This is a genomic window from Afifella pfennigii DSM 17143 (genome assembly GCF_000688515.1).
GTDB lineage: Bacteria > Pseudomonadota > Alphaproteobacteria > Rhizobiales > Afifellaceae > Afifella > Afifella pfennigii.
In genome coordinates this window covers 1-223764 of the sequence record NZ_JHZK01000001.1, presented here as the reverse complement: position 1 = coordinate 223764, position 223764 = coordinate 1, and the positions used below count along the sequence as shown (strand labels likewise).

Genomic DNA, 223764 nt, shown 5'->3' with positions numbered 1-223764 from the left:
TTCACTCCTCGGCCCAGTGTCGCAAAATGAGTGGCGGGCGTCATCCGCTCTTGGATAGCAACGAAGCTAACCGGTTCAGGGAGGACGCTGATGCGGATCAGTTTCTACTTATCCAGAGGCCGGCGCGCCTTCGCCTTGGCTTTTGCGCCCGTGCTGGTTGCTTTCGCTGCATGGGCCGAGCAGGCCCCAGACTACGCCGCGGATGTTCCGCCCGGGCTCTTGACGCCGAACGAAGTTCAGACCGATTTCCTAGGGGAGCTGCGCTTCTTTGACGGCATGCCGTTGCCCGAGACGGCGGAGCGCCTCTACGACTATCTCGACTTCCATCGGGGGGTGGAGACCTTCCACACCGGGATGCCGGCCGCTTCCGTCTATGCGATCATCGAGGGGCTGCGTGCCGAGGGCGTGGAGCCCGGCGACCTCGGCATCTTCGAAGAGCTGCTCGATGCGCGCTCGCTGTTCCTGACGCCGAACACAACCTCGCTCTACGCTTGGGGGGCGATCGACCTGACGGATGGCCCCGTCGTGATGGAGGTGCCTCCGGGTGTCCTCGGCATGGTGAACGACGCCTATTTCCGCTACGTGGTCGATCTGGGCAAGGCGGGGCCGGACGCGGGCGCGGGAGGGGCGTATCTCTTTCTGCCACCGGGTCACACGGGAGATACGCCCGACGGCTACCACGTCGTTGAGACGCAGACCAATTTTCACGAGTTCTTCTTTCGCGGGAGCGTGACCGACGGTGATACCGCCGCCGCCGCCCAGGCTATCAAGGATGCGTTCCGGCAATATCGGCTGGCCGAGGCGGATGCGCCGGGCGAGCAGAAATTCGTCAACCTGTCCGGCCGGCAGATGAACACGATCCATTCCAACGACATGAGTTTCTTCGAAGAACTCAATGCCGCCGTGCAGCGCGAGCCCGACGGCGCCTTCCCACCGGAGATCGCCGGGCAATGGGCGGCCGTCGGCATTCGCAGGGGGCGGGACTTCGCGCCCGACGAGCGGATGCGCGCGATCCTGGAAGATGCGGTGAAGGTCGGCAACGCCACCGCCCGGGCACTCAATTTCGCGCCGCGCGCTCTGCGCTTCGATTTCTACGAGGATCGTCAGTGGTGGTCGCCCTTCGCCGGCGGCAGTCACGAATTCCTCGACGGCGCGGTGCGCATGATCGACGACCGGATCATGTTTCACTACTACGCTACCGGCATCACCCCGGCGATGGTCCTGCCGAAACCGGGCACCGGCTCGGCCTACGAGGTCGCCAACACCGACGCGGCTGGCGACTATCTCCACGGCGGGCGCAGCTATTCGCTGACGCTGCCCGCACCGATCCCGGCGGGCGATTTCTGGTCCCTGGTGGTCTATTCGGGCCAGACGCGCTCGATCCTGGAGACCGACCAGAAGCTCGCCGGTCTTGACAGCACGCTCGACGGCGTCGCGCCGAACGCGGATGGCTCCTACACGATCTGGTTCGGCCCCGAGGCCCCCGAGGGCCGGGAAGGCAACTGGATCCAGACCATGCCCGACAAGAGCTACTCGGTGATCTTGCGCCTCTATGCACCCCTCCAGCCCTGGTTCGACAAGACGTGGAAGCCGGGCGACTTCCAACCGGAGAATTGATGATGAAGATTACCGCCTACGCTGCGGCGCTTATCCTGATCGCCGCCTTCGGCGCCTGGGCGCAAGAGCCGGTGACGCTCGACAGCTACGCCCGGGCGGAATCGGACGAGCAGATGAAGAGCTATGTCGACAGCTATGACAGCTTCGGCAAGTTCGACCATTTCCGCGAACTCTACGACGTCAACAACCAGATCACCATTCGCGGCAATCGCGACACGCTCTACTCCGTCGCCGTGTTCGATCTTAGCGAGCCGTTGACGATCACGATGCCGGAAGTGGGCGACCGGTATCAATCGCTCCTGCTCGTCAGCCAGAATCACGATATTTTCCCCGGCATCTACGAGGCCGGCGAGCATGAGATCACGCAGGACAAGATCGGTACGCGCTATGTTTTCGCCATCGTGCGGACCTTCGCCGACCCCAACGATCCGGTCGATATGGACGCCGCCAGGCAAGCGCAAGACGATCTGCTCGTGACGCAGGCCGATCCGGGCACGCTGGACCTGCCGGAGTGGGACACCGACCGGATGCGCGAGATGCGCGACGCGCTCAACCTGCTCGGGGGCGAGGTCGAGAACACCGCGCCCTTCTTCGGCATGAAGCAGGATGTGAGGCAACTTGACCAAATGCTCGGCGTCGCCTGCTGCTGGGGCGGCTTCCGTGCCGAAGACGCGAACTACCTCAGCTTCGCGCCCGAGGCGAACGACGGCAAGACCCCCCATGCGCTCACGGTCAGCGACGTGCCGGTGGACGGATTCTGGTCGGTCACGCTCTATGATGCGGAGGGGTTCATGCCGCTCAACGATGCTGGCGTCTATTCCTACAACAACGTGACCGCCGAAGCGAACGACGACGGCAGCACCACGATTCACTTCGGCGCCTGCGAGGACGGCCGGCCGAACTGCCTGCCCATCGTGGAGGGCTGGAACTACCTGGTGCGTCTCTATCGCCCGCGCGAAGAGATCCTCGACGGAAGCTGGAGCTTTCCACCCGCGACGCCGATGGAGTGATCAGAGACTTGAGAGAGCAGGCGGCGGCTGGTGCCCGCGCCAGCCCCTCTGATCCTATTTTCTCTGCTTTAGAACGTTGGACCGCGGTCCCGTCCTCTCCGCCATTTTACTACCCGCTCACCCAGCGCGTCAGGAAATAGCCGGCGAGGGCGGAAAAGCCGGTGAGGCAGGTTCCCCAGACGACATCGACGATCGTCACGGAGACCGGCCAGTTCTTCAGCGTGGCGAGGTTGGTCATGTCGTAGGTGCCGTAGGCGACGAAGCCGAGGAGGGCGCCGGCGACGAGCGCCGTTGTCCAGGAGCCGGAGACGAGCGCCGGCCAGACGGCGAAGTAGACGAGACCGCCGACATAGACGAGATAGAAGAGGCCGGCGACGGCGAAATTCGGCCGCTCCGCCATCAATTCGCCCAGCCGGTCCTTGTAGAAGGTGCCGCCCATCTGGCTCAGCCAGACATAATCGATGCCGAAGAAGACGATCGCGGTCATCAGATAGGCAATAATCGTTTTCGGCATGGGGCTCTCCTTGTGTGAGGTTTGGCTTCGCTGGAACGGGCGGTGCCCGGTGCAAGGTTATAGGTCCGCAGATGACGGCGGCGAGGGGGGTAAGACGCCCTTCAGGCTTGGGGGGGCGCCGCCGCGGCTGGAAAAATTCCTGCCGGCGAAATCCCGTGCGTCTTCCCCTTCGTAGAGAAGGCGTTACTTTTGCGCCGAAAGAGGGGAGAACCAATGAGCGGAACGCTTCGGCCCGCAGAGCCGGGCCGGCGGATGGCGGTGATCGGTTCCGGCATCGCCGGGCTTTCGGCCGCCTGGCTGTTGAGCCAGCGCCACGAGGTGGTGCTCTACGAGGCCGAGAGCCGGCCGGGCGGGCACAGCAACACGGTGGAGCTGCCGGAAAAGGGACTGTCGGTCGATACCGGCTTCATCGTCTACAACGAGCTCAATTATCCCAATCTGGTGGCGCTGTTCGCCCATCTTGGCGTCGCCACCGAGCCCTCCGACATGTCGCTTGCGGTCTCGCTCCACGGCGGGCGCGTGGAATATTGCGGCAGCGGGCTCAACGGTCTCATCGGCCGGCGCGGCAATATCGTCAGCCCGCGCTTTTGGGCGATGCTGAAGGATCTCACGCGCTTTTATCGGGAGGCGCCCTCGCTGCTGGGGGCGGGAAGGACGGAGAGCCTGACGCTCGCGGAGTATCTCGAAGAGGGGCGCTACGGCGCCGCCTTCGTGGAGGACCATCTCTTGCCGATGGCCGGCGCCATCTGGTCGGCGAGCCCGGCGGAGATCGGTGCCTTCCCGGCGCTCGCCTTCGTGCGCTTCTTTCACAGCCACGGCCTGCTTCTGCTTTCCGGCCGGCCGCCCTGGCGCACCGTCAGCGGCGGCAGCCGGCGCTATGTGGAGCGCATTGTGGCCGATAGCGGCGCCGAGCTGAGGGGCGGCACGAAGGTGGCCGAGGTCACGCGCAAGGAGGACGGCGTCACGGTGAGGGACGAAGCGGGCCATGCCGACTTCTTCGACGCGGCGGTGATCGCCACCCATGCCGACCAGGCCCTGGCGCTGCTTGGCGACGCCGATCCGGTGGAATGGACCAGCCTCAGCGCCTTCCGATATTCGGCAAATCGCGCCGTCCTTCACCAGGACGAGGCGCTGATGCCGACAAGGCGGCGCGTCTGGTCGAGCTGGAACGTCATCGATGACCGGCTGAAAGGCGAACGGTGGGGCGACGACGGGCGGGGCGGCGAGGACAGACCGCTTTCCGTCACCTATTGGATGAACCGCCTGCAGAACCTTCCGCCCGCCCATCCGCTCTTCGTCAGCCTCAATCCGCCGCGGCCGGTCAGGGCCGACAGGACAATCGCCGCGTTCGACTACACCCACCCGGTCTTCGATCAGGCGGCGATCGCCGCGCAGGCCGATCTCTGGCGCCTGCAAGGAAGGCGGCGGACCTATTTCGCCGGTTCCTATTTCGGCTACGGCTTCCACGAGGACGCGCTGCAGGCGGGGCTCGCGGCGGCCGAGGCGGCGGGTGGCGTGCGCCGTCCCTGGAAGGTGGCGGATGAGTCTGGCCGGATCAGCCTTTCGCCCCATCTGTTAGCCGCGGAATGAGTGACGCATCTGCCTTCTATGCCGGCACCGTGGTGCATACGCGCCTGAAGCCGCGCCGACATCGGCTCAGCTACCGGGTGTTCTCGCTGCTCGTCGATCTCGACGAGCTGCCGGCGCTCGACAAGAAACTGCGCCTGTTCGGCCATGACCGGCGGGCCGTCTTCAGCTTTTTCGAGGCCGATCACGGCGACGGGCAGCCCGGGCGGCTGAAGGCCTGGGTGCGCGAGCGGCTGGAAGAGGCCGATATCGAGACCGGCGGGCCGGTGCGCGTTCTGGTCTATCCGCGTCTCTTCGGCTACGTCTTCAACCCGCTTACCGTCTATTTCTGCCATGCCGCTTCGGGCCGGCTGGCGGGCATCCTCTACGAGGTCAGCAACACCTTCGGCGAGAGGCGCACCTATGTGATTCCGGTGGCGGGGGAGGGGCGCACGGTCGAGCAGGCATGCGACAAGCTTCTCTATGTCTCGCCCTTCATCCCGATGGAATGCCGCTACCGCTTCACCGTCGAGCCGCCGGGCGAGCGGGTGTCGGTGCGCATCGGCGAGGAGGACGAAGAGGGCCCGCTGCTCGTCGCCGCCTTCACCGGAGCGCGCCGGCCGCTGAGCGACGCTGTTCTGGCGCGGGCGCTGATCGCCTATCCGTTGATGACACTGAAGGTCATCGGCGCCATTCATTTCGAGGCTTTGCGGCTATGGTGGAAAGGCGTGCCCGTCTTCCGGCATGCTCCGGCGCCCGAGCGAATCGCCACGACAATTGTACGGTATGACAAGGAACAGGGGGGAAAAGCCTGATGAGCCATGCGGAGGAACGATCCATTGCGCGCCAGCGGCTTGTCGATCGGCCCTGGCAGCGCCTTGCCCGGCTGATCGCCTCCGGAACGCGCAAGGGTGAGCTCGCCGTACATTTTCCGGACGGCACGGTCTATCGCGCCGTTGGCCGCGAGGACGGCCCTTCGGCGGCCATCCACATTCATAGCGGGCGCCTCGTCTCACGCCTCGTCGTCGGCGGAGCCATGGGGCTTGCCGAATCGTATATCGCCAACGAGTGGTCCTCGCCGGATCTCGCCGACTTTCTGGAATTCGCGCTGGTCAACGATCCGATCGACGGGCCGGCGCTGGCGCTGTCGCGCGTCAAGGAATGGGGCGACCGGCTCTGGCATTTGAAGCGCGCCAATACGCGCAAGGGCTCCAAGCGCAACATCGCCGCCCATTACGATCTCGGCAACGAGTTCTACGCCGCCTGGCTCGACGCGACGATGACCTATTCGGCGGCGCTCTTCACCGAGCCGCAGATGACGATGGAGGCGGCGCAGCGGGCGAAATACGCCCGTATCGCCGATGTTCTGGAGCTGAGGCCCGGCGACAGGGTGCTGGAGATCGGCTGCGGCTGGGGCGGCTTTGCCGAATTCGCCGCCGGCGAGCGCGGCTGCCACGTCACCGGCCTGACGCTTTCGCAACGCCAGGCCCAATGGGCCAGGGAGCGGCTCGCGGCCGCGGGGCTCGCCGATGGCGCCGAGATCCGCCTGGAAGATTACCGCGACGCGGGCGGGCGTTACGACAAGATCGTCTCCATCGAGATGTTCGAGGCCGTCGGCGAGGCGCATTGGCCGGATTACTTCGCCGTTCTCGGCCGACGCCTGAAACGCGGCGGGCAGGCGCTCGTCCAGACGATCACGCTCGACCATATCCGCTTTCTGGACTACCGGCGGCGGGTGGATTTCATCCAGCGCTATATCTTTCCCGGCGGCCTGTTGCCCTCGCGGGAAGTCTTCGAGACGAGGGCGCGCGAGGCTGGGTTCTTCATCGCCGACGCCTTCTTCTTCGGCCACGATTACGCCGAGACGCTGCTGCGCTGGGAAAAGGCGTTCCTCGCCGGCTGGCCGGAAATCGAGAAGCTCGGCTTCGACGAGCGTTTCCGCCGGCTGTGGCGCTACTATCTCAATTACTGCATCGTCGGCTTTCGCGACGGACGCCTGGATGTCGGCCAGTTCCTCTTGGAGCGTCGATAGGGGACCAGTCAGCGCCGGCGCAGCATCTGGCGGGTGACGTCGAAGAAAAGCGGATAGGGCAGGAGCCGCAGAAGCTTCATCGTCAGCGCCATCTGCCAGGGAAAGACGATCTCGAAGCGCTTCTTTTCAAGCCCGGCCACGATGGCGTCGACCGCCTTCTCGGTGGAGACGATGAAGGGCATCGGGAAATCGTTGGTCTCCGTCATCGGCGTGTCGACGAAGCCGGGATTGATGACGCTGAGGGTGACGCCCTTGCGGCCAAGGTCCGGATGGAGCGATTCGCACATATTGATGAGCGCCGCCTTGCTGGCGCCATAGGCGGCGGCGCGCGGCAGGCCGACATAGCCGGCGACGGAAGCGACGACGGCGATGTGGCCCGCGCGGCGCTCCAGAAAGCGGGGAATGACGGCTCCCAGGCCGTTCACGGCGCCAAGCACATTGACGTCGATCGTCTTGCGGAAGGCTTCCAGGGAGAATTCCTTGGCGGTGAAGGGGGTGAAGGTGCCGGCATTGAGAACGACGAGGTCGACCGGGCCGATGGCGCGCTCGACAGCTTGCATCGCCTCCTCATTGGCGTGCGGCTCCGTCACGTCCAGCGGGATAGCGTGGATCGAGCCTTGGAGGGCTTGCGCCTCGCGTGCCAGCGCTTCCAGCTTCTGCGCGCTCCTGGCGCTTACAGCAACGCTCCATCCCTGCCCGGCAAGACGCAGGGCGAGCGCGCGGCCGATGCCGGTGCTCGCCCCGGTGATCCAGGCGCGCTTTCCCGCCTGCGATCGGCCCGGTGCCGCCGTTTCCTCCATCTTGGCTTCCTTTGCTCCTGGTGTGAGGTTGGTCGTCAGGACGGAACCTGTCGCAAGACCGGCAAAGGGCAATGGCAAGGTGTTGCAGCTGTGCTTCAGTCTCGGGCTCATGCGTCTTGAGCTTCTGGCGATGCCGATCGTGCCGGCCTAGAACCTTTTGAGGAGCAAAGCTGGCCCAATTGCCGTAGGGCAACGTCAGAAGGGGCGGGAGGAGGAAGTGGTACGCGATCGCAAGGAACTGGTGCGGCTCGCCAACGAAGAAGCGCAGGTACAGGCCAAGCGCATCTTGCGCTGCGCACGCTTCGGCGCCCTTGCCGTTCTTGACCCTGAGAGCGGCCATCCGCTGGCAAGCCGCACGGCGCTGGCGACGGATATGGACGGCGCGCCGATCATCCTCATCTCCGAGCTGGCCATCCACCGCCAGGCTCTCGACGCCGATCCGCGCTGCTCGCTCCTTGTCGGCGAGCCGGGAAGGGGCGATCCGCTGGCCCATCCCCGCCTCAGCCTCGTCGGCACGGCGCGGCGCATCGAAAAGCGCACCGAGGAGCATGTGCGCATCCGCCGGCGCTATCTCGCGCGCCAGCCGAAGGCCGGGCTCTACGTGGATTTCGGCGATTTCTCCTTCTTCCGCATCGAGCCGGAGCGGGCCGACCTCAATGGCGGCTTCGGCAAGGCTTTCTATCTGGAGCGCCGGCAGTTGCTCGTGGCGCGGGGGCCGGTCGCGGCGCTGGAGGCCTTCGAAGAGGGGGCGGTGCATCACATGAACATCGATCATGCCGATGCGATCGCGCTCTATGCGCGGGTCCTGTGCAAGGTGAAGGAGCCGAAAGAAGGCTGGCAGATCGCCACGCTCGATCCGGAAGGGCTCGATCTCGTCGCCGGGGACAAGGTGGTGCGGCTCGCCTTTCCGAAGACGGTGGAAAGCGTGGAGGAATATCGGCCGATGCTGGTGCGGCTGACGAAAGAGGCGCGCGACAAGGACACGGCAGCGAGCGTCGGCTGATCCGGTGTCAGCGCCGAGTTAGCGACAGGCCGCGCACAGCCCCTTGATCTCCAGCGTCGTGCGGGCCGGCAGGAAATCGTGCCTTCGCGTCCAGGCGCCGATCTGCTTCTGGAGGGCGGGGTCGGAGAATTCGGTGACCTTGCCGCAGGCCTCGCAGATGGCGAAGGCGACCGTCTCGCCGGCATGCTCGGCATGATGGGAGCAGGCCACGAAGGCGTTCAGCGTCTCTATGCGGTGGACGAGCTTCATCTCGGTAAGCTTGTCGAGGGCGCGGTAGACCTGCAGCGGCGCGCGCAGCCCCTCGCCGCGCAATTCGTCGAGGATCTGATAGGCGCTGAGCGGCCCGTCGACGCGCAAAAGCGTGCCGAGGACGAGCTCTTGGTTGCGGGTGAGATCCGGCGCCGCGCTCATCGGCGGGGGCCCGCGACGCCGCCCGCAATGCGCCAGGGCGCGGGCAGGAGGCTGAGGAGAAAGACGACAAGCGCCGCCACCACGATGGAAGGGCCGGAGGGCGTGTCGAAGCTGAGCGAGCCGAAAAGGCCGGCGAGGACGGCAACGACGCCTATGGCGGAGGCGAGAAACGCCATCGCCTCCGGGGTTTTGGCGAAGCGGCGCGCGGTGGCGGCCGGAATGATGAGCAGCGAGGTGATGAGAAGGATGCCGACGATCTTCATGGCGGCGGCGATGATGCCGGCCATGAGGAGCATGAAGACGAGACGGGCGCGCTCCGCGGCAAGGCCTTCGGCAAGGGCGATTTCCTCGCTGACGGAGCCGGCGAGCAAGGGCCGCCAGATGAGCAGAAGGAGGCCAAGGGCGAGCGCGCCAGCACCCCAGATGACGGCGAGGTCGAGGCGCGAAACGGCTAGGATGTCGCCGAAGAGATAGCCGGTGAGGTCGACCCGCACCCAGGTCATCAAGGCGATGATGACGAGGCCGAGGGCAAGGGTGGAATGGGAAAGGATGCCAAGGAGAGCGTCGGCTGGCAGGGCGCCGCGGCGCGACAAGGCCAGGAGGCCGAGCGAGACGGAAGCGGCCACGGCAAAGACGCCGAGCGTCAAATCGATGTCGAAGAGGATCGCCAGGGCGACGCCCAGAAGCGCCGAATGGGCCATGGTGTCGCCGAAATAGGCCATGCGGCGCCAGACGACGAAACAGCCGAGGGGGCCGGCGATGAGGGCGACGCCGATGCCGGCGAGAAGCGCGCGGGCGAAGAAGTCGTCAAGCATTGCCGCCTCCGCAGCAGGAGGAGGCGCCCTTATCGGACGTCTCGGCCGAGGCGAACGGCACCACGTCGCCGTGCAGGTCGTGGGCATGGGCGTGATGGTGCCGGTAGACCGCCAGCGCCTCGGCGGCCCGCGGCCCGAAGAGCTGGCGATAGGATTCGCTGGCGGCGACGAGTTCGGGCGAGCCTGAGCAGCAGACATGGCCGTTGAGACAGACGACGCGGTCGGTTTCCGCCATGACCAGATGGAGATCGTGCGAGATCAGGAGGACGCCGCAGGAAAGGCGCTCGCGGATTTCGCCGATGAGGCGGTAAAGGGCGATCTCGCCGGCAAAGTCGACGCCTTGCACCGGCTCGTCGAGCACCAGGAGGTCGGGCCGGCGGACGATGGCGCGGGCGATGAGAACGCGCTGGAACTCGCCGCCCGACAGGCTTTGCAGCGCGGCATCGGCGAGATGGGCGACGCCGGTGGCGGCGAGCGCCTGGCGCATCTCCTCGTCGGGGGTGCGGCCGGTCAGCGTCATGAAACGCTTCACCGTCAGCGGCATCGTCCAATCGATGGCAAGGCGCTGCGGCACATAGCCGACGGCGAGGCCGGGCTTGCGGCGCACCTCGCCCTCATCCGGCTTGACGATGCCGAGGATCGCCTTGGCGCTCGTCGTCTTGCCGCCGCCGTTGGGGCCGATGAGCGTGACGATCTCGCCGCGCGCGACGGACAGATCGACGCCGCGCACCAGCCAGCGGTCGCCGCGCCTTATGCCGAGGCCGGTGGCCTCGGCGAGCGCCTGCCTGGCATCGGCGGTGGTCGGGGCGTGCATTGTGGGGTCCTTCGCTGTTGCGCTCCGGTATGCCGAATGTTATACCGTTACGCAATATGTAATGTAATAACGTATCAAGGTGGCAGGTATGAGATTTGGCACTGAATCCCCGGGGGCGCGCTGGACGGGGGCGGCCCGGTTACGGCGGTGGCATGGTTGCGCTCTGGCGGCCGGCTTCAGCATCGCAATGGCGAGTACCGCGGCTGCCGCGCCGAAAGTGATGGTGACCATCAAGCCGGTGCATTCGCTGGTTGCTGGGGTGATGGAGGGCGTCGGCAGTCCCGATCTGCTGATATCGGGCGCCGGCTCGCCGCATGGCTATGCCTTGAAGCCGTCGGAGGCGCGCGCGCTGCAGGAGGCCGAGGTCGTTGTCTGGGTCGGGCCGGAGCTGGAAGCCTTTCTCGCCGAGCCGCTGGAAACGCTTGCCCATGACGCGCGCACGGTGGAGCTTTTCGATGCGCCCGGCGTCCTCCACCTGCCGGTACGCGAGGGCGGAGCTTTCGAGCGGCACGCGCATGCGGAAGAAGGCGAGGCCGACCACGCTCACGAGGCCGAGCACGACCACGAGGCGGAGCACGATGATGAGGCGGAGCACGACCACGAGGCGGAGCACGACCACGAGGCGGAGCATGCGCACGGGGCCGAGGACGCGCATCTTTGGCTGGATCCGGTGAATGCAGGTGCGATGGTGCGGACAATCGCGGCCGCGCTCTCGGAGGAGGATCCGGAAAACGCCGAACGCTATGCAGCCAACGCCGAAGCGCTGGAGGCCCGGCTCGACGCGCTGACGGAAGAGCTCGCGGAAGCGCTGCGGCCGGTCAAGGATCGGCCTTTCATCGTCTTCCACGACGCCTTTCAGTATCTGGAGCATCGTTTCGGCCTTGCCGCCGCAGGCACCATCACGGTCAGCCCGGAGATCGCGCCGAGCGTCCAGCGCGTCTCCGAGATCAGGGAGAAGATCGCGACGCTTGATGCCGTCTGCGTCTTCGCCGAACCGCAATTCGCACCCAAAATCATCGCCACCGTGAGCGAGGGAACGCAGGCGAAGGCGGGCACGCTCGATCCGCTCGGCGCCGATCTTGCGGCCGGGCCGGCGCTCTATTTCGAGCTGATGCGCGGCAACGCCGAAGCGCTCCAGCAATGCCTGGCGACGCCATAGCCACGGCGCTTGCGGCTGGCAGAGCTCGGCCGCCAATATTGTCTATACAAATAAATCGGTGGCGGCGTGCGTCGCCGCCGCGTTTTTGCCGGCAAGCGCGATAGGGGCCGTTCGGACGATGCGCGCCCTTGCCGCACCTCTGGTGCGCTGCTAGCGTCGTTTTGTTCCGATCAAGCGGTGAATGTCGGGCAAAACACGGTATTATGCAGGATTTCGCAGAGGCATTCGGAGAGGCGTTTCGGCTCGTCGCCTCGCTCGACGGTAATCTTGCCGAGATCGTCGTTCTATCGCTCCAGGTCAGCCTGGCGGCGGTCGTGGCGGCGGCTATCGTCGGCCTGCCGCTCGGCGCGGCGCTCGCCGTCGCCCGCTTTCCCGGCAGGGGCGCGGTGATCGTCGTCCTCAACGCGCTGATGGGGCTGCCGCCGGTCGTGGTCGGCCTTTCAGTCTACCTCATCTTGTCGCGTGCCGGGCCGCTCGGCGTTCTCGACCTTCTCTACACGCCGACGGCGATGATCATCGCGCAGACAGTGCTGGTGACGCCGATCATCGCCGCGCTGGCCCGCCAGACGGTGGCGGATCTCAAGGTGGAATACGAGGACCAGCTGCGCGTCTTCGGCATCGGTCCCTGGGGCGCGGTGACGACGCTGCTCTGGGACGCCCGCTTCAGCCTCGCCACCGCCATGCTGGCCGGCTTCGGGCGGGCGATCGCGGAAGTCGGCGCCGTCATCATCGTCGGCGGCAACATCAACCATGTCACGCGGGTGATGACGACGACGATCGCGCTGGAGACATCCAAGGGCAATCTGGCGCTTGCGCTGGGTCTCGGCATCATTCTCGTGACCATCGCGATTGCCGTGAACGTGGCCGTCGCGTCGATGCGCGGCACGGCGGTGCGCTCCGCCTATGGCTGAGGCGGGGCTGAGGTTGGAGCGCGCGGCGCCGAGGCCGCTGGCGGGCGAGGCCAACGCCCAGGCGCCGGTGCGCCCGGTGGTGGGCGAGAAGATTCGTATCGAGCGTGGCGGGCGCTTGCTCCTCAGCGTCGAAGAGATCGTGGTCGGCCGGCCCGGCATCACGGCGATTATGGGGCCGAACGGGGCCGGCAAGACGCTTCTGCTGCGCTGCCTTGCGGGGCTGAAGGTTCCCGATAGCGGGCTGGTGAGCTGGGCGGGCCTGCCGCCCGACCGGGCGCGCGCCTTGCGCCTCGGCTTCGTCTTTCAGAAGCCGGTGCTGCTGCGCCGCTCCGCGCTCGCCAATCTCGTCTATGCGCTGAAGGCGGCCGGGCTTTCCGGCGGCGAGGCGCGGCGGCGGGCACAGGCGGCGCTGGAGGCGGCGCGTCTTGCCGATCTTGCCCGGTCGCCCGCAAGGCTTCTTTCCGGCGGCGAGCAGCAGCGCCTTGCCTTGGCGCGCGCCCTGTCGCTTGACCCCGATATCCTCTTTCTCGACGAGCCGACCGCCAGCTTGGACCCGTCCTCCACCGCCGCCATCGAAGCGATGGTTGGCAAGGCGGCGGCGAGGGGCACCGCCTGCATCCTGATCAGCCACGATATCGGTCAGGCGCGGCGGCTCGCCGACGAGGTGATCTTCATGGCCGAGGGCCACATTGCGGAGCGGGCGCCCGCGAGCCGCTTCTTCGACGCGCCGGCAAGCCCTGAGGCACGCGCCTATCTCGGCGGCGAGATCCTCGTCCGAGACGGCTCATGGAACAGTGAAGAGGGAAAGCGATGAGAGCATTTCACCGCATTGGCCGCATCATCGGCGGAGCGCTGCTTCTGGTGGCGCTGGCGGGCGGCGCCTCGGCGCAGGATTATATCGTCGTTCAATCCACCACCTCGACGCAAAATTCCGGGCTTTTGGAGCATCTCCTTCCCACCTTCCAGGCGCGGACGGGCACGCAGGTGCGGGTCGTGGCGGTCGGCACCGGCCAGGCGATCAAGAACGCGCAGAATTGCGACGGCGACGTTCTGCTCGTGCATGCCAAGCCGGCCGAGGAGAGGTTCGTCGCCGAAGGCTATGGCGTGAAGCGCTTCGACCTCATGTACAACGATTTCGTCATCGTCGGGCCGAAAGCCGATGCGGCCGGCGTTTCGGGCATGAAGGATGCACCGGCGGCGCTGAAGAGGATCGCCGAGGCAAACGCCGCCTTTGCCTCGCGCGGCGACGATTCCGGCACGCACAAGAAAGAGCTGTCGCTCTGGCAGGGGAGCGGCGTCGACCTGGCGGCCGCCTCCGGCTCCTGGTACCGCGAGACCGGCTCCGGCATGGGCGCGACGCTGAACACGGCGGCGGCGATGAACGCCTATACGATGACGGACCGGGCGACCTGGATCGCGCATCAGAACAAGGGCGAGCTGGACGTGCTCGTGGAGGGCGATGAGAGGCTCTTCAACCAGTACGGCGTCATCCTCGTCAGCGCCGAGACATGTCCGAGCGTGAAGAGCGATCTCGGCCAGGCATTCATCGACTGGCTCCTCTCCGCAGAGGGGCAGGCGGCCATCGCCGCCTATAAGGTGGACGGCCAGCAGCTCTTCTTTCCCAATGCCGAGCCGCGCTGAGGCCGGGCGCTGCGCAGGAGCCGAGTTCTAGGCGCCGTTGTAGTGGACCTTGCCAAGGCCGCTCACATCGTAGCCGCCGAGTTCTTCGGCGCGGCGGCGAAAGGCCTCGCCGCGGGTGAAGGCGAAGAGCCTTTGCATCGGTTCGCCGAAGTAATCGCGGCGTCTGACGGCGATATCGTAGCGCTCCCTCGCCAGCGGTAGGAAGGCGAGGCCGTATTGCGCCGCCACCGCGCGGATGGCAAGGCCGGCATCGGCGGCGCCCGTGGCCACGGCCTGGGCGACATCGGCTTCGCTACGCGCCGGCGGGTCCGGGAAAAGAAGCCTATCGCGGAGCCCCGGCACGGCGGCGGCGAGCGCATCGAAGAGCCTGCGGCTGCCCGAGCCCTGCTGGCGGCGGGCGATGCGCCGGCCGGGCAGGTCGGCGAGGCCGGCGACGGGAGAGGGGCTTTCTTTCGGCAGGACAAGGCCCTGTTCGCGCCATGCCCATTCCAGAAGCACAATCGGCTCCATCGGCATGACCTCGATGAGCGCGGCGGCATTTGCGGAGGCAAGCGAGGCTTCGGGCGCCGTGGCGCGAGGGATCGGCGCATCCCCCGCCACGTCCGGCAAGTGCATGCCGCAGGCCAGAGCCTTGCCCGCGGCGAACCGCTCCAGGCCGTCGAGGCTGCCGTCGAAATAGGTCGCCAGCTCCGTGCCCGCCTCGCGCAAGGCCCAGTCCAGCAGCGGATCGTGACTGCCGGCCAGAACGGCGGGAGGGGGAGCGATCTCCGTCAACTGCGGGCCGTATTCGGTGCTGCGTCGCAGCCATGCCGTCACGGCTTCGCGCGGGAAGATGAACTTGCCGGTGACGCGCACCACCGGCAGGGCATTCTCGGCGACCAGCTCGTAGACCTTGCGTTCCTTGATGCGCAGCAGCTCGGCCAGCTCGCGGGTCGTAAGATATTCCTGCATGTCCCGCCTATGCCGCATCCTTGGCATGGAAGGAAGAGCTCTGCCAGGCGGCAAGCAGCTCGGCGCTGTGGGATAAACGGCACGCAATTCGACACGAATTGCGGCGATATTCGCGGCCGAAATCAGGCTATTAGAGTATCAAACAATACAAATATTCTATATTCCAATTTTCAATGCGTCATCCGCATCCTTGTTTATGCAAACATATAAAATATAGGGAAGTATGAAATTATGAATGTAGCATTCCGTTTACGCTAGAGCAAAACAGTTCAATTTCGAGGGCTTTCCTAGGGAATTGGTCATTTTGGATGGGAATCATCGCCACGTCCGTTCTGATCAAGGGCCTTTGTCGTGTCTGAGAGTGCTGCGACGATTTTGCGTCCTCGGTGGCCAGTCTCGCCGATTGTCGCCGGCAGCGGCGAGATCCCGGCGCCGGGGCCGTCCCTTTTCGATCAGGATGTGATCGGTGTTGCCCAGCTGAGCTGCGCGCAGGAGAGTATCCTTCGCTGCAACCGGCGCTTCGCCGAGATGCTCGGCCATGAGCGTGAGAGCGTTGTCGGTGCTGAGAAAATATTCGATGGATGGGAAAGCGCGGAGGGGCGCTGGTCGGAACAACTTGCCGCGCTCGCCTCAGGCGAGATCGACGGCTTCGCCGTCGAAATGCATATGAATGCGGGCGAGCAGCCCGATATCTGGCTGAGCCTGCAAGCCACCATGGCGACGCCGCTCGAAGGCGGCGGGCGCGCCTTTATCCTCATCGCCAACGATATCAGCGATCACAAGCGCATGGCCAAGGCGCTGCGCGAGGCGGAGACGAAGTTCCGCGACATCTACGAAAACATCTCAGAGGGCGTCTATCGTTCCTCGCCCGACGGCAGACAGCTTGCCGCCAATCCCTCTCTGGTGCGCCTCAACGGCTATTACAGCGAAGAGGAAATGCTGGCGAGCGTGCGCGATATCGGCAGGGAATGGTATGTCGATCCGCACCGGCGCGCGGAGTTTCAGAGGATTCTGTTCGAGAAGGGCCGGGTGGAAGGCTTCATCTCCGAAATCTATCGTCACAAGACCCGCGAGCGTATCTGGGTGGAAGAAAACGCCCGGCTGGTGCGCGACGAAACCAGCGGCGAGCCGCTTTATTTCGAAGGCACCGTGCGCGAAGTGACGGCCACGGTGCAGCAGCTCATGCTGCATGACCGGCTGCAGAAGATCGGCGCGGTCATTTGCGCCTGTCCCTTCCAGTTCCGCCTGCATCCGGACGGGCATATGGCGATGCCCTATGCCGGGCTCGGGCTGCAACCTCTCTTCGGCGTGGCGCCGGAGACCGTGCGCGAGGACGCTTCGGACCTGCTCGCGCGCGTGCACGAGGAGGATCACCCCAAACTGGAGCAGAGCCTTGCCCGCTCGGCCGCGCGCATGACGCCCTGGATCCTGGAATTTCGCGTCAACCATCCCGAACGCGGAACGATCTGGATTTCCGGCCGGGCCGTCCCCGATCGGGAAGGCGACGGCTCGATCCTCTGGCACGGCTTCATTTCCGACGTCACGGCCCTGAAGTCGAGCGAGCGGCAGATCTACGAGCTTGCCTATTTCGATTCGCTGACGGGGCTTCCCAACCGGCAGATGCTGCGCGACCGGCTGAACATGGCGCTCGCCTCCAGCCGGCGCAAAGGCGATTACGGCTCGCTCCTGTTCATCGATCTCGATAATTTCAAGCTGATCAACGACACCTACGGCCACGATGTCGGCGACCTCCTGCTTGTCAGCATCGCCCAAAGGCTGCGCCATTGCCTGCGCGAGACGGATACGGTGGCACGGCTCGGCGGCGACGAATTCGTGGTCCTGTTGCCGGATCTCGGCGATTGCCCGCGCGAGGCCAGCGAAAACGCGGAGGCGGTCGCGCGCAAGGTGCTGCAGGCAATCGACCAGCCCTGCCTGCTCAACGGCAAGAGATTTCAGACGACCTGCAGCGTCGGCCTGACGCTGGTGGAGGGAACCTGCTCCAGCTCCGACGAGGTTCTGAAGCGGGCCGATCTTGCCATGTACGAGGCCAAGGGAGCGGGACGCAACGCGCTGCGCTTCTTTTCTCCGCAGATGCAGAAGGTCGTCATCCGGCGGGTGGAGGCGGTGACGGAGCTGCGCCGGGCACTCGACCATGACGCGATCGGCTTTCGCATTCAGGGGCAATACGACGCCGATGGGCATTGCCGCGGGGCGGAGCTCTTGGCGCATTGGCAACGGGACCGGGCCACATCCATGCCGGCGGAGGAACTGGCGGTGCTGGCGGAGGAAGGCGGTCTTGGCGAATCACTCAGCCGCTGCCTGATGAAGGAGGCATGCCGCATCCTCCAGCGCTGGGCCGGCGATCCGGTGCTCGGCCAGCTTGTGCTGGCGGTCAATATCAGTCCCCGCCTGCTCAGCGAGCCGGGCCTGGCGCGCTATGTCGTGCAACTGCTTCAGGAGAGCGGCGTCGATCCCAGTCGAATCAAGCTGGAGCTGCCGGAAGCGGCGCTCGGGCACGATCTCGACGTTGCCGCCCAGAAAATGGGAAGGCTCAGAAAGATCGGCGTGCGCTTCAGCCTGAGCGAATTCACCACCGGCCTGACGGCGCTCAGCAGCAAGGACATGCTGCCTTTTGACGAGCTGAAGATCGCTCCAAGCCATGTGCACGCGATAGGATCGGAAGAAGGCGGCCTGGCTCTGGCGCGCACGATCCTGCGAATCGCCCGCGGCATGAACCTCAACGTGACTGCCGCCGGAATTCGGTCGCAAGCGCAGGTGGACGTGCTTGCCGAAGGCGGGTGCGGTCTCTTCCAGGGAGACTTTCTGGCAGCCTCGGCACCGCTTGCCTCGTTCGAAGAGACACTTCAGCAATCGATCGCCGACCGATCGCGCTCTCCTCGCGGCCCATGCGACGCGCAGGAAGCGAGGCCATAGCGCCACACGCGGCCCTTGCAGCGAGCGGGACGTTCATTGGAGCGGATCGCGTTTACCAGATACCGGCCTGAAAAGCGGCGAATTTCCGGTGCCTGCGGGCGTCGTGGCAATTGTGCAACATCGTTTGGCAAAGGGCGGCGTGGCCCCAATCTGATATTGCCTGTGCAAGGCGGATGCATAGTGTGGCCTCAGGCAGCCATGAGGCAGCCCACTTCTTCGCAAGGAGAAGGTTGAGGGCGGGGGTCACCAGCCGCGGTAACCGGAGCCAGAAAGGCGAAGGGCCAAGGATCTGAAAAGCCCCGGCTCATGCAACTTGGACTGGAGGTCTACTATGAAACTCAAGAGCCTACTCTTCGGCTCGGCGGCTGCCGTGATGGCCGTCACCGGGGCGCAGGCCGCCGATCTGCCGGTCGCGGAGCCGGTCGATTATGTGCGGATCTGCGATGCTTTCGGCACCGGCTTCTACTACATCCCGGGCACCGACACCTGCTTGAAGGTCGGCGGCCGGGTGCGTGTGGAAATGCACTGGGTCAGCAGCGACCCGCAGAACCGGAGCTTCAACTCCTACACCAGCCGTGCTCGTGGCTACGTGCGTCTCGACGCCCGTAACCAGACCGATTTCGGCCTGCTGCGTGCCTATGTGAGCATGTACCAGACGGTTGGCCCGGCCAACTCCACGCTGGTCGGCACGGCCAGCAACTACTCCGGCACGGGCCCGAATCTGGAGAACGCGTTCCTCCAGATCTCGAACGACATGGGCACCTTCACCTTCGGTCATGCCTCCTCGTTCTTCGACTTCTGGGGCACCTATGCCTGGAACACCCGGATCGGCATGGACGACAACACGACCGAGCAGACGTTGATGGCTTACACCTTCAACGTGGGCAACGGCGTGTCGGCCACCCTGTCGTTTGAAGATCCGTCTTCCGGCGGTCGCCGCTCGAGCCTCGTCGCCGACGGCATCTACGGCGGTCAGCGGTATCCGGACGTGGTCGCCAACATCCGTGTCGACCAGGGCTGGGGCTCTGCGCAGATCATGGGTGTTCTGCACGACGTGCGTGCATCTGGCCCGGGCGCCGCGGCTTCCGAGCTCGGCTGGGCGATCGGCGCCGGCCTGACGGTCGGTGTGCCGGGCACGGCCTTCGAGTTCTCCGGCCAGGCCGGTTACTCTGAGGGCGCTGTTGCCTACCTGCTCAGCGGTTCGGGCGGTTACGGCGGCATCGTCGCTGGCCCGCTCACCGACGGCTTCTGGTCGCCGGCCACCGGCCTGAGCCTGACGGACGCCTGGATGGTCCGTGCCGGCGTCTCGGCTGAGTTCGCCAGCGCCTGGACGGCGTCGATCTCGGCCTCTTACGAGGACATCGACCATCCGACGGCTCTCGGCGCGGCTGCAGACTACGATCTGTGGGGCGTTGCGGGTAACATCGCTTGGGCTCCGGTGTCTGGCTTCTTCATGGGTGTTGAAGCCTCTTACGCCAACGTCGACTTCGGTGCCGGCGGCGTGGACACCGACGCTTGGGGCCTGATGGTTCGCGGTCAGCGCACCTTCTAATCGCCCAAAAGCGATCGAACTCCAGGAAGGCCCGGCCCAGCGCCGGGCCTTCTTTTTTGCCTTGAGGAAAGGCGTTGGCGCCAGGCCGGACACCGATATCGGCGGCTGTGTCGAGGCAGGCGCTCATCCCGCCGGCAAGGCGGGGCGCGCGCAACGGTGGGGCGCGGGCAAAGGCAGATCGAGCGCCGATCCAGAGCGCGCTCGTCGCGAACGGTCCGCCTCGTGCTCGAATTGGAGCGCGTCCCTCACGCGCTGAAACGCTTCAGACGGCGGGGCTATGCTCGTCGCAGCGGCGCGCGAAGGCGGCCAGTCGATTGAGCGTCGGCGCATCGCGCAGGAGCGGGGCGTGGCCCTGGCCGGACACGGTCAGCCGTTCCATCGCGGGATGCAGGCGCGCCATCTCATCCACGACGGCCGGGCTGAGCAGATCGGAATTGGCGCCGCGCACCGACAGGACCGGCACGCTCCGCAGGCTGGCGAATTGCGGCCAGAGCGTCGGGATGGCGTCCTCCAGATCAAGGTTATGCACGGTCTTCAGGAGGTTGGGGTCGAAATAGGGCGAAAGCTTCCCGTCCCGTTCAACGAACATCGCCTCGGTGAAGGCCTTCCAATCCTCGTCGCTCACTTCGGTAAAGGTGCGGCCGTTGATCTGGCGCACCATCTCCTCGGCTTCCGCCCAGCTGCGCGGCGCTCGCATGCGACCGAGATAGTTCTTGATGCGGGCAAGGCCGGTACCCTCGATCTTCGGGCCGATGTCGTTGAGGACGACGCCTGCCAGAAGCTTCGGACGAAGGGCGGCGAGGACCATGGCCACGAGCCCGCCGCGCGAGGTGCCGACGACGATAGCCCGCTCCATGCCGAGCGCCGTCGTCACGGCCATGACGTCCGCCGCCTCCACCATCGGATGGTAGTTGCGCCAGTGCGGATCGGCGGCGGAGAGGCCGCGGCCGCGGAAATCGAGCGCGGCCACCGTTCGCGGGGTTTCGCGATGGCTGGCGAAGAAGCGGGCGAGCTTGTCGAAATCGAGGGAATTGCGCGACAGGCCGGGAAGGCAGAGGAGAGGCAGACGCTCCGCGTGCCATTCGCCGTAAAGGCGCAGGCCGAGCTTCAACCCGTCCTGGGCGCGCACATAGACGATCCGTTCCGTGACGCTTTGCTCCGCCGCGTTCTTTCCAGCGCTCATATCCTTCCCCGAGCCATGGCAGGGCAATAGCGGATTCCGCCCGCGGTTCAAGGATGCTGGCTGTGGCGGCAGGCGAGCGGGAGCGTTGACGCGGCTTTAGCGCGCCGGCTCGCCATGGGCGAGATCGGCGGTGATGGTCAGGGCGTGGCCGAGGCGGCTGCGATAGGCTTGCAGGTTCTCCATCACCTTCTGAACGTAGTTGCGCGTCTCGTCGAAGGGGATGCGCTCCACCCAATCCACCGGATCGGTCGTGGCGCCGCGCGGATCGCCATAGCGTTTCACCCAGTCGATGGCGCGCCCCGGCCCGGCATTGTAGCCGACGAAGGTCATCACATAGGAACCGCGCAGATTGGTCAGCAGCTCGTCGAGATGGGCGGCGCCGAGGGTGGCGTTGTAGGCCGCGTCGGAAGAAAGCCTGACCAGCGAGAAGGGCAGGCCGATCTGGCGGGCCGTGTAGCGGGCGGTCGCGGGCATGAACTGCATCAGGCCGCGGGCTCCGACGTGGCTGGTGGCGGAGGCATTGAAGGCGCTCTCCTGCTTGGAGACGGCATAAAGCAGTGCCCGGTCGACGCCTTGTGGCCGCTGGATGCCGGTCGGCACGACAATCAGCGGGGCTCTCAGGGCGCCGACATCGACGCCGTTGGCATCGGCGCGCGAGGCGGCAAGCATGCCGTATTGCGGCTCGCCGATACGTCGGGCCAGGGTGTCGAGGAGGGCAAGCTCGCCCGGGCTCTCAAGCTTGTCGCCCAGCGCCAGGAAGAAGGGGCGGGTGCGGAAAGTGTGGTCGGCCGCGGCGAGACGCTTGATGGCCTGCACCTCCGCGCGGGCGGCGAAGCGCAGGCGGTCGAGCGCCGATGGGCGCGGCCGCATCTCAAGTCCCGTATGGATGAGATCAAGCTCTTCGCGCGCCAATTGCCCGTAATAGGCGGCGCCGTGGGTGGCCGCCCGGCCGTAGGCCTGCCTGGCGGTCTGCGTAGCGCCCGCCGCCGCGTGCGCCCGCCCGAGCCAGTAATAGCCGCGCGCGATGGAACGCGGAAGGGTGGCGACGGCGACGATGCGGGCGAAATGGCCGCGCGCCGCCCGGGGCGAATCAAGATAGCGCAGGGCCAGCCAGCCGGCGTGGAACTCCGCCTCCACGATTTCTTTGGGCGAGGTTGCCGCATGGGTGGCGGCGACCGAATAGGCGAGCGCAGGATAGCCGTCATCCAGAAGAGCGCGGGCCAAATCCTTGCGCAGCTCCCACCAGCGATCGGCGTCGCCGAGCTCCGAGGCCTTGCGGGTGACGAGGCCCAGGCGCAGAGCCGCGTCGAGGTTGTCCCCGTCGCGGTAAAGCATCAAGACGCGGGCATATTCGAAAGCCGGCTCGTCGCGGAACCGGTCCTTCAGCGCCATCAATTGCGACTCGCTGCCCTTGCGCCGTGCAATGACGGCGCTGACGGCCCGCGCAAGCTGATCGTAGCCGGGCCCGATCGCCTGGCCGACGGTGATGGCCTCGCTGCCGCGCCGATGCAGAAGCAGGCGGCGGAAGCGGAAAAGATGGTCCTCCTTGGAGAGCGCGGCGCCGTACTGTGCCAGGATATGCGCCACGAGGGAGGAGCGCAGATTCTCCTCGCGCCACAGGCGCCGGACGATGGGGCGGCTGCGGCCGGTGTCACCCGTCTCCGCCAAGGCATCGGCGAACTTGACCCAGCCGTCGTTGCTCATGGGACGTCGTCCGGCGAAGTAATCGCGCACTGCAGCATCGCCGGGGCCGGAGCGCAGGAAGGCCTGCTCGGCGCGCAGGCGCAGAAGCTCCGGCTCGGGCCAGTCCGGGTGACGTTCCAGAACCTCCTCGATGGCCGCCGCGGAAAGGCCGGAGACCGGCGCGCGAGCGACGAACCAGGCGACAAGCTCGCGGTCGAACTCGCTCGGGATTTCGGCGTTGAAGGTGAGCGCGCTCGTATAGGCGTCGGCGGTGACCAGATCGAGCCCACGCTTCAAGAGCGTGGCGTCGGCGAAACCGTAAGGCGGGCGATCGTTCTTGATGCGGGCAAGGCGCTCGGCGGCAGCGCCGTCCGGCTGCGGCCGCGGCCGTGGGACGAAGAAGGCGATGTCCGTGGACGGCTCGGCGGCGGGCTCCGTCGTCTTCTCCGGCGCGTCGACAGGTGCGGCGGAGGCCAGTTTCGTTTCGCCCGTGGGGGCGGAACCTTCTGCCTGGGCGTTGTCCGGCGCATCGGCGGTATCGTCGACCCGCGCGGTCTGCTCCACACCCTCCTCGCTGCCCTCCTCGCTGCCCGGCGCGCGCGCTTCGGCGGCGCCGACAGGCTCCGTGGCGCCGGCAGTCTCGCTGTCGGTCTTTGCCTTTGCTGCCTCTGGGCTCTCAGCTTCCGCCGGGCCGGCGGCAAGATCGGTCTGCCCGGCATCGTCTTTTGCGGGCCGCGAGCGGGGGAGGTTGTCGGCGGTCTCGTTCGCCGCCGGGCGCGCCTTGGGAAGGGTATGCGGCGCTCCGGCCGTCAGAGCAGGACCGGCCGCCAGCGCCGCCAGCCCGATGGCCGCCGGTGCGAGAAGAAGAAGGCAAGCGCCGAGCCTCGTCAGCGATGCCGCGGATTTCGTTTTCGCCGAGCTCAAATCGTTCAGGCTCTCGTCAGTCATTGCCCCGACTGATAGGCGGCGAGGGCAGCGCTTGCTCTTGACGGGGCGCGCCACTATCGTCCGCCGCCACAGTGAAAGGCAGAATTTTTGGGCCAAGTTATGTTCAAGGGGTCAATCACCGCCCTGGTGACGCCGATGCGGGACGGCGCGCTCGATGAAGAAGCGCTCGCCGCCTTCATCGAATGGCAGATCGACGAGGGCAGCCATGGCTTCGTGCCGGTCGGCACGACGGGCGAATCGCCGACGCTCTCGCATCACGAGCACAAACGCGTGGTGGAGATCTGCGTGAAGACGGTCGGCGGCCGCGTGCCGGTGATCGCCGGGGCCGGCTCCAACAATACGCGTGAGGCGATCGAGCTTGCCGAGCACGCCGAAAGCGCCGGCGCCGATGCCGTGCTCGTCGTCACGCCCTATTACAACAAGCCCAGCCAGAAAGGCCTCTACGCGCATTTCAAGGCCGTGGCGGACGCCATCTCCGTCCCCATCGTCATCTACAACATCCCGCCGCGCTCCGTGATCGATATGAGCGTGGAGACGATGAAGGCGCTTTTCGACGATTGCGACAATATCGTCGGCGTCAAGGACGCGACCGCCAATCTGGCGCGCGCCAGCATGCAGCGGCAGATTATCGGGGAGGGCTTCAACCAGCTTTCCGGCGAGGATGCGACGGCACTCGGCTTCATGGCGCATGGCGGGCATGGCTGCATTTCCGTCACCGCCAATGTCGCCCCGAAGCTGTGCGCGGAGTTTCAGCAAGCCTGCATGAGCGGCGATTTCGCCGGGGCTCTCACCTACCAGGACCGGCTGATGCCGCTGCACCGCGCCCTGTTCCTGGAGCCGAGCCCGGCACCGACGAAATACGCGCTCTCCATCCTCGGCAAGATGCGCGAGGAGGTGCGCTCGCCGATCACCACGATAGGCGAGGAGACGCAGCGCGAGGTCAAGGACGCGCTGCGCCATGCGGGGCTGCTCAACTAGCGATGGCCAAAGCCGAGACGAACCGCAAGCTTGTCGCCGACAATCGCCGCGCCCGCTTCGATTACGAGATCGGCGAGACCTTCGAGGCCGGGCTGCAGCTCGTCGGCACCGAAGTGAAGAGCCTGCGCCAGAACAAGGCGAATATCGCCGAATCCTATGTCAGCCCGGAGGGCGGGGAAATCTGGCTGATCAACGCCAACATCCCCGAATATCTGCAGGCGAACCAGTTCAACCACGAGCCGAGGCGCAAACGCCGTCTGCTCCTGCACCAGCGCGAGATCGACAAGCTCGCCCAGGGCGTGGAGCGCGAGGGCATGACGATCGTGCCGCTGAAGCTCTATTTCAACGCCCGCGGCATCGCCAAGCTGGAGATCGCCCTGGCCAAGGGCAAGAAGGCTCACGACAAGCGCGAAACGGAGAAGAAGCGCGACTGGCAGCGGGAGAAGTCGCGTCTGTTGAAGGAACTGGGGTAGGCCGGAAACCTCGCTCGGCTCGCGCAGATCCGTCGCGCCACGCGGCGCGCGGACGGACGCTGACATCGGATGGCAGGGCAGGCTCTCACGGAGGGGGCGATGGTCAAGATTGCGATCGCGAAAGGGCGCGGCTTCGTCCGCACCTACCTGCCGGAACTGATCTACGGCGCCAATAACGGTATCGTCACGACCCTGGCCATCGTCTCCGGGGTGACGGGCGCCAACCTCTCCTCCAAGGTGGTGCTGATCCTCGGCTTCGCCAACCTGCTGGCGGACGGTTTCTCCATGGGCGCCAGCAACGTTCTGTCGGAGCGCTCGCGGCCGGAGCGCGAAAGGCAGACCTCGCTCAAGGACGCCTATCGGCATGGCGCCGCCACCACGGGCGGCTTCGTGGCGGCCGGATTGCTGCCGCTGCTCGCCTATCTCTTGCCCTGGTTCGAAGGCGTGCGCTTTGCGGCGGCCTGCGCCCTGGCGGGCGGCGCGCTCTTCGCCATCGGCGCGGCGCGGGCGCTGTTCACCGAGCAGGGCTGGCGCGTCTCCGGCTTGGAGATGCTGCTGCTTGGCGGGCTTGCGGCGGTCGTCGCCTACATTGTCGGCGCGATCGGTGCCTTTCTCATCGGCGAGCAGAACGCGCTGCTCCCCTGAAGGGCGGGCGGAAAGGGAGAGACCGGACGAGCGCGCCCCTTACCGCTCGGCGGAGAAATGCTCCTTCAGATAGCCGAGGACGGTGCGCTTCGTTTGCTCGTCCTGCGAGGGCATGCCCTGCTCCTCCTGCATCCAGCGCCAGAGATAGTCCCAGCGTGCGTCCGTCAGGCGTTGCTGGGTCACGATGCGGATCGAATGGCAGGCAGTGCACAGATAGTAGGTGGTTTCCGCGCCGGGCGCGTCGGGGAGCCCTCCGAGCTCCGGATTGCCTTCCGGGGCTTGTCTTTGGGGCCTTTCAGTCGTGCTCGTGCGCGGCTGCATCGGATTGAAGCTCGGCATGGCGCTCTGGGCGAGGAGGAGCGGAGGCGCCGGCTCGGCGAAGGCAGTGTGCGAGCCGATGCCGGTCACGAGAAGAAGGGCCAGCCACACAAGCGGGCGAGGGGCGATCGGCATGCCGTGTTTTTGGGAGGCAATGAAGGAGGGCAGGCCACGCCTTTCGGCGTGACCCGCAGGTCGGTCAGCTGGCAAGAAGTGCAATCCGGTGGATCATGTTGTTGGCGTAGCCGCGCGGATTCCATCCGGGCGTTACCGCCGGCTGCATCGCGCCATCCTTGTCGGTCGCTCTCGCCCAGACCTCGTAATAGCCCTTCTCCGGCGGGGTCACCTTGGCGCGCCAGCGCTGCCAGGCGTATTTGTTGGGCGGGGGATCAAGCTCGGCCTCCTGCCAGGTCTGACCGAAATCGAGCGAGACATGCATGGCAGCCACATCGCCGTTGCCGGCCCAGGCATGGCCGCGCACCGCGGCCGGCTCGCCGGCCGTCACCTCGGTCCCCGTCTCAGGGTTGGTGATCAGCGACTTCACCGGCATGACGGTGAGGATTTCCATATCCTCCTCCGGCACCTCGGTGCCCGGCGCGACGGGATAGGCCGGCAGGCGATAGGAATAGCCGCCCATCTTGGCGCCGTCATGCACCTGGTCGCGCACCCAGATGCGGGTGAGGAATTTCTGCGAAGCCGAGCCCGGATAGCCCGGAATGACCAGCCGGATCGGAAAGCCGTGCAGTGCCGGCATATCCTCGCCGTTCATCGCCCAGGCGATCAGGCATTCGGCCTCCATCGCCTTGTCGATCGGCACGCCGCGAGAGATCGGAACCTTGTCCGGATCGCCGGACAAATGCACGTCGTTGCCAAAGTGGCCGGTATAGACGGCCGAGGACTTCACGCCGGCCTTGGCGAGCACGTCCTTGAGGCGCACGCCCGTCCATTCGGGGCAGCCGACCGCGCCAGTGGTCCACTGGTTTCCCGAGGCGCCCGGATCGAAGAAAGCGCGACCATTGCCGCCGCATTCCAGGACGAGCTGCAAGGTGACGTTCTCGAAGTCGTTGCGCAGATCGTCGAGGCTGAGCTGAAGCGGATTTTCCACCTCGCCCTCGACCGTCAGCTCCCATCCCTCGGCGTTGCCGTCGAGGGCGCTCTGCGGGATGAGGCCGTTGGAGCGGATGAACATGCGCGAATAGGGCGTCACGTCGGCATCGAGGAGATGCGCCGGCGTCTCCGCGTTCAGCGGGCGATCGTTGAGAAGGGTGAGACCGTCCTTGCCGTTCATCAGGTCCATGCCGCTGTCCTGCGCGAAGGCGGAAGGCATCAGGCCGGAGGGGAAGTTGCGGTGGAAGGGTATCGCCGTGCCAAGAGCGGCACCGAGCGCGGCAAGGCCGGCGCGGCGCAGAAAGCCCCGCCGATCGGGGTAGGGGACGCGGCCGAAAATCACCCTCTCGGCCGTTTCCGGATTCTCCTCGTAGGCCTTGCGAATGTCGGTCAAGCTCGGCGCGCGGTCCGCCTGGCCCATTCTTTCGCGAATAGCCATTCGTTCCTCCCTGGCATCAGCCTGTTTTTTTTCGTTGAGCACCCCTAAGAGTAGCGGCACCAGCTAACGTGGCAAGATGTCGCATGCGGAAAAACGTATGCGGGCCGCGATGTCCTCGCGCAGGGATGCGAGCGGTGTCAGCTGCGGCCGAGATCGGCCGAAATGCGCCGAAAGACGGCGCGGAACATCTCTTCGGTCAGAACGCCAGTGTTCGTGTTGTAGCGCGAGCAATGGTAGCTGTCGTAGAGGGGGATCTCGTCCAGCCGGTGCACGGCGCCATGGGCGAAGGGCGCATCCCTCAGCCTGGCGCCGAGAGCCTTGACCACGCTGTCATGGGCGATGCGGCCAAGTGCCAAAATGCCCTTGAGGCGGGGATTGGCATCGATCGTGGCGCTCAGGAACGGGCGGCAGGTGTTGATCTCCCCGCTCGCCGGCTTGTTCTGCGGCGGCACGCACCGCACCGCGTTGGTGACGGCGGCATCTTTCAGGACGAGGCCGTCATTCGGATCGGCGCGGTAATCGCCTTGCGCGAAGCCGAACTCAATCAATGTCGCGTAAAGAAGATCGCCGGCGAAATCGCCTGTGAACGGCCGGCCGGTACGGTTGGCGCCACGCAGGCCGGGAGCGAGCCCGACGATGAGGAGCGATGCGTCCGCCGGCCCGAAGGTCGGCACCGGGGCGTTGAACCAGTCGGGCTCCTTGGCGCGCCATTCCTCGCGGAACTCAACGAGCCGCGGGCAGAGCGGGCAATCGGGCGAAGGCTCTGTCGCGGCAGCTTGCGAATGCGGGGCGGCAGAGGAAATCGGCATGCAGGGCTCGCGATGGACGGCTCAGGGCGGAAATCGGAGGGCCGTTCTGTCACCGATCCGCCAGCTCGTCATCCTCCTCGTCGTAATATTCCTCGTACTCCTCCTCGTCCTCCAGCTCATCCTCGCGTTGGGTGCGGGCGGTGCGTGGCGGACCCTGGCGGCCGAATTCCTCCTCCATATCGGCGAGCTCCAGGAAATGATCGGCCTGACGGCGCAGCTCGTCGGCAATCATCGGCGGCTGCGATTTGAGGGTGGAGGCGACGGTCACCTTCTTGCCCTTGCGCTGGAGGGCCTCCACCAGATAGCGGAAGTCGCCGTCGCCGGAGAAGATGACGAAATGGTCGATATGCTCGGCCGCCTCCATGGCGTCGACGGCAAGCTCGATATCCATGTTGCCTTTCACCTTGCGCCGCCCTTGCGCGTCGGTGAACTCTTTCAGCGGCTTGGTGACGACGCGGTAGCCGTTATAGTCCAGCCAATCGATAAGCGGCCGGATGGAGGAGTATTCCTGGTCTTCCGCCAGCGCCGTATAATACACAGCCCGCAAGACATACGCTTTCTCGCGGAAGCTCTTTAAAAGGCGGCGATAGTCAATGTCGAAGCCGAGCGAGCGCGAAGTCGCATAGAGATTGGCTCCGTCCAGGAAGAGGGCGACCTTTTCGCGCGCATCCAGCATGGCAAACTCCTGACGATTATAGTTTTGTCAAAATTCGGGCGAATCAAGCGCCGTACTTTTCGGGCTATGACAGAGATTCGGCACTTTCAAGGCGATGCGCGGACGACACCTTGCGAGGCTGTTGAAAAGCGCCTAAGGAGGGCCAAATCCCGAACTGAATGTATCAAGGAGCTTGATCCATGGCGCGCGTCACCGTGGAAGATTGCGTCGACAAGGTCGACAACAGGTTCGAGCTCGTGCTTCTGGCGGCGCACCGCTCGCGCATGATTTCGAACGGCTCGCCGCTGACCATCGACCGCGACAACGACAAGAATCCGGTCGTGGCTCTGCGCGAGATCGCCGACGAGACCATCTCGCCGGAGGATCTGCAGGAAGACCTCATCCATTCGCTGCAGAAGTTCGTCGAGGTCGACGAGCCGGAGCCGGCGCCGGAGGAGATCGAGGCGGAGAGCAATGCCGGCGCGGACGAGGTGACCTTCGACAGGATGAGCGAAGAGGAGCTGTTGCGCGGCCTGGAAAGCCTCGATCCGCCGGAGCGGCGCGACGACTGAGGCTGCTTTTGCGCTAGCTGTGCGTGTCGTAGGGCCCGCCCGCGACGCCTAGCCCCGCCCCGGCGGGGCTTTTTGCGTCTTTCTCAGATGCGCTCAGGCTTTCGTAAGCCTATATCTGCAAGCATATATGGGAGATTCTTGAAGCCTTGCAGGCGCAACGTCGATGATGCGTCAATACGAACTCGTGGAGCGGGTCGCGGCCTATAATCCCGCTGTCGACGAGGAGCTGTTAAACCGGGCCTATGTCTATGCCATGCAGAAGCATGGCACCCAGAAGCGTGCCTCGGGCGATCCTTACTTTTCGCACCCTTTGGAAGTCGCGGCGATCATCACCGATCTGCGCCTCGACGATGCTTCCGTCGCCGTCGCGCTTCTGCACGACACGATCGAAGATACCAGCGCCACACGCGACGAAATCGCCACGCTCTTCGGCAAGGAGATTGCCAAGCTCGTCGACGGGCTGACCAAGATCGATCGGCTGGACCTCGTCTCGCGCGAGGCGCGTCAGGCTGAAAGCCTCAGAAAGCTGCTCCTGGCGGTCTCCGACGACATCCGTGTGCTCCTCGTCAAGCTCGCCGACCGGCTGCACAATATGCGCACCATCGAATGGGTGCCGGAGAACAAGCGCGGGCGCATCGCCGAGGAGACGATGGAAATCTATGCCCCGCTTGCCGGGCGCATGGGCATGCAGGCGGTGCGCGAGGAGCTGGAGGATCTTTCCTTCCGGGCGCTGTTTCCCGATGCCTATACGACGATCGCCGGCAAGCTAGCCGATCTCAGAAAACGCACCGGCAGCGATATCGAGACCATCCAGGAGGCGCTTCGCCAGCGGTTGCTTGAAGCCGGCATTCATGCGGAGATCCGCGGACGCCAGAAGCGGCCCTATTCGATCTTCTCCAAGATGCAGAAGAAGGCGCTCGGCTTTGAGCAGCTCTCCGATATCTTCGGCTTCCGTATCTTTTTGTCCGATCTCGGCGATTGCTACCGGGCGCTCGGCGCCATGCACACCGCCTGGCCGATGGTGCCGGGCCGCTTCAAGGATTACATCTCCACGCCCAAGCAGAACGGCTATCAATCGCTGCACACCACCGTCGTCGGGCCGGAGAAGCAGCGCGTGGAGCTGCAGCTGAGAACCTGGGATATGGACCGGGTGGCGGAATACGGCATCGCCGCCCATCCGCTCTACAAGGACGGGATCGCCGCCGACAAGGAGCGGCTGGCGCGCGAATCCTCCGCCTATGCCTGGCTACGGCAGACGGTGGAGCATATCGCCCATGGCGATGCGCCGGAGGAGTTCCTGGAGAACACCAAGCTGGAGCTCTTCCAGGACCAGGTCTTCTGCTTCACGCCCAAGGGCCGGCTGATCGCCTTGCCGCGCGGGGCGACGCCCATCGATTTCGCCTATGCCGTGCATACCGATATCGGCGATACCTGCGTCGGCGCCAAGGTGAACGGCAAGCTGACGCCGCTGGTGACGCCGCTGGAAAACGGCGACGAGGTGGAAATCATGCGCTCCGACGCGCAGCGACCGCCGCCGGCCTGGGAATCGGTCGTCGTCACCGGCAAGGCCAGAGCCGCCATCCGCCGCGCCACGCGCGCTCATGCCAGAAAGCAATATGCCGGCCTTGGCCGCCACATCCTGCACCGCGCCTTCGAGAAGCTCGGCGAGCCCTGGTCGGACGTGCATCTGAAGGAATACGGGCCGCGTTTCGGCTTCGACGACGCGGAGGATCTGCTGGTGGCTATCGGCCGGGGCAAATTCAGCGCCGAGGAGGTGATGTCAGCCCTCTTCCCCGGACGGGCGGGAGGCGAGGATGCCAATGGCAGGCGCCGCAGCGGCTGGATCGAGACAGCCCGCTCCAGCCTCGATTTTCACCTTCCCGGCCGAAGCCGCCGCGGCAGAAGCGGCGCGGAGCAAAGGGCAGACGGCAAGGCGCTGCCGATCCGCGGCACCGGCGGCGACATGCCGGTGCGTTTCGCGCCGGAAGGAGGCGCCCTTCCCGGAGACCGCATCGTCGGCATTCTGACCCCGGGCGAGGGCATCACCATCTATCCGATCCAGTCGCCGGCGCTGAAGGTCTTCGACAACGAACCGGATCGCTGGGTGGATGTGCGTTGGGACATCCCGGACGATTCGACCGAGCGCTTTCCGGTTCGAATCCGCGTCTCGGCCATCAACGAGCCCGGCTCGCTCGCCGAGATCGCCGATGCGATCGGACGTAGCGAGGGCAATATCGACAACCTCAGGATGCTGGAGCGCGGACGCGATTTCACAGAGCTTGAAATCGACGTGGAAGTCTGGAACCTCAAGCATCTGAACCACATCATGCGCACTTTGAGGGCGCGTTCCGTGATCAGCGGCGTCTCACGCGTCAATGGCTGATACAAGCTCCTTCAAGAGCGTGTCGATGACAGGATCTCGGTGATCGCGCCACATGCTGTTCAAGCGACGGGAAACAGAAGCCTTGCACCATCGCCTCAGGGTGATGTTGTGGCCGCGTTCCAGTTGGCGGCGCTCCTTCCTTTACTTCATCAAACGCATCCTGCGCCTCTCGGCGACGCCGCACGCCATCGCCGCGGGGGTGGCGGCCGGCGTCTTCACCTCCTTCACGCCTTTCCTGGGGCTGCATTTCGTCATCTCCTTCGCCATCGCCTGGGTGATCGGCGGCAATCTTCTCGCAGCCGCGCTCGGCACCGCGGTCGGCAACCCGCTCACCTTCCCCTTCATCTTCGCGGCGACCTATAAGCTCGGGCATTTCATCTGGCGCGGCGAACACCAGATGCCGCCGCCGCATCTCGGCAATTACCTTGTCGAAAAATCCTTCGAGCAGCTGATGCCGCTCCTCAAGCCAATGACCATCGGCGGCATCCCGCTCGGCCTCATGGCCGGTCTCATCAGCTATACCGTCGTCTACAAGATGGTGGCGGCCTACCAGGCCGCGCGCAAGGAGCGCTTTGCACTGCGCCGCCAGCCGGACGCAACCGGCGAACCCCAGCAGGATCGCCCCAGCCTGAAAGGCATTCAATGAGCGAAGAACTCCGCCTCGGCATCAACATCGACCACGTTGCCACGGTGCGCAACGCGCGCGGGGGGGATCATCCGGACCCCCTGCGGGCGGCCAAGCTTGCCGAAGCGTCCGGAGCCGACGGCATCACCGCGCATCTGCGCGAGGATCGTCGACATATCCGCGACGATGACATCGCCCGGCTGATGCAGGAGATCTCGCTGCCGCTCAATCTGGAGATGGCGGCGACAGACGAGATGCTGCAGATCGCGCTGCGCCACGGCCCGCACGCCGCCTGCATCGTGCCGGAGCGGCGCGAGGAGCGCACGACGGAAGGCGGGCTCGACGCCGCCGGGGGGATCGACAAGCTCCGCCCGATCGTGGCGCGGCTCGGCGAGCGGGGGGTGCGCGTCTCGCTCTTCATCGAGGCGGAGGAGCGCCAGCTCGACGCGGCCGCGGCGCTCGGGGCACCGGTGGTGGAGCTGCATACCGGCCGCTTCTGCGATCTCGGGCGCGAGGGCGACAAGGCCGGGGCGGAGCGCGAGCGGGCCCGCATCGCGGAGATGGCGCGCTACGGCGCGTCGATTGGGCTTGAGGTCCATGCCGGGCACGGGCTCGGTTACGACAACGTGCAGCCGATCGCCGCGATCGCGGAAATCCGCGAGCTCAATATCGGCCATTATCTCGTCGGCGAGGCGATTTTCGTCGGACTTGAAGCCAGCGTTCAGGAGATGCGCCGGCTGATGGACGAGGCGCGAGAGATAGCCGGCGCGGCGGCATGATCATCGGCTTCGGTTCCGATCTCATCGATATCCGCCGGGTGGAGCGGACGCTGGAGCGCTTCGGCGAGCGCTTCGTGGCGCGCGTCTTCACCGAGGTGGAACAGAGAAAATCGGAGCGGCGGCGCATGCGCGCCGCGTCCTACGCCAAGCGCTTCGCGGCCAAGGAAGCCTGCTCCAAGGCGCTTGGAACAGGCTTGCGACAGGGCGTCTTCTGGCGCGATATGGGCGTCGTCAACCTGCCTTCCGGCAAGCCGACGATGCTCTTGACCGGCGGGGCCGCCGAGGCGCTCGCCCGCATTACGCCGCACGGGCACGATACGCTCATCCACCTGACCATCACCGATGATGGGCCGCTCGCCCAGGCGATGGTGCTGATTGAGGCGGTTGAACGCCGGTAGAGAACACGGATCGCGGGCGCCGCAATGCCGCCTCAAAGCCAGAATTAATGCCGCGCACGGGCGTGCGGCGTTGCAGGCGATGGTCGCGCCCGCTAAACCCCCGGGCAACACCCTAGGATGGAGCCATGAGCGTGGCGGAACGAGACGCCGATTCTGAGAAGGACGGCGGGAAAAAAGCCAAGAAGGCGAAGTCGGGCGGAGGCATCGGGGAGACGCTGAAGGTCGTCATCCAGGCGCTGATCATCGCGCTGCTTTTCCGCACTTTCCTGTATCACCCCTTCAACATTCCCTCCGGCTCGATGATGCCGACGCTGCTCGTCGGCGACTATCTGTTCGTGTCGAAGTTCAGCTACGGCTATTCGCGCTATTCCTTCCCGGTCGACCTCTCCTTCATCAAGGGGCGGGTCTGGGAAGGCGAGGGGCCGCAGCGCGGCGATATCGCCGTCTTCCGACTGCCGCGCGATCCGGGCACCGACTACATCAAGCGGGTGATCGGCATGCCCGGCGACAGGATCCAGATGCGCAACGGCCTGCTCTACATCAACGACGAGCCCGTGGAGCGCGAGCGCGTCGAAGATTACGCGGGCGCGAACGCCTTCGGGCAGGAGATTGAGGTCGCGCAATACCGCGAGACGCTGCCGAACGGCGTCAGCTATATGACGCTCGATCTCACTCAGAACGGCGAGAAGGACAATACGGGCGTCTACGAGGTGCCCGATGACCACTATTTCATGATGGGCGACAACCGGGACAATTCCTCCGACAGCCGCTTCCTCAACTTCGTCGGCTACGTGCCGGAGGAAAATTTCGTCGGCCGCGCGGAGGTGATCTTCTTCTCCGTCGACGAGGAGACGCATGTCTGGGAGTTCTGGCGCTGGCCATGGAGCCTTCGCTACGATCGCCTGTTCGAGGGGCTATGAGCGGCAAGGCCTCGCTGGCGCAGCTGCAGGAGCGGATCGGTCATCATTTCACGCGCCCAGAGCTTCTTGCCCGCGCCCTGACCCATGCCAGCGCCATCGGCGACGATAAGCGCGGCGATCCGCTGACCACCTACGAGCGGCTGGAATTCTTGGGCGACCGCGTGCTCGGTCTCGTCATCGCCGACCTGTTGATCGAGGAATATCCGCAGGCGCCGGAGGGCGAGCTGTCGCGCCGCCTCGCCCGTCTCGTCAATCGCGACACCTGCGCGGCCGTGGCTGAGGAGATGCGGCTCGGAGAGCATTATCGGGTGGGCGAGAGCCTGGCAAAGGCCAATGCCCGCACCGCCAAGTCGCTGATGGCCGATACCTGCGAATCGGTCATCGGGGCGATCTTTCGCGATGCCGGGTTGGAGGCGGCGCAGAGCACCATCCATCGGTTCTGGGCAAGCCGCGTGAAGCAGATGCAGGGGCCGCTGCGCGACGCCAAGACCGAGCTGCAGGAATGGGCCCACCGCAAGGGCCTGCCGACGCCGCGCTACGAGGAGACCGGGCGCAGCGGGCCCGACCATGCGCCGCAGTTTATCGTCAGGGTCGTCATGGAAGGGGCCGAAGGAGAGACCGCCAGCGGAGCTTCCAAGCGCGAGGCCGAGCATGCGGCCGCCGCGGCAATCTTGAGGCGCGAAGGTGTGTGGTCGTGATGGAAAAGGCGGAAGCATCAGTGTCAGAGGATGAGACGAAGACGACGGAAAAACCGACGCGGGCGGGCTTCGTCGCCCTGATCGGGGCCACGAATGCCGGCAAGTCGACGCTTCTCAACCAGCTCGTCGGCAGCAAGGTGGCGATCGTCACCCACAAGGTGCAGACGACGCGCAGCGTCATCCGCGGCATCGCCATGCACGACGATGCGCAGATCATCTTTCTCGACACGCCCGGCATCTTCGCCCCGAAGAAGCGGCTGGAGAAGGCGATGGTGACGAGCGCCTGGTCCTCGGCGGCCGATGCCGACGTCCTCGCCGTGCTCATCGATGCCCGCGCCGGCCTGGAGGGTGGGGCGCTCGCCATCTTGGACCGGCTTCAGGAGAGCGGCGCGCCGGCGCAAAAGCGCGTGCTCATCCTCAACAAGATCGATCTCGTCAAGCGCGAGACCCTTCTGGCTCTGGCGGCGGAGGCGAATGCCCGCCTTTCCTTCGCGCAGACCTTCATGGTTTCCGCACTCACCGGCGACGGGATCGGCGATCTTCTGAACTATTTCGCCGGGGAGATGCCGCAGAGCCCCTACCTCTACCCGGAAGACCAGGTCTCCGACATCCCGATGCGCTCTCTCGCCGCGGAGGTGACGCGCGAGAAGCTGATGCTGCGCCTGCACCAGGAAGTGCCCTATGCGGCGACGGTGGAGACGGAAAGCTGGGAGGAGAAGAAGGACGGCTCGGTCAGGATCAGCCAGGTCATCTACGTGGCGCGCGAGAGCCAGCGCAAGATCGTGCTCGGCAAGGACGGGGAAACGATCAAGGCGATCTCCATCGCGGCGAGGCGCGAATTGCACCATATGCTGGGTCGCAAGGTGCACCTCTTTCTCTTCGTCAAGGTGCGCGGGCGCTGGGCGGACGACCCGGAGCGCTACCGTGAGATGGGGCTGGAATTCCCGCGCTAGCGGCGAAACAGGCAGGGCTGGTGCAAAGGTTCGATTGCCCTTGGCGACGAGGCAGTGCTAGGCGGCCCGCAACTTCACTTTCATTTTCGAGGCCTCACCCATGGACCTGACGCAGATTCCCGTCGGCAAGAATCCGCCGCGCGACATCAACGCCATCATCGAAATCCCCTATGGCGGGGTGCCGGTGAAGTACGAGCTCGACAAGAAATCGGGCGCCCTGCTCGTCGACCGCTTCCTGCATACGGCGATGTTCTATCCCGGCAATTACGGCTTCATCCCGCATACGCTCTCGCCCGATGGCGATCCTTGCGACATCCTCGTCGTCAGCCAGGTTCCGGTGGTGGCCGGCGCTGTCATCCGCTGCCGGCCGGTCGGCGCCCTCGTCATGGAAGACGAATCGGGCGGCGATGAAAAGATCATCGCCGTACCGGTCGACAAGCTGCATCCCTTCTATACGGGGGTGAGGAGCTTTGAGGATCTGCCGATGATCATGTGCGAGCAGATCGCCCATTTCTTCCAGCACTATAAGGATCTGGAAAAGGGCAAATGGGTGAATATGGGCCGCTGGCACGGCGTGGCGGAGGCCGAGCAGCTGGTCATCGACGCGATCGAACGCGGCAAGGAGGCCTGAGCTGCGGGTTTCTCGGCGGCATGGGATTTTTGCCTATGACATGGGCGGGCCGCGAACTCGCCACCTCCCCCTCGAGGGGGGAGGTCACCGCCGAGCAAAGCGAGCGCGGTGGCAGGGGGTGAAAACCGCTCGCTCGGGGCTTTCCGTTCCACCCCACCCCGGCCCTCCGGGCCGACCCTCCCCCTCAAGGGGAGGGTGGGTGCCTGCAGCACGGCCGTGTTTTCCCAAACGCAATTGCCCCTGCCGTTGAGGGGGAGGAAGGCCGCGGGTCGCCGTACCGGTGCGCCAGATGGGATGGCCCTGCCATACTGCCGCAGGGAAGGGGGATCCTTTCAGGTGCATTGGCGTTTTTCGTCCTTTCGTCCGGATGCGATCGTGCTATTTCCGTACGGCGGTTTTGCTACTTCTTACCAGCGTTCTCCGCTAAGCCATTTCTGATGGAATGGTCGGAGCCAGGCATCGTTCTTTCCACCCGCCGTCACGGCGAGGCCGACGTCATCCTGGAGGCAATGACGCTCGGCCGCGGCCGGCATCTCGGCCTCGTCAAGGGCGGGCGCTCGCGCCGGCTGAGACCGGCGCTGCAGCCCGGCAACACGCTCCAGCTCACCTGGCGGGCGCGGCTCAGCGAGCATCTGGGCAATTTTCGCCCCGAGCCGGTGGTGGAGCGCGCCGGCGCCATCATGGCGGACCGCGGCGGGACCTATCTCATTCAGGTTTTGGCGGCCCATCTCAGGATGCTGCCGGAGCGCGACCCGCATCCGGCGCTGCACGAGGCGCTGAAGGCGCTTCTGGACTTGGCGCTCGCCGGTGGCTTTGCGCCGCGCGCCATGGCGGAAGGCGTGGTGCGCTTTGAGATCCTCTTTCTGGAGGAGATGGGGGTCGGGCTCGACCTATCGGCCTGCGCGGCGACGGGCCTGGCGGAGGAGCTCGTCTATGTCTCGCCGAAATCGGGGCGCGCCGTCAGCCGCCAGGCCGGGGCCGCCTACGACAACCGGCTGCTCCGCCTGCCCGCCTTTCTGGCGCAGGAGGGGGAAAGCGCAGCGCCGGGTATGGGCGAGCTCGCAGAAGGATTTCGCCTCACCGGCCTCTTTCTGGAGCGGCACGTCTTTTCCCCGAGGGATCTGCCGATGCCGCCGATGCGTACGGCCTTCATAAGGACGGTGCTTGGTGGCGCCTGAGACCTCGAAATTTCATCCCGACAAGCTAAAGTCGCGCCAACCGAGGGAGGCATCTATGAAGATCACGTGGCTTGGCCATTCCGCGTTCCGGCTCGATTTCGCCGACAAGGCGGTGATGATCGACCCGTTCCTTTCAGGCTCGCCCGTTTTTGAGGGCGGTCCCCTGGAGGCGGCGAAGGGGGCGACGCATGTCCTGCTCACCCATGGGCATGACGACCATACCGGCGACACGGTGGAGATCTGCAAGGCGACGGGAGCGCAGCTTGTCTCCTCGTTCGAGGTTTGCATGTATCTCGCCGGCCAGGGTGTGGACGGCAACAACGTCAATCCCGGCAATCACGGCGGCACGGTGGATTGCGGCGGCTTCACCGTCTCGTTCACCGATGCGGTTCATTCCTCTTCCGCCATGGTGGATGGCAGGCCCGTCTATCTCGGCAATCCGATGGGCCTCGTCGTCAAGGCGCCGGGCGAGAAGGTGCTCTACCACATGGGCGATACCGCCATCTTCGGCGACATGGCGCTCGTGCATGAGATCCATCAGCCGGAAATCGGTATCGTGCCCATCGGCGACCGCTTCACCATGGGCGGGGACACCGCGGCGCTCGCCTGCAAGCGCTTCTTCGAATTCTCCGCCATCCTGCCTTGCCATTATCGCACCTTCCCCATCATCGATCAGACGCCGGACCGCTTCCTGGCGGCGATGGGTGAGGATGCCGGCAAAGTGCATGTGCCGGAGGTCGGCGAGACGGTCGAGGTCTAGGAACCGGCAGGATGGCGGTTGCCCCGGGCGGCAACCGCCCGCCTCTCGCCGGCAAGCCGTTGCCGGGCCGGCGCCGCGGGTCTATAGCGGGCGCCGAAAAAAGGGGTTCCGATGTCCGTCGATTCATCCACCGTCAAGCGCGTGGCGCATCTGGCACGCATCAAGGTCACCGACGAGGAGGCGGAGGCGCTGCGCGGCGAGCTCAACGCCATCCTCGGCTTCGTGGAGCAGTTGAACGAGGTCGATGTGACGGGCGTGGAGCCGATGACCTCGGTCACGGCGATGCGGTTGAAAGCGCGCTCCGACGAGGTGACCGACGGCGGCAAGGCGGCCGCCATCCTTACCAATGCGCCGGTGAGCGAGGACGGCTATTTCCTCGTCCCCAAAGTCGTCGAATGAAGCCGGCGCGCCGTCCTTCACGTATTTTGACAAAGGCGCTTTCAAGCTTCGCGAAGCGCCGTTCCGATTGAGCCGATCCGACATGACCGACCTGACCTGCCTGACGATCGCCGAAATCGGCGAGGGCCTTGCCGTCAAAGACTTCTCCGCCCTGGAGCTGACGGATGCCTATCTTGCCGCCATCGAGGGCGGCAACGGCGCGCTCAACGCCTATGTGGCCGTGACGCCGGAGAAGGCGCGAGAGATGGCCAAGGCCTCCGACACACGCATCACCAAGGGCGAGGCGGGCCTGCTTGAAGGCGTGCCGCTCGGCATCAAGGACCTCTTCTGCACCGAGGGCGTGCATTCGCAGGCCGGCTCGCACATCCTCGACGGCTTCAAGCCGACCTACGAATCGACGGTGACGGCCAATCTGTGGGCCGACGGGGCCGTCATGCTCGGCAAGCTCAATATGGACGAGTTCGCCATGGGCTCCTCCAACGAGACATCCCATTACGGGCCGGTCGTCAGTCCTTGGCGCGCCAGGGGCTCCAACATGGCGCTGGTGCCGGGCGGCTCGTCCGGCGGCTCGGCGGCGGCGGTGGCGGCCAGGCTTTGCGCCGGGGCGACGGCGACCGATACGGGCGGCTCCATCCGCCAGCCGGCCGCCTTCACGGGGACCGTCGGCATCAAGCCGACCTATGGGCGCTGCTCGCGCTGGGGCATCGTCGCCTTCGCCTCCTCGCTCGACCAGGCCGGGCCCATTGCCCGCACGGTGAAGGATGCGGCGATCCTGATGAAGTCCATGGCCTCCATCGATCCGAAGGATTCCACCTCCGCCGACATGGAGGTGCCGGACTATCCGGCCGTGGTCGGTCAGAGCGTCAAGGGCATGAAGATCGGCATTCCCAAGGAATACCGCGTTGAAGGCATGCCGGAGGAGATCGAGGCGCTGTGGCACAAGGGTGCCGAATGGTATCGCGACGCCGGCGCGGAGATCGTCGAAGTGTCGCTGCCGCATACCAAATACGCGCTGCCCGCCTATTACATCGTCGCCCCGGCGGAGGCCTCCTCCAACCTCGCCCGCTATGACGGCGTGCGCTACGGCCTCAGGGTCGATGGCGAGGACATCATCGACATGTACGAGAAGACGCGCGCCGCCGGCTTCGGCCGCGAGGTGAAGCGGCGCGTCATGATCGGCACCTATGTGCTGTCGGCCGGCTATTACGACGCCTACTACCTTCGGGCGCAGAAGGTGCGCACCCTCATCAAGCGGGACTTCGAGGAGGTGTTCGAGGCCGGTGTCGACGCCATCCTGACGCCGGCGACGCCCTCGGCCGCCTTCGGCGTCGCCGACGAGGATATGGCCGCCGATCCGGTGAAAATGTATCTCAACGACGTCTTCACCGTGACGGTGAACATGGCCGGCCTTCCCGGCATCGCCGTGCCGGCCGGGCTCGACGAAAAGGGTCTGCCGCTCGGCCTGCAGCTCATCGGCCGGCCCTTCGACGAGGCGGGGCTTTTCAAGGCCGCGCAGATCATCGAGGATGCGGCGGGGTCTTTCGCGCCAGATAGATGGTGGTGAGTATGGCACGCCAAAACATCTCCTCCGCAAGCCCGTTTGAGCCGATGATCGGCTTCTCGCGGGCGGTCAGGATCGGCAACCGCGTCATCATCGGCGGCACCGCGCCGGTCGGACCGGACGGCAAGAATGTCGGCGTCGGCGATGCCGCCGCGCAGACGCGGCGCTGCGTGGAGATCGCCCGCATCGCGCTGGAAGAGGCGGGAGCGAGCCTTTCCGACGTGGTGCGCACGAGGATGTTCCTCACCCGCCGGCAGGACTGGGAGGCGGTCGGGCGCGCCCATGGCGAGGCCTTCGGCGACATTCGTCCGGCGGCGACGATGGTGGTCGTCTCCGGCCTCATCGAGCCCGATTGGCTGGTGGAGATAGAGTTCGAGGCCGAGCTCGCCGGCTGAGCCGCTTCTACTGAAGCTTCGACAGCCCGCCGCGCGGGCCGACGACATGGCCGCTCATCTCCGATCCGGCGTCCTCCGGCAGGCGCAGGAAGAAGACGATCGACAGGGCCGAGACGAGGGCGACGCCGAAGAAGGCGAAGTGGAAGTCGGCAAGCCGGAGCGCTCCGCCATGCAGCGACATGGAAAGCTCCAGAAACGTTCCGCCGATGGCCACGCCCAGCGCCAGGGAAACCTGCTGCGCCGCCGCCCACAGGCTGGTCGCCTGGCTCATGCGCGCCGGCGAGATATCGGCGAAGGCGAGCGCATTGAGCGAAGTGAATTGCAGCGAGCGGGCAAAGCCGCCGGCAAGAAGCAGCGCCATCATCAACAGGACGGGGGTCGCGTCGGTGAAGAAGCCGATCACGGCGAGGAAGCCGGCGCCGATGAGGGCGTTGACGACGAGCACCGGCCGGAAACCGAGGCGCTTCAATATCGGCTTGGCGGCGAACTTCATGACGAGCGCTCCGGCGGCGCCGGTGAAGGTGATGAGCCCGCTTTCAAACGGCGTCAGGCCGAAGGAAAGCTGCAGCATCAGCGGCAGGAGGAAGGGCATGGCCCCGACGCCGATCCTGAACAGCGTGGCGCCGCCGAGGCTGAGGCCGAAAGAGGGCGTGCGCATGAGGCGAAGATCGATGATCGGATGCATGGTGCGGCGCGTATGCGCCAGATAAGCGAGCGCCGCGGCGCCGCCGGCGACGACCATCGCCTGCCAGGCAAGGGCCGGCAGGACGCCGAGACTGGCGACGGAAGAGCCGAAGACAAGTCCCGATGTGGCGATGCCGATGAGCACGACGCCGAGCGAATCGAGGGGGCGCGGCTCGATCGCTTTCAGATCCGGCACGAAGCGTAGCGCCAGGAAGATGCCGACGATGCCGATCGGGATGTTGATGAGAAAGATCCAGTGCCAGGAGAAATAGGTGGTGATGAAGCCGCCGACCGGCGGGCCGGAAATGGGGCCCAGCAAAGCGGGGATAGAGAACCAGGCCATGGCGGTGACGAATTCGCGCTTTTCCACCGTGCGCATGATGACGAGGCGCCCGACCGGGGTCATCATCGCGCCGCCCATGCCCTGCAAGAAGCGGGCGCCGACGAAGCCCATCAGGGATTCGGCCGTGGCGCAGGCCAGCGAGCCCGCCATGAAGACGATGATGGCCGCCGTGAAGACGCGGCGCGCCCCAAAACGATCCGCCGCCCAGCCGGAAACCGGGATGAAGATCGCCAGCGACAAGAGATAGACGGTGAGCGCCAGCTTCAGCGCGATCGGCGAGGTGCCGATATCGGCGGCGATCGCGGGCAGCGAGGTGGCGATCATCGTCGCGTCCATATTCTCCATGAAGAGGGCGACGGCGACGATGAGCGGAACGAGACGGCTGGCCGGCATGGGACGGATGGCTGGGCGGGGGCGGAAATGGGACAGCATCCTCATCCCGCCTTTTTTGCCCCGAGGCAATCACCTTGCCGGCCTGCCAGGACGCGTCAGCCATGCATGCGGCGCATCCGCCGCGCCTGATCTCTGAGGCAGCAGACCCAGCGATATGGCGCGCTCGCAGACGTCTCAGAGCTTGCGATGCTCGGGGAGCGGCTCGGTCATCTTCGGGTGCAACCGGATGGGCACAGATCATAAAATGATGAGCGGGCGGAGATGGAGCATGCCCTACGCAAGGCGTTCGCCCGCGTATCCCCCAGGCTCGCTCACATCCCGCCCGCTCTGGCCCCCACCGGAGCCCGGCGCCGGCGCTTCGTCCCTCAGGCGCGAAGCGCGTCGCGCACGCCCGGCCGGCGCACGGCCTGCCAGGCGTTCAAACTACCGCTCTCAGAAGCGTCCTCGCCGTCATCCTCGTTCAGTGTCGCAGAGAGCGCCTGTAGAATATTGAGGTTCGGGCAGAAGGTCGGCGTCTCGCCGAGATCGGTCTCGGCCAGATACGCTTCGCATGGAGCAACCGCTTCGCAGGTGATGCAGCGGCCGAGCGCGTTGCGCGTCTCGCTCTCGCCGTAGAAGCGCGTGACGTCTCTCGGCTCCAGCGCGTAGCGCGCCATCATCCGCCGCATTCTGTCGAGGTGTTCCAGATAGCGCTTCTTCAGGCCCGTCACGGTTTCTGCCCTCTCGCTTCAGATCGGGCGAAACTATGGCCGGACGCGCAAGTTGCGACCTTGATCAGGATCAAGTCTGTCCGGCATGTGCACAAGGGCGCTAAGCTTGTGTTCACCATGGGCAGAATTTCGTCGGGAACCTGTTCTCCGATTAGGACTTTTTAATCTGATTTTGTCTCAAAATGCGGCAATCGGACCATGCCATGGGGGATGAGATGAGCAAGGATAACTGGCGCGCTGCACGGCAGATGGTCGCGGTCGTGGCGCTTTCGGCGGCCGCGATCGGGATTCTCGCCGCCGGGGTTTCAGCCTCCAGGGCTGCCGATCTCTACGTGCCTCAGCAGGAGGTTTACCGGCCCGCGCCCGCACCCGTGGCCTGCCCTATCGGGGGCCAGACCGTGACCTTCTACGACCGTCAAGGGCATCCGACCGCGCCGGCCCGCACCCCCTATTTCTACTGCGCCACCGGTGAGACCTTCCTGCCCGGCGATATTCCGCCGCCGCCCGAATATTGCTGCCTCTAGGAGGAGAGAAGCCGCGCAGGCGGCCATAAACGACGTGCCGCGAGGCGCGCGCCACCTTGCCAGGGCCGGGCTCTCCTGGCTCTTTTCTTTGGTGGCCTGCGGGTCGGGCGTACCCGGCCCTTTTCTTTGACGGAAGGCGTGGTCTATAGCGGGCCGAAGACAGGAGCTTCCCGCAGATGATCGCCGAGACGCGCAACACCAATCCGAAAAACCTCGTCGCCGGAGCGACCGGCGACTGGGAAATCGTCATCGGCATGGAGGTGCATGCGCAGGTCTCCTCCAAGGCCAAGCTCTTCTCGGGCGCCTCCACCGCCTTCGGCGGCGAGCCGAACGATCATGTCAGCCTCGTCGACGCGGCGATGCCTGGCATGCTGCCGGTCATCAACGAGGAATGCGTCGCTCAGGCGGTGCGCACCGGCCTCGGGCTCAAGGCGAAGATCAACCATCGCTCGGTTTTCGCCCGCAAGAACTATTTCTATCCGGACCTGCCGCAGGGCTATCAGATCTCGCAATACGACCAGCCGATTGTCGGCGAGGGCGAGATGCTGGTGGAAATCGGCCCGGACAAGAACGGTGAGTTCGAGGAGATCCGCGTCGGCATCGAGCGGCTGCATCTGGAGCAGGATGCGGGAAAGTCACTGCATGACCAGCACGACGAGATGAGCTTCGTCGATCTCAACCGTTCCGGCGTGGCGCTGATGGAGATCGTGTCGAAGCCTGATCTGCGCTCCTCCGAAGAGGCGAAGGCCTATCTCACCAAGCTGAGGACCATTCTGCGCTACCTGAAGACGTCGGATGCGGACATGGATAAGGGCAATCTTCGGGCCGACATCAACGTCTCGGTGCGCCGGCCGGGCGAGGCCTTCGGCACGCGCTGCGAGATCAAGAACGTCAACTCCATCCGCTTCGCCGGCCAGGCGATCGAATACGAGGCACGGCGGCAGATCGGCGTCCTGGAAGATGGCGGGACGATCGAGCAGGAGACGCGGCTCTTCGATCCGAACAAGGGCGAGACCCGCTCCATGCGCTCCAAGGAAGAGGCGCATGATTACCGCTATTTCCCCGATCCGGATCTTCTGCCGCTCGAAATCGACGAGACCTATGTCCGCGAGCTTGAAGCGGAGCTGCCGGAACTGCCGGACAACCGGCGCATGCGGCTCGCCGAGCGCTACGGTCTCAGCGCCTATGACGCGGCGATCCTGACATCGGACCGGGCGATTGCCGATTACTACGAGGCGGTGGCGGAGTGCCGCGACGGCAAGCAGGCGGCCAATTGGGTGATCAACGACCTCCTCGGGGCGCTCAACAAAGACGGGCGTAGCATCGAGGCTTCGCCGGTTTCGCCGGCGCAGCTCGGTGCCATCCTCGATATGCTGAAAGAGGAAGTAATCTCCGGCAAGATCGCCAAGGACGTCTTTGAGATGGTCTATGCGGAAGGCGGCGAGCCGCGCGACATCGTGGAAAGCCGCGGGCTTAAGCAGGTGACCGATACCGGCGCCATCGAGGCGCTGGTCGATGAGGTGATCGCGGCCAATCCCGACAAAGTGGAGCAGGCGAAGGCCAAGCCGACGATGATCGGCTGGTTCGTCGGCCAGGTGATGAAGGCAAGCCAGGGCAAGGCCAATCCGCAGGCGGTCAACGCCATCCTGAAAGAGAAGATCGGCATCGAATAGCGGCCAAAGGGGCCCAAGGGGGAGTTGCCATGACCTTGAGCAGGATCCTGACGCTCGCCGCGCGCGGCTTCGGCGTCGTTGCCCTTGTCTTGGGGCTTTTTTGGTGGGCCGGATTTTACGCCGTGCCCCTGGTCGCGCACATGGCCGCCGGCTGGCTCTTCGTGCTGGCGCTTTTCGGGCTTGCGGCGATGGCGCTAACGCGCTCCACGGCCATCGCCGTCGTCGCCTTTCTGGCCGGCGCGCTCGTGCCCGCGCTCGGGCTGGCGCAGCAGCGCATGGGGCTCGGCGAGGCGCAATGGCTCCTCTGGGGCGGACATGTCGTCGTCGCCATCCTCGCTATCGGGCTGGCGGAGATGGTGGCGAAGCGCGCGCGGCCGAGTGGGGCCAACGCCTGAAGTTCTGTTGGCGCGCGCCGAATGCCGCGTCCAAAAAAACGGCCACCCCGAAGGATGGCCGTCATCGACATCAATGGGCTGAAAAGCCTACTTCTTGCCGCCCTTGCCGCCCTTGGGGTCTTTCGGGCCCGGCTTCGGAGTAGATGCCATCTCGTTCGTTCCTGAAAGCATCGGCGGTGTTGGCTTGAACCGCAATTGGCCGTGAGCACGCCGCCGAGCGCGAAGATGTTTTCTTCGGCCGATGGCGGGCGCATGGCGTCATTGCGGCGAAAACGTGGCGGCGCTGTGGTATTGCGGCGATCATCTGCTGACAACGGCTTGGAGGCGGCTTGGATACGATGAGCCCTCTTGCGATTCGCTCGGCGCGGCGGGACGACCTTCAAAGCCTCATCCGCCTTTTCGCGGCCGACAGCCTGGGCGGGCACGGGGATACCAGCGATCCGGCGCTTCTGCCGGCCTATGAGGCTGCCTTCGACGCGATTGCGGCGAGCGCGGAGGAAACGCTCTATGTCGCCGAGCGGGACGGACGGCTCGTCGGCACCTTCCAGCTCGGCCTTCGCTATTCGCTGCCGCATCGCGGCGCCCTGAAGGCTATCCTGGAGGCGGTTCAGGTCGATCCGGCGCTCCGCGGGGGTGGCATCGGCGAGGAGATGGTGCGTTTTGCCATCGCCGAGGCGCGAAAGGCCGGCGCCGTCTCCATCGCGCTCACCACGAATGTCGCGCGCGAGCGGGCGCACCGGTTCTACGAGCGGCTCGGCTTTGTCCCCACGCATCGCGGCTACAAGCTTTTCTTGGAATGAGGCCGCTCCGGCGCGCTGGCTGCTTGTGATGGGCGGCGCATCGGCCTAAAGCCGGTGCGATGAAGGCTCCCTCCGCTCAGCACGACACGCTCCTCATCGTCGATTTCGGCTCGCAGGTCACCCAGCTCATCGCCCGCCGGGTGCGCGAGGCGGGCGTCTATTCGGAAGTCGTTCCCTTCCAGAAGGCCGAGGAGGCGCTCCAGCGCCTGCGGCCGAAGGCGGTGATCCTTTCCGGCGGACCGGCGAGCACGACGGAGGCTGAGGCGCCGCGCGCGCCCCAGGCGATCTTCGAGGCGGGATTGCCGGTGCTCGGCATCTGCTATGGCGAGCAGACGATGTGCCGGCAACTCGGCGGCGAGGTGGAGCTTTCCGACCACCGCGAATTCGGCCGCGCCTTCATCGACATTCAAGACGAGACGCCGCTCTTTGCGGGCGTCTGGGAAAAGGGCAGCCGTCACCAGGTGTGGATGAGCCATGGCGACAAGGTGAGCGCCATACCGGAAGGTTTTCGGGTCATCGCCACCTCGTCCGGCGCGCCTTTCGCCGCGATCGCCGACGAGAAGCGCCGGCTCTACGGCGTGCAGTTCCACCCGGAGGTGGTGCATACGCCGGACGGAGCGCGCATCATCGCCAATTTCGCCCACAACATCGCCGGCCTGAAAGGCGACTGGACGATGGCCGCCTTCCGCGCCGAGGCCGTCGCGCGCATCCGCGAGGAGGTGGGCGAGGGGCGCGTCATCTGCGCGCTTTCCGGCGGCGTCGATTCGGCCGTCGCGGCCGTGCTTGTGCACGAGGCGGTCGGCGAGCAGCTGACCTGCATCTTCGTCGATCACGGGCTGATGCGCATGCACGAGGCGGAGGAGGTCGTCTCGCTCTTCCGCGGCCATTACAACATCCCGCTGGTGCATGTGGAGGCGGAGGAGACCTTCCTTTCCGCGCTTGAAGGAGAGGCCGACCCGGAGGCCAAGCGCAAGACCATCGGCCGGTTGTTCATCGAGGTCTTCGAGGCGGAGGCGAAGAAAATCGCCGCCGACGGGCTTGGTTCGCCCGAATTCCTCGCCCAGGGCACGCTTTATCCGGATGTGATCGAGAGCGTCTCCTTCACCGGCGGGCCCTCTGTCACCATCAAGTCGCACCACAATGTCGGCGGCCTGCCGGAGCGCATGAACCTGAAGCTGGTGGAGCCGCTCAGGATGCTCTTCAAGGATGAGGTGCGCGCGCTCGGCCGCGAACTCGGCCTGCCGCAGAGCTTCGTCGGCCGCCATCCCTTCCCGGGGCCGGGCCTTGCCATCCGCTGTCCCGGCGGCGTGACGCGCGCCAAGCTCGACATCCTTCGCAAGGCCGATGCCATCTATCTCGACGAGATCAGGAAAGCCGGCCTCTACGACGCCATCTGGCAGGCCTTCGCCGTGCTGCTTCCCGTTCAAACGGTTGGCGTCATGGGCGATGCGCGCACCTACGATTATGTCTGCGCGCTGAGAGCGGTCACCTCCGTCGACGGCATGACGGCGGATTTTTACCATTTCGACATGGATTTTCTGGGCGCTGCCGCCACCCGCATCATCAACGAGGTGAAGGGCATCAACCGGGTCGTCTACGACGTGACGTCGAAGCCCCCCGGCACGATTGAGTGGGAGTGAGGAACGTCATCATCGCCGGGGCCCGATCCGGTGAACTGAATTCAGCGCATGCCCGGAGCCTGAAGGCGAGGGCGGTTGGCGACGACAGCTGCGGAGCGATCCATGTCCGTCACCATCTACGGCATTAAGTCCTGCGACACGATGAAGAAGGCTTTCGCCTGGCTCGACAGCCAGGGCGTCGCCTACACCTTCCATGATTACAAGAAGGACGGTGTTACGCCGGAGGCGTTGCGGCGCTGGTGCGCGGCGGCCGGCTGGGAGAAGGTTTTGAACAAGGCCGGCACCACCTTCCGCAAGCTGCCCGATGACGCCAAGGCGGAGCTGAATGAGGACAAGGCTATCGCGCTGATGCTTGCGCAACCTTCGATGATCAAGCGGCCAGTTCTGGAGAACGGCGACGGGGTCGAGGTCGGCTTCAAGCCGGAGCGCTACGCCGTGCTCTTCGACCCCCGGTGATATATCCTGCCCGCCTCGCACCATGCCGGGACTGACTCCGAAAGGGGCCTGGGTGACCGCCTTGGCCGTGCCTGCCAGCGGAAATCTCGCTCGGGAAACACGATCTCGGTGTCGTGCGCTCAGACAGTGTAGAGGCAGATGGTCCCTTGCCTCGCAGCTCGGCGCAAGGGCGCGTCACGGGTGAGCCTGCCACCGTCTTGCACTCAACTCTTGTCCGCTGCGGTGAGGAGGTGGCGGACCCAGCGGGCGGCGAGCCACGTCGCCGGCAAGCCGAGGGCTGACGAGCCTAGAATGGCCGCCAGCGGGGAAAGAACCGGCAGCCCGAGCGGCTGCCACATCAGCGACAGCATGAAGAGATTGACCGCCACCGCCGCGGCGGTGAAGGGGTAAAGCAGGAGGAAGAGCTTCCAGAGCGGCGTGCCGCCGCCGGGCGAAGCGGAGCCCATGGCGCGCCTCATGCGACGACCCCGGCGGAGGCGGCATCCATCAGCGCGCCCGCGACGATTTCGCCGGCCGCCCCATGGACACCGATCGGCGCCAGCTCGGCCGGCCCCTTCACGTAACGGGTGCGCGCAAGCATCGCTCAAGGCTCCGTCTTCTTCAGGCGCATGCCGGTCTTCTTGAGGATGCGCGTGGAATAGAGGATGTCCTGGCCACGGCAGGCCGGGCCGAGGAGGCGGGCGATAACGGCGCGCTTTTCCTCCACCTCCTCGCGCCCGGCGCCGTGCAGCATGGCGAAGAGGTTGTAGGGCCAAAGCGGTAGGAACCGGGGGCGCAGGCAGCAGTGGCCGACGAAGGCGAGCGCCCCGACCTGCGGGCCGAGGCGTTCCACCTCGCTGTCGAGAACGTCCCATACGCTCACGCCGTTGGCGGGGAGGCCGAGCGCGTCGTGGTTGGGCGCCAGCGCGATACGCCGAATGACGCCGCGCGCCTGCATGGAAGCCAGCCGGTCGATCACCTCCTCTTCGCCGAGGTCGAGCCAGCGCCCGAGCTCCGCATAGGGCTCCGGCGTCAGCGGCAGGCCGGCCTGGGTGGCGGCGAGGAGCCGGCGATCGATGGCGTCGATGCTCATGCGCGCACCCCGAAACCGACGAAGAACGCGGCAAGCTCGGGGAACCTCAGGATCGCAAGCCCGCTCTCGCTCTCGATCTCGGTCGCGAGGCGGTCGATATCGTCGGCCGTCTCCACGGCGAGGACGAACCACATGTTGAGGGCGTGGCTGCGCTCGCAAGCGTGCTCCACCTCGCAACGACGGTTGAGGAGCGCGGCGACCTCCTGAAAGCGCCCGGCAGGAACCGCCATGGCGCACAGGCAGAAATCGCCGCCCATTGCGGCGGCGTCGAAAAAGGGGCCGAAGCGGGTGATGGCGCCCATCTCGCGCAGGGCGGCGATACGTTCAATCATCTCTCCTTCCGCCAGGCCGAGCGCCGCGCCGGCCGCCGCGAAGGGGCGCGAGGTCAGAGGAAAGCCCTCCTGCAGCGCGTCGAGGATGCGCCGATCGGTCTCGTCGAGCGTGTCCGGGGGAAGCGGCCAAGCGATCATATGGCGGCCTTGCGGCGATGAAGCGCCGCCTTCTGCGTGAGGCAGCGCGTGGAGAAGAGCGTTTCACGATGGGCGCCTGCGAGCTCCGGCAGTGCCGTCGCGAGGCTGGCGAAAGGCGAGGGCACCAGCTCAAGCCCGCTCAGAGCGCCCGACCTGCCCCAGTTCGGTATGCCGACGGTAGAGCCGCAGGTGATGAAGGCGTTCAGGCGGTCGTAGCCCAGCTCGCGGGTGCAAGGGAATGTCACTGGGTTTCTCCAACACGCCGGTGAGGCGCGGGAGATTGTGCGCGAGGGCGCAACGCGGCTCCTTGACTTTCGTTAGGTCCGCCGGCGCGGGCCGAGGTTGAGGCCGTTACCCCCGGAGAGCCCGTTCCGCCTCGCAGGTGGCGACGACATGACCGCCGCGCCGCGGTTTTCCCAGCGCGCGTCTTGTGGAGGCGTTCTGAACTGTCGCGGATTTCGCCAGCAGTTGACTTTGGTTAAGGCACTTCGCCCGCGCTTCCGTAAAGCTTGCGCCACGACCAATTGCGCCGCAGGGGGATTGGCCTATGCGCGAAGTCATGACCAAGAGTATGGCCCGTAATATTTTCTACGGCGGGTCGATATTCTTTATCGTTATTTTCATCGGGCTATCCGTGCATAGCCATTATTACGTCGTGACGACCTCGACCAATCGCGCCGAGCTGACCGATAGCGTCGCCGCCGGCAAGCACCTGTGGGAAAAACACGCCTGCATCAACTGCCACACGATCCTGGGCGAGGGGGCCTATTTCGCCCCGGAGCTCGGCAACGTGATGGTGCGATGGGGCGTCCAGGACGATCCGGAAGCCGCCTACGAGGCTCTGAAGGGCTGGATGCAGGCGATGCCAAGCGGCATCGAGGGCCGTCGCCAGATGCCCTTCTTCGAGCTGACCGACGAAGAATATCGCGAACTCGCCGACTTCCTTCTGTGGACGTCCAAGATCCGCACCCAGGATTGGCCGCCGAACGACGCGGGCTGAGGAGACCGTCATGAAATACCAGTCGCAGAAGATTGCGCTCGCCTACATCTACGTCGCCTTGGCGTTGTTCACGGTGCAGGTCCTGATGGGCCTTGTCCTCGGATATATCTACGTCCAGCCGAATTTCCTCTCCGAGGTCCTGCCCTTCAACATCGTGCGCATGCTGCATACCAACAGCCTGGTCGTATGGCTGCTGACGGGCTTTTTCGGCGCGGCGTATTTCCTCATCCCGGAGGAAGCGGAGCGCGAGATTCACTCCCCGGCGCTGGCCTATATCCAGCTTCTCATCCTGGTGGTGGGCACCGCGGGGGTGGTCGTCACCTATCTCTTCAACCTGTTCGAGGGCAACTTCCTGCTCGGCAAGGAAGGGCGGGAGTTCCTGGAACAGCCGAAATGGGTGAAGGTGGGCATCGTCGTCGCGGCCCTCATCTTCCTGTTCAACGTCACGATGACGGTGCTGAAGGGCCGCAAGACGGCCGTGGCGAACATTCTCCTGCTCGGCCTTTGGGGGCTCGCCCTGCTGTTCCTCTTCGCCTTCTACAACCCGGCGAACCTCGCCTTGGACAAGCAGTATTGGTGGTACGTCATCCATCTTTGGGTGGAGGGCGTGTGGGAGCTGATCATGGCCTCCATCCTGGCCTTCCTGATGCTGAAGCTCACCGGCGTCGACCGCGAGGTGGTGGAAAAGTGGCTCTACGTCATCGTCGCGACGGCCCTTTTCTCCGGCATCCTGGGCACCGGCCACCATTACTATTGGATCGGGCTGCCGGGCTACTGGCAGTGGATCGGCACCATCTTCTCGTCGCTTGAGGTCATCCCGTTCTTCGCCATGATGAGCTTTGCCTTCGTCATGGTGTGGAAAGGCCGGCGCAACCATCCCAACAAGGCGGCGCTGCTTTGGAGCCTCGGCTGCGCCACGCTCGCCTTCTTCGGCGCCGGCGTGTGGGGCTTCCTGCACACGCTGCATCCGGTGAACTACTACACCCACGGCACGCAGATCACCGCCGCGCACGGGCATCTCGCCTTCTTCGGGGCCTATGTTGCGCTCAATCTGGCGATGTTCACCTACATGATGCCGATCCTCAAAGGCCGCGATCCCTTCAACCAGGTGCTCAATATGGCCTCCTTCTGGCTGATGAGCGGCGGTATGGTCTTCATGACCGTTACCCTGACCTTCGCCGGCACCGTGCAGACGCATCTGCAGCGGGTTCTGGGCATGAACTACATGGAGGTGCAGGATCAGCTCAGCATCTTCTTCTGGATGCGCTTCGGCTCCGGCCTCGCCGTCGTTCTCGGGGTCTTCCTCTTCCTTTATGCGATCCTGGTGCCCGGCCGCGAAGTCGTGAAGCCCGGCCCCGTCGTCAGGGCCAGCACGGAGCCGGCGCAATGAACGCGCCCTTCGCGATCGGGAAGGGGGCGGACGCCCCCTTCTATCTGCCGCAAGCGGATGAGTGCGAGGTCTTCGCCACGGCCCACGCCAACCGTTTGCCGGTGCTGCTCAAAGGTCCGACCGGCTGCGGCAAGACGCGCTTCGTGACGCATATGGCGAGCCGGCTGGCGCTGCCGCTGTTCACGGTGGCCTGCCACGACGATCTTTCGGCCGCCGACCTTATCGGCCGCTATCTCTTGAAGGGCGGCGAGACGGTCTGGGTCGACGGGCCGCTGACGCGCGCCGTGCGCCAGGGCGCCATCTGCTATCTCGACGAGGTGGTGGAAGCGCGCAAGGACGTCACGGTGGTGCTGCATCCGCTCACCGACGATCGCCGTATCCTGCCGATCGACCGCACCGGCGAGGAGCTTGTGGCGGCGCCCGGCTTCATGCTCGTCGCCTCCTACAATCCCGGCTACCAGAACATCCTGAAGACGCTGAAGCCTTCCACCCGCCAGCGCTTCATCGCGGTTGAGTTCGACTTTCCGGCACCGGAGCACGAAGTGCCGGTGGTGGCACATGAAAGCGGGCTGGCGGAGGAACGGGTCAAGTCGCTGGTGCGGCTTGCCAACAAGCTGCGCGGCCTGAAGGGCCAGGATCTGGAGGAGGGCGTTTCCACGCGCCTGGTGGTCTATGCGGCGACCTTGATCGCGCAGGGCATGCCGGTCGATCGCGCCGTCCTGGCGGCGATGATCGAGCCCCTGACCGACGATGCGGAGGTCAAATGCGGGCTGCTCGATCTTGCCATGGCCGTCTATGGGTGAGGCTGGCCTTGGACAGGATCGACTTCGAGCCATGGGAACCTGAAGAAAGCGTCGGCAAACTGTGGCACGCTTTCGCCAGTCGTCTCGATGCGCCCGAGGCGCATGAGGGGGCCCGCGTCGACCTCCAAGAGGTCGCGGGACGGCTGGCAGTTCTTTTTCGCGGTCTTGGAGGCAGCCCGAGCGTCGAAGTGAAACCGGCGGCGCGCGAGCACAGCCGCCACCGGCTGTCGGCGTTGCGCCGCCTCGGCACGGAGGCGGAGCTGGTGCCGCGCGCAAGCTTCGACGGGGAGGCCTTGCGGCTTCCCGAAGCCCTCGCCGTGTTTCCGGCGCGCGAGGCGAATGTCGCCCTTTATCTGTGGCTGGCGGCGGCCGCGCCCCATGCCGCCGGTCCCTTGCGGCATGCCGATGCGCTGCAAGGCGATCTGGCGGCGATCGCTTCCGCCCTTGCCACGAGGCGGGCGACGCTCGCCGCAGCGCCCGGCCTTGCCGCGCTTCACCGCGATCTCAGCGCCGCCTGTGTCGCGCTCCGGCCGCGGCGCGATCTTCCCGCCTGCGAACGCGCCGTTGAGACGCTCATTCGCCATCTTCTCGGCGAAGGCGAGGAGCCGGACGGCGCCGCCGGCGACATGCTCGCCGCCTGCCGCGCCGGCGATATCGGCGGCTTTCGCGCGCCGCGCGGCTACCGCCCCTTCCTGCCGGTGCCGATGTGGATCGAGGTTCGCCCGCTGACGCGCTCGGCGCCGAGCGAGGTGGAGAGCCGGCCCGCCGAAGGCACGCCGGAAGAAGGCGAGAGCGGCGTCAAGCGGGCCCGCCGGCAGCGCTCGGAGCAGGCGGAGCGCAAGGACAGCTTCATCCTGCACAAATTCGAGGCGATCCTGAGCTGGGCGGAGTTCATCAACCTGAACCGGCGGATCGAGGACGACGAGCACGACAACGCCAGGAAGGCCGCCGACGATCAGGACGAGATCGGGCTCGGCCAGGTTTCCAAGGCGCCGGCCACGCTCCTCAAGCTGCATCTCGACCTGGCGCCGGAAGACGTCGACAGGGACGCCCTTTCCGACACCTTCACCTATCCGGAATGGGATGCGCGCGCCGGCGCCTATCTGCCGGCCCATGTCAGAGTGCTGGCAAGCCTCGTGGAGCCGGACGAGAGCGCGCCTTGCCCGCCTGAGGATATCGCCGCAGCCCGGCGCATCCGCACGGTCAGGCGGCAGTTCGAGGCGCTGCGGCCGGGACGGGTGCAGAGCGCCGGGCATCTTGACGGCGAGGAGCTCGACATGGAGGCGGCGGTGCGCTCGCGCGCCGAGATGTCGGCGACAGGCTTCGCCAGCGAACGGGTCTGGCGGCAGAGCCGGCCGCAGGCGCGCAGTCTGGCCGTCTCCATCCTCCTCGACGTTTCGCGCTCCACCGAGAGCGCGGTCTGCGGGCGTTCGGTGATCGATATCGAGCGCGAAGCCCTGACGGCGCTTGCCTGGGGGCTGGAGGCCTGCGGCGACGACTTCGCCATCAACGCCTTTTCCTCGCTGAGGCGCGAGCGGGTCTATGTGCTTGCTTGCAAGACCTTCGCGGAGCCGATGGGCGAGCGGGTGGAGGCGCGCATCGCCGCCCTCAGACCCGGCTTCTACACCCGCCTCGGCGCCGCCATGCGGCATGCCTCGGCCGAGCTCGCGGCACAGGACAAGAAGCGCCGGCTCCTCATCGTCATCACCGACGGCAAGCCCAACGACCTCGACCATTACGAGGGCCGGCACGGCATCGAGGACAGCGCCATGGCGGTGCGCGAGGCGCGGCGGGCCGGGCACGCGGTCTTCGGCATCACCGTCGACCGCGATGCCAAGGCCTGGTTCGCGCGCCTTTTCGGCCGCGGCGGCTATGCGCAGATTTCCCATCCCGACCGCCTGACCAGCGCCCTGCCGGAAATCTACCGGCATCTGGTCGGGGCATGAGCGCGCCCCCGCAGGGCCTGGCCGCGGAGCCTTTGGAGCAGCTGCCCGGCGATTTGATGATGTGGGTGCTGATCGTCTCCGAGCTCCTGGTCTTCGGGGCGGGGCTTGCCGCCTTCCTCAGCGTGCGGCTCTCCGACCCGGCCGGCTTTGCGGACGCGCAGGACCAACTGCACCGCGCCGCCGCCGGCGTGAACACGCTCGTGCTGGTCACCTCCGGCTTCTTCGCCGCCCGGGCGAGCCGGGCCTGCCTTGCCGGGCGGCCGCGGCAGGTGCGGGCGCTGCTTGCGCTCGCCATGGCGTTGGGCGGCGTCTTCCTTTTGGTGAAGGGCCTGGAATACGCCGAGGCGATCGGCGCCGGGCTTTTCCTGGAGACCCATCCCTTCTTCACCTTCTACTATCTGCTCACCGGCTTTCACGCCGCGCATGTCCTCGCCGGGATCGTTATCCTCAGCCTCGTCGGCTGGAAGGCGAGCCCCCAAAATCTGGAGGTCGGCACCGCCTTCTGGCACATGGTCGACCTCGTCTGGGTGATCCTTTTTCCGGTCATCTACCTGTTGCGCTGAGCGATGCGGCAGGACCCGCTTCTTCGCGCCTGGACCTGGCTCATGGCGCTTTGCCTTGCCTCCACGCTCCTGGCGATGGCGGTGGAAGGCGGGCGCCCGGCAGGCATGCTCGCCATCCCCGGCATCGCCATCCTCGTCCTGGCCTGGCTCAAGGCGCGGTTGATCCTGGCCGCCTATCTCGGTCTTGCCGCCGCGCCGTTCTGGCGACGCGGCTTTGAGATCGCGCTCGCGGCCTACGGGCTGCTGCTGGCGGCGCTTTATCTCATCCCGGCGGTCTACGGCCTGGGTTGAGGCAAGGCGAAGAGAGAGGCGATGAGGGCTCCGGCGCCGCCCATGGCGCTGTGCGAAGGCTTCAGGGCGCCCGGTTCCAGGCCAGGGCCGGATCCTCCAGCGCGTAATGGCGCAGCGCGTCGATATCGGCGATGCTGGCGTGGTTCTGACGGATGGTGACGCCGTGCTTGCGGAGCTTGACGAAGGCGCGCGACAGGCTCTCCGGCTGCAGCCCCAGGCGGCCGGCGATCAACGCCTTGTCGTAGGGAAGCATGACGGTGCAGCTTCCCGCCTCGCCATCGCAGAGCTGAAGCAGGAACTCCGCCACGCGCTGGGCGCCGGTCTGCGCTTTGAGCTGTTCGATCTGCGCGACCAGCTGGTGCAAATGGGCGAAGGTGGCGGACAAGATCGCAATGGCGATTTCCGGCTTGTCGAAGATGAGGCGGAAGAAGGCCGAAGCCTCGATGCGCATCAGGGTGCAATCGGAGGCGGCCTCGGCGCAGACGGGGTAGACATCGTTGCGGAAGGCGACGGCTTCGCCGAAGCTGCTGGCCTTGGTGAAAACGCCGACAATGACCTCGCTGCCCTGCGGGGCGATGCGGAAGAGCTTCACCCAGCCTTCGGCGACGATATAGATCGCGGCGGCGTGCTCGCCTTGCAGGAATATCGTGGCGCCGCGAGCAAACTCGCATATCCGCGCGCCGGCGATCAGCGTCTCGCGGGCTTCTTCAGGAACCGTCGAAAGGAGAAGCGATTGGCGCGCGATGGCGACGTGGTCGGGTGTCATCGCCCCGCCTGCGCCGCGCCATAGTTCAATCGTGGCGCAAGGAGCGGGCCGCAGGCGCAAGAACCCGCTCCATGGCACGCGCGAGCTGCGCTCCGTCGACGCCGGAGCGCCGCCTGCAGACCGTTCGCCCTGTGGCGGCCATCGTCCATTCTCCTCAGTTCCTTTTTCCGGCCCGGAGGAAGCGAGCCCCAAGCGGTGAGCGTGGCAACGAAGAGCATCGTTTCCAACGCTCTAGCAGTCGCGGAGGTCGGAGAGGAGCTTGGCACCCGGACAGTCCCAAACGCAAGCAGGCAAAGCCATCACGGCGCGGATCGGGGCGCGGCGCGCCGGGCGGGCAAGCGGCCATCGCCGGCGTCCGAACCTTAAAAATTTTAGGTCAAAAATTAAAACGTTTAGTATTTGCTTTGCGCGATGAATCTTTCAAATAATCCTTTTAAATCAGCGATTTAAATATTGTCTTGACATGGAATTATTCGTAACACTACGATGAAATTAAATCGTTTAATGTTTGAGGTCGAGGCGGGCATCGTGTCCGGCGAAGAGACAGGCAGACAAGGATCACGCGAGCCGGCGGCGTCGGCGAAAGGCCGTCGGCGCGCGACCATTCGCGATGTCGCACGCGCCTGCGGCGTCTCCACCGCGACGGTCTCCAATGCGCTCGCCGGCAAGCCGCATGTGAAGGCGCAGACGCGCGAGGCGGTGGAGCGCGCCGCGGTGGAGCTCGGCTACCGCCCTTCCGCCGCCGCGCGCGGCCTCAGCTCGCGAACCGGCCGGACCTGGTCCGTCGGGCTGGTGGTCGGCGATATCGAGAACCCCGTGGTGCCCAAGATCGTCCGCGGGGCCGAAGAGATCCTGTGGGCCAACCGCACCAGCCTCGTCCTGTGCAACACCGATTTCCAGCAGGACAAGAAGATGGCCTATGTCCGCGCCCTGATCGATCGCGACATCGATGGCCTCATCCTGGTCTCGCACATCTTCAACGACATGGAAGCGCGGGCCATCAGCCTTTCGGACCTGCCCCTGGTTACCGTCAATCGGATGAACGATCAGTGGCAGGCCGATTATGTGGGGATCGACAACGCGGCCGGCACGCGCGCGGCGGTCGACTATCTGACCGGCCTCGGGCACCGGCGCATCGGCTACATCAAGGGGCTGAACACCTCCACCGCCGCGCAGGCAAGGTTCGACGGATACTTGAGCGGCATCGCCGCGGCAGGCGGCGATACCGACCCGGCGCTGGTGATCCAGGGCGACTACACCCAGGAATCGGGGGCGATCGCCGCACGGCAGTTCATGGCGCTTTCCGACCGGCCGACGGCGATCGTGGCCGGCAACGATCTCATGGCGCTCGGCGTGTTGGGGGCGCTGCGCGACTTGGACATCGCGGTTCCGAACGAGGTGTCCGTCATCGGCTTCGACGACATCCATATGTCGGCCCACCCCCTCATCAATCTGACGACGGTGCATTTCCCGCAGCACGAGACGGGGGCCATGGCCGCGCGTCTTTTGCTGCGCCGCATCAACGAAGGGCCCGACGATTTGCCGAGATCGGTGGTCCTGCCGCCGCAGCTCATCGTGCGCGGGAGCGCCGGCGTGCCGCCGCGGCGGCGCTGAGCGGCACGCGCCCTATCGCAACTTGAAATCGAGACATACTGGAGAGCGTTCGATGCATGTGCGGAGTACCGAAAAACGGCACTCGATTGTGGAGGGTAGCGTCGCCCACAGGCTCGCCGGGGCGCTGCGCCGGCACGGGGTCGAGGTGATTTTCGGGCAGAGCATTCCCGCCGCGCTGTGCGTCGTGGCGCCCGAATTCGGCCTGCGCCAAATCGGCTACCGCACCGAGAACGCCGGCGCGGCGATGGCCGATGCCTATGCCCGGCTCAGCGGCAAGGTGCCGGTGGTCATCGGTCAGAACGGCCCCGCCGCGACGCTTCTGGTCGCCGGATTGGCCGAGGCGCTGAAAGCGTCGATCCCGGTGGTCGCCATCGTCCAGGACGTGCACCGCAAGCAGGTCGACCGCAACGCCTTCCAGGAGCTCGACCATCTGGACCTGTTCAAGGGCGCGGCCAAATGGGTGAGGCGGGTGAGCGAAGCCGATCGCGTCGAGGATTACGTCGACATGGCCTTCACCGCGGCCGCCTCCGGCCGGCCGGGCCCGGCCGTCCTCGTCGTGCCGATCGACATGTTCCTGGAAACGCCGCAGGCCGTCACCCCGCGCCGCGCCAGCCTCGGCCATTTTCCTCTGGATCGGACGGTGGCCGAGCCGCAGGCGATCGCCAAGGCGGCCGATCTCCTGGCGGGAGCGCGCGCGCCGCTGGTGATCGCGGGCGGGGGTATCCACGCCTCCGGCGCCGCCGATGTCTTGGCCGCGCTGCAGGAGAGCGCCGGCCTGCCGGTCGCCACCACGGTGATGGGCAAGGGCGCCGTCGACGAAACCCATCCGCTGTCGGTCGGCGTGGTCGGCTATTTCATGGGCACGAGAGGGCGCACGCGCCATCTGCGCTCGATGGTGAGCGAGGCCGACGTGGTGTTTCTCGTCGGCAACCGGACCAATCAGAACGGCACCGACAGCTGGAGCCTCTATCCGCCGGACGCGACCTACATCCATCTGGATATCGACGGCCAGGAGATCGGCCGCAACTACGAGGCGGATGTGCGCCTCCTCGGCGATGCGCGCGCCACGCTGGAGGCGCTGAAGGAAGCGCTCGGCGGATGCGATCTGTCCAAGCGCCAGGCGGCGCGGGCCGATGTGGAGAAGAAGATCGCCGCCGGCCATGCCGCCTACGAGAAGGAGCTGGCCGACACGCTGGATCTGGACCAGTCGCCGCTGCGCCCGGAGCGGCTGATGCGCGATCTCGATGCGCGGCTGACCCCCGACACCATCGTCGTCTCGGACGCCAGCTATTCCTCCATCTGGGTGGCGAACTTCCTGGTCGCGCGCAAGGCCGGGATGCGCTTCGTGACGCCGCGCGGCCTGGCCGGGCTCGGCTGGGGGCTGCCCTACGCCATCGGGGCGAAGGTGGCGCGGCCGGGCGCGCCGGTTTTCTGCCTGGTCGGCGATGGCGGCTTCGCCCATGTCTGGGGCGAGCTGGAGACGGCCAGGCGCATGCGCACCCCCGTCGTCGTCGCGGTGCTGAACAATCAAATCCTCGGCTACGAGAAGCACGCCGAGAAGACGATGTTCAACGACTACTCCGATTCCTGCGACTTTGAGCCGGTCGACCATGCGGCGATCGCCCGGGCCTGCGGCTGCAACGGGGTCACGGTGGAGCGCGCGGCCGATTTCGCGCCCGCTTTGGAAGCCGCCCTGGCCGCCGATGAAGTCACGGTGATCGACGTCATCACCGATGAGCGCGCCTATCCGCCCGTCACCATCTTCGAGGGAAAGGACAGCCTGAACAGCTAAGCCGCTCTTTCGAAAAATCCGGCTCGATCTGGACGTCCCGTTGTCTTTGCCGGCGCGCCGGCGGGGCAGCGAACCGTCCCGTACTGCCCCGAAAAGTCCCGTTGTGAGGAAAGTGCCTTGCCCATGAAGAAACTGATGAACGATCCCGAGAACTACGTCGAGGAGATGCTCGACGGGCTCGTGGCCGCGCATCCCTCGCTGTGCCGCGAGGGGCGGGTCGTGCGGCGCGCATCCGGCTCGCCGCAAGGGCGCGTCGGCATCGCCTCGGGCGGCGGATCGGGACATCTGCCCCTGTTCACCGGCTATGTCGGGCCCGGCCTTCTGGACAGCTGCGCCATCGGCAACGTCTTCGAAGGCCCCAATGTCCAGAGCTGCGAAGAGGCCATCCGGGCCGCCGATGGCGGCCGGGGCGTCCTGTGCCTTTACGGCAATTACGGCGGCGACCGGATGAACTTCGACATGGCCTGCGACCTCCTGGCGGAGGACGGGATCGCCACCGCCACGGTTCTCGGCACCGACGACATCGCCAGCGCCGATGCCGCGCAGGCGGAAAAGCGGCGCGGCGTCGCCGGGCTCATCTACGCCTACAAGACGGCCGGAGCGGCAGCCGCGACGGGCGCGGAACTGGAGGCGGTGGCCGCGATCGCGACCCGAACCGTCGCGCGCACCCGCACCATCGGCCTTGCCCTTTCCTCCTGCCAGCTGCCGACGGCGGAAAAGCCGACCTTCACGCTCGGCGAGGACGAGATCGAGATGGGCATGGGCATTCATGGCGAGCCCGGCCTGTGGCGCGACCGGATGCGCCCGGCGGACGCGCTTTGTGCGGAGATGATCGAGCGGCTGCTCGCAGAAGCCCCGGCCGATGCCGGCAAGCGCGTCTCCATCCTGGTGAACGGCCTCGGCGCGACGCCGCTGGAGGAGCTCTTCATCGTCTACCGATGCGCGGCGCAGAAGCTGGAAGCCGCGGGGTTTTCCATCGAGCGTCCCCTGGTCGGGCCCTTCGTGACCTCCATGGAGATGGCCGGCGTTTCCATCAGCCTGTGCTTCCTGGATGACGAGCTCGCCGGTTTTCTTGCCGCCCCGGCCGAATGCCCGTTCTGGAGGGTGCCGTGAGCGGGCTCGCGGTCGCCGACCTCGCGGTTGCTCTGGCGCGGCTGCGCGATCGCGCGGACATGCTGGAAGCCCGGTTGAACGAAGCCGACGCCAAGCTGGGCGACGGCGACACCGGCAGCATGGTCGCCCGCGTCGTGGAGCGGATGGCCGAGGTCGACCTTTCCACCCAAGACGATGTCGGACAGGCCTTCGGCCAGCTGGCCCGCGCCGCGAGCGCGGCGACCGGTTCCAGCCTTGGAACGCTGCTGGCGACGGCGTTGCTGACCGCCGCGCGCGAGAGCCGGGGCAGCGAGGCTTTGCCGTGGTCGCAGATCTCCGCGCTTTGCGCCGCGGCGCGCGACGCCATGGCCGCGCGCGGCCGGGCCTCTCTTGGCGAGAAGACGGTGCTCGACGGGCTGGATGGCCTGGCGCAGGCCCTGGACGGGCTGGACGAGCCGGCCGCGATGCAGGCCGCCGCGCGGGAGGCGATGACCTCGACGCTGGATGCGTTTCGCGACCGGCCCTGCCAGGTCGGGCGGGCGCGGCTTTTCGCCGAACGCAGCGTCGGCCTGGACGATCCCGGCATGCTCGCCCTGGCGCTGATGGTCGATGTCGCGCTGCCGGCCGGCGAGCCGGGCGCGGGCGAGACGACGAGAGATGTGGCGCGCTGAAAGGAAGCGAAGAGTGAGCGAGAAGATTTTCCCCAGTTACGAGAACGTCATCCTCGACGAGGAGATACGCGCCCGCGTCACGGTCGACGACCATTACATCAACAGCCTTGCCTTCGCGCTCGACGATTACCGCGACTGGTACCGGGACGGCGGTGGCGATTTCGCCCAGCCGATCGCGCCCAGCGAGGGCATCGCCAAGGATCTGGTGGCGCTGTTTCTTGAGCGCTACGACCCGAACGCCGTCGTCGGCCTGCATCAGAAGGAAGAGATCTTCTTCTACAACCCGGCGCCGCGGGGCAGCACGCTGAATTTCGTCGGCAAGTACACCGACAAATACATGAAGCGTGGCAAGGGCTACACCGTCTTCGATACCTATGCGGAGGACGAATTCGGCACGCGCATCGTGCGCCAGATCAGCACCGAGATCATGCGCGTGCCGGACAATGTGCGGCTGGGAAGCGGCGAGGGCAAGCCGACCGGCGACAAGGTCGAGCCCCATTGGCCGGCCGAGCGCGCGGTGGCGGCGCGCTGGAACGAGGGGCTGGAAGAAGGCACGCCGATCGCGCCGGTCCGGAAGGTCGCCCGGCAGGACCAGATGACCGTCTTCTCGCAGGGCGGCAAGAACTACCACAATATTCACACGGACGACAATTTCGCGAAGGAAGCGGGATTTCCGACGACGCTTGCTCAGGGCATGCAAACCACATGCTGGGCGGCGGGGATGTTGTCGAATTTATTCGGGAAGTCGTGGTTAACGGGCGGGTGGATCAAGATGATCTACCTGAAACCTGTCTTCTGGAAGGACGTCGTGACCGCGCGCGCGGTGATCAAGTCCATCGACAGGGACGCTCGCGAGGTCGCTCTCGACGTTTGGATCGAGAACGAGGAAGGCGCCATCACCTCGGTGGGATGGGCCAAATGCCGGGTGTGAGCCCGGTCGTCGGACAGCAAAGTCGAAAAGGGAGAATGTCCATGAGACAGGATGCGAGAACATCGAGCGGGTTGATGGCGATGGCGCTCGCCGCGGTGGTCGTGGGAAGCGCCACGATGCCGGCGGAGGCCGCCACCTACACCATCCGGCTGTCGAACCTTTACCCGGAGAACCATCCCATGTGCGTGCAGACGCACAACTTCGCGTCCTACGTGGAGGAGGGGACCAACGGCGATATCGACGTGCAGGTCTTCTGCAACAACCAGCTCGGCAACGAGCGCGAGGCGTCGGAGGGCGTGCGCCGCGGCACGCTGGAAATGGTCATGAGCGGCGGCGGCGGCCTCGGCCGCTTCATCCAGGAATTCTACATGCTGGAGGTGCCGTTCCTTTATCCCAAGATGGAGGACATCAACGTCGTCACCTGGGAGCTGATCGACGACATCAACGCCCTGGCCAACGACAAGGGCTACGAGATCCTCGGCTTCGGCTATGAGGGGCCGCGCAACATCAATTCGGTGGAATCCTTCAACACCCTGGAGGAGATGAAGGACTACAAGCTGCGCATTCCCGAGGCGCCGATGTATGTCGGCATGGCGCGCGCGCTTGGCGCCGTGCCCACGCCGACGGCGTTCACGGAGGCCTATACCTCGCTGCAGACGGGCGTCGCCGACGGCATGGAATCGGGGCCCAGCACCACCTACAACAACAAGTTCTTCGAGGTGGCGCCCTACTATGTGCAGACGCAGCACATCGTGAATCCCTGCTACCTGGCCATCAATCTCGACTACTTCCAGGCGCTGCCGGAGGAGTATCAGCAGGTCCTGCGCGACGCCGGCAAGCGCTCCACCGACATCATGCTCGGCGACGTGCTGGCCTCCAACGACGAGGTCCTGGCGACGATGAAGGAAGAGGGGCTGACCGTGGTGGAGCTGGCGCCGGGCGAGGCGGAGAAGTTCCGCGCCGTCCTTGAACCCTTCGCCGACGAATACGCCGAAAGCATCGGGCCGGGCGCGGTCGATCTGCTCGCCAAGGCGCGGGCGGTCCTGGCGACGCAGTAAGCCTTGTTGCGGGCGGCGGCGGGCGCGTTCCCGCCGCCGTGCCGACGCGCGCCGATGCCGCCGGCCGTGAGCCGCGGCAAGCGCACGGAAGGGAGCGGAGACCTTGTCCTACATTGTGCGAATCCTGAAGCCGGTGATCGTGCTGTTGTTCCTGGCGATGACCGCGGTCACCTTCGCCGCGACGCTGGCACGTCTTTTTCCCTTCCTGCCCAGCGTCTACTGGGCCGGCGAGGTGAGCCGCTACCTCAACTTCTGGATCACCTGCCTTGGCATCGGCGTCGCCCTGCATCTGGGCACGCATTTCAGCATGACGATGGTTCGCGACGTGCTGCCGCCGCTGCAGCGCCGCCTGGCCACCGCCATCTGCCATATCGGCGTGCTCATCCTGGCGGGCATCCTCATCCATTACGGGATCCAGATGATCCAGTGGAACTTCGACCAGCTCTCCGCGGCGATGCAATTGCCGATGTCCTACGTCTACGCGGCGATACCGATCTGCGGGGCGCTGATGATCCTTGAAACGGTGCCGGCCCTGGTGCGCGTCCTGCTCAACAGGGAACCGGAGGACGAAGGCGGACAGCTGCTGCCATGATGATCGCGATCTTATTTCTGTGCTTCTTCGGGCTGTTGGTGTTGGGCATGCCGATTGCCTTCGCCATCGCCGTGTCCTCGATGCTGATCATCGCCATCGACCCGACGCTGATCGCCTATATCGTGACCTCCAAGTTCTTCGCCGGAATCGATTCCTTCACGCTGCTGGCCATTCCCTTCTTCATCTTCGCCGGCGAGCTGTGCACCGCGAGCGGCCTGACGGCGCGCATCGTCAAGCTCGCCGACGTGCTCGTCGGACGCTTCTTCCGGGTCGGGCTCGCCTATGTGAACGTTCTGTCCAGCATGATCTTCGCCGGCGTGTCGGGATCCATCACCGCCGATAGCGCGGCGATGGGCTCGCTGCTCATCCCGTCGATGAAGAAGGCGGGCTACGACGCCGATTACGCGGTCGCCGTCACGGCGACCTCCGGCACCATCGGCGCGCTGATCCCGCCCAGCATTCTGATGGTGCTTTACGGGTCGCTGACCAATCTGTCGGTCGGCCAGCTCTTCCTCGGCGGCATGATCCCAGGCATCCTGTTCGGCCTCGCCTTGATCACCGTCTCCTACATCGTCGGCCGGGTCAGAGGTTACGACTTCCGGGTGTCCGATTTTTCGCGGCCAGACGATCAGCCCTATTGGAAGGAATTGCTGCTTGCGGTGCGCGGCGCGTCCATCGCGCTGATCATTCCGCTCATCATCGTCGGCGGTATCGTCGGCGGCTTCGCCACGCCGACGGAGGCGGGCGTGTTGGCGGTGGCCTGCGCGCTGGTGGCGGGCCTGTTCTTCTATCGCACGCTCACCTGGGGCAATATCTACGACGTGGCCTATCGCACCGCCATCCTCACCGCGGTGGTGATGGCGATCATCGGCTTTTCGACGCTGTTCTCCGACATCCTGACGCGCAACGACTTCCAGAACTGGCTGCTCGGCAATCTGGCGCTCATCAGCGACAACCGGTTCGTCTATTTCGCCCTCATCCTGCTGCTTCTGTTCGTCCTCGGCTTCGTGCTCGACGTCACAGCGATGCTGATCATGTTCGGCGCGCCCTTGGCCGCGATCGGCGTCAGCCTCGGCTTCGATCCCATCCATTACGGTGTCATCATCGTGATGGTCTCTCTCATCGGGGCGTGCACGCCGCCGGTCGGCACGCTGCTTCTCATCGGCTGCAGTATCGCCGACATTCCCCTGACACGCGCCATCGGGACCGTGTCCTGGTTCGTGGGGGCGCTGTTGCTGGTGTGCCTGTTCCTGATGTTCGTCCCGGAGGCCATCACCTGGCTCCCAAGCCTGGTGTTCGGGCGCTGACGAACGCCGCCTTTCCTGTTTCGCGACAATTACGGATGCAACGATGCAAGCTTTGCATGGTCTGAAAGTGCTCGACCTGTCCCGCTATATCGCAGGGCCCAATTGCGGCATGATCCTCGGCGATATGGGGGCCGACGTCATCAAGGTGGAGAGCCCCGGCCGGGGCGAGGAAACCCGGCTGCTTCCGCCCCGCAAGGGCGAGCACGGGATCTACACGCTGGTCTACAATCGCAACAAGCGGGCGATCACCCTCAACTTCCGCAGCCCGGACGGACAGAAGCTGCTGCGCGAGCTCATTGCCGAGGCCGACATCGTCATCGAGAACTTCCGGCCCGGAACGCTGGAAAAGATGGGATGCGATTGGGAGACGCTGCGCGCGCTCAACGAACGTCTCATCCTGTTGCGGGTCTCCGGCTACGGTCAGACGGGACCGTGGAGCGCCCGTCCGTGCTTCGACGCGATCGCCCAGGCCGGCAGCGGGCTGATGGAACTGACGGGGGAAGAGGACGGCAAGCCGCTCCCCGCCGGGACCTTCATCGTCGACTATCTGACGTCGCTTTACGGCTGCATCGGCATCCTGTCGGCCGTCGAGGCGCGGCACGGCACCGGCAAGGGGCAGTTGATCGACCTTGCCATGCTCGATTGCACCATCTCGCTCCTGATGACGGCGCTGCCGGAATACGCCTTGACGGGGCACGAACTGACCCGCGTCGGCAGCCGCGACCGCTACTCCACGCCGGCCAACAACTTCCAGTGCAAGGATGGCCGCTGGGTGCATATCAACGCCGGCAGCGACAGCCTGTTTCCAAGGCTCGCCGCGGCCATCGGGCAGAACCATCTGCTCCAGGACCCCGCCTTTGCCTCCAATAGCGAGCGGCTTGGCCGTATCGAGGAGGTCGAGGCCATCGTCTCGGCCTGGACCGGCCGCCATACGGTGGAGGAAGTCGTGAAGCGGATGGACGAGGCCGGCATTCCCTGCGCGCGCGTCGATACGATCGCGGAGGTGTTCCACAACGAGCAGCTGAAAGCGCGCGACCAGATCATGGAGGTCACCAATCCGGCCTATGGCACGCTGAAGATGGCCGGAATACCGATCAAGCTGTCGGAGACGCCCGGGACCTTGCGTCACGCGCCCCCCGTCGTGGGTCAGCACACGGACGAGGTTCTGCACGACTGGCTGGGCTACGATCCGACGCGGATCGCCGCTCTGCGCGAGGCGAACGCCATCTGAGCCAGGAAGGGTGGCGGGGCTCGCGCGCGCGGCCCCCCCAAGCTCATCGCGGCCAGAGCGGGTGGTGGTCGTCGATGACGAAGCGATGGGTATGGCGCAGCGGGTGGTGGCGGTGGCGCCCCGTTCCCGTCTGCGACCAGACGAGGCCGGCGGCGTGATGGTCATCATCGCCCGGCCCATGGGTGTGCTCCATCTCGGCGTGTTCGTGCTCGATCTCCTCCGGATCGTGGCGAGGCCAGACGAGCAAGGCGACGGAGGTGCCGATGGCCGCGATCACGGCGAGGATGGCGAAGGTGTTCTCCAGCCCCAGGCGCGCACCGAGCCAGCCGGCGGCGGGATAGGCGAAGAGCCAGCAGGCGTGAGAGAGCGCGAACTGCGCCGCAAACAGCGCCGGACGGTCCTGCGCGTGGGAGGAGCGGCGCAAGAGAATGCCCGCCGGCGTCTGCACCAGCGAGGCGCCGGCGCCGAGCACAGCCCATAGTGCGAGCGTCGGCCCGTAGCCGCCTGTGGCACCGGCCATCATCAGCGCCGCCGGCAGGATCAAACCGCCCGTCACCATCACCGGGCGCGGCTCAAGGCGTGCCAACAGGCGCGGCAGGATAAGCGCGACCAGGATGGAGCCGGCGCCATAGGCGGCGAAGAACAGCGCGACATCGGCGTTGGAGCCGCCGAAACCGTCGCGGACGATGACCACCGTGTTGACGATGACCATGGCGCCGGCCGCCGAGACGGCGGCGCTGAGCGCCAGAAGCCCGCGCAAGCGCGGCGTGCGCAGATAGATCCAGGCGCCGCGCGTCACGCGCGCGGCGAAGCTGCGCTCCTCCACGCGGCCGAACGCCGGCAAGGCCACCGATACGACGAGCGCCGCGGAGATGAGAAAGCCGATGGCGTTGCCCACGAACAACCAGTGGAAGCTGAGAACGGTGAGCAGGAGCCCGGCCAGAAGGGGGCTTAGCAGCGCTTCAAGGTCGTAGGCGAGCCGGGAAAGCGACAAGGCTTCGGTATAGGCTTTCTCGTCGGCAAGCACGTCGGGGATGGTCGCCTGGAAGGTGGGCGTGAAGGCGGCGGAGAAGGACTGAAACAGGAAGACCAGAAGGTAGATCTGCCAGATTTCGGTGACGAAGGGCAGAAACAGCACCATGGCGGCGCGCAGAAGGTCGAGCGAGACCAACAAAGCCCGCCGCGGCAGCATGCCGGCGAGAGCGCCGGCGATGGGCGATAGGCCGACATAGGCGAGCATCTTGACGGTGAAGGCGATGCCGAGGACGAGCCCGGCATCGGCGCCGGCGAGCTCGTAGGCGAGAAGGCCGAGCGCCACCGTCGTCAGCCCGGTGCCGAGGAGGGAAAGCACCTGTGCGGCGAAGAGGTGCCGGTAGGTGCGGTTGGAGAGAACGCTCAGCACGCTGTCTTCACCTCTGCCGCTTGGGTATCGCGTCGCCCAGCCGCCATCAAGACCGATGTCGTCGCGCAACAGCGGCGTCTGTCGGCGCCCGACCATGAACCGGTCGGGCGCCCTTGCGCCGACGCTATTGCGCCGGAACGAGGCGGGGCGGAGCCGCCGCGGAGCTTGTCTGCGGCTCTGCCGGCATCGGCGCCGTGAAGCGGCGAAGGCGCAAGGCGTTGGCGAGAACGAAGACGCTCGACAGCGCCATGGCGGCGGCGGCGAGGATGGGCGAAAGCAGCAGCCCGAAGAAAGGATAGAGCACGCCCGCGGCCACCGGGATGAGCGCGGTGTTGTAGGCGAATGCCCAGAACAGGTTCTGGCGGATGTTCCTCAGCGTCGCCTGGGACAGCGCGATGGCGTTCGGCACGCCTTTGAGGCTGCCGGAAACGAGCACCACGTCGGCGGCTTCGATGGCGACATCGGTGCCGGTGCCGATGGCAAGTCCGATATCGGCCTCCGCCAGCGCCGGCGCGTCGTTGATGCCGTCGCCGACGAAGGCGAGCGTGCCGTGCTCGGCCTTGAGGCGCCTTACCGCGTCGACCTTGCCGCCGGGCAGCACCTCGGCCACCACCTCGTCGATGCCGAGCCGGCGCGCGATAGCGTCGGCGGTGCGACGGTTGTCGCCGGTGATCATCGCGACCTTGAGGCCGAGATCGTGCAGGGCCGCGATCGCCTCCGGCGTCGTCTCCTTCACCGGATCGGCCACGGCGAGAATGGCGGCGAGCCTGCCGCCAATGGCGGCGTAGAGCGGCGTCTTGCCTTCATCGGCCAGCCGGTCGGCGGTCTTGGCGAAGACATCGACATCGTGGGAGAGCCTTGCCATGTAGCGGTCGGCGCCGATCTCCACGCGCAGCTCCTCCACCTGGCCCGCGACGCCGAAGCCGGTCTGCGAGCCGAAGTCGGTGACCTGCGGCAGGTGGAGGCCATCGGCCTCTGCCGCCTCCACGATGGCGCGCGCGATCGGGTGCTCGGACTTGGCTTCCACCGCGGCAATCCGCGCAAGCACATCGCGCCGGTCGAACCCCTCGCTCAGCTCAAGATCGGTGAGAACCGGGCGGCCCTCCGTCAACGTGCCCGTCTTGTCGAGCGCCACCGCGCGCGCTTGCTTCAGCGTTTGCAGAGCCTCGCCCTTGCGGAACAGGATGCCAATCTCCGCGCCCCGGCCCGTGCCGACCATGATGGAGGTCGGGGTGGCAAGCCCCATGGCGCAGGGGCAGGCGATGATCAAAACGGCGACGGCGTTGACGAGGCCGAAGGTGAGCGCCGGCTCCGGCCCCCAGACCATCCACACGAGGAAGGTCAGCGCCGCGACGGTCATGACCACCGGCACGAACCACAGCGTCACCCGGTCGACCAGAGCCTGGATCGGCAGCTTGGAGCCCTGCGCTTCCTCCACCATGCGGATGATCTGGGCGAGCATGGTGTCGGCGCCCACCGCCGTGGCGGTGAAGGCGAGCGCGCCGGTCTGGTTGACCGTGCCGCCGACCACGGTCGCGCCCGGCTCCTTGGCGACCGGCACCGGCTCGCCGGTGATCATGGATTCGTCGATATAGCTCGCCCCCTCGATCACCTCGCCATCGACCGGCACCCGCTCGCCGGGGCGGATCTCGACCACGTCGCCGGGTTCCACTTCGGCGACGGCGATCTCAGAGACCGCGCCCTTGCGGCGCACCCGGGCGGTCTTCACCTGCAGGCCGGCGAGCCGCTTGATGGCCTCCGACGTGCGGCCCTTGGCGCGCGCCTCCAGATAGCGCCCGAGGAGGATCAGCGTGACGATGACGGCGGCCGCCTCATAGTAGACGTTGACCGTTCCCTGCGGCAGCAGGGCGGGGGCGAAGGTTGCCACCAGGGAATAGAGGAAGGCGGCCGAGGTGCCGACGGCCACGAGGCTGTTCATGTCCGGCGCGCCGCGCAACAGCGCCGGAAAGCCGTGGCTGTAGAAGCGGATGCCCGGCACGGCGAGGACGAAAAGCGTGAAGGCGAACTGAATATACCAATTGGTTTGCATGCCGATGGTGGAGACGATCCATGCATGCATGCCGGGCACGATCTTGGCGCCCATCTCCAGCGCGAAGACGGGCAGGGTCGCCAGCGCGGCGAGCAAGACGTCGCGCTTCAGGCGCGCTTCTTCGGCATCCTTGCGCGCGCTCGCCTCGGCCCGTTCCTCGGCGCCGGTGGCAACCGGGCTTGCCTGGTAACCGGCGGCGCCGAGCGCGGCGACCAAGGCATCGATATCGGCCCGACCTTTGACGAGAGCCCGCTCGGCGGCGAGGTTGACGCTCGCCTCGGTGACGCCTGGAACCTCCTTCAGGGCCTTCTCCACGCGGCCGACACAGGACGCGCAGGACATGCCGGAGACGGCGAGCTCCACGGAGCCGGCAGGCACGGCATAGCCAGCCTTCTCCACGGCCTCCACCAGCGCCCTGCGGTCGATTGGCTCCGTCAGCGCCACCTCGGCGCTCTCGGTCGCCAGGTTGACATGGGCCGCCGCCACGCCGGGGACCGCCTTCAGCGCCTTCTCCACCCGTCCGACGCAGGAGGCGCAACTCATGCCTTCGATGGGCAGGGTCACTCTTTCGGCAGGGCTGATCTTCACGGGTGCGTTCATCGCGCTTTCCTCGGTACATCTTGCTCGGGGAAAGGTGGGGCTTCCAACGACTGGAAGGTCAAGAGCGAGGCGGAGAGATTTTTCGGCCTTGACCTGCCAACGCCGGCAAAGCGCATCTGCGGGCGATCTGGAACGGAAAAGGAGGTTCCCATGCTTTTCCATATCGAGAAGATGGCTTGCCGCGGTTGCGTCGAGAGCGTGAGCGAGGCGATCCGTTCGCTGGACGGAGCCGCCAAGATCGTAGCCGATCTGCAAGCGCGGACGGTGGAGGTGCAATCGGATATGCCGCGGCAGGTGATCGAGACGGTGCTGAAGAAGGCGGGATATCCTGCCCAGCCCGTAGCCTGAGGCCAGGCAGGCGGCGGGCCGGCGAGGCCGCTGCGGCACGCCGGCTCAGGCGCTCGGGACGCTTGCGAGCGGCAGGTCGAGCGTGAAGGTGGAGCCGAGACCCTGCTTGCTCTTGAAGGTCAGATCGCCGCCGAGGATGCGGGCAAGACGGCGAGAGAGGTAAAGACCCATGCCAACGCCATAGGCGCCGGTGGCCGTGCTGGCGCGAAAGAAGGGCTGAAACAGCCGCTCCTTCTCCTCGTCCGGAATGCCGATGCCTCGATCTTCGATGGCGATGCGCAGCCGTTCGCCGTGCCGCCGCACGCGGACCGCAACCGGCTCCGTGCGTGGCGAGTAGGCCAGGGCGTTGGCGAGGAGGTTGGCGATGATCTGATGCACGAGCAGCGGGTCGCTGGTGAGATTGGTGGGAACGTCGTCGCCGATGTCGATCGTGATGGTGCGGTCCGGCCGGGCCTCAAGCTGGCGCTCGCGGGCGGTCTTGAACTCGACGGCGAGATTGAATTCCCGCTGTTTTATATGCATTTGGCCGGCGTCGAGCTTCATGGAATCGAGCGTTGCCTGCATCAGCTCCGTCAGGCTTTTGACGCTTGCGCGGGTGCGTTGGGCGCGCTCGGCGATCTCCGCACGGGACATCGCCTCGCCCTTGCGCAGGATGCGCTGCATGGAGGCGTCGATGACCGATAAGGGCGTGCGGAACTGATGGGAGACGAGGGCGACGAAGCTGCGATAGGCCTCGCGGATTTCCTTCTCGCGCAGCAGCGACATCTGCGCGCGCTGCTTGGCGCCCAGGGCGGCCAGCATGCGCCCGGAAATGAAGGCACCGAGCGTCAGGATGATGGCGACCGCAAGGATCACCTGCAGGATCGCGGCGTGCTGGCGGTCGAGCTGCGCGCCCGTCTCGTCCCAATGGGCGACCATGGCGCGGTTGGCGGCCAGGCCGAGCTCGCGCGCCAGCTCCCCCAGGAGATCGTGGAGATACTCGCCTTCTGCCGGACCGGCGGCGAGAACGTCAGCCTCGCGGGTTTCGACCTCGCGTGAGAGGCGCCTGATCGGCGCAAGCTGTCCCAGATCGTCGAGATAGCGACGCTGCGGCCCCTCCATGAGAAGGGTCAGGCGGCTGAGGAGCACGTCGTAGCGCAGCCCGAGCGTGTCGGCCTCCTCCGCCTCCAGACGTGCCCGGGCGAGGGCGAGGTCGAGCTGCTGGGCGGCGAGCTGGGCCTGCGCGATCGTCCAGAGCATGTTGTCGCCCGCCTGCGCGCGCAGCGCCTGCTCGGTGCTCCACAGGCGCCACAGGGCGAAGACAAGAAGACCGGTGAAGAGGACGATGGCGGCGAGGCTGAAGGGATGCGCGAAGACGCCGCCCCGCAGTTTCATCTCACCTCCAGGCGATTGAGCTGCCATACCCAGCGGTAATCGTAACGCAGGTCCTGAAGCTCGGCGTGGTCGTCGCGGGGATAGACGATCCACAAGGGGCCCTTGTCGCGCGGCTGCAAGAGCTCGCCGTCGATATGCGTCGCCACGACGACATCGAAGCGGGCGAAGTCGGAGAGCGGAATGTCGATCTGGTAATCGTTGAGGGCGCTTGCCCTCAACGTCGTCCCCTGCGCCCCCAGCAAGGCCAGAAGGTCGCGCATGTAAAAGCCCCTGAAATGACGCACGCCATCGGTCACCACCGTCGAGGTCCGCAGCTTCGTGGAGGGAAGGCTCTCCAGCATGGCGCGATCGAAGACGGCCCTGCCGTCGCGGTTGGTGCGTTGGATGTCTCCCACGACCTCCAGAAGAACCTCGCCGGCCGGCTCCTCCAGAACCTCCGCCTCCGCTCCGCGCGAGGGCGCGAGGCCCGCCAGGAGGATGAGGAAAGCGGCGATGAGGAACGGCGCCAAGACGAACGGCGCAGGGAGGGGAACGCCCGCAAGGTTGGACGTGCGGTTCATGCTAGCCACACCTTTGGCTTGGGTTTTCTCAAGCGCGCTTTGCAGCCCCCCGCGCGGGCCCCGTCCTTTCCGACGGGGACGGCGCCATCCTATTTGGATAGGTCACCCTTTCAAGCACCAAGACAGTGGAAGGATGAGAAGATGTTGGGCCGAGACAAGAGGCGGACGCGCTTGCGCAGCATGTGCGCCGCTGGACTTGCCGCGCTGGTGACGTGCGGCGTGGCCTGGGCGGAGGCCGACGGGCCGGATGCCTGGCGCGTCGTCGATGTGGGAGCCGGCGATGCGCTCAACATGCGTATGGGTCCGGGGACCCAATACCCCGTGATCGGCGAGTTCTCTCATGATGCGCGCGGGCTCTTGCAGGTCACCTGCGTACCTTTGATGACGCCGGAGCACTATTTCCGGATGAGCGAGGCCGAACGTGCCGCCCTGCCGCCGCGCTGGTGCTTGATGCAAAGCCCCGATTACAGCCGCAAGGGCTGGGTGGCGCAACGCTTTCTGGAACCTGATTATGGGGCGGAGAGGGTGCCCCCGGCGGCGACGGAGGACATCGCCGATAAGGCGGAACGGCTGGTGCGGCGGCTTTACGACGATCATCTGCGCGCCTTGAGCGACAGCTTCACAGGCCCACTGCATCCGGCGCGCGCCGGCGCCTTCTTCGCCGCGCCGCTCGTCGCGGCCATCGCGCGCGGCGAGCTGGAGGCCGGCCCGCTCTTCGATGCGCAGGACAGCGACGTCACCGATTTGCGCGTCGCGCTGGACGAGGCGCAGCCAATGTATCGTGGCCTCATCACCGTCAACGTCGATTTTCGCAATTTCGGCCAGCCGCGCCGGGCAATCGTGCGCCTGCGCGCCCAGAACGGCGAACCGCGGGTTATCCGTGTCGAGCATGAGGCTTGGAGCTTCCAATAGGCCTCGCCCCAAGACCCGCCGGCCGCGTGGCAGCCGGCGGGGCATGTGTCGTCCCGCGCCGGGCGTTCCTATTCGACGCTGACGGTCACCCGGCTGAGCACCTTGCGCTCGCCGATATCCAGCAGACGGAACTCGTAAAAGCCCGGCTCATCGGGAAGGGTGAAGCTCAGCGCCGCCTCGGCCGCCTTCTTGGCGTCGATCCAGGTGAAATCGGCCTGGTCGGCGCGCGCAAGGGCGATGCGCCGATCGCCGTCGCCATCGGCGCTCCAACCGACCTGCACCGTCTCGCCCGGCGCCCCGGATTGCGGGGCCTGAAGCGAACCGCCGTCGTTGAGCGGCGCGTTCTCTTCCACCACCTCCAGGGTGTGCCGGGCAAGCGTCCTTTTGCCTTCGGCAAGGACGTAACGAACCTCGTAGAGCCCGGTTTGCCCCGGCGCGGGAAGGTCAGCCTCGCTGCTCCCGCCGACACGGACGTAATCGCCATTGGCGCCTTCCTCCGAGCCCATCGGAACAATGGTCACATAATCCCGCGTATGGGGCGGGGTACCCGACCAGGCCATGCGGATATCGGTGCCAGCGCGGACGGTGTCCGGCCCGCTCAGCTCGATATCGGCTTCCACGATCTCGATCTCGGCCGAGGCGAGCGTCCGCCTCCCTTCCTCAAGCACATAGCGCACCTCGTAGAGCCCGGCCGCGGCGGGCGCCGTGAGCGTGCCTTCGGTCTTGTCGCCGACACGCGCGTAGCTGTCGTAAGCACCTTCCTCGGCGCCCATCGGCACGATGGTGACGAAGTCGCGCGGATGGATGGAGCGCGACCATTGCACCGGAAAGAGCGAGCCGACGACGGCGCTCTGCGGCGCCCGGACGGAGGCCTCGGCCTCCAGGATCTCGATCTCGGCCGAGGCGAGCGTCCGCCTCCCTTCATCGAGCACATAGCGCACCTCGTAAAGGCCGGGCTCGGCCGGCGCCGTGAGCGTAGCTTCGGCCTGGTCGCCAACCCGCTTGTGCGCGCCGTACTCGCCTTCCGCGGCGCCCATCGGGACGATGGTGACGAAATCGCGCGGATGAACGGCGTGCGACCAGGAAACCGCAAAGTTCTCGCCGGCCATGGCGCTCTCGGCAGCGTCCACCGACGTCTCCGCCGCCACCACCTGGATCTCGGCGGAAGCCGCCGTGGCGCGCCCTTCCTCGATCACATAGCGCACTTCGTAGAGACCCGTCTCGGCAGCGGCCCGAAGGCTGCCTTCACTGTCGTCGCCCACGCGCGCGTAGTTCCCATACCCGCCTTCCTTCGCGCCCATGGGCACGATGGTCACGAAATCGCGCGGCTGCTGGTCGGTTGTCTCCCAGGAAACGTCGAAGGCGGCGCCGGTGACGACGCTTTCGGGCGTCTTGAGGGTCACGCTCGACGTCGGCTCAGGCTTCGGCGCAGGCGCGCTCCCCGGCTTGGGCGCCGCCACCGCGGTTGCGACCTCGCTCAACGCCGCGCCGAGCTCGGCGGCGTTGCCGGCGGCGACGAAGCGGCCGCCGGTGCGTTCGGCGAGGCATGCGACCGCGGCCTGATCCTCGCCCGAAAGGTCGAAACCGACGACATGGGCGGTGAAGTTCACTCCCATCTGCGCCAGTTCGCCGGCGAGCGCACAGGGATCGCGCCGACAGCTCTCGATGCCGTCGGTGATGAGAACGATGGTGGCCGGATTGTCGCGATAGGCGAGGGCCTCGGCGGCCTTTTCCACGGCGCTCGCCAGCGGCGTCTTGCCTTTCGGAGACATGCTGGCCACCTTCGCCATGAAGGCGTCGCGGTCAAACGGGCCGGGGGCGATGAGCGTCTCGATATCGCTGCAATCGCCCTCGCGGCGATGGCCGTAAGCCATCAGGCCGACATTGCTGTCCTGCGTCCAGTCGCCGATGAGGCTTCCCATGGCGTTGCGGGCAATCTCGATCTTGGCGGTGCCGTCGATCTGGCCCCACATGGAGTTTGAGCCGTCGAAGACCACCATGACGTCCTCGGCGGCCGTGGCCCCGCCGGCGCACAGCATCAAGGCGCCGGCAAGTAGGAATCTGGCCTTTTGCATAATCCACCTTCTCGTTGGAATTCTCGATGAGGGATGCCGGCCGCGAAGGCCGCTAGAGCCTGCTGGCCCAAGGTTGAAGAAGGTCTAGGCGGCGCGCGCCGACGATGAGGGTTCGTCCGAGGCGGCATGTCCGCCCGCCGCGGTCGCCTTCTGTTTTAGCGTGCGGTACTTGGCGGAGAGATTCTCCAGCTTGGCGTCCCAGGCCGGGTCCGGCGACTGGCCCTCGATGGTCTTGAAATAGACCTGCATCATGCAGGTGATGGCGAAGGGCTCCAGAAGCGCGGCCTTGACGCTCCAGGCAAAGAGCAGGGCAAAGACCATGGCGCCGGCCGACCAGCCGCCGGGGATGAGGTAGACCGCCAAACCGGCCGGAGCCAGCATCGCCAGGAAGACCAGGAAGGAAAGACCATAGACGATCAACGCCAGCCAAGCGGCGTTCTTCAGCATCGGCTTGTAGTTCTGCCCATAGAGGACGAGGCCGGTGCGCGCCGCTTCCCAGGCATTGCTGGAACGCGTGCGCATCGCATAGGCGAGGATGACCTCGTCGACGAAGCCGACGGCGATTTTCAGGAAGGCATGGAGGACGGTCACCAATTGCCGTGCGCCGGGGATCGGCAGAATTGTCGTCAGACCCTGGATGAGGCCGGTGACAGCCTTCAGCACGCCCTTGACGAGCTGATCGATGGCGAAAAGCACACTGGTCTGGGCGAAGCGCTCCGTCACTTCGGCGCGGGCATGGGCGACCTGCGAGCGCCCGTGCGGCATCGCTCTGCCATCGAGAAGCTCGACCAGAACGGCGATATGGCCGGCCTTGACGATGTAGAGGGTGTATTCGCGCAGGAAATACATGACGGCGCCGACGACGGCGAGCCCGGCCATGCCGCCCCAGAAGGTCGCCCCGGCGCGGAAGCCTTCGTCGCCGAAGCCGCCTATTCCCCAGCCGACGCCGGCGCCGATCCCGGTCATCAGCACATAGGCGAGGGTGACGCCGAAATAGACCGCCATGCGCAAGAAGATGAAGGGCGAGGTGCGCGCCATCAATCCGAGGGCGCGCCGGATCGAAAAGTCCCACATGAAGGCAATCTCCGCAGCTTCCAGCTTCGCCCGCCTCGTCTAGTCGGCGCTGGCGCGCCCGTCCCCGTTCGAACGGAGGGGGTGGAAGGGTCGCGGCTGCGGCATTGCCTGCGGATGCGGCCTTGAGCCGATTTGCGATGCGCCTGGAGAGAGGACGGCGATGACCACGAAACGAGCGGCGCCGGGACGTGGCGGGCTTATCCTATGCGTGGAGGACGAGCCGGATCTGCGCGCCGATATCATCGAGGAGCTGCGCGCTTCCGGCCATGAGGCGATCGGGGCCGATGACGGTCGTGGCGCGCTGGAGATCCTGAAGAATGTCCGGCCGGATCTCATCCTTTGCGACATCAGCATGCCGGGCATGAACGGCTACGAGTTGCTCGACCTCGTGCGCACCCGCCGGGGCGACCTGGATGACGTGCCGTTCGTTTTTCTGACCGCGCTCAACGAACGCGCCGAGGTGATCTCGGGAAAGCGGGCGGGGGCCGACGACTATCTCGTCAAGCCGATCGATTTCGACCTCATGCTGGCCAGCATCGAGGCGCGGATCGCCCAGGCGCGGCGGATACGGGCGCAGCATCGCGAGCGGGAGGAAGCGGCGGGGTCCGCCTTCGGCAGCCTCCTCAACGGCATGACGACGGAGGTGCTCGACCTCCTCAGCTTCGGGGTCGTGCTGGCCGACGGGGAGGGACAGGTGGCTTTCGCCAATGCCTTCGCGCGGACGCTGGAGGCGGAAGGCGGTGGTCTTTGCTTGCGTGGAGGACTGCGGGCGGGGACGGCGGAAGAGACGCGGCAGCTGCGCGCGATCGTTGCGCAGACGGTCGAGGCCGCGGAGCGGGGAGAGGACCGCATGCAGGGCATGACGCTGCGAGGCGGCGAGGGCGCCGGCGAGGTCATGCTGGTGATCTGCTCGCTTCCCGGCCGCGAGGCCGGCGAGGGGCGGCCTGCCATGTCGGCGATCTTCCTGGCCGATGCGACGCGTCGTCCCGAGCCGCCGGAGCATATGCTGGCCTCGCTGTTCGGCCTGACGCCCGCCGAGGCGCAGGTGGCGCACAGGCTGGTGCGCGGGCGGCGCAGCGCCGATATCGCCAGCGACCTTGGCATCAGCCAGACGACGGTCGCCTTTCATCTGCGCAACCTCTTCGAGAAGACCGGCACGCGCCGCCAGGTCGATCTCGTCGCGCTCATCATGCGCAGCTTCGCGGTCCTGCGGTAGCCAGCGCCCGCTTCGCGGCGTCTCTTGGCCGATGCCTCTATCGCGCTGCGCCTCTCTTCCTGTCGCGCGCCTTTAGAAGACCAAAACGGAACCGGCTCCATCAAGGGGCGCCAAGCTTCAGCGCAAAAAGCGCTAGCGGCGGTGCTTGGGGGGAATGGCGAGCACGTCCATCTGCGCGTGCCTGAAGACCTCCTCCGCGACGCTGCCGAGGAGGAGCCTTTCCAGGCCGCTCTTGCCCTGGGTTCCGACGACGATGAGGCCGGCTTCGCTCTCCTCGGCCGCGTTGAGGATTTCGCGCGCCGGGGTGGAAGCGTCGTGGCGCAGGATGTGCTCGGCGAAGACGACATCCAAGTCGCCGAGAAACGCGGCGAGCTGGCGCGCCGCGCCTTCTGCCTCGCTGTCCAGGTAGCGCTGCTTTTCCTCCTTCGGGATGGAATGGCTGGCAAGGCCGAGGGCAGGGAGAGAGAAGACGTGGACGATCGAGGTTCGGGCCGAGCCCGGCATGCGCAAGGACAGGTAGCGCTTGATCGCGTCGCGCGAGGCGTCGGAGAGATCGGTCGTCACGAGGGCGTTGCGGTAGGGGCCGGCCGGGGGCGAATTGGCCATCAGCACCGGACAGGTGACGGTGCGGATGGTGCGTTCGGCGGTGGTGCCGACGAAGATGTCGCGCAGCGCCTGACGGCGGTGCGGCCCGATGACGAGAAGGTCCGGCTCACGCTCCCAGGTCGCCTCCACGATGCCGGCAAAGGGCGCGCCGAAAATCACCTGGGTGTCGCATCTGATGCCGTCCATCTCCCGCAGCGTCGCCGATTGCTCGTCGAGCAGCTGCGAGGCGGCCTCGCGCTCGGCCTCCACGATGCGGGCCGGCTGGTCGTCATCGACCACATGCACCAGGCACAGCCCGGCTCCCGCCTGCCTGGCGAGCAGGCTCGCCCGGCGCAGGGCCCGATCCGACCGTTCGGAGAAATCGGTCGCGACCAGGATGCTCTTCATGGCTTCCACCTTTCTCGATCGAGGCGCCGCCGGACGCCTCGCCGCCATGCGCCAAATTGCTGCAAACACTATCTGAAATGTGCAGATCACACTACAATGAGGCAAAGGAGCTCAAACGACGCCGAAGGCCGCTGGTGATGGTCGACGAGCACTACAAGACGGTGAAGGAAGTGGCCGATCTCCTGAAGGTGAGCGAGGCGACCGTGCGGCGATGGATCAAGGCGCGCGAGCTGCGCGCCATCGATATAGGCAAGGGATGGCGCATCGGATCGCGCGATCTGGACGCCTTCCTGCAGGGGCACGCGACGAGGCCGGCGCAGGACACCGGAGGTGGCCTGGCGTTGCCAGGTGAAGCGGCCGGGCAATCCGGTTTCTTAGGTCAGAAAGGAGACAGGCCGGCACGCTGATGGAAGTGATCGTTCAGTCCGCGTTCGGAGAGGTCGCGGCCCTCCTGGTGATGGCCGCCGTCATCGGCTTCATCGGCATCATCCTGCGCCAGCCGCTCATCGTCAGCTTCATCGCGGTCGGGCTGATCGCCGGGCCGTCGGCCTTCGACGTGGTGCGCTCCGACGCGCAGATCGGCCTGTTGTCGGAGCTCGGCATCGCCGTGCTTCTCTTCCTCGTCGGCATCAAGCTGGACGTGAAGCTCATCCGCTCGCTGGGCGGGGTGTCGCTGTTGACCGGCCTCGGCCAGGTCGCCTTCACCTCCGTCTTCGGTTATCTCATCGGCTTGGCGCTCGGGCTCGGCCATGTCACCAGCCTCTACGTCGCGGTGGCGCTGACGTTCTCCTCCACCATCATCATCGTCAAGCTTCTCTCCGACAAGCGCGAGATCGATTCTCTGCACGGCCAGATCGCCCTCGGCTTCCTCATCGTGCAGGATTTGGTGGTCGTGCTGGCGATGATCGTGCTGTCGGCCATCGGCATCGGCGCGGCGGGCGAAGATGGCGGCGCCGGCTCGGCGCTCACCGTGCTCGCCTCCGGCGTTGCCATGGTCGGCCTCGTCATCGTGTTCGTGCGCTATGTCGCCAATCCCTTGACGGAGACGCTGGCGCGGGCGCCGGAGCTTCTGGTGATCTTCGCCATCGCGCAGGCGGCGATCTTCGCCGCGATCGGCGATGTGGCGGGTCTGGGCAAGGAGGTCGGAGGGCTTATGGCGGGCGTCTCGCTCGCCTCCACACCCTATCGCGAAACGATCTCAGCGCGGCTTGCGCCGCTGCGCGACTTCCTGCTGCTGTTCTTCTTCATCGCCCTCGGGGCGACGCTGGATCTTTCTCTGCTCGGCGCGCATGTGCCCGGCGCCATCGTCTTCTCGCTCTTCGTGCTCATCGGCAATCCGCTTATCGTCCTCGCCATCATGGGGGCCATGGGCTACCGCAAGCGCACCGGCTTCCTGGCGGGTCTGACGGTGGCGCAGATCAGCGAGTTCTCGCTCATCTTCGTCGCCATGGGCGTCTCGCTGGGGCATGTGGGGGAAGATGCGCTGGGGCTGGTGACGATGGTCGGCCTGGTGACGATCGCCGCCTCCACCTACATGATCACCTATTCCCACCGGCTCTACGCCGTCTTCGAGCCGCTGCTCGGCGTCTTTGAGCGCAAGGGCACGCCGCGCGAGCCGGGCGAGGCGGGCGCGCATGTCAGGGGCGACTACGATGTCGTCATCTTCGGCCTCGGCCGTTTCGGCACCGCCATCGGCCTGCGCCTGAAGAAGCGCGGCGTGCGGGTGCTGGGCGTCGATTTCAATCCGCTGGCGGTGCGCCGCTGGCGCGAGCTCGGCCTCGACACCGAGTACGGCGACGCGACGGACCCGGAATTCGTCGCCGAACTGCCGCTGGCGCAGGCCGAATGGCTCGTCTCCACCGTGCCTATCCATCCGACCGGGCTCAGCCACGAGGATACGCGCATGACGCTCATCCAGCTTGCGCGCAGCGCCGGTTTCGCCGGCCGGGTGGTGGTGACCTCGCACAGCGCCAAGGACACGGAGGACCTGTTCGGGGCCGGCGCCAACATGGTGCTGGAGCCCTTCCAGGACGCGGCCGACCGGGCCGTGGAACTGCTGTGCGGCGGCCAGGAGGAGAGCCGGACCGAGATCCCGGAAATCGCCTCGGAGGAGAAGCAGGCATCGTGAGCCGCCTTCTCATGCCAAGCGCGACATGAACGAGACCTCCATGACAACCGATCCGCCGCGGCCCCCCTTTCACGCCCTTGCCATCGGCGATGTCCTGGCGAGGATAGAGAGCTCTCCCGCGGGGCTCAGCGCCGAGGAAGCCCGTCGCCGGCTTGCCGAGCACGGCCCCAACCGCCTGCCGGAGCCGGCCAAACGCAGCCCCATCCTTCGCTTCCTCAGCCAATTCCACAACGTTCTCATCTATGTGCTGATCGTTGCGGCGGCGGTGACGGCGGGGCTGCAGCATTGGGTGGATACCGGCGTCATCCTGGCGGTCGTTCTGGTCAATGCGGTGATCGGCTTCGTGCAGGAGGGCCGCGCCGAAGAAGCGATGGAGGCAATAAGGGGGATGCTGGCGCCGCGATCGGCGGTGCTGAGGGACGGAAGCCGGCAGAGCGTCGACGCCGCCGAGCTGGTGCCGGGCGATGTCGTGCTCCTGGAGGCGGGCGACCGCGTGCCGGCGGATCTGCGGCTCATCGAGGCGCGCGGTCTGAAGGCGGAGGAGGCGATCCTCACCGGCGAATCCGTTCCCGTCGACAAGGCGACGGGAGCGGTCGCGGAGGCGGCGGCGCTGGGCGACCGTGCCTCGATCATGTTCAGCGGCACGCTCGTCGCCGCGGGCGCCGGGCGCGGCACCGTCGTGGCGACGGGGGCGGCGACCGAGATCGGGCGGATCAGCGGGCTGCTCGCCACCGTGGAGACCTTGACGACGCCGCTGGTGCGCCAGATGGACGTCTTCGCCCGCTGGCTGACGGTTTTCATCCTTCTGGTGGCGCTCAGCCTTCTGGCCTACGGCTATTTCGTCGGCCACATGCCTTTCGCCGAGCTCTTCATGGCGGTGGTGGGGCTTTCGGTGGCGGCTATCCCGGAAGGCCTGCCGGCGGTGCTGACCATCACGCTTGCCGTCGGCGTGCAGGCGATGGCGCGGCGCAACGCCATCGTGCGCCGGCTGCCGGCCATCGAGACGCTGGGCTCGGTCTCGGTGATCTGCTCCGACAAGACCGGCACGCTCACGCGCAACGAGATGATGGCGGCGACGCTGGCGGCGGCCGGGCGGCTCTACAGCGTGGAGGGTCGCGGCTACGCGCCCGAAGGACGGGTGCGCCGCGAAGCGGGCGAAGCGGAGGCGGCCGAGGACACGGTGCTGGGCGAGCTCGCCCGCGCCGCGGCGCTCTGCAACGACGCCGTGCTGCATGGGCAGGCGGAAGGCTGGCGCGTGGAGGGCGACCCGATGGAGGGCGCGCTGATGGCGCTCGCGGGCAAGATCACGGGGGAGGGGGCGGAGCCCTTCGCCGGCTGGGCCCGGACCGACGCCATCCCCTTCGACGCGGCGCATCGCTACATGGCGGTGCTGCATCACGACCATGAGGGCCACGCCGCCATCCATGTCAAAGGCGCGCCGGAGGCGGTGCTGGCGATGTGCGCCGACCAGCGCGCCGGCGAGGGCGGCAGGGAGCCGCTCGATGCCAAGTATTGGTATGCCATGGTGGAGCGCCTCGCCGGCGAGGGCCAGCGCGTCATCGCGGTCGCGGTGCGCGCCGTTGCGCCCGAGCAGACGGTGCTCAACACATCCGATCTGCAGGGCCAGCTCACGTTGATCGGCCTCGTCGGTCTCATCGATCCGCCGCGCCCGGAGGCGATCAAGGCCGTGGCGGAATGCCATTCGGCCGGTATCCGGGTGAAGATGATCACCGGCGATCATGCCGCCACGGCCCGCGCCATCGCCGCGGAGATCGGGCTCAAAAACGCCGAGCGCGTCCTGACCGGCGCCGATATCGAGGCGATGGACGATGGCGCGCTTTCCGAGGCGGCCGTCTCCACCGATATCTTCGCCCGCACCTCGCCGGCCCACAAGCTTCGCCTGGTGACGGCGCTGCAATCGCGCGGCCTCACCGTGGCGATGACCGGCGACGGGGTGAACGACGCGCCGGCGCTGAAGCGCGCCGATGCCGGCATCGCCATGGGCCGCAAGGGCAGCGAGGCGGCCAAGGAAGCCGCCGAACTGGTGCTGGCCGACGACAATTTCGCCTCCATCGCCGCCGCCGTGCGCGAGGGCCGCACCGTCTACGACAACATCACCAAGGTCATCAGCTGGACGCTGCCCACCAATGCGGGCGAGGCGTTGACCATCGTCGTGGCGCTGTTTGCCGGCATGGCGCTGCCGATCACGGCGGTGCAGATCCTGTGGGTGAACCTGATTACCGCCGTCACGCTGGGACTGGCGCTCGCCTTCGAGCCCTCGGAGCGCGGCACGATGCGCCGTCCACCACGCCCGCGCGAGGAGCCGCTTCTGACCGGCGTCCTCGTCTGGCACATCGTCTTCGTCTCCGGGCTGTTCCTCATCGCCGTCTTCGGCATCTACGCCTATGCGCTCGACCGGGGCTATCCGACGATGCTGGCGCAGACCATGGCGATGAACACGCTGGTGGTGCTGGAGATCTTCCACCTCTTCTTCATTCGCAACATTCACAGCGCCTCGCTGACCTTCGCCGCGGCGAAGGGCACCAGGGTCGTGTGGGCCTGCGTTCTGACGGTCACCGCGGCGCAATTCGCCATCACCTACCTGCCGCCGGGCCAGGCGATCCTCGGCACCGCCGCCGTGCCGCTATGGGACGGCGTGCTGATCGTCGCCGTGGGCGCCGTCTTCTTCATGCTGATCGAGACGGAAAAGCAGATGCGCCTCGCTTTCCGGCGTCCTTCGGCGGGGCGCGCGACGCAGGCGGGCGGCGGCTAGCCGGCTCCCATACGAGATTTGTACGGCCGGCCCGGCTCCGCAGCGCCCGGGGCGAGGCCGATCTGTGCATGCGGGCGGAGCCCCCGCATGCGCCTGCCATTCGGCGGGAGCTGCGAGGAGGATTTCGCCGATCCCGGCGACTGCGACGCGCCGCCGCGCCGGCGCGAGTGATCGCCCTTATTGACAGTATGCTGCGTTAATGACAGTGTGCTGTCATGAAAGATCATCCAGCCTATCCTTTTCAGCACCCCACGGACGCCATGATCCTGGAGGTCTTCCGCTTGAACGGCGCGCTGATCGCGGCCGGCGACGAACTGGTGAAGCCGCTCGGCCTCACCAGCGCGCGCTGGCAGGTCATGGGCTCCGTGGCGCAGGGGCGGGGGGAGTCTCCGGTCGCCCAGCTCGCCCGCAATATGGGTCTTGCCCGCCAATCGGTGCAGCGCGTCGTCGACGATCTCGTCGCTGCGGGGATTTTCGAGCTTGCCCCCAATCCCAACCACAAGCGCGCCAAGCTGGTCCGTTTCACGCCGGACGGCATGGCGCTGTTCGACAAGGCGACGGCGTTGTGGGCGCCCTTCGCCGAAGCGCTGGCGGCCGAGGCGGAGCCCGGCGAGCTGGCGCGCTTCACCGATCTTCTCGCGCGGCTGCGTGCTCGCCTGGAGCACGGGCCAAACCATGGAGGCGAAACATGATCCGTACCATTCATCCGATCGCAGGAATTGCCGCGTTCCTCATCATCCTGGTCTTCTGGACTTCCACGGTCGCCGTGGAGATCGGCGGCGATGCCGGCGCCATCCTGGCGGTGAAGACCGGCATCCTCTGGGGCATGCTCGCCCTCATCCCGGCCATGGCCATCGTCGGCGGGACCGGCTTTCGGCTCGGGGGGAAATGGCGGCATCCGCGCATCCTCGCCAAGAAGAAGCGCATGCCGGTGATCGCCCTCAACGGCCTTCTCATCCTGGTGCCGTCGGCCTTCTTCCTGCAAAGCCGTGCCGCGGCCGGCGATTTCTCCGGCGCCTTCGTCGCCGTGCAGGCGCTGGAGCTTGTGGCCGGCGCGGTCAACCTGGCCTTGATCGGCCTATCCATCCGCGACGGCCTTGCGGTTGGAAGGAAGGCATCGGCGAAGGCCGTCTAAGGCCCGCACGCTTTCGCGATCGCCAGCCGCCCCGGAGGAACGTCACCGCGCCGGGGCGGCTTTGTGCGTGCGGATATGGGCGGATTGCCGGCGGCCGGGAGCCGCCGGAGGGAAGGCGAGGTCAGGCGGCGGCGACCGCCCGCGGCGCCTGGCCCTGTGTCAGGCTGTAGAGGGAGCGCTGCTGGGCGACGGGGGCGAAGCTCGTGGTCACCCCGACGACCGTCTCCGCGCCGCCGAGAACGAGATAGCCATCCGGCTTCAGGTTCTTGGCGATGCGCGACAGGATGTCGGCCTTGGTGGCAAGGTCGAAATAGATGAGCACGTTGCGGCAGAAGACGATGTCGAATGCCCCGAGCGCGGAGAAGTTGCTGAGCAGATTGAGGCTGCGGAAATGCACCATCTGGCGCAGCTCCGGCGCGATCTGCCAGTCATCGCCCTGCTTCTTGAAATATTTCAGCAGGAGCTGGACGGGCATGCCGCGCTGCACCTCGAACTGGCTGTAAAGCCCGGCGCGGGCGCGCTTCAGCATTTCCTGGGAGAGGTCGGTGGCGACGATCTCGACCTTGCGGCCGGCGATGGCGGCGGCCTCCTCGCGTAGCAGGATGGCGAGCGAGTAAGGCTCCTGCCCGGAAGAGGCGGCCGCGCACCAGATGCGGATCGGCTGGTCCACCGAGCGCTTGCGCAGCAATGTCGGCAGCATCAGCGCGCGGAAGGCCTCGAAAGGCGTCTTGTCGCGGAAAAAGGAGGATTCGTTCGTCGTCATGGCGTCGACGATGGCCTCCTCCAGCGCCGTGGCGCCGGGCCGGCGCAGACGCTCCGCCAGCGCCCCCAGATTGGAAACCCCGAAGGTGTTGGCGATCGGCAGAAGACGCGCTTCCAACAGATATCCCTTGTCCTCGCCGAGGACGAGGCCGGACCGCTGCTTCAGGAACCTTTGGAAAAAGGCGAAATCATCAGGAGAAATCATCAGTGTGAACCCGAAAGCAATCGAACGACCCGGCCGCCGAGATCGGCAATGGGCCAGATTTCCGCGCAGGCGCCGGCCTCGACCGTGGCGCCCGGCATGCCCCAGACGACGCTGGAGCGCTCATCCTGGACGAGCACGTTGCCACCGGCATCGGCGACGCTGACAGCGCCCTTGGCGCCGTCGCTGCCCATTCCGGTCAAGACCAGCGCAAGCGTGCCCGCGCCGTAGATTTCGGCCGCGGAGGCGAACATCGGATCGACCGCAGGCTTGCAGAAATTGATCGGCGGCGCGTCCGAGAGGCGCAGGACGACGGAGCTGCCGGAACGGGCGAGCAGCATGTGCCTGCCGCCCGGGGCGACATAGATGCGGCCCGGCAGGGCGACCTCCCCGTCCTTGGCCTCGGCGGCCGTGCGGCTGGAGGCCTTGCTGAGATGCTCGGCCAGGATGGCGGTGAAGGTGGGCGGCATATGCTGGGTCAGGAAGACCGGCACATGGGCGAGGACAGGCCCGACGGCACCCAGAAGCTGGGTGAGTGCCTGGGGACCGCCGGTCGACGAGCCGATGAGAAGCGCCTTGACGGGCCGTCTGGCGAGGGGGCGCAGCCTCGGCTTGGCCGGGGCGGGCGCGGCCTGGACGGGCGCGGGGGAGGCTGCCCGCGGCCGGGCCGCGGCGGGTGCGCCGGGGTTGCGGCGGGCGCGGCTGTGGACGCCCGCGCCAAGGCTGCGCACCTTGGCGAGAAGGTCGCGCCGGAAATCGGTGGCGCTCAACAGGCCGTTGGTGGAATCGGGCTTGGGCACATAATCGGAGGCGCCCAGGGTGAGGGCGCGAATGCTGACCTCCGCCCCGCGCCGGGTGAGCGTGGAAGCCATGATGACGGCGGTGCCCGGCCGCGCCTTCAGAATGAGCGGCAGGGCCGTCAGACCGTCCATCTCCGGCATCTCAATGTCGAGGATGACGACATCGGGCTTGGAGCGGGCGACATCCTCCGCCGCGCGCCGGCCGTTGGAATGCGTGGCGACGACGGCCAGACCGGTCTCCTCGCCGATCCAGCGGGTGACGATGCCGCGGATGAAGGCCGAATCGTCGACCACCATCACGCGGATCGCCGCGTCGCGGCCCGCCACATCGGCCCGCCGGGCGCCGCAGGAGGCAGCGGGGCTGCTCATGCGGCGGCCTTCAGCACGCCGACGGCTTCCAGCTTCTCGCGCAGGATTTCGGCGTCATAGGGTTTCATGATGTATTCGTCGGCGCCGCCCTCCAGCGCCGCCGCGATATGATCGAGGTCGTTCTCCGTGGTGCAGAAGATGACCCGCGGCGCGGCGCCGTCCTCCCGCTGGCGCAGGGCGCGCAGGAAATCGGGGCCGCTGGCGACCGGCATGTTCCAGTCCAGCAGGATGGCATCGGGCATCGCCTCCGCGCAGCGATCCATGGCGGCCGCCCCGTTTTCCGCTTCCCGGACCTCAATGGAAAGATCTTCCAGCATGCGGCGTGCGACCTTGCGCACGACCGAGGAGTCATCGACGACGAGACAGGTTGTCATGGGTCTATTCCTGACATGGCGATTTTGCAGGCCCAGGGCGCCAGGGTGCCCTAGGCGGCGAGACGGGTGGTGATGCCGGCCAGAACGGCTTCAACGTCAAGGACGAGAAGCAATTCACCGGAGATGCGGTGCACGCCCTCCACCATCTCCGCCCAGCGCGGGTCGAGATTGGGCGGGCAAGGCTCGCGCGTCGCCGCATCGATGGCCAGCACCTCGCCAACCTCGTCGATGAGCAGGCCGTAGGATTCCGACTTGTACTCAATGCCGACCGCCATCTTGTGGCCCTCCGAAACGGCCGGCAGGCCGAGAAGCCGGTGCAGGTCGATCGTCGTGACGATGCGCCCGCGCAGGTTCAGCACGCCCTCCACCTCCGGCGGCGCCAGCGGCACGCGGGTGACCTGCTCGGGAACGAAGACCTCGTGCACCGCCGCGATCGGCAGACCGAAGAGCTGACCGCCGATATGAACGGTGACGAACTGGTTTTCGGTGGCAGGCTTGCCGCTCGTCTCGTTGCTCTTGCTCATGCGGCTTCTCCATATGAGGTGTTGCACTCACGAAGGGCTGCGATCAGGCCGGCGCGATCCAGCTTGCCGAGGCAACGGTCGAAGCCGGTCATGCGAGACCTTTCGGAATTGGAAGGCAGCGAGGCGCCGGTGACGGCCATCAAGGTGACGTCGCCGATATCGGGCAGGTCGCGGACCGCTTCGGCGAAGCTGCGCCCGTCCGGGCCGGCCTGGTCGATATCGGCCATGATCATGTCGAAGCGCAGTCCGGAGCCAAGCAGCGACAGGGCTTCTTCCTGGCTGGCGCAGGCATGCACGTCGTAGCCGGCGCCACGCAGCATCGGCTGAACCATGTTGCGGTAGAAGGGGTTGGCGTCGACGAAGAGCACCCGGCCAGCGTGATGGCCTTCCATCTTGCCGAGCCGCTCGCCGAAGGCGATCGAGAGGAAATAGGCGATATCGAGCACTTCCGTCGCCTTGCCGGCGAGAACGGCGCTGCCGAGCATGCCAGGCGTCTCGCAGGGCAGTTCGATGTTCAGAGGCTCTTCCACGAAATCGACGATCTCGTCGACGACGAGGCCCATCGTGTGGCCGTTGTCGGAGAAGATGAGCATCGGCTGCGTGCCTTCGGCGCGCGGCGTCATCCTCTCATCGGCGTAGACGAGCGGAATGAGGTCGCCGCGATAATGCAGGATCGGCCGTCCGCCGGAGAGCTCGACCTTGTCGACCTCGAACTCTTCCAATCGCGTAACCAGCGACAGCGGCACGGCCTTCGGTTCCTGCGAACCGGCGCGGAAGACGAGCATGGAGACCTTGGCCTCGGCGTCGCCGGGAAGCGCCGCGGTCTCCGAGGCCGCCTGGCTCGCCGTCGATTCAATCGTCGTGGCCGCCGCCTGGGCGACCCCGTTCGGGTCGACGATCATGATGACGGTGCCGTCGCCGAGGATGGTGGAGCCGGAGAACATGCCGATATGGCGCAGCATCGAGGACATCGGCTTCACGACGATCTCCTCGGTATGGAAGACCGCGTCGACGATGACGCCGAAGGTGCGATTGCCGACCTGCATGACGGCGATGAAGCCGTCCTCCACGGTGCTCTCTTCCTGTTCGCTGGCATGGCCGAGCAGACGGCCGAGATGCACGACCGGAAGCAGCTTGTCGCGCAGGCGCAGGACCGGCGCCTCCTTGATGCGCTCGATGCGGTGCTCAGAGCCGGGCTGAATGCGCACCAGCTCCACGACGGCGAGCTGCGGGATGGCCAGGCGCTCGCGGGCGACCTCCACGATGAGCGCCGGCACGATGGCGAGCGTCAGCGGGATCTTGATGACGAAAGTGGAGCCCTTGCCGTCGGCGGAGCGCACGTCGACATTGCCGCCGATGAGCTCGATATTGGAGCGCACCACGTCCATGCCGACGCCGCGGCCGGAGACATTCGTCACCTTGTCGGCGGTGGAGAAGCCGGCATGGAAGACGAAGCGGTGGATCTGGCTGTCAGGCATCTTGGCCAGTTCGGCCTCGCTGGCCAGATTCTTCTCCGCCGCCTTGGCGCGGATGCGATCGGTGTTGAGGCCGCGCCCGTCATCGGCGATCTCGATGATGATGTGGCCGCCCTCGTGGAAGGCGGAAAGGCGGATGGTGCCTTTCTCCGGCTTGCCCGCCGCCCGTCGCTCCGCCGCGCTTTCAAGGCCGTGATCGGCCGAATTGCGGACCATATGGGTGAGGGGGTCCTTGATGAGATCGAGGACCTGGCGGTCGAGCTCGGTATCGGCGCCGGCCATCTCAAGCTCGATCTGCTTGCCCAGATCCTGGGCCAGATCGCGCACGATGCGCGGCAGCTTCTGCCAGGCATGGCCGATCGGCTGCATGCGCGTGCGCATGACGCCTTCCTGTAGCTCGGCGGTGACCGTCGACAGGCGCTGGAGCGAGACCTTGAAGTCGGAATCCTCCTGCCGGCGAGCGATCTCCATCAGCTGATTGCGCGTCAGCACCAGCTCCGAGACCATGGTCATCAGATTCTCCAGGACATCGAGATTGACCCGGATCGATTGGTTGGAGACGTTATTGGCGGCAGCCGCGGCGGAGGCTTCATTGCCGGCAGCTTTCGGCGCATCCGGCTCGGCAGGCTTCTGCGGCTCTGCCGCTGCCGGCGCGCTCGGGGCCTGCGTTCGCGCGGCCGGCTCGTCCGGCGCGGCGGTCGATGTGCTCTTGCGTCCCTTGCCGCGGGCCGGCTTGGGCGTTTCGATCTCCACCTCCGTCTCGCGGAACATCCTTTCCAGCTCGTCGAGGGGGACCTCGCCCGGCAAGAGCGGGCGTTCCAGAACCTGCGGCACGAGCTCGCCGACCGTCACCTGCGGCTCGGCGGCCTCGGCCGTCTCGGCATTGGCCATGGCCTCCAAGAGCGCGATGAGATCGGCGTCGGAGCCCTCCGGCTCCGTGCCGCCGCTGGCTTCCAGCTTGGCGAGGATCTCCTTGATGCGATCTATTGTCTGCAGAACCAGACTGACGGCCTCCGGCGTGACGGGCACGCCCTGACGGAACTTGTCCATCAAGGTCTCGGCAGCATGCGCCAGCGTCGCAAGACGTGGCAGCCCGATAAAGCCGCAGGTGCCCTTGATGGTGTGCACCAGGCGGAAGATGTTGTTGAGGATATTGGCGTTGTTCGGCTCCCGCTCGAACTTGACGAGCTCGGCGTCGGCGACGTCCAGGCTCTCATTCGTCTCGGTCAGGAACTCGCGTAGAAGTTCGTCCATGCTCTTCTCCGGCGGAATATCGCGGCAGCAGCTTCTGGCGGCGTTCGCTTAAGATCGCTCTCTTGGCGAACCGTTCTGGATTACGTCGCCGATCTTGCACGTAGCTGACGAGGCCGTTCGAACGGCCTCGCCCGGTCATGTTCGGTGGTCCGCCCAGCGCGCGGCTCAGGCGGCGCGGACCCTTTCGATGAAGGCGTCGACCTGGGTTCTGAGGCCGAGGGCCTGATCGTTGAGGTGGTTGGCGGCGGTGACGATCTCGGAGGAGGCGAGGCCGGTATCCTTGGCGGCCTTGTTGACGCCGGCGATGTTGGTGGAGACCTCCTGGGTGCCCTGGGCGGCCTGCTGGACGTTCTGGGCGATCTCGCCGGTGGCCGCGCCCTGCTCCTCCACGGAGGAGGCGACGGTGGCGGAGATCTCGTCGATCTTCTTGATGGTGCCGGAGATGTTCTCGATCGCCTGAACCACCTCGGAGGTGGCGTCCTGGACGGCGCCGATCTGCTGGGAGATCTCGTCGGTGGCCTTGGAGGTCTGCTCGGCGAGCGTCTTCACCTCCATGGCGACGACGGCAAAGCCCTTGCCGGCCTCGCCGGCGCGCGCCGCCTCGATGGTGGCGTTGAGGGCCAGAAGGTTGGTCTGGGCGGCGATGTCGGTGATGAGGTTGACCACCTGGCCGATGCGCTGAGCGCTGGAGGAAAGGCCACGCACCACCTCCACGGTGGAGGAGGCCTGCCCGGTGGCCTCGCCGGCGACGGAGGTGGCCATGGAGACCTGCTGGCCGATCTCGCGGACGGAGGCGGCGAGCTCCTCGGCGGCGGAGGCGACGGTCTGGACGTTGCTGGTGGCCTGCTCGGAGGCGGCGGCGACGACGGTCGATTGCTGGTTGGTCTCCTCGGCCGCGGCGCTCATGGTGGCGGCGCTGTCCTTCAGCTGGGCGATGGCGGTGGAGACGCTCTCCACGATGCTGGAGACCTGGGCGTCGAAATCGTCGGCAAGGGCGTGCATGGCGCGGCGCTTGTCTTCCTCCGCGCGGGCCGCCTGCTCCACCTGATCCTGGCGCAGGCGCTCCGCTTCCTTCAGCTCGGCGAGAAGCTGTTCGGTCGTACCCCAGAGCTCGCCAACCTCGTCCTTGGAGCGCTGAGCTTCCAGCTCCACCGCCAAATCGCCCGCACCGATCCGTTTCAAGGCGTCCGTGACGCGCAAAAGCGGGCGGCTGATCTGGCGGTTGCCAATCAGCGTGGCGATGCCCACGCCCAGGAGAAGGCCGATGAGGGTGACGGTCACGATCACCGTCGTCATGCGCTCCGAAATGCCTTGCATCTCGACGCGCAGGGGCTCCAGCCGCGCGTAGAGATCCTGGGTGAAGGCATCGACGTCGGCCTGCAGCGCCTTGCGGTTCGCCCGGTTCAGCTCGTTGTTGCCCTGGGCGTTGGCCGCGGAGGGCGAAACTTCGGTGCCAAGGCGCGCCGTCTCGGTGCGGAACTGGCGGAACTCCGCCAATTTCGCCAGCAGACCCTCATAGGCTTGGCTCTGGGCCGCATCCTCCAGAAACAGGCGCACTTCGGCGGCAGTCGCGTCCAGCGAATCCAGGCTTTCCATCATGCCGGCGGCGAAACGCTCGGCGTTCGCCGTATGGCCGGCCATGTAGACGCCGCGCGTATCCATCACCACCTTGGAGATGAGGCCGTTCACCTTCTCCATGCGGATGGCCATCTCCGCCTGTCGCTCGTAGGCGGCCTCCAATTCGTTGGTCTTCTGCAAGGCGTAGACACCGATACCGCCGGCGACCAGCCCGGCGAGACCAACAAGCGCAACGATCGAATGGATTTTCGCGCTGATCTTCATCTCAAGCTCCTCACTGCGTGGCGCAAGAGGCAAGGTCGCTCGCCTCTTGGGTCAGCTCGTCCGAAGGAAGGACGGCTGCGTCAGACAAGGAGTCGTTAGAGTCAACGGCTTGCGCGTAGCTGGCGCCGTCGTCGCCCGCAAATTGCGTGCCTTGCGAAGGGCGCGACAACGCGCATGGCCGGCCTCGCAAGGGCGAGGCCGGCTGGCGGATGTGCGGACTTTGGGGAATAGGGGCGGGCGTCCGCTTCAAGGAGCGGAGCGATTTGCCGCAAGCCTTCTCGCGGCGGGCGGCAGACCTATGCGCCGGCGCGGCGCCGCCGGCAGGCGGCGGGCCTTTGGAAAACCGGCGCCGCCGGCAGGCGGCGGGCCTTGGAGAAATCGGCGCCGCGGGCAGGCGGCGGGCCTTGGAGAAGAACGGGGCCTGGGAGGGAGCTTCGAGGGCTACTTCTGCAAGTCGCGGTGCTCGGCGTAGTTGATCTCCTCCACCAGGATGGTCTTCACCACGTCGGGGCCGAGGCGTTCGTTGACGTTGTCCTTGATGTTGGCGATGAGCTTGTCGAGGTTGTACTTCGCCAACTGGCCGAACTCGACCTTGCCGTTGTTGTAGAATTCGCGGAACACCTCGTCCGTGACGAAGGGCTCCGGCTCCACCGAAAGCTTGCTCAGCGCCGCCGCGTCCGCGGTGAAGGCGAGCCGGGCCAGCACGTAGCCTTCCACGCGCCCGTCGGTGATCATCGGGATGGCCAGTGGCTCCAGCTTGCGCGTCTCAAGCCCGCCGAGATAGCTCTCCTCAACGGGCGGCTTGACGTCGGCCTTCCATTGCGCGGCGAAGAAGGAGGCAAGGAGGGCGATGACGCAAGCCCACAACCCCGTCGCGATCGTCTTGATCATGCCGTCAGCGCGCCGCGCGGAGAATAGGTGCCGTCGGATTCGGCCTCGTGAATCGTCGTGGAGATGATCCCGGCGACGTGGCGGACCGCAGTGATGTTGGTTTCCAGGAGCTCGGAGTTGCGCGACAGCTTCTCGCGCAGGCGCAGGATCGCGCCCTTGGCGTCCGTGCCGATGGCGGTGGCCGGGACGGCGCGGGCGACGCGGGTCAACTCCAGAAGCGCGCGGCTCTTGCGGTGATTGATATTGCCGAGGTCGATCTCGCGTCGCTCGGCGAGGGCGGCGTTCTCCTCATCGATCAGGGCCTCTAAGCGCTTCAGCGCCGTGGTCAGCGCGACGCCGGGGGCAGGGTCGGAGGGGAGGGGGGAAGTCTGTCTCATTGCCAATGTCTCAGATCAGGCCGGCGGTGTCGGGCGCGGCGGTTTGGGGGGCGGCTTCGGCGTCCTCGCGCTGGAGCTGGCCGGCGATGCCGACGCCGCCGGCATCGGCGATCTGGCGGGCGATCTGCTCGGCGAGCATGGAGCGCCAGATCTCGCCAGCCGATCCGCTGCCGAAGACGGCAGGGGCGTTGGAGGGCATCATCGTCTGCACGAAGCTCGTCAGCACCATGGCTTCAAAGTCCTGATAGGCCGCGGCGCTGGCGGGCGGTGGTGCGGTGCCGCTCGTGCCGGAGGTGAGCGCCGTGGAATTGGCAAGGCGCGTCACCGCCGAACCGGAATCGACCGGAAGCTGCAAGAGCGGCCGCGCAGCGCCGCTTACGCCGGCGGACTGCGAGCCGGGTCGCATCAGGGCATCGAAAGCCTCGCCGGCTTCGGCCCGCGTCGCCGTGGAGGCGCCGGCGGAGCGAAGCTCCGTCAGGCGCTGCGTCGCCTCCTTGTAGCGCGCCGGATCGGCCGCCCGGGCAACGTCGAGAACGATATCGGAGGGAGGGCTGATAGCCATGAGGCACCTGCAAAATCTAGGTCCGCCATGGCGGAACATGGCCGAGCGGGCTTACCTGGAGCTTGCGTCGCGGCGATGCGCGAAGGTCTCCATGACCGACTGGAACTCGCGCTTCTCCCGGTGCGTGCGCGCTTCCTTGTCGACGCGCTCCGACAAACGCTCGGCCGTCTTCACGGAGCGGGCTTGCTCCAGCAGCTTTTCGCTCTGCGCCGCTTCCTCGCGCGCCAGCCGGGCGGCCTCGATGGAGAGCCGATTGAGGCGCCGGGTGAGGGAATCGGCGAAAAGAGCCTGAAAGTCGCTCGGCTGGTTCAACGTCTCCACCAGCGCCACCTGCTCCTTTCCCAGCTCCGCGCCGCGGCGGGCGAGGTTGGCGAGCTTCCATTCCTCGATCTGGTGCATCTTGCGGCGCACCTCCAGAATGCGCGCGATCTTCTTGCGGCGATCCTGCATGGTCTATCCGTTGGTCAGCCAGACGCCGAAAGCGTCGATGAAGTTCGCCATGAACTCCGTCAGCGTCACCATCAGGAGGATGAGGCCGCCGGCCGTCACGAAGGGCATGGCGATGAAGTAGACCGGGATCTGCGGGCTCAGCTTGTTGGTGATGCCGATCGCCAGGTTGATGATGACGGAATAGATGATGAACGGACTGCCGATCCGCAGCGCCAGGAAGAACGTGTCGGCAAGCTGATCGGTGACGCCGATGAGGCCGGCCTGCACATCGAAGCCGCGCGCGGGCGCCAGCGTGGAATAGGAATCCACCAGTCCGCCGAGCAGCAGCCAGTGCTGGTCGGTGACGAACATGATGGTGATCGCCGTCAGGGAGAAAAGCGAGGCGACCGGCGGCACCTGCTCGTTGTCGTCGATGCCGAGGCCCGGCATGACGGCAAGGCTCATGGCCTGGCTGGCGGCGACGGCGATGAATTGCAGGGCGGCGAAGAAAAGGCGTCCCAAGAGCCCGATCATGAAGCCGAGCATGAGCTCAGAGCCAATGGCGCCGAGAAGCTCGCCCGGGCTGCCGCCCGCCACCAGCGGCCGCACCGTCTCCACCAAGAGCGGCGAAAGGGCAAGGCTCACCGACAGGGCGACGAAGAGGCGGATGCGCATGGGAATGCGCGTGGAGGAGAAGCCGGGCATCAGCATCAGGCAGGCGCCGATGCGGCAGAAGATCAGGAAGACGGCCAGAACGGTTTCTGAACCGATGGCGCTCACGAGATCGATCCGAGCGACTTGATCTCAATGCCGCGGGCGATCTCCAGATGCGACAGGACCGGCAGGGACGGGAACATCCGCTCCACGATCATGCGCACATAGATGCGCGCCTCCGGCGCGGTGACGAGGACGAGCCCGTCCGTCTCCGCCATGCGGGCGCGAATCACCTCGGCCGCCTGACCGGCGAATTCCTCCACCAGGCGCGGGTCGATGTCGAATTCCACGACCTCGCCCTTGGCGTCGCGCTTCAGGGCCTGATGGAAATCCAGATCCCAGCGGCTGCCGAGGCGCAGGACGTTGAGCACGCCCGCCTTGGCGAGATCGCCGCAGATCTGCTGCGCCATGCGCATGCGCACATGCTCGGCGATCTGCTCGGCGCGGCGCGCATGCGGCACGATCTCGGCGACGGCTTCCAGGATGAGATTGAGGTTGCGCACCGAGACGCGCTCGGCCAGGAGCAGCTTCAAGACCGCCTGCAGGCCCGAATAGGTGATCTGGCTCGGGCAGATATCCTCCATCAGGCGCTTGTATTCCGGCTCCAGCCGATCGATCAGGGCGCGCACGTCCTTGTAGGAGAGAAGCTGGGCGAGGTTGTTGCGGATGACCTCGCTGACATGCGTCAGCACGACGGAGAGATTGTCGATGGGCGCGAAGCCTTCGCGCTTCACCTCGCTGGCGAAGGCGTCGGAAATCCACATCGCCTTCATGCCGAAGGCCGGCTCGCGCACCTCATCGCCCGGAACGTCCGGCTTCTGGGCATCGCCGGTCACCACCAGGAGCTCGCCGATGCGCATCTCCTGGCTGGCGAAGACGGCGCCGTGGATGCGGATCTCGTAGCTCTTGGAGGGCAGGTTCAGGCTCTCCGTCAGCTTGATCTCGGGAACCACGAAACCGTATTGCTGCGCGAATTTGCGCCGCATGCGCGCCACGCGATGGGCGATCTCGGAAGGATCGCGCAGGATCTGCGCGGCGAGTTGCTTGCCGATGGCGAGCTCGATCTCGTGCGTCTTCAGCGATTCCTGGACGGAGTTCTGCGCCTCGTATTCGGCCTGGCGCTTTTCCTCCTCGGCCTTCTCTTCCTGGAGCCTGCGCCGGGCTTCCTGCTGGCGGGGGATGGAATAGCCGACGAAGGCGAGGAAGCCGCCGAGCGCGGCGAAGGGAACGAGCGGCATGCCGGGCACCAGAGCCAGCACCACCATCAGTCCCGCCGCCACCATCAGGGCGCGCGGATAGGCGCCGAGCTGGCCGAAGACCGCCGCCTCCGCGGAGCCGCGCGTGCCGCCCTTGGAGACCAGGAGGCCCGCCGCCAAGGAGACGATGAGGGCGGGGATCTGGGCCACCAGGCCGTCGCCGACGGACAGGCGGGTGAAGATGTCGGCCGCCTCCGAAAGCGGCATGTCGTGGCGCGTCGTGCCGATGATGATGCCGCCGAAGATATTGACGGCGATGGTGATGAGGCTGGCGATGGCCTCGCCGCGGACGAATTTGGAGGCGCCGTCCATGGAGCCGAAGAAGGCGCTCTCCTCCTCCAGCTCGCGGCGGCGGCGCTGGGCCTCCTTGTCGTCGATGAGGCCGGCGGAGAGATCGGCGTCGATGGCCATCTGCTTGCCGGGGATGGCATCGAGGGTGAAGCGGGCCCCGACCTCGGCGATGCGCGTCGCGCCCTTGGTGATGACCAGGAAGTTCACCGTCACCAGAATGAGGAAGACGACGATGCCGATGACGAAATCGCCGCTCATGACGAAGCGGGAGAAGCCGTTGATGATGTGCCCGGCCGCCATCACGCCCTCGTCGCCATCGGCGAGGATCAGGCGGGTGGTGGCGATGCCGAGGGCAAGGCGCAGCACCGTGGCGATCAAAAGAACCGTCGGAAAGGCGGAGAATTCCAGCGGCTTTTCGATCCACAGCGCCACCATCAGGATCAGCACCGAGAAGGCGATGGAGATGGCCAGGCCGAAATCGATGAGGAAAGTCGGGATCGGCAGGAAGAGGACCGTCAGCATGGCGATGATGAGCGCCGCAAAGCCGACATCGCGACTCGACTTGCGGCCCTCCGCCATCCCGGGGACGACATAGGTGTCGGCCATCTTTACCCCTTTACCCGTCCTGGCGCCGGCATTGCGGCGCTAGAAGCCGCTGCCGATGCGCCCGTACACCTCGTTGGTGAAAGCGAAGATCTGGGCGCCGATGAATGGTGCGCTGACCGCCGTCATCAACAGGATCACCAGGATCTTCGGGATGAAGGTGAGGGTGACTTCCTGAATCTGGGTCAGCGCCTGGAAGAGCGCGATGCCGATGCCGACCAGCATGGCCGCCCCGACCGCCGGGCCGGAGGCGGCGATGATGGTCCAGATGGCGCCGCGCACGATCTCGAATGCATCAGCCTCGTTCATGTCAGCTGATGATGGTGCCGGCTCCGATCTCCAGCTCGGAGCCGTCGGCGAGGCTGGCCACCAGGCCGCCGGTGGTGATGCGCACGGAGACGACATCGCCGGTGACGGTGCCGTCGCCGGAGGTGACGGTGCGGCCGATGATCTGGTTGGCCTGCTCCACCGCCGAGGCGGTGAGAAGGCTGTCGAGCTTGGAATTGGTGGCGATCGACTGCTCGACCTGCGAGAAGCTCGCAAGCTGGGCCATGTATTGGGTGGAATCCATCGGCTTGGTCGGATCCTGGGTCTTCAGCTGCGTCACCAGGAGCTTCAGGAAAGCGTTGTAATCGGTACTCGGCGAGGGGCCGGGCGAGGAGGAGGCTCCTTGCGCCGCCGCGGGAGCGCCGGTTACGCCTGCGGTAGAGGTCATCGTCGCTAATCCCTTGCTGGCGTTTCTCGTTGGCTGGCCTAGGCGGCTTCGGCTTCCGCTTCCGCGCCGCCGGACAGGACGGCCGTCTCGGCCGGAAACAGGGCGCGGATGTTGCGTAGCGCCTCGAAGCTGCGGCCGCGCTCCACCAGATCGGCCACCTCGGCGAGGCCGGCCTGGATCTGACGGCTGTTGAAGGCTTTGCAGAGCGGGCCGTGCATCTGCCGGAAGAGATCGCGGGCGCTGTCGGCCGAACCGGGATCGATCAGCATCGTCTGCACGACGAAGTAGAGCTGGCGCAGCGGCGTCGTGGTCTCGTTGGCCTGAATGACGTGGTTGTCGAGCAGGAAGGTCGCGTCGTTCAGGAGCTCCAGCGTCACCTTGCGGTCGACGCGCAGAACGGCACCGTTGACGAAGATCCGCTGGCCCGGCCGCAGGGAGATGTGCATGGCTCTTACCTCAATCCGTTCCGGATGCTCTGGTTGACCTCGATAAGCGCCTTGAAGGTGCGCGAGGGATCGTTCAGGACGCGGTCGGCCTCGCGGATCACCCAGATTCCGATGGAAATGAGGTCGGCGCGAAGCTGCTCGGCCAGGCCGTTCTGCGGATCGGCGAGATCGGCAATGAGGAAGTTCCACAGCTTCTGAATGTAGCGGATCGCCTCTATCGCCTCCGGTGAGTTGGGGCCGCGCGTATCGGCGACGCTCAGCAATTGGAGCGCCTCGTCGAGGGCGAGTTGCTCGCGCTCGCGGCTCTGGTCGCCCGATTCGTTCAGGATTTCTGCGTAAGAAAAGGTGTACATATTCCCCTTATCCCATCATCAGGCGTAGTTTATCATGCTGAGCTTCAGTATTCTCGATGTCAGTGCGTAGGACATCTCAAGCTGGGTGGTAAGTGAATCGAAGCGAACCTTTGCCTCGATCGGGTCCACGCCCTCCAGTACATCGATGTTGCGCGTGATGACGTCCTCCTCCGTCTGCATGCGCTGCGTGGCCGCCTCCAATCGGGCCTCGGCAAAGCCGATGCGGCTTTGCATATGACCGAGATGGAAAACCGCCTCGCCGAGAGCCTCGCTGGCCTTGGCGACGACGACATCGAGGGTCGCCGCCGGCAATTTCCCCGCGCCCAAATCGGCCACCATGGAGTAGGCCATGGCGAGCTTGCGCAGGGCTGGATCATTGGCGTTGGCGGAGATGGAAATCCTCTCCTCCGGCGAGATGCGCACCTGGGTGTCGGTGCTGGAGGCGGACGACCAGTCCGTCGTCCAGGCCGGATCGTCGAAGAGCGCGGCGAAGTCGTTCTCCAGGAAGGCCGTCATGGCGGCCGGCGTGATGGAGGCGACCGCCGGATCGTCCTGCGGATTGGGCATGGCAATGCCGAAGGCGGTTGCAAAAGCGTTGTCGAGCGCGGCCTTCGGGGCGCCCTGATAATCGGCAAGCGGGCGCGTGCCGGAATTGATGCCGCCGAGGAGATATTGCTCGCCGGCGACCGAATTGGCCATCTGCAGGAAGCCGTTCAGTCCGTCGCGGGCGCTCTGCTGAAGCTGAGCGACGGTCTGCGAGGCATCCTGCGCCGACACCACCTCTTGGAGGAAGCTGTTGGCGCCGGCAAGCAGCGAATCGAGCGTGACCTGGGTGCGGCTCAGACGTCCGGCGACGATGGCGTTCGTGTCGAGATGCCCCTTCAGAGCCGACAATTCGTGGCGAAGGGTGAGGGTGCGGCCCGTCTGTGTGCCAAGCTCCAATCCCATATCGGCGTGCCGGGCGGTGGAGACTTCCGTGCCCACCTTGGATATTTGCGCCTGGAGCGTCGGCAGGGAGGCGCGCAGATTGCTGGCGAGCGCATAGGTCGAAACGAAGGTGGTCTTCATGGCTCTTATCTCACATTGGCCATGAGCGTATCGAAGAGCTCGCCGATGACGCCGAAGAGCTTGGAGGCGGCCGCGTAGCTGCGCTCCAGTTGCAGCTGCAGGGCGTATTCGTCGTCGAGATTGACGCCGGTGGCGTTGGAAAGCGCATCGGAGGAGCGCGAGAGAAGGATCTGCTGATATTGCAGGTCGTTCGTTACCGATTGGCGATTGCCCTCCAGCCAGCCGGCGGAGGAGGCGGAGAAGTCCAGGAGGCTCTGCCCGGCCTCCAGCCGGCTCGTCGCATCGAAGCCGCGCGCCGCCGTCAGCTCGCCGGCGAGGCTTTCCAGACGCTCAAAATAGCCGGCGGCGGCGGATGCGTTGTAGACATAGTCGGCGCCGTTGACGCCACCGTCGCGCAGCAGCGTGAGACTGCCGCCAGCCATCGGATCGGCCAGCGGATTGACCTTGAAGCTATCGGCAAGGCCGGCAACGCGCGTGCTGCTCACCGGGACGGCCGGCCCGCCGGCCCAGGTGAAGAGGCCGGCGGCATCCGGGGCGCCGCCGCCGGTCTGGTCGCTTTCGGCGAAGGCTTCCACCAGGCCGCGCGCTATCTCGTCGATCTGTGCCTCGTAGGTGCCGGCCACGTCGTCGCGAAGCTGGGTTAATCCGTAGAGCGCACCGCTGCGGATCGGCATGGTGGCGCCGTCCCCGGTCACCTGTACGCCATCGATGACGACGGCGTTGCCGGGCGCGCCGGGAGAAAGCACCGAGGAGGGCTGGAAGGTGACCGAGCGCGGGCGTGTCTCAAACAGCGTGACGCCGCTATCGGTGTAGATCACCATGTCGTTGTTCTTGCGCGTGACGACGGAGACGCCGATCTCCTCGGAGATCTGGGCCAGGACGGCATCGCGCTGATCGAGCGCGTCGGAGATGTCGGATCCGGCGAAACTGCCCTGCACGACCTGCCGGTTGAGGGTCTCGAAGCGGGCGAGCAGGTTGTTGATATTGCCGACGGAATCGGCAATGCGGGCATCCGCCGACTGACGCACCTCGGCAACGGAGCGGGCGGCGTCGTTGATGCTGCCGGCAAGCTCGTTCGCCCGCATCATGACGCTCTCGGCCAGGGCGCCGGAATCGGGCTGGCTGGCATATTGCTCAAGCGCCGCGGCGAGCGCGGAAAGCCTGCCGGCGGGCGACTGAGCCTTTTCGGGATCGCCGATGGTGGCGGCGAGCCGGTCGATCCCGGCCAGGATCGCGTCCTGGCTCGAGGCCTTGGAGGTGGCGCCGAGCATGGCGAAATAAAGCGCCGAATTGCTGGCGCGCGTCACCTGCACCATGCGGGCCGAGCCGTCCGGATTGGTGACGGTCGGCGCCAGCTTGCGCGAGTAGTTGGGATCGTTCGCGCCGGCGACGTTGCGGCTCGAAACGGAAATCTGGGCGCCCGTCGCTTGCAGCGAGGAGCGCGCCGTATTCAGCGCGGCCGTCAGACCCATCGCTTTTCTACCATCCGGCGGCGAGCCGCCGTTCCCTTAAAGTTATCGCTTGAGGTTCATCAGGACTTCCAGGAGCTCAGAGCCCGTCTGGAAGACCTTGGAATTGGCCGTGTAGTCGCGCTGGGCGACGATCATTTCCGTCAGCTCGTTCGCCATATCGACGTTGGACTGCTCCAGCGCGCCGCTGACCAGGGTGCCGCGACCGGCCTCAGTGGGAAAGCCGACGCGCACATCGCCGGAATCGGGCGTCACCATGAAGACATTGCCGTTGAGGGCCTTCAACTGATCTGGCGCCGGCACGTCGGCGAGCGGCAGACGGAAGGTCGGCGTCATCGCGCCGTTGGAGTAGTTGGCGTAGACGACGCCCTCTTCGGAGATCGTCACTTTCTCCAGCGTGGCAGGCGCGTTGCCGTTCACTTCCGCATCGATGGGCGTGTAGTCGCCGGTGAGCTGGGTCGTGCCGGTGAGGTCGATGGTCGTGGCCTGGCCGTTCGGCACGGTGAAGCTCAAGGAGGTGGCGCCGTCGAGCTGGCCGTTGCCGTCGAAGGTGACATCGGTGGAGACGAGGGGGCCGGAGGAATAGGGGAAGCCGCCGCCGGCCGCGGCCGTCGACTGATCGAAGACCGCGTATTGCCAGGTATGCGGCGTGTCGCTGGTCTTGGTCATGTAGATGTCGAGGGTCACCTCGTTGCCCACGTTGTCGTAGACGATGAGGGAGGACTTCTCCGAATAGGTGGAGGTGGCGAGGTTGTCGCCGGGCGTGTCGCCGGCCACCACGGAGGCTGCGTAGGGCAGGTTGGAGGAGAGAAGACCGGCCGTGGTGGGGTTGGCGCGCATGGTCATCGCCGACATGTTGACCGGCACCAGATCGGCATAGCCGTTGAGGACCGTCGTCGGCGCGCCGCCGGAAAGGTCGTAGCCCATCAGCGTGTAGCCGGCGGCGTTGACGAGATTGCTGGAGCTGCCGTCCAGCATGAAGGAGCCGGCACGCGTCAGATACGGCGTTCCGCCCGGGTCGGTCACGACGAAGAAACCGTTACCCTGGATGGCGAGGTCGGTGTCGGAGGTGGTGTAGGAAAGCGGACCCTGGTGGCTGATCGCGTGGCGAACCTGGGTGGTGACGGCGCCGGAATTGTAGCTGCCTTGGCCGCTCTGCAGGAGCAGGCTGGAGAATTCCGCGCTGGCGCGCTTATAGCCGGTGGTGCCGCCGTTGGCGATGTTGTCGGCGACGGTGCCGAGAAGATTGGACTGGGCGTTCATGCCAGAAACGCCGGTGCGCAGGACGCCGTACAGACTCATCGCGCCAATTCCCTCTGATTGCCAGAATTGGCGCCGAGCTAACCTTGCCGAGCTTGCGCGAAGCTTTCTCCCTGGAGCCTTTGAAATCGCAGCGGGAGGGCCCGCGGCGATGCTTGCGGCACAAGGTAAAGAGCTTGTAAACGGCGTCCGTCGCGGCGCGCGGGTGCGCCGAAGGCCGTCTCCAGGGGGGCGGGCGGCCTAGCCCGGCGGCCGCAGCAGCGCGGCGAGGTCGGCGAAGGCGTCCTTCGCCGGCGGATTGGAGGGATCCTGGCGCAACGCGTCGTAGATGCGCGGCACCAGCGCCACGGCGCGGTCCAGCTCCGGGTCGGCGCCGGCCTGATAGCCGCCCATCAGCCGCAGGTCGCGCGTATCCTCGAAGCGGGCGATCAGCGTGCGCAGATTGCGCACCAATTCGCGCTGGTCGGGCTTCCAGGCAAGGTCGGCGAGGCGCGAGATGGAGCCGAGGAGGTTGATGGCCGGATAGCGCCCCTGATCGGCGATGGCGCGGTCCAGCACGATATGGCCGTCGAGGGTGCCGCGGATGGCATCGGCGACGGGATCGTTGTGATCGTCGCCGTCGATGAGGACGGCGAAAATGCCGGTGATGGCGCCGGTGCCCTCCGCGCCCGGGCCGGCGCGCTCCAAGAGTTTCGGCAAATCGGAGAAGACGCTGGGGGCATAGCCGCGGGCGACCGCCGGCTCGCCGGCGGCGAGCGCCACGTCGCGCGCGGCATGGGCGTAGCGGGTGACGGAATCGACGATGAGAAGGACGGAATCGCCACGGTCGCGGAAATATTCGGCGACCGCCATGGCCGAAAGCGGCGCCAGGCGGCGCATCATCGGTCCCTCGTCGCCGGTGGCGACGATGGTGACGGCGCGGCTGCGGTTGGCGGCAAGCGCGCCTTCCAGGAACTCGCGCACCTCGCGGCCGCGCTCGCCGACGAGAGCGACGACGACCGTGTCGAAGCTGTCGGCATGGGCGAGCATGGACAGAAGCGTCGACTTGCCGACGCCGGAGCCGGCGAAGATGCCGATACGCTGGCCCTCGCAGATCGGGGTGAAGATGTCGATGGCCTTGACGCCGGTCACCAGAGGCCGGCGCAGCCGCGCCCGCGTCATGGCGCGCGGCGGCTCGGCATCGACGGCGACGGCCTTCTCGCCATGGGCGAGGGGCCCCATGCCGTCGACCGGCTCGCCGACGGCGTTGATGACGCGGCCCTTCCAGGCGGGCAGGGGGGCGAGAGTGATGGGACCGGAACGCCAGGCGCGCGTGCCGATGCCGAAGGTCATGCGCGTCTCGAAGGGCTTGATGGTGGCGCCGCTCTCGTCGATGCGCACCACCTCGCCGATGGCGGGGCGGCCGTCGTCGCAAAAGCTGACGCGCTCGCCCAGGCGCAGGAAGGGCGACAGGCCGGAAACCCGGCAATAGGTCGGCGCGACCTCCGTGACGACGCCGCCAATGCGCAGGAGCGGCAGCTCCATGAAGGCGCTGTCGACGCTCGTCTTCAGGCGCGCAAGCGCGTGCGTGGCGCTCATCTAGCCGGCCCGTCAGCTAGGCCCGAGCTGCCGGATGGCCTGGGTCTCGGTGGATTCGCCCTCCTGAAGCGCGGAGGCGGCGCTGTCGAAGGCCCGCGTCAGCGCAATGAGCTTGGTCATCTCCAGGATGGGATTGACGTTGGCGCCCTCCACATAGCCCTGGCGAACGCCGTTGGCGGTCATGTCCTCCACCGGCTCGGCCGGCTTGGAGGGGATCACGCCGGAATTCTCAAAGCGGGCGAGCTCGGCATCCTCGGGGATGGCGAAAAGCCCGATCGCCCCGACCTGGCGGCCTTGCTGCGAGATGGCGCCGTCATTGCCGATGGAGACCTCGCCGGCGGCCGGATCGAGAATGATCGCCGAGCCGCCCGGATCGAGGACCGGATAGCCGGCGACGCTCAGAAGGTCGCCATTCTCGGCGATCTGAAAGCGCCCGTCGCGCGTGTAGACGTTGCCGGCAGGCGTCGACAGGGCGAAGAAGGCGTCGCCCTTGACGGCGACGTCGAGCGGATTGCCGGTATGGTTCACCGCGCCGGCGCGGCGCGAGATGAAGGTCTCGCCCTGGGAGGCGAAGGCCACCTCGCGCGGCCCGGCGCGCGACAGCACCGTGTCGAACTTCACTTCCTCGGCGCGGAAGCCGGCGGTGTTCATATTGGCGACGTTGTTGGCGATGGTGGCAAGACGCCGTTCCAGCGCGACCTGGCCGGAAAGCGCCACATAGATGCTGGAGGACATGGCTCACCTGCCTCCGTATTTGAGGTTCTGCAAGGTCATCACCAGGTCGAGGCCGACGGAGGGCGAGCGTGCCGGCTCAAACAGCGCCAGGATGGGCGAATAGGTCGTCTCCTGGGTGACGTCCCACATGGCGGTGAAGCGCTGCAGCAGCTTGGAGAGCTTCTCCGGGTCTTGGAGATCGGCGACGTCGAGGCGCTTTTCGATCGCCGCGGCCTGCTTGTCGATATCGGCGTTGGCCATCTCGTCGGGAAAGCCGTAGATCGTCTTGACCACCTGCCAAAGAGCCGGATCGGCTAAAAGGCTGTAGGCGGAGGTCACCTCCGGCGCGCTGCGCTGGAAATAGAGCGCCAGGCGCACGCCCTCGTTCTCCTCGCCCGCCGTCACCTCCATCGTCTGGCGCACATAGCGATCGACGACGCCCTGGCGCGCGGCGTTGGTCTGCGTCGTCGCCTCGCCGTCGCGGGCGAAGTTGAAGACCTGCGCAAATTCCTTGAAGCGCGGGTCGTTCAGGCGGTTGGCGAAGGACTTCTTGTCCTCAACGCCCTCCTCCAGAACCTTGCGGATCATGCCCTTGGCATGGGCCATGTCCTCCAGCCCGAAGGCGGTCATGGCGTAGCGGAACAGCCGGGTATCGGCGAGGAAGTCGTCGATGGAGCGGACCTCGCCGATGTTGGAGCGGTAATATTCCGTCTCCAGCTGCACGGGTCGCTCGGCCGCCGTCATCGACAGCGACCTGTCCAGATTGGCGGCGATGCGCTGATAGCTGATGTAGGTGGAGATCATTCTTCCTCCGGTCGCAGCCCATGCGACGATCCTCAACGGACCCTAGAAGGCCAAGCTTGCACGAGCCTTACGGTGCGAGCCCAAGCTTCACGCAAGCCACATGGCCGACTGACTGGGGAACGCGAAACAACCTGCCGGAGCTTCCCACGTGGCCGTTATCCTCGGCTTGGTCATCGGAATCGGTTCGCTGCTCGGTGGCTTCATGGCCATGGGCGGCCATGTCGGCGTGATCTGGCAGCCCTGGGAATACGTCATCATCATCGGCATCGCGCTCGGTACCTTCATCATCGCCAACACCATGGCGGTCATCAAAGACGCCGGCGCCGGCATCATGGAGGCGATGAAGGGCACGGCGCCGAAGCGGGCGGATTATCTCGGCCTTCTCAGCCTCCTCTTCGCCCTGATGCGCGATCTGCGCTCGCGGCCGCGCAACGAGGTGGAGGCGCATATCGACGATCCGGCGAATTCGGCGCTCTTCCAGCACTTTCCGACGATTTTGAAGGACAAGGAGCTGACGCAGTATATCTGCGACTACGTGCGGCTCATCATCATCGGCAATGCACGCTCGCACGAGATCGAGGCTCTGATGGAGCAGGAGATCTCGACCATCAAGAAGCACAAGACGAAGTCGTCCGGCTCGCTGTCGACCGTCGCCGAAGCGCTGCCGGCGATCGGCATCTGCGCGGCCGTGCTCGGCGTGGTGAAGGCGATGGGCGCCATCGATCAATCGCCGGAAATCCTCGGCAGCTATATCGGCTCGGCGCTGATCGGCACCTTCATCGGCATCTTCGCCTCCTACGCCATCGTCTCGCCGCTGGCGCTGAAGATCAAAAGCCTGCGCGAGCAGCAGTGCCAGCCCTTCGTCATCGTCAAGCAGACGCTGATCGCCTTCATGAACGGCGCCCTGCCGCAGGTGGCGCTGGAGCATGGCCGCAAGACGATCTCCTCCAAGGAGCGTCCGACCATCGACGAGGTGGAGAGCGAGGCGATCTCCAACACCCCGTCTTCCTCCGCGGCGGCGATGCCGCAACAGAAGCAGGCAGCCTAAGCCATGAACGAAGCCTCGACCGACATTCGAGACATGCTTCTCGACGCGGCCGGCCTGTCGCTCGACAAGCTGCCGATGCTGCAGATCATCTTCGACCGCATGGCCACCTTTTCGGCCGACAATCTGCGGCATCTGGCGGCCTCGCAGGCCTATTACTCCCTCTCCAACGTGGAGAGCGGGCGCATCGGCGATATCCTGGAGCGCTACGAGATGACGGCGATCGCCGGTATCTTCCACGCCCCGACATGGGACAACCACATCATCGTCGGCTTCGATCGCGACTTCATCTTCTCCATGGTGGAGATCCTCTTCGGCGCCGATGGCTCCGAGCCGCCGATCGACGACGACCGCTCCTTCTCCACCATCGAGCTGCGCATCGCCGAGATGCTCTTCGAGCTGGCCGGCAAGGCGCTGCAATCCTCCTTCGCGCTCGTCTCGGACGCGCCCTTCAAGCTGGAGCGACTTGAAACGCGCATGGACTTCGCCGTCATCGGCCGCCGCAACAACATGGCGGTGGTGGCGAACTTCCTGCTGCAGGCGCTGGGACGGGGCGGAGAGATGTTCGTCATCATCCCGCAATCGGCGCTGACGCCGATGCGCCAGGTGCTGTCGCGCGTCATCTCCGGCGAATCCAATGTCGTCGATCCGGCCTGGTCGAAGCAAATCCGCAACGAGGTGGAGAAGACCGCCGTGCCGCTGCGCGCCGTCATGGAGGAGCGCATGATCGATCTGGGGGACGTGGCCGACTTCAAGGTCGGGCAGGTGATCGAGCTGCAGGCCGGCCCGCGCAGCCGCATCAAGCTGGAGAGTAACGACCAGCCGCTGTTCTGGTGCGAGCTGGGACAGGCGGAGGGCGCCTACACGTTGCGCGTCGAAGAAGCTTTCGATCCAGAACAGGAGTTCCTCAATGATATTCTCGCTCGTTGAGCTTCTGCTCCTGGCGGCGCTGGTCGTCACCAGCCTGGCGGTGGTGACGCTGCATCGCCGGCTGAAGCGCCTGGATGCCTATCACGCCGATTACCAGCGCGTCCTCGCCGAGACCGCCGAGGCGCTCGGCGCGGCGCGCGAGGCCGTGGCGCGCCTCAACGGAGACGGCCAGAACATCGCAATGCTGCTCGGCCAGCGCATCGATGCGGCAAGCGCCCTGGTCGAGCGCATCGACCATCGCATCGGCGAGGCCTCGCCCATGCACGCAACGCCGCGCGGCGGCAGCCTGCACGCCTGACCCTGCACGCCTGACCCTGCACGCCTGACATTGAGCCCGGAGACAAAGATGGCGACCAATCCCGTCAAAGACATGCAAGACGAGATCAGCGAGAGCCTGACGCAAGAAGAGACGAGCGCGGGCCTGGCGGAAGGCGAGGAGGCCTATCAGGCCGAGGCCGCCGCACGCTCGCGCGATACCTTCGGCTCGCGCCGCAATCTCGGCTCCGTCCTGCGCATTCCCGTCCAGATGCAGGTCGTTCTCGGCTCCGCCACGATGCCGGTCGCGAACCTGATGAAACTCGGCCGCGGCGCGATCGTGCCGCTCGACCACCGCGTGGGCGAGCCGGTGGAGGTCGTCGTCAACGGCCGCGTCATCGCGCGCGGCGAGGTGGTCGTCGTGGAGGACGACAATTCGCGCTTCGGCGTCTCGCTGACGGAGCTCGTCGGCCCGCCTGGCCTCGACGTCAACGGCTGAGCCTTATCGCCATGGCCTCTCCTTCCGCCAACAAGTCATTGCCGGTGCGCCGCCTGCAGGGGCCGGATCGCGTCGCGGCCCTGCTCATGACGATGGGCAAGCCGGCGGCTTCGCGGCTGATGAAGCATTTCGAGCCGGAGGAGATCAGGGTGATCACCCGCTCGGTGGCGCAGCTGAAAGCCGTGCCGCCGCAGCAGATCGAGGCCCTGATCGAAGAGTTCGCCAGCCAGTTCGCCGGCGGGGCGCAACTCTTCGGCAATGCCGGCGACGTGGAGCGGATGCTGGAGGGCGTCCTGCCGCCCGATCAGGTCGGCGAGATCATGGCGGACGTGCTCGGCAATGCCAGCCGTTCCATCTGGGACCGCATGTCGAACGTCTCAGAGAACCTCATCGCCAACTACATCATGAAAGAGCATCCGCAGACGGCGGCGCTTATCCTCTCCAAGCTGAAGCCGAGCTGCGCCGCCAAGGTGATGGGGCATCTGCCGGCCGATCTGCGCAACCAGCTGATGCGCCGCATGCTCGGCTTCAAACCGATCGTGGACGACACGATGCGCGTCATCGAGCGCGTCATCCACGAAGACTTCATGATGAACTTCTCGCGCAATATGGGCGCCGACAGCCACGCCAAGATGGCCGACATCGTCAACAAGATGGAGCGCGAGCATATGGAGAACGTGCTGGAGAGCCTGACGGAGACGCGGCCGAAATCGGCGGAGATCCTGAAGAGCCTGCTGTTCACCTTCGACGACATCGTCAAGCTGACGCCAAGGGCGCGCACGGCGCTGTTCGACCGGGCGCCGACCGACAAGGTGGTGATGGGCCTGAAGGGCACCGATCAGGAATTTCGCGAGATCATCCTCTCCTCGCTCTCCTCGCGGGTGCGGCGCATGGTGGAGCAGGAGCTGGCGAGCGGGGAGCCTTCCTCGCAGCGCGAAGTCGCCGAGGCGCGACGCTCCATCACCGATCTGGCGCTCGACATGGCCGGCAAGGGCGAAATCGAGCTGAATTCCGACGGCGAGGAAGACGCCTACGTCATGTAGGCGTGAGCAGTCATGTCGGAGCAACCGGACAAGGAAAGCAAGACAGAGGAACCGACCGAGAAGAAAATCGCCGACGCGATCGAGAAGGGCAACACACCGCATTCCACCGAGGCGACCGTCTTTGCCTCCATGCTCGCGATCCTGACCATATTGGGCCTGTTCATCGAAAGCCGAACCTCGGAACTGACGAATGTGCTGATGCACTTCCTCGACGATCCGGGTGGCTTCTCGCTGACGACCGGGACGGAGGCCAACCTGCTGCTATGGCGTATCGCCTACGAGAGCGGCAAAACGGTGCTCCCGGCCATCGTCGTGCTGATGCTCTTCGGCGTGGCGGGTTCTCTGTTTCAGAACACGCCGAGCCTGGTGCTGGAGCGCATCAAGCCGAAATGGTCGCGCATCAGCCCGAAATCCGGCTGGCAGAAGATCTTCAGCAAGCAAGGCCAGGTGGAATTCGCCAAAGCGTTGTTCAAATTCTGCGCCGTAGGCTTCGTCTCAGCCCTCATCATCAAAGCGGATCAGAGCGCCTTGATAAGTGCCATGTACACCGATGCCACACAAATGCCGGCGCTGATCCTGGCGATCTCGGTGCGGCTCGTGGCCACGATCTGCGTGGCGACGATCGTACTGGTGGCCGCCGATCTCGTCTGGTCGCGGGTGCGCTGGCGCACCGATCTCAGAATGACGAAGCACGAGGTGAAGGAAGAGTTCAAGCAGGCCGAGGGCGATCCCATCGTCAAGGCGCGCTTGCGCTCCATCGCCCGCCAGCGGGCCCGCAACCGCATGATGGCCGCGGTGCCGCAGGCGACGCTCGTCATCACCAACCCGACCCATTTCGCCGTCGCCATCCGCTACGACCGGCAGGAGGGCGGAGCGCCGATGGTGCTTGCCAAGGGCGCCGATCTGGTGGCGCTGAAAATCCGCGAAATCGCGACGGCGCACGAGGTTCCGATCATCGAGGACAAGCCGCTCGCCCGCGCTCTCTACAGCGCGGTCGAGGTCGACCAATGGATTCCGGCCGAGTTCTATCTCGCCGTCGCAAAGCTTCTTCATTACATCTATGCGCGGGAAACCCATGCAGTACGCTGACGATCCTTTCGTCCTGCAAAAGGTGGACGATAACATCCATCACTTCGTCGCCTGCGAACGCCTTCTGGGGGAGACCTTGAAGCCGTTCATGGCCGAGATCTATCTCGTCAATTGCGGGATCATGGCCTCCTATATCTTCTCCAGAGCGGAGGCGAACGTCCGCGATATCGTCGATTCCTCCACCGAAGCCCTGCGCCGGCCCGAATTGGTGCGCTACGGCCGCAAGGCGGTGGTGGAGGTCGACAGGAAGCGCCGCATCGCCATCACGCTCGGCATGGAGTTCGTGCACGATTCCCTGACGGCGCAGTTCGACCTGGTTTTCAACCGCGACTTCGTCGGCATCGATATCCTCGGCATTTCCTATCGGCGCCCGCCCGAAATGCTGGAGGAGAGCTACAACCTCTTCGCGCGCGCCGTCGCCGATCTCTCCAGGACCGACGCCTGAGGACCGGCGCCGCCAGGGCAGGGGAAAACACCAGCTTCATGCAAGGCAGGGCCTCTAGCTTGGCCTCCGTCGAGCTCAACGGAGGACCCAATTGGAGCCCGTCCACCTTTTCGACCTAGCGGCGCGCCATGCGCAGTGGGCATCCATCCGCCAGACGGTTATCAGCGGGAATGTCGCGAACGCCGACACGCCCGGCTTTGCCGCGCGGGATATCGAGCCGTTCAAGAACGTGCTCGATTCCACCCATCTTCGGATGACGCAGACCTCGCCGCGCCATCTGGACATTTCCGGCTCGCCCTTCGGCACCGGCAGCACCGTCCGCGAAGATACGTGGGCCGTCAATTATTCCGGAAATACCGTCAGTCTTGACGAAGAAATGGTCAAGGCCGGGGAAGTCAATCGAGCCTATATGTTGAACAACAGCATCGTCCGCTCCTTCCATCGCATGTTCCTGGCCAGCGTCAGGGGAGGCATGTGATGGATCCGCTCTCGGGCGCCTCGCAAATCTCCGCCGCCGGGCTGCGCGCCCAGGCGACGCGCCTGCGCGTGGTGTCGGAAAATATCGCCAACGCGCAGTCGACCGGCTCCACGCCCGGCGCCGACCCCTATGTGCGCAAGACCATCGCCTTTGAAACCGTGCTCGACCGCACCACGGACGCGGCCGGTGTGCGGGTGAAGACGATCGGCGCCGACAACGCACCCTTCCGTATCGAGCACGACCCCGACCATCCGGCCGCCGATGCGAACGGGGACGTGAAGATGCCGAACGTCAACATGCTGATCGAGATGGCCGACATGCGCGAGGCGACCCGGTCCTACGAGGCCAATCTGCAGATGATGAAGCAGGTTCGCGCCATGGTCAGCGCCACCATCGACCTTCTGAGGAGTTCATGATGGTCAGTCCCGTCACTTCCATTTCCGGGCTCGTCAGCCCGACTTCCACGGTCGGCGCCATCCGCGAGCCTTCCGCCTCCGCCGTGGGCCAGGCGGCCGCCGGCGATTTCGGCAGCGTTCTGGCCAATCTGTCCAGCGACGCCGTCTCGACCCTGAAGGCGGGCGAGGCCACCGCGATTTCGGGCATCCAGGGGCAGGCCTCCGTTCAGGAGGTGGTGCAGACCATCATGGCGGCAGAGCAGACGCTGCAGGCGGCGATCGCCATCCGCGACAAAGTCGTCTCCGCCTATCAAGAAATCTCCCGGATGCAGATCTAAGGAGCCAATAAGATGAGAGCGCTCGCCATCGCGGCGACCGGCATGGCTGCGCAGCAGACCAATGTCGAGGTCATCGCCAACAACATCGCCAACATCAACACGACCTCGTTCAAGCGCGCCCGCGCGGAGTTCTCCGACCTGCTCTACCAGACCGACCGCGCGGCCGGCGTGCCCAATGCGGGCGGCGGCAATCCGGTTCCGGAAGGCACGCGCATCGGCCTTGGCACCAGGACGCTCGGCGTGCGCAACCTGCATCTGCAGGGGCCGCTGGAGCAGACGGGCAACCCGCTCGACCTCGCCATCAACGGCCGCGGCTGGTTCCAGATCACCAATCCGGCCGGCGAGACGCTCTATACGCGCGCCGGTTCCTTCAACAAGGGCCCCAACGGCGAGCTGGTGACGATCGACGGCTATATCGTGGAGCCGGCGATCAACTTCCCGGCCGACACGATCGACATCTCCATCAACGAATCGGGCGAGATCTACGCCCAGGTCGCCGGCCAGGCGGAGCCTCAGCTGCTCGGTCAGCTGACGCTGGTCAACTTCGCCAACGATGCCGGCCTGGAGCCGCTCGGCAACAACCTCTATCGCGAGACCGTCGCCTCCGGCGCGCCGACGGAAGGCACGGCCGCCGATACCGGCTTCGGCAAGATCCATCAGCGCTATCTGGAGGGCTCCAACGTCGATCCGGTCAAGGAGCTGACGGAGCTCATCTCCGCCCAGCGCGCCTACGAGATGAACTCCAAGATCATCCAGGCGGCCGACGAGATGTCCTCCACCGTTTCCAAGGGCATCCGGTGAGAATGACGATGCGGCGGGCCGTCGGCCTCTTGCGCAGTTTTGCCGGGCGGGCGCCGGGGCGCGCCGGCATGGCGCTGGCGCTGGCGCTCGCTCTTGCCCTCGGCGCCAAGGGCGCGGCGGCGCAGCAGGCCGCGCAGCCGCAATACGACCTTCTGCCGGTGCCGACCGTGACCATCTATCCCGGCCAGATCATCGGCGCGGACATGATCCACGAGCTGCATTTCCTGCCGCAGACGCGCTCGCGCTTTCCCATCGTCGACAATCCGCATGCGCTGCTCGGCAAGGTGGCCAAGCGCACCCTCATCGCCGACCGGCTGATCCCGGCCAACGCGGTGGGAGAGCCGGAGCTGGTGACGCGCGGCGCGCTCACCACCGCCCGCTACAATTCCGGGACGCTCTCCATGAGCGCCGCCGTGGTGGCGCTGGAGAGCGGGGCGCTGGGGCAGCTCATCCGCGTGCGCAACGTCGATTCCGGACAGGTCATCGCCGGTGTCGTGCAAGCGGATGGCAGCGTGCGCGTGGGCCTTCGATGAGACGAACCCTGGCCATCGCCGCCACGCTCAGCCTCCTCGCCGTTCCGGCGATGGCGGCCGATCTGGCGCATGCTTCCGGCAGCACGCCCTATGTCCAGGTGAGCGGCGGCACGACGCGCATCAAGGATATTTCGAGCGTTCAGGGCGTGCGCGAGAACATGCTCATCGGCTACGGGCTCGTCATCGGCCTGCAGGGCACCGGCGACACGATGCGCAACGCTCCCTACACGGAACAGGCGCTGCAATCGATGCTCGATCAGATGGGGGTGAATGTGCGCGGCATTCCGCTGCGCGGGCGCAACGTGGCCGCCGTCACCGTCACCGCCAATCTGCCGCCCTTCGCCGGGCCGGGCTCGGAAATCGACGTCAACGTCGCCTCCATCGGCGATGCCACCTCGCTGAAGGGCGGCACGCTGTTGATGACGCCGCTGATGGGCCCCGACGAGGAGGTCTATGCGGTGGCGCAGGGGCCGGTCGCGGTGTCGGGCCTGACGGTGCAGGGTCAGGCGGAGACGCTGACCCAGGGCGTGCCGACGGTGGGGCGCATCCCCAACGGCGCCATCATGGAGCGTGCCGTCGGCGGGGGGATGGAACAGCTCAACGAGCTCGTCCTCGTTCTCACCAACCCCGATTTCAAGACGGCGGTGCAGATCACCGATGCCGTCAACGCCTTCTCGCAGCAGCGCTTCGGCCGCGCACTGGCGATGGAGCGCGACCTGCGCAGCGTCGTCGTCAAGCGGCCCTCCAATATCTCCGCCGCCCGGCTTCTCAGCGAGATCGGCGATCTCGCCGTGACGCCGGACACGCCGGCCCGCGTCGTCGTCGATCAGCGCACGGGCACGGTGGTGATCGGCGAGGAGGTGCAGATCTCAACGGTGGCGCTGACGCATGGCAACCTGACGGTGCGGGTCACCGAATTCCCGCAGGTCTCGCAGCCGGCGCCCTTCTCCGACGGCGTGACGGTCGTCACGCCCGCCTCGCAGGTCGATGCGGAGGAGCAGGACGGTCGCCTTGCGGTCGTCGGCGGCACCGATCTGCAGGAACTCGTCCAAGGTCTCAACCAGATCGGCCTGAAGCCCACCGACATCATCGCCATCCTGCAGGCGATCAAGACGTCCGGCGCGCTGCAGGCCGAGCTCATCGTTCAATAGCCGCCAGGGCGGCTTCGGGAACAAGGCGGCTTCACATGCCCCACGCGGTCCGCATCGTTACGAGCTCGATACTCCTTTCGGCAGGGCTGGCTGCAATCCTCGCCGGCGTCACGGGCGCCGGGGCGCAGGAGGCCGCGCCCGCGCCGGAAGCCGCCGTTGAGGCTCCGGCACGTCTTGAGGCCGCAACCTCCATGCCGGCGAGCGCGCCGAGCGCCGATATGCTGGAGCGCTCCATGCAGGTTGAGCCGGGCGTCGACGACAATGCGCGCAAATACTGCGTCAACATCGCCGATGCGGCCGCCGATGCGCGCTTTGCGCGGCAGACGGAAGCGCTGAAGGCGCTGGAGGCGCAAATCAACAAGCGCATCGAGGCGCTGGAAGCCAAGCGCGCCGAGTACGAGGAATGGCTGACGCGGCGCGAGGAGTTCCTGCGCAAGGCTGACGAAAGCGTCGTGGCGATATTTACCCAGATGCGCCCCGATGCGGCTTCGCAGCAGATGGCGCTGATGCCGATCGAGGCGGCCGCCGCCATCCTGGTGAAGCTCAAGCCTCGGGTCGCCAGCGCGATCTTGAACGAGATGAACCCGACGACGGCGGCGCAACTCACGGGCACGATGGTGGGGCTCGCCCGGCCCAGCGACGAAGCGAAGACGCCAGGATGAGATATCTCGCACTTGCCGCCGTCCTTCTCGCGACCGCCGGCTGCGCCAACCACGACAACCTTCTTACCGGGCCGTCTCTCAGCCCGGTCGGCGAGGGCCTCGTCGCCGAGCGCGCGCCGCTGCCGGTCAGCTACCAGGAGCAGGAACGGACAACCTTCCAGTCGCTCTGGTCGAGCAAGGACCCGAACCTTTTTACCGACCGCAAGGCCAAGAGCGTCGGCGACGTGGTGACGGTCATCATCCAGATCAACGACAAGGCGCAGTTCGACAACGCCACGGAGCGTTCGCGCAAGTCCAACTCCTCGCTCGGCCTCAGCGCCGCGCTCGGCTGGGCGGGCTTCGGCTTGTCCGGCGATGCCGGCGACATCTCCGGCAATCTCGACATCGATTCTGAGACCTCCACGGAGGGCGAGGGCACCATCGACCGCTCAGAGAAGCTGCGCCTTCAGATCGCGGCGGTGGTCGTGGAGGAGCTGCCGAACGGCAATCTGGTGATCAGCGGATCGCAGGAAGTGATGGTCAACAAGGAGGTGCGCGTGCTCAAAATCGCCGGCATCGTGCGTCCGACCGACATCTCCACGGACAATTCCGTCTCCTACGAGAAGATCGCCGAGGCGCGCATCGCCTATGGCGGCCGCGGCCGGGTCTCCGACATGCAGCAGCCCGCCTGGGGGCAGCGCATCTACGACAAGGCGGTGCCGTACTGATGAGCACGCAGGAAGACAAGCTGGCGAACGAAGCGGAGGAGGCCGCCAACGCTCCGGGAACGGAGGATGGCGAGGCCGAGACATCCGGCAAGGGCGGCAAGGGCGGCAAGGGCGGCATCCTTGCGACGCTCCTCGCCTTCCTCGTGGTGACGCTGGTCGCGGCGGGGGCCGGCGGCGGCATCGGCATCTATCTCGCCGGCGCCATCGAGGAGACGGTGAGCGCCAAGCTCAAGGAGAAGGCGCAGGATGCCGGCAAGCCGGCGCTTCGCTACACCGGCGATATGGTCATGCAGCCCATCGAGCCGGTGGTCACCAACCTGGCCGAGCCGCAGAATGTCTGGATCCGGCTCGATACGGCGATGGTCTTTGCCAACGGAGCCTTGCGCGAGCCGCAGGTGACGGCGGCGGAGATCCGCCAGGACATCGTCGCCTATATGCGCACCATTCCCTTGAAGCAGCTGGAAGGGGCGAGCGCGCTGCAGCATCTGCGCGACGATCTTAACGAACGTGTGGCGATCCGCACCAATGGCGAGGTCAGCGAACTCGTCATCGTGTCGATGGTCGTGCAGTGACTTCCGGGCGCCGGTCCGTGGCCGGCGAGGTGGGATGATGAGAAGCGTCCTTGCGGGCCTCGCGCTCGTTTTCGTTCTTTCCGGCGTCGCGGAGGCACAGCTCGCGGAAGACCTGGCGAGCCTGATACCGGAGGGAGACGCCTCCGCAAGCGGGCGCATCGTCCAGCTGGTGGCGCTCTTGACCGTGCTTTCGGTCGCGCCCGGCCTGCTCATCATGGTGACGAGCTTCACGCGCTTCATCATCGCGCTGTCGTTCCTGCGCTCGGGCCTGGGATTGCAGGGCACGCCCGGCAATCTGGTGCTCATCAGCCTGGCGCTCTTCATGACCTTCTACGTCATGGGGCCGACCTTCGAGCGGGCCTGGGAAGAGGGCGTGAAGCCGCTGACGGAAAACCAGATCACCGAGGCGGAGGCGTTCGAGCGCATCACCGAGCCCTTCCGCGAATTCATGGTGGCGCAGGTGCGCCCGAAGGACCTGCAGCTCTTCGCCGACCTTGCCGCCAGCGATGCGGCGCGGCCGGATGATGCGGCCCTTGCCGCGCCTCCGACGGAGCTTGAGGATGAGGCGGGGGAAGTGGCGCTCGTGGCGGCCGATGTGCCTTTGCGCGTGCTGGTGCCGGCCTTCATGATCTCCGAACTCAGGCGAGGCTTTGAGATCGGCTTCCTCATCGTGCTGCCGTTCCTGGTGATCGACATGATCGTGGCGACGTTGGTGATGTCGATGGGCATGATGATGATGCCGCCGGCCGTCATCGCGCTGCCCTTCAAGATCCTCTTCTTCGTTCTCATCGACGGCTGGAATCTACTGGTGGGCGGCCTGGTGCGGTCGTTCTTCTGAAGCGATTCACCTTTCGCTCATCATGACGGCATCGCCGATGACCGGCGCCGCGCTTGGCAAGCGCAGGGCAAGCTAGTTGGTTTCAAGAACGCATGATCCAATACGGAGGGGCTAACGATCATGCTTTCAAGTTTTCGCTTTCGACTAGGCCACAAGATATTTGCCATCATTGCCCTCAGCTTCGCAGGGCTCCTTGCCACGGCTCTGTTTCAGCTCTTTGAGCTCAGCAAGGCCCTGGAGCAGCAGAAGGGGGTGGAGCTCTCCCACCTCACGCAGATGGCCGTCAGCATCGCGGCGGAAGAAGAGGCGGCGGCCCGGCGCGGCGAGATTTCCCTGCAAGATGCGAAGGCGAACGCCGCCCGCCGCATCGGCACGCTGCGCTACGGCAAGGGAGATTACATCTTCATCAATCAGAGCGACGGGTTGATGGTGATGCATCCCAAGGCCGAGCTCATCGGCAGCAACTCCAATCTTCTCAAGGATCCGAGCGGGCGGCACTTCTTCACCGACATGGTGAAGACGGTGAAGGAGAAGGGCAGCGGTTATGTGTCCTACCATTGGCCGAAGCCCGGCTTGGAGGCCCCGCAGCCCAAGCTCTCCTATGTGGAGGGCTTCAAGCCGTTCGACTGGATCGTGGGGACCGGCGTCTATATCGACGACCTGAAGGCCCAGACCTGGGCTTCCGCCAAGCTGGTGCTGGCGATCACCGGCCTTATCCTCGCCGTCGTGGCCGGCGTCTGCGTCGTCGTCGCGCAGCGCATCTCCAAGGCGATGCGCGGCACGACGGCGGCCATGAACGAGCTCGCCGAAGGCAATTTCGACGTCGTGCTGCCGGGCCTGGAGCGCGGCGACGAAGTGGGCGAGATCGCCCGCGCCGTGGAGCTCTTCAAGGAAAAGGCGATCGAGACGGCGCGCCTGGAAGCGCAGGAGCGGGAGAGGAAATCGCGCGAGGCGGCGGCGGAGCGCACGGCCGAGATGCACCGGCTCGCAGATATGTTCGAGAACGCCGTCGGCGAAGTGACGGACAGCGTTTCCTCGGCCGCCACCGAACTGGAAGCCTCGGCGGGAACCATGGCGGAGACGGCCGAGCATACCCAGCAGCTCTCCACCACCGTCGCCAGCATCTCGGAACAGACATCGGCCAATGTCCAGTCGGTCGCCTCGGCGGCGGAGGAGCTCGGCGCATCGGTCGGCGAGATCAGCCGTCAGGTGCAAGAGAGCGCCAAGGTGGCGAACGCGGCGGTGACCCAGGCCGGCAACGCCAATCAGCGCGTGAGCGAACTGGCCGATGCCGCGCAGCGGGTCGGCGCCGTCGTCAACCTCATCAACGCCATCGCCGAACAGACCAATCTCCTGGCGCTGAACGCGACCATCGAGGCGGCGCGCGCCGGAGAAGCCGGCAAGGGCTTCGCGGTCGTGGCCATGGAGGTGAAGACGCTGGCCGCCCAGACCGCCAAGGCCACGGAGGAGATCGTCGAGCAGATCACCTCCATGCAATTGGCGACCGGGGAGGCGGAGAAATCCATCCGCTCCATCGACGAGACGATCGCGCGCATGTCGGAAATCTCCGAGGCCGTGGCGGCCGCCGCCGAGCAGCAATATGTCGCCACGCGCGAGATCGCCGAAAACGTCCAGGAGGCCGCGCAGGGGACCGCCCAGGTCGCGACCAACATCACCGATGTGAGCAACGGCGCCGGCGAGACCGGCGCCGCCTCCGCCCAGGTGCTGACCTCCGCGCGCTCGCTGGCGGCGGAGAGCGGCAGGCTAAAGCAGGAGCTGGACCGGTTCCTGGTGACGGTGCGCGCCGCCTGAGCGGCAAGGCATCATCGAACAACAGACGGTGGGCATTGAGACGGCGGGCATTGCCCCGCCGTCTACGCTTTCGGGCACCTTCTTCGGCCTTGCCCGCGCCGGGAAAAGGCCGCCCGCGCAAGGATGCGCGCAGACTTTCTTCGCCGCCGGTGAAAAAACCTCGCGCTGGTAAGCTTTGCGCAAGCTTTGTCTGCGAGGTTGCACCACATGGCAGGTTGGCTGCCCCGAAAGACGGGCAGAGCGGTCGCGCAAGGCGCCGCGGAACCAAAGGCATGATGCCGTCCTGCCATACCGGTGCAAGCCCGGTATGTCCCGATCAACAGCGTCAAACCTGAGATAGAAGGGACATTTTCATGTCTAGCCTTATCACCAACACGTCTTCCATGGTTGCCCTGCAGACCCTGCGGGGCATCAACTCGCAGCTGGACCAGACCAACAACCGCGTCTCGACCGGCCTGCGCGTGAACTCCGCTTCCGACAACGCCGCCTATTGGTCGCTGGCAACGACCACGCGCTCCGACAACGGCGCGCTCGGCGCCGTCAAGGACGCCCTCGGCCTTGGCAAGGCTTCCGTCGATGTGGCCAATACCGGTCTCGACAACGTCCGTGACGCTCTGCAGAAGATCAAGGAGAAGCTCGTCACGGCGGCCGCTCCGGACACCGACCGCGCCAAGCTGCAGACGGAAATCACCAGCCTCATCAACCAGATGAAGAATACGGCCGACAGCTCCGTCATCAGCGGCGGCAACTGGCTCTCGGTCGATTCCGGCGGCGCCGGCTTCAACGCCAGCAAGGAGATCGTCGCCTCCTTCTCGCGCACCGGCACCACGGTGACCGTCGACACCATTTCCGTCGATATCAGCAAGGTGAAGCTCTATGATGCCGCCGACCAGTCCGGCATCATCGACAAGGACCGCACCTCCGGCGGTTCCACCATCGCCGTCTCGGGTATCGACATCAGCGCCCTTACGGGTAGCGCGGCCGACCTGACGACGATCTCCGAATATACCGCGATCGTGGATGAGGCTCTGCTCGACCTGACCGACGCTTCCACGCAGCTCGGTGCCGTCACCAGCCGGATCGGGTCGCAGGAGAGCTTCGTGAAGGCCCTCATCGACGCCAATGACCGGGCCATCGGCGCGCTGGTCGACGCCGATATGGAGGAAGAGTCCACCCGGCTGAAGGCGCTGCAGACGCAGCAGCAGCTGGCAATCCAGTCGCTGGGCATCGCCAACTCCTCCAGCCAGAACATCCTGTCGCTCTTCAGGAACTAACGCCTAGAGCTCCTTGAGCAGCTTTCGCGCCACGCCCACTAGGCGCGAAAGGGAAAGCCACGCTTCCCGCCGGGAGCGTGGCTTTCTGTTACGCAACGCTGAGGCAAGCTTGGCAGGCCAAACCTTGTCTCCAGTTGGCGCGTAAGAAGAGGTGGGCATGGCCGGCCGCGAGCAGATGGAGAGGCTGTGGGCAAGTCTTGCCGGACTTGGCGGGAGGCGCCTTGCCGCCCTCGGGCTGATCGGCGCGACGGTGCTCCTGGCCATCGCGATCGGTGCCTATTACCTCAGTCAGCCAGAGCGCGAGACGCTCTATACCGGGCTTAGCCGCGAGGATGTCGCGCAGCTCGGCCAGGTCCTGACCGAAAGCGGCATCGCCTTCGACGTCAGCGCCGACGGCTCGGCCGTGCTCGTGGGCTATGGCGACACGGCGCGGGCGCGCATGATCCTCGCCGAGAAGGGCCTGCCGCGCAGCGGCAATTCCGGCTACGAGCTGTTCAACGAGCTCGGCTCCTTCGGCCTGACCTCCTTCATGCAGGACGTTACCCGCGTGCGGGCGCTGGAGGGCGAGCTCGCCCGCACCATCCAGACCATGGACGGGATCAAGGCGGCGCGCGTGCATCTCGTCATGCCGGACCGGGCGTCCTTCCGGCGCGATCAGCAGGAGGCCTCCGCTTCCGTCGTCATCCGCACCTCGCTGGCGGACGATGCCCGGCCCGCCCAGGCCATCCGCCATCTCGTGGCATCGGCCATTCCGGGGATGAAGGCGGGCTCCGTCACGGTCCTCAACACCAACGGCGAGGTGCTGGCCTCCGGCGACGATCCGACGACCTCGGGCGGCAACCGGCTTGCCGCGCTGGAGCAGCGCGTCGACCGGGAGATCGAGGAAAAGATCCGCCGCACGCTGACGCCCTATCTCGGCCTGGAGAATTTCCAGGTCAGCGTGGCGGCGCAGCTCAACACCGACCGAACCTCCGTCAGCCAGGTGGTCTTCGACCCCGATTCGCGGGTGGAGCGCTCGGTGCGCGTGGTCAAGGAAACCGGGGCGACGGAAAACCGAAGCATGGAATCGGCCACCTCCGTGCAGCAGAACATCCCCATCGAGCAGATGAACGATGCGGCCGGCACCAATTCCAGCGAGCAGAACGAGCGGCGCGAGGAGCTGACCAACTATGAGATCTCCTCCAAGCGGATCGAGACCGTGCAGCAGGGATTTCGCATCGAGAACCTGTCGATCGCCGTCCTGGTGAACGATGCCAGGCTATCGGCCGGGGAAGGCGATGCCGCCATTCCGGTGGAGACCCAGCTGATGGAGATCGAGCAGCTCGTGCGTTCGGCCGCCGGCGTGGACATGGAACGCGGCGACCAGCTGAAGGTGGCCGCCGTGCCCTTCACCGCGCCCGGCGGCGACATGGAGCCGGTGCCGGGGCCGGGGATCGGCGACGTGCTGACGCGCCAGATCGGCACGATGATCAATGCCGGCGCCATCCTGGCCATGGCGGTGCTGCTCATCCTCTTCGGGCTGCGGCCGGCCATCAAGTCGGTGCTGAGCCGGCCGATGCCGGAGATGGCGGCCGGCATGCTCGGCGCGCCGCAGGAAGCGGGCGCCGCACAGGCCCTTGAAGCGGGAACGCCGGGCCAGAGTGTTGCCGGCGAGCTGCCGACCAACGAGCACGTCAATCTCATCGAGGATCTCACGTCGAAGATGAACCGGACCCCACAGAAGCGGCTGGAGCAGATCGTGGAGTTCGACGAGGAGCAGGCCGCGGCCATTCTGCGGCAATGGATGCGGGCTGAGGGAGCGTGAGCATGAACGCCTTGGCCCGTGTCCTGCCAGCCTTCGAGGCGGAGCCCGTCGAGCCGCCGACGCTCGCGGCCGTCTTTCGCGCGCACAAGTCGGAGGAGGACGACGAGCGGCTGAAGAAGGCGGAGGCCGAAGGCTATGCGCGCGGCCTGGCGCAAGCGCGCGCAGAGATCGATGCGGCGCTGGAAAAGGCGCGGCGCCAAGAAGATATACGCCTTGGCGAAGCGAGATCGCGTTGGGCCGAAGAAGAGGGCGCGCGGCTCGGCGAGGTCATGCAAACGGCCATCGCCGAGATGCAGGCCGCGTTGTCGCAGGCGGCCGCCGGGGTGCTCCTGCCTTTGGCGGAAAAAGCGCTGGCGGAGCGGGCGGCGGAGGATCTCGCCAAGGCGATAGCCGTCCTCCTGGCGCAGGAGGGCGAGAAGCTGGTGCGCCTGACCGGGCCGAAGGACCTGTTGGAGGCCGTAGGCCGCCGCCTCGGCGAGCAGGCGGGGGCGATCGAGTTCAAGACCTCCAAAACGCCGGATGCGCGGCTGGTCGCCGGCTCCACCGTGATGGAGACGCAGCTTCAGGCCTGGGGCGCGCGGCTGTCGGAAGCTGCCGGAGAGGTCGAAGATGGCTGACCAGGAGCATCCCGAACTCATCATCGTGCGCCGCTACGAGGAGGAGGAGCACGAAACCCACTCCAGCGCCTGGAAGGTCGCGCATGCCGACTTCATGACGGCGATGATGGCCTTCTTCCTCATCATGTGGCTGATCAATGTCACGGACGACCAGATGAAGAAGTCGATCGCCGACTACTTCAATCCGGTGCGCCTGTCGGCGAGCGTGACGGAAGAAAAAGGTCTCGTCGATGAGGAGAAGGTGCGAAACGACGGCTCCGATCCGATCGGCAAGGTAGAGCCAACCGAAGGCCCGGAGAGCGAAAGCCAGCTGCAGGTGGAGGGCGGCACGCAGACCGTTACGGAGGCCGGCGGCACTTCCGAGCGCTCAACGCCCGCCATCAAGGGAGGCTTCGACGCCAGCGATGCCGCCGCGGAACGCGCCGCCTTCAGCGATCCCTATGCGGTTCTCGCCAAGCTGGCCGCGGAGGTGAAGCCGCTGTCTCAATCGGCGGTTCCCGATACGCCCATCGGCGAGGTCGGCGAGCCGGGCGTGCCCGGCCATGAAGCCTATCGCGATCCCTTCGATCCGATCTACTGGCAGATGACGGCGACCGATAGCGCGCGCACCACCGATCCGAGCCCCAGGGACCGGGCGGAGACGGTGCCCGATCGCGGCCTTCCAGACGCCATCGCGCGGCGTCCTTTCACCGAGGGCGAGGCGCGTGAGATGGCGTCGCCATCGGCGTCCGCTTCCGGGGCCGGGGAGGACGGCGAAGTCACCTCGGAGGAAATCGCCAAGGCAAACGCGATCGAAGAGGCGCTCGATGCGGCCCTCAAGGAGAGCCTCGCCGGGGCCGAGCTGCCGAATGTGGAAGTGAAGGCGACGAGCGAGGGCATCCTCATCAGCCTCACCGACGAGATGGACTACAGCATGTTCGAGATCGGCTCGGCGATCCCCAAGCCGGCCGTCGTGGTGGCCATGGAGGAGGTGGCGGAGGTGCTGGCGGGCTGGCCGGGCAACATCGTCGTGCGCGGCTTCACCGATGGACGGCCCTTTCGCTCGGAGACCTACGACAACTGGCGGCTTTCCACGGCGCGCGCGCATATGGCCTATTACATGCTGACCCGTGGCAGCCTGCCGGATCAGCGCATCCGCAAGATCGAGGGCTTTGCCGACCGCAATCTGAAGAACCCGGCCGACCCCAACGCTGCGGAAAACCGCCGGATCGAGATTCTGTTGCAGGAGCACGAGGCGTGAGGCCGCTTCCTGCCGCAACGGGCATGGCGCTTCTTCTCGCCCTCGCCGGCCAGCCCGCCGTCGCAGGCGAGCCCTTGCAGCTTCTGCCGCCAGGCATGGTTGGCGAAGGACAGACGCCGACGCCGCCTTCGCCCGCGTCATCGGCGACACCCAGCCTTGCGGCCCCGGCGCTGCCTCGCCCGGAGCCTTTCCGTGCCGAGCGGCAGGCCGAGCTGGCGGCGCCCAACCTGCCGCGGGCGCGGCCCCAAATCGATATCGCAGCAAGTCGGAAAGTCGCCGCCGGCCGCGACATCGCCGCCGGCCCGCCATCCCCGGCCGATCGGCCCGCGCTCACCGATGAAGACAGCGCCGGCCGCGAGGCGCCCGCCGACGGGGCGGAGAGGCCGGGCAAAGCGGTCGCCTCGTCTTCGCCGGCGGGGGGATCGCAGGCGATGAACGACCTCATCGCCTCGGTTCTGCCCGCATCGGAGAGCGCGCAAGGCGAAGCGGCGGAGCCCGCTGGCGAAACGGCGCAAGCTCTTGGCGGCGCGGCAGGGACCGAAGGCTCTCGCCGGGCCTCCTCTCGCCCCAATGCGGTGCGGGTCATCGCCGGCGGGATCTCGCCGCATGCCGGCGGCGACGGCAAGACGCTGGCGCGGCCTTTGCGACCGCGCGAGGAGGAGCGTATCGCCGAGGCGCGCAAGCTGGCCCTGGCGCGGGCCTTCCAGAAGCCGACGAGCAGTTTCTTCCGCGCCCCCGACCTGGCGCCTGCAGCGCCGGCAGCGAGGACGGAAGTCTTCGTTCCCTTCTACGAGCCGGTACCCGACGCGATCATGATCGAGGAAGCCATGACCGGCAGCATCGCCTTGTCGGGGGACAAGCCGGAGCATGCGGAGGGCGACGAGTATCAGCCGCTGGCGATGCCGACACGGCCGGGCTCGCGCACGCCGCGTGATCTGGTGCAGAGGCTGCAGCGGCTGCAGGACGAAATCGCGCAAGGCTCCACCAGCGCCTTCGCGGCCCAGCGATCCCTGCTCGACGAGATCGGCGATGCGCTGGAAGCGGCGCCGGAGGAGACCTGGCAGGATCCGCGCAACGCCGAGGCGCTGGTGACCTATGTGCTGAGCGGGGGCAATCCGAACCTGTTGCGCACGCTGCTGGCCAAGGAGCCGCTGCCGGCGCTGGACGAAAGGCTGATGCGCGGGGCGCTCGCCTATGTCAAAGGTCGCGGCGAGGAAGCGCGGGCCTTTTTGAGGGACATCGACCCGAACCGCTTCGCCGGCAGCATGGGCAGCCAGGTGGCGATCGCGCAGGCGGCGCTCGCCCTGCCGGAGGATCCGGGACGGGCGGCGCGCCATCTCGACATGGCGCGGCTTCTGGCGCCGGGCACGCTCGCGGAGGAGGCCGCGATCCGCCGCGAAATCCTGGTGCTGGCGCAGATGGAGGATACGGAGCGCTTCCAGACGCTTTCCCGTCAATACATGCAGCGCTTCCGCCATTCCGTCTATGCCGGCAATTTCCGCCAGCGCTTCGCCGCGGCGCTGACGCGTATGAGCTTCATGGACGATCCCAAGCAATTCCCGCGGCTCGACGAAATTCTCGCCGAGATGGAGGCCGATGCGCGCCTTGAGCTCTACCTGGTCATCGCCAGGGCTCTGGTCGTGCAGGCCAAGTCGGCCCCCGCCAAGCTCGCGGCCATGCGCGTGCTCGACCTCGCCGAAACCGGGTCGGTGGAAGAGCAGCAGGCGCTGCTTTACCGCGCCGCGGCTTCGGTGACGGTGGCGGAGGAGCTGGAGGCGGGGCTTGCCGACCTGAGGAAGGTGCAGCTCGCCGCCCTGCCGCAGGCCGATCGCGAGCTTTTCGACGTGGTGGACGTGACGGCCGAGCTGATACGCACGGCGGCGGAGCCGCAAAGGGCGGCCAATGCCCTTGCGGCCGCAGATGGCGCCGCCGAGGGCGAGATACCGTCCGGCGAGGCCTCGGCTTCGCAGGCGGCTGTGATGGCGCGCGCGCAGGAGGCGATCAAGCTCGCCGACGCGCTGCTCGGAGAGGCGCGATGAACGGGATCAATTTCTTGCCGGCGGCGGCCCTGCCGCGTGCCGAGCGCGCCAAGTCGGGCCCGATGAGCGGGGAAGCGGCAGGAGAGGGCGCGCCGAAGGATGCGTTCCTGAAGCTTCTTCAGCAATTGCCGGCCGGCCCTGAAGGGGCAAAGCCCGACGGCATGCCCTCGCAGGCGGCGATGGAGGAAGGCGAGGGCAGCGCGCAGGATGCGGCGCGGGGACAGGGCGAGGAAGCCGTCGAGGTTCTCGCGGTCGCGGCCGCGGCGGGCGCGACGGCGGCAGGCGAAGGCGGCAAGGACGTCAAACTTGCGGACTTCCTGCGCTTGCCGCTCGACGCCAAGCCGCCGAGCGAAAAGCCCGCCGCCATCGGCACGGAGATGCGCGCCAGCGCCAGTCAGGCGCAAGAGGTTGCCAGCAAGTCGCCGCTGCGCTTTACCGTTGCGGAAAGCAAAACGCATTTCGCGCCCGTCTTCGAGGCGGCGCGGATTGCGGGCGAGGCGGGTGCGAAGCTTTCCGCTCGACAGGCCGAAGGCATCGCCGCGGCCGCCGGTGGCGAAGCGGAGCAAGGCGCAAGGCCGTTGGAAAACGGCCTGCGCGGCGAAGCCGCGCGCGCGCCGGCCGCGGTGCGTGGCGGAGAGAGCCTTGCACCGGCGGCTGCCGCGACGAACGGCGAGAAAGCGCGCGGCGATGCGCCAAGCGGGGAGAGGAAGAACCGGGATCCCGGCGTCGTCACCCCCTCGTCGACGCCGGGCGAGAAGACGGGAAGTGTCGAAGCGGCCTTGCCCAAGGAGCCGGTTCCTGCGGCAAACGGGCCTGCGCTGGCCTCCTCGCAACTGGCGCGCATCGCCTCCGCGATCGGCTCGCAGATGGCGCTCACCCCGGAGATCCAGGCTCAGAGGGGGATTTCCGGCGCCCTGCCGTTTTCCCACGCCATGGCAGGGCCTGGGCCGGTCAAGAGCATCACCATCCAGCTCCATCCGGTGGAGCTTGGCAGCGTGAAGATCGAGCTGCGCCTCGGTCAGGACGGGCTCGCCGTGCGGCTGGAGGCGAGCCGGGCGGAAACGGCGCGCATGCTGCAGCAGGACAGCCAGATGCTCTCAGATATCATCCGCTCAAGCGGGCACGATCCCGATAGCATCATCATCCATAACGCGCCCTCCGATCGCGCCGCCGGGGTCGATGCCGGCCAGACGGCAGGCAACCTGCGCGCAGGCGGCCAGCCGCAAGGCGAGGCCGGGGCCGGCACGGCCTCCGGCGGGGAGCGCGAGAGCTCGGCGCGCGGGGAAGGTTTTGAGGGCCAGCGCGGACATCAGCAAGAGGCACAGGATGGGCAAGGCACAGCGGATCGCCGCGATCGCCGCGGTCTTTTCGTCTAGCCTGACGCTTGCGACAGGCGCTGTCGCGGCCGGTTCAGGAGCGGTGGGTGCCAAAGTCTGCGAGCGCGAGATGGTCGCCGCTTCCAAAGCCTACGGTATCCCGCTCGGCGTGCTCTACGCCGTCGGGCTGACGGAGACCGGGCGCAAGGGCTCCTTGCAGCCGCATGCGATGAACATCGAGGGCAGGGCCTATTACGCCAGGAGCCGGGCCGATGCGGTCAGGGAATTTCACGCCGCGCGCGCTTCCGGGGCCAAGCTTATCGATCTCGGCTGCATGCAGGTGAACCATTATTACCACGGCGAACAATTCGCCTCCGTGGCGGAGATGCTCGATCCGGGCAAGAACGTGACCTATGCGGCACGATTTCTCAACGAACTGAAGAAGCGCGAGGGAAGCTGGACCATGGCCGTCGCCCGTTACCATGCCGGGCCCGACAACGATCCGGCGCAGAAGCGCTACGTCTGCGCGGTCATCGCCAATATGGTCGCCTCCGGCTTCGGCGCCTGGACGCCGCAATCGCGCAGCTTCTGCAAGTAGCGCCGGCGCGGCGCCAACCTTTCAACAGCCTGTTAGCCCGGGCGGCGGCATGTTTCGCCGCCGCCGCAGCCTTCGCTCACCTCAGGGAAACAGGGAATCGATGTCGTCCTGGGAAACGATATCGGCGTCGGAGGAGAGGGCGGGACCGTTGAGCAGGGCATCGTCGCCTTCGCGGGTGTCGGAGACCTCGGCATCCTCGATGCGGCCCCAGATCTCCAGCATGGTGTCGATACGTCCCTCGATGAACTGCAGAAGGCCGACCACCTTGCTGATGCGCTGGCCGGTAATGTCCTGAAAATTGCAGGCCTCGAAGATGCGGATGGCTTCGGCGCGGATTTCCGCCACCTTCTGCGCGTGGGCGCCGTCAGGCTTTTCTTCCAGCTCGCGGGCGATGTCGTCGATCACCTCCGCGGCGGTGAGAATGGTGTTGGTGGCGCCCTCCGTGTCGCTCACCACGGCATCGAGCTCGTCGGCGGCGCGGTTGAAATTCCGGCCCCCGACCGCCTTGGCGTGCATGGCGGTGATTTCCGAGCGGGTTTGGTGGATGGCCTCCTGGATAACCTCCACGCCGTCCCAGAGCGTCCTTTGGCCATCCTGAGCCTCCGACACCCGGTGTACGATGGCGCGCAGCTCCTCCAGCTCGGCGAAAATCCGCTGCAGATGGACGGCAGCACCGGCCGCTTGCCCGTGAGACGGTTGGGAAGCCTGCGAGGCTGCACAGATGGGTTTGTGTATCGCCGACATGGCATGTTCCTCTGTGGGGGAGCTTTTGTGCAAGCGTATAAAACAAGTGCAAGACAGCGAAAAGATCGCCCGCCGCCGGCCTGCAAGCCTCGCGCAAGTCAAACGCATTTTAACGGTATCGAGCACGGCGGCGGCGCCGTGCATATGGAAATATTGCGTTAGTTTGCGGAGTTTTCGATGGCCCTCGACCTTTCGATGCCGATCCTGGTTGTTGACGATTACAAAACCATGATCCGCATCATCCGCAATCTTCTGAAACAACTCGGTTTCAACGACGTCGACGACGCCTGCGACGGGACGGAGGCGCTCAGCAAGATGCGCGAGCGCGATTACGGCCTGATCATCTCCGACTGGAACATGGAGCCGATGACCGGGTACGACCTTTTGAAGGAAGTACGCAACGACGGCAAATTCGCCGATATCCCGTTCATCATGGTGACCGCGGAAGCCAAGTCGGAGAATGTCGTCGCCGCCAAAAAGGCCGGTGTCAGCAACTACATCGTCAAGCCCTTCAATGCCCAGACGCTGAAGGGCAAGATCGAGGCCGTCATCCAGGCCTGACGGTCAAGACCTGGAGCCGCAGAGCCCCCAACGCTCCTGCCCGCAGCCGCACCGTTCTGTTCCCCGGCTGCTTGCGCGCAGCCGCCTTCCGGCGGCTGCGCGTCGCGCTATTGCCCGCAGCCCGTGCGTGCCCGCGCTGTCTCGGAAGAGGAATGCGATCTTTCCCTCCGGGTAACGGTTTCTTTACATACTAAATAAGTAAATATTCTATTGAATCCTTTCTGTTTTGCAGGATTTATTAACCTGTAAATTGGAGCAGAATTGCTCCGACAGTACGGGCGTTTGTTGTTGTGTGAAATGGAGTGGAAAACTAGCGTTTGCCCCTGACGTGAGGAGCGGATTTCCGCGTTTTTCTGCGGACGTCTCCTGTGTGTTGATTTTTTGTTAATGGGGCTGAGTATGTACGTGGTTGTTGATCCACGCGCCGATGTTGCAGGTGGCTTCACAGCAATGTTCAACCGTGAAGGGCGACCGGCTGTAAGCTTCGATTCGGAGGAATTCCACGACTGGCTGACCAGCGCTTCGGAAGGCGACATCGATGCCGTGCAAGGCTTCGTGCTCGGCGAGTTCGATGAGCGCGCCAACTATCCCAGCGTCATTCGAAACCGCTCGCGGGCGCCGATCATCGCCCTCAGCGACGTGCGCTCGCTGGAGCAGACGCTAGAGCTCTTCACCGCGGGCATCGACGATGTGGTTCGCAAGCCCGTCCATGTGAAAGAGATCATCGCCCGCTCCGACGCCGTGTGGCGGCGCATGAACGGTCCGAGCGCGGAAATCAGCGTGGATCGGCTGCGCATCTTCTTCGACGGTCGCGATCCGGAGATCGACGACGTGCCTCTCCCCCTGCCGCGCCGCGAACGCCATATCCTTGAATACCTGGCGAAGAACCGCACGCGCCGGGTGACCAAGACCCAGATTTTCAACGCCATCTACGGCGTGTTCAACGACGGCGTCGATGAGACGGTCGTGGAAGGGCATATCAGCAAGCTGCGCAAGAAACTGCGCATGCGGCTCGGTCACGAGGTGATCGATGCCAAGCGCTATCTCGGCTATCAGTTTATCGGCTGAGAAAACGACGAGGGCGATGCTCAGCTGAGCGCCAGACCGAGGCGCGATGCCTGGCGCTCGATGAAAGCCTTCATCCGCGAGCGGCCGGTCTCGGTGAGCCGCACGATGATGCGGCGCCTGTCGGCCTCGTCTGGAAAGCGCTCCACCAAGCCCGCATCCTGCAGATCGTCGATGCGCCTGAGCGCCGTCGTGGTGGAAACGCCGGAAGCGAGGCACAGGCTGGTGACGGAAATCCAGCGACCACTCGCCTCCGCAACCGCCAAATCCAGCAGCATCTCCCAGGCCGGATCGGAAAACAGATCGGCCTTGAAGATGGTTTGACGATCGACGCGCGCCGCGACAAGGGCGCGGAGATAATCGGGCTGGGAGGGCAACGGCTTTTCGGCCGCGCTGGCGTTGTTGATCAGCTCGAAAGCCCGGCGAACCGCGCTGGCGACCTCTTCCGGCAGGACGGGTTTTTGCAGAAAATCGACCGCGTTCAGGCGCAGGGCCGCCACCGCCCGGTCAAGCGAGGCGTTGCCGGTCAGAACGATGGCCGAAAGCGGCCGAAGACGTCTGCGCGCCGCCAACTTCTGCAACAGCTCGATGCCGTCGATCTGCGGCATTTGCAGATCGGTGATAATGACCTGCAACTCCGGGTGACGCTGCACGACCTCCAGCGCCTGGCGACCCGTGGAGGCGCGCAGCGAAGGCAGCCCCAGCGCCTCCAGACCCTCGCCAAGCTCCTCCAGAACCTCGCAATCATCGTCAACCAGGAGCAGGCGCGGCCCAACGCGGCCGAAAGGCGCGGCGTCTGTCGGATCGGCTGGCGCCGGTGCGGGTGGGGTGGAATCACTCATGGCCAATTCTTCGTCAGGGCTCATGTTGCCTGACTCGCATGAGCCACGCAAAGAATGCCTGTCCAAAGAGAATATAAAAGGACAATGAGCACGCTGGCGTGTCAGATTTAATACAGCACTATCAGGGTCTTCGTGCCAAGCCGATCCACCGACGCGGCTCTTGATCGCACCTTTGGGCGATCGCTACGGCAGGCGGCGGCGGCTCATGCCGGCGGCAATTCGGAGGTCGTTCCGGGCTCTCGCGTCAGGCGTTCCAGATCGGAGAGAATGTCGAACGGGTCCGCCGGCTTGAAGAAGATGAGATCGGCACCAAGGCTGGCCACTTCCGGGTCGGCTGCGTGGCCCGTGATGAGGGCGAAGATCCTCGGCCGCAAATAGGGCGGCAGCTGGCGCGCGAAGCTGATGAGATCGGCGCCGCTCGCTTCGTTCAGCCTCAGATCGGTCAACAGGCATTGCGGCGCAAAGCCGGCGAGCAGCGCCTTTCTGGCCGCCTCGGCGGTGCCGCAGACGAGGACCCGCCAATCGTGCCCCTGGAAGAATTCGCCGATCTCATGGGCAAGGTCGATCTCGTCATCGCAGACAATGATCGAGGCGTCATGGCTCAAGCGGCTTCCCCGATGTCGATCTGCGCCAGGGCGAGCGGCAGCGTGACGGTGAAGCGCGCACCGGCGCGGATGTTCTGTGCGGAAATATCACCGTTCATGTCGCGCACGATGTTGCGCGAGACGGAGAGCCCAAGGCCGGTTCCCTTGCCCGCGGGCTTGGTTGTGGCGAAAGGTTCAAAGATGCGCTGCATCATATGCGCGGGGATGCCGCCGGCATTGTCTTCGATGCTGATTTCCACGCAGTCTCCTCTCACCAGGCTGCGCACGGAGACGGCAGGATCGGTGCCTCCGCCACTCTCACACGCATCGCGAGCATTGACCAAAAGATTGACGATAACTTGTTCAAACATTGTCTGCTCGCCGCAGACGCTGAGCTCCACGGGCAAATCGACATCGACCTCCAGGTGGATGCCGGCTGCTCTGTACTGCTCGGCGACGAAGCTGACCGCGAGGCTGATCGATTCCTTGACGGCAAAAGGCTCCTGAAGCCGGGAGCCGAGGCGTCCGTAGCGGCGCACCTGATCGGTGATGCGCTTGACGCGCTCCACCTGGTCGGCGATGCGCGTCAGTTTGGCGCTGAGCGCCTCTCCGACCTCGCCCTTTTCGTAAAGGCGCTTGGCGTTGGCGACGGCCATGCGGATGACGGCCAGGGGCTGGTTGGCTTCGTGGGCGATGGCCGTGGCCATCTCTCCGAGGGTGGCGAGCTTGGCGGCCTGCATCACCTGTAGCTCCGCATCGCGGATCTTGGTGTTGTCGGCGAGCGCCAGAAGACGCTGGCGGCGCCCCTCCCACATCACGTCGTAGGCGGAGCCGCGCAAGGAGGAGAACTCGCCGTTCGGACGGGCAAAGGCGATGTTCATGGCCACCGCGCTGTCGCCCGGCACCGTCCTGGCGTTGCCGATGGCGGCGGAGATGAGATGCTGCCAGCCCGGATGCTTGGTATCGGCATCGACCAGATCGGCGGCGGCGTGGTTGACGAAGCTGAGCCGGCGCGTTGCCGGATCGTAAATCACGATGATCGTCGGCATCGATTCGATCACCGCGCGGAAGCTGGTCTCGCTCGCCCGCTGCGCCTCTTGCGCCTCCAGCATGTCGTCGAGGCGGCGGCGAAAGTGACGCGCCTGAACGCCGAGGAGAACGAACAGCCCGCCGCCGCACAGAAACATCAGCACGAGCGGCAAGGTGGCCACGTTGCCGGCGAGCTCGCCATCGCGCGCAAGGGCCGCCTCTTCGCTTGCGAGGGAGAGCTCCAACAGCTCTTGCAGATCGCCGCGAAGCGGGGCGAGCTCCTGGCGCCAATCGGCCAGCAGCGGGGAGGCCGCATCGGCGGTAAGGCCCGCCTGAAGCCGGTCCAGCCAGGATTGGATGCGCTCCTCATAGGCCGTGAGACGCGGCGTGAACTGCGCCATTCCCGGCAGGTTTTCGCGGTCCTGCGAGGCATGAAGGATCGGCAGGCGCGAATTGAGGGCCTCCAGGCGCAGCATCACCTCATCGAGCATCGCCCGCGAGGGGTCCGTGGCCGCCAGATCAAGCGCGGCCGCGGTTCTGACGTATTCGAGCTGCGCCTGATAGGCGGCCCAGCCGGCGGTACGGAGCGCCGTGCCGAGAAGCTGGCGCTGTGCGTTCTGGGCCAGATAGAGCATGCCCGTGGCGGCGAAGAGGCCGAGCGTGGCGGCAATCAGGGCGAGCGTGATGAGGCGTGCTTGTTTACCGCTCACGGACGTCCACCCTTTTCACCTGCCGGGCGGCGCCTGCCGGATGCAGGCTGCGCGTTGTTTTCCGCCGGCGAGCCCGGCCCAAGACACCACGAAGGCTGCACTGGCGCCGGCCGCCGGCCGATCTGCCTTTGGCGGCAGAAGTTCCTCTCTCTACGAGACTGAATGTATTGGACCGCACTTTTCTTCCGCTGCGATCGAAGAAAACCGTTAACAGAAGTAGAACTTCATATTTAACAGTTGGTTAATGCGCGTCAGCGGAGGCCGGTATGCGGCGCGAAGAGCCACTGGAGGCAGGAGGGCGCTCAAAACAAAAGACCCCGCCGGAAGCGGGGTCTTGGCATCATCCGTCGCTTGGCGTCGGAATCCTCAACGGGCGTGGCTCGCCCAGAATTCCTGCACGGTGACGCGGCCGTCCTTGTTGAAATCGGCGGCGGTGAAGCGCGCATTGCCGGAACTGGTAAATTCCTGAAGCGTGATAACACCGTCATTGTTCTGGTCGGCATCGGCGAACCGGGCTTCCTTGCGGGTGCCCGCACGCGGGCCGGTGCCGCCGCCAGGACCGAAGCTGACGGACATGAACTCCGCCTTGGTCAAAGTGCCGTCGCCGTCGCCGTCCATGGCCGCGAAGGCCATTTCGTGCCAGGCCGACGCCTCGGCCGGCGACAGCACGCCGTCGCCATCGGTGTCCAGATCCTGCATGCGCTGCATGGCGCCTTGGCCTCCGCCCATGCCCATGCCCATGCCGCGTCCCTGGCCCTGGCCCTGGCCCTGACCTTGGCCCTGACCCTGCTGCGCGGCCGCTCCAGCGACGCTGAGCGCAAGGGCAAGCGCGGTCACAGCCGCCGTGCCAGCCATACGCAGTTTCGAAACAGATGTTTTCATGTCGATCTCCATTCGATGAACTTGCCCCGCTTGGGATTGCTCAACTCCAGCGATTTGCGGAGTTGACGCCCGCCAAATGCATCGACGCGCAGTCTCGTTACTCTCCCCAGAAATGCTTGGAATCCAATCATTGCTCGGTTGTGGACCATGCCCATGCCGGGTTGGTCTCTTCTTTGTGTCTCATCCGGCCAGGAGCAGCATGCGCTGCGTTCCGGCCGGGCGGTCCGGAGCTTCGATGCGCCAAGGTCGAACAGGTCGAACAGCACCAGGATCACCTTGGCGATGATGAGAAGCCACGGAGGTTCCTTACGCCTCTCCACAGATGGGGCTCCAGTGACGGTTTGGTAATGCGCGGGTGCTGCGTCATAAGGCGCAGGCCAAGGAACGCCTGTCGATTCGCGCCGTTCTGGGGCCAATCGCGATGTCTTTCGGAGAATGCCGATGTCAGCTGCGCCGCTTTATCGCGCCCACCCTTCCATGTTCCGATCGAGCCCGCTGCTTTTCCTCGTCTGCGTGGTCACCATTCCCGTAGGCGTCGGGCTGATCGCGCTTCTCCTATGGTGGGTGAAGACGCGCACCGAGGTACTCACGATCACCGACGAGGAGGTGCAGTACCGCGTCGGCCTCTTCTCCAAGGCGGTGCGCGAATTGCGCCGAAGCTCCATTCGCTCCGTCAGCATCGACCAATCCCTCTTCGATCGCATCTTCGGGGCGGCGAAGGTGACGATCTACTCGGCGGGCGACGAGCCGGAGATCGTCGTGCATGGGCTGCCCGATCCCGCGCGGCTGCGCGAGCTCCTCTAGCCTCGATGGACCCAGAGCGAAAAAGGCTTCAAAGACCGCCGGCGACGCGGGGCAGGGCGCGCTCCGGTGCCGGCCGCAAACGGGATACGGCAAAGAGCAGCAGCGTCGAGCGCGGCACGGCCGGCGACATGGCAAGGCCGTGGCGACGCGCGGCCAGCCGGTGGCGGGTTCGGCTTGCCTCAATGGCGATGGCGAGGGCGGTCGAGGTGGTTATGGCGCTCTCCTGGAAGCTGCTTTCACGTGCTTTCCATGTGTGCGCCAGCGGGCCGAGAAGGTTCATCGGCACGTATTGGGGCGCGTTTTGGCCGCCACCTCCTTCCATTCCTCACCCGGCACGGGCGGGGACCGCCTCAGTAGCTCGTCTCGCCGCGCATGCCGGGCGAAAGCGCGTCGCCCGGCCCGCCGCCGCGTATCTGATCGAGCCAGGCGCGCACATGCTCGGCCGTGTAGGTTGCGTCTGAAAGTCTGTCCTCGGCGATGTGGCCGGTGACGTCGTCGAAGAGCGGCTCATGCGTCGTGCCGGAAAAGGCAACGGCGTCGACACCGTCGGCGGTGCCGATCTGGTAGCTCGGATCGAGGCCGTGGCCTTCATGGGCAAGGCGTAGCTGAAGCGTGTCGATGGCGGCGCCGAGCATCTGCGCGGCGGCGGTGAAATTGCGCAAAACGCCGGTGACGAAGGCTTCCGGGTGGTGGATGTCCCCGACGGAAGGAATGTGAAAGGCGCGCATGGTGATCGATCCTTCTGGCGTGTCGGCCTGGCGTGTCGGCCCTCGCTTGGCCAATGGTGCAAAGCGGGGCGAGGTTCCTGCCCGCGGCGAGCCGTCATGGAGTTGTCGGCTTGGCGAATCCGCCGGCGCCGTGCGAGAGGGGGGCCGTCGCAATGAGGAGCCGCCCCCGTGAGCCGTCTGGAAGCCGCCATCAACCGCCTGATCGCCCAGAAGACGCTGCTGGAGCACGTCGCCGACCTCATCGGCAAGACGCCGGGGCCGGTCTTCGAGCTCGGGCTCGGCAACGGGCGCACCTACGATCACCTGAGGCAGATTTTTCCGGAGCGCGAGATCTTCGCTTTCGATCAGGCGATCCGCGCCCATGCCGGCTGCATTCCCGACGCGGCGCATATGGTGGTCGGCGATATGCGCGACACGCTGCGCCTGTGCCACCCGCGTATCGCCGCCAAGCCGGTCCTCATCCATGTCGATATGGGCTCGGGCGACCCGACCGCCGATCTGGCCACGCGCGAATGGCTGTCGCCGCTGGTCGCCGATTGGGCGGCGGAAGGCGGCTATGTCGTCACCGACAGGCCGCTGCAGCTCCCCGGCTTCACGACGATCGAGCGGCCGTCGGGCGCGCCGGCTTCGCCGCATCTCGTCTATCGCCGTATGAAGGGTTGAGGCCGTCAGGAAAGAGAGCTGCGGCGCCCGCCGCAGCTCTCGCCGGCCTTCTCCGGCGCGGGGAGCCGGAGGAAAGCCAGGCTCCGATTTACGCCGCCTGCTGGTTGAGCTTCCTCTGGCCGGCGCGCGTCAGCTTGGCGTCGGCGCTCTTTTCCTCTTCCAGCGTTTCGGCCAGCTTCTTGGCGGCGTCCTTGTGGCCGAGAAGCTCTGCCCAGGCGACGAGCGTGCCGTAGCGGGCGATCTCGTAATGCTCCACCGCCTGCGCCGCGGCGGCCATGGCGGCATCGCGGGTATCGGCGTCGTCGATCTCGGACATCAGCTCCTCAGTCTCCGCGATGATGCCCTCGATCGCCGGGCATTTCTCGCCTTCCGGGCGCTCGTTGACGAGACCGAAGACGGCTTCCAGCCGGTCGACCTGGCCCTTGGTCTCTTCAAGATGCGTCTGGAACAGCTTCTTCAACTCGCTGTCGGAGGCCTTCTCGGCCATCGATGGCAGGGCCTTCACGATCTGTCTCTCGGCGAAGTAGACGTCCTTCAGCGTGTGCACAAAAAGGTCCTGTAAGCTCTTGATAGCCATGCTCTTTCTCCCTTCTCTTCGGTTCGGATGCATTCTCCGTCACAACCGAATGAAGGGGCCTTGCGTTCCGAGCGAAGCATGGCTTTTCGTTTAGCCGGCGAGGGGGAGGGGCGGCTGCAAGGGCAGGCCGGCGGAAAGGCCCGCGAAGCTTTTCGTCAGGCCGCGGTCGCCGGCGTGCTGCGCGCCTTTTCCACCAGTTCGCGGTTGCGCCGGTTCTGGGCGAGCCATTCCTCGCCGCCTCTGGTGTCGCGGATCATCTCCAGATCGGCGAGCGTCTCGTCCATATCCGGCTCGATGGCCCGGTCGGAGTAGAGCCGCCGGTCGGGGTCGCGTTTCACCTCGCGGTAGATGCGGTAATAGGAGGCGATGTTGACGGCGTAGCGCAGGTGCTTGACCACCGTTTCGGCGACGAAGCGCGGATAGAAGACGAAGGGGCTTTCGATCGGCAGGCCGGAGCGGCGATCGAGCCGATGCTTGACGCGGAAGAAGCCGCCTTCCAGCGGATGCACGCCTTCCACTTTCACCGTCAGGTAGAACCAGACGATGAGGAAAAGCTTGTTGCCCGGCCGCCCGCGCCTATGGGCGGCGGCGCGGCGGATGATCGTCTTCAGGTGGTCGCGCGAATAATAGCTGTCCCAGGCCTCCTTGTAGACCTTGTCCCATTCGCCGTCGCTCATCTTCGGATGGTGGGTGACGCGGTGGTCGAGGTCGTATTTGTTCAGATCGGGGTCCATCCACTCGCCCTTGGCGAGCATGTTTTTGTGGTCCTCCGAGCCGGGAAGCGGCGTCAAGTTGAAGAACTCCAGCAGCTCCAGCGGCAGTTCGCGCTTGATGATCTCAATGTCGCGCAGGATGGATTGGCGCGTATCGCCGGGAAAGCCGAGGATATAGCCGGCATAGGTGGTGGCGCCGTGTTCGCGCCACTTCTGCAGCATCTTGCGGTATTCGGTGATCTTGTTCTGCCGCTTCTTGGCAGCCATCAGATTGTCCGGATTGATGTTCTCCAGGCCGATGAAGACGCGCGTGGCGCCGGCTCTTACCGCCTTCTCGATGAAGTTCTCGATCTTGTGGCAGAGCGTGTCGACCTGGATGGCGAATTTGATGTCGAGGCCCTCGCCCTCACGCAGGGCGATGAGCCGGTCGAAGAAGCTCTCCCAGTGGCGGTTGCGGGCGAAATTGTCGTCGGTGATGAAGAAGCGGTCGATGCCCTGGGCGACGTTCTCGCGGATGATCGTCTCCAGGTCGTCGGCGGTGCGAAAGCGCGACTTCCTGCCCTGCACGTTGATGATGGTGCAGAAGGAGCACTGGAAGGGACAGCCGCGGCCGAGATCGAAGGAGGAGTGCGAGCCCGCCGTGTGCTTCAGATGCTTCCTGGGCAGGATGGGCGAGGGGGCGTTGGAGATGTCCGGCAGGTCGTCCATGTAGTTGTAGAGCGGCTTCAGGGCGCCGTTCCAGGCATCCTTGAAGACGATATCGAGCCGGTTCTCCTCCGCCTCGCCGGCGAAGATGGAGATGCCGAGATCCATGGCTTCGCGGATCTCCGACGGCAGTTCCGGCAGCATGGCGAGGCAGCCGGAGACATGGAAGCCGCCGATGACGACGGGGATATCGGCGGCGCGGAACTTGCGCGCGATGTCGACGGCGCGCGGGAACTGGTTCGACTGCACGCCGACAAGGCCGATCAGCGCCTTGCCGCCCTCGGCCTGCAACTGGCGGATGATCTTTTCGGGAAAGACGCGCCGGTTGGTCTCGTCATAGGTATCAAGGCGGATATCGACGCCTGTGCCCAGCACCTCGCGGCGGCGGCAATCCTCGGCAAGCCCGTTGAGGCAGGCGAGCGTGTTGGACGGGATGGCGGAGCGCACCCATTGGATCGGGTAGCCGTCGTCATCGTAGTGCGTCGGCTTGATCATGACGAAATGGAAGATGCTTTCTAGCGCCGCCATGTCGTTCGGACCCCTCTTGTCGGCGAGGCGCCCCTTCTAAACCAAAGTAACCTTTGCCGAAAGACGAGGCCGAAAGGTGCGCGCTGGCGGCGCGTGGCAGGGACCGCCGAACTCGACTAGAAGATGCGTCGGGGGGCGCTCTTGCCGCTCGCGCGCGGTTAACTTATATGTCAATTCTAGATGCTATCAGGTGCGCAAGGCTGGAAGGCCGGCTGAAGGCCGCGCGGCCTGTCGCTCCCTGGGCAGGCGAGCCGAGGGTGTTCTTGATGTGCCAGCCCTTGACGAAGGCGATCGAAACCGGGCGCGCCGGCTCTGAGGACCGCGAGCGCAAGCGCTGGGCGATGCTGGAGGCCGATATCGGCCATTTCGTCGAGGGCGGCTATGTGACGGAGGACCTTCTGAAGCAGCTGAAGCCGGCGAAATTCGAGCATTGGGAGCTGCGCAGCCGCAAGCCTCGGCCCTCGCTCAGGGTCTTCGGGCGCTTCGCGATGCCGGATGTCTTCGTCGGCACGCATGTGGTGCGCCGGGACGAACTGGGGGGAATGTGGTCGGCCCGGTTCGAGCAGGAAAAGCTCGTATGCGAGGAAATCTGGGCCGAGGCCGGCCTGCCTTCAGCGCCCTTCACCGACGCGCCGCATTTCCGCTACGAGCGCTACATCACCGACAATGCACGCCAGAGGATCGCAGTGCCATCATGAGCTATCGCTACGAGGCGGCGTTGTTCGCCGCACGCAACAGAAACCGGGTCTACGAGGCGGTGATCAAGGCGCTGGAAGAGGCCTGCGCGGAGAAAGACCTGACGCGCAAGGAACTCGCCGAGAAGATCGGGCGCAAGCCCTCGCAGATCAGCCGCTGGCTCTCCGGCCCGTCGAACTGGACGCTCGATACCGTCAGCGATCTCCTTTTCGCCATCGACGCTGAGATGGATTATGACGTCGTGCCCTTCGCGGCGCGGGCGAAGTCCAATCGCTGTCATGCCGTCGCCATGCCGTTGCGGGAAGGGGACGCGGTCTCGGTGGAGAAAGACCCGCTGGCGAACGATACGGAGGTCAATCTGCCCGACCTTCACGTGCGGATGGCGGGCTGACCTTGGCCAGGGCCCTCAAATTCGCCAACGCCATCCTTTGCGAATACGCCGCGCGCGGCGACCGCAAGAAGCATACCCTCGTCAACATCTATTCGGGCGACGTGGTGGTCCGCAGCTTTCCCGCGCGGTTGCAGTTCGGCATCTATGCGGAGTTCGTTCCGCAAAGCGAGGAGACCATCGAGCTGTCGCTCGACGTCGTTCTGGGCGAGCAAAGGCTCGCCACGATCGAGGTCGGCGTGACGAACCACAAGGCGGGCCTGCCGACGCCGATCCTGGTTTCCTCCATGCAGGTGAACGTGGAGAAGGAAGCGCGCCTGGAACTGGTGGCAAGGCGCCCCGGCTATCGAAAGACGGTGGTTCTTTCCAAGCGCATCTTCCAGGGGGCGGTGGCGGAGGTCTAAGCTCGCAGGCGCCGGGCGCGTCCGCGCGCGGCGACCCCGCCGCCTTTCAGTTCGTTCCCGATGTCGTTTCCTTCGTTCTCAAAGACCTGTCGCGGCTGCCGCGTGGCGATGCGAGATGCCGACGAGCGGCCGCTCCCATGCTGAGCATCGCCGAAATCATGGTGGTGGCGGCCGGCGCGCTTGCCGGCGGCTTCGTCACCGGGCTTGCCGGCTTCGGCACCGGGCTGGTCGCTCTCGGCTTCTGGCTGCATGTGATGGAGCCGGCCCCGGCGGCGACGCTGGTGGCGATCTGCTCGGTAGCGGCGCAGGCGCAGACCATGCCGGCGATCTGGCACGCCGTCGACCGGCACCGCATCTGGCCGATGGTCGCCGCCGGCCTTGTCGGCGTGCCGGTCGGCACGATGCTTCTCTTGCGGCTCGACATCGAGCATTTCCGGCTCGGCGTCGGGCTGTTCCTCATCGCCTTCTCCGCCTTCATGCTTTTCGGCGGGGTGCGTGCCAGCCTCAGCTGGGGCGGGCGCCTCGCCGACAGCGCCGTCGGCTTCGCCGGCGGCATCATGGGGGGAGTTGCCGGATTGTCGGCGCCGCTGCCGACCGTCTGGGCGACCTTGCGCGGCTGGCCGAAGGACGAGCGGCGCAGCGTCTTCCAGGTCTTCAATCTTGTCATCCTCGGCGCCGTCGTCGCCTGGCATCTTCTGTCAGGCCTTCCCAGGGACGGGCTTTTCGCGCTGACGCTTCTGGCGCTTCCGGGAACGGCGCTCGGCGCCTGGCTCGGCGCGATGCTCTATCGCCGGCTCAGCGATCGGCGCTTTCATCGCCTGGTGCTCGTCCTTCTGGGATTGTCGGGCATCACGCTTCTGGTGGCGGGCTGAGGCGCGGCGCCGCATCGCATCCCTTGTTCGCGTCGGGGATTCGGGCTAGCCAAAAGCCGCTCTTACACGCCGCGCTGAAGCATCGGAGGCTTTACTCGCATGCTCGTTCTCATCCTCGGTCTGATCCTGTTTCTCGGCGCACATTCGGTGCGGATCTGGAACGAGGGGCTGCGCGATCGCCTCATCGCCGAGCGCGGCGCGGGGGTGTGGAAAGGCATCTACTCGATCGTCTCCATTCTCGGCTTCGTGCTCATCGTCTGGGGCTACGGGCTGGCGCGCGAGGCGCCCATCCCGATCTGGGAGCCGCCGATCTGGACCAGGCATCTGGCGCTGCTCCTCAACGGCGCCGCCTTCGCCCTTGTGGCGCTCAACGGCTCCAAGGGCCCGGTGCGCGCCGCCGTCGGCCATCCGATGATCCTGGGCGTCAAGGTCTGGGCCTTCGCGCATCTCATCTCCAACGGCACGCTCGCCGATATCATCCTTTTCGGCTCCTTCCTGGTCTGGGCGGTGGCGGATTACGCGGCGGCGCGCCGACGCGACAAGCGCCAGGGCGTCACCTACATGGCGGGGCCATGGCGGCCGGAGCTCATCCGCATGGGTGTGGGGCTCGCCATCTGGCTCGCCTTCATCCTCTTCCTGCATCAATGGCTGATCGGCGTCGCCCCGCTCGGTTGAGCGGGGTCGGAGTGGCGCTAACCGAAGGGAGGAAGTTCGCGTGTCCCAACACAAGCCTTTGCGCCGTCTGACGGCGGTCGATATCGCCAGCCGAAAAGGCGGCGAGAAGATCGTCTCCCTGACGGCCTATCACGCCCATACGGCGAGCATCGTCGACCCTTACGTCGACTTCATCCTGGTCGGCGATTCGCTCGGCAACGTCATGCACGGGCTGGAAAACACCATTCCGGTCACGCTCGACATGATGATCTTGCAGGGCATGGCGGTGATGCGCGGCTCCAAGCGGGCGCTGGTCGTCGTCGATATGCCCTTCGGCTCCTACGAGGAGTGCCCCGAACAGGCCTTCCGCAACGCCGCCCGCATCCTCAAGGAGACGGGCGCCGGCGCGGTCAAGCTGGAGGGCGGCAAGCACATGGCGGAGACGGTCGCCTTCCTGACCCGGCGCGGCGTGCCGGTGATGGGCCATGTCGGCCTGACGCCGCAATCGATCAACACGATGGGCGGCTTCCGCGTCCAGGGGCGCAGCGAGGCGGCCCAGAAGGAACTGGAGGAGGACGCGGTGGCGATCTCCAAGGCCGGCGCCTTCGCCATCGTCATGGAAGGTATCGTGGAGCCGGTGGCAAGGCGGATCACCGAGGCGGTGCCGACGGTGACCATCGGCATCGGCGCCTCGTCAGCCTGCGACGGTCAGGTGCTCGTGCTGGAGGACATGCTCGGCCTCAACGAATGGGTGCCGAAATTCGTGCAGAAATTCGGCTCCCTGCGCGAGCATATCGAGGAGGCCGTGACGGCCTATGCGGAGGCGGTCCGCGATGAGAGCTTTCCCGGCCCCGATCATGTCTACGGCGAGAAGGTCGCCAAGGCCTGAGGCTGCGGCTCTGCCATCTGCGGCGGCCTGAGCGGTGGCGGACATTGCGCAGGCAGGGCAAAGTGGATAGGTTCCGGCGCGCTTTCCCGAGACGGCGTTTCCCCGGGCGGCGCGCTCCCATGGCGCCACACAAGACGAACGTAACGAGGCGATGACCCACGACGACCGCACCTCCGACCACTTCATCCGCGAGGTGGATGAGGAGCTCCGCCGCGAGCAGTTGAAGGGTCTTTGGGACCGCTTCGGCATTTACATCATCCTGGCCTGCGTTCTGGTCGTCGCCGTCACCGCTGGCTATCGCGGCTATATCTGGTGGCAGGGCAAGCAGGCGGCGGAGACGGGCGACCGCTATCTCTCGGCGCTCGCCTTGATCGAATCGGGCCGCGCGTCGGACGGCCGGGCGATGCTTGACGAACTGGTCGCGGAAGGCAGCGGATACGGCATGCTGGCGCGGCTGCGCCAAGCGGAGCTGGCGGCCGCGGGCGAGGATCGCGGTGCCGCGCTGGCGGCCTTCGACGCCATCGCCGACGATGCGTCGGTGCCTCAGGTGATGCGCGACCTTGCACAGGTGCGCGCGGCGCTGATCGCGCTGGATACCGGCGATCTTGACGGCGCGGGGCAAAGGGCAGAGCCGCTTAGCGAGGCTGGCAATGCCTGGCGCTATTCGGCGCGCGAGATTCTCGGCGTCGTCGCCTATTCGCGCGGCGATCTTGCCGCCGCGCGCGAGCACTTCATCTCCATCCAGACGGATGCGCAGGCGCCGCGGAGCCTCAGCCAGCGGGCGGGTCTGATGCTCGCCGTGATCGATGGTCAGCTCGGGCCGTCCGCCGGGGCGGAAGCGGGGGCGGAAGGCGCGGCTTCCGACGATCCCGACACAGAAATGACGCAATAAGGCCCTTTGGAGCCGGCGAGGATAGCGGGCGGAGCGATGACTAGGCAGACGACAATCTGGATTCGGCTGGCAAGCCTTGCGGCGCTGGCGGGCCTCGTCTCGGGATGCAGCTCGCTCGGGGCGATCAACCCGTTCTCGGAGCGCGAGGAAATCCTTCCGGGCGAGCGCTACGACGTCCTGGTGGTGGACGAGGCCAACCGCGCCGATGGCTCGCCCTCCATCGGGGCGGCGAGCAACAGCGATTGGCCGCAGCCAGGCGGCAACGCCGCCAATGCGCCGGGGCATCTGGCGCTGGCCGGCAATGCCTCGGCGACGGCCTTCCGCGCCCGGGTCTATGGGTCGGGCAAGCGCGTGGCGCGCGCTTCGGCGCCGCCCATCGTCACCGGCGGGCGCATCTTCGCCTACGATGCCGACGCTACCGTGACGGCGCTCTCCACCGGCGGCGGCAAGGCCTGGGCCGTGTCGCTGAAACCGGAGGGCGAGAAGAGCCGTTCGCCGGGCGGCGGAGTGACCTCGGCCGGCAACGTCATTCTCGCGGCCACCGGCTATGGCGAATTGGTGGCGCTCGATCCGGCGACCGGCGGGCGCGTCTGGACCTACGATCTGAGGGCGCCGGCACGCTCGGCCCCGACGGCGGCCGGCGGCAAGGCCTATGTGGTGACGCAGACCAACGTGCTGCATGCCGTCAATCTCGCCGACGGCACGGAGGCCTGGAGCTATCCCGGCATTCCGGAGAATGCCGGCGTGCTTTCCGGCGCCAGCCCGGCGGTGGTCGGCAATACGGTGATCGTGCCCTATTCGTCGGGCGAAGTGATCGCGTTCAACGCCGACAAGGGTGAGTTGCAATGGGCCGACGCGGTCATCCGCTCCACGCGTACCCTGGCCGTCTCCGGCCTTACCGACGTGGCGGCGAGCCCCGTCGTCTATGACGGCGTCGTCTACGCGACCGGCGTCTCGGGCCGGACCATCGCCGTGTCGCTGCGGACCGGCGATCGCATCTGGGAGCAGAATATCGGCGCGGCGGCGACGCCCGTCGTCTCCGGCAACGCCATCTTCCTCGTCGATTTGCAGGACAACATGGTGGCGCTCGACCGGCGGACCGGGCAGCCCTTCTGGCAGACGGCGATGCCGGTGGTGCGCAAGAAGCGCTTCTTCTCCACCTGGGTCGGGCCGGTTCTGGCCGGCGGCACGCTGTGGGCGGTTTCCAACGACAAGAAGCTTATCGGCGTCGATCCGGCGAGCGGCCAGATCACGGCCGAGCGCTCCATCCCAGATCGCGGCGTTCAGAGCCCCATCGCGGCAGGCGGGCGGCTCTATATCGTCACCGCCGACGGGTCTCTGACGGCCCTGCAATAGGCCGGCGCGTCATGGCGGTGACGCTCGCCCTTATCGGCCGGCCGAATGTCGGCAAATCGACGCTGTTCAACCGGCTGGCGGGGCAGAAGCTTGCCCTCGTCGACGACCGGCCGGGGGTGACGCGCGACCGGCGCGAGGCGCCGGCCAAGCTCGGCGATCTCGACATCGTGCTCATCGACACGGCCGGGCTGGAGGACGCTTCCAGCGAGAGCCTGCAGGGGCGCATGCGGGCGCAGACGGAGCAGGCGCTGGCCGAGGCGGACATCGCTCTTTTCATGATTGACGCGCGCGCCGGCGTGACGCCCGACGACGAGCATTTCGCACGCCTCGTGCGCGCCGCCGGCCGGCCGGTGGTGCTGGTCGCCAACAAGGCGGAGGGCAGCGCCGCCGATGCCGGGCTTCTGGAAGCCTATGCGCTCGGCTTCGGCGAGGCGGTGCCTATCTCCGCCGAGCATGGCCTCGGCATCCCCGATCTCTACGAGGCGATCGTGGGGGCGCTGGGGGAGGCGCCGGAACCGCTCGCCGATGAGGAGGCGCCCGGCGAAGAGGAAACCGCGCCGGAGCTTGCCAAGCCCATTCGGGTGGCCATCGTCGGTCAGCCGAATGCGGGAAAATCGACGCTAGTCAACCGGCTCATCGGCGAGGAGCGGCTGCTCACCGGCCCGGAAGCCGGCATCACGCGCGACGCCATCGCCGTCGACTGGCAATGGGACGGTCAACCCTTCCGGCTGATCGACACGGCGGGGCTGCGCCGCCGGGCGAAGGTCGTCGACAAGCTGGAAAAGCTCTCCGTCGGCGATGCGCTGCGGGCCATCCGCTTCGCGGAGGTGGTGATCCTCGTCATCGACGCGACGATGCCGTTCGAGAAGCAGGATCTGCAAATCGCCGATCTCGTCGCCAAGGAGGGCAGGGCGCTGGTGCTGGCGCTCAACAAATGGGACCAGGTGCGCGATCCGGCAGCGGCGCGGAGGGAGCTGGAGGCCGATCTCAACCAGACGCTGGTGCAGGTGCGCGGCGTGCCGCTGGTTCCGATCTCGGCGCTGACGGGCGCCGGCCTCGACAAGCTGATGAACGCGCTCGCTTCCGTCTACGGCATCTGGAACCGACGCGTGTCGACGGCGGCGCTCAACCGCTGGCTCGACCATCTCGTCTCGCGCCATCCCCCGCCGGCCGTCTCCGGGCGGCGGCTGAAGCTGAAATACCTCACCCAGTCGAAGACGCGCCCGCCGACCTTCTTTCTCTCCTGCTCGCGGCCGGAAGCGCTGCCGGAGGCCTATAAGCGCTATCTCGTCAACGGCCTCAGGGAGGATTTCGGGCTTTCAGGGGTACCGATACGGCTGATGACGCGCACCGCCACCAACCCTTACGCGGATGCCCGCGGCAAGGGGCCGAGCGGCGGACGCCGGGGCGGGCGCTCAGGCCGCAGCGCGAAAGCTTAAGAACTTCTTCGTCGCGAAGTCGAAGATGATGTCGCTCTTGTCGAAGTCCGGCGAGGCGAGCTCCACCAGGCTCGGCGCCAGTTCCGAGGGATGCGGCAGCGTCTCAGGATCCTCGCCCGGCATCGCCTTGGCGCGCATCTGCGTGCGCATGGGGCCGGGATTGACGATGACGACCCTGATCGGCGTGCGAGCGGTCTCGTGGGCATAGGTGCGCGCCAGCGCCTCCAGCGCCGCCTTGGAGACGGCATAGGGGCCCCAGAAGGGCTTCAGATCTTGGGCGACGCCGGAAGACAGGAAGATGACCTTGCCGGCGTCGGAGGCTTTCAGCAGCGGGTCGAGGGTGCGCAGGAGGCGCCAATTGGCGGTGACGTTGACCGCCATCACGTCGTCCCAGTCCTTGGCCTTGACATGGCCGAGCGGGGAAAGCGTGCCCAGGATGCCGGCATTGGCGAGGAGGATGTCGAGCTTTCCCCAGCGCTCGTGAATGGCCGCGCCGAGCCGGTCGATGCCCGGCCCGTCCTTGAGGTCGAGGGGCACGAGCGTGGCGGCGCCGCCAAGGCCGCGGATCTCGTCGTCGAGCTCCTCAAGCGCGCCTTGGGTGCGACCGAGGGCGACGATATGGGCGCCGGCTTGCGCCAGCGCCTTGGCGGCGAAATAGCCGATGCCGCGCGTGGCACCGGTGACGACGGCGATACGGCCTTCCAGCGGCCGGGATTGAGAAGTCATCCTGCCTCCACAAGCAGGCTTAGCTGGCGCACACCGCCCTTCTGCTCCTGATCGGTGAGGGCAGTCGGGTACTCGCCAGTAAAGCAGGCATCACAATATTGGGGCGCCAGGGCGTCGCGGCCTTCCTCGCCGACGGCGCGGTAGAGCCCGTCGATCGACAAAAAGGCGAGGCTGTCGACGCGGATGAAGTCGGTCATCTCCGCAATCGTCATGCGCGACGCAAGCAGCTTGGCCTTTTCCGGCGTATCGACGCCGTAAAAGCAAGGGTTGGTGGTGGGCGGACTGGCGATGCGCATATGCACCTCCGAGGCGCCGGCATCGCGCACCATCTCCACGATCTTCAAGGAGGTCGTGCCGCGCACGATGGAATCGTCGACGAGCACGACGCGCTTGCCCTTGAGGATGGCGGAATTGGCGTTGTGCTTCAGCTTCACGCCCATATGGCGGATGGAATCGGAGGGCTCGATGAAGGTGCGACCGACATAATGGTTGCGGATGATGCCGAGCTCGAAGGGAATGCCGCTCTCCTCCGCAAAGCCGATCGCCGCCGGATTGCCGCTGTCGGGCACCGGCACGATGAGGTCGGCATCGGCCGGCGCCTCGCGGGCGAGCTCGCGGCCGATGCGCTTGCGCGATTCGTAGATGGAGGAGCCGGCGATGACCGAATCGGGCCGGGCGAAATAGACGTGCTCGAAGATGCAGAAGCGCGGCTTCATCTGTGGGAAGGGCTTGATGGAATCGATGCCGTGCTCGGTGACGACGACCATCTCGCCGGGCTCCACCTCGCGTACCAGGCGGGCGCCGATAATGTCGAGGGCGCAGGTCTCGGAGGCCAGCACATGGGCGCCGTCGAGATCGCCGAGAAGCAGCGGGCGCACGCCGAGCGGATCGCGGCAGCCGATCATCTTCTTCTCCGACAGCGCCACCAGCGAATAGGCGCCCTCGATCTGCAACAGCGCCTCGATCAGCCGCTCCACCAGCGGCACTCTGCGGCTGGTGGCGATGAGATGGATGATGGTCTCGGTGTCGGAGGTCGACTGGAAGATGGAGCCGCGCTTCTGCAGGTCGCGCTGCAAGGTGCGGGCATTGGTGATGTTGCCGTTATGAGCAACGGCGAAACCGCCGCCGACGAATTCGGCGAACATCGGCTGGACGTTGCGCAGGACCGGGGCGCCGGTGGTGGAATAGCGGTTATGGCCGATGGCGTTGTCGCCGGCGAGCCGGCCAATGACGGAGGGCTTGGTGAAGTTGTCGCCGACGAGGCCGATATGGCGCTCCACATGGAACTGGCGTCCGTCATAGGAGATGATGCCGGCGGCCTCCTGGCCGCGATGCTGCAGCGCGTGCAGGCCGAGAGCGGTCAGGGCGGCGGCCTCGGCGTGGCCGTAGATGCCGAAAACGCCGCATTCCTCGTGGAAGCCGTCTGCGCCCGCCACGTCGAAGGGATGCGTATAGAGATTGAGCATGGCTATTGCGAGAGCTGGCGGCTGAGGGCGTTCTGGTCGTCGGCGTCATAGCCACCGGCGGCGTCGCCAGAGGATTGCGGCTGGCCCTGACGCTCGGCGTCGAGCTGGCGGAAGCGTTCGATGATTTCCGCCTCCGGGTCCTCCGGCAGAACGTTCATCAAATCCTCGCCCATGGCGTCGAGCCAGGGCTTGGAGCGCGCCTCGCCGATCCACTCCGGCTGATTGTCCGGAGAGATGAAGAAGTTGAGGAAAAGCACGGCGATGACGACGAGGAGCAGCCCGCGCGCGGCGCCGAACAAAAAGCCGAAGGTGCGGTCGAGCGGCCCGGCCTTGGAATCGAGGATGAAGTCGGAAATGCGCATCGTCACCAGGGAGACGACGATGAGGGTGAGGAAGAAGATACCGGCGACGGTGACGACCATGGCGATGGTGCGATCGTCGACGTAGCCTTGCGTAAAGGGCAGCACATCCTGCCAGAACATGTAGGTGACGATGGCCGCGATCACCCAGGAGGCGATGGAGAAGACCTCGCGGGTGAAGCCGCGGATCATGGCGAGCATCGCCGAGATGAACATGACCAGGATGAGCACGCCGTCGAGAAGCGTTATCGGCATGAAGGACAGCCTCCTGAAGCGCCGCAGCCGGCGTGGCGCTCATGCATTCTTGGTCAACTCTGTCATCTCGCGTTCAGGCCCTAGCCGGCAATCGCCTCGGCCCGTGCGGCGAAGGCGGCCACCATATCGGTCAAGCTCGCGATCTTGTCCAGAGCCAGCCCCGTCTTTGCGTCATCGCTGCCTGCTGCCGGCAGAAAAGCCTTGCGAAAGCCCAGTTTCTCCGCCTCTTTCAGCCGCGCGGCCGCTTGCGGCACGGCGCGGATTGTGCCCGACAGGCTGACCTCGCCGAAATAGATGGTCTCCGGCGGGCTCGCAACCCCGAGGCGCGAGGAGATGAGCGCCGCCGCAACGGCAAGGTCGGCCGCCGGCTCGGCCAGCCGCAAGCCGCCCGCGACGTTGAGATAGACATCAAAAGGGCCGAAAGCGAGGCCGCAGCGCGCCTCCAGCACGGCGAGCAGCATGGCGAGCCGGCTCGGATCCCAGCCGACGACGGCGCGCCGCGGCGTGGCGAGCCCGGAAGCGGAGACCAGGGCCTGAACTTCGACCAATAACGGCCGCGTTCCTTCCATGCCGGCGAAAATGGCGGTGCCGGGATTATGCGCCTCGCGCTCGCCGATGAAGAGGTCGGAGGGATTGGCGACTTCCTTCAGCCCGTCGCCGGTCATCTCAAAGACGCCGATCTCGGCGGCGGGGCCGAAGCGGTTCTTCACCGCCCGCAGAAGACGGAAGCGGTGGCCGGCATCGCCCTCGAAATAAAGCACGGCATCGACCATGTGCTCCACCACGCGCGGGCCGGCGATCTGCCCGTCCTTGGTGACATGGCCGACGAGGATGACCACGGCGCCCGTCGCCTTGGCGAAGCGGATGAGGTTCTGGGCGGCAAGGCGCACCTGCGTCACCGTGCCGGGCGCGCTCTCGGCAAGGTCGGTCCACATCGTCTGCACCGAATCGACGATGACGATATCGACCCGCGGGCCCGCCTTCAGCGTGGCGAGGATATCCTCCACATGCGTCTCGGCGGCGAGCTCGACCGGTGCGGAGGCGACGCCCAGGCGCTCGGCGCGAAGGCGCACCTGATCGACGGCCTCCTCGCCGGAGACATAGACGACGCGCCGGCCGCAAGCGGCGAGGGCGGCGGCCGATTGCAGAAGAAGGGTCGACTTGCCGATGCCCGGATCGCCGCCGACGAGAAGGGCGGAGGCCGGCACGAAGCCGCCGCCGGTCACCCGGTCGAGCTCGGCGATGCCGCTCTCAAGCCGGGGCGGGCTTTCCGTCTTGCCGGAAAGGGCGTGCAGCGACACCACGACGCCGCGGCCGGCCGCCGTCGCGGCGGGAAGGGCGGGGCCCTCCTCCTGGAGCGTGTTCCATTCCCCGCAGGCATCGCAGCGCCCCTGCCAGCGCGAGGCGACCGCGCCGCAATTGGCGCAGACGAACTGGCTCTTGGCCTTGGCCATCAGCCTTCCTGTCCAACATAGCGGCGGCAGGCGCGGCGCGAGAGGCCGGTCAGAAGCTCATAGGCGATGGTGCCGGCATGACGGGCGACGGCATTGATGTCGATATTGGGCCCGAAGAGCTCGGCCCAGCGCCCGGGCGCGGCAAGGCCTTGCGGCAGATCGGTGACGTCGACGGCGATGAGGTCCATGGAGACGCGGCCGACCAGCGGGGCGAGATGTCCCTCAATGCACACCAGCGCGCCGGAGGCGGCGTCAGAGGAGCCGGCGGCGCGCAGATAGCCGTCGGCATAGCCGGCGGCCAGGATGGCGATGCGGCTGGTGCGCTTCATGGTTTCCACCGCGCCATAGCCCACCGTGTCGCCGCGCGGGACCGTGCGCACCTGCAGAATGCGCGCTTCGGCGGTGACGACCGGGTCGGAGACGGCCTGCGGATGCGAGGCGCCGCCGTAAAGGGCGATGCCCGGGCGCACCAGATCCTGATGGAAGGTGGGGCTGAGATGGATGCCGGCGGAATTGGCGAGCGAGGCGCGGGGCAAGCGCAAGAGCGCCTTGGCCTCAAGAAAGCGCCGCAATTGCGCCTCGCTGGCGCCGTGCGCGGGCTCGTCGGCGCAGGCCAGATGGCTGAGGAGAAGGTCGACACCCTCGCCGGGTCCGCCGGAGCGGGCGAGATTTTCCGCCTCTTCGAGCGACAGGCCGAGCCGGTTCATGCCCGTATCCACATGCAGCGCCGCCTGGCCGCGCTCCTGCCATCGGCGCCAGCGCTCAACTTCGCCGAGATGGCCAAGCACAGGGCTGAGGCGATGGGCGGCGTAGAGTTCGGCGGCCTCGTGGAAGAAGCCGCCGAGCACATAGATCGGCGCCTGCGGCACGGGGCTTTCGGCAAGCGCCCGGCGCAGCGCGACGCCTTCTTCCGGCAGGGCGACGAAGAAGGTGCGCGCGCCGGCCGCGGCGAGGGCCGGACCGGCGGCGGCAATGCCGATCCCATAGGCGTCGGCCTTGACGACCGCGGCGCATTCGGCCTGCGCGGCGAGCCTTGCAAGGCGCCGCCAATTGCCGGCGAGCGCGGCAAGGTCGATGGTCAGACGAAGCCCGGCGGCTTTCTCTCTCACGGCGTTTTCCTGGTTTGCCCCGTCCTCGCCGGCCAGCCGATCGGCATCCAGCCTGGCGGCCTCAATCATAGCGCACGGGCGTGCGCTCGTCGCGCGCCAGCGAGGAGAAGCGGGTGACATCCGCCTCGAAGGCGAGCTCCACCGTGCCGGTCGGGCCGTGGCGCTGCTTGCCGATGATCACCTCGGCCTTTCCGGCGGCGCCTTCCATCTCCGCCTGCCACTTAAAGAACTCCTCCGTGCCTTCCTTCGGCTTCTTGTTCTTCAGGTAATATTCCTCGCGATAGACGAAGATGACGACGTCGGCGTCCTGCTCGATGGAGCCGGATTCGCGCAGGTCGGAGAGTTGCGGGCGCTTGTCGTCGCGCGCCTCCACCTGGCGCGAGAGCTGGGAGAGCGCCAGGACCGGCACGTTCAGCTCCTTGGCCAGCGCTTTCATGTTGGTGGTGATCTCGGTGATCTCCTGCACGCGGCTGTCGGAGGAGCGGCGGGAGGAGCTGGACAAAAGCTGCAGATAGTCGACGACGATGAGGTCGAGGCCGCGCTGGCGCTTCAGCCGCCGCGCCCGGGCCATAAGCTGCGCGATGGAGATGCCGCCGGTCTGGTCGATATAGAGCGGCATCTTCTGCATTTCCTGGGCGGCGACGACGATGCGGTCGAACTGATCCTCGTGAATGGCGCCGCGACGGATATCGGAGGAGGGCACGCCCGATTGCTCGGCGATGATACGGGTGGCGAGCTGCTCGGCCGACATTTCCAGGGAGAAGAAGCCGACGATACCGCCATCGACGGTCTTGATGGTGCCGTCATGCTGCTGCTCGCCACGCCAGGCGCGCGCGATGTTGTAGGCGATGTTGGTGGCCAGCGCCGTCTTGCCCATGCCCGGGCGGCCGGCGAGGATGATGAGGTCGGAGGGCTGCAGGCCGCCCATCAGCCGGTCCATGTCGTCGAGCCCGGTGGCCACGCCGGAAAGGTGGCCGTCGCGCTGATAGGCGGCGCCCGCCATGTCGATCGCCGTCTTCAGCGCCTCCGAAAAGCCCTGGAAGCCGCTGTCGTAGCGGCCGGTCTCGGCGAGCTCGAAGAGGGCGCGCTCGGCATCCTCGATCTGCACGCGCGGGGTCAGGTCGACCGGCGCCTCGTAGGCGACGTTAACCATATCCTCGCCGATGGTGATCAGCGAGCGGCGGATGGCCAGATCGTAGATGGTGCGGCCGTAATCGCCGGCATTGATGATGGAGGCCGCCTCGTAGGCGAGGCGGGCGAGGTATTCGGCGACGGTGATCTCGCCGACCTTCTGCTCCTCGGACAGAAAGCTCTTGATGGTCCTGGGATCGGCGACCTTGCCGAGGCGGATGAGCTGGCTCGCCGTCTCGTAGATGCGCTGATGCAGCGGGTCGAAGAAGTGCGGCGGCTCCAGGAAATCGGAGACTTTGTAGAAGGCTTCGTTGTTGATGAGGATGGCGCCGAGCAGGGCCTGCTCCACCTCCACATTGTGCGGCACCTGGCGGGGAAGAGCGGTATCGGCGGGGCGTAGGCGGGCAGCGGCGGCTGTCATCTGGGCTTTCGACTAGGGGCTTTCGGCGACTGTTCGGCGAGCCTTCCGGCTCCTTGGTTAACCATCCCTTAAGCGGCGCAATCGAAGCCAGCGAGTTGGTGCCGTCAGCTTTGAGTCTTTTCCTTGCTCGACTTGGGGAAAAGAGGCTTTTGGCCGCGATCCAGACGGAAAAGGTTGACCGTTCCAAGTTTACGGCGATTCGCCGCCTTAGGCGAACGAAATAGAAACAAAAAGGGCGCCCGGCGGGCGCCCTCGCTGGCATTGCGTCAGAAACGGCTTAGAGCTTGTCTTCCGTCTCGGCCTCTTCGGCCTCCTGGGAAAGCTCGGGCGCCAGCTCGGTCTCTTCGGGGTTCTCGAAGACCTCCTCGATGGCGAGCGCCTCCGTCTCCTCCGTCTCTTCCTCTTTCTCGACGGCGAAACGGTCGGCCGTCACGTCCTCGCCGCGGGCCTGGCGCTCCGCCTCGTCCTCGCTGCGGGCGATGTTGAGGGTGATCGGCGCCTCGACCTCCGGATGCAGCGAGATCTGGATGGGGTGCAGGCCGAGCGTCTTGATCGGCCGGTCGAGCCAGACCTGGCTGCGGGCGACGGAGAAGCCGTCCTCGCCGAGAATATCGGCGATGTCGCGGGTGGAGACGGAGCCGTAGAGCTGACCCGTCTCGCCGGCGGAGCGGATGACGATGAAGCTCTTGCCGGAAAGCTTCTCGGCGACCGCGTCGGCCTCCTTCTTGGCTTCCAGGTTGCGCGCTTCAAGGTGGGTCTTCTCGCGCTCGAAACGGGCGCGGTTGGCGTCCGTGGCACGCAGGGCCTTGCCCTTGGGCAGAAGGAAGTTGCGGGCATAGCCGTCGCGCACCTTCACCTCGTCGCCCATCTGGCCGAGCTTGGCGACGCGCTCCAGAAGAATGACTTGCATGTTTTTTCTCCTTGCTGTCCCGCCGGCACGGCGCCGGTCGGTTAGAGGCGGCCCGGAAGGACCGCCCCAGCGGGTTGAAAGCCTATTTCAGGACGTAGGGCAGAAGGCCGAGAAAGCGGGCGCGCTTGATGGCCTTGGCCAGTTCGCGCTGCTTCTTGGCGGAGACCGCGGTGATGCGCGAGGGCACGATCTTGCCGCGCTCGGAGACGTAGCGCTCTAGGAGCTTGACGTCCTTGTAGTCGATGCGCGGCGCATCCTCGCCGGAGAAGGGGCAGGATTTGCGGCGGCGGTGGAAGGGCCGACGGGTCGGCAGCTGGGCGATATCAACCATTGTCTTATGCCTCGTCGTCTCTGCGCCGCTCGCGCTCGCGGCGGCGGCGCTCGTCGCGCTCGCGCTTCTGCATCTGCACGGAGGGCTCTTCCTCGTGCTCGTCGACGCGGATGGTCATGAAGCGGATGATGTCCTCGTTGTAACGCATCTGCCGCTCCATCTCCGCCAGCACGTCGTGCGGGGCGTCGATGTTCATCAGCGCGAAATACGCCTTGCGGTTCTTGGCGATGCGGTAGGCGAGGGACTTCATGCCCCAGTTCTCCGTCTTACCGACGGAGCCACCGGCATTTTCCACCACGCCCTTGTAGTGATCCACCAGCTCGTCGACGCGCTGGCCGGACACGTCCTGGCGCACCAGGAATACATGCTCGTAAAGTGACATTGGCTTGCCTTTCATCTTACGACCCGCCGGCGCGGAGCCTCACCGAAGCCTCAGTTCCGCATGCCCCGGAAGGAGCGGAGAAAGGCTTTAATGTGCGTCTTCGAAGAGCGGAGACACCGAAAAGCGGCTTGGCTTGACAAGCCTCGAGCGCAGGATGCACACCCGTTTCCGTTCAGCCCCCGGCCGAAGCCGGTCGTATGGCGCGCTTATAGGGATTTTGCCGGTCGATGCAAGCCGGCGAGCCGAGAGGACGGCAACGCGGCCTTGCCTGTGGGCGAGAATGCACGATGCTTGCGTTGGCTGCCTCATTATCGTCCCATGCGGGCGTTTAGAGCAGCCCCGCATCCAATCCGACCCCAAGACTTGAGCGGAATTTCCCGCATGCCCTTCTCCGTTCCGCGAGCCCTCTCGCTGCCCATGCTCCTTCTTGCGGCGCTGATGGCGCTCGCGCCCCTCGCCGAGCCGGTCTCGGCGCAGTCCCTGCTGGTTCCAGGCCTGTCCGGCGGCGGCTCGGGCGAGGCTTCCGGCGAGAGCGGGGGATCGGAAGGGGCCGTCAGCAGCGAGCTCAAGGCGAAGCTCCTCGCCGATATTTTGAAGGACGATAGGGCGCGCCAGGCGCTGATCGAAGAGCTGGAACGCATCGCCGATCCGCAGGCAGCGGATTCTCAGGTCGCCGCTAGCGAAGAGCGCATCGACGAATCATTCGCGCGTCGCCTCGCCGACGGCACCAAGGCCATCGCCGAGGCGAGCTTCGGCGTGGTGGAAAAGCTCTGGCGCGACCTGACGGGCCTTGGAACCGCGGCCGCCGAAGCCGACCGGCTCGATTGGGACAGGTTGTGGGACGTGGTGCTGCGCCTGCTCGGGACGATCGCCGTCACCATCGTCAGCCTGCATGGCATGAGCTTCCTCTTGCACCGCCTGGCGGGCTTCTTGTGTCGGAAGGTCTCGGGGCCTAAAGCCGTGGTGCGCACGGTCTGTTTCGTCATCGAGACATTGGCGGACGCGCTGGCGCTCGCCATCGCCTGGACGCTCGGCTTCACCTTCGCGATCGTGGCCATCGCCTTCTTCTCGGGCGGCCGGGAGCTGCATGTGGAGCAATCGCTCTACCTCAATGCGTTCCTGATCGTCGGCGGCATCCGCATCTTGCTGCGCGCCGTGCTCGCGCCAAGGCCGCACAAGACGGCGCTGATTCCCTTCCGGGAGAACGTGACCGACTTCGCCTTTCGCCGCATTCTCTTGCTGGCGCAGCTGCTCATCTATGGCCTTGGCTTCGTCGTGCCGATGGCCAATGCCGACCTGTCCTTCCTGGTCGGCCGAGGCCTGCGTGTGCTCATCATGATCGTGGTGGCCGGCATCGCCCTCGCCTCCATCCGCGTGCTGGCGCACCGGCTGAAGATGCCCGACGACCAGCCTCCGGCAGAGGATATCGGCGGTCAGCTTCTGCGCTTCATACGGTGGGTCTGGCCGTGGCTTGCCGCCCTTTACGTGCTCGCCATCTTCGTCATCGGCGTGACGAAGCCCTATCTGCTCGTCTCTTTCGTCGGCGGGGCATCGGTGCGCACCGCCCTTGCCATCGGCATCGGCGTTGGCCTCATCCTGCTTCTCAGGCGCGCGGTCAAAGGCGGCATCCGCGTGCCGAAATGGCTGTCGCGCAATACCACCTTCCTGGAGCAACATCTCAACCGGCTGATACCGCTGCTGTTGCAGATCGCCCGGATCCTGATCGTCGTCGCGGTGCTTTTTGCCATTGTCGATGCCTGGGATGTCTTCGACACGTCCAGATGGCTGACCTCCGATACCGGAACGGAGGCGACCGCGCGCTTCGTCGCAGCGTTCATCATCGCGGGCGGCGCCTATGGGCTGTGGATTTTGACCTCCGCCTGGATCGAGCATCGGCTGAGCGGTGCGAACGGCTCCCTACCGAGCGCGCGGGCGCGCACGCTCCTGTCGCTGCTGCGCAACGCCCTGACCATCGCTCTCATCGCCATTGGCGGCATGCTGGTGCTGGCCGAGCTCGGCGTGAATATCGGCCCGCTGCTGGCCGGTGCCGGTGTTCTCGGCCTTGCCGTCGGTTTCGGCGCGCAAAAGCTGGTGCAGGACATCATCACCGGCGTCTTCATCCAGTTCGAGAATGCCATCAACGAGGGCGACGTGGTGACGGTCGCCGGCATCTCCGGCGTGGTGGAGAAGCTCACCGTGCGTTCCGTCGGCATCCGCGACCTGTCGGGCGTCTACCATATCGTGCCCTTCTCCTCCGTGGAGGCGGTGTCGAACTTCATGCGCAAGTTCGGCTATCACCTCGCCGAGATCGGCATTGCCTACCGTGAGAACGTCGCCGAAGCGAAGGAGGCGATGCGCGAGGCCTTCGAACGGTTGAAGGAGAGCGATTTTGGTACCGACATCATCGACGATTTCGAGATGCACGGCGTCGTTTCGCTGGGCGATTCGGCCGTGGTGATCCGCGCCCGCGTCAAGACGCTGCCGGGAAGCCAGTGGGCGATCGGGCGTGCCTATACGGAATACGTGAAGGAGGTCTTCGACGAACGCGGCATCGAAATCCCGTTCCCGCACCGCACGCTCTATCTCGGCACCTACAAGGACGGCAGCCACGACACCCTGCCGATCTCCGTCGCCGAACTCGGACAGGGCGGCGAGGCGCTGCCCAAGGCCGGCGAGGGCGGGTCGGCTCAGGCGGAGGGGGCGGCCGCGCCCGCCGCGCCGGAAGACGAGAAGAGCCGCCCAAAGCGCCGCCGGCCGCGGCGTCGGCGCAGCGCCGAGCCGAAGTTGCCCGAGCCCAAGCAGGATGGCGGCTATGACGACGGCGACTGAGGCCACAGAGCGCTCAAGATGGCTTGGCGGGCACGCCCCGGCGCGCGGCGGCGTTATGGCCGCGTCGCTGCGCCTTGACACTCAAGCGCGGGCATGATCACTCCGCGCGCGATTTTCTCAACGGTCGGCACGCCGCCGGCCGTCACGGCGCCTTCACCGCGCCATAGAACCTGACGACAAGGAGAGCCCATGGCCATTGTCTTCGCCTTTCCGGGGCAAGGCTCGCAGGTGGTCGGCATGGGCAAGGCCCTGGCCGAGGCCTATGCTGAGTCCCGCTCCGTCTTCGAGGAAGTGGACGACGCGCTCGGCGAGGCCCTGTCCAAGACGATTTTCGAGGGGCCGGAGGACGCGCTGACGCTGACCCGCAACGCCCAGCCGGCGCTGATGGCGGTTTCCATGGCGGCGCTGCGCGCTCTTGAGAAATACGGCATTTCGGTGCGCGAGCATGCCGATTATGTCGCCGGGCATTCGCTCGGCGAATATTCCGCGCTGGCGGCGGCCGGCAGCCTTTCCATCGGCGATTCGGCACGGCTCCTGCGTATCCGCGGCGAGGCGATGCAGCAGGCAGTGCCGGTCGGCGAGGGGGCGATGGCGGCGATTCTCGGCCTCGACGTGGAAACCGTGCGCGAGGTGGCGGACAAGGCCAGTCAGGGCGATACCTGCGAGGCGGCGAACGACAACGCGCCGGGGCAGGTGGTCGTCTCCGGCGCCAAGCGCGCCGTGGAGCGGGCGGTCGACGTGGCCAAGGCACGCGGCGCCAAGCGCGCGATGCTGTTGCCGGTTTCCGCGCCTTTCCATTGCTCGCTGATGCGCCCGGCGGCGGAGCGGATGGCCGATGCGCTCGCGGCCGTGGAGATCGAGGCGCCGGCCGTGCCGCTCATCGCCAATGTCACCGCCAGCCCGATCAGCGAGGTGGCGCAGATCCGTCGACGTTTGGTGGAGCAGGTGACGGGGATGGTGCGCTGGCGGGAATCGGTGGAATGGATGGCCGGTAACGACGTCGGCACGATGGCCGAGATCGGGGCGGGCAGGGTGCTTTCCGGCCTCGTGCGGCGCATTGCCCCGCAAATGACGACGCTCGCCGTCGGAACGCCCGAAGAGGTAGTGAAGGCGGCCGAAGCCATCGCCGCCGCCAAGCAGTAGGAAAAGGGAGAGACGATGTTCAGCCTTGAAGGAAAGCGCGCGCTCGTGACCGGAGCCAGCGGTGGCATCGGCGGGGCGATCGCGCGCGCCATGCACGCCCAGGGTGCAGTCGTCGCCCTCTCCGGCACGCGCGAAGAGGCGCTCTCCAAGCTGGCGGGCGAACTCGGCGAAAGGACGCATGTGCTTGTCGCCGATCTTGCCGATTCGGCAGCCGTCGACGCTCTCGTGGGGCGCGCGGAGGAGGCAATGGGCGGGCTGGACATCCTCGTCAACAATGCCGGCCTGACGCGCGACGGGCTCGCCATGCGCATGAAGGACGCCGATTGGGAGATCGTCATCAAGGTGAACCTGGAAGCGGCGTTCCGCCTGTCGCGCGCGGCGCTGAAGGGCATGATGCGCCAGCGCAACGGCCGCATCCTCAACATCACCTCCGTCGTCGGCGTGACCGGCAATGCCGGCCAGGCGAATTACGCCGCTTCCAAGGCCGGCCTGATCGGCATGTCGAAGGCCCTGGCGCAGGAAGTCGCCAGCCGCGGCATCACGGTCAATTGCGTGGCGCCGGGCTTCATCACCAGCGCCATGACGGACGCACTCAGCGAGAAGCAGCGCGAGGGCATTCTGGCGGCGATCCCGGCAGGCCGGCTCGGCGGAGGGGACGATATCGCCGCCACGGCGGTTTTCCTGGCGAGCGAGGAGGCCAGCTACATCACCGGACAGACGCTGCACGTGAATGGCGGCATGGCGATGATCTGAGGCCGGGACAAGCGCCTGCGACAGGCGCTTTGGACTGCTGGTCAAGGCAAACGAAACATGATAACGGACCGCCCGACCGTCCCCGTTCGAGCCCTCGTCCGCGCGGCCTTCCGGGTTTTTTGAGGGATACGGGCCGTTTTCTTAAGTCACACCAGATCAAGGCAATCGAGGAAGATGAGGCTATGAGTGAGAGCACTATCGAGGAGCGGGTGAAGAAGATCGTCGTCGAGCACCTCGGCGTTGAAGAAGAGAAGGTCACCAAGGAGGCCAGCTTCATCGACGATCTGGGCGCCGACAGCTTGGATACGGTCGAGCTGGTGATGGCTTTCGAAGAGGAGTTCGGCGTGGAAATCCCGGACGATGCCGCAGAGACCATCCTGACGGTCGGCGACGCGGTCAAATTCCTGGAAAAGAACGCTGCCTGAAAACAACCTTGCTTTCTGGAACGGTGGAATGAGGCGCGTCGTCGTTACGGGTCTCGGCATGGTCACGCCCCTAGGTTGCGGGGTGGAGGCCACGTGGTCGAGGCTTTTGGCCGGCGAGAGCGGTGCCGTGCGCATCGACAACTTCAAGGTGGACGATCTGGCCTGCCAGATCGCCTGCCGCATCCCCCGTGGGGATGGCTCTGAGGGCACCTACAATCCCGACGATTGGATGGAGCCGAAGGAGCAGCGCAAGGTCGATGAGTTCATCACCTTCTCCATGGCGGCCGCCGAGCAGGCGCTCGACGATGCCGGATGGCATCCGAGCGCCTATGAAGATCAGATTCGTTCCGGCGTTCTCATCGGCTCCGGCATCGGCGGCATCCGCGGCATCGTGGAAGGCGGCTTCATGCTGGAGGAGAAAGGACCGCGCCGAATCTCGCCCTTCTTCATCCCCGGCCGCCTCATCAACCTCGCTTCCGGCTACGTCTCCATCCGCCATCAGCTGAAGGGGCCGAACCACGCCGTGGTGACGGCCTGCTCCACCGGCGCGCATGCCATCGGCGATGCCTCGCGGCTGATCGCTCTCGGCGATGCCGACGTGATGGTGGCCGGCGGCACCGAATCGCCCTTGAACCGCGTCTCCGTGGCTGGCTTCGCCGCTTGCCGCGCCCTGTCGACCGGGTTCAACGACGAGCCCAAGCGGGCCTCGCGTCCCTACGATCGCGATCGCGACGGCTTCGTCATGGGCGAGGGCGCGGGCATCGTCGTTCTGGAAGAGCTGGAGCACGCCAAAGCGCGCGGCGCACGCATCTATGCGGAGGTCGTCGGCTATGGCATGTCGGGCGATGCCTACCACATCACTGCCCCGGCGGAGGATGGCGACGGCGCCTATCGGTGCATGGACGCGGCGCTGAAGCGGGCGGAAGTCACGCCGGAAGGCATCGATTACGTCAACGCGCACGGCACCTCCACGCCGCTCGGCGACGAGATCGAGCTGAGGGCCGTGGAACGGCTGATGGGCGCGCATTCCCCGCAGGTGACGATGTCGTCGACGAAATCGGCCATCGGCCATCTGCTCGGTGCGGCAGGGGCGGTGGAGGCGATTTTCTCCATCCTCACCATCCGCGACGGTATCGTCCCGCCGACGATCAATCTGGACAATCCCTCCGTCAACACGCCCATCGACCTCGTGCCGCATCAGGCGAAGGAGAAGAAAGTCGACGTTTGCCTGTCGAATTCCTTCGGCTTCGGCGGAACCAACGCGTCGCTGGTATTCCGCCGCTTCCATTGAGGCGGCGGCGCGCTTTCGCCATATTCGCCCTTTGTTGTCGAAGCGGCGGCGACGTGAGAAAAGCTGATAGATGACAGACGGGAACGACCTTGCGCGCGAGGACGGGTCCGACGCCAACGCCAAGCAGGCGGAGGCGGAGGATAACGGCGCGCGCGCGGGCGGGCGGCGCATCAACCCGAAAAGCCCGCGTCAGGCAATCCAGCCGGAGCCGGCGCCGCCACCGCCGCCGCGCTCGCGTCAGGCCAAGCATCCGCTGGTGGTGACGCTCAACTTCTTCATCATGATCGCCGTCCTGGGCGTGCTGTTCGTCGCCGGGGCGCTCTATTTCGGCAAACAGCGCTTCCTCGCCGAAGGCCCGCTGGAGGAGCCGAAGACGGTCTTGATCAGCCGCGGCTCCGGCGTGGAGACCATCGCGCGGCAGCTGAAGCGCAACAATGTCATCGACAACGAGCTCGTCTTCACGATGGGCGTGCGGCTCTACGATGTGGGCGGCAGCCTGCAATGGGGCGAATATCTGTTCGAGCCGCGGGTTTCCATGCGCGAGGTCATGGAAATCCTCTCCTCCGGCAAGTCGATCCTGCACTCGGTGACGATCCCGGAGGGGCTGACGAGCGCGGAGATCGTGGCGCGGCTGAAGGCCAACGAGGTGCTCGTCGGCGATATCGAGGAGATGCCGCCGGAAGGCTCGCTGCTGCCGGAGACCTACAAATTCACGCGCGGCATGACGCGCCAGCAGATCGTCGACCAGATGCGGCGGGCCCATGACCGGCTGGTGGACGAGATCTGGAGCCGGCGTCAGCCCGGCCTGCCAGTGGAGGACAAGGGCGAATTCGTCACGCTCGCCTCCATCGTGGAGAAGGAGACCGGCAAGGCGGACGAACGGCCGCGCGTCGCCGCCGTCTTCATCAACCGGCTGCAGCGCGGCATGCGCCTGCAGTCGGATCCCACCATCATCTACGGCATCTTCGGCGGCGAGGGAAAGCCGTCGGACCGGCCGATCCTTCGCTCCGACATCGATACGAAGACGGATTACAATACCTATCAGATCGACGGCCTGCCGCCGGGCCCGATCGCCAATCCGGGCCGTGCCGCCCTGGAGGCCGTCGCCAATCCTTCGCGCACCGACGATCTCTATTTCGTCGCCGACGGGACGGGCGGTCATGTCTTCGCCACCACGCTCGACGAGCACAACCGCAATGTCGCCCGCTGGCGGCGCATCGAGCGTGCGCAGCGGCAGGCGATGGAGGCGGAGCGTGCGGCCGAGCCCGCCGCGGCGCAAGAGGGAGCTGCCGCGGAGGGGGAGAACATCGAAGAAGAGATGACGGCCGGTGCCGACCCCCTGATTCCGCGCCCCCGGCCACAATAGCCCCGCAGCGCGGCGGCGCAGCTTGCAGGTCGCGCCGGCGGCCGTTACGGACGACAGCCATGAGCTCTTCTTTGCAAAGCATGACCGGCTTCGCGCGGCACGCCTTCGACGTCGACGGGGTGCGCTACGCATGGGAGCTGAAGAGCGTCAATGCGCGCGGCCTGGAAATCCGCTTCCGGCTGCCGCAGGGCTTCGACGCCCTGGAGATGGCGGCGCGCGAACAGACTCGCCGCTATCTCACGCGCGGCAGCTGTTTCTTCACCCTGGCGGAGGAGAGCGGCGGCGGCGAGGCCGGGATCGCCGTCAACGAGGCCGCGCTCACCGTCGTCGTGGCGGCGGCGAGGCGGCTTGCCGAAGCGGAAGGCATCGCGCCGGCGCGCGCTGACGGGTTGTTGGCGCTGCGCGGCGTGCTGACGCCTTCGACCGGGCCCGGGGATCCGATGGAGAGCGCTCTTGGAAAGGCGGCGCTGGCGGCGCTTGGCGACGCCGTGGCGGGGCTCGCGCAGGCGCGGCGCCAGGAGGGCGAGCGGCTGAAGGGGCATCTCGGCGATATCCTGGAGCGCATCGAAGCCCTGGTCGCTGCGGCCGAGGCGCGACTCGCGACGTTGGCGGAGCGGCTCAAGGCGCGCATCCGCGACCAGGTGGCGCTCCTTGCAGGCGAGACGCAACTCGACGAGGGCCGCCTCTATCAGGAAGCCCTCATGGCCGCCACGCGCGCCGATATCCGCGAGGAGATCGACCGGCTGAAGGCGCATACGGCGGAGGCAAGATCGCGCCTCGCGGCGGGCGGCGTCGTCGGCCGTCGCCTCGACTTCCTGGCGCAAGAGTTCAATCGCGAGGCCAATACGCTTTGCTCCAAATCCGTCGACCAGGAGACGACGGCCATCGGCCTCGATCTCAAATCGGCGATCGATCAACTCCGCGAGCAGGTACAGAATCTGGAATGAACGCCGAACCGATCCGGCTGATGCGCCGCGGCCTGATGTTCGTGTTGTCCTCGCCTTCCGGGGCGGGGAAATCGACCTTGGCGCGTCAGCTTCTGGACGCCGATGACGGCCTGGAGCTGTCGATCTCGGTGACCACGCGCCCGCGCCGGCCAAGCGAGCGGGAGGGCGTGCATTATCATTTCATCGACGAGGTGCATTTCAAGCGCATGGTGGAGCGCGGCGATCTGCTGGAATGGGCGGAGGTGCACGGCAACCATTACGGCACGCCGGTGGAGCCGGTGGAGGATGCGCTCTCGGCGGGCCGGGACGTGCTCTTCGACATCGACTGGCAGGGCACGGCGCAGATTGCCGAAAAGCTTCCCGACGATTTGGTGCGGGTGTTCGTGTTGCCGCCCTCGATGCGCGAGCTGAAAGCGCGCCTGGAGCGCCGGGCGGAAGATTCGCGCGAGACGATCGGCCGGCGGCTCGCCGGCTCGCTCGACGAGATCTCGCAATGGAGCCGCTACGACTACATCATCGTCAACGACGATCTGGAGCGGGCCTTCGAGGCGGTGCGCGGGATCTTGACCGCCGAGCGGCTGAAGCGCGATCGCGTCCTGGGTCTGCGGGCCTTCGTCGGTCAGCTTCTGGCGGAGGGCGGCGAGCTTATCGACGAACTCGGCGGCGAAGAGACGCCGCGCGCCTCTTCCTCGTAGAGCCTGGCGAGCTCCAGAAAACCTTCCACCGGGACTTCCTCGGCGCGCGACGTGGCGGCGATTCCCGCGGCCTGGAGCGCCTTCTCCGGCGCGCGGAAGGCTCGTTTGAGGCTTTGGCGCAGCATCTTGCGACGCTGGCCGAAGGCCGCCGCCGTGACGGCCTCCAGCGATGCGGGGGGAAGCTCCGCCGCATCGGTGCGCGGCTCCAGGCCGACAAGCGCGGAGGTGACCTTGGGTGGCGGGGTGAAGGCGCGCGGCGGCACCTCGAAGAGAAGGGCGCAGCGGCAGCGCCAGCCCGCCAGGACGGCGAGCCGCCCATAGGCCCTCTCGCCCGGCCGCGCCACGATGCGCTCGGCGACCTCCTTCTGGAACATCAGCGTCAGCCCCGTCCAGAAAGGCGGCCATGACGGCGCCGTCAACCAGCCGGTGAGGAGGGGGGTGGCGATATTGTAAGGCAGGTTGGAGATGATGCGCGTGTCGGATGAGTGGATGAGGGTGGGGTAGTCGACGCTGAGCGCATCGGCTTCCAAGACGGTGAGACGGCCTTCGGCGCATCGCGCCAGGTCTCCAAGCGCGGGAATGGCGCGGTGGTCGCGCTCAATCGCGACAACCCTGCGCGCGCCCTCCAAGAGCAGAGCCCGGGTGAGCCCTCCGGGACCCGGGCCGACCTCGATGACATCGGCTCCGGCGGCGCCGCCGGCGCGGGCGATGCGCCGTGTCAGATTGAGGTCGAGAAGGAAGTTCTGGCCGAGGGATTTCTGCGCCCTCAGCCCGTATGTGTCGATGACCTCACGCAGCGGCGGGAGCGCCGCGATCCGCGCCTGAAGGCTTTCCGGGCTCGCGCTCAAGCGCCGCTCGCGGCACGCCCCATCTGCGCGGCAAGGCGGATCGCGCCGATGAGGCTGGTCGGGCGCGCAAGGCCCGTGCCGGCGATCTCCAGGGCGGTGCCGTGGTCCGGCGAGGTGCGCGCAAAGGGCAGGCCGAGCGTGACGTTGACGGCCTCGTCGAAGGCGATGGCCTTGACCGGGATGAGCGCCTGGTCGTGATACATGCACAATGCCACGTCGTAATCGGCGCGGGCGGCGGCGTGAAACATGGTGTCGGCCGGCAGGGGCCCGCTCGCCACAATGCCCTCCCGGCGCAACTGCTCCACCGCGGGAGCGATGATCGTCTGCTCCTCCTTGCCGATCATGCCGCGCTCGCCGGCATGGGGATTGAGGCCCGATACGGCAAGGCGCGGCGAGGCGATGGCGAAGCGGCTCTTCAGCTCCGCCGCGGTGATGCGGGCCGTCTCCAGGATAAGGTCGGTGGTCAGCATGCTTGCCACGCTGGCGAGCGGCACATGGATGGTCACGGGCACGGTTCGAAGATCGGGCGCGGCCATCATCATCACCGGGCGGCGCTTCTCGCCGAAATATTCCTGGCCGAGATCGGCCAGGTACTCCGTGTGTCCGGGATAGGCGAAGCCGGCCGCGGCCAGAGCGTGCTTGGCGATCGGGTTGGTGACGAGGGCGCTGGCGCGCCGATCGGCGACGAGACGGGTGGCGTCGCGAATCGACGCGATGGTGATGGCGGCGTCGTCCTTGTCGAGCTCGCCCGGCTCGGCGCGGGCCTCGGGAAAGCCCGCCAGACAGGGAAAGGACATGGAGAAGGCGCGCGGCGCTTCCTCCGGGGAAACCTCGCGGACCGGGCAATCGATGCCGAGAAGGATAGCGCGCTCGGCGACATTGGCGGCCGAGCCGAGGAAGATGAAGGGCGGCAGGCGCGCATGCTCGCGCCGCGCCCAGGCGGCGATGGCGATATCGAGGCCGACGCCGGCCGGGTCTCCGATGGTGAGGGCGATCGGTCGCATCTAACGTTCGGCCTTTCCAATAAAACTGGGCGCGCGGCCCAGGGGAGCCGCGGCGCATGCGATGACGGATGAAAAGAACATGTCGGAGCCTCCGTGAGGGGTGGGGACTGCCCACGATCTGGCGAAGGGTGAAGTCAGGATACTCAATGCTGCCCGTCAGGGCAGGCGCGCAAGCCCCCTGTCGGCGCGCCAAGCCTGCGCTGCCACTTCGTCGCCGATTCCGGTAACAGTTTTTCGTCGCCACGCCGGGCGGCGGGCTTTGCTCAGCGGAATTCGATAACGGCGTCGGATTTCAAGTCGCGCAGATAGCGCCGGGCAAGAAGCTGGCCGCGCTCATTGGCCAGTTCCTGACGAATTTCCTCGGCCGCCTCCGAACTGCCGGCAACGGTACGCTTGCTGCACAGGCCGAAGACCTGGAAGCCCTCCTCCACCTGGATGGGCGACAAGGCCTTGCCGACATCGGCGCGCTTCAACTCCGCCTGGAGGTTCTCCGGGAATTGCTTCACCTCACGGCGGATATTCGGCATGACGAGGACGCCCTGCATGCCGCGGGTCTGCTCCAGCGTCTGGTCGCAACCCTTGAAGCGACCGCGAAAGGCCTCCGCTTCCCGCTTCTTTTGGGCTGCGACGCCCGTGGAGCTGTTTTCCGGCACGATGAAGACGATCGGCTGGGCTTCCCATTCCACAACGCCGCCTTCCGCTTCCAGCGGCGCTTGGCCGCCGAGGGCCTCCGCGACGTCGGTTTCGGAGATGCGCACCGTGGCCCGGAAGCGGGCGCGCACCACCTCGCCCCAGGCGATCTCGGACCGGATACGGTCTTTCAAGGTGGACGGATTGACGCCTGCCTGGCGCAGAGCCGATTCCAGGCCGGAGGGCGGCATGTTGGCGCGCTTGGCGATGGTGGCGAAGGCCTGGCTCACCTGCTGCTCGGAAGGGGTGATGTTGCGGCGCTTGGCCTCCTGCAGCTTGAGCGATTCCTCGATCAGCTCATCGACGGCCTGCTTTCTGCCGGCGCGCCCCTGCGATGTCAGGCGCAGGAACTTGGTGCGATTGGCGATGTCGTAGCTGGTGATGGGCTGGTCGTTCACCAGGATCTCGATGGAGCTTTGCGCCGTGGCGGGCGAAGCGAAGGCAACGGCAAGGCAAAGCCCCACGGCCCCAAGAAGGGCGGCGATGCGCCGACGCTTTGCAGGTAGAAACATCAAGGTCATCTCGTTCCGTTTTCGCCAGTCGTCCTAAAGCCGATCATTCGGGCATCAATTTGTTAGAAGAAGTCGAGGGGGTCATCCTCGTCCTCCGCCGTCGTCGATTGCGTGCCGAATTCGTCGAAGCTGACCTCGCTGTCGCCAAGCGTGCGTAGATTGATGCGCACGAAGAACTGACGGTTGGAGACCAGATCAGTATAGGCATCCCTGGTTTCCGAATACAGCGCCGAGAGGTTGAAGCATTCGTCGTCATAGGCCAGGCCGAGGGCGTGGCGCACGCGGGCCTTCTGGTCAATGTCGAAGACGATGCCGCCGAGCGCCGACCAATAATTGGTGACGGCGACCTGGGCGACGGCCGACACCTCCTCCTGCTCGGCGAGCCCGAGAAGCGGGACCTTGCGCCGGTAGAGATAGGTCAGCGAGCCGCTGTTGCGCCCGCGCGAGAACAAAGCCGTCGCCTCGGCGCGGTCGAGCTCCAGGTCCACTTCGTCGAAACGGCCGCGTGCGGTGAGCTTCAGTCCCTGGCCGGTATCGAGGCTGATGCGGCCGACATAATCGGAGCGGTCCGATTCAAGACCGGTGCCAAGGCCCGTGAGACCAACATCGCGCACGGCGAAGGAATTGACGCCGGCGAGCTGGAAGGACTGCCCGAACATCGCATCGAAGCTGGCGCCGTTGTTGAACAGCGCCTGATAGGTGAGGCCGATATTGGCCCTGGTGCCGCCTTCCTGACGATCGTAGCCGGAGAATTTGTCGCGCGAGAACAGGATCGTGTCGTCGAAAACGAGGCTCTGGGCATCCTCGTTCGGCAGATCGCGAATGTGCTGCTCGTTGGGGCGGGCGATAACCTGGGCGACGGGGCTGATGGTCTGGGTGACGCTCGGAGAGGCGACGAGGAACGGCCAGCGATATTCCATGCCGATCGCCGGCATGGCCCGGCCATAGGTGGTGCCGTCCGACAATTGCGGGTCCTCAGAACGCACGTCGTAGATATCCGCCTTCAGATAGGCGAAGGGCGTGAAGACCTGGCCGAGCGGGCCGATGAAATTGCGCTGCCACTGGCCATCCATGCTGGCGCGCGTGAAGGTGCCCTCCACGCCGGCGAAATAGGTCACCGGCGTGGTGTAGACGTCGGAATCGGTGCGCGTCAGGCTGGTGAGGTTGCTGTTGAGGCTCAGCTCGCCGCCGAAGAAGCGCTGATCGAAGACGTAATTGTGATCCAGGATCGGATGCACGATGGCCTGCTCGGCCTGGTAGTCGATGCCGTCATTGACCGTTTCGGGCGGATCCTCGCGCTGCACGCGGAAGGCATAGCCGCGCAGGTCGAACCAGTTCCGCTTGCTGAAGCCGTTGAGGTAGAGGGTGTTCACCACCTCCTGATCGGCCAACCCGCGGATGCTGTATTCGCGCCCGAAGGTCCGGTCGGTCGTGCCGGCGAGGCTCCAACCCCAGCTCCAGCGCGAATTGATCGCGAAGAGGCCGGAGCTGGTGATGCTGCCGCGGAAATCGCGATCTCCTGAGGTGCCGGCGGGGAAGGCGTCGCGGTCCTGCTGCAAGATGCCGGCAAGACGCACATTGTAGGAGCCGTTCATCAGCCGGTGACGCCATTCGCCCTCCGCCAGCACGCCCTGGCGGGTGAGGAAGGTGGGCGCGAAGGTGATGTCGTAATTGGGGGCGAGGTTCCAGAAATAGGGGACGGTGACGCCATAGCCGAGCGCGGCGCCAGCCCGCACACCCGGGGCGAGGAAGCCGGTCTTGCGCTTCACCGTCGGGTCGGGATGGAAGAAATAGGGCACATAGGCGACCGGCACGCCGAAGAATTCCAGCCGCGCATTGCGGTAATAGACCGTCTGATCCTGCCGATTGTGGATGATGCGCGAGGCCTTCACCTGCCACAGGGGCGGGCGGGAAGGATCGTCCTGGCACGGCTCGCAGGCGGTATAGACGCCCTGGCGGAAGACGGTGACGTTGCCTTCGCGACGCTCCGCGCTGTTGGCGGCGAAGCGGGCGCGGTCGACCGTCTGCACGTTGAGACTGTCGATAAAGCCCTCGCGGAAATCGTCGGTGATGTCGATTTCCTGGGCGACGATGACATTGCCGCCCGGCTCCTCCAGGCGGACATTGCCGGTGGCGAGAAGCCGGCCGGAGGGCTCGCGATAGGTGACGCGATCAGCTTCCAGACGATGCTCCTGGTAGAAGATCTCGACATTGCCGGCGGCCGAGACCGTGCGCGCATCGAAGTCGTAGATGAGCTCGTCTGCTTCCACCAACATACGCGCATCGGCGTCCTGCTGGGTGGCGCGGGCGCGCAGATCGAAATCCTGCGCGGCGGCTATCTGCGGCGCCAGGGAAAGCGTCACGCCCAGCGCAAGCGGAACCGACAAGACACAGCCAAGCCAAGACCGGCGCGCGACCGGAAGGGTTGCGCGCCGCAGCCTCGCCTCACAACGCTTTGGGACGGGTGTCATCCGTCCTCCTGGTACAGGAGCACCGTGGCTCCGAACAACAATGCGACAATCGCCGGCGCCCAGGCGGCGAAAGCCGGGTTCAAGATGCCGTTGCTGCCCATATCGCTAACGACCTCGGTCATGACATAAAGCAAAAAGCCCAGGCCGATGCCAGTCAGCGCGAGCTTTCCTACGCCACCGTAGCGGAAAAGCCTCAGGCTGACGGTGGCCGCCACGGCGATCATCGCCATGAGCAGCACCGGGCGCGCCAGGAGGCTGTGGAAGGCGAGGCGGAAGCGATCGGTGTTGAGGCCGGTTCTGCCGGCAGCGTCGATGAAGCGGTTGAGCGTCCAAATGGAAAGGCTCTCGGGGCGAATCAGCGTCTCGTTGATCTCCTTGGCGCTGAGCGATGTCGGCAGAAGGTAGCGGGCGAAGTGCTCCGGGGCGCCTTCGGCCGAGATGTAGCGGGCATCGCGAAAGGTCCAGCGGCCGGGGCGATAATCGGCCGAGGAGGCCGTCAGCTTGCCGCGAAAGGCTCCGCCCGGCTCGAAGAGAAAGGCCGTCACGCCGAGAAGCTGCATGGCGGTGGCATCGAAGCTCGTGGCCCGGATGATGGAGGGCCCGTCGACCCCGTCCTGGCGGAACCAGATATTGCTCCCATCGCCGGAAAGACGCGCGCCGCTGCCCAAAGCCGCTTCCGTCTGCTCGGCTCGCTCCTTCAGATAGGTGGCTGCCGGATTGACCAGGAAAGTGGAGGCGATGCCGAAGAGAAGGGCAAGCGCCATCGGCGCGGCAAGAAATCCCCACACCGAGACGCCCGCGCCACGGGCGACGACCAGCTCCAGTTTCCGCGACATGTCGAGGAGGCAGATCATGCCGGAGAACAGGAAGAGGAAGGGCAGGATATCTTCCAACAGGCCCGGCGTGCGCATCAGCGCCAGCTTGAGACCGAGAAGGGCGGAAAACTCCTCCACATCGCTGAGACGACGCAACAGCTCGACGAAATCGACGAGGAAGACGAGCGTCATCAACGCCAGGAGAATCATGGCGAAGGAGGTGAGGAACCGCCTGGCGATATAGAGCGACAGCGTGCCTGTCATGTCGCCGGCCTCTGCAGGCGCGACAGGATGGGTATGCGGGCGAGGGCGCGGCCCGCCCCGGCGGCGAGCCTGTCGAGGAAGAGTCCCAGCCGGGCGGGGATGCGCCAGCGATATCCCTGACGCAGGGCGAGCCAGGCGAGAAGGATGCCGCCGAGCGGCACGGCATAAAGCAGCGGGATGAGGCTGCGGTTGTTGGTGGCGGCCGCCAGAACCGCAAAGCCGGCGCCGCGCAAGACGAAGCCGGTGACCACGGCCATGACCATCGCATAGCCCCGATCCTGGCGGTTGGTGCGCGCGCGGCCGCAGAAAAGCAGCGCGATAAGCGCGAAGGCGATGGTGTAGAGCGGCGCGGTCAAGCGGTCGTGCAGCTCCGCGTCCCAGCGGCTGCGGTATTGCACGAAATAGGGATTGTCGGCATCGGGATTGAGAAGCTGCGTCGTCGTCAGCTCGCGCGGCTTGTAGGCCGTGGCGATGTCGGCCGCCTTGAACTGGCTGAGATCGAAACCGTAGGTCTCGAACTCCACGACGCTGACTTCGCCCTTGGCGTTGTTTTCGCGAACCAGCTCGCCATCCTTCATGATCAGGAAAGCATTGCCGCCACGCTCCAGAAGCACGCCGGACTGGGCGATGTACTGGGTCGATTCCTCCGCGTCGCGGCTGTCGCTGACGAAGATGTTGCGGAAGCTGCCGTCGGGCGCCTTCTCACGGATATGCAGGGTGAGCCCCTTGTCGACGGTGCGGAAGCCGCCATCCTTCACCAGGGTGGCGATGAGATCGGCGCGTACATGGTTGATGAGCGTGCGCAGGCCCGACAGGCTTCCCGGCGCGACATAATGATGAAGCAGCGTCGTCAACGCGAAGACGATGACGGCGAGAACCAGGACCGGCCGCGCCACCACCCGCGAGGAGGCGCCGGAGGCGGCCATGACGGGCAGCTCGCTATCGGCGTTGAGGCCGTTGAGGGTGACGGTGGCGGCGATCAGGAAGGCGATCGGCGCGATCACCTGGATGAGAGCCGGCAGGGCGAGGATGGTCATCAAGATGAACATCCAGATCGCCTGGCCCTTGGCGGTCACCACGTCGAGCTCGCGCAGGACCTGTGTCATCCACAAAGTGGCGACGAGGGCGCCCAGCACCAGCAGGAGCAATGTCAGCACCCGCCGGAAAACGTAGCGTTCCAGGAGCGGCAGACCGAAAACCGACATACTTACCTTCGTCAGGGGCAGCCGACATGCCCGTCGGCCGGCAAGCGTTAGCCACGTATGGATAAGATTTGCCCAAGAAGCGTGGTTAACGGGATTTGACCTTGACGCCTTCGCCTTCCAAGCTATCCACCCGTCAGCCAATTCCATCGCAAAAGCGGAGCATCGAGGCAACAGCATGGCCGCCAGCACGTCCATCACTTTCACAGGAGCGCAGGCCCCGCAAAAGGGCACCGCGATCTTCCTGACCGACAAGAAGCTGCAACTCGGACCCCTGGCGGCTTCGCTCGACAAGGCGAGCGGAGAGCGTTTTGCGCCCGCCGCGCGCATCAAGCAATTCGGCGGCGCGGCCCGCAAGGCGTTGGAAATCGTGGCGCCGGCGGGGGTGGAGCTGGAGAGAATCGTGTTCCTGGGCGTCGGCGACGAGGTGCCGACCGGTCGCATGGACTGGCTGCGTCTGGGCGGCGCGGCCGCCAAGCTGCTGCCGCGGGAGGGCGAGGCCAGCATCATCCTGCAGGACCCGGCGGGCGATTATCCCTCCGCCGAGGCAGCGGCGGCCTTCGCGCTGGGCATCATGCTGCGCCGCTATCGCTTCGACCGCTACAAGAGCCAGAAGAAGGACGAGGAGGAAAAGCGCGGACCGGTCAACCTCACCATCGGCGTCGCCCATCCGGAAAAGGCCGAGGCGGCATGGAAGGTCGAGGCCGCGGTCAACGAGGGGGTGGAGCTGTCGCGCGACCTCGTCAACGAGCCGGCGAACGTGCTCGGGCCGGTGGAATTCGCCAGGAAGCTGGAGGGCCTTGCGCAGAGCGGCCTGAAGGTGGAGGTGCTCGACGAGAAGGCGCTGGCGAAGCTGGGAATGAGGGCGCTACTGGGCGTCGCCCAGGGCTCTGAGCGCCCGCCGCGCGTCGTCACCCTGACCTGGAACGGCGGCAAGGCCAAGGAAAGGCCGATCGCCTTCGTCGGCAAGGGTGTCGTCTTCGATACCGGCGGCATCTCCATCAAGCCCGCCTCCGGCATGGAGGACATGAAGGGCGATATGGGCGGGGCGGCGGCCGTGGCCGGCGTCATGCTGGCGCTGGCGGCGCGCAAGGCGAAGGTGAATGCGGTCGGCATCGTCGGCCTGGTGGAGAACATGCCGGACGGCAAAGCGCAGCGGCCCGGCGATATCGTCACCTCGCTGTCGGGCAAGACGATCGAGGTGATCAACACCGACGCGGAAGGTCGCCTGGTGCTCGCCGATCTCATGACGCATATCCAGAAGACCGCCAAGCCGGAGGCGATGATCGATCTCGCCACGCTGACCGGCGCGATCATCGTGGCGCTGGGGCACCATCACGCCGGGCTTTTCGCCAATGACGACCGCCTGGCGGAGGATATCCTTCTCGCCGGCAAGGAGACGGGCGAAAGGGCCTGGCGGATGCCGCTCGGCGAGGAATACGACAAGCTCATCGATTCCAAAAACGCCGATATGAAGAATGTCGGCGGGCGCTGGGGCGGCTCCATCACGGCGGCGCAATTCCTGCAGCGCTTCGTGGAGAACGGCACCGCCTGGGCGCATCTGGACGTCGCCGGCACGGCGATGGGCTCGCCCTCCAGCGATACCAACGAATCCTGGGCCTCCGGCTATGGCGTGCGGTTGCTCGACCAGTTCGTGCGCGAGCGCTACGAGCGCGGCTCGCACTAGACGACGACATCGACGGGCAGGGGGAGGCGCGGCTGCCGGAAATCTTCTTCTACCATCTGGAGACGCGCCCGCTCGCCCGTGCCCTGCCGGACCTTCTGGAGCGTTCCTTGAAGCGCGGCTGGCGCGCCGTGGTGCAGGCGGGCGACAAGGAAAGGCTCGGCGAGCTCGACATGGCGCTGTGGACCTATGACGATGCCGGCTTCCTGCCGCATGGCACCGCCGAGGACGGACACAGCGCCCGCCAGCCCGTCTATCTGACGCAGCAAACCGACAACCCCAATGGGGCGGCGATCCGCTTTCTGACGCATGGGGCGGAGGCGGGCGAAATCGGCGGCTATGAGCGCGTCGTCTATCTCTTCGAGGCGGCGGACCCGGCGGCCATGGACTGGGCGCGGGCGGAATGGAAAAGGCTGCGGGGGGAGGGCGCCGATATTACGTATTGGCGCCAGGACCCTAGCGGACGCTGGGCGAAACAGGGCTAGGACGCCCCGGCTCAGCTGGGCTCGGTCTGGCGCTCCTCGGTGGGCGAGGGCGCTACCTTGCCGAGCGGCTCCGTCGCCTCCGAATGCGCCGCCTTCCAGTATTCCTCGATCCTGGCGCTGAGGGCCTTCGGCTTTTCCGCGCCAAGGCGGGCGCCCAAATCGAAGGCGGCGGTACGCAGAGTGCTCTGGCGCCGGTCGATGAGCGCCAGGACGAGTTCCTGAACCTTCTTCTTGCCGAAAAGCTTCGGCTCCTGCCGCAAAAGCGTGCGGTAGACGACAAGGTCGTGATCGTCGCCAAGGATGTCGGCGAGCTCTTTGGCCTCGGCCCGGCGGGCCTCGATCGGCTCCTCCCAGATTTTCCGCAGAAGCTTCAACTGGATCCAGTGGTATTTCGTGCGCTTGCGCCATTCGTGATAGACGGCCGGGTCTTCCGTTCCGGTGGCCGCCTGCATGGCTTTGCGCATGCGCTTGTAGGTCCTTGCAAGGCCCTCGGCGAGGACATGGAAATCGTCCGGGAAGGCGATCTCGGCAAGGCGGCTCTCGCCGGCGTCCAAGACGGCGAAGGTCTCCTCTACCCGCCGGTCGAGATCGCTGACCTCTTCGGCGATCCTGGCGCGGCGCTTATCCAGTCGCTGACGCACGCTGTAGAGAATGCCGTCCTCGATACGGTCGCCAAAATGGCTGGTGAGCGCGTCGTGGGTCTCAAGAAGGGCGGTGGCGTCGCGCAAACCGGAGAGCCGGCGCCCGGCATCGCGCCAGCGAGCGTTCTCGGCGGCGTAATCCTCGCCGAGGCCGGGGCGGGCGAGGCGTAAAAGGCCACGCAGCTTCTTGAAGCGCTTGCGCGCAAGATGGATGGCTTCGTGCCGGTCCTCGTCTTCCGTTTCGAGCTCCCGGCGGGCACGCCGGACCTGCTCGATGGCGGCGCTGCGCAGCTCCTCGGCGATGGAGGCGGCGGGATCGAGAGAAAAGCTCATACGTCTAAGATAGCCATGCCCGCCCTGCGGACAAGCTTGCGCTACGTCCAGTCCCGGAAGGGGTGCTGGGCGAGGGAGGCATTGGTGTAGCGCCCGTCGCCGGTGACCTCCTCGCCGAGCCAGGGTGGCGGCTCGAAGGTCTGTTTTTCGTCGGCAAGCTCGACCTCGGCCAGAACAAGACCCTCGTTGGCGCCGGAGAAGACGTCGACCTCAAAGGCGAGATCGCCGCGGCGGATGAGATGGCGCTTCTTTTCGATCAGGCGATGGGCGCATTTGGCCATGAGCTCGGTGCCGTCCTCCAGCGGGATGGCGTATTCGTACTCGTCGCGCACGACGCCGCGCCCGGTCTTGACGGTGAGATAGGCATGCTCGCCGTTGAGGATGCGCACCCGCAGGCTCGCCGTCTCGTCGTTGCACAGATAGCCCTGGCGGATATCGTGGGTATCTGAGACGGCCTGGCGCCAGCTCGCATCCGCGACGAGATATTTGCGCTCGATCTCGCGTGCCATGCTTGCAGAATACCCAGGAAAGCCGGGAGTTCCAGGCCCTTTGCGCCGCACCGCGCCGCGATCGGATATCGGCGGCGCCGGCGACGGCTGGGAATGACGCAAAAAAGGCGGGGCGTTCGTGGCGCCCCGCCCAAGCCTGAGCGAGCGATGAGCGCGGCCTGGAGACGCCGGCCCGCCCGCTCCGGGAGGTCTACTTCTTGGCGTAAAGCCGGCACCATCCGTTCGGGGCGATCGGGCTCTGCACCACCTCGCAGTCGGATGGCGGGCGGAAGTGCAAGCAATTGTCGCATCTTTCGCGGCCATTCGGGCGGGCCTGATAGCCGGCATGCTCATGTTTCGCCTTCTGGGAAACCTGAGCCGAGGCCGTCGTGGCGGAAAGGCTCGTCAGCGTCCCGGCGCAGAGCGCTCCGGCGCCCATGGCGAGAAGCGTGCGGCGCGAGAGCGGTCCGGTCTTCTTGCTGATATCGTCTGTCATGGTCAGGTGTTTCTCCCTTTGTGGTGGCTGACCGGCCCCTTCTGGCCGTTCATGACCGGTCAGCTCTGATGCCCCCTGCTTTGGCCTGGACGGTTCTCAGTTGCCCGTCGAGCCGCCCCAGCGGTAGACGAGCGATGCCATTACGGCATGCGCGTCGTAGTTGGTGTTCCAGGCGCCCATGGCGTAGCTCGTCGTCGTGCCACCCTCGACGAGGTACTGGTAGGGCGTGTCGAGATCGTCCTGCCAGTTGTCGACGCGGTTGCGTTCCCAAGCATATTTCAGCTTGAAGGTGAGATCGCCCCCCCAGCCGAAGAGATCGCCCATATCAGGGTAGTAGTTCAGCGACGCGTCGAACCGGTTGTAGTTGGTCGTCACGTTCGGGAAGGGCGAGCAGTTTGCCGGGTTGGGGCAGGGGATTGCGGCGGAGACCGCGCTCACCTGCGAATTGCCGAGAGCGATGGCGTTGTAGAGCTCCAGATCGAGGGTGCCCGGGATAATCTCGAAATTGGCGCCGGCGATGATGGTGTGGACCTGATCCGACATGTCGCTGGTCCAGCGATTGGTCATCTGCGCCGGCCCGCCGCCGGTGATCTGGCCGCCGACCATGGAGCGGTCGAAGTCCTCATACATGTAAGCGAGCATCAGGTTGGTGCCCGGGAAAAGGCTCCAGGCGAACTCCACACCGGCATTCCAGCTGTTGTCCTTGGTCAGGCCGTAATTCACCACCGGGTTGGTGAGATAATCGTCGAAGCGCAGGCCGAAGGTCGGTGTGACGGAGATGTTCTCCATCGGCCAGACCTCGAGCGAGACCTTGGCCTTGTGGCGGTCGCGGTCGGCCATGTCGAACTTGCGCATCAGCACCTGTTCCGCCTCGGTGGCGTTGGTGGGCGAGGTGCCCGGCGGGCGGCTCAGCATGGCGTCGAGGACCAGGCCGAAATCGTAGCGGTCATAGCGCCGCTGCGCATATTCATAGCTGGAGCGCAACTGGGCCTTGCCGGTGATCTGGGCATCGGCCGTCACCTTGCCGAAGAACTCGTCGGTGACGTTGGCCGCGCGGCGGTCGCGGTCCCAGCGCTCCCAGCCGATCTCGCCGCCCAGCGAGACCCGCTCATGGGCCTGCCAGTTCACCTCGGCCGAAGCGTTCTGCTTGGTGTAGGCATAGGCGAGGTTGCGCAGCCCGCCACCGGCCGGCGTCAGGGCTGCCCCGTCCGCCGTGAAATACTGGTTGATCAGCCATTCCGGCGTCTCGTTGTCGAGGTCGTAGTAGCGGTAGCGCAGCTTGCCCGTGATGTCCTCGTTGAAGCGGGTTGTCAGGACATTGTTGAAGAGCAGCGTGTTGATCTCCGCCTGGGGCGAGTTGGTCGGCAGCGGTAGAGGCGGCGCACCGGGATTGGTGGTGTAAGGGATAAGCTGCTCGTCCTGGCGCATGCTGGTGTAGTCGATGGTCGCCATGTAGCGGCTGTTCCACGGCAGATCGATGCCGGCGGTCGCGCCGACCGCATAGGCCTCGTTGTCCGGCATGGAGCTGACGCGGCCGAATTGCGGCCAGGCTACCCCGGGAGCCTGGTAATACGGGTTCTGGAAGGTGAAGGACTGATAGTCGTTCTCGTAGGTGGAGACGCGGCCGATGGCGGAGATGTTGAACTTGCCGCCCCAGGGCGTCTTGCCGGAATACTCGCCGGTGATGTTGGCGTTCTGGGTCACGTCGTCGATGGGACGCGGCATGTCCAGCCGGTGCTGGAACGGGCCGAAGAAATTCATCAAGACGCCGGCCATCTGCGTACCGTCGCGATGATCGTTCATGTAATGGGCCTTGAAGTCCCAGTTCGGCGTCGGCGTAAAGCGCTGGTCAACCGAGAAGCGGCGACGGTCGATGCCGATGTCGATCGGCCGGAGATTGGCCGCCATCGCCGCGTCGTATTGGGCGATCGTCGGCGGGCTGGCAGGAAAGGTGACCGCCGTCGTCAGGGTGTCCGTGCCGACCCCCTGCCAGATGCTCTGAGCGCTGGTGCTGTAAAGATGCGGGATCTGGTCCCAAGTGACCGTGCCATAGAGCAGGCCCGTCTTCGCCCAGTCGAAGCTGAAGCGCTGATCGTTGTTGAAGGCGTCGTCGGCGCGGAACTCGCCGAACCATTCGCCATCGGCCGATTGGGCGCCGAGGATGATCTCCGACAGGACGAAAACGGAATCCTTATCGCCGTATTCCTCCCACTTGGCGGAGCTTTCCTTGTTCGGATCGGCGATGCTCGGCACCAGCCAGGGCGCCCCCCGCTCCGGCGGCTCCTCAAGGTAGCCGCGCACGCCGAACTCAACGTAACCCCAGGTTTCCGGTGCGCGATCCTCGGCGACTGGCGCCTCCGTAGAGGTCACGTCGGCGGCCGTCGCGCCCTGCGGCAAGGTCATGCCGGCGGCAAAGAGCGCCATGCCGGCGAGCGTCAATCCGCGTTGAGCTTTCATGGCTTTGTCCCCCCGATAAAGCCCTCTCGAGCCTACTGTTAATCTCTATCCTTGCGTTGCATTCCCTGCGGCGGCCATCAGGCGGCCGCCGCGTTGTTCGTGTTTGCGCTTAGCGGTGCCAACGCCGCCCCGACGGGCTGTTGGAGCCGTGGATGTTGGTGTGGCAGTTCTGGCACGAGCTGTTGACCATGAAGCGGTTCGCGGCCGGGCCGAGCGCCGGGTTGCCGTTGTGACGGCCAGGCGTATGGCAGCGCTGGCAGAGCCGGGGCCGCATCACCACCAACAGGTTGCGGTTCATGGAGCCATGCGGCTCGTGGCAATTGAGGCAGTTCTCGCGGACCGGCGGATGCTCGAACAGGAAGGGCCCGCGCTTGTCGGCGTGACAGGTGTAGCAGGTGTCGTTCACCGTGGCGCCGCGCAGCATCTTCTCATTCGGGCCGCCATGCGGGTTGTGGCAGTCGCCGCAATCCATCTTGCCCTCGCGCATGGGCATATGCGCCGTGCGCACGGACTGGGCGCGCCTGTCCTTGTGGCACTGGAAGCAGGTGTCCATGACGTTGGTCTTGGCCAGCTGCATCTTCGGCGAGGTGCGCTTCATCACCGTGTGGCAGCTGGTGCAGGCGACGTTGCGTGTCTGGTGGGTGCTGCCCTGCCAATAGGTGCGGTCGCCCTTCTCGTGGCAGGTCAGGCAGACGGCGTTGATGTCGCTCGGCTTGGAGCGCGGGTCGTCCTTGCGGAAGGAACGGATGACGCCGGCGCCGATATCGTTGCGCCCGCCGCCATTATTGACATGCGAGGAGCCCGGCCCATGGCAGGTTTCGCATTCCATCTTGCCGACCTTCGTCGGCTGACCGGTTTCCTGGAGCCGGCCCATCATCGTGTGCTTGAACTCCTGGAAGTCTCCGGCGTGGCAGGTGCGGCAAGGCTCGGAGCCGACATAGTAGCGGCCCAGCGGATCGCCAGGCGCCGAGCGCACGAGCGCTGCCTGAGTTGCCTGCTGGGCCTTGGCGGAAGTAGAAACCGCCGGCCCGAGAAGCGCGAGCGTGATGGATGCCGACGCTGCAAGGATACTTGCAAGCGCAAAACGCTGGACGACAAGAAGCGCACGGCCGAGGCCGTCTGATCGTGCCATGTATTCCCCCCTATGCGCGCAAATGACGGTCATTCACGCGGCTTGTTCAGGCTTTTGCCTGCCTGGATGACTTTCCGCCTTGCCCAAGCGGAGAGTGATCGAAATATCTATAGTGTTAACTAATTGTCGAAGAAAACTAAACGGCCTAAAACGTATGTGTCAACGACAAAAATGCAACACAATCATGTTTGACTGGCGATTTGTGCTTTATAATTCACAATGATTACAGTTATCATTGTTAAATATAATGCTTAACGCGTTAATCGTATCAGTATTCCAGAGTTATTTTTGGAATCTTTCCACGTTATAGCTATGTTATTCGGAGTAAACGCTTTGTCGGCCTCGTGCGGGTGAGGCTCGGTTCACAGCAAGGCTCGGTCGAGGGCGAGATGGTAGCGACAGGGCCGGGGGAGGCCGCCATCCGGCGACCACGCCCGCGGGCGGCGGGCGGCAATCCGCCATCTTGAAATATGCCGGGATCAGACCCCTGTTGGCGAAGTCCGTTGCGCCTTTAGACGGCGTTCTCTTCGACGTCGATCTCTTCCAGCATGGCGCCAAGCTCGATCCAGCGCTCCTCCAGCCGCTCCAGCATGGCGGCCTTCTCGGCGCGCTTTCTGGCGTAGCGCGCGGCCCTTTCCGGATCGCCGCGGTGTAGGGCGGCATCGGCGAGGCGGTCGTCCAACTCTTCAATCTCTTTGCTGAAGACTTCGACCAAGCGTTCGCATTCTTTCATTTTCTGGCGGATCGGGGCGGCCTGCTTGCGGCGATCGGCCTGGCTCCGGCGCGCCGGTGCGGGGGCCGCGCGGTTCTCCCCGCTCTTGCGCGCGGGGCCCTCCAGCACCTCGCGCCGGTATTCCTCGATATCGCCTTCGTAAGGCCGCACCGTGCCGTTCGCCGTCAGCCAGAGACGGTCGACGGAGGCCTCGATCAGATGGCGGTCGTGGCTGATGAGGATAACGGCGCCGGAATAGTCGTTGAGGGCGTGAATCAGCGCCTCGCGGCTGTCGACGTCGAGGTGATTCGTCGGCTCGTCGAGAATCAGAAGATGCGGGCGCGACAGGGCGGCAAGCCCCATCAGGAGCCGGGCCTTCTCGCCGCCGGAAAGGTCCTTCGCCTTGGTGTCCATCTTCTGGGTGGCGAGGCCCATCTGAGCGACGCGGGATCGGAGCTGCGCCTCGGTGAGGCCGTCAAGGCGGGCGCGGACATGGTCCACGGCCGACTGGCCGGGGATAAGCTCGTCGAGCTGGTGCTGGGCGAAATAGCCGATCTTCAGCTTGTTGGAGCGCTTCAGCGTGCCCGTCTCTGGCTCCAATTGGCCGGAAATAAGCTTGGCGAAGGTCGACTTGCCGTTACCGTTGGCGCCGAGAAGGGCGATGCGGTCGTCGTCGTCGATCCTGAGATCGAGGCCCTTCAGAACCGGCGCGCCGGGCGCGTAGCCGACCGAGACCCCTTCAAGCTGCATGATCGGCGGGGCGGCCCGCTTTTCCGGCTCCGGAAAGCGGAAGGGCAGCACGGTCTCGTCGGCGATCGTCGCCACCGGCTGCAACCTTGCCAGCGCCTTGAGGCGCGACTGCGCCTGGCGGGCCTTCGATGCCTTGGCGCGGAAGCGGTCGACGAAAGCCTGCATGTGCTTGCGCTGGGCTTCCTGCTTGTCCTTCAGCTTGGCCTGCAGGGCCTGGCGCTCGGCGCGTTGGCGCTCGAAGCTGTCGTAGCCGCCGGCATAGAGCGTCAGCTTGGCCTCCGACAGATGCACGATGGAGCGCACGGCATTGTTGAGAAGGTCGCGGTCGTGGGAGATCAGGATGGCGGAATGGCGGTAGCGGGCGATGTAGCGCTCCAGCCAGAGCGCGCCTTCCAGATCGAGATAGTTGGTCGGCTCGTCGAGAAGCAGGAGATCGGGCTCTGAGAAAAGCACCGCGGCGAGCGCCACGCGCATACGCCAGCCGCCGGAAAACTCGGCGCATGGCCGGTTCTGGGCCTCGTCGTCGAACCCCAGGCCCTTCAGGATGCGCGCGGCGCGGGCCTCCGCCTCGTGTGCGCCGATCTCGGCAAGGCGCGTATGGATCTCGCCGATGCGCCCGCCCTCCTTGGCCGTCTTTGTCTCGGCCAGCAGGCGGGTGCGCTCCTCGTCGGCGGCCAGCACGGTCTGCAAGAGGGTTTCCGGTCCGCCCGGCGCCTCCTGCAGGACGCGGCCGATACGGGCGCGCTTGGGCAGGATGATCTCGCCCTCGTCGGGGGCGATGTCGCCGGCGATGGCGCGAAACAAAGTCGTCTTGCCGGTGCCGTTGCGGCCGACGAGGCCGACCTTGGAGCCCGTCGGCAGGGAGAGGCTCGCCTTGTCGATCAAGGTGCGTCCGGCGATGCGCAGCGTGAGACCAGAGAGTTGAAGCATCCGCGGGGCTTAAGCATGACGCGGCGCGCTTGCAAGCGGGGGCGGGCGCCGCCTTGTCCTCCTGGCGCCAAGTCTCTATGCCCGCACGATGCTGTCCGATCCCGCCGCCGCCTATCGTTTCACCCGGGCCATCCTTCGCGAGCCGGCGCCGAGCGTCGTCTCAGGCCTCAGGGCCGAGGATCGTGGCGATCCGAGCTTCGACAGCTTCCTTTCGGAGCATCTTGCCTATCGCGCCGCGCTTGAAGCGGCGGGGCTCAGCGTCCATGTCGAGCCGGCTCTGCCGGAACTGCCGGATTCGGTCTTCGTGGAGGATCCGGCCTTCGTCCTGCCGGAGGGGGGCGTGCTCCTGCGTATGTCGGCGCCGAGCCGCGAGGAAGAGACCGACGAGATCGCAGATGCGCTCGCCGCGTTCGTCGAGCTGACGGAACTGCAACAGGGGTATGTCGATGGTGGCGACCTCCTCTTCACCGGCAGGGAAGTGATTGCCGGGCTGTCGCGACGCACCGACGAGGAGGGGCTTCAGGCGCTTTCGCGCATTCTCGCCGATTGGGGCTATCCGCTGCGGCCGGTGGCGATGCCGGAGGGGCTGTTGCACCTGAAGACCGGCTGTGCGCTTCTCGACGAGGAGACGGTTCTGGCCGTGCCTCTGCTGGCGCGCTCGGGCGTCTTTTCCGGCTACCGCGTCGTGGAGACGCCAGAAGGCGAGGAGGCGGCCGCCAACGCGCTGCGCCTCAATGCGGTGATGCTGATCGCCTCCGGATATCGCGAGACGGCGGAGATGCTTTCCGTCATGGGTTACGAAGTGCTGACGACACCGGTCACCCAGGCGGAGCTCCTCGATGGTGGCCTCTCCTGCATGTCCATCCGCTTTTGACCGACCCTCACCGGGCGCGTTTCAGCGCCAGGAGCCCGAGATAGTGCTGCGCCACCGTGGCGGCGGCGATCGCCGTCACATCGGCATGGTCATAGGGCGGGGAGACCTCCACCACGTCGCCGCCGACGAACTTCACCCCGCCGAGGCTTGCCAGCGTCATCAGCGCCAGCGCCGATGACGGTCCGCCCGCGACCGGCGTTCCCGTGCCCGGCGCGAAGGCGGGGTCCAGGCAGTCGATATCGAAGGTGAGATAGGCCGGCGCCGCGCCGACGCGCGCTTTGATGCGCTCGGCGGCCTCGGTCGCGCTCATCGCCTGCCAGTCATAGGCGTGGATGATCTCGATGCCGCAGGTCTCCGGGGCGACCGTGCGGATGCCGATCTGGATGGAGCGCTCCGGATCGACGATGCCCTGGCGAACGGCGCGCAACACGAAGCTGCCATGGGAGAGCTGCTCGCCGTCGTCCGGCCAGGTGTCCTGATGGGCGTCGAACTGAACAAGGGCGAGCGGGCCGTGCCGTGCCGCCTGCGCTTTCAGAAGCGGCCAGGTGACGAAGTGGTCGCCGCCGAGTGCGAACAGATGCACCCCGGCGGCCACGATGCGGGCGGCCTCCGCCTCGATGGCGGCCGAGATCTTCAGCGGGTGGTGCAGCGGCAGATCGACGTCGCCATAATCGATGACGGCGAGATCCTCGAACAGCTCGATGCCGAAGGGATATTGCGGGTCGCCGTCGAAGATCGCCGAGGCTCGGCGGATCGCGGCGGGGCCGAAGCGGGCGCCGGGACGGTTGGTGACGGCGACGTCGAGCGGAACGCCAAGGATGGCCGCGTCGATGCCATAAAGATCGCGCGAATATTTGCGGCGCATGAAGGAAAGGGCGCCGGCATAGGTCGGATCGTGTGCGCCGCCTTTCAGCTCGGTGGCGCGAAAGGCGTGGTCGATGGAAGGTTTCTCGGACATGCGCCGGCTCTAGCAGGGGGCGCGCGAGCTGGCCAGTGGGCGTTCGGCTCTAGGGGAGGCGCTCGCGTATTGCGCCGGCGTTTGCCGTCGACGCTCGGCCGCTTCCGCCTCGGGCAATATCCGGTCGCACAACAAAAAGGGCGGACCGGAGGGCCCGCCCTTTCCGAAATGGCGAAAAAGAGATCGCTCAGCGCTTGGAGAACTGGAAGGACCGGCGGGCCTTTGCCTTGCCGTACTTCTTGCGCTCCACCACGCGCGGGTCGCGGGTCAGGAAGCCGACCTTCTTGAGGATGCCGCGCAGCTCCGGTTCGTAATGCGTCAGCGCCTTGGAGATGCCATGGCGCAGCGCGCCGGCCTGGCCGGAAAGGCCGCCGCCGGAGACGGTGGCCAGGATGTCGTACTGGCCGTTGCGGTCGACGACGAGGATCGGCTGCTCGATGATCATCTGCAGCACCGGACGACCGAAATACTCCGTGTAATCCTTGTCGTTGACGGTGATGCGGCCGGAGCCGGGCTTCACCCAGACGCGGGCGACGGCGTCCTTGCGCTTGCCGGTGGCATAGGCGCGGCCATGCTCGTCGAGCTTCTGCACATGCACCGGGGCTTCCGGCTGCGCCGTCTCGGCGGCGTCACCGAGTTCCGACAGATCTTGCAGTGTTTCGGCCATATCAGAACACCCTCACATTCTTCTTGGAGAGGGCGGCGACATCCAATGCCTCCGGCTGCTGCGCGGCATGCGGATGCTCCGCGCCGGCATAGACCCTCAGATTCTTCAGCTGCTTGCGGCCGAGCGGGCCGCGCGGAAGCATGCGCTCCACCGCCTTTTCCACGACGCGCTCGGGAAAGCGGCCCTCGATCAGCTTGCGCGCCGTGCGCTCCTTGATGCCGCCCGGATAGCCCGTGTGCCAGTGATACTTCTTCTGGTCGAGCTTGCGGCCGGTGAAGACCACCTTGTCGGCGTTGATGACGACGACGTTGTCGCCGTCGTCCATATGCGGCGTGAAGCTCGGCTTGTGCTTGCCCCTGAGGCGCATGGCCACGATGGAGGCAAGGCGGCCGACGACAAGGCCCTCAGCGTCGATGAGGATCCATTTCTTGTCGATCTCCGCCGCCTTCGCGGAATAGGTTTTCATTGTCGTCCTCTTTGGGAAGCCTCGCTCGGAGGCCAAGCGCGCCCTTGGCGAGAAGGCCCGTGCGCAGTCGGCGGCAGATAGGGGAGAAAATCCGCCTCTGTCAAGTCACAATATGGATGACGTGGTCTGAAAAATGACCCAAAATCAGAGGCTTGTAAAGACGGTATCATGATACCTTCGACTGATCCCGGTGCGGCGGAATGGAATAGGTGGCGGTGGCGTGGGCGACCAGATCCTCCGAACCCGGCGGAGCGATGGCGATCTCCGTCACGGCAAGGCGCTTGCCGAGCTTCAAAATGCGACAGGTTCCCAGAAGCGGTCCCGGTGGCGGCTTCCGCAAGAAGTTGATGGAAAGGTTGGTGGTGACGGCGAGCGCCACCGGGCCGATATGGGCGAGGATCGCCACATAGGCGGCAAGGTCGGAAAGGGCGAAGAGCGTCGGGCCGGAGACGGTGCCGCCGGGCCGCAAATGCGCCTCGGCCGCATCGAGGCGCATCACCGCCTCGCCCGGCCGGATTTCGGCGACCGAATAGACGCGGCCGTTCATGTGGATTTGGGGAAACTCGCGGTCGAGAAAGGCCTCAACCTCTTTCTCGCTCATCATTGGCCGAAACGTCATCTTTCCTCCCGATTGCCCTGCTGTGTGCCTCCACTAGAGTAAGAGATGAATACACCACTGCGGAAGGCAGGAGGACGCCATGGCCGAAGCTGCGGTGATCGGAAAGCGGCAACCCAGAAAGGCGTCGGCGGGAAAGACGGACGGCCCGCTGAAGGTGCAGGTCGGGTCTGGCGTCATGCGCCTGACGCTCGCCAATCCGCCGGCCAACGCGCTGTCGGAGGCGATGATCGCGGCGCTTTCCAAGGCGCAGCAAGAGGCGCATGACGAGAAGGTGCGCGTCGTCGTCGTCGCGGCCGAGGGGCGGCTCTTTTCCGGCGGGCACGACCTGAAGGAGCTCACCGCCCATCGCGGCAGGCCGGACGGGGGGCGTGCCTATTTTGAGGAGATCTTTCGGCGCTGCGCCCGAGTGATGCGCGGTTTCGCCGAGCTGGAAAAGCCGGTCATCGCCGAGGTTGGCGGGCTGGCGACGGCGGCCGGCTGCCAGCTGGTGGCGAGCTGCGACCTGGCGGTTGCCTCCAAGGAGGCCCGCTTCGGCGTCAACGGCATCGATTTCGGCCTGTTCTGCTCCACGCCGATGGTGGCACTGTCGCGCAAGGTGCCGCGATCGGTGGCGCTGGAGATGCTGATGACCGGGACGATGATCTCCGCCGAGCGGGCGCGCGAGGCCGGGCTGGTCAACCGGGTCGTGGAGCCGGAGAAGCTGCGCGAGGCAACGGACGAGCTCGTCGCGCGTATCCTGGAGCGGCCGGGCGCCGTGCTTGCCCTCGGCAAGAAGGCATTTCGACAGCAGCTCGGCATGGGGCTCGGCGAGGCCTATGACTTCGCCTCCGCCGTCATCGTCGGCAACATGATGATGGAGGAGGCGAAGGAAGGAATCGGCGCCTTCGTGGAAAAGCGCAAACCGAAATGGTGAGCGCTCGCTTGGAATCCGCGCAGCCGGCGGGGGGAGGCGGCGTGAGCGAGCCACAGTATCCGGATTCCCATATCAGCGGCATCCTAGGCGAGGTGAAGCGCATCGCCGTCGTCGGCGCTTCGGCGAAGGATGTCAGGCCGAGCTACTTCGTCGTCAAATACCTGATCGACAAGGGCTACCAGGTTTTTCCGATCAATCCCGGTATTGCCGGCAAGGAGATCCTGGGGAGAGAGGTCTACGCCTCGCTGGCTGAGGTGCCCGGCCCAGTCGACATGATCGACATTTTCCGCGCCTCCGAGGCCGTGCCCAGTATCGTCGATGAGGCGCTGGCGCTCGATCCGAAGCCGAAGGTCATCTGGATGCAGCTCGGCATCCGCCACGACGAGGCGGCGGCAAGGGCCGAGGCGGCGGGCGTCACGGTGGTGATGAACCGGTGCCCGAAGATCGAATATGGCCGCCTGTCGGGCGAGATCGGCTGGACGGGGGTGAATTCGCGCCGCGCCATCTCCTCGAAACGGCCGGTGGTGCGGGCGGGCTATCAGAACCGGGGCCTGCGCCGACCCTGAGCGTTCAGGCCTGATCTTCTTCCTGCGCCAGCGCTTCGAGCGCGGCCCCTTCGGCGCGGAAATAGACCTTGTCGACAAGGTCCATGCCGAGGCGGCCATAGAAGCGGCGCACCGGCTCGTTGTCCTCGCCGGAGCCGGTGGTGAGGTCGAGCCGCGAGGCGCCGTTCCGCATGGCAAGGCGCGCCGCCTCGCGCGTCAGCGCCTCGCCAACCTTCCGGCCTCTCGCGGCGGCGGTGACATAAAGCTCCTTCAGGAACCATGCCGGATCGAGATCGGCGCCCGGAAACATCTCATAGAGGCAGGTAAAGCCGAGCGCGTCGTTTGCTTCGCTCGCGAGGAGGATAGCGCGGCCCTCGATCGGCCTCAGGGCAGCGAGGAGGCGGGGCCGCGCGCTTTCGGAGCCGATTGCGGCGGCGCCGACATAATGGCGCTGCATCTCCAGAAAGAGAGGCAGGAGGAGGTCGATGTCGGCCTCGCCGGCGCGGCGGATATCGATGGTCATGGCCCAGAACGGGTCGTTGGAATGGCGGCCCAGTTTAGCAACTTTTCCTCCGCCGGTCGGTGCGCCGAAGAAAATCCACCTTTGCGGGGTGCCCGACTTGCCGCTAAATCCCGGCACCCATGACCGACCAAAAGGGGGAGACATGCCCGAGGATCGCACGCCAGGCTTCAACACGCTCGCCATCCATGCCGGGGCGCAGCCCGACCCTTCGACCGGATCGCGCGCCACGCCGATCTACCAGACGACCTCCTACGTCTTCGACGACGTGGACCACGCCGCATCCCTCTTCGGGCTGAAGGCCTTCGGCAACATCTATACGCGCATCATGAACCCGACGACGGCGGTGCTGGAGGAGCGCATCGCCGCGCTGGAGGGCGGCACGGCGGCGCTTGCCGTCGCCTCCGGCCATGCCGCGCAGATGGTGGTCCTGCATACCCTGATGCAGCCGGGCGATGAATTCGTCGCCGCCACAAAGCTCTACGGCGGCTCCATCAACCAGTTCGGCTATTCCTTCCAGAGCTTCGGATGGAACGTGAAATGGGCCGATACCGACAACGTGCAGAGCTTTGAGGAGGCGATCACGCCGCGCACCAAGGCGATCTTCATCGAATCGATCGCCAATCCGGGGGGCGTCGTCACCGATATCGAGGCGATCGCCGCCGTCGCCAAGCGCGCCGGCGTGCCGCTCATCGTGGACAACACGCTGGCGACGCCGTATCTGTGCCGCCCCATCGAGCACGGTGCCGACATCGTCGTGCATTCGCTGACCAAGTTCATCGGCGGGCACGGCAATTCCATGGGCGGCGTGATCGTCGACGCCGGCTCCTTCAACTGGTCGCGCGAGGGCCGCTATCCGCTCCTGTCGGAGCCGCGGCCGGAATATCACGGCCTTGTCCTGCACGAGACTTTCGGCAATTTCGCCTTCGCCATCGCCTGCCGGGTCCTCGGCCTGCGCGATCTCGGGCCCGCTATCTCGCCCTTCAACGCCTTCCTCATCCTCACCGGCATCGAGACGCTGCCGCTCAGGATGCAGCGCCATTGCGACAATGCGCTGAAGGTCGCTGAATGGCTCGCCGGGCGCGCGGAAGTCTCTTGGGTCTCTTATGCGGGGCTGCCGGGCGACCGCTATCACAACCTTGCCAAGAAATATTGCCCGAAGGGCACCGGCGCGGTGCTGACCTTCGGGCTGGAGGGCGGCTACGATGCCGGCGTGAAGCTGGTGGAGGGCGTGGAGCTCTTCTCCCACCTCGCCAATATCGGCGATACGCGCTCGCTCATCATCCATCCGGCTTCCACGACGCACAGCCAGCTTTCGGAAGACCAGCGGCGGGCGGCCGGCGCCGGCTCCGACGTGGTGCGGCTTTCGGTCGGCATCGAAGATGCCGAAGACATTATCGCCGATCTGGAGCAGGGGCTTCAGGGGGCCGCTTAGCGAAATCGCGCGGACGATCGCCGCTCCCAGCTTTGCCCCAGTTTTAACTGGCGCAAGCGTCTTGCATAGGCCGGACAATAGCGTCCGCCTTGCTACCTTGCCAAAGGCTAGAACAAAAAGTAAACATTGTCATGTGGGTGCGTCTGACGATCGCTAGAGGATTATTGACGTCTAGACGTCAATTTTGGTAACATAGGTTGTCTACAGGGGGTTTGCATGCGCCGCGCGCCGGGAAGCGTGAGAGATGCGATTATAGGATACTTGGCTGCGGCCGAAAGCGCTTCGCTCGGGGAAATCCGGGAAGCGGTTGCGCTTGAGCTTGGCGATGTCGCGGCGTCCTCGATCCGATCGTATATCAACCTCAACACGCCGCAGCTTTTCGAGCGCACAGCGCGCGGGCACTACCGACTGCATAACGGGCATAACGGCCATGCGAATGGAGGGAAGGCCAAGGCCAATCAGACTTATGCGCTCGGCAAGGCGACACTGGTGCATGCCGACTGTTTCGACTGGCTGCGCAATTGCGAGCCACGTTCGATTCACGCCGTCGTGACGGACCCTCCATACGGATTGCTTGAATACACTGAAAGTGAACAGGAAAAGCTCCGACGTGGGAATTGCGGCGGCGTGTGGCGCATTCCCCCTTCCTTTGACGGTCACAAGCGTTCCCCGCTGCCCCGCTTTACCGTACTGAACGAAGGTGCGCATGCGGCGCTGCGTGACTTCTTTCTGGAGTTCGGCAGGCTTGTCCTTCGAGCGACGGTGCCAGGGGCTAATGTCATGGTCGCGAGCAATCCCTTGCTCGCGCATTTGGTCGCAGGGGCGATGACACAGGCCGGGCTGGAATTGCGCGGCAACGTCATTCGTCTGGTGATGACGATGCGAGGCGGCGATCGGCCGAAGAACGCCCATTTGGAGTTTCCGGATGTTAGCGTTATGCCGCGTTCGATGTTCGAACCCTGGGTCGTGCTGCGTCACCCGCTGGATGGTCGCGTGCAGGACAACCTGCGAAAATGGAGAACGGGGGGCTTTCGTCGCATCTCGGCAGACAAGCCTTTCGGCGACGTGATCAAGTCAAACCCGACACCCATTGGCGAGAAACGTATTGCGCCGCATCCATCCTTGAAGCCGCAGGCGTTTCTGCGGCGTCTTGTCTACGCCTCGTTGCCTTTGGGCGAGGGGGTTATACTCGATCCGTTCGCTGGCTCCGGCTCGACACTCGCTGCCGCTAACGCGGTCGGCTGTCACAGCATCGGGGTCGAGAAAGATGCGGCCTATGTCACGATGGCACGACGGGTCGTAGTTAAGCTCGCCAAGCTATCGGTCGAGCAGATAGATCCAGTTTGACCGGAGCTTTTGCACGCCGGCGCGGTCGAGTGTTGCCGTGCGTGTTCCCAGCTCGCCGCGCCGGTTCTTACGGAAATCCGCTTCCGTGACGTGGGCAAGATAGACTTCCGTGAACCGCATGGGAGCGCGGTTCCTGGCTGGCTCAGTTTCATGATCGGTTTGGTAGACAAAAACGCACATGTGCTGCTCGCGCGCGCCATGAGTATCGACCGCGCCGCCCGGCTTGCGCGTACTCTTGATCTCGACGCCTTGGATGCCGGATTTCACGGAGTTGTTCGGATAGACCCCTTGCACAAGCAGATCAGGGTGGCCGTTGAAGTGCTTATTCTCGACCAATGAGCGCGCGTGCTTGGCCATAGATGCCGTCAGCATGTCAGAGACCATGCCTGACATCGCTGCGGGGCGAAGCATGTCATCAAGACGGTGCAGGCCACGCTGCAAAAGCAGCGAATTTACATCGTAAAAGAAATCGTAGGCGTCCTGCATGGCGATCTCAAAATCCTTGAGTCGCAGTTGATACGGTAGAACGGCATCGGAGTTGAATTTCGCGGTATCGACCGTCTGACGATGCATAACAAAAGCGATTCCCCCATTGGTTCTATGAGTAGGAGGATATCCGGAATCGTCCAGCAAAAATATCTGGCTGACGAAAATTCGCGCTGTCTTGGCTGCAATCACGAGCTTGCAGAAATACAAAGGGCAAAGCCACGGCCCCGCCCTTTGTATTTCAGGTGCTGGCTATGGCGTCAGCCGACGATCTCGTTGCCGGAAAACCACTGGGCGATCTCCATGGCGGCCGTCTCAGGCGCGTCGGAGCCGTGTACGGAATTTTCCTGGACGTTGTTGGCGAACGCCTTGCGGATGGTGCCGTCGGCGGCGTTCTCCGGGTTGGTCGCGCCCATCACCTCGCGGTATTTGGCGATGGCATTATCGCCCTCCAGCACCTGCACGACGACCGGGCCGGAGATCATGAAATCGACGAGCTCGCCGAAGAAGGGCCGCTCCTTGTGGACGGCGTAGAAGGTCTCGGCCTGATCGCGGGTCATCCTCAGGCGCTTCTGCGCCACGATCCTGAGGCCCGCCTCCTCGATCATGGCGTTGATGGCGCCGGTGAGATTGCGGGCGGTGGCGTCCGGCTTGATGATGGAGAAGGTGCGTTCAAGCGCCATGTTCGGTGGTTTCCTTGCGTATGAGAGGATGAAAGTCGCCGGCTCTATAGCGGCGGCGCCGATTTCGCTCAACCGGGCCAAACGCGCCATAGCCGCCTTCGATCAGGCGGCGTGCGGCGCCGCCCTGGCCGGTCCGTGCCAGGCGGCGATCTTGGCGGCGAGGTCGCGGAACTGCGCCGCCCCCGGATGCGAATGGCGCCAGGCAAGGCCGATGCGCCGCTTCGGGCCGGGCTCGGGGAAGGGCAGGAGCCTGACGCGCTCCGAAACCTCATTCGTCTCTGTGAAGAGGCCTGGCAAGAGCGAGATGCCGGCGCCGCTTTCGATCAGTTCGATCACGGTCGCAAGGTTGGTCACCGAAAGCTCCTCGGCCGATGGCGGAATGCGGCAGAAGGCGAGGATTTGATCGCGCATGCAATGGCCCTCCTCCAACAGGATGAGATCCTGGCCCGACAGGCCCTGAAGATCTGCGGGCGACTTTCTGGCAAGAGGACCCTCGGCCGGAACGGCGAGCCGGAACGGGTCCTGGAAGAGCTCAGCCGTCTCCAGACGCTCCTCGCCAAGGGGCAGGGAGGCGAGGATGCAGTCGAGCCGGTCGGCGAGAAGTTCGGCGACCAGCCGCTCGGTGATGGTCTCGCGCAGACGCACCCGCATCTGGGGCAGCGCCTGCCTCAGAAACGGCAGAAGACGCGGCAACAGATAAGGGCCGACGGAGGGAATGACGCCTAAACGCAAAGGGCCGGCAAGCGGGCCCCGATAGCGCTCCGAAAGGCCCTCGATCTCGTGCACGAGAGCGAGCACCCTGGCGCCGCGCTCGGCCACCTCCTGGCCGAAGCGGGTGAGCCGCGCGCCGCTCGGACGGCGCTCAATCAGTGTCTCGCCGAGGTCATCCTCCAGCTCGCGGATCTGCGCCGACAGCGCCGGCTGGGTGACGCCGACCCGCCGGGCGGCGCGGCCGAAATGCTCGGTCTCGGAGAGGGCCTGAAGATAGCGGAGCTGGCGAAGGGTGAGCATGGTTGCCGTCGATAAGGAAAAGCAATCGTCGTTGTTAGGAATAACAATTAGACATTATGGTGGCCAGCCACATATGAACGGTTCCAATCTACAAGCGAGACGTCGGAGGCATACGATGAGCAAGAACAGACGGCCCACCTTGACAACCACGGCGGGCGCGCCGGTTCCTTCCAACCAGGATTCCCTTTCCGCCGGCGAGCGCGGCCCGCTGTTGATGCAAGATTACCAGCTTATCGAGAAGCTGGCGCATCAGAACCGCGAGCGCATTCCCGAGCGCACCGTCCACGCCAAGGGCTGGGGCGCGCATGGCGTTCTGAAGATCACCGGCGATATCTCCAAATATACCAAGGCGAAGTGCCTGCAGCCGGGCGCCGAGACGCCGATGCTGGCGCGCTTTTCCACCGTCGCCGGCGAGCTCGGCGCGGCGGATGCGGAGCGCGACGTGCGCGGCTTTGCGCTGAAGTTTTACACCGAGGACGGCAACTGGGACCTCGTGGGCAACAACACGCCGGTCTTCTTCGTGCGCGACCCTTACAGGTTCCCGGACTTCATCCACACGCAGAAGCGGCATCCGAAGACCAATATGCGCTCGCCGACGGCGATGTGGGACTTCTGGTCGCTGTCGCCGGAGAGCCTGCATCAGGTGACGATCCTGATGTCGGATCGCGGCCTGCCGATCTCGCCGATGCATATGAACGGCTACGGCTCGCACACCTATTCGTTGTGGAACGACAAGGGCGAGCGGTTCTGGGTGAAGTTCCACTTCAAGACCGAGCAGGGCCACAAGCACCACACCAATGCGGAGGCCGAGGAGGTCGTCGGCAAGACGCGCGAGAGCTTCCAGGAGACGCTCTACAACGCTATCGAAAACGGTGAATATCCGCGCTGGAAAATGCAGATCCAGGTGATGGCGGAAAAGGATGCGGAGACCTGCGCCTTCAACCCGTTCGACCTCACCAAGGTCTGGCCGCATGGCGACTATCCGCCGATCGATGTCGGCACTTTCGAACTCAACCGGAACCCGGAAAATTACTTCGCCGAGATCGAGAACGCCGCCTTCTCGCCCTCCAACATCGTGCCGGGCATTTCCTGGTCGCCGGACAAGATGCTGCAGGCGCGCATCTTCTCCTATGCCGACGCGCACCGCTACCGGCTCGGCACGCATTACGAGCAGATCCCGGTCAACCGTCCGAAATGCCCGATGCATCACTACCACAAGGACGGCGAGATGAACGTCTATGGCGGTATCGCGACGGGCAATGCGAACGCCTATTACGAGCCGAATTCCTTCCAGGGCCCGGTGGAGGCGCCGGCCGCGCAGGAGCCGCCGCTGAGGGTCGACGGCAACGCCGATCGCTACGACCATCGCCAAGGCCACGACGATTACAGCCAGGTGCGCGTCCTCTTCGAACGCGTCCTGGAGGCCGATGAGAAGGAGCGGCTGTTCGACAACATCGCCGGAACCTGGCTCGACGTGCCGGAAGAGATCTGCGAGCGTCAGCTTGCCGAGTTCAAGAAGGTGCATCCCGATTACGAGGCGGGCGTGCGCCGCGCCTGGGAGAAGGTGAAGGCGGAAGGCCGCTACAAGCCGAACGCGGCGCCGATTTCCGAGGAGACGCCGCAAGTGGCCGCCGAATAGGCCATTGCGCCATCAGCTTGCCCCGCCTTCGGGCGGGGCGAAGGCCGCGGGAAGCCCCCCTTCCGCGGCCTTCATCTTTTTGGGCACGTGTTGCGTCGGCGAGACCTCAGCCCGCCCGCATCTCTCGAGCGAGCGCAGCCATCAGGTCGGCCGCCGGCATTTGGCGGGCGAGCGGCGCACCCTGGCCGGCCCATTGCGCCGCGTAACCGCTCTGGCCGGCCTTTGCCGCGGCGGCGGCGATCGCCTTGGCGGCGTCGTAGGCGATCGGGTAGGCGGGGATGTCGTGGGGGGCGGCGTCTTGCAGCAGCTCCGTGAGGCGCGTGGGCAGGCTGCGCGCCGGCCGGCCGGAGAGGGCGCGCGTCACGATTGTGCGCTCGGCCGCCTCGCTGAGAAGCGCGGCGCGGAAATCGGCGTTCGCCGCCGATTCCGGGCAGGCGATGAAGGCGGTTCCGAGCTGCGCCGCCGCGGCACCGAGACGAAGCGCGGCGGCGATGCCGGCTCCGTCCATGATGCCGCCGGCGGCAATCACCGGGATATCGAGCCTCTCCGCCAGAAGGCGCGTCAGGGCGAGGGTCCCGAGCTTCGCATCGGGCCCGTTCTCGTCGAAGACGCCGCGATGGCCGCCCGCCTCGAAACCCTGCGCCACCACGGCGTCGATGCCGGCGGCGACGATGACGCGGCCCTCCGCAAGGCTGGTCGCGGTGGCGATGAGGAAGATGCCGGCCTCTTTAAGCGCGGCGATCGTTTCGGTCGACGGCAGCCCGAAATGGAAGCTCACCACCTTGGGGCGCTGCTGAAGGAGAAGGGCGAGCCTATCCTCATCCCCCAGAAAGCTCGTGTAGATCTCGCCGATCGCGGCCGGCGGCTCGGCGCCGAAACGTGAAAATTCAGGGGCAAGGCGCGTTAGCCAGGCCGCTTCCAGGGCCGGGTCGGCCTTCGCCGGTCGGTGGCAGAAGAGATTGACGTTGAAGGCGCGGTTGGTGGCGGCAGATGTTGCCGCGATCGCCTCGCTGGCGGCTTTGGCTCCGGCCGCGCCGATGGCGATGGAACCGAGCCCGCCGGCATTGCAGACGGCCGCCGCCAGAGCCGGCGTGGAAACGCCTGCCATCGGCGCCTGGATGATCGGGTGCTCAAGGCCGAGCCGTTCAACGAGGCGGCGATCGAATTTGCGTGGCATCTTGCGGGCTCCTTCGTGATGGGCGGCCCATCCAAGGCGAGGCTGCCCGTCACCGCAAGCGCCGGCCGGCTTGCGGCGCCCTGGTCGGGGGGCGGCCCCCTAAGCGTTGAGGTCGGCGCGGTGCGTCAGGCGCGAACCGCGCTTGCCCGCCAGGGCCGCCTTCTTCCAACGTCAGCGCGAACACGCCGGCATTGAAGATGGGAAAGCTGGAGGCGCTTCATGGCGCTTCGTCGGCTTCGGGCGTCGACGCGGGATCGGCCTCCTTGGCGCCCTGCGGGGCATAATCGGCGAGAAAGGCGGCGATGTTGGCAGATGGTAGAGGGCGGCTGATCAGATAGCCCTGGGCCTGTGTGCAACCTGCCTCGACGAGGTGTTGCAGCTGCTCGGTGGTCTCCACGCCTTCGGCGATCGTGGCCATGCGAAGGCTCCTGCCGAGCGAGGCGGCGGCGCGCACGATCGCCATGCCGCTGCCGTCCTGCAGCATGGCGTGCACGAAGCTCTGGTCGATCTTGAGCGCGTCGAAGGGAAAGCTGCGCAGATAGGAAAGGGAAGAATAGCCGGTGCCGAAATCGTCCATGGAGATGCGCACGCCCAGCTCCTTCACCTGACGGAGCGTGGCGAGCGCGGCCTCGTTGTCGCCGATGAAGATGCTTTCGGTGATCTCCAGCTCCAGCCTGCTCGGTGCAAGGCCGCTTGCCGCAAGGGCCGAGATAACCTGCTGGACAAAGCCGGGACGGGCGATTTGCGCGGCGGAGACGTTGACGGCGATGCCATATGGCTTGTGCCATGATGCGGCCTCGCGGCAGGCGGTGCGTAGCACCCAGTCCCCAATCGGCAGGATGAGGCCGATCTCTTCCGCCAGAGGAATGAAATCAAGCGGTGAGACGACGCCGCGCCCGGCACTGTGCCAACGCAGCAGCGCCTCGAAGCCGCGTATCTGCCGGGAGCCGAGATGGCATTGCGGTTGATAGACCAGCTCGAATTCGCGCAAGGCGAGGGCGTGGCGAAGATCGAGCTCCAAAGCCCGGCGCTCGACGATGCGTTGCTGCATCGCGTCCTTGTAGAAGCAGTAGCTGCCCGGCTTGGTGCACTTGATGCGCGACATCGCCAGGATGGCCTTCTTCAGAAGCGGCTCGGCGTCCGTCTTGGCGTTGCTCGCAAGGGCGATGCCGATGCTGGCGCTGATGTTGATGAGATGTCCTTCGACCAGGTAGGAGCGGCCGAGCAGGTCGACGAGCCGCATCGCCAGGTTGTCCGCCGTCCGAGGCTGTTCGCCGCGGGCGATGAGGATGGCGAATTCGTCGTCGCCGATGCGCGCGGCAAAGTCGCCTTCTTCCAAGATCGAACGGATGCGGTCCGCCACCGTCTTGAGGAGGACGTTGCCGGTTTCGTGGCCAAGCGCCTCGTTGACCGCGTTGAAGCGGTCGAGATTGATGGCCAGTAGCGCCATCTCGGCCGGCTCGTTGTCGCTCGCCTGGGCGAAGTTGCGCAGGCGCTCGCGCAACCAAGAGCGGTTTGGAAGGCCGGTCAAATCGTCGGTCAATGCCGCGCGGCTGGCATCGTGCTGTCGCTCCGGCCCCGACGTGACGTTGTGCGCCGTCACGAGGCTCCCCATGGGCAGGGCAGCCAGATCGACACAGAAGGTGCGCCCGTCGGAAAGGCCGAGATGGTGGCTGCGATGGTGCTCGCCGGAGCATTGGAACGCGCCTGTCAGGGCCCGCAGCCGGCTCAGCGCATCCTTGCTGTCCAAGGACGCGGTGAACGCCTCGTTGGCGAGGAGAAGTTGACCCTGGCGACCAAGGATAGCGGCGGGCAATGCGACTTGCTTGAAGGCGAGAAGGGCAAGCTCTGCAGGGCTCGCGCCGGGCTCCGGCGCCTCGACGGCCGGATTGCTAATCCACTGGAGAGCCATAGCTCATTTGTCTTATCGCTTCTTCATTTGCACGCATCCCGGACGCAGGGAGATTGCCGAGCGTTGCCGGCTGGGCCCTGCGCAACCGGAGATAGCTTGGTGCGCGAACCTTGCTCGAAGCTTTCCCGTCTTCGTGGGGTGGACAGAAGTCGCGATCGTGGAACGGCCCCCAACGGACCGGATCAATCCTCGCCCAGGATGCGGTCTTCTTTCGCCCGCCGGGCGCGGCGAAGATGGCGTAGAGCGCTGTCGATGGTGCGGCCGAAGCGCACCTCCGGCGGGCGCACGCCATGCGTGAAGAGGGTGCGGCGGACGGTGGGAGAAGTCCCGGTGATAAAACATTCCACACCCGCCGCCTTTGCCTTGCGGGCGGCGCCGGCGATGGTGTTGGCGGCGGTGGAATCGAGCAGCGGCACGGCGGAGAAATCCAGGATGAAGGCCTTGCGGTGGTCGGCGATGCGGTCGAGCACGGCGCCGACGGTGGAGGCAGCGCCGAAGAAGAAGGCACCTGAGATGCGGTAGATGACGACGTCCGGATCGCTGGCGAGGCTTGGGTCGTAGGGCGTACGTGCGATGCTGGTGTCGGCGATGTCGGGCGCCACCAGGGGCGTCTGGTATTCCACCGTCAGCGCCTGCGACATGCGGTGGATGAAGATGAGCGCGCCGAGGGCGAAGCCGATGACGATACCTTCCGTCAAATCCCGGAAGACGGTGATGAGGAAGGTCGCCATCAGCACCAGCGCCTCGCCGCGCGAAGCTTTGATGAGGGCGACGAAAGCGTGCTTTTCCACCATGTTCCAGGCGACGAGGACGAGTACACCCGCCAACGCCGCCAGCGGGATGTAGCTTGCCAGGGGCGCGGCAAGGAGCATGAAGACGAGCAGGAAGACAGCGTGCGCCATGCCGGCGACGGGCCCGCGTGCCCCAGCGCGCACATTGGTGGCGGTGCGGGCAATGGTGCCGGTCGCCGGCACGCCGCCGAAGAGAGCGGCGGCGATATTGGCTGTGCCTTGGGCGGCGAGCTCGCAATTGGAGCGGTGGCGCCTTCCGGTCATGCCGTCGGCGACGACAGCCGAAAGCAAGGATTCGATGGCGCCCAGAAGCGCAAACGCGGCGGCGTCGGGCAGGACGGCCTGTATCTTTGCGAGGCTGATCTCCGGCAGCTGCGGCAGCGGCAGGGCGCGCGGGATGCCGCCGAACTTGGAGCCGATCGTCTCCACCGGCAGGTCGAAGAGAAAGGCGGCGAGCGCGGTGAGCGCCACGGCAAAGAGCATGCCCGGCCAGCCAGGACGCCAGCGCTTCATCAAGACGATGACGATGATGGTCATGACGGCGAGAAGGAGCGCCAGCGGGCTTGCGGTCTCAGCGGCATCGAAGAGCGCCGGCAGTTTCTCCATGAGAGGGCCCGGCTCGGGGCCGGCGAGCGTGAGACCGAAGAAGTCCTTCAGCTGGCTCGCCAGGATGATGACGCCGATGCCGGCCGTGAAGCCGACGGTGACCGGATAGGGAATGAATTTGATGTAAGTGCCGAGCCGCAGGAAGCCCAGCGCGATCAGAAAGATGCCCGAAATCAGTGTGGCCAGAAGCAGTCCGTCGATGCCGTGGCGGGTTACGGTGGCCGCGACCAGGACAATGAAAGCGCCCGCCGGCCCGCCGATTTGAAAGCGGCTGCCGCCCAGCGCGGAGATGAGAAAGCCAGCCACGATGGCCGTATAAAGGCCGCGCTCCGGCGGAACGCCGCAGGCAATGGCAATGGCCATCGACAGGGGCAGGGCGACGATCGCCACCGTGAGGCCGGCAAGAAGGTCCGATTTCAGCGCTTGAAGGCCGTAACCTTCGCGCAGCACGGTCACGAGCTTCGGGGTGAACAGCTCCACGAAGCTGGGCGAAGGCGGCGTCAGCGGTGCCGGCTTGTTGGGGGTCGTGTCCATGGTAGGGTGCGAAAGGGGCCATGCTTAGCGGCGTGGCCGGCCGCCGCAAGGGGAATCTCGGCAAGGCTGTTCTGCGTCTTGGCGAGAATGAAGGCCGGAATTGCCTCGCTTGAACCCGCGCTCGCCCCATTTGTGCCGTGCCAGGCCGGCATTGACCGGCCCGCCCGCCGGCAATACAGCGGTGGGAGGAAACGCGGAGGATTCATGCTGAAGCTGGCAGCCGCCAACGAGGATCGGGTCAGCCTCTCCGTCCGCAAGACGATCGACATTGCGCTGACAGCCTTGAAAGAGGTGGAGGCGGAGATCGCCGAGGGTGCGCTCGGCGCGGAGATCGAGCGGGCCGTGCGCCTCATTCTCGGCCTGAAGGGCCGGGTTATGGTCTCCGGCATCGGCAAGAGCGGGCATATCGGGCGCAAGATCGCGGCGACGCTCGCCTCTACCGGCACGCCGGCGTATTTCGTCCATCCGACCGAGGCGAGCCATGGCGATCTCGGCATGATCACGCGCGAGGACGCGCTGTTCGCCATCTCCTGGTCGGGCGAGACGACGGAGCTTGCCAGCCTTTTAGCCTACGCGGAGCGCTTCGCGGTGCCGCTGATCGCGTTGACCGCGCGGCGCAACTCCACGCTCGGCGAGGCGGCGACGGAGGCGATGGTGCTGCCCAAGGTCACCGAGGCCTGTCCACACGGGCTCGCGCCGACCACCTCCACGCTCATCCAGCTTGCCGTCGGCGACGCCATCGCCATGGCGCTTCTGGAGGCGCGCGCCTTCGGGGCGCAGGACTTCAAGGTCTTTCATCCGGGCGGTCAGCTCGGAGCGCAGCTGCGCCAGGTGCATGAGATCATGCACCGCGAGCCGCAACTGCCACTCTGCGCCGTTGGCGCGGGCATGTCGGAGGCCATCCTGACAATCACCGAGAAGGGATTCGGCACCGTCGGTGTCCTCGACGCAGAAGGGCGGCTCATCGGCATCATCACCGATGGGGATATCCGCCGGCACATGGAAGACCGGCTCCTGGAAAAGCGCGTCGAGGACGTGATGACGCCGACGCCGAAGACCATCGCCCCGGATGCGCTGCTGGCCAAGGCGCTGCAGGTGATGGAGGACAAGAAGATCAACGTCCTCTTCGCCGTGGAGGATGGCCGGCCGGTCGGCATCGTGCACATGCTCGACCTTTTGCGTGCCGGAGTGGCCTAAGGCGCCTTCAACGGCTGCACAACACGGCCGCCGTTCGCTCTTAGCTCGAAGCTATGCGGCCCGCTCTTCGCGGGCGGCGCGCGCGGCAAGCGCCGCGAGCCGCTCCACTTCCGCCGGATGGGCGGCCACAGCCAGCCGCTCATGCTCGTCGAGCCAGGCCAGCGCCTCGGCCAAGTCATGCGCGTCGCCGATCTTCTTGCCGGCGCTGAGAAGATAGCGATCGGCGTCGCCGCGCTCGTTGGGCGGCGGTGGCGTCAGCCAGGCCTCATACGCCTGACGCAGCTCCGCCGAACTGGCAAGCGCAGCCAGAGCATCCTGTTCAAATCCTGGCTGGGCTTCGAGAATTTCGTCCCGGCGGCCGGCGATGCCGGGGCGCACAAGCTCCTCGGGGATGAGTAGCAGGCGCATGCGTGCAAGTCGCAGGCCGATCTTCTCGCTGGCGCTCCAGCGCGACAGGACGGGCGCGAGGACAAGGCCAAGCACGATTGGAGACAGCCATGCCAGAATCGCCGGCGAGACGAGGGCGGCGACGGCGGCAAGGACAAGGCCGAAGGCGGCGTGGCCGCGATGCGTCTTCCACAGCGCGCCCCAGGCCTCGTGAGCGCCTCTGCGGCCCTGCGGTGACCATCCCGAATCGCGCTGGCGCAGGACGTCCCAGACATGGCGCGTCTGCAGAAGCATCATGATCGGCGCATAGAGCGTGGATAGAAGGATCTCCAACACGGTACTTGCCGCAATTGCCGCGGCCCCGCCATGGCCACGCCGCAGGCGCCTGGAGAAGATGGCCCGCAACATCCCGGCGAATTTCGGCACGAAGAGGACGAAGAGCGTAAACAGGAAGAGCGCGAGCATGCGCTCCGCATCGAAGACCGGCCAGTTCGGGAAGAGCTGATAATCCTCGCCGAAATAGACCGGCGTGACGAACCTTGCCTGGACCGCCAGCACGAGCCCGACCAGGATGAGGATCAGCCAGAGCGGCGAGGCGAGATAGCTCATGATGCCGATGAGGAAATGCAGCCGCGAGGCGGTTGCCAGGCCTTTGGCGCCGATGATCTTGGAATGCTGCAGGTTGCCCTGCGCCCAGCGACGGTCGCGGATGGCCGTGGCGATCAGCGACGGCGGGCTTTCCTCCCAGGTATCCTCGATGTCGGTCGCCATCTCCACGCGGTAGCCGGCGCGGCGCAGCAGCGCCGCTTCGACGAAATCATGCGACAGGACCGGGCCACCGAATGGAGGTTTGCCGGGAAGCGGGGGGAGGCCGCAGGACGCGGCGAAGGCGCGTATGCGGATAAGGGCGTTGTGGCCCCAGTAATTGCCGTCGGAGCCCGACCAGGCGGCCATTCCCCCGGCGACGACAGGCCCATAGACGGCGCTGGCGAATTGCTGCAGCCGGGCAAAGAGGGTGTTGCCGTCGAAAAGGCGCGGCACGCTCTGCAGAAGGGCAAGGTCGGCTTCCGCCTCCAGGCGCGCGGCCATGCGCAGGACGGCCTCGGCCTCCATCAAGCTGTCGGCATCGAGCACGAGCATGAAGTCGTAACGCCCACCCCAGCGGGAGACGAAATCCTCGATGTTGCCGGCCTTCTTGGCGTGGTTGATTGGACGGCGGCGATACCAGACCGGCATGATGCCGGCGAGCCCGGCCGCCAGCCGCTCCATGGCGAGCGTTTCGCGCACCAGGCAGTCGCCTTGGTTTGAATCGGAGAGGACGAAAATCTCGAAGGCATGCGCCTGGCCGATCCGCGCCAGGTCCTCGCCCATGGCCTGAAGGCTGGCGGCGACCATATCGGCATCCTCGTTGTAGATCGGCATGACGATGGCGGTTCGGCTGCGCAGCGGCTGATCCGGCACGGGAGGGCTGGGCGTTGCGGGCGGTGAGAGCAACCCGGCAAGCGCGAAGCTGGTGGAGGCTGCGATCCAGGCGAAGGTGATAGCGAAGAAGAAGACCATCACCGCTTCCAGCGGCGTGATACCGCCGGCCGAGACGACCGCGATCATCTCGTAGAGGCCATAGGCGAAGAGGCCGGCAGCGCTCAACATGGCGATGAGGCGGGCGTGACGCGTGGCGTAGCCGTTTTTCAGCGTCGGTGTGCCTTCCGGCGCTCGCGCGAAGTCCTGCTGCGGCACGTCAAGCCGGCTGAGCGGGGGCATCGGCCCGAAGGGCCGCATTACTCTGTCATCCCTGCCCGGGTGAGGCTCGCTCATTGCGGAATCCATCGATAGAGCCAGGTCTCGCTCGCCGGGGTGTCGCCGCGCAGAAGCCGCAGACGGAATTCCGTCGGCTCGTCGGCGGGTGAGAACAGGAAGGTGGCTCTCACGCCGTCGATGGGCGGATTGGGTTGGAGGACCGGGCTTTCCACCTCGCCATGGGTGGAGGAGATTTCCAGCCGAAGGTCGTCGAGCCTCGGCTGGCCGCCACCCTCCGGCACGAAATCGAGCACATAGAGCTTGCGATCCTGGTGCAGGTTGCGGCCCCCGCGGCTCTCGGCGGCATAGAGAAAGCCCTCCGTCAGCTTCGGCCGATCGGTCCAGCGCATGCGATAGGCGAAGGTGTAAGGCGCGCCCGGCGCGATCTCGTAGGAAGGCTTCCAGAAGGCGACGATGTTGTCGTGGATCTCCAGCTCGGTGGGAATTTCCAGAAGCTGGATGGTGCCGTTCGCCCAGCTGCCGATCGGCTCCACCCAAACGGAGGGACGGCGCTCGTAATGCGCCTCCAGGTCCTGATACTCCTCAAAACGGCGCGCCCGCTGGACGAGGCCGAAGCCGCGCGGCGCCGGGTCCATGAAGGAGGAGGATTGCAGCGAAGGAAAGTTGCCGAGCGGGCGCCACAGCCATTCGTTGTTGCCCGACAGCATCTGCAAACCGTCGCTATCATGCACCTGCGGACGATAATCGTCGAAACCGGTGCGATCCAGCGGGCCGAAAAGATACATGGAAGTCAGCGGCGCCAGACCGACATGCATCAGGTTCTTGCGCGGACAAAGAGCGCCCGTCACCTCGATCACCGTATCGCGGCCCGGACGCACCAGGAAACGGTAGGCGCCGGTCGTGGAAGGGCTGTCCAGAAGGGCGAAGATGGTGAGCACCTCCTCACCCGGCTCCGGCTTGACGATGTAGAAGGCGGTGAAACGCGGGAACTCCTCACCGCTCCTCTCGCCCGTCTTCAAGGCCAGCGCGCGCGCGGAGATGCCGTAGAACTGCCCCTGACCGACGGCGCGGAAATAGGTGGCGCCCTGGAAGACGAGAAACTCGTCCCACACATCGGGACTGTTGATCGGGTTGTGGACGCGAAAACCTGAGAAGCCGAGCTCCAATCCGGCGGGCGGCTGGGGCGCGGCGCGGAAATTGAACAGCCCCGGATCGTAGAGGACGGGCCGCGCCACGCCGCCCTCCACGGTGAAGATATCGACGCGCTCCTTGAAGAGGGCGCCGCGGTGGAGGAAATCGAGCTGGAAGGCGAGACCCTCCTCGCCTCGCCACAGCCGCCGCTCGCGGTTGAACTCGATCTCGCGGAAGAGGGAATAGTCCATCTCCGCATAGCTTTGCGGCAGATCCGCGTTCGTCGGGGCCTGATAGGGCCGTTGCGACAGCGCCGCCGCCCGCTGCTTCAGCCAATCGAAGGAAAAGGCCTCCTGCGCGGCGGGAGACGCCTGTCCCTCGCCGGCGGTGCTGGAAAGAACGGCCTCGCCACGCTGCTGGGCGGCGGCCGGGGGGGCGAGGCTCGCCGTAGCGCCCGCCAGCGAAGCGAGAAGAAAGGCCCGCCTATTCATTCATGTCTCGTTGTTCCAGGACTTCGTGCGGTGGACGGATGCCGACCGTGGAAGCGCCTCTACTACAGCCGGGTTGCGGCGGCAGTGTGTTTTTTTGGCAGGCCCGCATTGCAGGCAGTGCCGAACGGATTGCGCCGGGGAGCGGGACGATCCGGCATTGCCCCCCGAGGCCGGCTCGCCTATGTGATCGGCAAATTCCCTTCCCTTCCGACGAATGGAGATCGGCGGCAATGGCGCGCCAGTTCATCTATCACATGTCCGGCCTTTCAAAGGCCTATTCCGGCGGCAAGAAGGTCCTGGATAACATCCATCTCTCCTTCTACCCGGACGCCAAGATCGGCGTTCTCGGCCCGAACGGCTCGGGCAAATCGACGCTTCTGAAGATCATGGCCGGCATCGACAAGGAGTTCACCGGCGAGGCCTGGGCCGCCGACGGGGCGCGCGTCGGCTACCTGCCGCAGGAGCCGCAGCTCGATGCGAGCAAGGACGTCAAAGGCAACGTCATGGACGGCGTGGCCGGCAAGCAGGCGATCCTCGACCGTTACAACGAACTGATGATGAACTATTCCGACGAGACGGCGGAAGAGGCGGCAAAGCTGCAGGATCAGATCGATAGCGGCAATCTCTGGGATCTCGATTCAAAGGTGGAGATGGCCATGGAGGCGCTGCGCTGCCCGCCCGGCGAGGCGGAGGTGGCGAAGCTTTCCGGCGGCGAGAAGCGCCGCGTGGCGCTGTGCAAGCTGCTTTTGGAGGAGCCCGATCTTCTGCTTCTGGACGAGCCGACCAACCATCTCGACGCGGAGACCATCGCCTGGCTGGAAAAGCACCTGGAGCTCTATCCGGGCGCCGTCCTCATCGTCACCCACGACCGCTACTTCCTCGACAACGTGACGGGCTGGATCCTGGAGCTCGACCGCGGCCGCGGCATCCCCTACCAGGGCAATTACACCGCCTATCTGGCCTCCAAGGCCAAGCGGATGAGCCAGGAGGCGCGCGAGGACGAGGCGCGCCAGAAGGTGATCGCGCGCGAACGCGAATGGATGGGCCGCTCGCCGCAGGCCCGCCAGGCCAAGTCCAAGGCGCGCATCAAGGCCTATGACGAGCTTCTGAAAGCGAATCAGGAAAGGCTGGCAAGCCGCGACGCGCAAATCGTTATTCCGCCGGGGCCGAGGCTCGGCGACGTGGCCATCGAGGCGCAGAACCTTTCCAAGGGCTATGGCGACAGGCTGCTCATCGACGGGCTTTCCTTCAAGCTGCCGCCGGGCGGCATCGTCGGCGTCATCGGCCCGAACGGCGCCGGCAAGACGACGCTGTTTCGCATGCTGACGGGACAGGAGAAGCCCGATGGGGGCGAGATCCATCTCGGCGACACGGCCGTGCTCGGCTATGTCGACCAAAGCCGCGACGACATGGACGCCAACGCTTCCGTCTGGCAGGAGATTTCCGGAGGGGCGGAGGTGATTTCGCTCGGCAAGCGGGAGATGAACTCGCGCGCCTATGTCGGCGCCTTCAACTTCAAGGGCGGCGACCAGCAAAAGCCGGTCGGCAAGCTCTCCGGCGGCGAGCGCAACCGGGTGCATCTCGCCAAGATGCTGAAATCGGGCGCCAATATCCTGCTCCTCGACGAGCCGACCAACGACCTCGATACCGAGACGCTGGCGGCGCTGGAAGAGGCGCTGGAGGATTTCGCCGGCTGCGCGGTCATCATCAGCCATGACCGCATGTTCCTGGACCGGCTCGCCACGCATATCCTCTCCTTCGAGGGCGACAGCCATGTGGAATGGTTCGAGGGCAACTTCGAGGCCTATGAGGAGGACAAGAAGCGCCGCCTCGGCGTCGACGCGGTGGAGAATCCCAGAAGGCTGAAATACAAGCCGCTGACGCGGTAGGCTCTGCCGCGGCCGCAAGCCAGCGGCCGCGGTCGCCGCGTGGGTCTAAAGCCACAGCCGCTTGCGCAGGCTGAGGAAGACGATGGCCAGGATAAGGGCGAGGTTGAGAGCGTCCAGAACCTCTTGACGCGCTTGAAGGGCGGCGAGCTCGGCGGGCGGCGGCGTGCCGCTCGCGGCCGCCTTGGCGGCGATTTCCGCCATCTCGCCGTCGATGGGCGCTGCGACGATGACGGCGCTGACGGCGAGGATCAGCACCAGGGCGAGCTTGGCGATCATCCAGCCCTGCTGGACATAGGCCATGCGCATCAAGAGAAGCCCGACGCCGGAGAGCAGCAACAGGACGACGCCGCCATAGACGAGCGGCTTCGTCAGCGCCGCCTTGGCGGCGAGCGCCCCGGCATAGGTTTCCATTCCGGCTTGGCGGTCGAGCGCAGCGGCGATGGCGAAATCGGCGAAGATGGAGCCGAGGAGGGCGGCGAGCGCAAAAAGGTGCACGAGAAGCAGGAAGATGCGCATGGGTGGCTCCGTAAGGTGCTGCGGCACCGAGAATCTGCTTTCAATGTCGTTACCAGTATTAAAGCGCTCAACTCTATGTCGTTCTCAAACTGAGATCCGTTCAGCATGCTCGAAAGATTGAAAACAAAGGGCTTCGATATTCTTGCGCTCCACCATGCGGAAGCGATCGTCACGCAGGACATGGCCGACGCGGAGAGGGAGATTGAAGAAGCTCTCCTGTCGTTCGATATCCCCGTCACCGAGATTGTGGCTGGTGGTGGCGGTGAAGCCCGTGGCACCCAGCGCCTGCGTCACGCTTTGGCAGAGCGGGGCTGGCTGAAGCGGAATATCAGCGTCAAGAAGTCTGTGCGTTGGGAAGGAATTGGCGATGAGAAGGTTGTGGCGTCGCTGTCTCACGAAATCGACCATGTGAAGGCCTTCGGCCCGTGGACCTTCGCGCTGGAGATTGAGTGGAACAATAAGGACCCATTTTTCGACCGCGACCTCGAAAACTTTAAGCGTCTACACGCAGAGGGTGCGATCTCGGTTGGGGGCCTGATCACCCGTGGCGAGAGTCTGCATACTGGCATGCGACAGCTGGTCCGTCGCTTTGCCGACGATTTCGAAATTGACGATCTCGCGGCACTGGACGTTCATGGTTACACGCCAACTTCCCGGCAACGGGGCAAGATTGAGCGTGCCGCAGCGCGATCGGGGAATTTCCGTCAAGCGTGGGTTGAGGCATTCGTCAGCGACAAATTCGGAGAGGCTACAACCCACTGGCGAAAACTTCAGGACCGAGTCACAAGAGGTGTAGGAAATCCGTGCCCTCTGGTGCTGATCGGGATTCCCGCTTCCGTAGTCAGCTTCGACTATTCAGCCGCTTCGGCGACCGATATCGACGAATTATAGCCATAGGTTTTCCATGTCGGCCGATAGCTTTCGTCGGCCTGGTCTCCCCAATAGGTCCATCCTGGCCTTGTTCCTCGTGCGAACAACTCCAGATAAGGCCCCCGCGAGCAGCTCTCTATTATGGCATATTGCTCGTCAGGCTTGCGCGAATGCTCGCGCTTCCGGGACGCCATGTAGTTCACCTGGCTGCGTCCAGGCGCCAGCGTGCGGGCGTTCTTCCCGCGCGTCCCGAAGAGCAAGATCTCAGTGACATTGCGAAAATAGAAGCCGACGCCCCGGCCGTCCGATCCACCGTCCTTGCGCACTTTGTGCCAGACGATGTTGGATTTGTAGTCAAAGCCCCATGCCTGCAGGACGCGGATGCCTTCGGGCAGCAGCGCGTTTGGCACCCACAGGTAAAGATGGGCCGGCATGGCGGTCAACTCGGCGACGGGAAGGGCGCATATCTCGTCCGTCGACATCGTGCCATAGCGCGACAGACGCCGATGTTCCGGCGCGACCTTGCCGGTTCGGTTGGTGAAACGCCAAGGCGGGTCCGCCAGCACCGTGTGAAAGTGCTTCTTTGCCTTCGGGCCAAGATCGGCGATTAGGGGATTGTGCTCAATCTGCATCGACCGCCCTCCGAAGGCGAAACTATCACGCGAACAAAATATGAACAATGAGCTTGTGGCAGGTTTGCACGATTCGGCAGGCTGCGTCTTCCGCCGCCCCCTAAAATCCCGGCAAGACCAGAACTTTCGGGCTATCCGGCAGGGTGGCGACGGAGACTTCCGTCTCAGCCGATGGGTTCATCTCCACCTGGAAATCCTCGCCGAGGCGGTCAAGGAAGCGCTGCAGGGTCGACATGCCGAAATAGTGCATCGGCAGGATGAGCCGTGCCTTCAACACCTTCAGCGTCTCCACCACGGCGTCCTGGCTCATCGTGTAGGAGCCGTCGACGGCGACCATGACGACATCGAGCTGGCCGATGACGGCAAGGTCCTCAGGCGCCAGAACATGGTGGAGATGGCCGAGATGGCCGATGCACAGATTGGCGGTCTCGAAGATGAAGATGGAATTGCCATCCGCCTCGCGAATGCCGCCCAGCGAGCGGATATCGGTCGGCACGTTGCGGATGAGGACGTCGCCGACATTGAGATAGTGGCGCGCCGGCCCGCCTTGCGGATTCCAGCCGCGCAGGACGTTCGGGATGGCCGGGTCCGGGCTGGTGGTGAAATGCGAGGTGTGGGCGTGGTTCATGGTGACGACATCGGGCGTCACGCCGCCGGCCCAGCCGTCGTAGTCGGTGGCGATGGTCACGCCTTGCGGGCTGGTGATGAGAAAGGTGGCGTGGCCGACGAAGCGGATCGCGACGCTGCCGACCTCCGGCGGGGCGAGGGAGAAGGGCTCGCCCTGGGCGGGCATGAGGGGCGGAGAGAGGCGGCGGTATTCGGCCCGAAGCGTCGGCGGGGCGCTTTGCGCAATGGCAAGGCAGCGGCTCGGCTGCGGCGCCGCATCGCCTTGTGCAAGCCAGGGTGCGGCGGCGGCCGGCGCGAGAAACAGGGCGCCGGCGAGACAGGCCGCGAGGAAGCGCGCGGCGACAGAAAGGCTGGCAACGCAGACAGGATGCATGGCGTCCTCCGGCTCTTCACAAAAAGAGTAGCGCATCGCCGCAGCGCTGCAATCGGCGAGGGGCAGCCATTCGCCGGGTAGGATCGGCGGCAAAGAACCCTACCTCTTGACCCCCCGCCCCTTGCGGGCGCCGGGCTCGCCGCGGATGCGGCCAGTCCATTCGGAATTTTCATTCGTTAGGGAAGAAAGATGCACGCCAACCTGCCGAAGCTCTTCCAGCCGATCGACCTCGGGCCGGTGCGGCTTTCCAACCGCATCGTCATGACGCCGCTGACGCGAAGCCGCGCCGACGCAGACGACGCGCCGCACGATCTGCATGTGGAATATTACCGCCAGCGCGCCTCCGCCGGTATCATCGTCGCGGAGGCCTCGCAGGTGAGCCCGCAGGGCAAGGGCTATATCGCCACGCCCGGCATCCATTCCGAACTCCAGGTGGAGCGCTGGCGGAAGGTGACGGACGCCGTGCACGCGGCCGGCGGCAGGATGTTCCTGCAGCTCTGGCATGTGGGGCGCATCTCGCATCCCGATTTGCAGCCGGACGGGGAACTGCCGGTGGCGCCCTCGGCGGTGAGGCCGCAGGCGCAGGCCTTCACGGCGGACGGCTTCAAGGACATCCCGACGCCGCGCCCGCTTGAGGCAGGCGAGCTGGCGGGCATCGTGGAGGATTACCGCCGCGCCGCCGAGAACGCCAAGCGCGCCGGCTTCGACGGCGTGGAGATCCATTCGGCGAACGGCTATCTCCTCGACCAGTTCCTGCGCGACAAGACCAACCGGCGCGAGGACGCTTATGGCGGCTCGATCGAGAACCGCATGCGCTTTCCGCTGCAGGTGGTCGACGCGGTGGTCGATGTTTTCGGGGCGGCGCGCGTCGGCATCCGCATCTCGCCCGTCAGCCCGGCCAACGATATCGCCGATTCAGACCCCGAGCCGCTGTTTGGCGCCTATGTGCGCGCGCTCTCAGAGCGCGGCCTTGTCTATCTGCATGTCATCGAAGGGGCGACGCGCGGGCCGCGGAGCGTGGAGGGCCAGTTCGACCCGGCGACGCTGAAGGCGGATTTCGCCGGCCTCTATATGGGCAATAACGGCTACGACCGGGCGCTCGCCGTCGCCGCGGTGGAGGAGGGCAGGGCCGATCTCGTCGCCTTCGGGCGGCCCTTCATCTCCAATCCCGATCTGGTGGAACGGTTGAAGCTTCAGGCGCCGCTTGCCGCCTTCGACGAGACGACCTTCTATGGCGGGGGAGAAAAGGGCTACACCGATTATCCGAGGCTGGCAGAGGGACAGCGGGCCGCGCGGGCGTGATCGCCCGGCCCCGAGGCGAAGACAAACCGCCCGCGGACTTGAAAGCGCCGCCCGCGCCGCCAGAATCGCCTGGCGCGGGTGGCGGCGAATCAGCGGGAGGAACGATGCGCTTTTCCATAATCCTGGCCGGGGCGGCAATCGGCCTTTCCCTGGCCGCGCCGGCGAGCGCCCAGCAATGCGGCGGCGATTTTTCCGCCTGGCTTGCCGGCGTGCGCCAGGAAGCGGCGGCGGCGGGCATCTCCGAGCGCGCCCTTTCGGCGCTGTCAGGCGTTGCCTACGACAAGCGCGTCATCTCGCGCGACAGGGCGCAGGGCGTCTTCACCCAGAGCTTTGCCGAATTCGCCGGGCGGATGGTCAACGATCACCGGCTGCAGAACGGCAAGGCGCTGCTGGGCAAATACGCCACGACCTTCGGCCGGATCGAGCAGCAGTTCGGCGTGCCGGGACCGGTTATTGCCTCCTTCTGGGCGCTGGAGACCGATTTCGGCGCCAATCAAGGCGATTTCGACACGTTGAGCGCGCTCGCCTCGCTCGCCTATGATTGCCGGCGCCCCGAACTCTTCCGCCCGCAGCTGATCGCGGCGCTGAGGCTTTTGGATCGCGGCGACCTCTCGCGCGGGGAGATGGTCGGCGCCTGGGCCGGGGAGCTGGGGCAAACGCAGATCCTGCCCTCAGACTATCTGGAATCGGGCGTCGATTACGACGGCGACGGACATGTGAACCTGAAAAAGAGCGTGCCGGACGTTCTGGCGACGGCCGGCAACCTGTTGCGCAAGCTCGGCTGGCGCGCCGGCGAGCCGTGGCTGCAGGAGGTCATCGTGCCGGCCGACCTGCCCTGGGCGGAAGCCGGGCTCTATACCGAGCTGCCGGTGCGCCAATGGGCCGAATGGGGGGTGAAGGCACGCGCCGGGCAATTGCCTTCGGGAAGCCTTGCCGCCTCGCTGATCTTGCCGATGGGACGCAACGGCCCGGCCTTCCTCGCCTACCCGAACTTCCATGTCTATCTGGAGTGGAACAAGTCGCTGGTCTACGCCACCACGGCCGCCTATCTGGCCACCCGCCTCGCCGGCGCGCCGCGCGTCAATATGGGAAGCGGCACCAACGGCCTGTCGGCGGCGCAGATGAAACAGCTGCAGGAAGCGCTTGCCCGGCGCGGCTACAAGGTCGGCAAGGTGGACGGCATCCTCGGCGCCATGACGCGCGATGCGGTGCGTTCGGAGCAATTGCGCCTCGGCATGCCCGCCGATGCCTGGCCGACGCCGGAGCTGTTGCAGAAGATCCGCTAGGGCGCTGGCGGCGGCGGCAAGGGCAAAGACGCGGCGGCCAGGCGCGGCCCGCCGGCCTTGGAGGCGAAGAGGATCTGGGGCTGCTGCACCAGATAAAAGACCGCGGTGGGGGTCGGATCGGTGATGTGCAGGGAAAACCGCGCCTGCCCGGCCGGATCGACATAGCCTTCAGAGAAGCGCAGCCGGTCATAGGGCTCGAAGCGGCGGTCGTGGCGGGCGAAGACGTCGGAGCCGATTTCGACGGGCAGGAGCCGACCCTGATCGAAGGACAGCCCGTCGCCATAGATGGAGGGCACGTCGCGCCGTTCCTGCAATTCCATGTCGAAGCCCGCCCAGACGCGCCCGGAGCGGTTTTCCACCACCTTGCGGATATGAACGGCGTTCCAGCGGCCGATCTGGGAGCCCGGCGGCATGCCGGGGCGGCGAATGGTGAGGGTGACCGGGCCGATGCCGAAAAGCGCCTCGCGGATGACGAAGGGATCGGCGCGCGAGCCGGCGCCGGCGACGGCGATCAGGCGGAAGCCGCCGAGCTCGTCGGAGAAGGAATAGCCGGCGGCTCGCAGCTCCTTGGCATCCGCCGGCAGGGCGAGAAGGAGGCCGGCGAGGGAGAAAACAGCAGCCCGCATGCCTCCAGCCTGACAGAGGCGCCTTCAAGCGGCAAGCGAAGGGGATTCATGCTGAGATGAACGCATTTCGGCGCCTTGGACGAACGATCGCAGCCCGGCGTGCGCGAAAATGTTGCTCGACCCGCCTGAGATGCTATCGGTAAATCGTTGAATTGCGATCTCTTCGGCGGGAACCATGCCGGGGAGGGTCGGCACGCCGCCCCGCCGCCCGGCTAAGGGAGGATGTGCGCCCCCCGGAGCCCGCCAGGAACGCGGTATGTCCGCTTCTCCCAACCCATGAAAGGGGGCCCATATGCGCATGCTGAAACGTGCCGCTCTGGCCGCGCTGTTCGCCGGGATCGCCGGCGCGGCGGGCGCACAGGACATGAAGACCTTGGCCATCACCTATATCGTCGAGCATCCGGCGCTCGACGCGGTGCGCGAGGGCGCCATCGAGGGCCTTGCCGAGGCCGGCTTCAAGGAGGGCGAGAACCTCAAGATCGTCGCCCGCAGCGCCCAGGGCAACATGGCGACGCAGGCGCAGATCGCCTCCGAATTCGCCGGCCTCAATCCCGATGTCGTCCTGGCCATCTCCACGCCCTCCGCGCAGGCGGTCAAGCACGCCATGGAAGAGACGCCGATCGTCTTCGCCGCCGTCACCGATCCGGTCGGGGCTGGCCTCGTCGACAATCGCGAGGCGCCGGGCGGCATGGTGACGGGCACCAGCGACCAGCAGCCCTATGAGCCGACGCTCGACATGATCAAGGCGCTCGTGCCGGAGACAACGCGCCTTGGCATCATCTTCAATCCGGGCGAGGCCAATGCGGTGAAGCAGATCGAGGATCTGAGAAAGGCCGTGGAGCCCTACGGATGGGAGCTGGTGGAGGCGCCGGCGGCGCAGTCGACGCTGGTGGCGGACGCCGCGCGCAGCCTGGTCGGCCGCGCCGACGCCGTGCTCCTGCCGATCGACAACACCGTCGTCTCGGTGCTGGAGGGCGTCGTCACGGTCGGCGAGCGCGCCGGACTGCCGGTCTTCGCCTCCGACGTGAATTCGGTCGATCGCGGCGCCATCGCGGCGCTCGGCTTCAACTACCGCGACATGGGCGTCCTGTCCGGCGAGATGATCGCAGAAGTGCTGAACGGCACCAAGCCGGGCGATATCCCGGTCGCCGTGTCGCAGAGCCAGGATCTTCATCTCAACGCCGCCTCGGCGGAAAAGATGGGGGTCACCATTCCTGAGGACATGCTCGCCAAGGCGAAGAAGGTCATTCGCTGACGATGAGCCTCTTCGCCTTCATAGGCGCGCTCGAAACGGGGCTGCTGTTCTCCCTCGTCGCGCTCGGGGTGTTCCTGTCGTTCCGCGTGCTCGACTTCCCCGACCTGACGGTGGACGGCAGCTTTCCTCTCGGAGCGGCGGTCGCGGCGGCCGCTCTGGCGGCCGGTGTCGACCCGTTCCTCGCCACCGGCCTCGCCATCCTCGCCGGATGGCTCGCCGGGCTCGTGACCGCGACGCTCAACGTGCGCTTCGGCATCATGAACCTGCTCGCCGGCATTTTGACGATGGTGGCGCTTTTCTCCATCAATCTCAGGATCATGGGCGGGCCGAACGTGCCGCTCTACAATGTCGATACGGTCTTCGACGTCGCCGAATCCTGGATCGATCTCGGGATGTGGACGAACGTCGTCCTCATCGGCATCTTCGCCATCGGCGCCAAGCTCATCTCCGACTGGTTCCTGAAGACGGAAATCGGCCTGGCGTTGCGCGCCAGCGGCGAGAACCCGGCCATGGCCGAGGCGCAGGGCATCGCCGTCGGGCGCATGGCGCTGATCGGCATGGCGCTCAGCAACGGCTTCGTGGCGCTGGCGGGCGCTCTGTTCGCCCAGCTTCAGGGCGTTGCCGACGTTTCCATGGGTATCGGCACCATCGTCACCGGTCTTGCCGCCCTCATCATCGGCGAGGCGATCTTGGGCCGGCGCATGGTGTTCATCGCCACGCTCGGCTGCATCATCGGGGCGCTGGTCTATCGCCTGTTCATCGCCATGTCGCTGAGCGCCGGCTTCATCGGCATCGAGCCGCAGGACCTCAATCTCGTCACCGCCATCGTCGTCGCCATCGCGGTAATCCTGTCGAAGGGACGCGCCCAGCGCAGCCGGCGCAAGGCCGCCGCCGCGCCGGCGCGCACGGTCGCCGCCAGCAAGAGGGCCGGATGATGCTGTCGCTGAAGGATGTCAGCGTGACCTTCAACGCCGGCACGCCGACCGAGGTGCGCGCGCTCAGCGATATCGATCTTGAGATCGACGAGGGCGAGTTCGTCACCGTCATCGGCTCCAACGGGGCCGGCAAGTCGACGCTCCTGTCGGCGGTGGTCGGCACGGTGCGGCCCGATGGGGGCCGGGTGTATCTCGGCGGGGAGGACGTGACGGGCTGGAAGCCGGCGAGGCGAGCCATGCATGTCGGCCGCGTCTTCCAGGAGCCGCGCCTCGGCACCTGCTCCTCGCTCTCCATCGAGGAAAATCTCGCGCTCGCGGCCTCGCGCGGCAGAAACCGCGGCCTGAAGAACGCGCTCGGCTCGCGCAAGAACCGGCAATGGCTGGCCGAGCAGGTGGCGAAGCTGGAGATCGGCCTGGAAGACCGCATGACCCAGCCGGTCGGCACGCTTTCGGGCGGGCAGCGCCAGGCGATCAGCCTGTTGATGGCGACGCTCCTGCCGATGAAGATCCTCGTCCTCGACGAGCACACGGCGGCGCTCGATCCGGGGGCCGCGGCCAAGGTGCTGGCGCTCTCCACCGAGATCGCGGAGACGCGCAAGCTGACGACGCTGATGGTGACGCATTCCATGCGCGACGCGCTTGCCGTCGGCCACCGCACCATCATGATGGATTCCGGCCGCATCGTGCTCGACTTCACCGAAGAGGAGAGGGCGAAGCTGACGGTGCAGGACCTTTCCAACCTCTTCGGCAAGGCCATCGGCAAGCAGATCGACGACGACAAGCTGATTCTGGCGTAATCGGACGAGGCGGCTGGATTTCCCGCGCAGGAGATGCCATGGCCCGAGCAAGCCCCGCGCACCAGTCCGCGGACGCCGCCCGCACGACAATGGCGGCGCTCGAAGCATTCCCATGGCTACACAAGCGGAAGAATAACCTTTGGTCTGGCAGCTTCTGATCGTTCTCTTCCTCATCCTCCTCAACGGCTTCTTCGCCATGTCGGAGCTTGCCATCGTCTCCTCGCGCGCCGTGCGGCTGCGGCAGATGGCGGAAGGGGGCAGCCGCGGCGCCCGCACCGCGCTGCGGCTCCTGGAGGATTCCACCGGATTTCTGTCCAGCGTGCAGATCGGCATCACGCTGGTGGGCATCTTCGCCGGCGCCTATGGCGGCAGCGTCTTCGCCGCGCCGCTCGCCGAAGGGCTGGAGCGCCTCTCCTTCCCGGCGCAGGCGGCGGACGAAATCGCCTTCGTGCTGGTGGTGGTGGCCATCACCTATCTGTCGCTGATAATCGGCGAGCTGGTGCCCAAGCGCATCGCGCTCACCCATGCGGAACGCATCGCCGCCCTCGTCGCCCGGCCGATGCGGCTGCTCTCCCTCTTGGCGGCCCCGGTCGTCTGGTTCCTGCGGCTATCGACGGAAGGGATGCTGCGGCTCCTGGGCGTGCGGGCGAGCGGCGACAGCCACATCACCGAGGAGGAGGTGAAGGCGCTGATCGCGGAGGGCGCGGAGGCGGGCGTCTTCGTGCCGGCCGAGCGCGACATGATCAACGGCGTCCTGCGCCTGGCCGACCGGACGGTGCGCTCCGTGATGGTGCCGCGCACGATGACGGTGACCTTATCGCTCGACCAGGACTTGGACAGGGTCCTCTCCATCATGCGCGAGAGCGGGCATTCGCGCTATCCCGTCAGCGGCCAGGATGTCGACGATCTGGCCGGCTTCGTGCATGTGAAGGACGTGCTTCCCGCCGCTCCGGGCGAAGCGCCGGCGGAGCTTGCCACCGTTCTGCAGCAGCCGCTCTATGTCGCCGAGACGCTATCGGTCCTGCGCCTGTTGGAGCTCTTTCGCTCCTCCGGCACGCATCTCGCCGTGGTCGTCGACGAATACGGCTCGTTCGAGGGCATCGTCACGCCCAACGACATCCTCACCGCCATTGCCGGCGATTTGCCGGAGCATCCGGGCGACGATGAACCGGATGCGGTGCAGCGCGAGGATGGCAGCTGGCTCCTGGACGGGGCCATCCCGGTCGACCGCCTGCAGGACGTGCTGGGGACGAGCGTGGAGCCCAAAGCGACCTTCGCGACGCTGGCGGGGCTCGTCCTCAACGAGTTGCAGCATATACCGAAGCCCGGCGAGAGCCTGCGTTGGCAGGGCTGGGTGCTGGAGGTGGTCGATCTCGACGGGCGGCGCATCGACAAGGTGCTGGCGCGGCGGGCGGAGCCGGCGCCCGAGGCGGCGCCGCAAGAGGGCTAGCGCGCTCTAATCCGCCATCGTCTCCAGCGAGGCAAAGCCCTCCGGCTTCTCGCCGGCATGGAAGGGCTTCTCCACCCTGACGACGGTATCGGGATAGAAGCCGTTGAAGCGCGTCCGCAGCGCCAGCGAATAGGCGCCGATATGGCCGATCTCGATCCAATCGCCGGTATCGATCGTCTCCGGCAGCCAGAAGGGACGCGACAGGATATCGACCGAATCGCAGGTGGCGCCGCACACCTTGAAGGGGGCGATCCTCGCCGGATCGCCGGAGCGGCGACGGCGGGCGGGATCGGGGATGAAGCGGGCGGGAAGGGTGATCTTGCCGGTCCAGGAATCCGACAAGGAGGCCCAGATGCCGTCGTTGATGTAGATGCGCTTGCCCTTCTTCAGGAGCACGCGCACGATGAGGGAGACGGAGCGGGCGACGATGACCCGGCCCGGCTCGGCAATGAGCGGCAGGTCGGAAAAGCCCCATTCGACGAGATCGGCGCGCAGCCGCTCCATGATCTCATCGAAGCTCGGCATATCCGGCTTCTTGCGACGCGGGTCGTGGCCGTAGGAGGCGGGAAAGCCGCCGCCGACATCAAGGGCCGCAAGCTCCACGCCGGCGCGCGAGCGCACCCAATCGGCCGAGGCGAGCGCCCGCTCGTAGACCTCCGGATCCTCGATCTGGCTGCCGACATGGAAGGCGAGCGCCGGCCTGAAGCCGATGCCGCTGATGCGCTGCAGGAGCTCCACGGCGTGGCCGGGCGCGGCGCCGAACTTCTTCGACAGTTCGTAGGCGGCCGAGCCCTTGGTCTGCAGGCGCACGAAGAGGGTGATGTCGGCCGGGTCGATATCGATGCCGCGCACGATCCTAAGGATCTTGGCGACCTCGTCCTCGTGGTCGAGGGCGAGGGTGCGGATGCCGTAGGTCTCCAGCGCCAGGCGGATATCGGACTGCGCCTTGACCGGATGCATGTAGAGAAGCTCGGCATCGGGCGCGGCGGCGCGGGCGGCGGCGAATTCGGCGGGGCTGGCCACATCGAAGGCCTTGACGCCGGCGCGCGCGATCTCCTCCAGGACGAAGGGCTCGCCATTGGTCTTGACGGCATAGGCCGTCTTGCCGGGAAAGGCGCCGACGAAATGGCGGGCATCTTCGGCAAGCACCGCAGGATGGAAGCAGTAGACCGGCACATCCGGTCTCATCTCCAGCGCGGCCTCGCGTGCATTGGCAAAGGTCTTGATGGTCTTGCCCCAGGCCGGAAGGAATCGCGGCCCGCGATGTAGCAGGCCGAGGCCTTGGGGCGAAGACCCTTTATCGAAGGTTATATCGCGCGGTGGCGTACCTTGCCGTTGCCCGAAGCTCTCACCGGCACGGCTTGCGGCTCACCGGCGCGCGGGCGCGGCAGCAGGAAGGCAGGGAAGGGGCTGCGCCGGCCCGGCGGCGTGCCCTCCTCGCCGTCGAGCCCCATCAGCACGGCGCTGGCGACGGCGGCGCTGCCGAAGGTGATGGCGAAGAAGACCGCCAGCAGCAGGAGCGGCAGCCAGGGGCTGGCGGCGTTCATGATGAGGGTGAAAAGGCCGCCGGTGTCGAAGGCGAAGAGGATGGCGAGGAAACTCCAGCCGATGAGCGAGCCGATCAGGGCGTGACGGACGAGGAATCGGACAAGAAAGGGCATGGCGGTTTCAATTCACCTCAGTGACGAGGCTCCCATCATGCCCGAAAGGGGGGCCGACCTCCATAGGATTTCCCCATCTGCGCCATCAAGCTTTTGGCACTGCATCAAACGATAAGCGGCTGACGCGATTCACGAAACCTGTTTGACGTTGCAGGTTTGCAACTTGCTGCGATGCGCCGCAGCGACAAAAATCGTTCCGCCGAGCATCGTTTGGCTGTAAACTTTAGTCGTAATGATGCGGGAGGCTGATCATGAGCCTGACACGATCCTTGAATACGATCGCTTTCCTGTCCGCGTTCGTCTTCATCTGCGCCATTGTGGTGGGCGCTCTGTGAGCGCGGTCAGCTGACAATCCTACAATCTAGTCGGCCGACAATCTATCTGGCTATCTGGCCGACAACCTATCTGGCGAGTAGCCTAGCCTATCTCGCGAGCAGCTTGGCAACCGGGCCCTTTCGGCCCGGTCTGGAAGCCCGGAAGCCCGGAAGCCATGTGTCGCTCGCCAGGTGCCGCCAGCCGTTTCCCGCCAGCCATGTCCCGCCAGCCATGTCCCAATGGCCATGTCCCAATGGCCATGTCCCGCTGGGGGGTGCCGCTCAGGCGGCGCGGCGGGCGGCGCTGCTGCCGCCGTTCAGACCGGCGGCGCGCAAGACCTGCGTCACCAGGCGGTGCTGGTTGAGCGTGTAGATGTGGAAGCCGGGCACGCCGCGGCGGGCCAGATCCTGCATCTGGCGGGCGCAAAGCTCCACGGCCGCCTCAAAATGCGCCTCGCCCGAAAGAGCGGCGAGGGGGCGCAGGCTGTCGGGAATGCGCGCGCCGCATTTGCCGGCGAATTTCTCCACCGAAGCGAAGCGGTTCACCGGCAACAGGCCTGGCACGATGGGGATGTCTATGCCGGCGGCGCGCACCCGGTCCCGGTAACGCTCAAAATCGTCGTTGTCGTAGAAGAACTGGGTGATGGCGCGGTCGGCGCCGGCATCCGCCTTGCGCTTCAAGATATCGAGCTCGGTCTGCCAGTTCGGGCTCTCCGGATGGCGCTCGGGATAGGCGCTGACGGAGATCTCGAAATCGGCGATGCGCTTCAGCCCGCGGATGAGGTCGGCGGTGTCGGCATAGCCTTCGCGGTGGGCGTAATAGGGCGTGCCCGGTCCCTCCGGCGGGTCGCCGCGCAGGGCGACGAAATGGGTGGCGCCGATGCGCTGGAAGGTTTCGATCGCCTCGTCGACCTCCGCGCAGGAGGCCGAAACGCAGGTCAGATGCGCGGCGACCTTCAGCTTGAGCTCGGCAATGAGCAGCTCCACGGCGGCGAAGGAGCGCTCCTTGGAGGAGCCGCCCGCGCCATAGGTGACGGAGACGAAATCGGGCGCGAAGGCGGCCAGCCGCTCCGCCGCCTGACGGAAGGTGGCGGTCTGCTCGTCGTTCTTCGGCGGGAAGAACTCGAAGGAGAGTTCCATGGCTTTGTCCTTGTCGCTCATGCCGTGCCTCCGGCGGCCGTGCCGGGCTCGTGGGCGCAATGGGCTTTCAGGGAGGTGCAAATGGTGACGGTAAGCTCCTCGGTGCCGCCTGCATGCGGCGCTAGATGTTGAAGATGCGGGGCCGCAAGGCCGGCATCGGAAAGCCAGGCCTGAAGCTGGCGGTCGGAAAAGCCGAGACGGCGATGCGCGTGCTCCTCGCGCAAGAACTCGGCATGGTGGGGGGCGAAATCGACGATGAGAAGCGTGCCGCCGGGGGCCAGAACGCGCACCGCCTCCGCGATCGCCGCCGCCGGATCGTCGAGGAAGTGCAGAACCTGGTGCAGCACCACGAGATCGAAGGCGCCGCGCGGCAGCGGCAGGGCCAAAGCGTCGCCGGAACGAAGCTGCGCCCTGGAAAGGCCGGTGCGCTCCAGATGCGCGCGCGCCAGGGAGAGCATCTGCGGCGAGCTGTCGAGGCCGGTAAGGCGCTCGGCGCGGTCGGCCAGAAGCTCCAGCATGCGGCCGGTGCCGGTGCCGATATCGAGGAGGGCGCGAAAGCGCTTCTTGCCAAGGGCGGCGCGGATCGCCTTCTCCACCTCGCCCTCCGGCACATGCAGGGAGCGCAGGCGATGCCATTCGGCCGCATGCTCGGCGAAGTAGCGCTCGGCCGCGGCCTGATTGCGGGCGCGAATGAGGGCGAGCCGGTCGCGGTCGCGGCGCAGCGAAGGCTCCTCGGCGCTCTCGGCCAGAAGCGAAAGGGCGGCGCGCGACAAAGCGGTGGCGGCGCCCTCGCCGGCGAGCCGGTAATAGACATGCGCGCCTTCCGGCGTGCGGCAGATAAGGCCGGCCTCCGTCAGGATCTTCAGGTGGCGGGAAATGCGCGGCTGCGACTGGCCGACGACCTCCACCAGCTCCTTGACCGGCCGCTCGCCCTCCGCCAGCAGGGCGAGAAGGCGAAGACGGGTCTCGTCGGCGAGCGCCTGCGCGGCGCGGGAAAGGGCGGCTAGCTCCATGTCGGCTCGGTTTTCTAGAAAGATATAAAGATAAGTTTATACGGATTGGGATGTGTGCGCAATGGCCGACATTCTCCGAACCAAGAGATGTCGGGGCGGGCGTGTCGGTGGGAAGTCGCTTGCGTCAGAACAAGCACAATCGCAGGCCGGCGTCGAGGGGCCGGCTCGCGGCAAGGGGCTGTCGCATAGGGGTGGGGCCCCGGAGGGTGGGGTGTGCGGGGCGCTCGCGGTACGCACCTCCATACACCGCTGCGGGCGCCCTGGCATGGATGGCCGGGTCAAGCCCACGGCTGTCCGGTTTAATTTTGTGGACTGAGCGCACGGTGTTGATTCTACTCGTGTTCAGACGTTTGGCGCGTCTTCCGGACGCGAGGGAGCAACACCGTGCGGCACCACAATAGCGTTTTCCACGACGTCTTGAAGCATGTTCCCTGGGGCGTGTTCGAACGGCTTGTGGACAAGCACCATGCGGACAAGCATGTGCGTCGGCTGTCGACCAAGAGCCAGTTCGTGGCCTTGCTCTATGGGCAATTGTCGGGGGCTCAGAGCCTGCGCGAGATCGTCGGCGGCCTTGAGAGCCATGCGGCCCGGCTCTACCATGTCGGAGCCAGCCCGGCTT

At 66.0% G+C, this 223764-nt stretch carries 223 protein-coding genes; 122 read left to right on the top strand and 101 right to left on the bottom strand.

Going from position 1 to position 223764, the window contains the following annotated elements:
• Positions 1-90: 90 nt before the first annotated feature.
• Together Q331_RS0101135 and Q331_RS0101130 are read left to right on the top strand one after the other, a co-directional pair.
• Positions 91-1617: a DUF1254 domain-containing protein gene (locus Q331_RS0101135; protein ID WP_026379158.1), complete on the top strand. Its 1527-nt coding sequence runs from the start codon at positions 91-93 to the stop codon at positions 1615-1617.
• Positions 1617-2627, top strand: coding sequence for a DUF1214 domain-containing protein (locus Q331_RS0101130; protein ID WP_026379157.1), 1011 nt, complete (start codon positions 1617-1619; stop codon positions 2625-2627). Before Q331_RS0101135 ends, Q331_RS0101130 begins: the two co-directional genes overlap by 1 nt.
• A 109-nt stretch (positions 2628-2736) precedes the next feature.
• On the opposite strand, the gene Q331_RS0101125 is transcribed toward Q331_RS0101130, so the two are convergent.
• The gene (locus Q331_RS0101125; RefSeq protein ID WP_026379156.1) at positions 2737-3141 is read right to left on the bottom strand and encodes a DUF2177 family protein; all 405 of its coding nucleotides are present in this window, start codon (positions 3139-3141) and stop codon (positions 2737-2739) included.
• Positions 3142-3354: 213 nt separating this feature from the next.
• Between Q331_RS0101125 and Q331_RS0101120 the strand changes: the two genes are divergently transcribed.
• Genes Q331_RS0101120 through Q331_RS0101110 form a run of 3 tightly spaced genes read left to right on the top strand, consistent with a single transcriptional unit; the run spans position 3355 to position 6739 of the window.
• On the top strand, positions 3355-4731 hold the full coding sequence (locus Q331_RS0101120) for an NAD(P)/FAD-dependent oxidoreductase (protein WP_026379155.1): 1377 nt from the start codon (positions 3355-3357) through the stop codon (positions 4729-4731).
• On the top strand, positions 4728-5522 hold the full coding sequence (locus Q331_RS0101115; RefSeq protein WP_026379154.1) for a DUF1365 domain-containing protein: 795 nt from the start codon (positions 4728-4730) through the stop codon (positions 5520-5522). Before Q331_RS0101120 ends, Q331_RS0101115 begins: the two co-directional genes overlap by 4 nt.
• Positions 5522-6739: an SAM-dependent methyltransferase gene (locus tag Q331_RS0101110; protein ID WP_026379153.1), complete on the top strand. Its 1218-nt coding sequence runs from the start codon at positions 5522-5524 to the stop codon at positions 6737-6739. Before Q331_RS0101115 ends, Q331_RS0101110 begins: the two co-directional genes overlap by 1 nt.
• Positions 6740-6747: 8 nt before the next feature.
• Here Q331_RS0101110 and Q331_RS0101105 read toward each other — a convergent pair whose 3' ends face one another.
• The gene (locus Q331_RS0101105) at positions 6748-7650 is read right to left on the bottom strand and encodes an SDR family NAD(P)-dependent oxidoreductase (RefSeq protein WP_245615483.1); all 903 of its coding nucleotides are present in this window, start codon (positions 7648-7650) and stop codon (positions 6748-6750) included.
• A gap of 106 nt (positions 7651-7756) precedes the next feature.
• Here Q331_RS0101105 and Q331_RS0101095 point away from each other — a divergent pair, with 106 nt between their 5' ends.
• Positions 7757-8542: a HugZ family pyridoxamine 5'-phosphate oxidase gene (locus tag Q331_RS0101095; protein ID WP_026379151.1), complete on the top strand. Its 786-nt coding sequence runs from the start codon at positions 7757-7759 to the stop codon at positions 8540-8542.
• An 18-nt stretch (positions 8543-8560) separates the two neighbouring features.
• Here the strand turns inward: Q331_RS0101095 and Q331_RS0101090 are convergent, their stop codons facing one another.
• Genes Q331_RS0101090 through znuC form a run of 3 tightly spaced genes read right to left on the bottom strand, consistent with a single transcriptional unit; the run spans position 8561 to position 10582 of the window.
• Positions 8561-8953, bottom strand: coding sequence for a Fur family transcriptional regulator (locus tag Q331_RS0101090; protein ID WP_026379150.1), 393 nt, complete (start codon positions 8951-8953; stop codon positions 8561-8563).
• The gene (locus Q331_RS0101085; protein ID WP_034490564.1) at positions 8950-9768 is read right to left on the bottom strand and encodes a metal ABC transporter permease; all 819 of its coding nucleotides are present in this window, start codon (positions 9766-9768) and stop codon (positions 8950-8952) included. Before Q331_RS0101085 ends, Q331_RS0101090 begins: the two co-directional genes overlap by 4 nt.
• On the bottom strand, positions 9761-10582 hold the full coding sequence (gene znuC, locus Q331_RS19370) for a zinc ABC transporter ATP-binding protein ZnuC (protein ID WP_084174544.1): 822 nt from the start codon (positions 10580-10582) through the stop codon (positions 9761-9763). The genes Q331_RS0101085 and znuC overlap by 8 nt, the downstream gene beginning before the upstream one ends.
• Before the next feature lie 187 nt (positions 10583-10769).
• Here znuC and Q331_RS0101075 point away from each other — a divergent pair, with 187 nt between their 5' ends.
• From Q331_RS0101075 to Q331_RS0101060, 4 genes are all read left to right on the top strand, one after another.
• The gene (locus Q331_RS0101075) at positions 10770-11741 is read left to right on the top strand and encodes a zinc ABC transporter substrate-binding protein (RefSeq protein ID WP_051630278.1); all 972 of its coding nucleotides are present in this window, start codon (positions 10770-10772) and stop codon (positions 11739-11741) included.
• A gap of 203 nt (positions 11742-11944) precedes the next feature.
• Complete coding sequence (locus Q331_RS0101070) at positions 11945-12652, top strand: ABC transporter permease (RefSeq protein WP_026379147.1); 708 nt, start codon at positions 11945-11947, stop codon at positions 12650-12652.
• Positions 12645-13466 carry an ATP-binding cassette domain-containing protein gene (locus Q331_RS19365; RefSeq protein ID WP_084174540.1) on the top strand — a complete coding sequence of 274 codons (822 nt, stop codon included), beginning with the start codon at positions 12645-12647 and terminating at the stop codon, positions 13464-13466. The genes Q331_RS0101070 and Q331_RS19365 overlap by 8 nt, the downstream gene beginning before the upstream one ends.
• On the top strand, positions 13463-14293 hold the full coding sequence (locus Q331_RS0101060) for a substrate-binding domain-containing protein (RefSeq protein ID WP_051630276.1): 831 nt from the start codon (positions 13463-13465) through the stop codon (positions 14291-14293). Before Q331_RS19365 ends, Q331_RS0101060 begins: the two co-directional genes overlap by 4 nt.
• A gap of 27 nt (positions 14294-14320) precedes the next feature.
• Here Q331_RS0101060 and Q331_RS0101055 read toward each other — a convergent pair whose 3' ends face one another.
• Positions 14321-15244, bottom strand: a complete 924-nt coding sequence (locus Q331_RS0101055; protein WP_084174538.1) for a helix-turn-helix transcriptional regulator — start codon at positions 15242-15244, stop codon at positions 14321-14323.
• Between the two features lie 351 nt (positions 15245-15595).
• Here Q331_RS0101055 and Q331_RS19360 point away from each other — a divergent pair, with 351 nt between their 5' ends.
• Both Q331_RS19360 and Q331_RS0101045 read left to right on the top strand, forming a co-directional pair.
• The gene (locus tag Q331_RS19360) at positions 15596-18178 is read left to right on the top strand and encodes a sensor domain-containing protein (protein ID WP_156953223.1); all 2583 of its coding nucleotides are present in this window, start codon (positions 15596-15598) and stop codon (positions 18176-18178) included.
• A gap of 331 nt (positions 18179-18509) precedes the next feature.
• Positions 18510-19730 (top strand): porin, encoded by a 1221-nt coding sequence (locus Q331_RS0101045; RefSeq protein WP_026379144.1) that lies wholly within the window; start codon positions 18510-18512, stop codon positions 19728-19730.
• A gap of 262 nt (positions 19731-19992) precedes the next feature.
• Here Q331_RS0101045 and Q331_RS19355 read toward each other — a convergent pair whose 3' ends face one another.
• Positions 19993-20913, bottom strand: coding sequence for an alpha/beta fold hydrolase (locus Q331_RS19355; RefSeq protein ID WP_034490562.1), 921 nt, complete (start codon positions 20911-20913; stop codon positions 19993-19995).
• Between the two features lie 96 nt (positions 20914-21009).
• Positions 21010-23544, bottom strand: a complete 2535-nt coding sequence (locus Q331_RS24260) for a lytic transglycosylase domain-containing protein (protein WP_051630272.1) — start codon at positions 23542-23544, stop codon at positions 21010-21012.
• Positions 23545-23643: 99 nt separating this feature from the next.
• Between Q331_RS24260 and dapA the strand changes: the two genes are divergently transcribed.
• From dapA to Q331_RS0101020, 3 genes are all read left to right on the top strand, one after another.
• Complete coding sequence (dapA, locus tag Q331_RS0101030) at positions 23644-24522, top strand: 4-hydroxy-tetrahydrodipicolinate synthase (RefSeq protein WP_026379143.1); 879 nt, start codon at positions 23644-23646, stop codon at positions 24520-24522.
• Positions 24523-24524: 2 nt separating this feature from the next.
• The gene (gene smpB / locus Q331_RS0101025) at positions 24525-24995 is read left to right on the top strand and encodes an SsrA-binding protein SmpB (RefSeq protein WP_026379142.1); all 471 of its coding nucleotides are present in this window, start codon (positions 24525-24527) and stop codon (positions 24993-24995) included.
• A gap of 99 nt (positions 24996-25094) precedes the next feature.
• The gene (locus tag Q331_RS0101020) at positions 25095-25640 is read left to right on the top strand and encodes a VIT1/CCC1 transporter family protein (protein ID WP_051630270.1); all 546 of its coding nucleotides are present in this window, start codon (positions 25095-25097) and stop codon (positions 25638-25640) included.
• A gap of 39 nt (positions 25641-25679) precedes the next feature.
• Here the strand turns inward: Q331_RS0101020 and Q331_RS0101015 are convergent, their stop codons facing one another.
• From Q331_RS0101015 to Q331_RS0101000, 4 genes are all read right to left on the bottom strand, one after another.
• Positions 25680-26093, bottom strand: coding sequence for a hypothetical protein (locus Q331_RS0101015; RefSeq protein WP_026379140.1), 414 nt, complete (start codon positions 26091-26093; stop codon positions 25680-25682).
• A 64-nt stretch (positions 26094-26157) separates the two neighbouring features.
• The gene (locus Q331_RS0101010) at positions 26158-27504 is read right to left on the bottom strand and encodes a sulfite oxidase (RefSeq protein ID WP_245615482.1); all 1347 of its coding nucleotides are present in this window, start codon (positions 27502-27504) and stop codon (positions 26158-26160) included.
• A gap of 137 nt (positions 27505-27641) precedes the next feature.
• On the bottom strand, positions 27642-28313 hold the full coding sequence (locus Q331_RS0101005; RefSeq protein ID WP_026379138.1) for a uracil-DNA glycosylase: 672 nt from the start codon (positions 28311-28313) through the stop codon (positions 27642-27644).
• A 49-nt stretch (positions 28314-28362) separates the two neighbouring features.
• The gene (locus Q331_RS0101000; protein ID WP_026379137.1) at positions 28363-28989 is read right to left on the bottom strand and encodes a LabA-like NYN domain-containing protein; all 627 of its coding nucleotides are present in this window, start codon (positions 28987-28989) and stop codon (positions 28363-28365) included.
• A 179-nt stretch (positions 28990-29168) separates the two neighbouring features.
• Between Q331_RS0101000 and rpoZ the strand changes: the two genes are divergently transcribed.
• From rpoZ to Q331_RS0100930, 14 genes are all read left to right on the top strand, one after another.
• A complete protein-coding gene (gene rpoZ / locus Q331_RS0100995; RefSeq protein ID WP_026379136.1) occupies positions 29169-29540 on the top strand; it encodes a DNA-directed RNA polymerase subunit omega in 372 nt (123 codons plus the stop codon).
• Positions 29541-29703: 163 nt separating this feature from the next.
• Positions 29704-31923, top strand: coding sequence for a RelA/SpoT family protein (locus Q331_RS0100990; RefSeq protein ID WP_026379135.1), 2220 nt, complete (start codon positions 29704-29706; stop codon positions 31921-31923).
• An 82-nt stretch (positions 31924-32005) separates the two neighbouring features.
• Positions 32006-32569 (top strand): DUF2062 domain-containing protein, encoded by a 564-nt coding sequence (locus Q331_RS0100985; RefSeq protein WP_245615481.1) that lies wholly within the window; start codon positions 32006-32008, stop codon positions 32567-32569.
• Entirely contained in the window at positions 32566-33327 is a 762-nt protein-coding gene (locus Q331_RS0100980; RefSeq protein ID WP_026379133.1) for a pyridoxine 5'-phosphate synthase, read from the top strand. Before Q331_RS0100985 ends, Q331_RS0100980 begins: the two co-directional genes overlap by 4 nt.
• Positions 33324-33725 (top strand): holo-ACP synthase, encoded by a 402-nt coding sequence (acpS, locus tag Q331_RS0100975; protein ID WP_026379132.1) that lies wholly within the window; start codon positions 33324-33326, stop codon positions 33723-33725. Before Q331_RS0100980 ends, acpS begins: the two co-directional genes overlap by 4 nt.
• Before the next feature lie 125 nt (positions 33726-33850).
• Positions 33851-34645 carry a signal peptidase I gene (gene lepB, locus Q331_RS0100970; protein WP_026379131.1) on the top strand — a complete coding sequence of 265 codons (795 nt, stop codon included), beginning with the start codon at positions 33851-33853 and terminating at the stop codon, positions 34643-34645.
• Positions 34642-35343: a ribonuclease III gene (rnc, locus tag Q331_RS0100965; RefSeq protein ID WP_026379130.1), complete on the top strand. Its 702-nt coding sequence runs from the start codon at positions 34642-34644 to the stop codon at positions 35341-35343. Before lepB ends, rnc begins: the two co-directional genes overlap by 4 nt.
• Positions 35343-36296: a GTPase Era gene (gene era, locus Q331_RS0100960; RefSeq protein ID WP_051630365.1), complete on the top strand. Its 954-nt coding sequence runs from the start codon at positions 35343-35345 to the stop codon at positions 36294-36296. The genes rnc and era overlap by 1 nt, the downstream gene beginning before the upstream one ends.
• A gap of 100 nt (positions 36297-36396) precedes the next feature.
• Positions 36397-36927 (top strand): inorganic diphosphatase, encoded by a 531-nt coding sequence (ppa, locus tag Q331_RS0100955; RefSeq protein ID WP_026379128.1) that lies wholly within the window; start codon positions 36397-36399, stop codon positions 36925-36927.
• 437 nt (positions 36928-37364) lie between these two features.
• Positions 37365-38105, top strand: a complete 741-nt coding sequence (gene recO / locus Q331_RS0100950) for a DNA repair protein RecO (protein ID WP_026379127.1) — start codon at positions 37365-37367, stop codon at positions 38103-38105.
• Between the two features lie 55 nt (positions 38106-38160).
• Positions 38161-38865 (top strand): metal-dependent hydrolase, encoded by a 705-nt coding sequence (locus tag Q331_RS0100945; protein ID WP_026379126.1) that lies wholly within the window; start codon positions 38161-38163, stop codon positions 38863-38865.
• 111 nt (positions 38866-38976) lie between these two features.
• A complete protein-coding gene (gene gatC / locus Q331_RS0100940; protein ID WP_026379125.1) occupies positions 38977-39264 on the top strand; it encodes an Asp-tRNA(Asn)/Glu-tRNA(Gln) amidotransferase subunit GatC in 288 nt (95 codons plus the stop codon).
• Positions 39265-39346: 82 nt separating this feature from the next.
• A complete protein-coding gene (gatA, locus tag Q331_RS0100935; RefSeq protein WP_026379124.1) occupies positions 39347-40828 on the top strand; it encodes an Asp-tRNA(Asn)/Glu-tRNA(Gln) amidotransferase subunit GatA in 1482 nt (493 codons plus the stop codon).
• A gap of 2 nt (positions 40829-40830) precedes the next feature.
• Positions 40831-41220 carry a RidA family protein gene (locus Q331_RS0100930; RefSeq protein ID WP_026379123.1) on the top strand — a complete coding sequence of 130 codons (390 nt, stop codon included), beginning with the start codon at positions 40831-40833 and terminating at the stop codon, positions 41218-41220.
• 7 nt (positions 41221-41227) lie between these two features.
• Here Q331_RS0100930 and Q331_RS19345 read toward each other — a convergent pair whose 3' ends face one another.
• A complete protein-coding gene (locus Q331_RS19345; RefSeq protein WP_245615480.1) occupies positions 41228-42685 on the bottom strand; it encodes an MDR family MFS transporter in 1458 nt (485 codons plus the stop codon).
• A 320-nt stretch (positions 42686-43005) separates the two neighbouring features.
• Positions 43006-43350, bottom strand: a complete 345-nt coding sequence (locus Q331_RS0100920; RefSeq protein ID WP_026379122.1) for a DUF6455 family protein — start codon at positions 43348-43350, stop codon at positions 43006-43008.
• A 215-nt stretch (positions 43351-43565) separates the two neighbouring features.
• On the opposite strand from Q331_RS0100920, the gene Q331_RS0100915 reads away from it, so the two are divergent.
• The 6 genes from Q331_RS0100915 to Q331_RS0100890 all read left to right on the top strand — a co-directional run bounded on the left by Q331_RS0100915 (position 43566) and on the right by Q331_RS0100890 (position 48838).
• Entirely contained in the window at positions 43566-43874 is a 309-nt protein-coding gene (locus tag Q331_RS0100915) for a hypothetical protein (protein ID WP_156953222.1), read from the top strand.
• Between the two features lie 176 nt (positions 43875-44050).
• Positions 44051-45547 (top strand): Asp-tRNA(Asn)/Glu-tRNA(Gln) amidotransferase subunit GatB, encoded by a 1497-nt coding sequence (gatB, locus tag Q331_RS0100910; protein ID WP_026379120.1) that lies wholly within the window; start codon positions 44051-44053, stop codon positions 45545-45547.
• A 29-nt stretch (positions 45548-45576) separates the two neighbouring features.
• On the top strand, positions 45577-45942 hold the full coding sequence (locus tag Q331_RS0100905; protein WP_026379119.1) for a hypothetical protein: 366 nt from the start codon (positions 45577-45579) through the stop codon (positions 45940-45942).
• Between the two features lie 338 nt (positions 45943-46280).
• Positions 46281-46742 (top strand): GNAT family N-acetyltransferase, encoded by a 462-nt coding sequence (locus Q331_RS0100900; RefSeq protein WP_034490560.1) that lies wholly within the window; start codon positions 46281-46283, stop codon positions 46740-46742.
• A gap of 59 nt (positions 46743-46801) precedes the next feature.
• Positions 46802-48382, top strand: coding sequence for a glutamine-hydrolyzing GMP synthase (guaA, locus tag Q331_RS0100895; protein ID WP_026379117.1), 1581 nt, complete (start codon positions 46802-46804; stop codon positions 48380-48382).
• Between the two features lie 102 nt (positions 48383-48484).
• Entirely contained in the window at positions 48485-48838 is a 354-nt protein-coding gene (locus Q331_RS0100890; RefSeq protein ID WP_026379116.1) for an ArsC family reductase, read from the top strand.
• A 203-nt stretch (positions 48839-49041) separates the two neighbouring features.
• Here the strand turns inward: Q331_RS0100890 and Q331_RS0100885 are convergent, their stop codons facing one another.
• From Q331_RS0100885 to Q331_RS0100865, 5 genes are read right to left on the bottom strand one after another with little or no spacing between them, the layout of a single operon-like run.
• Positions 49042-49284: a hypothetical protein gene (locus Q331_RS0100885; RefSeq protein WP_026379115.1), complete on the bottom strand. Its 243-nt coding sequence runs from the start codon at positions 49282-49284 to the stop codon at positions 49042-49044.
• 8 nt (positions 49285-49292) lie between these two features.
• Positions 49293-49418, bottom strand: coding sequence for a hypothetical protein (locus Q331_RS24255; protein WP_281173870.1), 126 nt, complete (start codon positions 49416-49418; stop codon positions 49293-49295).
• Positions 49419-49421: 3 nt separating this feature from the next.
• Entirely contained in the window at positions 49422-49910 is a 489-nt protein-coding gene (gene ahbB / locus Q331_RS0100875) for a siroheme decarboxylase subunit beta (protein WP_026379114.1), read from the bottom strand.
• The gene (locus tag Q331_RS0100870; protein ID WP_026379113.1) at positions 49907-50380 is read right to left on the bottom strand and encodes an Lrp/AsnC family transcriptional regulator; all 474 of its coding nucleotides are present in this window, start codon (positions 50378-50380) and stop codon (positions 49907-49909) included. The genes ahbB and Q331_RS0100870 overlap by 4 nt, the downstream gene beginning before the upstream one ends.
• On the bottom strand, positions 50377-50625 hold the full coding sequence (locus Q331_RS0100865; protein ID WP_026379112.1) for a hypothetical protein: 249 nt from the start codon (positions 50623-50625) through the stop codon (positions 50377-50379). Before Q331_RS0100865 ends, Q331_RS0100870 begins: the two co-directional genes overlap by 4 nt.
• Before the next feature lie 302 nt (positions 50626-50927).
• Here Q331_RS0100865 and Q331_RS0100860 point away from each other — a divergent pair, with 302 nt between their 5' ends.
• From Q331_RS0100860 to Q331_RS0100835, 6 genes are all read left to right on the top strand, one after another.
• Entirely contained in the window at positions 50928-51380 is a 453-nt protein-coding gene (locus Q331_RS0100860) for a c-type cytochrome (protein ID WP_026379111.1), read from the top strand.
• A 10-nt stretch (positions 51381-51390) separates the two neighbouring features.
• Entirely contained in the window at positions 51391-52770 is a 1380-nt protein-coding gene (locus Q331_RS0100855) for a cbb3-type cytochrome c oxidase subunit I (RefSeq protein ID WP_026379110.1), read from the top strand.
• Positions 52767-53573, top strand: coding sequence for a CbbQ/NirQ/NorQ/GpvN family protein (locus Q331_RS0100850; protein ID WP_026379109.1), 807 nt, complete (start codon positions 52767-52769; stop codon positions 53571-53573). Before Q331_RS0100855 ends, Q331_RS0100850 begins: the two co-directional genes overlap by 4 nt.
• Before the next feature lie 188 nt (positions 53574-53761).
• A complete protein-coding gene (locus tag Q331_RS0100845) occupies positions 53762-55519 on the top strand; it encodes a nitric oxide reductase activation protein NorD (protein ID WP_245615479.1) in 1758 nt (585 codons plus the stop codon).
• Positions 55516-56082, top strand: coding sequence for a cytochrome c oxidase subunit 3 (locus tag Q331_RS0100840; RefSeq protein WP_051630266.1), 567 nt, complete (start codon positions 55516-55518; stop codon positions 56080-56082). Before Q331_RS0100845 ends, Q331_RS0100840 begins: the two co-directional genes overlap by 4 nt.
• Before the next feature lie 3 nt (positions 56083-56085).
• Positions 56086-56373, top strand: coding sequence for a hypothetical protein (locus Q331_RS0100835; RefSeq protein WP_026379106.1), 288 nt, complete (start codon positions 56086-56088; stop codon positions 56371-56373).
• A gap of 61 nt (positions 56374-56434) precedes the next feature.
• On the opposite strand, the gene Q331_RS0100830 is transcribed toward Q331_RS0100835, so the two are convergent.
• Entirely contained in the window at positions 56435-57139 is a 705-nt protein-coding gene (locus tag Q331_RS0100830; protein ID WP_026379105.1) for a Crp/Fnr family transcriptional regulator, read from the bottom strand.
• Between the two features lie 528 nt (positions 57140-57667).
• Between Q331_RS0100830 and Q331_RS0100825 the strand changes: the two genes are divergently transcribed.
• The 9 genes from Q331_RS0100825 to Q331_RS0100785 all read left to right on the top strand — a co-directional run bounded on the left by Q331_RS0100825 (position 57668) and on the right by Q331_RS0100785 (position 67427).
• Positions 57668-58753 carry a LacI family DNA-binding transcriptional regulator gene (locus Q331_RS0100825; protein WP_169738457.1) on the top strand — a complete coding sequence of 362 codons (1086 nt, stop codon included), beginning with the start codon at positions 57668-57670 and terminating at the stop codon, positions 58751-58753.
• A gap of 52 nt (positions 58754-58805) precedes the next feature.
• Complete coding sequence (locus Q331_RS0100820) at positions 58806-60545, top strand: acetolactate synthase catalytic subunit (RefSeq protein ID WP_051630262.1); 1740 nt, start codon at positions 58806-58808, stop codon at positions 60543-60545.
• Between the two features lie 123 nt (positions 60546-60668).
• On the top strand, positions 60669-61658 hold the full coding sequence (locus tag Q331_RS0100815; protein ID WP_026379102.1) for a dihydroxyacetone kinase subunit DhaK: 990 nt from the start codon (positions 60669-60671) through the stop codon (positions 61656-61658).
• Positions 61655-62308 carry a DAK2 domain-containing protein gene (locus tag Q331_RS19340; protein WP_169738456.1) on the top strand — a complete coding sequence of 218 codons (654 nt, stop codon included), beginning with the start codon at positions 61655-61657 and terminating at the stop codon, positions 62306-62308. Before Q331_RS0100815 ends, Q331_RS19340 begins: the two co-directional genes overlap by 4 nt.
• Before the next feature lie 13 nt (positions 62309-62321).
• Positions 62322-63239, top strand: coding sequence for a MaoC family dehydratase (locus Q331_RS0100805; RefSeq protein ID WP_026379101.1), 918 nt, complete (start codon positions 62322-62324; stop codon positions 63237-63239).
• A 41-nt stretch (positions 63240-63280) separates the two neighbouring features.
• Positions 63281-64297 carry a TRAP transporter substrate-binding protein gene (locus Q331_RS0100800; protein WP_169738455.1) on the top strand — a complete coding sequence of 339 codons (1017 nt, stop codon included), beginning with the start codon at positions 63281-63283 and terminating at the stop codon, positions 64295-64297.
• 103 nt (positions 64298-64400) lie between these two features.
• Positions 64401-64889 (top strand): TRAP transporter small permease, encoded by a 489-nt coding sequence (locus Q331_RS0100795; protein ID WP_034490559.1) that lies wholly within the window; start codon positions 64401-64403, stop codon positions 64887-64889.
• Positions 64886-66196: a TRAP transporter large permease gene (locus Q331_RS0100790; protein WP_026379098.1), complete on the top strand. Its 1311-nt coding sequence runs from the start codon at positions 64886-64888 to the stop codon at positions 66194-66196. Before Q331_RS0100795 ends, Q331_RS0100790 begins: the two co-directional genes overlap by 4 nt.
• Positions 66197-66239: 43 nt before the next feature.
• Entirely contained in the window at positions 66240-67427 is a 1188-nt protein-coding gene (locus tag Q331_RS0100785; protein WP_026379097.1) for a CaiB/BaiF CoA transferase family protein, read from the top strand.
• Between the two features lie 43 nt (positions 67428-67470).
• Here the strand turns inward: Q331_RS0100785 and Q331_RS0100780 are convergent, their stop codons facing one another.
• Positions 67471-68829 carry an MFS transporter gene (locus Q331_RS0100780; RefSeq protein ID WP_026379096.1) on the bottom strand — a complete coding sequence of 453 codons (1359 nt, stop codon included), beginning with the start codon at positions 68827-68829 and terminating at the stop codon, positions 67471-67473.
• Between the two features lie 124 nt (positions 68830-68953).
• Positions 68954-71479: a heavy metal translocating P-type ATPase gene (locus tag Q331_RS19335; RefSeq protein WP_051630260.1), complete on the bottom strand. Its 2526-nt coding sequence runs from the start codon at positions 71477-71479 to the stop codon at positions 68954-68956.
• A gap of 150 nt (positions 71480-71629) precedes the next feature.
• Between Q331_RS19335 and Q331_RS0100770 the strand changes: the two genes are divergently transcribed.
• Positions 71630-71827 carry a heavy-metal-associated domain-containing protein gene (locus Q331_RS0100770; RefSeq protein ID WP_026379095.1) on the top strand — a complete coding sequence of 66 codons (198 nt, stop codon included), beginning with the start codon at positions 71630-71632 and terminating at the stop codon, positions 71825-71827.
• 45 nt (positions 71828-71872) lie between these two features.
• Here the strand turns inward: Q331_RS0100770 and Q331_RS22810 are convergent, their stop codons facing one another.
• A complete protein-coding gene (locus Q331_RS22810) occupies positions 71873-73201 on the bottom strand; it encodes a sensor histidine kinase (protein WP_051630258.1) in 1329 nt (442 codons plus the stop codon).
• On the bottom strand, positions 73198-73761 hold the full coding sequence (locus Q331_RS0100760) for a molybdopterin-dependent oxidoreductase (RefSeq protein ID WP_210164887.1): 564 nt from the start codon (positions 73759-73761) through the stop codon (positions 73198-73200). The genes Q331_RS22810 and Q331_RS0100760 overlap by 4 nt, the downstream gene beginning before the upstream one ends.
• A gap of 171 nt (positions 73762-73932) precedes the next feature.
• On the opposite strand from Q331_RS0100760, the gene Q331_RS0100755 reads away from it, so the two are divergent.
• The gene (locus Q331_RS0100755) at positions 73933-74673 is read left to right on the top strand and encodes an SH3 domain-containing protein (RefSeq protein ID WP_156953221.1); all 741 of its coding nucleotides are present in this window, start codon (positions 73933-73935) and stop codon (positions 74671-74673) included.
• A gap of 68 nt (positions 74674-74741) precedes the next feature.
• On the opposite strand, the gene Q331_RS0100750 is transcribed toward Q331_RS0100755, so the two are convergent.
• Both Q331_RS0100750 and Q331_RS0100745 read right to left on the bottom strand, forming a co-directional pair.
• On the bottom strand, positions 74742-76748 hold the full coding sequence (locus tag Q331_RS0100750; protein WP_026379092.1) for a vWA domain-containing protein: 2007 nt from the start codon (positions 76746-76748) through the stop codon (positions 74742-74744).
• A gap of 84 nt (positions 76749-76832) precedes the next feature.
• Positions 76833-77822: a hypothetical protein gene (locus tag Q331_RS0100745; RefSeq protein WP_026379091.1), complete on the bottom strand. Its 990-nt coding sequence runs from the start codon at positions 77820-77822 to the stop codon at positions 76833-76835.
• Positions 77823-77982: 160 nt separating this feature from the next.
• On the opposite strand from Q331_RS0100745, the gene Q331_RS0100740 reads away from it, so the two are divergent.
• The gene (locus tag Q331_RS0100740) at positions 77983-79038 is read left to right on the top strand and encodes a response regulator (protein ID WP_026379090.1); all 1056 of its coding nucleotides are present in this window, start codon (positions 77983-77985) and stop codon (positions 79036-79038) included.
• Between the two features lie 132 nt (positions 79039-79170).
• On the opposite strand, the gene Q331_RS0100735 is transcribed toward Q331_RS0100740, so the two are convergent.
• Positions 79171-80031 carry a universal stress protein gene (locus Q331_RS0100735; RefSeq protein ID WP_026379089.1) on the bottom strand — a complete coding sequence of 287 codons (861 nt, stop codon included), beginning with the start codon at positions 80029-80031 and terminating at the stop codon, positions 79171-79173.
• A 77-nt stretch (positions 80032-80108) separates the two neighbouring features.
• Here Q331_RS0100735 and Q331_RS19325 point away from each other — a divergent pair, with 77 nt between their 5' ends.
• The 5 genes from Q331_RS19325 (at position 80109) to Q331_RS0100705 (ending at position 86067) form a co-directional block, all read left to right on the top strand.
• On the top strand, positions 80109-80438 hold the full coding sequence (locus Q331_RS19325) for a helix-turn-helix domain-containing protein (protein ID WP_156953239.1): 330 nt from the start codon (positions 80109-80111) through the stop codon (positions 80436-80438).
• A complete protein-coding gene (locus tag Q331_RS0100725) occupies positions 80438-82159 on the top strand; it encodes a cation:proton antiporter (protein WP_210164886.1) in 1722 nt (573 codons plus the stop codon). Before Q331_RS19325 ends, Q331_RS0100725 begins: the two co-directional genes overlap by 1 nt.
• 40 nt (positions 82160-82199) lie before the next feature.
• Entirely contained in the window at positions 82200-84932 is a 2733-nt protein-coding gene (locus tag Q331_RS0100720) for an HAD-IC family P-type ATPase (protein WP_026379087.1), read from the top strand.
• 215 nt (positions 84933-85147) lie between these two features.
• Entirely contained in the window at positions 85148-85624 is a 477-nt protein-coding gene (locus tag Q331_RS0100710; RefSeq protein WP_026379086.1) for a MarR family winged helix-turn-helix transcriptional regulator, read from the top strand.
• Complete coding sequence (locus Q331_RS0100705) at positions 85621-86067, top strand: hypothetical protein (RefSeq protein WP_026379085.1); 447 nt, start codon at positions 85621-85623, stop codon at positions 86065-86067. Before Q331_RS0100710 ends, Q331_RS0100705 begins: the two co-directional genes overlap by 4 nt.
• Positions 86068-86188: 121 nt before the next feature.
• Here Q331_RS0100705 and Q331_RS0100700 read toward each other — a convergent pair whose 3' ends face one another.
• From Q331_RS0100700 to Q331_RS0100590, 22 genes are all read right to left on the bottom strand, one after another.
• The gene (locus Q331_RS0100700) at positions 86189-87034 is read right to left on the bottom strand and encodes a CheR family methyltransferase (protein ID WP_210164885.1); all 846 of its coding nucleotides are present in this window, start codon (positions 87032-87034) and stop codon (positions 86189-86191) included.
• Positions 87034-88200 (bottom strand): protein-glutamate methylesterase/protein-glutamine glutaminase, encoded by a 1167-nt coding sequence (locus Q331_RS0100695; protein WP_407637757.1) that lies wholly within the window; start codon positions 88198-88200, stop codon positions 87034-87036. Before Q331_RS0100695 ends, Q331_RS0100700 begins: the two co-directional genes overlap by 1 nt.
• Positions 88197-88574: a response regulator gene (locus Q331_RS0100690; protein ID WP_026379082.1), complete on the bottom strand. Its 378-nt coding sequence runs from the start codon at positions 88572-88574 to the stop codon at positions 88197-88199. Before Q331_RS0100690 ends, Q331_RS0100695 begins: the two co-directional genes overlap by 4 nt.
• A gap of 50 nt (positions 88575-88624) precedes the next feature.
• Positions 88625-89098 (bottom strand): chemotaxis protein CheW, encoded by a 474-nt coding sequence (locus Q331_RS0100685; protein ID WP_026379081.1) that lies wholly within the window; start codon positions 89096-89098, stop codon positions 88625-88627.
• Positions 89095-91827 carry a hybrid sensor histidine kinase/response regulator gene (locus Q331_RS0100680; protein WP_026379080.1) on the bottom strand — a complete coding sequence of 911 codons (2733 nt, stop codon included), beginning with the start codon at positions 91825-91827 and terminating at the stop codon, positions 89095-89097. The genes Q331_RS0100685 and Q331_RS0100680 overlap by 4 nt, the downstream gene beginning before the upstream one ends.
• A 165-nt stretch (positions 91828-91992) precedes the next feature.
• Complete coding sequence (locus Q331_RS0100675) at positions 91993-93669, bottom strand: methyl-accepting chemotaxis protein (protein ID WP_026379079.1); 1677 nt, start codon at positions 93667-93669, stop codon at positions 91993-91995.
• Between the two features lie 441 nt (positions 93670-94110).
• Positions 94111-94560, bottom strand: a complete 450-nt coding sequence (locus tag Q331_RS0100665) for a hypothetical protein (RefSeq protein ID WP_034490556.1) — start codon at positions 94558-94560, stop codon at positions 94111-94113.
• Positions 94557-94937 (bottom strand): hypothetical protein, encoded by a 381-nt coding sequence (locus Q331_RS19320; protein ID WP_051630254.1) that lies wholly within the window; start codon positions 94935-94937, stop codon positions 94557-94559. The genes Q331_RS0100665 and Q331_RS19320 overlap by 4 nt, the downstream gene beginning before the upstream one ends.
• A 10-nt stretch (positions 94938-94947) precedes the next feature.
• The gene (locus Q331_RS0100655) at positions 94948-95499 is read right to left on the bottom strand and encodes a rod-binding protein (RefSeq protein ID WP_026379077.1); all 552 of its coding nucleotides are present in this window, start codon (positions 95497-95499) and stop codon (positions 94948-94950) included.
• A 51-nt stretch (positions 95500-95550) separates the two neighbouring features.
• Positions 95551-95949, bottom strand: coding sequence for a hypothetical protein (locus tag Q331_RS0100650; RefSeq protein WP_026379076.1), 399 nt, complete (start codon positions 95947-95949; stop codon positions 95551-95553).
• A 3-nt stretch (positions 95950-95952) separates the two neighbouring features.
• Positions 95953-96708 carry a flagellar biosynthesis protein FliR gene (gene fliR / locus Q331_RS0100645; RefSeq protein WP_026379075.1) on the bottom strand — a complete coding sequence of 252 codons (756 nt, stop codon included), beginning with the start codon at positions 96706-96708 and terminating at the stop codon, positions 95953-95955.
• Positions 96705-98795 (bottom strand): flagellar biosynthesis protein FlhA, encoded by a 2091-nt coding sequence (flhA, locus tag Q331_RS0100640; protein ID WP_034490555.1) that lies wholly within the window; start codon positions 98793-98795, stop codon positions 96705-96707. Before flhA ends, fliR begins: the two co-directional genes overlap by 4 nt.
• A gap of 39 nt (positions 98796-98834) precedes the next feature.
• Positions 98835-99101 (bottom strand): flagellar biosynthesis protein FliQ, encoded by a 267-nt coding sequence (gene fliQ, locus Q331_RS0100635; RefSeq protein WP_026379073.1) that lies wholly within the window; start codon positions 99099-99101, stop codon positions 98835-98837.
• A gap of 1 nt (position 99102) precedes the next feature.
• The gene (gene flgD / locus Q331_RS0100630) at positions 99103-99507 is read right to left on the bottom strand and encodes a flagellar hook assembly protein FlgD (protein ID WP_026379072.1); all 405 of its coding nucleotides are present in this window, start codon (positions 99505-99507) and stop codon (positions 99103-99105) included.
• 38 nt (positions 99508-99545) lie between these two features.
• A complete protein-coding gene (gene flbT / locus Q331_RS19315) occupies positions 99546-99953 on the bottom strand; it encodes a flagellar biosynthesis repressor FlbT (protein WP_051630252.1) in 408 nt (135 codons plus the stop codon).
• 5 nt (positions 99954-99958) lie between these two features.
• Positions 99959-100306 carry a flagellar biosynthesis regulator FlaF gene (flaF, locus tag Q331_RS0100620; RefSeq protein WP_026379071.1) on the bottom strand — a complete coding sequence of 116 codons (348 nt, stop codon included), beginning with the start codon at positions 100304-100306 and terminating at the stop codon, positions 99959-99961.
• A gap of 18 nt (positions 100307-100324) precedes the next feature.
• Positions 100325-101374 (bottom strand): flagellar hook-associated family protein, encoded by a 1050-nt coding sequence (locus Q331_RS0100615; protein ID WP_026379070.1) that lies wholly within the window; start codon positions 101372-101374, stop codon positions 100325-100327.
• A gap of 5 nt (positions 101375-101379) precedes the next feature.
• Positions 101380-102846 carry a flagellar hook-associated protein FlgK gene (flgK, locus tag Q331_RS0100610; RefSeq protein ID WP_026379069.1) on the bottom strand — a complete coding sequence of 489 codons (1467 nt, stop codon included), beginning with the start codon at positions 102844-102846 and terminating at the stop codon, positions 101380-101382.
• Positions 102847-102888: 42 nt separating this feature from the next.
• Entirely contained in the window at positions 102889-104145 is a 1257-nt protein-coding gene (locus Q331_RS0100605; RefSeq protein WP_026379068.1) for a flagellar hook protein FlgE, read from the bottom strand.
• A 198-nt stretch (positions 104146-104343) separates the two neighbouring features.
• Positions 104344-105681, bottom strand: coding sequence for a flagellar protein export ATPase FliI (gene fliI, locus Q331_RS0100600; RefSeq protein WP_034490554.1), 1338 nt, complete (start codon positions 105679-105681; stop codon positions 104344-104346).
• A 12-nt stretch (positions 105682-105693) separates the two neighbouring features.
• Positions 105694-106416 carry a flagellar basal-body rod protein FlgF gene (gene flgF, locus Q331_RS0100595; protein WP_026379066.1) on the bottom strand — a complete coding sequence of 241 codons (723 nt, stop codon included), beginning with the start codon at positions 106414-106416 and terminating at the stop codon, positions 105694-105696.
• 3 nt (positions 106417-106419) lie between these two features.
• On the bottom strand, positions 106420-107199 hold the full coding sequence (locus Q331_RS0100590) for a DUF1217 domain-containing protein (protein ID WP_026379065.1): 780 nt from the start codon (positions 107197-107199) through the stop codon (positions 106420-106422).
• A gap of 148 nt (positions 107200-107347) precedes the next feature.
• Between Q331_RS0100590 and motA the strand changes: the two genes are divergently transcribed.
• The 25 genes from motA to Q331_RS0100465 all read left to right on the top strand — a co-directional run bounded on the left by motA (position 107348) and on the right by Q331_RS0100465 (position 129680).
• Positions 107348-108247, top strand: coding sequence for a flagellar motor stator protein MotA (gene motA / locus Q331_RS0100585; protein ID WP_026379064.1), 900 nt, complete (start codon positions 107348-107350; stop codon positions 108245-108247).
• A 3-nt stretch (positions 108248-108250) separates the two neighbouring features.
• Positions 108251-109174 carry a flagellar motor switch protein FliM gene (locus Q331_RS0100580; protein WP_026379063.1) on the top strand — a complete coding sequence of 308 codons (924 nt, stop codon included), beginning with the start codon at positions 108251-108253 and terminating at the stop codon, positions 109172-109174.
• Complete coding sequence (locus Q331_RS19310) at positions 109155-109472, top strand: hypothetical protein (RefSeq protein ID WP_051630250.1); 318 nt, start codon at positions 109155-109157, stop codon at positions 109470-109472. The genes Q331_RS0100580 and Q331_RS19310 overlap by 20 nt, the downstream gene beginning before the upstream one ends.
• 84 nt (positions 109473-109556) lie before the next feature.
• Positions 109557-109928, top strand: coding sequence for a flagellar motor switch protein FliN (gene fliN / locus Q331_RS0100570; RefSeq protein ID WP_026379062.1), 372 nt, complete (start codon positions 109557-109559; stop codon positions 109926-109928).
• An 11-nt stretch (positions 109929-109939) separates the two neighbouring features.
• Entirely contained in the window at positions 109940-110971 is a 1032-nt protein-coding gene (locus Q331_RS0100565) for a flagellar motor switch protein FliG (RefSeq protein ID WP_051630248.1), read from the top strand.
• Between the two features lie 12 nt (positions 110972-110983).
• Positions 110984-112060 carry a flagellar biosynthesis protein FlhB gene (gene flhB, locus Q331_RS0100560; protein ID WP_026379060.1) on the top strand — a complete coding sequence of 359 codons (1077 nt, stop codon included), beginning with the start codon at positions 110984-110986 and terminating at the stop codon, positions 112058-112060.
• Entirely contained in the window at positions 112047-112505 is a 459-nt protein-coding gene (locus Q331_RS0100555) for a hypothetical protein (protein ID WP_026379059.1), read from the top strand. Before flhB ends, Q331_RS0100555 begins: the two co-directional genes overlap by 14 nt.
• Before the next feature lie 91 nt (positions 112506-112596).
• Positions 112597-112983 carry a flagellar basal body rod protein FlgB gene (gene flgB, locus Q331_RS0100550; protein ID WP_026379058.1) on the top strand — a complete coding sequence of 129 codons (387 nt, stop codon included), beginning with the start codon at positions 112597-112599 and terminating at the stop codon, positions 112981-112983.
• Positions 112980-113399, top strand: coding sequence for a flagellar basal body rod protein FlgC (gene flgC, locus Q331_RS0100545; protein ID WP_026379057.1), 420 nt, complete (start codon positions 112980-112982; stop codon positions 113397-113399). Before flgB ends, flgC begins: the two co-directional genes overlap by 4 nt.
• Entirely contained in the window at positions 113399-113716 is a 318-nt protein-coding gene (locus Q331_RS0100540) for a flagellar hook-basal body complex protein FliE (RefSeq protein ID WP_026379056.1), read from the top strand. Before flgC ends, Q331_RS0100540 begins: the two co-directional genes overlap by 1 nt.
• A gap of 12 nt (positions 113717-113728) precedes the next feature.
• Positions 113729-114517, top strand: coding sequence for a flagellar basal-body rod protein FlgG (gene flgG / locus Q331_RS0100535; RefSeq protein WP_026379055.1), 789 nt, complete (start codon positions 113729-113731; stop codon positions 114515-114517).
• An 8-nt stretch (positions 114518-114525) separates the two neighbouring features.
• A complete protein-coding gene (gene flgA / locus Q331_RS0100530; RefSeq protein WP_051630246.1) occupies positions 114526-115050 on the top strand; it encodes a flagellar basal body P-ring formation chaperone FlgA in 525 nt (174 codons plus the stop codon).
• Positions 115047-116201 carry a flagellar basal body P-ring protein FlgI gene (flgI, locus tag Q331_RS0100525; protein WP_026379053.1) on the top strand — a complete coding sequence of 385 codons (1155 nt, stop codon included), beginning with the start codon at positions 115047-115049 and terminating at the stop codon, positions 116199-116201. Before flgA ends, flgI begins: the two co-directional genes overlap by 4 nt.
• A gap of 35 nt (positions 116202-116236) precedes the next feature.
• The gene (locus Q331_RS22805) at positions 116237-116863 is read left to right on the top strand and encodes a MotE family protein (protein WP_051630244.1); all 627 of its coding nucleotides are present in this window, start codon (positions 116237-116239) and stop codon (positions 116861-116863) included.
• A complete protein-coding gene (flgH, locus tag Q331_RS0100515; RefSeq protein ID WP_026379052.1) occupies positions 116860-117570 on the top strand; it encodes a flagellar basal body L-ring protein FlgH in 711 nt (236 codons plus the stop codon). The genes Q331_RS22805 and flgH overlap by 4 nt, the downstream gene beginning before the upstream one ends.
• Positions 117570-118142 carry a flagellar basal body-associated FliL family protein gene (locus Q331_RS0100510; protein WP_084174524.1) on the top strand — a complete coding sequence of 191 codons (573 nt, stop codon included), beginning with the start codon at positions 117570-117572 and terminating at the stop codon, positions 118140-118142. The genes flgH and Q331_RS0100510 overlap by 1 nt, the downstream gene beginning before the upstream one ends.
• Before the next feature lie 34 nt (positions 118143-118176).
• Entirely contained in the window at positions 118177-118980 is an 804-nt protein-coding gene (locus tag Q331_RS0100505) for a flagellar type III secretion system pore protein FliP (protein WP_026379050.1), read from the top strand.
• A 120-nt stretch (positions 118981-119100) separates the two neighbouring features.
• A complete protein-coding gene (locus Q331_RS0100500; protein ID WP_026379049.1) occupies positions 119101-120792 on the top strand; it encodes a methyl-accepting chemotaxis protein in 1692 nt (563 codons plus the stop codon).
• Between the two features lie 353 nt (positions 120793-121145).
• Positions 121146-122066: a flagellin N-terminal helical domain-containing protein gene (locus tag Q331_RS0100495; RefSeq protein WP_026379048.1), complete on the top strand. Its 921-nt coding sequence runs from the start codon at positions 121146-121148 to the stop codon at positions 122064-122066.
• A 157-nt stretch (positions 122067-122223) separates the two neighbouring features.
• A complete protein-coding gene (gene fliF, locus Q331_RS0100490; RefSeq protein WP_026379047.1) occupies positions 122224-123870 on the top strand; it encodes a flagellar basal-body MS-ring/collar protein FliF in 1647 nt (548 codons plus the stop codon).
• Between the two features lie 2 nt (positions 123871-123872).
• Entirely contained in the window at positions 123873-124487 is a 615-nt protein-coding gene (locus Q331_RS19300; protein WP_051630243.1) for a hypothetical protein, read from the top strand.
• A complete protein-coding gene (locus Q331_RS0100480; protein ID WP_026379046.1) occupies positions 124480-125727 on the top strand; it encodes a MotB family protein in 1248 nt (415 codons plus the stop codon). Before Q331_RS19300 ends, Q331_RS0100480 begins: the two co-directional genes overlap by 8 nt.
• Positions 125724-127766, top strand: a complete 2043-nt coding sequence (locus Q331_RS22800) for a hypothetical protein (protein WP_156953219.1) — start codon at positions 125724-125726, stop codon at positions 127764-127766. The genes Q331_RS0100480 and Q331_RS22800 overlap by 4 nt, the downstream gene beginning before the upstream one ends.
• Positions 127763-129142 (top strand): flagellar hook-length control protein FliK, encoded by a 1380-nt coding sequence (locus Q331_RS0100470; protein ID WP_026379045.1) that lies wholly within the window; start codon positions 127763-127765, stop codon positions 129140-129142. Before Q331_RS22800 ends, Q331_RS0100470 begins: the two co-directional genes overlap by 4 nt.
• Positions 129093-129680: a transglycosylase SLT domain-containing protein gene (locus Q331_RS0100465; protein WP_034490551.1), complete on the top strand. Its 588-nt coding sequence runs from the start codon at positions 129093-129095 to the stop codon at positions 129678-129680. The genes Q331_RS0100470 and Q331_RS0100465 overlap by 50 nt, the downstream gene beginning before the upstream one ends.
• A gap of 81 nt (positions 129681-129761) precedes the next feature.
• Here the strand turns inward: Q331_RS0100465 and Q331_RS19290 are convergent, their stop codons facing one another.
• Positions 129762-130424, bottom strand: a complete 663-nt coding sequence (locus tag Q331_RS19290) for a protein phosphatase CheZ (RefSeq protein WP_051630239.1) — start codon at positions 130422-130424, stop codon at positions 129762-129764.
• Positions 130425-130601: 177 nt separating this feature from the next.
• Here Q331_RS19290 and Q331_RS0100455 point away from each other — a divergent pair, with 177 nt between their 5' ends.
• Entirely contained in the window at positions 130602-130985 is a 384-nt protein-coding gene (locus Q331_RS0100455; RefSeq protein ID WP_026379042.1) for a response regulator, read from the top strand.
• 399 nt (positions 130986-131384) lie between these two features.
• The gene (locus tag Q331_RS0100450; RefSeq protein WP_026379041.1) at positions 131385-132053 is read left to right on the top strand and encodes a response regulator transcription factor; all 669 of its coding nucleotides are present in this window, start codon (positions 131385-131387) and stop codon (positions 132051-132053) included.
• 20 nt (positions 132054-132073) lie between these two features.
• On the opposite strand, the gene Q331_RS0100445 is transcribed toward Q331_RS0100450, so the two are convergent.
• From Q331_RS0100445 to Q331_RS23625, 5 genes are all read right to left on the bottom strand, one after another.
• Positions 132074-132892, bottom strand: a complete 819-nt coding sequence (locus tag Q331_RS0100445; RefSeq protein ID WP_084174522.1) for a response regulator — start codon at positions 132890-132892, stop codon at positions 132074-132076.
• A 203-nt stretch (positions 132893-133095) separates the two neighbouring features.
• Positions 133096-133497: a response regulator gene (locus Q331_RS0100440; RefSeq protein ID WP_034490550.1), complete on the bottom strand. Its 402-nt coding sequence runs from the start codon at positions 133495-133497 to the stop codon at positions 133096-133098.
• Complete coding sequence (locus Q331_RS19285; protein WP_051630237.1) at positions 133494-135215, bottom strand: sensor histidine kinase; 1722 nt, start codon at positions 135213-135215, stop codon at positions 133494-133496. The genes Q331_RS0100440 and Q331_RS19285 overlap by 4 nt, the downstream gene beginning before the upstream one ends.
• Before the next feature lie 366 nt (positions 135216-135581).
• Entirely contained in the window at positions 135582-136109 is a 528-nt protein-coding gene (locus Q331_RS22795) for an EF-hand domain-containing protein (protein WP_084174520.1), read from the bottom strand.
• Positions 136094-136363, bottom strand: a complete 270-nt coding sequence (locus Q331_RS23625; RefSeq protein ID WP_169738454.1) for a hypothetical protein — start codon at positions 136361-136363, stop codon at positions 136094-136096. The genes Q331_RS22795 and Q331_RS23625 overlap by 16 nt, the downstream gene beginning before the upstream one ends.
• A gap of 175 nt (positions 136364-136538) precedes the next feature.
• Here Q331_RS23625 and Q331_RS0100425 point away from each other — a divergent pair, with 175 nt between their 5' ends.
• Positions 136539-136901, top strand: coding sequence for a PH domain-containing protein (locus tag Q331_RS0100425; RefSeq protein ID WP_026379037.1), 363 nt, complete (start codon positions 136539-136541; stop codon positions 136899-136901).
• Between the two features lie 28 nt (positions 136902-136929).
• On the opposite strand, the gene Q331_RS0100420 is transcribed toward Q331_RS0100425, so the two are convergent.
• Together Q331_RS0100420 and Q331_RS19275 are read right to left on the bottom strand one after the other, a co-directional pair.
• The gene (locus Q331_RS0100420; protein ID WP_156953217.1) at positions 136930-137187 is read right to left on the bottom strand and encodes a hypothetical protein; all 258 of its coding nucleotides are present in this window, start codon (positions 137185-137187) and stop codon (positions 136930-136932) included.
• Between the two features lie 64 nt (positions 137188-137251).
• Positions 137252-137629, bottom strand: a complete 378-nt coding sequence (locus tag Q331_RS19275) for a hypothetical protein (RefSeq protein WP_034490549.1) — start codon at positions 137627-137629, stop codon at positions 137252-137254.
• Between the two features lie 168 nt (positions 137630-137797).
• On the opposite strand from Q331_RS19275, the gene Q331_RS19270 reads away from it, so the two are divergent.
• Positions 137798-138292, top strand: coding sequence for a class I SAM-dependent methyltransferase (locus Q331_RS19270; protein ID WP_034490548.1), 495 nt, complete (start codon positions 137798-137800; stop codon positions 138290-138292).
• Positions 138293-138380: 88 nt separating this feature from the next.
• Here the strand turns inward: Q331_RS19270 and Q331_RS0100405 are convergent, their stop codons facing one another.
• Positions 138381-138869: a YciE/YciF ferroxidase family protein gene (locus Q331_RS0100405; protein WP_026379034.1), complete on the bottom strand. Its 489-nt coding sequence runs from the start codon at positions 138867-138869 to the stop codon at positions 138381-138383.
• Between the two features lie 155 nt (positions 138870-139024).
• On the bottom strand, positions 139025-140815 hold the full coding sequence (locus Q331_RS0100400) for a B12-binding domain-containing radical SAM protein (RefSeq protein WP_026379033.1): 1791 nt from the start codon (positions 140813-140815) through the stop codon (positions 139025-139027).
• A gap of 266 nt (positions 140816-141081) precedes the next feature.
• Between Q331_RS0100400 and Q331_RS23875 the strand changes: the two genes are divergently transcribed.
• The 9 genes from Q331_RS23875 (at position 141082) to der (ending at position 148405) form a co-directional block, all read left to right on the top strand.
• The gene (locus tag Q331_RS23875; protein ID WP_026379032.1) at positions 141082-141513 is read left to right on the top strand and encodes a hypothetical protein; all 432 of its coding nucleotides are present in this window, start codon (positions 141082-141084) and stop codon (positions 141511-141513) included.
• Positions 141510-141902: a helix-turn-helix domain-containing protein gene (locus tag Q331_RS0100390; protein WP_026379031.1), complete on the top strand. Its 393-nt coding sequence runs from the start codon at positions 141510-141512 to the stop codon at positions 141900-141902. Before Q331_RS23875 ends, Q331_RS0100390 begins: the two co-directional genes overlap by 4 nt.
• A gap of 2 nt (positions 141903-141904) precedes the next feature.
• Positions 141905-142303 (top strand): hypothetical protein, encoded by a 399-nt coding sequence (locus Q331_RS0100385; RefSeq protein WP_026379030.1) that lies wholly within the window; start codon positions 141905-141907, stop codon positions 142301-142303.
• A 137-nt stretch (positions 142304-142440) separates the two neighbouring features.
• Positions 142441-143175: a sulfite exporter TauE/SafE family protein gene (locus Q331_RS0100380; protein ID WP_026379029.1), complete on the top strand. Its 735-nt coding sequence runs from the start codon at positions 142441-142443 to the stop codon at positions 143173-143175.
• A 99-nt stretch (positions 143176-143274) separates the two neighbouring features.
• The gene (locus Q331_RS0100375; protein ID WP_026379028.1) at positions 143275-143850 is read left to right on the top strand and encodes an NnrU family protein; all 576 of its coding nucleotides are present in this window, start codon (positions 143275-143277) and stop codon (positions 143848-143850) included.
• A gap of 40 nt (positions 143851-143890) precedes the next feature.
• A complete protein-coding gene (gene panB / locus Q331_RS0100370; RefSeq protein ID WP_026379027.1) occupies positions 143891-144718 on the top strand; it encodes a 3-methyl-2-oxobutanoate hydroxymethyltransferase in 828 nt (275 codons plus the stop codon).
• 151 nt (positions 144719-144869) lie between these two features.
• Positions 144870-145610, top strand: a complete 741-nt coding sequence (locus Q331_RS0100365; protein ID WP_026379026.1) for a tetratricopeptide repeat protein — start codon at positions 144870-144872, stop codon at positions 145608-145610.
• A gap of 36 nt (positions 145611-145646) precedes the next feature.
• A complete protein-coding gene (locus Q331_RS0100360) occupies positions 145647-146966 on the top strand; it encodes an outer membrane protein assembly factor BamB family protein (protein ID WP_026379025.1) in 1320 nt (439 codons plus the stop codon).
• A gap of 11 nt (positions 146967-146977) precedes the next feature.
• Positions 146978-148405, top strand: coding sequence for a ribosome biogenesis GTPase Der (gene der, locus Q331_RS0100355; RefSeq protein ID WP_026379024.1), 1428 nt, complete (start codon positions 146978-146980; stop codon positions 148403-148405).
• Here the strand turns inward: der and Q331_RS0100350 are convergent.
• The 9 genes from Q331_RS0100350 to rpsF all read right to left on the bottom strand — a co-directional run bounded on the left by Q331_RS0100350 (position 148382) and on the right by rpsF (position 156949).
• On the bottom strand, positions 148382-149131 hold the full coding sequence (locus tag Q331_RS0100350) for an SDR family NAD(P)-dependent oxidoreductase (protein ID WP_026379023.1): 750 nt from the start codon (positions 149129-149131) through the stop codon (positions 148382-148384). The genes der and Q331_RS0100350 overlap by 24 nt on opposite strands.
• The gene (gene purF, locus Q331_RS0100345; RefSeq protein ID WP_051630234.1) at positions 149128-150597 is read right to left on the bottom strand and encodes an amidophosphoribosyltransferase; all 1470 of its coding nucleotides are present in this window, start codon (positions 150595-150597) and stop codon (positions 149128-149130) included. The genes Q331_RS0100350 and purF overlap by 4 nt, the downstream gene beginning before the upstream one ends.
• A 2-nt stretch (positions 150598-150599) precedes the next feature.
• Positions 150600-151211: a CvpA family protein gene (locus Q331_RS0100340; RefSeq protein WP_026379021.1), complete on the bottom strand. Its 612-nt coding sequence runs from the start codon at positions 151209-151211 to the stop codon at positions 150600-150602.
• Between the two features lie 80 nt (positions 151212-151291).
• Positions 151292-152665: a DNA repair protein RadA gene (gene radA, locus Q331_RS0100335; protein WP_026379020.1), complete on the bottom strand. Its 1374-nt coding sequence runs from the start codon at positions 152663-152665 to the stop codon at positions 151292-151294.
• The gene (gene alr, locus Q331_RS0100330; protein WP_026379019.1) at positions 152665-153774 is read right to left on the bottom strand and encodes an alanine racemase; all 1110 of its coding nucleotides are present in this window, start codon (positions 153772-153774) and stop codon (positions 152665-152667) included. The genes radA and alr overlap by 1 nt, the downstream gene beginning before the upstream one ends.
• Before the next feature lie 61 nt (positions 153775-153835).
• Positions 153836-155326, bottom strand: a complete 1491-nt coding sequence (locus tag Q331_RS0100325; protein ID WP_026379018.1) for a replicative DNA helicase — start codon at positions 155324-155326, stop codon at positions 153836-153838.
• A gap of 277 nt (positions 155327-155603) precedes the next feature.
• A complete protein-coding gene (gene rplI, locus Q331_RS0100320; RefSeq protein WP_026379017.1) occupies positions 155604-156236 on the bottom strand; it encodes a 50S ribosomal protein L9 in 633 nt (210 codons plus the stop codon).
• 82 nt (positions 156237-156318) lie between these two features.
• Complete coding sequence (rpsR, locus tag Q331_RS0100315; RefSeq protein ID WP_026379016.1) at positions 156319-156567, bottom strand: 30S ribosomal protein S18; 249 nt, start codon at positions 156565-156567, stop codon at positions 156319-156321.
• Between the two features lie 4 nt (positions 156568-156571).
• Entirely contained in the window at positions 156572-156949 is a 378-nt protein-coding gene (gene rpsF / locus Q331_RS0100310; protein ID WP_026379015.1) for a 30S ribosomal protein S6, read from the bottom strand.
• A gap of 381 nt (positions 156950-157330) precedes the next feature.
• On the opposite strand from rpsF, the gene Q331_RS19265 reads away from it, so the two are divergent.
• From Q331_RS19265 to gmk, 8 genes are all read left to right on the top strand, one after another.
• On the top strand, positions 157331-159778 hold the full coding sequence (locus tag Q331_RS19265; RefSeq protein ID WP_051630232.1) for a mechanosensitive ion channel domain-containing protein: 2448 nt from the start codon (positions 157331-157333) through the stop codon (positions 159776-159778).
• A 189-nt stretch (positions 159779-159967) separates the two neighbouring features.
• A complete protein-coding gene (gene fabD, locus Q331_RS0100300; RefSeq protein WP_026379014.1) occupies positions 159968-160921 on the top strand; it encodes an ACP S-malonyltransferase in 954 nt (317 codons plus the stop codon).
• 15 nt (positions 160922-160936) lie between these two features.
• Positions 160937-161674: a 3-oxoacyl-[acyl-carrier-protein] reductase gene (fabG, locus tag Q331_RS0100295; protein ID WP_026379013.1), complete on the top strand. Its 738-nt coding sequence runs from the start codon at positions 160937-160939 to the stop codon at positions 161672-161674.
• A 182-nt stretch (positions 161675-161856) separates the two neighbouring features.
• Positions 161857-162099: an acyl carrier protein gene (locus tag Q331_RS0100290; RefSeq protein WP_026379012.1), complete on the top strand. Its 243-nt coding sequence runs from the start codon at positions 161857-161859 to the stop codon at positions 162097-162099.
• A gap of 28 nt (positions 162100-162127) precedes the next feature.
• Positions 162128-163390 carry a beta-ketoacyl-ACP synthase II gene (gene fabF / locus Q331_RS0100285; protein ID WP_051630230.1) on the top strand — a complete coding sequence of 421 codons (1263 nt, stop codon included), beginning with the start codon at positions 162128-162130 and terminating at the stop codon, positions 163388-163390.
• A gap of 70 nt (positions 163391-163460) precedes the next feature.
• A complete protein-coding gene (mltG, locus tag Q331_RS19260) occupies positions 163461-164756 on the top strand; it encodes an endolytic transglycosylase MltG (RefSeq protein ID WP_084174513.1) in 1296 nt (431 codons plus the stop codon).
• Positions 164757-164815: 59 nt separating this feature from the next.
• A complete protein-coding gene (locus Q331_RS0100275) occupies positions 164816-165703 on the top strand; it encodes a YicC/YloC family endoribonuclease (RefSeq protein ID WP_034490547.1) in 888 nt (295 codons plus the stop codon).
• Complete coding sequence (gmk, locus tag Q331_RS19255) at positions 165700-166398, top strand: guanylate kinase (protein WP_051630228.1); 699 nt, start codon at positions 165700-165702, stop codon at positions 166396-166398. The genes Q331_RS0100275 and gmk overlap by 4 nt, the downstream gene beginning before the upstream one ends.
• Here gmk and rsmA read toward each other — a convergent pair.
• From rsmA to lptF, 6 genes are all read right to left on the bottom strand, one after another.
• Complete coding sequence (rsmA, locus tag Q331_RS19250) at positions 166323-167246, bottom strand: 16S rRNA (adenine(1518)-N(6)/adenine(1519)-N(6))-dimethyltransferase RsmA (protein WP_051630225.1); 924 nt, start codon at positions 167244-167246, stop codon at positions 166323-166325. The genes gmk and rsmA overlap by 76 nt on opposite strands.
• Positions 167243-168250, bottom strand: coding sequence for a 4-hydroxythreonine-4-phosphate dehydrogenase PdxA (gene pdxA / locus Q331_RS0100260; protein ID WP_026379009.1), 1008 nt, complete (start codon positions 168248-168250; stop codon positions 167243-167245). The genes rsmA and pdxA overlap by 4 nt, the downstream gene beginning before the upstream one ends.
• 263 nt (positions 168251-168513) lie before the next feature.
• Positions 168514-169452: a peptidylprolyl isomerase gene (locus Q331_RS0100255; RefSeq protein ID WP_169738453.1), complete on the bottom strand. Its 939-nt coding sequence runs from the start codon at positions 169450-169452 to the stop codon at positions 168514-168516.
• 62 nt (positions 169453-169514) lie between these two features.
• Positions 169515-171839, bottom strand: a complete 2325-nt coding sequence (locus Q331_RS19245; RefSeq protein WP_051630221.1) for an LPS-assembly protein LptD — start codon at positions 171837-171839, stop codon at positions 169515-169517.
• A gap of 80 nt (positions 171840-171919) precedes the next feature.
• Entirely contained in the window at positions 171920-173002 is a 1083-nt protein-coding gene (lptG, locus tag Q331_RS0100245) for an LPS export ABC transporter permease LptG (protein WP_026379007.1), read from the bottom strand.
• Entirely contained in the window at positions 172999-174207 is a 1209-nt protein-coding gene (lptF, locus tag Q331_RS19240; protein WP_034490546.1) for an LPS export ABC transporter permease LptF, read from the bottom strand. The genes lptG and lptF overlap by 4 nt, the downstream gene beginning before the upstream one ends.
• 175 nt (positions 174208-174382) lie before the next feature.
• Between lptF and Q331_RS0100235 the strand changes: the two genes are divergently transcribed.
• Entirely contained in the window at positions 174383-175891 is a 1509-nt protein-coding gene (locus Q331_RS0100235) for a leucyl aminopeptidase (RefSeq protein WP_026379006.1), read from the top strand.
• Between the two features lie 8 nt (positions 175892-175899).
• The gene (locus Q331_RS0100230) at positions 175900-176373 is read left to right on the top strand and encodes a DNA polymerase III subunit chi (RefSeq protein ID WP_322786481.1); all 474 of its coding nucleotides are present in this window, start codon (positions 175900-175902) and stop codon (positions 176371-176373) included.
• Positions 176374-176384: 11 nt separating this feature from the next.
• Here the strand turns inward: Q331_RS0100230 and Q331_RS19235 are convergent, their stop codons facing one another.
• From Q331_RS19235 to Q331_RS0100200, 6 genes are all read right to left on the bottom strand, one after another.
• Entirely contained in the window at positions 176385-177347 is a 963-nt protein-coding gene (locus tag Q331_RS19235; protein WP_051630219.1) for a CHAD domain-containing protein, read from the bottom strand.
• A gap of 41 nt (positions 177348-177388) precedes the next feature.
• A complete protein-coding gene (locus Q331_RS0100220) occupies positions 177389-177856 on the bottom strand; it encodes a CYTH domain-containing protein (RefSeq protein ID WP_026379004.1) in 468 nt (155 codons plus the stop codon).
• A 190-nt stretch (positions 177857-178046) separates the two neighbouring features.
• Positions 178047-178331, bottom strand: coding sequence for a hypothetical protein (locus Q331_RS0100215; protein WP_034490545.1), 285 nt, complete (start codon positions 178329-178331; stop codon positions 178047-178049).
• Positions 178332-178427: 96 nt separating this feature from the next.
• Positions 178428-180788: an MtrB/PioB family decaheme-associated outer membrane protein gene (locus Q331_RS0100210; RefSeq protein WP_084174507.1), complete on the bottom strand. Its 2361-nt coding sequence runs from the start codon at positions 180786-180788 to the stop codon at positions 178428-178430.
• A gap of 109 nt (positions 180789-180897) precedes the next feature.
• Positions 180898-181920, bottom strand: coding sequence for a DmsE family decaheme c-type cytochrome (locus tag Q331_RS0100205; protein WP_245615478.1), 1023 nt, complete (start codon positions 181918-181920; stop codon positions 180898-180900).
• A 511-nt stretch (positions 181921-182431) separates the two neighbouring features.
• On the bottom strand, positions 182432-184312 hold the full coding sequence (locus Q331_RS0100200) for an ABC-F family ATP-binding cassette domain-containing protein (RefSeq protein WP_026379000.1): 1881 nt from the start codon (positions 184310-184312) through the stop codon (positions 182432-182434).
• An 88-nt stretch (positions 184313-184400) separates the two neighbouring features.
• Between Q331_RS0100200 and Q331_RS0100195 the strand changes: the two genes are divergently transcribed.
• The gene (locus tag Q331_RS0100195) at positions 184401-185186 is read left to right on the top strand and encodes an arginine deiminase family protein (RefSeq protein ID WP_407637756.1); all 786 of its coding nucleotides are present in this window, start codon (positions 184401-184403) and stop codon (positions 185184-185186) included.
• A gap of 7 nt (positions 185187-185193) precedes the next feature.
• On the opposite strand, the gene speB is transcribed toward Q331_RS0100195, so the two are convergent.
• From speB to Q331_RS0100175, 4 genes are all read right to left on the bottom strand, one after another.
• The gene (gene speB / locus Q331_RS0100190) at positions 185194-186144 is read right to left on the bottom strand and encodes an agmatinase (protein ID WP_026378998.1); all 951 of its coding nucleotides are present in this window, start codon (positions 186142-186144) and stop codon (positions 185194-185196) included.
• A 187-nt stretch (positions 186145-186331) separates the two neighbouring features.
• Positions 186332-186811, bottom strand: coding sequence for a 30S ribosomal protein S9 (rpsI, locus tag Q331_RS0100185; RefSeq protein ID WP_034490543.1), 480 nt, complete (start codon positions 186809-186811; stop codon positions 186332-186334).
• A 1-nt stretch (position 186812) separates the two neighbouring features.
• On the bottom strand, positions 186813-187277 hold the full coding sequence (rplM, locus tag Q331_RS0100180) for a 50S ribosomal protein L13 (RefSeq protein ID WP_026378996.1): 465 nt from the start codon (positions 187275-187277) through the stop codon (positions 186813-186815).
• Between the two features lie 166 nt (positions 187278-187443).
• Positions 187444-187896, bottom strand: coding sequence for a PaaI family thioesterase (locus Q331_RS0100175; protein WP_026378995.1), 453 nt, complete (start codon positions 187894-187896; stop codon positions 187444-187446).
• Positions 187897-187975: 79 nt separating this feature from the next.
• On the opposite strand from Q331_RS0100175, the gene Q331_RS0100170 reads away from it, so the two are divergent.
• Entirely contained in the window at positions 187976-188809 is an 834-nt protein-coding gene (locus Q331_RS0100170; protein ID WP_026378994.1) for an enoyl-CoA hydratase, read from the top strand.
• Between the two features lie 41 nt (positions 188810-188850).
• Positions 188851-189375 carry a CoA-binding protein gene (locus Q331_RS0100165; RefSeq protein ID WP_026378993.1) on the top strand — a complete coding sequence of 175 codons (525 nt, stop codon included), beginning with the start codon at positions 188851-188853 and terminating at the stop codon, positions 189373-189375.
• Between the two features lie 4 nt (positions 189376-189379).
• Here the strand turns inward: Q331_RS0100165 and Q331_RS19230 are convergent, their stop codons facing one another.
• Positions 189380-189877 carry a GNAT family N-acetyltransferase gene (locus Q331_RS19230; RefSeq protein ID WP_051630214.1) on the bottom strand — a complete coding sequence of 166 codons (498 nt, stop codon included), beginning with the start codon at positions 189875-189877 and terminating at the stop codon, positions 189380-189382.
• Between the two features lie 142 nt (positions 189878-190019).
• Here Q331_RS19230 and Q331_RS0100155 point away from each other — a divergent pair, with 142 nt between their 5' ends.
• Positions 190020-191309, top strand: a complete 1290-nt coding sequence (locus tag Q331_RS0100155) for an O-acetylhomoserine aminocarboxypropyltransferase (RefSeq protein ID WP_026378992.1) — start codon at positions 190020-190022, stop codon at positions 191307-191309.
• Positions 191310-191570: 261 nt separating this feature from the next.
• Positions 191571-192656, top strand: a complete 1086-nt coding sequence (locus Q331_RS0100150; protein WP_245615477.1) for a DNA-methyltransferase — start codon at positions 191571-191573, stop codon at positions 192654-192656.
• On the opposite strand, the gene Q331_RS0100145 is transcribed toward Q331_RS0100150, so the two are convergent.
• The 3 genes from Q331_RS0100145 to Q331_RS19225 all read right to left on the bottom strand — a co-directional run bounded on the left by Q331_RS0100145 (position 192627) and on the right by Q331_RS19225 (position 194836).
• Positions 192627-193229: a hypothetical protein gene (locus Q331_RS0100145; protein ID WP_034490541.1), complete on the bottom strand. Its 603-nt coding sequence runs from the start codon at positions 193227-193229 to the stop codon at positions 192627-192629. The two genes, Q331_RS0100150 and Q331_RS0100145, sit on opposite strands and share 30 nt — an antisense overlap.
• Before the next feature lie 173 nt (positions 193230-193402).
• Complete coding sequence (gene ndk / locus Q331_RS0100140) at positions 193403-193825, bottom strand: nucleoside-diphosphate kinase (protein ID WP_026378989.1); 423 nt, start codon at positions 193823-193825, stop codon at positions 193403-193405.
• A 102-nt stretch (positions 193826-193927) separates the two neighbouring features.
• Positions 193928-194836, bottom strand: a complete 909-nt coding sequence (locus tag Q331_RS19225; RefSeq protein ID WP_051630212.1) for a hydrogen peroxide-inducible genes activator — start codon at positions 194834-194836, stop codon at positions 193928-193930.
• 115 nt (positions 194837-194951) lie between these two features.
• On the opposite strand from Q331_RS19225, the gene Q331_RS0100130 reads away from it, so the two are divergent.
• Positions 194952-196475 (top strand): catalase, encoded by a 1524-nt coding sequence (locus Q331_RS0100130; RefSeq protein ID WP_026378988.1) that lies wholly within the window; start codon positions 194952-194954, stop codon positions 196473-196475.
• Positions 196476-196581: 106 nt separating this feature from the next.
• Here Q331_RS0100130 and Q331_RS0100125 read toward each other — a convergent pair whose 3' ends face one another.
• The 3 genes from Q331_RS0100125 to Q331_RS0100115 form a co-directional block, all read right to left on the bottom strand.
• Complete coding sequence (locus Q331_RS0100125; RefSeq protein ID WP_026378987.1) at positions 196582-197652, bottom strand: NAD(P)H-dependent flavin oxidoreductase; 1071 nt, start codon at positions 197650-197652, stop codon at positions 196582-196584.
• A 217-nt stretch (positions 197653-197869) separates the two neighbouring features.
• Positions 197870-199564 (bottom strand): putative bifunctional diguanylate cyclase/phosphodiesterase, encoded by a 1695-nt coding sequence (locus Q331_RS19220; protein ID WP_051630210.1) that lies wholly within the window; start codon positions 199562-199564, stop codon positions 197870-197872.
• 182 nt (positions 199565-199746) lie between these two features.
• Positions 199747-201495: a SulP family inorganic anion transporter gene (locus Q331_RS0100115; RefSeq protein WP_026378986.1), complete on the bottom strand. Its 1749-nt coding sequence runs from the start codon at positions 201493-201495 to the stop codon at positions 199747-199749.
• A 204-nt stretch (positions 201496-201699) separates the two neighbouring features.
• Here Q331_RS0100115 and Q331_RS0100110 point away from each other — a divergent pair, with 204 nt between their 5' ends.
• A complete protein-coding gene (locus tag Q331_RS0100110; protein ID WP_026378985.1) occupies positions 201700-202692 on the top strand; it encodes a KpsF/GutQ family sugar-phosphate isomerase in 993 nt (330 codons plus the stop codon).
• A 51-nt stretch (positions 202693-202743) separates the two neighbouring features.
• On the opposite strand, the gene mdoH is transcribed toward Q331_RS0100110, so the two are convergent.
• Both mdoH and Q331_RS0100100 read right to left on the bottom strand, forming a co-directional pair.
• Entirely contained in the window at positions 202744-204894 is a 2151-nt protein-coding gene (gene mdoH, locus Q331_RS0100105; protein ID WP_169738452.1) for a glucans biosynthesis glucosyltransferase MdoH, read from the bottom strand.
• Positions 204891-206459 carry a glucan biosynthesis protein gene (locus Q331_RS0100100; RefSeq protein WP_026378983.1) on the bottom strand — a complete coding sequence of 523 codons (1569 nt, stop codon included), beginning with the start codon at positions 206457-206459 and terminating at the stop codon, positions 204891-204893. Before Q331_RS0100100 ends, mdoH begins: the two co-directional genes overlap by 4 nt.
• A 230-nt stretch (positions 206460-206689) precedes the next feature.
• Between Q331_RS0100100 and ettA the strand changes: the two genes are divergently transcribed.
• Positions 206690-208348, top strand: coding sequence for an energy-dependent translational throttle protein EttA (gene ettA / locus Q331_RS0100095; RefSeq protein ID WP_026378982.1), 1659 nt, complete (start codon positions 206690-206692; stop codon positions 208346-208348).
• Positions 208349-208393: 45 nt separating this feature from the next.
• Here ettA and Q331_RS0100090 read toward each other — a convergent pair whose 3' ends face one another.
• Positions 208394-208864 carry a DUF2269 family protein gene (locus Q331_RS0100090; protein ID WP_026378981.1) on the bottom strand — a complete coding sequence of 157 codons (471 nt, stop codon included), beginning with the start codon at positions 208862-208864 and terminating at the stop codon, positions 208394-208396.
• 105 nt (positions 208865-208969) lie between these two features.
• On the opposite strand from Q331_RS0100090, the gene Q331_RS23320 reads away from it, so the two are divergent.
• Positions 208970-209755, top strand: coding sequence for a BglII/BstYI family type II restriction endonuclease (locus Q331_RS23320; RefSeq protein WP_084174503.1), 786 nt, complete (start codon positions 208970-208972; stop codon positions 209753-209755).
• Here the strand turns inward: Q331_RS23320 and Q331_RS0100075 are convergent.
• Positions 209716-210366, bottom strand: coding sequence for an MT-A70 family methyltransferase (locus Q331_RS0100075; RefSeq protein ID WP_026378979.1), 651 nt, complete (start codon positions 210364-210366; stop codon positions 209716-209718). The two genes, Q331_RS23320 and Q331_RS0100075, sit on opposite strands and share 40 nt — an antisense overlap.
• A gap of 100 nt (positions 210367-210466) precedes the next feature.
• Positions 210467-211459: an MBL fold metallo-hydrolase gene (locus Q331_RS0100070; protein ID WP_245615476.1), complete on the bottom strand. Its 993-nt coding sequence runs from the start codon at positions 211457-211459 to the stop codon at positions 210467-210469.
• A gap of 96 nt (positions 211460-211555) precedes the next feature.
• On the opposite strand from Q331_RS0100070, the gene Q331_RS0100065 reads away from it, so the two are divergent.
• Together Q331_RS0100065 and Q331_RS0100060 are read left to right on the top strand one after the other, a co-directional pair.
• Positions 211556-212668 (top strand): alkene reductase, encoded by a 1113-nt coding sequence (locus Q331_RS0100065; RefSeq protein ID WP_026378977.1) that lies wholly within the window; start codon positions 211556-211558, stop codon positions 212666-212668.
• Positions 212669-212772: 104 nt separating this feature from the next.
• Positions 212773-213954, top strand: a complete 1182-nt coding sequence (locus Q331_RS0100060) for a lytic murein transglycosylase (RefSeq protein ID WP_026378976.1) — start codon at positions 212773-212775, stop codon at positions 213952-213954.
• On the opposite strand, the gene Q331_RS19215 is transcribed toward Q331_RS0100060, so the two are convergent.
• Positions 213951-214580 carry a hypothetical protein gene (locus tag Q331_RS19215; protein WP_051630206.1) on the bottom strand — a complete coding sequence of 210 codons (630 nt, stop codon included), beginning with the start codon at positions 214578-214580 and terminating at the stop codon, positions 213951-213953. The two genes, Q331_RS0100060 and Q331_RS19215, sit on opposite strands and share 4 nt — an antisense overlap.
• Positions 214581-214872: 292 nt before the next feature.
• Between Q331_RS19215 and Q331_RS0100050 the strand changes: the two genes are divergently transcribed.
• The 4 genes from Q331_RS0100050 to Q331_RS0100035 all read left to right on the top strand — a co-directional run bounded on the left by Q331_RS0100050 (position 214873) and on the right by Q331_RS0100035 (position 219017).
• The gene (locus Q331_RS0100050; RefSeq protein WP_026378975.1) at positions 214873-215835 is read left to right on the top strand and encodes an ABC transporter substrate-binding protein; all 963 of its coding nucleotides are present in this window, start codon (positions 214873-214875) and stop codon (positions 215833-215835) included.
• A 2-nt stretch (positions 215836-215837) separates the two neighbouring features.
• The gene (locus tag Q331_RS0100045) at positions 215838-216770 is read left to right on the top strand and encodes an ABC transporter permease (RefSeq protein WP_026378974.1); all 933 of its coding nucleotides are present in this window, start codon (positions 215838-215840) and stop codon (positions 216768-216770) included.
• Positions 216770-217567 (top strand): ABC transporter ATP-binding protein, encoded by a 798-nt coding sequence (locus Q331_RS0100040; RefSeq protein WP_026378973.1) that lies wholly within the window; start codon positions 216770-216772, stop codon positions 217565-217567. The genes Q331_RS0100045 and Q331_RS0100040 overlap by 1 nt, the downstream gene beginning before the upstream one ends.
• Before the next feature lie 139 nt (positions 217568-217706).
• Positions 217707-219017, top strand: a complete 1311-nt coding sequence (locus Q331_RS0100035; protein ID WP_026378972.1) for a hemolysin family protein — start codon at positions 217707-217709, stop codon at positions 219015-219017.
• Positions 219018-219023: 6 nt separating this feature from the next.
• Here the strand turns inward: Q331_RS0100035 and Q331_RS0100030 are convergent, their stop codons facing one another.
• The 4 genes from Q331_RS0100030 to Q331_RS19205 form a co-directional block, all read right to left on the bottom strand.
• Positions 219024-220244: a type III PLP-dependent enzyme domain-containing protein gene (locus Q331_RS0100030; protein WP_026378971.1), complete on the bottom strand. Its 1221-nt coding sequence runs from the start codon at positions 220242-220244 to the stop codon at positions 219024-219026.
• 80 nt (positions 220245-220324) lie between these two features.
• Positions 220325-220678 carry a hypothetical protein gene (locus tag Q331_RS19210; protein ID WP_034490539.1) on the bottom strand — a complete coding sequence of 118 codons (354 nt, stop codon included), beginning with the start codon at positions 220676-220678 and terminating at the stop codon, positions 220325-220327.
• Between the two features lie 596 nt (positions 220679-221274).
• On the bottom strand, positions 221275-222153 hold the full coding sequence (metF, locus tag Q331_RS0100015; protein ID WP_026378970.1) for a methylenetetrahydrofolate reductase [NAD(P)H]: 879 nt from the start codon (positions 222151-222153) through the stop codon (positions 221275-221277).
• A complete protein-coding gene (locus tag Q331_RS19205) occupies positions 222150-223145 on the bottom strand; it encodes an ArsR/SmtB family transcription factor (protein ID WP_084174501.1) in 996 nt (331 codons plus the stop codon). The genes metF and Q331_RS19205 overlap by 4 nt, the downstream gene beginning before the upstream one ends.
• A gap of 384 nt (positions 223146-223529) precedes the next feature.
• Between Q331_RS19205 and Q331_RS19200 the strand changes: the two genes are divergently transcribed.
• Positions 223530-223764: DUF4372 domain-containing protein (locus Q331_RS19200; protein ID WP_156953214.1), on the top strand; the 235-nt coding region annotated here is incomplete at its 3' end.

Bases quoted from the DNA above. Each gene is read 5' to 3' on its own strand.
- Q331_RS0101135 (WP_026379158.1), top strand. From the start codon at position 91: ATGCGGATCAGTTTCTACTTATCCAGAGGCCGGCGCGCCTTCGCCTTG.
- Q331_RS0101130 (WP_026379157.1), top strand. From the start codon at position 1,617: ATGATGAAGATTACCGCCTACGCTGCGGCGCTTATCCTGATCGCCGCC.
- Q331_RS0101125 (WP_026379156.1), bottom strand. From the start codon at position 3,141: ATGCCGAAAACGATTATTGCCTATCTGATGACCGCGATCGTCTTCTTC.
- Q331_RS0101120 (WP_026379155.1), top strand. From the start codon at position 3,355: ATGAGCGGAACGCTTCGGCCCGCAGAGCCGGGCCGGCGGATGGCGGTG.
- Q331_RS0101115 (WP_026379154.1), top strand. From the start codon at position 4,728: ATGAGTGACGCATCTGCCTTCTATGCCGGCACCGTGGTGCATACGCGC.
- Q331_RS0101110 (WP_026379153.1), top strand. From the start codon at position 5,522: ATGAGCCATGCGGAGGAACGATCCATTGCGCGCCAGCGGCTTGTCGAT.
- Q331_RS0101105 (WP_245615483.1), bottom strand. From the start codon at position 7,650: ATGAGCCCGAGACTGAAGCACAGCTGCAACACCTTGCCATTGCCCTTT.
- Q331_RS0101090 (WP_026379150.1), bottom strand. From the start codon at position 8,953: ATGAGCGCGGCGCCGGATCTCACCCGCAACCAAGAGCTCGTCCTCGGC.
- Q331_RS0101085 (WP_034490564.1), bottom strand. From the start codon at position 9,768: ATGCTTGACGACTTCTTCGCCCGCGCGCTTCTCGCCGGCATCGGCGTC.
- znuC (WP_084174544.1), bottom strand. From the start codon at position 10,582: ATGCACGCCCCGACCACCGCCGATGCCAGGCAGGCGCTCGCCGAGGCC.
- Q331_RS0101075 (WP_051630278.1), top strand. From the start codon at position 10,770: ATGGCGAGTACCGCGGCTGCCGCGCCGAAAGTGATGGTGACCATCAAG.
- Q331_RS0101070 (WP_026379147.1), top strand. From the start codon at position 11,945: ATGCAGGATTTCGCAGAGGCATTCGGAGAGGCGTTTCGGCTCGTCGCC.
- Q331_RS19365 (WP_084174540.1), top strand. From the start codon at position 12,645: ATGGCTGAGGCGGGGCTGAGGTTGGAGCGCGCGGCGCCGAGGCCGCTG.
- Q331_RS0101060 (WP_051630276.1), top strand. From the start codon at position 13,463: ATGAGAGCATTTCACCGCATTGGCCGCATCATCGGCGGAGCGCTGCTT.
- Q331_RS0101055 (WP_084174538.1), bottom strand. From the start codon at position 15,244: ATGCAGGAATATCTTACGACCCGCGAGCTGGCCGAGCTGCTGCGCATC.
- Q331_RS0101045 (WP_026379144.1), top strand. From the start codon at position 18,510: ATGAAACTCAAGAGCCTACTCTTCGGCTCGGCGGCTGCCGTGATGGCC.
- Q331_RS19355 (WP_034490562.1), bottom strand. From the start codon at position 20,913: ATGAGCGCTGGAAAGAACGCGGCGGAGCAAAGCGTCACGGAACGGATC.
- Q331_RS24260 (WP_051630272.1), bottom strand. From the start codon at position 23,544: ATGACTGACGAGAGCCTGAACGATTTGAGCTCGGCGAAAACGAAATCC.
- dapA (WP_026379143.1), top strand. From the start codon at position 23,644: ATGTTCAAGGGGTCAATCACCGCCCTGGTGACGCCGATGCGGGACGGC.
- smpB (WP_026379142.1), top strand. From the start codon at position 24,525: ATGGCCAAAGCCGAGACGAACCGCAAGCTTGTCGCCGACAATCGCCGC.
- Q331_RS0101020 (WP_051630270.1), top strand. From the start codon at position 25,095: ATGGTCAAGATTGCGATCGCGAAAGGGCGCGGCTTCGTCCGCACCTAC.
- Q331_RS0101015 (WP_026379140.1), bottom strand. From the start codon at position 26,093: ATGCCGATCGCCCCTCGCCCGCTTGTGTGGCTGGCCCTTCTTCTCGTG.
- Q331_RS0101010 (WP_245615482.1), bottom strand. From the start codon at position 27,504: ATGGCTATTCGCGAAAGAATGGGCCAGGCGGACCGCGCGCCGAGCTTG.
- Q331_RS0101005 (WP_026379138.1), bottom strand. From the start codon at position 28,313: ATGCCGATTTCCTCTGCCGCCCCGCATTCGCAAGCTGCCGCGACAGAG.
- Q331_RS0101000 (WP_026379137.1), bottom strand. From the start codon at position 28,989: ATGCTGGATGCGCGCGAAAAGGTCGCCCTCTTCCTGGACGGAGCCAAT.
- rpoZ (WP_026379136.1), top strand. From the start codon at position 29,169: ATGGCGCGCGTCACCGTGGAAGATTGCGTCGACAAGGTCGACAACAGG.
- Q331_RS0100990 (WP_026379135.1), top strand. From the start codon at position 29,704: ATGATGCGTCAATACGAACTCGTGGAGCGGGTCGCGGCCTATAATCCC.
- Q331_RS0100980 (WP_026379133.1), top strand. From the start codon at position 32,566: ATGAGCGAAGAACTCCGCCTCGGCATCAACATCGACCACGTTGCCACG.
- acpS (WP_026379132.1), top strand. From the start codon at position 33,324: ATGATCATCGGCTTCGGTTCCGATCTCATCGATATCCGCCGGGTGGAG.
- lepB (WP_026379131.1), top strand. From the start codon at position 33,851: ATGAGCGTGGCGGAACGAGACGCCGATTCTGAGAAGGACGGCGGGAAA.
- rnc (WP_026379130.1), top strand. From the start codon at position 34,642: ATGAGCGGCAAGGCCTCGCTGGCGCAGCTGCAGGAGCGGATCGGTCAT.
- era (WP_051630365.1), top strand. From the start codon at position 35,343: ATGGAAAAGGCGGAAGCATCAGTGTCAGAGGATGAGACGAAGACGACG.
- ppa (WP_026379128.1), top strand. From the start codon at position 36,397: ATGGACCTGACGCAGATTCCCGTCGGCAAGAATCCGCCGCGCGACATC.
- recO (WP_026379127.1), top strand. From the start codon at position 37,365: ATGGAATGGTCGGAGCCAGGCATCGTTCTTTCCACCCGCCGTCACGGC.
- Q331_RS0100945 (WP_026379126.1), top strand. From the start codon at position 38,161: ATGAAGATCACGTGGCTTGGCCATTCCGCGTTCCGGCTCGATTTCGCC.
- gatC (WP_026379125.1), top strand. From the start codon at position 38,977: ATGTCCGTCGATTCATCCACCGTCAAGCGCGTGGCGCATCTGGCACGC.
- gatA (WP_026379124.1), top strand. From the start codon at position 39,347: ATGACCGACCTGACCTGCCTGACGATCGCCGAAATCGGCGAGGGCCTT.
- Q331_RS0100930 (WP_026379123.1), top strand. From the start codon at position 40,831: ATGGCACGCCAAAACATCTCCTCCGCAAGCCCGTTTGAGCCGATGATC.
- Q331_RS19345 (WP_245615480.1), bottom strand. From the start codon at position 42,685: ATGAGGATGCTGTCCCATTTCCGCCCCCGCCCAGCCATCCGTCCCATG.
- Q331_RS0100915 (WP_156953222.1), top strand. From the start codon at position 43,566: ATGAGCAAGGATAACTGGCGCGCTGCACGGCAGATGGTCGCGGTCGTG.
- gatB (WP_026379120.1), top strand. From the start codon at position 44,051: ATGATCGCCGAGACGCGCAACACCAATCCGAAAAACCTCGTCGCCGGA.
- Q331_RS0100905 (WP_026379119.1), top strand. From the start codon at position 45,577: ATGACCTTGAGCAGGATCCTGACGCTCGCCGCGCGCGGCTTCGGCGTC.
- Q331_RS0100900 (WP_034490560.1), top strand. From the start codon at position 46,281: ATGAGCCCTCTTGCGATTCGCTCGGCGCGGCGGGACGACCTTCAAAGC.
- guaA (WP_026379117.1), top strand. From the start codon at position 46,802: ATGAAGGCTCCCTCCGCTCAGCACGACACGCTCCTCATCGTCGATTTC.
- Q331_RS0100890 (WP_026379116.1), top strand. From the start codon at position 48,485: ATGTCCGTCACCATCTACGGCATTAAGTCCTGCGACACGATGAAGAAG.
- Q331_RS0100885 (WP_026379115.1), bottom strand. From the start codon at position 49,284: ATGGGCTCCGCTTCGCCCGGCGGCGGCACGCCGCTCTGGAAGCTCTTC.
- Q331_RS24255 (WP_281173870.1), bottom strand. From the start codon at position 49,418: ATGCTTGCGCGCACCCGTTACGTGAAGGGGCCGGCCGAGCTGGCGCCG.
- ahbB (WP_026379114.1), bottom strand. From the start codon at position 49,910: ATGAGCATCGACGCCATCGATCGCCGGCTCCTCGCCGCCACCCAGGCC.
- Q331_RS0100870 (WP_026379113.1), bottom strand. From the start codon at position 50,380: ATGATCGCTTGGCCGCTTCCCCCGGACACGCTCGACGAGACCGATCGG.
- Q331_RS0100860 (WP_026379111.1), top strand. From the start codon at position 50,928: ATGCGCGAAGTCATGACCAAGAGTATGGCCCGTAATATTTTCTACGGC.
- Q331_RS0100855 (WP_026379110.1), top strand. From the start codon at position 51,391: ATGAAATACCAGTCGCAGAAGATTGCGCTCGCCTACATCTACGTCGCC.
- Q331_RS0100850 (WP_026379109.1), top strand. From the start codon at position 52,767: ATGAACGCGCCCTTCGCGATCGGGAAGGGGGCGGACGCCCCCTTCTAT.
- Q331_RS0100840 (WP_051630266.1), top strand. From the start codon at position 55,516: ATGAGCGCGCCCCCGCAGGGCCTGGCCGCGGAGCCTTTGGAGCAGCTG.
- Q331_RS0100835 (WP_026379106.1), top strand. From the start codon at position 56,086: ATGCGGCAGGACCCGCTTCTTCGCGCCTGGACCTGGCTCATGGCGCTT.
- Q331_RS0100830 (WP_026379105.1), bottom strand. From the start codon at position 57,139: ATGACACCCGACCACGTCGCCATCGCGCGCCAATCGCTTCTCCTTTCG.
- Q331_RS0100820 (WP_051630262.1), top strand. From the start codon at position 58,806: ATGCATGTGCGGAGTACCGAAAAACGGCACTCGATTGTGGAGGGTAGC.
- Q331_RS0100815 (WP_026379102.1), top strand. From the start codon at position 60,669: ATGAAGAAACTGATGAACGATCCCGAGAACTACGTCGAGGAGATGCTC.
- Q331_RS0100800 (WP_169738455.1), top strand. From the start codon at position 63,281: ATGAGACAGGATGCGAGAACATCGAGCGGGTTGATGGCGATGGCGCTC.
- Q331_RS0100790 (WP_026379098.1), top strand. From the start codon at position 64,886: ATGATGATCGCGATCTTATTTCTGTGCTTCTTCGGGCTGTTGGTGTTG.
- Q331_RS0100785 (WP_026379097.1), top strand. From the start codon at position 66,240: ATGCAAGCTTTGCATGGTCTGAAAGTGCTCGACCTGTCCCGCTATATC.
- Q331_RS19335 (WP_051630260.1), bottom strand. From the start codon at position 71,479: ATGAACGCACCCGTGAAGATCAGCCCTGCCGAAAGAGTGACCCTGCCC.
- Q331_RS0100770 (WP_026379095.1), top strand. From the start codon at position 71,630: ATGCTTTTCCATATCGAGAAGATGGCTTGCCGCGGTTGCGTCGAGAGC.
- Q331_RS22810 (WP_051630258.1), bottom strand. From the start codon at position 73,201: ATGAAACTGCGGGGCGGCGTCTTCGCGCATCCCTTCAGCCTCGCCGCC.
- Q331_RS0100760 (WP_210164887.1), bottom strand. From the start codon at position 73,761: ATGAACCGCACGTCCAACCTTGCGGGCGTTCCCCTCCCTGCGCCGTTC.
- Q331_RS0100750 (WP_026379092.1), bottom strand. From the start codon at position 76,748: ATGCAAAAGGCCAGATTCCTACTTGCCGGCGCCTTGATGCTGTGCGCC.
- Q331_RS0100745 (WP_026379091.1), bottom strand. From the start codon at position 77,822: ATGTGGGACTTTTCGATCCGGCGCGCCCTCGGATTGATGGCGCGCACC.
- Q331_RS0100740 (WP_026379090.1), top strand. From the start codon at position 77,983: ATGACCACGAAACGAGCGGCGCCGGGACGTGGCGGGCTTATCCTATGC.
- Q331_RS0100735 (WP_026379089.1), bottom strand. From the start codon at position 80,031: ATGAAGAGCATCCTGGTCGCGACCGATTTCTCCGAACGGTCGGATCGG.
- Q331_RS19325 (WP_156953239.1), top strand. From the start codon at position 80,109: ATGTGCAGATCACACTACAATGAGGCAAAGGAGCTCAAACGACGCCGA.
- Q331_RS0100725 (WP_210164886.1), top strand. From the start codon at position 80,438: ATGGAAGTGATCGTTCAGTCCGCGTTCGGAGAGGTCGCGGCCCTCCTG.
- Q331_RS0100720 (WP_026379087.1), top strand. From the start codon at position 82,200: ATGACAACCGATCCGCCGCGGCCCCCCTTTCACGCCCTTGCCATCGGC.
- Q331_RS0100710 (WP_026379086.1), top strand. From the start codon at position 85,148: ATGAAAGATCATCCAGCCTATCCTTTTCAGCACCCCACGGACGCCATG.
- Q331_RS0100705 (WP_026379085.1), top strand. From the start codon at position 85,621: ATGATCCGTACCATTCATCCGATCGCAGGAATTGCCGCGTTCCTCATC.
- Q331_RS0100700 (WP_210164885.1), bottom strand. From the start codon at position 87,034: ATGATTTCTCCTGATGATTTCGCCTTTTTCCAAAGGTTCCTGAAGCAG.
- Q331_RS0100695 (WP_407637757.1), bottom strand. From the start codon at position 88,200: ATGAGCAGCCCCGCTGCCTCCTGCGGCGCCCGGCGGGCCGATGTGGCG.
- Q331_RS0100690 (WP_026379082.1), bottom strand. From the start codon at position 88,574: ATGACAACCTGTCTCGTCGTCGATGACTCCTCGGTCGTGCGCAAGGTC.
- Q331_RS0100685 (WP_026379081.1), bottom strand. From the start codon at position 89,098: ATGAGCAAGAGCAACGAGACGAGCGGCAAGCCTGCCACCGAAAACCAG.
- Q331_RS0100680 (WP_026379080.1), bottom strand. From the start codon at position 91,827: ATGGACGAACTTCTACGCGAGTTCCTGACCGAGACGAATGAGAGCCTG.
- Q331_RS0100675 (WP_026379079.1), bottom strand. From the start codon at position 93,669: ATGAAGATCAGCGCGAAAATCCATTCGATCGTTGCGCTTGTTGGTCTC.
- Q331_RS0100665 (WP_034490556.1), bottom strand. From the start codon at position 94,560: ATGATCAAGACGATCGCGACGGGGTTGTGGGCTTGCGTCATCGCCCTC.
- Q331_RS19320 (WP_051630254.1), bottom strand. From the start codon at position 94,937: ATGAGACAGACTTCCCCCCTCCCCTCCGACCCTGCCCCCGGCGTCGCG.
- Q331_RS0100655 (WP_026379077.1), bottom strand. From the start codon at position 95,499: ATGGCTATCAGCCCTCCCTCCGATATCGTTCTCGACGTTGCCCGGGCG.
- Q331_RS0100650 (WP_026379076.1), bottom strand. From the start codon at position 95,949: ATGCAGGATCGCCGCAAGAAGATCGCGCGCATTCTGGAGGTGCGCCGC.
- flhA (WP_034490555.1), bottom strand. From the start codon at position 98,795: ATGGCCGACACCTATGTCGTCCCCGGGATGGCGGAGGGCCGCAAGTCG.
- fliQ (WP_026379073.1), bottom strand. From the start codon at position 99,101: ATGAACGAGGCTGATGCATTCGAGATCGTGCGCGGCGCCATCTGGACC.
- flgD (WP_026379072.1), bottom strand. From the start codon at position 99,507: ATGACCTCTACCGCAGGCGTAACCGGCGCTCCCGCGGCGGCGCAAGGA.
- flbT (WP_051630252.1), bottom strand. From the start codon at position 99,953: ATGCACATCTCCCTGCGGCCGGGCCAGCGGATCTTCGTCAACGGTGCC.
- flaF (WP_026379071.1), bottom strand. From the start codon at position 100,306: ATGTACACCTTTTCTTACGCAGAAATCCTGAACGAATCGGGCGACCAG.
- Q331_RS0100615 (WP_026379070.1), bottom strand. From the start codon at position 101,374: ATGAAGACCACCTTCGTTTCGACCTATGCGCTCGCCAGCAATCTGCGC.
- flgK (WP_026379069.1), bottom strand. From the start codon at position 102,846: ATGGGTCTGACGGCCGCGCTGAATACGGCGCGCTCCTCGCTGCAAGCG.
- Q331_RS0100605 (WP_026379068.1), bottom strand. From the start codon at position 104,145: ATGAGTCTGTACGGCGTCCTGCGCACCGGCGTTTCTGGCATGAACGCC.
- fliI (WP_034490554.1), bottom strand. From the start codon at position 105,681: ATGAGCGCCACGCACGCGCTTGCGCGCCTGAAGACGAGCGTCGACAGC.
- flgF (WP_026379066.1), bottom strand. From the start codon at position 106,416: ATGTCCTCCAGCATCTATGTGGCGCTTTCCGGCCAGGTCGCGCTGGAA.
- Q331_RS0100590 (WP_026379065.1), bottom strand. From the start codon at position 107,199: ATGATCTCCACCTACATCAGCTATCAGCGCATCGCCGCCAATCTGGAC.
- Q331_RS0100580 (WP_026379063.1), top strand. From the start codon at position 108,251: ATGAACGAAGCCTCGACCGACATTCGAGACATGCTTCTCGACGCGGCC.
- Q331_RS19310 (WP_051630250.1), top strand. From the start codon at position 109,155: ATGATATTCTCGCTCGTTGAGCTTCTGCTCCTGGCGGCGCTGGTCGTC.
- Q331_RS0100565 (WP_051630248.1), top strand. From the start codon at position 109,940: ATGGCCTCTCCTTCCGCCAACAAGTCATTGCCGGTGCGCCGCCTGCAG.
- flhB (WP_026379060.1), top strand. From the start codon at position 110,984: ATGTCGGAGCAACCGGACAAGGAAAGCAAGACAGAGGAACCGACCGAG.
- Q331_RS0100555 (WP_026379059.1), top strand. From the start codon at position 112,047: ATGCAGTACGCTGACGATCCTTTCGTCCTGCAAAAGGTGGACGATAAC.
- Q331_RS0100540 (WP_026379056.1), top strand. From the start codon at position 113,399: ATGGTCAGTCCCGTCACTTCCATTTCCGGGCTCGTCAGCCCGACTTCC.
- flgG (WP_026379055.1), top strand. From the start codon at position 113,729: ATGAGAGCGCTCGCCATCGCGGCGACCGGCATGGCTGCGCAGCAGACC.
- flgA (WP_051630246.1), top strand. From the start codon at position 114,526: ATGCGGCGGGCCGTCGGCCTCTTGCGCAGTTTTGCCGGGCGGGCGCCG.
- flgI (WP_026379053.1), top strand. From the start codon at position 115,047: ATGAGACGAACCCTGGCCATCGCCGCCACGCTCAGCCTCCTCGCCGTT.
- Q331_RS22805 (WP_051630244.1), top strand. From the start codon at position 116,237: ATGCCCCACGCGGTCCGCATCGTTACGAGCTCGATACTCCTTTCGGCA.
- flgH (WP_026379052.1), top strand. From the start codon at position 116,860: ATGAGATATCTCGCACTTGCCGCCGTCCTTCTCGCGACCGCCGGCTGC.
- Q331_RS0100510 (WP_084174524.1), top strand. From the start codon at position 117,570: ATGAGCACGCAGGAAGACAAGCTGGCGAACGAAGCGGAGGAGGCCGCC.
- Q331_RS0100505 (WP_026379050.1), top strand. From the start codon at position 118,177: ATGATGAGAAGCGTCCTTGCGGGCCTCGCGCTCGTTTTCGTTCTTTCC.
- Q331_RS0100500 (WP_026379049.1), top strand. From the start codon at position 119,101: ATGCTTTCAAGTTTTCGCTTTCGACTAGGCCACAAGATATTTGCCATC.
- Q331_RS0100495 (WP_026379048.1), top strand. From the start codon at position 121,146: ATGTCTAGCCTTATCACCAACACGTCTTCCATGGTTGCCCTGCAGACC.
- fliF (WP_026379047.1), top strand. From the start codon at position 122,224: ATGGCCGGCCGCGAGCAGATGGAGAGGCTGTGGGCAAGTCTTGCCGGA.
- Q331_RS19300 (WP_051630243.1), top strand. From the start codon at position 123,873: ATGAACGCCTTGGCCCGTGTCCTGCCAGCCTTCGAGGCGGAGCCCGTC.
- Q331_RS0100480 (WP_026379046.1), top strand. From the start codon at position 124,480: ATGGCTGACCAGGAGCATCCCGAACTCATCATCGTGCGCCGCTACGAG.
- Q331_RS0100470 (WP_026379045.1), top strand. From the start codon at position 127,763: ATGAACGGGATCAATTTCTTGCCGGCGGCGGCCCTGCCGCGTGCCGAG.
- Q331_RS0100465 (WP_034490551.1), top strand. From the start codon at position 129,093: ATGGGCAAGGCACAGCGGATCGCCGCGATCGCCGCGGTCTTTTCGTCT.
- Q331_RS19290 (WP_051630239.1), bottom strand. From the start codon at position 130,424: ATGTCGGCGATACACAAACCCATCTGTGCAGCCTCGCAGGCTTCCCAA.
- Q331_RS0100455 (WP_026379042.1), top strand. From the start codon at position 130,602: ATGGCCCTCGACCTTTCGATGCCGATCCTGGTTGTTGACGATTACAAA.
- Q331_RS0100450 (WP_026379041.1), top strand. From the start codon at position 131,385: ATGTACGTGGTTGTTGATCCACGCGCCGATGTTGCAGGTGGCTTCACA.
- Q331_RS0100445 (WP_084174522.1), bottom strand. From the start codon at position 132,892: ATGAGTGATTCCACCCCACCCGCACCGGCGCCAGCCGATCCGACAGAC.
- Q331_RS22795 (WP_084174520.1), bottom strand. From the start codon at position 136,109: ATGGAGATCGACATGAAAACATCTGTTTCGAAACTGCGTATGGCTGGC.
- Q331_RS0100425 (WP_026379037.1), top strand. From the start codon at position 136,539: ATGTCAGCTGCGCCGCTTTATCGCGCCCACCCTTCCATGTTCCGATCG.
- Q331_RS19275 (WP_034490549.1), bottom strand. From the start codon at position 137,629: ATGCGCGCCTTTCACATTCCTTCCGTCGGGGACATCCACCACCCGGAA.
- Q331_RS0100405 (WP_026379034.1), bottom strand. From the start codon at position 138,869: ATGGCTATCAAGAGCTTACAGGACCTTTTTGTGCACACGCTGAAGGAC.
- Q331_RS0100400 (WP_026379033.1), bottom strand. From the start codon at position 140,815: ATGGCGGCGCTAGAAAGCATCTTCCATTTCGTCATGATCAAGCCGACG.
- Q331_RS23875 (WP_026379032.1), top strand. From the start codon at position 141,082: ATGTGCCAGCCCTTGACGAAGGCGATCGAAACCGGGCGCGCCGGCTCT.
- Q331_RS0100390 (WP_026379031.1), top strand. From the start codon at position 141,510: ATGAGCTATCGCTACGAGGCGGCGTTGTTCGCCGCACGCAACAGAAAC.
- Q331_RS0100380 (WP_026379029.1), top strand. From the start codon at position 142,441: ATGCTGAGCATCGCCGAAATCATGGTGGTGGCGGCCGGCGCGCTTGCC.
- Q331_RS0100375 (WP_026379028.1), top strand. From the start codon at position 143,275: ATGCTCGTTCTCATCCTCGGTCTGATCCTGTTTCTCGGCGCACATTCG.
- Q331_RS0100365 (WP_026379026.1), top strand. From the start codon at position 144,870: ATGACCCACGACGACCGCACCTCCGACCACTTCATCCGCGAGGTGGAT.
- Q331_RS0100360 (WP_026379025.1), top strand. From the start codon at position 145,647: ATGACTAGGCAGACGACAATCTGGATTCGGCTGGCAAGCCTTGCGGCG.
- der (WP_026379024.1), top strand. From the start codon at position 146,978: ATGGCGGTGACGCTCGCCCTTATCGGCCGGCCGAATGTCGGCAAATCG.
- Q331_RS0100350 (WP_026379023.1), bottom strand. From the start codon at position 149,131: ATGACTTCTCAATCCCGGCCGCTGGAAGGCCGTATCGCCGTCGTCACC.
- purF (WP_051630234.1), bottom strand. From the start codon at position 150,597: ATGCTCAATCTCTATACGCATCCCTTCGACGTGGCGGGCGCAGACGGC.
- Q331_RS0100340 (WP_026379021.1), bottom strand. From the start codon at position 151,211: ATGCCGATAACGCTTCTCGACGGCGTGCTCATCCTGGTCATGTTCATC.
- radA (WP_026379020.1), bottom strand. From the start codon at position 152,665: ATGGCCAAGGCCAAGAGCCAGTTCGTCTGCGCCAATTGCGGCGCGGTC.
- Q331_RS0100325 (WP_026379018.1), bottom strand. From the start codon at position 155,326: ATGACAGCCGCCGCTGCCCGCCTACGCCCCGCCGATACCGCTCTTCCC.
- rplI (WP_026379017.1), bottom strand. From the start codon at position 156,236: ATGCAAGTCATTCTTCTGGAGCGCGTCGCCAAGCTCGGCCAGATGGGC.
- rpsR (WP_026379016.1), bottom strand. From the start codon at position 156,567: ATGGTTGATATCGCCCAGCTGCCGACCCGTCGGCCCTTCCACCGCCGC.
- rpsF (WP_026379015.1), bottom strand. From the start codon at position 156,949: ATGTCACTTTACGAGCATGTATTCCTGGTGCGCCAGGACGTGTCCGGC.
- Q331_RS19265 (WP_051630232.1), top strand. From the start codon at position 157,331: ATGCCCTTCTCCGTTCCGCGAGCCCTCTCGCTGCCCATGCTCCTTCTT.
- fabD (WP_026379014.1), top strand. From the start codon at position 159,968: ATGGCCATTGTCTTCGCCTTTCCGGGGCAAGGCTCGCAGGTGGTCGGC.
- fabG (WP_026379013.1), top strand. From the start codon at position 160,937: ATGTTCAGCCTTGAAGGAAAGCGCGCGCTCGTGACCGGAGCCAGCGGT.
- Q331_RS0100290 (WP_026379012.1), top strand. From the start codon at position 161,857: ATGAGTGAGAGCACTATCGAGGAGCGGGTGAAGAAGATCGTCGTCGAG.
- fabF (WP_051630230.1), top strand. From the start codon at position 162,128: ATGAGGCGCGTCGTCGTTACGGGTCTCGGCATGGTCACGCCCCTAGGT.
- mltG (WP_084174513.1), top strand. From the start codon at position 163,461: ATGACAGACGGGAACGACCTTGCGCGCGAGGACGGGTCCGACGCCAAC.
- Q331_RS0100275 (WP_034490547.1), top strand. From the start codon at position 164,816: ATGAGCTCTTCTTTGCAAAGCATGACCGGCTTCGCGCGGCACGCCTTC.
- gmk (WP_051630228.1), top strand. From the start codon at position 165,700: ATGAACGCCGAACCGATCCGGCTGATGCGCCGCGGCCTGATGTTCGTG.
- pdxA (WP_026379009.1), bottom strand. From the start codon at position 168,250: ATGCGACCGATCGCCCTCACCATCGGAGACCCGGCCGGCGTCGGCCTC.
- Q331_RS0100255 (WP_169738453.1), bottom strand. From the start codon at position 169,452: ATGTTTCTACCTGCAAAGCGTCGGCGCATCGCCGCCCTTCTTGGGGCC.
- lptG (WP_026379007.1), bottom strand. From the start codon at position 173,002: ATGACAGGCACGCTGTCGCTCTATATCGCCAGGCGGTTCCTCACCTCC.
- lptF (WP_034490546.1), bottom strand. From the start codon at position 174,207: ATGTCGGTTTTCGGTCTGCCGCTCCTGGAACGCTACGTTTTCCGGCGG.
- Q331_RS0100235 (WP_026379006.1), top strand. From the start codon at position 174,383: ATGGCCGCCAGCACGTCCATCACTTTCACAGGAGCGCAGGCCCCGCAA.
- Q331_RS19235 (WP_051630219.1), bottom strand. From the start codon at position 177,347: ATGAGCTTTTCTCTCGATCCCGCCGCCTCCATCGCCGAGGAGCTGCGC.
- Q331_RS0100220 (WP_026379004.1), bottom strand. From the start codon at position 177,856: ATGGCACGCGAGATCGAGCGCAAATATCTCGTCGCGGATGCGAGCTGG.
- Q331_RS0100215 (WP_034490545.1), bottom strand. From the start codon at position 178,331: ATGACAGACGATATCAGCAAGAAGACCGGACCGCTCTCGCGCCGCACG.
- Q331_RS0100210 (WP_084174507.1), bottom strand. From the start codon at position 180,788: ATGAAAGCTCAACGCGGATTGACGCTCGCCGGCATGGCGCTCTTTGCC.
- Q331_RS0100205 (WP_245615478.1), bottom strand. From the start codon at position 181,920: ATGGCACGATCAGACGGCCTCGGCCGTGCGCTTCTTGTCGTCCAGCGT.
- Q331_RS0100200 (WP_026379000.1), bottom strand. From the start codon at position 184,312: ATGCTTCAACTCTCTGGTCTCACGCTGCGCATCGCCGGACGCACCTTG.
- Q331_RS0100195 (WP_407637756.1), top strand. From the start codon at position 184,401: ATGCTGTCCGATCCCGCCGCCGCCTATCGTTTCACCCGGGCCATCCTT.
- speB (WP_026378998.1), bottom strand. From the start codon at position 186,144: ATGTCCGAGAAACCTTCCATCGACCACGCCTTTCGCGCCACCGAGCTG.
- rpsI (WP_034490543.1), bottom strand. From the start codon at position 186,811: ATGGCCGAAACACTGCAAGATCTGTCGGAACTCGGTGACGCCGCCGAG.
- rplM (WP_026378996.1), bottom strand. From the start codon at position 187,277: ATGAAAACCTATTCCGCGAAGGCGGCGGAGATCGACAAGAAATGGATC.
- Q331_RS0100175 (WP_026378995.1), bottom strand. From the start codon at position 187,896: ATGACGTTTCGGCCAATGATGAGCGAGAAAGAGGTTGAGGCCTTTCTC.
- Q331_RS0100170 (WP_026378994.1), top strand. From the start codon at position 187,976: ATGGCCGAAGCTGCGGTGATCGGAAAGCGGCAACCCAGAAAGGCGTCG.
- Q331_RS19230 (WP_051630214.1), bottom strand. From the start codon at position 189,877: ATGACCATCGATATCCGCCGCGCCGGCGAGGCCGACATCGACCTCCTC.
- Q331_RS0100155 (WP_026378992.1), top strand. From the start codon at position 190,020: ATGCCCGAGGATCGCACGCCAGGCTTCAACACGCTCGCCATCCATGCC.
- Q331_RS0100145 (WP_034490541.1), bottom strand. From the start codon at position 193,229: ATGCATCGTCAGACGGTCGATACCGCGAAATTCAACTCCGATGCCGTT.
- ndk (WP_026378989.1), bottom strand. From the start codon at position 193,825: ATGGCGCTTGAACGCACCTTCTCCATCATCAAGCCGGACGCCACCGCC.
- Q331_RS19225 (WP_051630212.1), bottom strand. From the start codon at position 194,836: ATGCTCACCCTTCGCCAGCTCCGCTATCTTCAGGCCCTCTCCGAGACC.
- Q331_RS0100130 (WP_026378988.1), top strand. From the start codon at position 194,952: ATGAGCAAGAACAGACGGCCCACCTTGACAACCACGGCGGGCGCGCCG.
- Q331_RS0100125 (WP_026378987.1), bottom strand. From the start codon at position 197,652: ATGCCACGCAAATTCGATCGCCGCCTCGTTGAACGGCTCGGCCTTGAG.
- Q331_RS19220 (WP_051630210.1), bottom strand. From the start codon at position 199,564: ATGGCTCTCCAGTGGATTAGCAATCCGGCCGTCGAGGCGCCGGAGCCC.
- Q331_RS0100115 (WP_026378986.1), bottom strand. From the start codon at position 201,495: ATGGACACGACCCCCAACAAGCCGGCACCGCTGACGCCGCCTTCGCCC.
- Q331_RS0100110 (WP_026378985.1), top strand. From the start codon at position 201,700: ATGCTGAAGCTGGCAGCCGCCAACGAGGATCGGGTCAGCCTCTCCGTC.
- mdoH (WP_169738452.1), bottom strand. From the start codon at position 204,894: ATGAGCGAGCCTCACCCGGGCAGGGATGACAGAGTAATGCGGCCCTTC.
- Q331_RS0100100 (WP_026378983.1), bottom strand. From the start codon at position 206,459: ATGAATAGGCGGGCCTTTCTTCTCGCTTCGCTGGCGGGCGCTACGGCG.
- ettA (WP_026378982.1), top strand. From the start codon at position 206,690: ATGGCGCGCCAGTTCATCTATCACATGTCCGGCCTTTCAAAGGCCTAT.
- Q331_RS0100090 (WP_026378981.1), bottom strand. From the start codon at position 208,864: ATGCGCATCTTCCTGCTTCTCGTGCACCTTTTTGCGCTCGCCGCCCTC.
- Q331_RS23320 (WP_084174503.1), top strand. From the start codon at position 208,970: ATGCTCGAAAGATTGAAAACAAAGGGCTTCGATATTCTTGCGCTCCAC.
- Q331_RS0100075 (WP_026378979.1), bottom strand. From the start codon at position 210,366: ATGCAGATTGAGCACAATCCCCTAATCGCCGATCTTGGCCCGAAGGCA.
- Q331_RS0100065 (WP_026378977.1), top strand. From the start codon at position 211,556: ATGCACGCCAACCTGCCGAAGCTCTTCCAGCCGATCGACCTCGGGCCG.
- Q331_RS0100060 (WP_026378976.1), top strand. From the start codon at position 212,773: ATGCGCTTTTCCATAATCCTGGCCGGGGCGGCAATCGGCCTTTCCCTG.
- Q331_RS19215 (WP_051630206.1), bottom strand. From the start codon at position 214,580: ATGCGGGCTGCTGTTTTCTCCCTCGCCGGCCTCCTTCTCGCCCTGCCG.
- Q331_RS0100050 (WP_026378975.1), top strand. From the start codon at position 214,873: ATGCGCATGCTGAAACGTGCCGCTCTGGCCGCGCTGTTCGCCGGGATC.
- Q331_RS0100045 (WP_026378974.1), top strand. From the start codon at position 215,838: ATGAGCCTCTTCGCCTTCATAGGCGCGCTCGAAACGGGGCTGCTGTTC.
- Q331_RS0100040 (WP_026378973.1), top strand. From the start codon at position 216,770: ATGCTGTCGCTGAAGGATGTCAGCGTGACCTTCAACGCCGGCACGCCG.
- Q331_RS19210 (WP_034490539.1), bottom strand. From the start codon at position 220,678: ATGCCCTTTCTTGTCCGATTCCTCGTCCGTCACGCCCTGATCGGCTCG.
- metF (WP_026378970.1), bottom strand. From the start codon at position 222,153: ATGAGCGACAAGGACAAAGCCATGGAACTCTCCTTCGAGTTCTTCCCG.
- Q331_RS19205 (WP_084174501.1), bottom strand. From the start codon at position 223,145: ATGGAGCTAGCCGCCCTTTCCCGCGCCGCGCAGGCGCTCGCCGACGAG.